At 66.5% G+C, this 221,101-nt stretch carries 222 protein-coding genes, 2 tRNA genes and 1 pseudogene (1 of these 225 cut by a window edge); 125 read left to right on the top strand and 100 right to left on the bottom strand.

The window, feature by feature from the left end; all coding sequences use genetic code 11:
* From tsf to ACJ7Z0_RS04765, 21 genes are all read left to right on the top strand, one after another.
* A protein-coding gene (tsf, locus tag ACJ7Z0_RS04865; protein ID WP_431131761.1) for a translation elongation factor Ts crosses the window boundary here: on the top strand, nt 1–89 show its 3' end. 835 nt of this gene lie to the left of the window's left edge; 89 of the gene's 924 nt are visible here — the last part of the coding sequence; the start codon falls outside the window, past its left edge; its stop codon occupies nt 87–89.
* Between the two features lie 102 nt (nt 90–191).
* Nucleotides 192–914 carry a UMP kinase gene (pyrH, locus tag ACJ7Z0_RS04860; protein ID WP_431131759.1) on the top strand — a complete coding sequence of 241 codons (723 nt, stop codon included), beginning with the start codon at nt 192–194 and terminating at the stop codon, nt 912–914.
* Between the two features lie 13 nt (nt 915–927).
* Nucleotides 928–1,497, top strand: coding sequence for a ribosome recycling factor (gene frr / locus ACJ7Z0_RS04855; RefSeq protein WP_431131757.1), 570 nt, complete (start codon nt 928–930; stop codon nt 1,495–1,497).
* 8 nt (nt 1,498–1,505) lie between these two features.
* Nucleotides 1,506–2,249 (top strand): polyprenyl diphosphate synthase, encoded by a 744-nt coding sequence (gene uppS, locus ACJ7Z0_RS04850; RefSeq protein WP_431131755.1) that lies wholly within the window; start codon nt 1,506–1,508, stop codon nt 2,247–2,249.
* A gap of 29 nt (nt 2,250–2,278) precedes the next feature.
* Entirely contained in the window at nt 2,279–3,124 is an 846-nt protein-coding gene (locus ACJ7Z0_RS04845; RefSeq protein ID WP_434788922.1) for a phosphatidate cytidylyltransferase, read from the top strand.
* The gene (ispC, locus tag ACJ7Z0_RS04840) at nt 3,121–4,308 is read left to right on the top strand and encodes a 1-deoxy-D-xylulose-5-phosphate reductoisomerase (protein WP_434788921.1); all 1,188 of its coding nucleotides are present in this window, start codon (nt 3,121–3,123) and stop codon (nt 4,306–4,308) included. The genes ACJ7Z0_RS04845 and ispC overlap by 4 nt, the downstream gene beginning before the upstream one ends.
* A gap of 26 nt (nt 4,309–4,334) precedes the next feature.
* Entirely contained in the window at nt 4,335–5,705 is a 1,371-nt protein-coding gene (gene rseP, locus ACJ7Z0_RS04835) for an RIP metalloprotease RseP (protein ID WP_434788920.1), read from the top strand.
* A 38-nt stretch (nt 5,706–5,743) separates the two neighbouring features.
* Nucleotides 5,744–8,179, top strand: a complete 2,436-nt coding sequence (gene bamA / locus ACJ7Z0_RS04830; protein ID WP_431131748.1) for an outer membrane protein assembly factor BamA — start codon at nt 5,744–5,746, stop codon at nt 8,177–8,179.
* Nucleotides 8,180–8,725, top strand: a complete 546-nt coding sequence (locus ACJ7Z0_RS04825) for an OmpH/Skp family outer membrane protein (protein ID WP_434788919.1) — start codon at nt 8,180–8,182, stop codon at nt 8,723–8,725. It abuts the gene before it with no gap.
* 15 nt (nt 8,726–8,740) lie between these two features.
* Nucleotides 8,741–9,718, top strand: coding sequence for a UDP-3-O-(3-hydroxymyristoyl)glucosamine N-acyltransferase (gene lpxD / locus ACJ7Z0_RS04820; protein ID WP_431131744.1), 978 nt, complete (start codon nt 8,741–8,743; stop codon nt 9,716–9,718).
* Nucleotides 9,719–9,741: 23 nt separating this feature from the next.
* On the top strand, nt 9,742–10,191 hold the full coding sequence (gene fabZ / locus ACJ7Z0_RS04815; protein WP_055797294.1) for a 3-hydroxyacyl-ACP dehydratase FabZ: 450 nt from the start codon (nt 9,742–9,744) through the stop codon (nt 10,189–10,191).
* Nucleotides 10,192–10,214: 23 nt separating this feature from the next.
* Nucleotides 10,215–11,003 (top strand): acyl-ACP--UDP-N-acetylglucosamine O-acyltransferase, encoded by a 789-nt coding sequence (gene lpxA / locus ACJ7Z0_RS04810; protein ID WP_434788918.1) that lies wholly within the window; start codon nt 10,215–10,217, stop codon nt 11,001–11,003.
* Between the two features lie 13 nt (nt 11,004–11,016).
* Complete coding sequence (gene lpxB / locus ACJ7Z0_RS04805; RefSeq protein ID WP_434788917.1) at nt 11,017–12,165, top strand: lipid-A-disaccharide synthase; 1,149 nt, start codon at nt 11,017–11,019, stop codon at nt 12,163–12,165.
* Nucleotides 12,137–12,856 (top strand): ribonuclease HII, encoded by a 720-nt coding sequence (gene rnhB, locus ACJ7Z0_RS04800; protein ID WP_434788916.1) that lies wholly within the window; start codon nt 12,137–12,139, stop codon nt 12,854–12,856. The genes lpxB and rnhB overlap by 29 nt, the downstream gene beginning before the upstream one ends.
* Nucleotides 12,857–12,864: 8 nt before the next feature.
* Entirely contained in the window at nt 12,865–13,659 is a 795-nt protein-coding gene (locus tag ACJ7Z0_RS04795) for a TrmH family RNA methyltransferase (RefSeq protein ID WP_434788915.1), read from the top strand.
* A gap of 198 nt (nt 13,660–13,857) precedes the next feature.
* Complete coding sequence (gene carA / locus ACJ7Z0_RS04790; protein ID WP_431131734.1) at nt 13,858–15,027, top strand: glutamine-hydrolyzing carbamoyl-phosphate synthase small subunit; 1,170 nt, start codon at nt 13,858–13,860, stop codon at nt 15,025–15,027.
* On the top strand, nt 15,020–15,577 hold the full coding sequence (locus tag ACJ7Z0_RS04785) for an ORF6N domain-containing protein (protein WP_431131733.1): 558 nt from the start codon (nt 15,020–15,022) through the stop codon (nt 15,575–15,577). The genes carA and ACJ7Z0_RS04785 overlap by 8 nt, the downstream gene beginning before the upstream one ends.
* Before the next feature lies 1 nt (nt 15,578).
* Nucleotides 15,579–18,827, top strand: coding sequence for a carbamoyl-phosphate synthase large subunit (gene carB, locus ACJ7Z0_RS04780; RefSeq protein WP_434788914.1), 3,249 nt, complete (start codon nt 15,579–15,581; stop codon nt 18,825–18,827).
* A 5-nt stretch (nt 18,828–18,832) separates the two neighbouring features.
* Nucleotides 18,833–19,702 (top strand): Kdo hydroxylase KdoO, encoded by an 870-nt coding sequence (gene kdoO, locus ACJ7Z0_RS04775; protein WP_434788913.1) that lies wholly within the window; start codon nt 18,833–18,835, stop codon nt 19,700–19,702.
* 64 nt (nt 19,703–19,766) lie between these two features.
* Entirely contained in the window at nt 19,767–20,243 is a 477-nt protein-coding gene (gene greA / locus ACJ7Z0_RS04770; RefSeq protein WP_093023583.1) for a transcription elongation factor GreA, read from the top strand.
* Between the two features lie 10 nt (nt 20,244–20,253).
* On the top strand, nt 20,254–20,679 hold the full coding sequence (locus tag ACJ7Z0_RS04765) for a DUF4149 domain-containing protein (protein ID WP_431131727.1): 426 nt from the start codon (nt 20,254–20,256) through the stop codon (nt 20,677–20,679).
* 48 nt (nt 20,680–20,727) lie between these two features.
* On the opposite strand, the gene ACJ7Z0_RS04760 is transcribed toward ACJ7Z0_RS04765, so the two are convergent.
* Complete coding sequence (locus tag ACJ7Z0_RS04760; protein WP_434788912.1) at nt 20,728–21,447, bottom strand: glycosyltransferase; 720 nt, start codon at nt 21,445–21,447, stop codon at nt 20,728–20,730.
* A 41-nt stretch (nt 21,448–21,488) separates the two neighbouring features.
* On the bottom strand, nt 21,489–21,968 hold the full coding sequence (locus ACJ7Z0_RS04755) for a YhbY family RNA-binding protein (protein WP_369655926.1): 480 nt from the start codon (nt 21,966–21,968) through the stop codon (nt 21,489–21,491).
* Nucleotides 21,969–22,058: 90 nt separating this feature from the next.
* Here ACJ7Z0_RS04755 and ACJ7Z0_RS04750 point away from each other — a divergent pair, with 90 nt between their 5' ends.
* From ACJ7Z0_RS04750 to ACJ7Z0_RS04730, 5 genes are all read left to right on the top strand, one after another.
* A complete protein-coding gene (locus ACJ7Z0_RS04750; protein WP_434788911.1) occupies nt 22,059–22,727 on the top strand; it encodes an RlmE family RNA methyltransferase in 669 nt (222 codons plus the stop codon).
* A 178-nt stretch (nt 22,728–22,905) separates the two neighbouring features.
* On the top strand, nt 22,906–24,822 hold the full coding sequence (gene ftsH, locus ACJ7Z0_RS04745) for an ATP-dependent zinc metalloprotease FtsH (RefSeq protein WP_434788910.1): 1,917 nt from the start codon (nt 22,906–22,908) through the stop codon (nt 24,820–24,822).
* Nucleotides 24,823–24,885: 63 nt separating this feature from the next.
* The gene (gene folP / locus ACJ7Z0_RS04740; RefSeq protein WP_434788909.1) at nt 24,886–25,788 is read left to right on the top strand and encodes a dihydropteroate synthase; all 903 of its coding nucleotides are present in this window, start codon (nt 24,886–24,888) and stop codon (nt 25,786–25,788) included.
* On the top strand, nt 25,785–27,122 hold the full coding sequence (gene glmM, locus ACJ7Z0_RS04735; protein ID WP_434788908.1) for a phosphoglucosamine mutase: 1,338 nt from the start codon (nt 25,785–25,787) through the stop codon (nt 27,120–27,122). Before folP ends, glmM begins: the two co-directional genes overlap by 4 nt.
* Nucleotides 27,119–27,604, top strand: coding sequence for a GNAT family N-acetyltransferase (locus tag ACJ7Z0_RS04730; RefSeq protein WP_431131713.1), 486 nt, complete (start codon nt 27,119–27,121; stop codon nt 27,602–27,604). Before glmM ends, ACJ7Z0_RS04730 begins: the two co-directional genes overlap by 4 nt.
* An 80-nt stretch (nt 27,605–27,684) precedes the next feature.
* Here the strand turns inward: ACJ7Z0_RS04730 and ACJ7Z0_RS04725 are convergent, their stop codons facing one another.
* The 9 genes from ACJ7Z0_RS04725 to lexA all read right to left on the bottom strand — a co-directional run bounded on the left by ACJ7Z0_RS04725 (nt 27,685) and on the right by lexA (nt 36,837).
* The gene (locus tag ACJ7Z0_RS04725) at nt 27,685–28,956 is read right to left on the bottom strand and encodes an acyl-CoA dehydrogenase family protein (RefSeq protein ID WP_434788907.1); all 1,272 of its coding nucleotides are present in this window, start codon (nt 28,954–28,956) and stop codon (nt 27,685–27,687) included.
* 30 nt (nt 28,957–28,986) lie between these two features.
* Nucleotides 28,987–30,093, bottom strand: a complete 1,107-nt coding sequence (locus ACJ7Z0_RS04720; RefSeq protein ID WP_434788906.1) for a phosphotransferase — start codon at nt 30,091–30,093, stop codon at nt 28,987–28,989.
* Nucleotide 30,094: 1 nt separating this feature from the next.
* Complete coding sequence (locus tag ACJ7Z0_RS04715) at nt 30,095–30,814, bottom strand: Crp/Fnr family transcriptional regulator (protein ID WP_369655934.1); 720 nt, start codon at nt 30,812–30,814, stop codon at nt 30,095–30,097.
* Between the two features lie 59 nt (nt 30,815–30,873).
* Nucleotides 30,874–31,653: an oxepin-CoA hydrolase, alternative type gene (locus ACJ7Z0_RS04710; RefSeq protein WP_434788905.1), complete on the bottom strand. Its 780-nt coding sequence runs from the start codon at nt 31,651–31,653 to the stop codon at nt 30,874–30,876.
* A gap of 31 nt (nt 31,654–31,684) precedes the next feature.
* A complete protein-coding gene (locus ACJ7Z0_RS04705; protein WP_434788904.1) occupies nt 31,685–33,205 on the bottom strand; it encodes a 3-hydroxyacyl-CoA dehydrogenase in 1,521 nt (506 codons plus the stop codon).
* A 126-nt stretch (nt 33,206–33,331) separates the two neighbouring features.
* The gene (locus ACJ7Z0_RS04700) at nt 33,332–34,489 is read right to left on the bottom strand and encodes an MFS transporter (RefSeq protein ID WP_434788903.1); all 1,158 of its coding nucleotides are present in this window, start codon (nt 34,487–34,489) and stop codon (nt 33,332–33,334) included.
* 60 nt (nt 34,490–34,549) lie between these two features.
* Nucleotides 34,550–35,557, bottom strand: coding sequence for a D-2-hydroxyacid dehydrogenase family protein (locus ACJ7Z0_RS04695; RefSeq protein WP_055796799.1), 1,008 nt, complete (start codon nt 35,555–35,557; stop codon nt 34,550–34,552).
* Nucleotides 35,558–35,649: 92 nt separating this feature from the next.
* The gene (locus ACJ7Z0_RS04690; RefSeq protein WP_434788902.1) at nt 35,650–36,024 is read right to left on the bottom strand and encodes a hypothetical protein; all 375 of its coding nucleotides are present in this window, start codon (nt 36,022–36,024) and stop codon (nt 35,650–35,652) included.
* A 138-nt stretch (nt 36,025–36,162) separates the two neighbouring features.
* Nucleotides 36,163–36,837, bottom strand: a complete 675-nt coding sequence (gene lexA, locus ACJ7Z0_RS04685; RefSeq protein WP_369655939.1) for a transcriptional repressor LexA — start codon at nt 36,835–36,837, stop codon at nt 36,163–36,165.
* Between the two features lie 72 nt (nt 36,838–36,909).
* On the opposite strand from lexA, the gene ACJ7Z0_RS04680 reads away from it, so the two are divergent.
* Nucleotides 36,910–37,902: an asparaginase gene (locus ACJ7Z0_RS04680; RefSeq protein WP_434788901.1), complete on the top strand. Its 993-nt coding sequence runs from the start codon at nt 36,910–36,912 to the stop codon at nt 37,900–37,902.
* Between the two features lie 13 nt (nt 37,903–37,915).
* On the opposite strand, the gene adk is transcribed toward ACJ7Z0_RS04680, so the two are convergent.
* The 6 genes from adk to ACJ7Z0_RS04650 form a co-directional block, all read right to left on the bottom strand.
* Nucleotides 37,916–38,572 carry an adenylate kinase gene (gene adk / locus ACJ7Z0_RS04675; RefSeq protein WP_434788900.1) on the bottom strand — a complete coding sequence of 219 codons (657 nt, stop codon included), beginning with the start codon at nt 38,570–38,572 and terminating at the stop codon, nt 37,916–37,918.
* A 135-nt stretch (nt 38,573–38,707) separates the two neighbouring features.
* A complete protein-coding gene (gene kdsB / locus ACJ7Z0_RS04670) occupies nt 38,708–39,481 on the bottom strand; it encodes a 3-deoxy-manno-octulosonate cytidylyltransferase (protein ID WP_434788899.1) in 774 nt (257 codons plus the stop codon).
* Nucleotides 39,482–39,503: 22 nt separating this feature from the next.
* The gene (locus ACJ7Z0_RS04665; RefSeq protein ID WP_028260080.1) at nt 39,504–39,686 is read right to left on the bottom strand and encodes a Trm112 family protein; all 183 of its coding nucleotides are present in this window, start codon (nt 39,684–39,686) and stop codon (nt 39,504–39,506) included.
* Complete coding sequence (gene lpxK / locus ACJ7Z0_RS04660; RefSeq protein WP_434792609.1) at nt 39,667–40,605, bottom strand: tetraacyldisaccharide 4'-kinase; 939 nt, start codon at nt 40,603–40,605, stop codon at nt 39,667–39,669. Before lpxK ends, ACJ7Z0_RS04665 begins: the two co-directional genes overlap by 20 nt.
* Nucleotides 40,606–40,707: 102 nt before the next feature.
* Complete coding sequence (locus ACJ7Z0_RS04655) at nt 40,708–41,133, bottom strand: ExbD/TolR family protein (RefSeq protein WP_434792608.1); 426 nt, start codon at nt 41,131–41,133, stop codon at nt 40,708–40,710.
* A 67-nt stretch (nt 41,134–41,200) separates the two neighbouring features.
* Nucleotides 41,201–41,833, bottom strand: coding sequence for a MotA/TolQ/ExbB proton channel family protein (locus ACJ7Z0_RS04650; protein ID WP_093023633.1), 633 nt, complete (start codon nt 41,831–41,833; stop codon nt 41,201–41,203).
* Nucleotides 41,834–42,148: 315 nt separating this feature from the next.
* Between ACJ7Z0_RS04650 and xseA the strand changes: the two genes are divergently transcribed.
* Nucleotides 42,149–43,459 carry an exodeoxyribonuclease VII large subunit gene (xseA, locus tag ACJ7Z0_RS04645; protein WP_434788898.1) on the top strand — a complete coding sequence of 437 codons (1,311 nt, stop codon included), beginning with the start codon at nt 42,149–42,151 and terminating at the stop codon, nt 43,457–43,459.
* Between the two features lie 50 nt (nt 43,460–43,509).
* Complete coding sequence (locus ACJ7Z0_RS04640; RefSeq protein ID WP_431131689.1) at nt 43,510–44,091, top strand: superoxide dismutase; 582 nt, start codon at nt 43,510–43,512, stop codon at nt 44,089–44,091.
* 69 nt (nt 44,092–44,160) lie between these two features.
* On the opposite strand, the gene ACJ7Z0_RS04635 is transcribed toward ACJ7Z0_RS04640, so the two are convergent.
* The 3 genes from ACJ7Z0_RS04635 to ACJ7Z0_RS04625 form a co-directional block, all read right to left on the bottom strand.
* Nucleotides 44,161–44,622, bottom strand: a complete 462-nt coding sequence (locus ACJ7Z0_RS04635; protein ID WP_434788897.1) for a DUF192 domain-containing protein — start codon at nt 44,620–44,622, stop codon at nt 44,161–44,163.
* A gap of 96 nt (nt 44,623–44,718) precedes the next feature.
* A complete protein-coding gene (locus ACJ7Z0_RS04630; protein WP_431131685.1) occupies nt 44,719–44,907 on the bottom strand; it encodes a hypothetical protein in 189 nt (62 codons plus the stop codon).
* 154 nt (nt 44,908–45,061) lie between these two features.
* Nucleotides 45,062–45,385, bottom strand: a complete 324-nt coding sequence (locus tag ACJ7Z0_RS04625) for a cell envelope biogenesis protein TolA (protein WP_431131684.1) — start codon at nt 45,383–45,385, stop codon at nt 45,062–45,064.
* A 219-nt stretch (nt 45,386–45,604) separates the two neighbouring features.
* Between ACJ7Z0_RS04625 and icd the strand changes: the two genes are divergently transcribed.
* The 7 genes from icd to ACJ7Z0_RS04590 all read left to right on the top strand — a co-directional run bounded on the left by icd (nt 45,605) and on the right by ACJ7Z0_RS04590 (nt 54,015).
* A complete protein-coding gene (icd, locus tag ACJ7Z0_RS04620) occupies nt 45,605–46,864 on the top strand; it encodes an NADP-dependent isocitrate dehydrogenase (protein WP_431131682.1) in 1,260 nt (419 codons plus the stop codon).
* Nucleotides 46,865–47,263: 399 nt separating this feature from the next.
* Nucleotides 47,264–47,623 carry an ATP-dependent Clp protease adapter ClpS gene (gene clpS / locus ACJ7Z0_RS04615; protein ID WP_369655952.1) on the top strand — a complete coding sequence of 120 codons (360 nt, stop codon included), beginning with the start codon at nt 47,264–47,266 and terminating at the stop codon, nt 47,621–47,623.
* Between the two features lie 67 nt (nt 47,624–47,690).
* Nucleotides 47,691–50,012 carry an ATP-dependent Clp protease ATP-binding subunit ClpA gene (gene clpA / locus ACJ7Z0_RS04610; RefSeq protein WP_307577023.1) on the top strand — a complete coding sequence of 774 codons (2,322 nt, stop codon included), beginning with the start codon at nt 47,691–47,693 and terminating at the stop codon, nt 50,010–50,012.
* Nucleotides 50,013–50,126: 114 nt separating this feature from the next.
* Nucleotides 50,127–51,572: a cardiolipin synthase gene (cls, locus tag ACJ7Z0_RS04605; protein WP_434788896.1), complete on the top strand. Its 1,446-nt coding sequence runs from the start codon at nt 50,127–50,129 to the stop codon at nt 51,570–51,572.
* Nucleotides 51,573–53,012 carry an exodeoxyribonuclease I gene (gene sbcB / locus ACJ7Z0_RS04600; protein ID WP_434788895.1) on the top strand — a complete coding sequence of 480 codons (1,440 nt, stop codon included), beginning with the start codon at nt 51,573–51,575 and terminating at the stop codon, nt 53,010–53,012.
* A gap of 15 nt (nt 53,013–53,027) precedes the next feature.
* A complete protein-coding gene (locus ACJ7Z0_RS04595) occupies nt 53,028–53,480 on the top strand; it encodes a DUF3574 domain-containing protein (protein WP_434788894.1) in 453 nt (150 codons plus the stop codon).
* The gene (locus ACJ7Z0_RS04590) at nt 53,467–54,015 is read left to right on the top strand and encodes a GNAT family N-acetyltransferase (RefSeq protein WP_434788893.1); all 549 of its coding nucleotides are present in this window, start codon (nt 53,467–53,469) and stop codon (nt 54,013–54,015) included. The genes ACJ7Z0_RS04595 and ACJ7Z0_RS04590 overlap by 14 nt, the downstream gene beginning before the upstream one ends.
* A gap of 33 nt (nt 54,016–54,048) precedes the next feature.
* Here the strand turns inward: ACJ7Z0_RS04590 and ACJ7Z0_RS04585 are convergent, their stop codons facing one another.
* From ACJ7Z0_RS04585 to ACJ7Z0_RS04525, 13 genes are all read right to left on the bottom strand, one after another.
* Nucleotides 54,049–55,329, bottom strand: a complete 1,281-nt coding sequence (locus tag ACJ7Z0_RS04585; RefSeq protein ID WP_434788892.1) for an amidohydrolase family protein — start codon at nt 55,327–55,329, stop codon at nt 54,049–54,051.
* A 35-nt stretch (nt 55,330–55,364) separates the two neighbouring features.
* The gene (locus ACJ7Z0_RS04580) at nt 55,365–55,823 is read right to left on the bottom strand and encodes a hypothetical protein (RefSeq protein WP_434788891.1); all 459 of its coding nucleotides are present in this window, start codon (nt 55,821–55,823) and stop codon (nt 55,365–55,367) included.
* A complete protein-coding gene (locus ACJ7Z0_RS04575; protein ID WP_434788890.1) occupies nt 55,823–56,746 on the bottom strand; it encodes an ABC transporter permease in 924 nt (307 codons plus the stop codon). The genes ACJ7Z0_RS04580 and ACJ7Z0_RS04575 overlap by 1 nt, the downstream gene beginning before the upstream one ends.
* Before the next feature lie 130 nt (nt 56,747–56,876).
* The gene (locus tag ACJ7Z0_RS04570) at nt 56,877–57,938 is read right to left on the bottom strand and encodes an ABC transporter permease (protein ID WP_434792607.1); all 1,062 of its coding nucleotides are present in this window, start codon (nt 57,936–57,938) and stop codon (nt 56,877–56,879) included.
* On the bottom strand, nt 57,938–59,545 hold the full coding sequence (locus ACJ7Z0_RS04565) for an ABC transporter ATP-binding protein (RefSeq protein ID WP_434788889.1): 1,608 nt from the start codon (nt 59,543–59,545) through the stop codon (nt 57,938–57,940). Before ACJ7Z0_RS04565 ends, ACJ7Z0_RS04570 begins: the two co-directional genes overlap by 1 nt.
* Nucleotides 59,542–60,273: an alpha/beta fold hydrolase gene (locus ACJ7Z0_RS04560; RefSeq protein WP_434788888.1), complete on the bottom strand. Its 732-nt coding sequence runs from the start codon at nt 60,271–60,273 to the stop codon at nt 59,542–59,544. The genes ACJ7Z0_RS04565 and ACJ7Z0_RS04560 overlap by 4 nt, the downstream gene beginning before the upstream one ends.
* Nucleotides 60,264–61,223: a 5'-methylthioadenosine/S-adenosylhomocysteine nucleosidase gene (locus ACJ7Z0_RS04555; protein WP_434788887.1), complete on the bottom strand. Its 960-nt coding sequence runs from the start codon at nt 61,221–61,223 to the stop codon at nt 60,264–60,266. The genes ACJ7Z0_RS04560 and ACJ7Z0_RS04555 overlap by 10 nt, the downstream gene beginning before the upstream one ends.
* Nucleotides 61,220–62,224 carry a BMP family protein gene (locus ACJ7Z0_RS04550; protein ID WP_434788886.1) on the bottom strand — a complete coding sequence of 335 codons (1,005 nt, stop codon included), beginning with the start codon at nt 62,222–62,224 and terminating at the stop codon, nt 61,220–61,222. The genes ACJ7Z0_RS04555 and ACJ7Z0_RS04550 overlap by 4 nt, the downstream gene beginning before the upstream one ends.
* Nucleotides 62,225–62,371: 147 nt before the next feature.
* The gene (upp, locus tag ACJ7Z0_RS04545; protein WP_021007470.1) at nt 62,372–63,001 is read right to left on the bottom strand and encodes a uracil phosphoribosyltransferase; all 630 of its coding nucleotides are present in this window, start codon (nt 62,999–63,001) and stop codon (nt 62,372–62,374) included.
* Between the two features lie 33 nt (nt 63,002–63,034).
* Nucleotides 63,035–64,447 (bottom strand): URC4/urg3 family protein, encoded by a 1,413-nt coding sequence (locus ACJ7Z0_RS04540; protein ID WP_434788885.1) that lies wholly within the window; start codon nt 64,445–64,447, stop codon nt 63,035–63,037.
* Nucleotides 64,444–65,772 (bottom strand): GTP cyclohydrolase II, encoded by a 1,329-nt coding sequence (locus ACJ7Z0_RS04535; RefSeq protein WP_434788884.1) that lies wholly within the window; start codon nt 65,770–65,772, stop codon nt 64,444–64,446. Before ACJ7Z0_RS04535 ends, ACJ7Z0_RS04540 begins: the two co-directional genes overlap by 4 nt.
* A 112-nt stretch (nt 65,773–65,884) precedes the next feature.
* On the bottom strand, nt 65,885–66,352 hold the full coding sequence (locus ACJ7Z0_RS04530; RefSeq protein ID WP_434792606.1) for a DUF6152 family protein: 468 nt from the start codon (nt 66,350–66,352) through the stop codon (nt 65,885–65,887).
* 31 nt (nt 66,353–66,383) lie between these two features.
* The gene (locus tag ACJ7Z0_RS04525; RefSeq protein WP_431132234.1) at nt 66,384–66,803 is read right to left on the bottom strand and encodes a hypothetical protein; all 420 of its coding nucleotides are present in this window, start codon (nt 66,801–66,803) and stop codon (nt 66,384–66,386) included.
* Between the two features lie 180 nt (nt 66,804–66,983).
* On the opposite strand from ACJ7Z0_RS04525, the gene ACJ7Z0_RS04520 reads away from it, so the two are divergent.
* Both ACJ7Z0_RS04520 and ACJ7Z0_RS04515 read left to right on the top strand, forming a co-directional pair.
* On the top strand, nt 66,984–67,565 hold the full coding sequence (locus ACJ7Z0_RS04520; protein ID WP_434788883.1) for a sigma-70 family RNA polymerase sigma factor: 582 nt from the start codon (nt 66,984–66,986) through the stop codon (nt 67,563–67,565).
* Nucleotides 67,562–68,203 (top strand): NrsF family protein, encoded by a 642-nt coding sequence (locus ACJ7Z0_RS04515; protein WP_434788882.1) that lies wholly within the window; start codon nt 67,562–67,564, stop codon nt 68,201–68,203. Before ACJ7Z0_RS04520 ends, ACJ7Z0_RS04515 begins: the two co-directional genes overlap by 4 nt.
* A gap of 39 nt (nt 68,204–68,242) precedes the next feature.
* Here ACJ7Z0_RS04515 and ACJ7Z0_RS04510 read toward each other — a convergent pair whose 3' ends face one another.
* Nucleotides 68,243–69,751 (bottom strand): helicase HerA-like domain-containing protein, encoded by a 1,509-nt coding sequence (locus ACJ7Z0_RS04510; RefSeq protein ID WP_434788881.1) that lies wholly within the window; start codon nt 69,749–69,751, stop codon nt 68,243–68,245.
* 101 nt (nt 69,752–69,852) lie between these two features.
* Between ACJ7Z0_RS04510 and ACJ7Z0_RS04505 the strand changes: the two genes are divergently transcribed.
* The 10 genes from ACJ7Z0_RS04505 to fabG are packed head-to-tail and all read left to right on the top strand — an operon-like array spanning nt 69,853 to nt 79,378.
* Nucleotides 69,853–70,164, top strand: coding sequence for a phosphopantetheine-binding protein (locus ACJ7Z0_RS04505; protein WP_055796895.1), 312 nt, complete (start codon nt 69,853–69,855; stop codon nt 70,162–70,164).
* 3 nt (nt 70,165–70,167) lie between these two features.
* Nucleotides 70,168–70,812 carry a COG4648 family protein gene (locus ACJ7Z0_RS04500; RefSeq protein ID WP_434788880.1) on the top strand — a complete coding sequence of 215 codons (645 nt, stop codon included), beginning with the start codon at nt 70,168–70,170 and terminating at the stop codon, nt 70,810–70,812.
* 16 nt (nt 70,813–70,828) lie between these two features.
* Nucleotides 70,829–72,538 (top strand): ApeI family dehydratase, encoded by a 1,710-nt coding sequence (locus ACJ7Z0_RS04495; protein WP_434788879.1) that lies wholly within the window; start codon nt 70,829–70,831, stop codon nt 72,536–72,538.
* On the top strand, nt 72,538–73,536 hold the full coding sequence (locus tag ACJ7Z0_RS04490; RefSeq protein WP_434788878.1) for a lysophospholipid acyltransferase family protein: 999 nt from the start codon (nt 72,538–72,540) through the stop codon (nt 73,534–73,536). Before ACJ7Z0_RS04495 ends, ACJ7Z0_RS04490 begins: the two co-directional genes overlap by 1 nt.
* Nucleotides 73,508–74,122: a LolA-related protein gene (locus ACJ7Z0_RS04485; protein ID WP_431131647.1), complete on the top strand. Its 615-nt coding sequence runs from the start codon at nt 73,508–73,510 to the stop codon at nt 74,120–74,122. Before ACJ7Z0_RS04490 ends, ACJ7Z0_RS04485 begins: the two co-directional genes overlap by 29 nt.
* A complete protein-coding gene (locus ACJ7Z0_RS04480; protein ID WP_434788877.1) occupies nt 74,119–76,518 on the top strand; it encodes an MMPL family transporter in 2,400 nt (799 codons plus the stop codon). The genes ACJ7Z0_RS04485 and ACJ7Z0_RS04480 overlap by 4 nt, the downstream gene beginning before the upstream one ends.
* A complete protein-coding gene (locus tag ACJ7Z0_RS04475; RefSeq protein ID WP_434788876.1) occupies nt 76,518–77,360 on the top strand; it encodes a polysaccharide deacetylase family protein in 843 nt (280 codons plus the stop codon). Before ACJ7Z0_RS04480 ends, ACJ7Z0_RS04475 begins: the two co-directional genes overlap by 1 nt.
* Nucleotides 77,357–78,121: a class I SAM-dependent methyltransferase gene (locus ACJ7Z0_RS04470; protein WP_434788875.1), complete on the top strand. Its 765-nt coding sequence runs from the start codon at nt 77,357–77,359 to the stop codon at nt 78,119–78,121. The genes ACJ7Z0_RS04475 and ACJ7Z0_RS04470 overlap by 4 nt, the downstream gene beginning before the upstream one ends.
* Nucleotides 78,122–78,123: 2 nt before the next feature.
* Nucleotides 78,124–78,588: a hotdog family protein gene (locus ACJ7Z0_RS04465; protein ID WP_434792605.1), complete on the top strand. Its 465-nt coding sequence runs from the start codon at nt 78,124–78,126 to the stop codon at nt 78,586–78,588.
* Between the two features lie 58 nt (nt 78,589–78,646).
* Complete coding sequence (gene fabG, locus ACJ7Z0_RS04460) at nt 78,647–79,378, top strand: 3-oxoacyl-ACP reductase FabG (RefSeq protein WP_434788874.1); 732 nt, start codon at nt 78,647–78,649, stop codon at nt 79,376–79,378.
* A gap of 14 nt (nt 79,379–79,392) precedes the next feature.
* On the opposite strand, the gene ACJ7Z0_RS04455 is transcribed toward fabG, so the two are convergent.
* From ACJ7Z0_RS04455 to ACJ7Z0_RS04440, 4 genes are read right to left on the bottom strand one after another with little or no spacing between them, the layout of a single operon-like run.
* Entirely contained in the window at nt 79,393–80,169 is a 777-nt protein-coding gene (locus ACJ7Z0_RS04455) for a glycosyltransferase family 2 protein (RefSeq protein ID WP_434788873.1), read from the bottom strand.
* Nucleotides 80,136–80,939 carry a lysophospholipid acyltransferase family protein gene (locus tag ACJ7Z0_RS04450; protein ID WP_434788872.1) on the bottom strand — a complete coding sequence of 268 codons (804 nt, stop codon included), beginning with the start codon at nt 80,937–80,939 and terminating at the stop codon, nt 80,136–80,138. Before ACJ7Z0_RS04450 ends, ACJ7Z0_RS04455 begins: the two co-directional genes overlap by 34 nt.
* A gap of 30 nt (nt 80,940–80,969) precedes the next feature.
* The gene (locus tag ACJ7Z0_RS04445) at nt 80,970–82,007 is read right to left on the bottom strand and encodes a chorismate transformation FkbO/Hyg5 family protein (protein WP_434788871.1); all 1,038 of its coding nucleotides are present in this window, start codon (nt 82,005–82,007) and stop codon (nt 80,970–80,972) included.
* Nucleotides 82,008–82,009: 2 nt separating this feature from the next.
* Nucleotides 82,010–82,798 (bottom strand): class I SAM-dependent methyltransferase, encoded by a 789-nt coding sequence (locus tag ACJ7Z0_RS04440; protein ID WP_434788870.1) that lies wholly within the window; start codon nt 82,796–82,798, stop codon nt 82,010–82,012.
* Between the two features lie 117 nt (nt 82,799–82,915).
* Between ACJ7Z0_RS04440 and ACJ7Z0_RS04435 the strand changes: the two genes are divergently transcribed.
* Genes ACJ7Z0_RS04435 through rng form a run of 9 tightly spaced genes read left to right on the top strand, consistent with a single transcriptional unit; the run spans nt 82,916 to nt 90,493 of the window.
* A complete protein-coding gene (locus ACJ7Z0_RS04435; RefSeq protein ID WP_431131629.1) occupies nt 82,916–83,641 on the top strand; it encodes a YebC/PmpR family DNA-binding transcriptional regulator in 726 nt (241 codons plus the stop codon).
* 38 nt (nt 83,642–83,679) lie between these two features.
* On the top strand, nt 83,680–84,978 hold the full coding sequence (gene purD, locus ACJ7Z0_RS04430; protein WP_434788869.1) for a phosphoribosylamine--glycine ligase: 1,299 nt from the start codon (nt 83,680–83,682) through the stop codon (nt 84,976–84,978).
* Nucleotides 84,978–85,895 (top strand): oxygen-dependent coproporphyrinogen oxidase, encoded by a 918-nt coding sequence (gene hemF, locus ACJ7Z0_RS04425; protein ID WP_434788868.1) that lies wholly within the window; start codon nt 84,978–84,980, stop codon nt 85,893–85,895. Before purD ends, hemF begins: the two co-directional genes overlap by 1 nt.
* The gene (gene nadD, locus ACJ7Z0_RS04420; protein ID WP_434788867.1) at nt 85,892–86,527 is read left to right on the top strand and encodes a nicotinate (nicotinamide) nucleotide adenylyltransferase; all 636 of its coding nucleotides are present in this window, start codon (nt 85,892–85,894) and stop codon (nt 86,525–86,527) included. The genes hemF and nadD overlap by 4 nt, the downstream gene beginning before the upstream one ends.
* Entirely contained in the window at nt 86,527–87,207 is a 681-nt protein-coding gene (gene rsfS, locus ACJ7Z0_RS04415; RefSeq protein ID WP_431131621.1) for a ribosome silencing factor, read from the top strand. Before nadD ends, rsfS begins: the two co-directional genes overlap by 1 nt.
* Nucleotides 87,204–87,671, top strand: coding sequence for a 23S rRNA (pseudouridine(1915)-N(3))-methyltransferase RlmH (rlmH, locus tag ACJ7Z0_RS04410; RefSeq protein WP_093022805.1), 468 nt, complete (start codon nt 87,204–87,206; stop codon nt 87,669–87,671). The genes rsfS and rlmH overlap by 4 nt, the downstream gene beginning before the upstream one ends.
* A complete protein-coding gene (locus ACJ7Z0_RS04405) occupies nt 87,668–88,348 on the top strand; it encodes a phytanoyl-CoA dioxygenase family protein (RefSeq protein WP_434788866.1) in 681 nt (226 codons plus the stop codon). Before rlmH ends, ACJ7Z0_RS04405 begins: the two co-directional genes overlap by 4 nt.
* A 2-nt stretch (nt 88,349–88,350) precedes the next feature.
* Nucleotides 88,351–88,953 carry a Maf family protein gene (locus ACJ7Z0_RS04400; protein ID WP_434788865.1) on the top strand — a complete coding sequence of 201 codons (603 nt, stop codon included), beginning with the start codon at nt 88,351–88,353 and terminating at the stop codon, nt 88,951–88,953.
* Between the two features lie 13 nt (nt 88,954–88,966).
* Nucleotides 88,967–90,493: a ribonuclease G gene (rng, locus tag ACJ7Z0_RS04395; RefSeq protein ID WP_434788864.1), complete on the top strand. Its 1,527-nt coding sequence runs from the start codon at nt 88,967–88,969 to the stop codon at nt 90,491–90,493.
* A gap of 4 nt (nt 90,494–90,497) precedes the next feature.
* Here rng and msbA read toward each other — a convergent pair whose 3' ends face one another.
* On the bottom strand, nt 90,498–92,282 hold the full coding sequence (msbA, locus tag ACJ7Z0_RS04390; RefSeq protein WP_434788863.1) for a lipid A export permease/ATP-binding protein MsbA: 1,785 nt from the start codon (nt 92,280–92,282) through the stop codon (nt 90,498–90,500).
* Between the two features lie 161 nt (nt 92,283–92,443).
* On the opposite strand from msbA, the gene tolB reads away from it, so the two are divergent.
* The 5 genes from tolB to ACJ7Z0_RS04365 all read left to right on the top strand — a co-directional run bounded on the left by tolB (nt 92,444) and on the right by ACJ7Z0_RS04365 (nt 96,047).
* Nucleotides 92,444–93,760: a Tol-Pal system beta propeller repeat protein TolB gene (tolB, locus tag ACJ7Z0_RS04385; protein WP_491851337.1), complete on the top strand. Its 1,317-nt coding sequence runs from the start codon at nt 92,444–92,446 to the stop codon at nt 93,758–93,760.
* 25 nt (nt 93,761–93,785) lie between these two features.
* Nucleotides 93,786–94,304 (top strand): peptidoglycan-associated lipoprotein Pal, encoded by a 519-nt coding sequence (gene pal / locus ACJ7Z0_RS04380; protein WP_431131609.1) that lies wholly within the window; start codon nt 93,786–93,788, stop codon nt 94,302–94,304.
* Entirely contained in the window at nt 94,304–95,053 is a 750-nt protein-coding gene (ybgF, locus tag ACJ7Z0_RS04375) for a tol-pal system protein YbgF (protein WP_093022791.1), read from the top strand. Before pal ends, ybgF begins: the two co-directional genes overlap by 1 nt.
* Nucleotides 95,054–95,122: 69 nt before the next feature.
* The gene (locus ACJ7Z0_RS04370) at nt 95,123–95,917 is read left to right on the top strand and encodes a tRNA threonylcarbamoyladenosine dehydratase (RefSeq protein ID WP_434792604.1); all 795 of its coding nucleotides are present in this window, start codon (nt 95,123–95,125) and stop codon (nt 95,915–95,917) included.
* A 54-nt stretch (nt 95,918–95,971) separates the two neighbouring features.
* Nucleotides 95,972–96,047: transfer RNA gene (locus tag ACJ7Z0_RS04365), tRNA-Lys, on the top strand.
* A gap of 227 nt (nt 96,048–96,274) precedes the next feature.
* Here ACJ7Z0_RS04365 and ACJ7Z0_RS04360 read toward each other — a convergent pair.
* From ACJ7Z0_RS04360 to argA, 9 genes are all read right to left on the bottom strand, one after another.
* Nucleotides 96,275–96,778: a hypothetical protein gene (locus ACJ7Z0_RS04360; protein ID WP_434788861.1), complete on the bottom strand. Its 504-nt coding sequence runs from the start codon at nt 96,776–96,778 to the stop codon at nt 96,275–96,277.
* Nucleotides 96,779–96,800: 22 nt separating this feature from the next.
* Entirely contained in the window at nt 96,801–98,828 is a 2,028-nt protein-coding gene (locus tag ACJ7Z0_RS04355; RefSeq protein WP_434788860.1) for an ABC-F family ATP-binding cassette domain-containing protein, read from the bottom strand.
* Nucleotides 98,829–98,977: 149 nt separating this feature from the next.
* Nucleotides 98,978–99,859: a 50S ribosomal protein L3 N(5)-glutamine methyltransferase gene (prmB, locus tag ACJ7Z0_RS04350; RefSeq protein WP_434788859.1), complete on the bottom strand. Its 882-nt coding sequence runs from the start codon at nt 99,857–99,859 to the stop codon at nt 98,978–98,980.
* 61 nt (nt 99,860–99,920) lie between these two features.
* Complete coding sequence (gene dapE / locus ACJ7Z0_RS04345; protein ID WP_434788858.1) at nt 99,921–101,096, bottom strand: succinyl-diaminopimelate desuccinylase; 1,176 nt, start codon at nt 101,094–101,096, stop codon at nt 99,921–99,923.
* Nucleotides 101,097–101,121: 25 nt separating this feature from the next.
* Nucleotides 101,122–102,270 (bottom strand): PilT/PilU family type 4a pilus ATPase, encoded by a 1,149-nt coding sequence (locus ACJ7Z0_RS04340; protein WP_055796985.1) that lies wholly within the window; start codon nt 102,268–102,270, stop codon nt 101,122–101,124.
* 51 nt (nt 102,271–102,321) lie between these two features.
* The gene (gene dapD, locus ACJ7Z0_RS04335) at nt 102,322–103,155 is read right to left on the bottom strand and encodes a 2,3,4,5-tetrahydropyridine-2,6-dicarboxylate N-succinyltransferase (protein WP_434788857.1); all 834 of its coding nucleotides are present in this window, start codon (nt 103,153–103,155) and stop codon (nt 102,322–102,324) included.
* 44 nt (nt 103,156–103,199) lie between these two features.
* The gene (gene dapC, locus ACJ7Z0_RS04330; RefSeq protein ID WP_434788856.1) at nt 103,200–104,420 is read right to left on the bottom strand and encodes a succinyldiaminopimelate transaminase; all 1,221 of its coding nucleotides are present in this window, start codon (nt 104,418–104,420) and stop codon (nt 103,200–103,202) included.
* Between the two features lie 52 nt (nt 104,421–104,472).
* Entirely contained in the window at nt 104,473–105,120 is a 648-nt protein-coding gene (locus ACJ7Z0_RS04325; RefSeq protein WP_434788855.1) for a LysE family translocator, read from the bottom strand.
* A 32-nt stretch (nt 105,121–105,152) separates the two neighbouring features.
* Complete coding sequence (argA, locus tag ACJ7Z0_RS04320) at nt 105,153–106,499, bottom strand: amino-acid N-acetyltransferase (RefSeq protein WP_093022765.1); 1,347 nt, start codon at nt 106,497–106,499, stop codon at nt 105,153–105,155.
* Between the two features lie 231 nt (nt 106,500–106,730).
* Between argA and hrpA the strand changes: the two genes are divergently transcribed.
* Nucleotides 106,731–110,519 carry an ATP-dependent RNA helicase HrpA gene (gene hrpA, locus ACJ7Z0_RS04315; RefSeq protein ID WP_434792603.1) on the top strand — a complete coding sequence of 1,263 codons (3,789 nt, stop codon included), beginning with the start codon at nt 106,731–106,733 and terminating at the stop codon, nt 110,517–110,519.
* A 71-nt stretch (nt 110,520–110,590) separates the two neighbouring features.
* On the opposite strand, the gene ACJ7Z0_RS04310 is transcribed toward hrpA, so the two are convergent.
* The 6 genes from ACJ7Z0_RS04310 to lptF all read right to left on the bottom strand — a co-directional run bounded on the left by ACJ7Z0_RS04310 (nt 110,591) and on the right by lptF (nt 115,715).
* Nucleotides 110,591–110,749 (bottom strand): DUF3309 family protein, encoded by a 159-nt coding sequence (locus ACJ7Z0_RS04310; RefSeq protein ID WP_093022894.1) that lies wholly within the window; start codon nt 110,747–110,749, stop codon nt 110,591–110,593.
* Between the two features lie 115 nt (nt 110,750–110,864).
* On the bottom strand, nt 110,865–112,040 hold the full coding sequence (locus ACJ7Z0_RS04305) for a pyridoxal phosphate-dependent aminotransferase (RefSeq protein WP_434788854.1): 1,176 nt from the start codon (nt 112,038–112,040) through the stop codon (nt 110,865–110,867).
* A 32-nt stretch (nt 112,041–112,072) separates the two neighbouring features.
* Nucleotides 112,073–113,014 carry a CysB family HTH-type transcriptional regulator gene (locus tag ACJ7Z0_RS04300; RefSeq protein WP_434788853.1) on the bottom strand — a complete coding sequence of 314 codons (942 nt, stop codon included), beginning with the start codon at nt 113,012–113,014 and terminating at the stop codon, nt 112,073–112,075.
* Between the two features lie 63 nt (nt 113,015–113,077).
* Nucleotides 113,078–113,452: a sirohydrochlorin chelatase gene (locus ACJ7Z0_RS04295; protein ID WP_434788852.1), complete on the bottom strand. Its 375-nt coding sequence runs from the start codon at nt 113,450–113,452 to the stop codon at nt 113,078–113,080.
* A gap of 20 nt (nt 113,453–113,472) precedes the next feature.
* Nucleotides 113,473–114,582 (bottom strand): LPS export ABC transporter permease LptG, encoded by a 1,110-nt coding sequence (gene lptG / locus ACJ7Z0_RS04290; RefSeq protein ID WP_431131586.1) that lies wholly within the window; start codon nt 114,580–114,582, stop codon nt 113,473–113,475.
* Nucleotides 114,579–115,715 (bottom strand): LPS export ABC transporter permease LptF, encoded by a 1,137-nt coding sequence (lptF, locus tag ACJ7Z0_RS04285; protein WP_431131584.1) that lies wholly within the window; start codon nt 115,713–115,715, stop codon nt 114,579–114,581. The genes lptG and lptF overlap by 4 nt, the downstream gene beginning before the upstream one ends.
* 21 nt (nt 115,716–115,736) lie before the next feature.
* Here lptF and ACJ7Z0_RS04280 point away from each other — a divergent pair, with 21 nt between their 5' ends.
* From ACJ7Z0_RS04280 to ACJ7Z0_RS04260, 5 genes and pseudogenes are all read left to right on the top strand, one after another.
* Entirely contained in the window at nt 115,737–117,272 is a 1,536-nt protein-coding gene (locus tag ACJ7Z0_RS04280; protein ID WP_434788851.1) for a leucyl aminopeptidase, read from the top strand.
* On the top strand, nt 117,269–117,712 hold the full coding sequence (locus ACJ7Z0_RS04275) for a DNA polymerase III subunit chi (protein ID WP_434788850.1): 444 nt from the start codon (nt 117,269–117,271) through the stop codon (nt 117,710–117,712). Before ACJ7Z0_RS04280 ends, ACJ7Z0_RS04275 begins: the two co-directional genes overlap by 4 nt.
* Nucleotides 117,712–118,116 carry a hypothetical protein gene (locus ACJ7Z0_RS04270; protein ID WP_434788849.1) on the top strand — a complete coding sequence of 135 codons (405 nt, stop codon included), beginning with the start codon at nt 117,712–117,714 and terminating at the stop codon, nt 118,114–118,116. The genes ACJ7Z0_RS04275 and ACJ7Z0_RS04270 overlap by 1 nt, the downstream gene beginning before the upstream one ends.
* A 135-nt stretch (nt 118,117–118,251) precedes the next feature.
* Entirely contained in the window at nt 118,252–119,457 is a 1,206-nt protein-coding gene (locus ACJ7Z0_RS04265; protein ID WP_434788848.1) for a branched-chain amino acid ABC transporter substrate-binding protein, read from the top strand.
* A gap of 125 nt (nt 119,458–119,582) precedes the next feature.
* Nucleotides 119,583–120,427: pseudogene (locus ACJ7Z0_RS04260) on the top strand (integrase core domain-containing protein).
* 55 nt (nt 120,428–120,482) lie between these two features.
* Here ACJ7Z0_RS04260 and ACJ7Z0_RS04255 read toward each other — a convergent pair.
* The 5 genes from ACJ7Z0_RS04255 to ACJ7Z0_RS04235 all read right to left on the bottom strand — a co-directional run bounded on the left by ACJ7Z0_RS04255 (nt 120,483) and on the right by ACJ7Z0_RS04235 (nt 123,021).
* On the bottom strand, nt 120,483–120,875 hold the full coding sequence (locus ACJ7Z0_RS04255) for a response regulator (RefSeq protein WP_434788847.1): 393 nt from the start codon (nt 120,873–120,875) through the stop codon (nt 120,483–120,485).
* 108 nt (nt 120,876–120,983) lie between these two features.
* On the bottom strand, nt 120,984–121,340 hold the full coding sequence (locus tag ACJ7Z0_RS04250) for a hypothetical protein (RefSeq protein WP_431131572.1): 357 nt from the start codon (nt 121,338–121,340) through the stop codon (nt 120,984–120,986).
* Between the two features lie 184 nt (nt 121,341–121,524).
* Nucleotides 121,525–121,615, bottom strand: a tRNA-Ser gene (locus ACJ7Z0_RS04245).
* Between the two features lie 24 nt (nt 121,616–121,639).
* A complete protein-coding gene (locus tag ACJ7Z0_RS04240; RefSeq protein WP_093022727.1) occupies nt 121,640–122,569 on the bottom strand; it encodes an SPFH domain-containing protein in 930 nt (309 codons plus the stop codon).
* A 26-nt stretch (nt 122,570–122,595) separates the two neighbouring features.
* A complete protein-coding gene (locus tag ACJ7Z0_RS04235; protein ID WP_431131570.1) occupies nt 122,596–123,021 on the bottom strand; it encodes an NfeD family protein in 426 nt (141 codons plus the stop codon).
* Between the two features lie 108 nt (nt 123,022–123,129).
* Between ACJ7Z0_RS04235 and ACJ7Z0_RS04230 the strand changes: the two genes are divergently transcribed.
* Entirely contained in the window at nt 123,130–125,433 is a 2,304-nt protein-coding gene (locus tag ACJ7Z0_RS04230) for an Orn/Lys/Arg family decarboxylase (protein ID WP_431131568.1), read from the top strand.
* Nucleotides 125,434–125,475: 42 nt separating this feature from the next.
* Here the strand turns inward: ACJ7Z0_RS04230 and ACJ7Z0_RS04225 are convergent, their stop codons facing one another.
* Together ACJ7Z0_RS04225 and fabI are read right to left on the bottom strand one after the other, a co-directional pair.
* Nucleotides 125,476–126,327 carry a DNA ligase gene (locus ACJ7Z0_RS04225; RefSeq protein ID WP_434788846.1) on the bottom strand — a complete coding sequence of 284 codons (852 nt, stop codon included), beginning with the start codon at nt 126,325–126,327 and terminating at the stop codon, nt 125,476–125,478.
* A gap of 58 nt (nt 126,328–126,385) precedes the next feature.
* Complete coding sequence (gene fabI, locus ACJ7Z0_RS04220) at nt 126,386–127,168, bottom strand: enoyl-ACP reductase FabI (protein ID WP_431131565.1); 783 nt, start codon at nt 127,166–127,168, stop codon at nt 126,386–126,388.
* A 37-nt stretch (nt 127,169–127,205) separates the two neighbouring features.
* Here fabI and ACJ7Z0_RS04215 point away from each other — a divergent pair, with 37 nt between their 5' ends.
* From ACJ7Z0_RS04215 to ACJ7Z0_RS04160, 12 genes are all read left to right on the top strand, one after another.
* Nucleotides 127,206–129,002, top strand: a complete 1,797-nt coding sequence (locus tag ACJ7Z0_RS04215) for an extracellular solute-binding protein (protein WP_434788845.1) — start codon at nt 127,206–127,208, stop codon at nt 129,000–129,002.
* Nucleotides 129,003–129,017: 15 nt separating this feature from the next.
* Nucleotides 129,018–130,052, top strand: coding sequence for a microcin C ABC transporter permease YejB (locus ACJ7Z0_RS04210; protein WP_434788844.1), 1,035 nt, complete (start codon nt 129,018–129,020; stop codon nt 130,050–130,052).
* The gene (locus ACJ7Z0_RS04205) at nt 130,045–131,088 is read left to right on the top strand and encodes an ABC transporter permease (protein ID WP_434788843.1); all 1,044 of its coding nucleotides are present in this window, start codon (nt 130,045–130,047) and stop codon (nt 131,086–131,088) included. Before ACJ7Z0_RS04210 ends, ACJ7Z0_RS04205 begins: the two co-directional genes overlap by 8 nt.
* 5 nt (nt 131,089–131,093) lie before the next feature.
* Nucleotides 131,094–132,722 (top strand): ABC transporter ATP-binding protein, encoded by a 1,629-nt coding sequence (locus ACJ7Z0_RS04200; RefSeq protein WP_434788842.1) that lies wholly within the window; start codon nt 131,094–131,096, stop codon nt 132,720–132,722.
* 19 nt (nt 132,723–132,741) lie between these two features.
* Nucleotides 132,742–133,944 (top strand): YbfB/YjiJ family MFS transporter, encoded by a 1,203-nt coding sequence (locus ACJ7Z0_RS04195; protein WP_434788841.1) that lies wholly within the window; start codon nt 132,742–132,744, stop codon nt 133,942–133,944.
* A 215-nt stretch (nt 133,945–134,159) separates the two neighbouring features.
* The gene (gene rimP / locus ACJ7Z0_RS04190; protein WP_434788840.1) at nt 134,160–134,807 is read left to right on the top strand and encodes a ribosome maturation factor RimP; all 648 of its coding nucleotides are present in this window, start codon (nt 134,160–134,162) and stop codon (nt 134,805–134,807) included.
* Between the two features lie 16 nt (nt 134,808–134,823).
* Nucleotides 134,824–136,308, top strand: a complete 1,485-nt coding sequence (gene nusA / locus ACJ7Z0_RS04185; protein ID WP_434788839.1) for a transcription termination factor NusA — start codon at nt 134,824–134,826, stop codon at nt 136,306–136,308.
* A gap of 24 nt (nt 136,309–136,332) precedes the next feature.
* Complete coding sequence (infB, locus tag ACJ7Z0_RS04180; protein ID WP_434788838.1) at nt 136,333–139,287, top strand: translation initiation factor IF-2; 2,955 nt, start codon at nt 136,333–136,335, stop codon at nt 139,285–139,287.
* A gap of 21 nt (nt 139,288–139,308) precedes the next feature.
* Complete coding sequence (gene rbfA, locus ACJ7Z0_RS04175) at nt 139,309–139,680, top strand: 30S ribosome-binding factor RbfA (RefSeq protein WP_434788837.1); 372 nt, start codon at nt 139,309–139,311, stop codon at nt 139,678–139,680.
* Between the two features lie 2 nt (nt 139,681–139,682).
* Nucleotides 139,683–140,651 carry a tRNA pseudouridine(55) synthase TruB gene (gene truB / locus ACJ7Z0_RS04170; RefSeq protein WP_434788836.1) on the top strand — a complete coding sequence of 323 codons (969 nt, stop codon included), beginning with the start codon at nt 139,683–139,685 and terminating at the stop codon, nt 140,649–140,651.
* The gene (gene typA / locus ACJ7Z0_RS04165) at nt 140,648–142,483 is read left to right on the top strand and encodes a translational GTPase TypA (protein ID WP_434788835.1); all 1,836 of its coding nucleotides are present in this window, start codon (nt 140,648–140,650) and stop codon (nt 142,481–142,483) included. Before truB ends, typA begins: the two co-directional genes overlap by 4 nt.
* Nucleotides 142,484–142,499: 16 nt before the next feature.
* Nucleotides 142,500–143,423, top strand: coding sequence for a DMT family transporter (locus ACJ7Z0_RS04160; RefSeq protein ID WP_434788834.1), 924 nt, complete (start codon nt 142,500–142,502; stop codon nt 143,421–143,423).
* Nucleotides 143,424–143,486: 63 nt separating this feature from the next.
* Here ACJ7Z0_RS04160 and ACJ7Z0_RS04155 read toward each other — a convergent pair whose 3' ends face one another.
* The 5 genes from ACJ7Z0_RS04155 to smpB all read right to left on the bottom strand — a co-directional run bounded on the left by ACJ7Z0_RS04155 (nt 143,487) and on the right by smpB (nt 146,283).
* The gene (locus ACJ7Z0_RS04155) at nt 143,487–143,879 is read right to left on the bottom strand and encodes a COG4315 family predicted lipoprotein (RefSeq protein ID WP_431131547.1); all 393 of its coding nucleotides are present in this window, start codon (nt 143,877–143,879) and stop codon (nt 143,487–143,489) included.
* Between the two features lie 73 nt (nt 143,880–143,952).
* On the bottom strand, nt 143,953–144,777 hold the full coding sequence (locus ACJ7Z0_RS04150) for an anti-sigma factor family protein (RefSeq protein ID WP_434788833.1): 825 nt from the start codon (nt 144,775–144,777) through the stop codon (nt 143,953–143,955).
* A gap of 16 nt (nt 144,778–144,793) precedes the next feature.
* Nucleotides 144,794–145,309, bottom strand: a complete 516-nt coding sequence (locus ACJ7Z0_RS04145; RefSeq protein ID WP_434788832.1) for a sigma-70 family RNA polymerase sigma factor — start codon at nt 145,307–145,309, stop codon at nt 144,794–144,796.
* A 24-nt stretch (nt 145,310–145,333) separates the two neighbouring features.
* Entirely contained in the window at nt 145,334–145,714 is a 381-nt protein-coding gene (locus tag ACJ7Z0_RS04140; protein ID WP_434788831.1) for a COG4315 family predicted lipoprotein, read from the bottom strand.
* Between the two features lie 92 nt (nt 145,715–145,806).
* Nucleotides 145,807–146,283: an SsrA-binding protein SmpB gene (gene smpB, locus ACJ7Z0_RS04135; RefSeq protein WP_055797087.1), complete on the bottom strand. Its 477-nt coding sequence runs from the start codon at nt 146,281–146,283 to the stop codon at nt 145,807–145,809.
* A 62-nt stretch (nt 146,284–146,345) separates the two neighbouring features.
* On the opposite strand from smpB, the gene ACJ7Z0_RS04130 reads away from it, so the two are divergent.
* Nucleotides 146,346–146,792, top strand: a complete 447-nt coding sequence (locus ACJ7Z0_RS04130) for a type II toxin-antitoxin system RatA family toxin (RefSeq protein WP_434788830.1) — start codon at nt 146,346–146,348, stop codon at nt 146,790–146,792.
* On the top strand, nt 146,792–147,127 hold the full coding sequence (locus ACJ7Z0_RS04125; protein WP_434788829.1) for an RnfH family protein: 336 nt from the start codon (nt 146,792–146,794) through the stop codon (nt 147,125–147,127). The genes ACJ7Z0_RS04130 and ACJ7Z0_RS04125 overlap by 1 nt, the downstream gene beginning before the upstream one ends.
* A gap of 22 nt (nt 147,128–147,149) precedes the next feature.
* Here the strand turns inward: ACJ7Z0_RS04125 and ACJ7Z0_RS04120 are convergent, their stop codons facing one another.
* The gene (locus tag ACJ7Z0_RS04120; protein ID WP_434788828.1) at nt 147,150–147,671 is read right to left on the bottom strand and encodes a DUF4124 domain-containing protein; all 522 of its coding nucleotides are present in this window, start codon (nt 147,669–147,671) and stop codon (nt 147,150–147,152) included.
* A 179-nt stretch (nt 147,672–147,850) separates the two neighbouring features.
* Here ACJ7Z0_RS04120 and guaB point away from each other — a divergent pair, with 179 nt between their 5' ends.
* The 7 genes from guaB to ACJ7Z0_RS04085 all read left to right on the top strand — a co-directional run bounded on the left by guaB (nt 147,851) and on the right by ACJ7Z0_RS04085 (nt 154,727).
* A complete protein-coding gene (gene guaB, locus ACJ7Z0_RS04115) occupies nt 147,851–149,320 on the top strand; it encodes an IMP dehydrogenase (protein WP_434788827.1) in 1,470 nt (489 codons plus the stop codon).
* Between the two features lie 77 nt (nt 149,321–149,397).
* Complete coding sequence (locus ACJ7Z0_RS04110; RefSeq protein ID WP_093022666.1) at nt 149,398–149,646, top strand: type II toxin-antitoxin system Phd/YefM family antitoxin; 249 nt, start codon at nt 149,398–149,400, stop codon at nt 149,644–149,646.
* 11 nt (nt 149,647–149,657) lie between these two features.
* Nucleotides 149,658–150,077 carry a type II toxin-antitoxin system VapC family toxin gene (locus tag ACJ7Z0_RS04105; RefSeq protein ID WP_307641364.1) on the top strand — a complete coding sequence of 140 codons (420 nt, stop codon included), beginning with the start codon at nt 149,658–149,660 and terminating at the stop codon, nt 150,075–150,077.
* A gap of 13 nt (nt 150,078–150,090) precedes the next feature.
* Entirely contained in the window at nt 150,091–151,707 is a 1,617-nt protein-coding gene (gene guaA / locus ACJ7Z0_RS04100) for a glutamine-hydrolyzing GMP synthase (protein WP_434788826.1), read from the top strand.
* Between the two features lie 156 nt (nt 151,708–151,863).
* Nucleotides 151,864–153,507, top strand: coding sequence for a S8 family serine peptidase (locus tag ACJ7Z0_RS04095; protein WP_434788825.1), 1,644 nt, complete (start codon nt 151,864–151,866; stop codon nt 153,505–153,507).
* 5 nt (nt 153,508–153,512) lie between these two features.
* Nucleotides 153,513–153,758: a hypothetical protein gene (locus ACJ7Z0_RS04090; protein WP_434788824.1), complete on the top strand. Its 246-nt coding sequence runs from the start codon at nt 153,513–153,515 to the stop codon at nt 153,756–153,758.
* A gap of 54 nt (nt 153,759–153,812) precedes the next feature.
* Nucleotides 153,813–154,727, top strand: coding sequence for a DNA/RNA non-specific endonuclease (locus ACJ7Z0_RS04085; RefSeq protein WP_434788823.1), 915 nt, complete (start codon nt 153,813–153,815; stop codon nt 154,725–154,727).
* Between the two features lies 1 nt (nt 154,728).
* Here ACJ7Z0_RS04085 and ACJ7Z0_RS04080 read toward each other — a convergent pair whose 3' ends face one another.
* The 3 genes from ACJ7Z0_RS04080 to ACJ7Z0_RS04070 all read right to left on the bottom strand — a co-directional run bounded on the left by ACJ7Z0_RS04080 (nt 154,729) and on the right by ACJ7Z0_RS04070 (nt 156,729).
* Nucleotides 154,729–155,256 (bottom strand): arsenate reductase ArsC, encoded by a 528-nt coding sequence (locus ACJ7Z0_RS04080; protein WP_434788822.1) that lies wholly within the window; start codon nt 155,254–155,256, stop codon nt 154,729–154,731.
* A 180-nt stretch (nt 155,257–155,436) separates the two neighbouring features.
* A complete protein-coding gene (locus ACJ7Z0_RS04075) occupies nt 155,437–156,069 on the bottom strand; it encodes a dioxygenase family protein (protein ID WP_434788821.1) in 633 nt (210 codons plus the stop codon).
* A gap of 48 nt (nt 156,070–156,117) precedes the next feature.
* Nucleotides 156,118–156,729 carry a DNA-3-methyladenine glycosylase I gene (locus ACJ7Z0_RS04070; protein ID WP_434788820.1) on the bottom strand — a complete coding sequence of 204 codons (612 nt, stop codon included), beginning with the start codon at nt 156,727–156,729 and terminating at the stop codon, nt 156,118–156,120.
* A gap of 78 nt (nt 156,730–156,807) precedes the next feature.
* Between ACJ7Z0_RS04070 and ACJ7Z0_RS04065 the strand changes: the two genes are divergently transcribed.
* Together ACJ7Z0_RS04065 and ACJ7Z0_RS04060 are read left to right on the top strand one after the other, a co-directional pair.
* The gene (locus ACJ7Z0_RS04065; protein WP_434788819.1) at nt 156,808–157,416 is read left to right on the top strand and encodes a 2'-5' RNA ligase family protein; all 609 of its coding nucleotides are present in this window, start codon (nt 156,808–156,810) and stop codon (nt 157,414–157,416) included.
* 96 nt (nt 157,417–157,512) lie between these two features.
* Complete coding sequence (locus ACJ7Z0_RS04060) at nt 157,513–158,004, top strand: RidA family protein (RefSeq protein ID WP_434788818.1); 492 nt, start codon at nt 157,513–157,515, stop codon at nt 158,002–158,004.
* Nucleotides 158,005–158,007: 3 nt separating this feature from the next.
* Here ACJ7Z0_RS04060 and ACJ7Z0_RS04055 read toward each other — a convergent pair whose 3' ends face one another.
* Nucleotides 158,008–158,520, bottom strand: coding sequence for a DinB family protein (locus ACJ7Z0_RS04055; RefSeq protein ID WP_434788817.1), 513 nt, complete (start codon nt 158,518–158,520; stop codon nt 158,008–158,010).
* 56 nt (nt 158,521–158,576) lie between these two features.
* The gene (locus ACJ7Z0_RS04050; protein WP_434788816.1) at nt 158,577–159,668 is read right to left on the bottom strand and encodes a DUF72 domain-containing protein; all 1,092 of its coding nucleotides are present in this window, start codon (nt 159,666–159,668) and stop codon (nt 158,577–158,579) included.
* 62 nt (nt 159,669–159,730) lie between these two features.
* Between ACJ7Z0_RS04050 and ACJ7Z0_RS04045 the strand changes: the two genes are divergently transcribed.
* The 8 genes from ACJ7Z0_RS04045 to ACJ7Z0_RS04010 all read left to right on the top strand — a co-directional run bounded on the left by ACJ7Z0_RS04045 (nt 159,731) and on the right by ACJ7Z0_RS04010 (nt 166,211).
* The gene (locus tag ACJ7Z0_RS04045) at nt 159,731–161,224 is read left to right on the top strand and encodes a sensor histidine kinase (protein ID WP_434788815.1); all 1,494 of its coding nucleotides are present in this window, start codon (nt 159,731–159,733) and stop codon (nt 161,222–161,224) included.
* Complete coding sequence (locus tag ACJ7Z0_RS04040; RefSeq protein ID WP_434788814.1) at nt 161,221–161,859, top strand: response regulator transcription factor; 639 nt, start codon at nt 161,221–161,223, stop codon at nt 161,857–161,859. The genes ACJ7Z0_RS04045 and ACJ7Z0_RS04040 overlap by 4 nt, the downstream gene beginning before the upstream one ends.
* A gap of 136 nt (nt 161,860–161,995) precedes the next feature.
* The gene (locus ACJ7Z0_RS04035; protein ID WP_434788813.1) at nt 161,996–162,499 is read left to right on the top strand and encodes a GlcG/HbpS family heme-binding protein; all 504 of its coding nucleotides are present in this window, start codon (nt 161,996–161,998) and stop codon (nt 162,497–162,499) included.
* A 2-nt stretch (nt 162,500–162,501) separates the two neighbouring features.
* On the top strand, nt 162,502–163,203 hold the full coding sequence (locus ACJ7Z0_RS04030) for an ankyrin repeat domain-containing protein (protein WP_434792602.1): 702 nt from the start codon (nt 162,502–162,504) through the stop codon (nt 163,201–163,203).
* A gap of 46 nt (nt 163,204–163,249) precedes the next feature.
* Complete coding sequence (locus ACJ7Z0_RS04025; protein ID WP_434788812.1) at nt 163,250–163,897, top strand: FMN-binding negative transcriptional regulator; 648 nt, start codon at nt 163,250–163,252, stop codon at nt 163,895–163,897.
* A gap of 7 nt (nt 163,898–163,904) precedes the next feature.
* Nucleotides 163,905–164,135: a hypothetical protein gene (locus tag ACJ7Z0_RS04020; RefSeq protein ID WP_431131510.1), complete on the top strand. Its 231-nt coding sequence runs from the start codon at nt 163,905–163,907 to the stop codon at nt 164,133–164,135.
* Nucleotides 164,125–165,243, top strand: a complete 1,119-nt coding sequence (gene tadA, locus ACJ7Z0_RS04015) for a tRNA adenosine(34) deaminase TadA (RefSeq protein WP_434788811.1) — start codon at nt 164,125–164,127, stop codon at nt 165,241–165,243. The genes ACJ7Z0_RS04020 and tadA overlap by 11 nt, the downstream gene beginning before the upstream one ends.
* Entirely contained in the window at nt 165,240–166,211 is a 972-nt protein-coding gene (locus ACJ7Z0_RS04010; RefSeq protein ID WP_434788810.1) for an LD-carboxypeptidase, read from the top strand. The genes tadA and ACJ7Z0_RS04010 overlap by 4 nt, the downstream gene beginning before the upstream one ends.
* Before the next feature lie 78 nt (nt 166,212–166,289).
* Here the strand turns inward: ACJ7Z0_RS04010 and ACJ7Z0_RS04005 are convergent, their stop codons facing one another.
* Nucleotides 166,290–166,562 (bottom strand): hypothetical protein, encoded by a 273-nt coding sequence (locus ACJ7Z0_RS04005; protein ID WP_254787567.1) that lies wholly within the window; start codon nt 166,560–166,562, stop codon nt 166,290–166,292.
* 347 nt (nt 166,563–166,909) lie between these two features.
* On the opposite strand from ACJ7Z0_RS04005, the gene ACJ7Z0_RS04000 reads away from it, so the two are divergent.
* Nucleotides 166,910–167,857: an adenylate/guanylate cyclase domain-containing protein gene (locus tag ACJ7Z0_RS04000; RefSeq protein WP_434788809.1), complete on the top strand. Its 948-nt coding sequence runs from the start codon at nt 166,910–166,912 to the stop codon at nt 167,855–167,857.
* A 13-nt stretch (nt 167,858–167,870) separates the two neighbouring features.
* Here the strand turns inward: ACJ7Z0_RS04000 and ACJ7Z0_RS03995 are convergent, their stop codons facing one another.
* The 5 genes from ACJ7Z0_RS03995 to ACJ7Z0_RS03975 form a co-directional block, all read right to left on the bottom strand.
* On the bottom strand, nt 167,871–168,233 hold the full coding sequence (locus ACJ7Z0_RS03995) for a response regulator (RefSeq protein ID WP_431131502.1): 363 nt from the start codon (nt 168,231–168,233) through the stop codon (nt 167,871–167,873).
* A 76-nt stretch (nt 168,234–168,309) separates the two neighbouring features.
* A complete protein-coding gene (locus tag ACJ7Z0_RS03990; RefSeq protein WP_434788808.1) occupies nt 168,310–169,530 on the bottom strand; it encodes a hybrid sensor histidine kinase/response regulator in 1,221 nt (406 codons plus the stop codon).
* Nucleotides 169,520–170,125, bottom strand: coding sequence for a chemotaxis protein CheB (locus ACJ7Z0_RS03985; RefSeq protein ID WP_434788807.1), 606 nt, complete (start codon nt 170,123–170,125; stop codon nt 169,520–169,522). Before ACJ7Z0_RS03985 ends, ACJ7Z0_RS03990 begins: the two co-directional genes overlap by 11 nt.
* A complete protein-coding gene (locus tag ACJ7Z0_RS03980; RefSeq protein WP_431131496.1) occupies nt 170,122–170,976 on the bottom strand; it encodes a CheR family methyltransferase in 855 nt (284 codons plus the stop codon). The genes ACJ7Z0_RS03985 and ACJ7Z0_RS03980 overlap by 4 nt, the downstream gene beginning before the upstream one ends.
* Nucleotides 170,973–174,485: a response regulator gene (locus ACJ7Z0_RS03975; RefSeq protein ID WP_434788806.1), complete on the bottom strand. Its 3,513-nt coding sequence runs from the start codon at nt 174,483–174,485 to the stop codon at nt 170,973–170,975. The genes ACJ7Z0_RS03980 and ACJ7Z0_RS03975 overlap by 4 nt, the downstream gene beginning before the upstream one ends.
* 136 nt (nt 174,486–174,621) lie before the next feature.
* On the opposite strand from ACJ7Z0_RS03975, the gene ACJ7Z0_RS03970 reads away from it, so the two are divergent.
* Nucleotides 174,622–176,964 carry a helicase C-terminal domain-containing protein gene (locus ACJ7Z0_RS03970; protein WP_434788805.1) on the top strand — a complete coding sequence of 781 codons (2,343 nt, stop codon included), beginning with the start codon at nt 174,622–174,624 and terminating at the stop codon, nt 176,962–176,964.
* Entirely contained in the window at nt 176,951–177,559 is a 609-nt protein-coding gene (locus ACJ7Z0_RS03965) for an alpha-ketoglutarate-dependent dioxygenase AlkB (RefSeq protein WP_434788804.1), read from the top strand. The genes ACJ7Z0_RS03970 and ACJ7Z0_RS03965 overlap by 14 nt, the downstream gene beginning before the upstream one ends.
* Here the strand turns inward: ACJ7Z0_RS03965 and ACJ7Z0_RS03960 are convergent.
* Together ACJ7Z0_RS03960 and ACJ7Z0_RS03955 are read right to left on the bottom strand one after the other, a co-directional pair.
* Nucleotides 177,523–178,221: a UdgX family uracil-DNA binding protein gene (locus ACJ7Z0_RS03960; protein ID WP_434788803.1), complete on the bottom strand. Its 699-nt coding sequence runs from the start codon at nt 178,219–178,221 to the stop codon at nt 177,523–177,525. The genes ACJ7Z0_RS03965 and ACJ7Z0_RS03960 overlap by 37 nt on opposite strands.
* Before the next feature lie 41 nt (nt 178,222–178,262).
* Nucleotides 178,263–178,463 carry a hypothetical protein gene (locus ACJ7Z0_RS03955; protein ID WP_431131486.1) on the bottom strand — a complete coding sequence of 67 codons (201 nt, stop codon included), beginning with the start codon at nt 178,461–178,463 and terminating at the stop codon, nt 178,263–178,265.
* Between the two features lie 432 nt (nt 178,464–178,895).
* Here ACJ7Z0_RS03955 and bioA point away from each other — a divergent pair, with 432 nt between their 5' ends.
* The 3 genes from bioA to bioD are packed head-to-tail and all read left to right on the top strand — an operon-like array spanning nt 178,896 to nt 182,246.
* The gene (bioA, locus tag ACJ7Z0_RS03950; protein WP_434788802.1) at nt 178,896–180,311 is read left to right on the top strand and encodes an adenosylmethionine--8-amino-7-oxononanoate transaminase; all 1,416 of its coding nucleotides are present in this window, start codon (nt 178,896–178,898) and stop codon (nt 180,309–180,311) included.
* Complete coding sequence (gene bioF / locus ACJ7Z0_RS03945) at nt 180,295–181,524, top strand: 8-amino-7-oxononanoate synthase (protein WP_434788801.1); 1,230 nt, start codon at nt 180,295–180,297, stop codon at nt 181,522–181,524. The genes bioA and bioF overlap by 17 nt, the downstream gene beginning before the upstream one ends.
* Nucleotides 181,521–182,246, top strand: coding sequence for a dethiobiotin synthase (gene bioD / locus ACJ7Z0_RS03940; protein WP_434788800.1), 726 nt, complete (start codon nt 181,521–181,523; stop codon nt 182,244–182,246). Before bioF ends, bioD begins: the two co-directional genes overlap by 4 nt.
* On the opposite strand, the gene ACJ7Z0_RS03935 is transcribed toward bioD, so the two are convergent.
* Complete coding sequence (locus ACJ7Z0_RS03935) at nt 182,229–183,278, bottom strand: aldo/keto reductase (protein ID WP_434788799.1); 1,050 nt, start codon at nt 183,276–183,278, stop codon at nt 182,229–182,231. The two genes, bioD and ACJ7Z0_RS03935, sit on opposite strands and share 18 nt — an antisense overlap.
* A gap of 231 nt (nt 183,279–183,509) precedes the next feature.
* On the opposite strand from ACJ7Z0_RS03935, the gene ACJ7Z0_RS03930 reads away from it, so the two are divergent.
* Entirely contained in the window at nt 183,510–184,502 is a 993-nt protein-coding gene (locus ACJ7Z0_RS03930) for an AraC family transcriptional regulator (RefSeq protein ID WP_434788798.1), read from the top strand.
* Between the two features lie 22 nt (nt 184,503–184,524).
* Here ACJ7Z0_RS03930 and ACJ7Z0_RS03925 read toward each other — a convergent pair whose 3' ends face one another.
* Nucleotides 184,525–184,968, bottom strand: coding sequence for a universal stress protein (locus ACJ7Z0_RS03925; protein ID WP_434788797.1), 444 nt, complete (start codon nt 184,966–184,968; stop codon nt 184,525–184,527).
* A gap of 107 nt (nt 184,969–185,075) precedes the next feature.
* Here ACJ7Z0_RS03925 and ACJ7Z0_RS03920 point away from each other — a divergent pair, with 107 nt between their 5' ends.
* From ACJ7Z0_RS03920 to ACJ7Z0_RS03870, 11 genes are all read left to right on the top strand, one after another.
* Nucleotides 185,076–187,412 (top strand): heavy metal translocating P-type ATPase, encoded by a 2,337-nt coding sequence (locus ACJ7Z0_RS03920; protein WP_434788796.1) that lies wholly within the window; start codon nt 185,076–185,078, stop codon nt 187,410–187,412.
* Nucleotides 187,412–187,549 (top strand): cbb3-type cytochrome oxidase assembly protein CcoS, encoded by a 138-nt coding sequence (gene ccoS / locus ACJ7Z0_RS03915; RefSeq protein WP_093022575.1) that lies wholly within the window; start codon nt 187,412–187,414, stop codon nt 187,547–187,549. The genes ACJ7Z0_RS03920 and ccoS overlap by 1 nt, the downstream gene beginning before the upstream one ends.
* Before the next feature lie 65 nt (nt 187,550–187,614).
* Complete coding sequence (gene ccoN, locus ACJ7Z0_RS03910; protein WP_434788795.1) at nt 187,615–189,054, top strand: cytochrome-c oxidase, cbb3-type subunit I; 1,440 nt, start codon at nt 187,615–187,617, stop codon at nt 189,052–189,054.
* A gap of 9 nt (nt 189,055–189,063) precedes the next feature.
* Entirely contained in the window at nt 189,064–189,696 is a 633-nt protein-coding gene (gene ccoO, locus ACJ7Z0_RS03905) for a cytochrome-c oxidase, cbb3-type subunit II (protein ID WP_434788794.1), read from the top strand.
* Between the two features lie 13 nt (nt 189,697–189,709).
* Complete coding sequence (locus tag ACJ7Z0_RS03900; RefSeq protein WP_431131465.1) at nt 189,710–189,850, top strand: cbb3-type cytochrome oxidase subunit 3; 141 nt, start codon at nt 189,710–189,712, stop codon at nt 189,848–189,850.
* An 18-nt stretch (nt 189,851–189,868) separates the two neighbouring features.
* Nucleotides 189,869–190,780: a cytochrome-c oxidase, cbb3-type subunit III gene (gene ccoP / locus ACJ7Z0_RS03895; protein ID WP_434788793.1), complete on the top strand. Its 912-nt coding sequence runs from the start codon at nt 189,869–189,871 to the stop codon at nt 190,778–190,780.
* Between the two features lie 19 nt (nt 190,781–190,799).
* A complete protein-coding gene (gene ccoG, locus ACJ7Z0_RS03890; protein ID WP_434788792.1) occupies nt 190,800–192,260 on the top strand; it encodes a cytochrome c oxidase accessory protein CcoG in 1,461 nt (486 codons plus the stop codon).
* A 15-nt stretch (nt 192,261–192,275) separates the two neighbouring features.
* Nucleotides 192,276–192,572: a FixH family protein gene (locus tag ACJ7Z0_RS03885; protein WP_434788791.1), complete on the top strand. Its 297-nt coding sequence runs from the start codon at nt 192,276–192,278 to the stop codon at nt 192,570–192,572.
* Entirely contained in the window at nt 192,569–192,820 is a 252-nt protein-coding gene (locus ACJ7Z0_RS03880; protein WP_434788790.1) for a hypothetical protein, read from the top strand. Before ACJ7Z0_RS03885 ends, ACJ7Z0_RS03880 begins: the two co-directional genes overlap by 4 nt.
* Nucleotides 192,817–194,238 carry an oxygen-independent coproporphyrinogen III oxidase gene (gene hemN / locus ACJ7Z0_RS03875; RefSeq protein WP_434788789.1) on the top strand — a complete coding sequence of 474 codons (1,422 nt, stop codon included), beginning with the start codon at nt 192,817–192,819 and terminating at the stop codon, nt 194,236–194,238. The genes ACJ7Z0_RS03880 and hemN overlap by 4 nt, the downstream gene beginning before the upstream one ends.
* 2 nt (nt 194,239–194,240) lie before the next feature.
* Entirely contained in the window at nt 194,241–194,945 is a 705-nt protein-coding gene (locus ACJ7Z0_RS03870) for a sulfite exporter TauE/SafE family protein (RefSeq protein ID WP_434788788.1), read from the top strand.
* Between the two features lie 10 nt (nt 194,946–194,955).
* Here the strand turns inward: ACJ7Z0_RS03870 and ACJ7Z0_RS03865 are convergent, their stop codons facing one another.
* From ACJ7Z0_RS03865 to ACJ7Z0_RS03850, 4 genes are all read right to left on the bottom strand, one after another.
* Nucleotides 194,956–197,055, bottom strand: coding sequence for a PAS domain S-box protein (locus ACJ7Z0_RS03865; RefSeq protein WP_434788787.1), 2,100 nt, complete (start codon nt 197,053–197,055; stop codon nt 194,956–194,958).
* A gap of 4 nt (nt 197,056–197,059) precedes the next feature.
* Complete coding sequence (locus tag ACJ7Z0_RS03860; RefSeq protein WP_434788786.1) at nt 197,060–197,806, bottom strand: response regulator; 747 nt, start codon at nt 197,804–197,806, stop codon at nt 197,060–197,062.
* A 103-nt stretch (nt 197,807–197,909) separates the two neighbouring features.
* Nucleotides 197,910–200,270 (bottom strand): phosphoketolase family protein, encoded by a 2,361-nt coding sequence (locus tag ACJ7Z0_RS03855; RefSeq protein WP_434788785.1) that lies wholly within the window; start codon nt 200,268–200,270, stop codon nt 197,910–197,912.
* A complete protein-coding gene (locus ACJ7Z0_RS03850; protein WP_434788784.1) occupies nt 200,267–200,530 on the bottom strand; it encodes a BON domain-containing protein in 264 nt (87 codons plus the stop codon). Before ACJ7Z0_RS03850 ends, ACJ7Z0_RS03855 begins: the two co-directional genes overlap by 4 nt.
* 277 nt (nt 200,531–200,807) lie before the next feature.
* On the opposite strand from ACJ7Z0_RS03850, the gene ACJ7Z0_RS03845 reads away from it, so the two are divergent.
* Nucleotides 200,808–201,992, top strand: coding sequence for a DesA family fatty acid desaturase (locus ACJ7Z0_RS03845; RefSeq protein WP_434788783.1), 1,185 nt, complete (start codon nt 200,808–200,810; stop codon nt 201,990–201,992).
* A gap of 81 nt (nt 201,993–202,073) precedes the next feature.
* Complete coding sequence (locus ACJ7Z0_RS03840) at nt 202,074–202,289, top strand: hypothetical protein (protein ID WP_431131442.1); 216 nt, start codon at nt 202,074–202,076, stop codon at nt 202,287–202,289.
* A gap of 44 nt (nt 202,290–202,333) precedes the next feature.
* On the opposite strand, the gene ACJ7Z0_RS03835 is transcribed toward ACJ7Z0_RS03840, so the two are convergent.
* On the bottom strand, nt 202,334–202,843 hold the full coding sequence (locus ACJ7Z0_RS03835; RefSeq protein ID WP_434788782.1) for a universal stress protein: 510 nt from the start codon (nt 202,841–202,843) through the stop codon (nt 202,334–202,336).
* 192 nt (nt 202,844–203,035) lie between these two features.
* Between ACJ7Z0_RS03835 and ACJ7Z0_RS03830 the strand changes: the two genes are divergently transcribed.
* Complete coding sequence (locus tag ACJ7Z0_RS03830; RefSeq protein WP_434788781.1) at nt 203,036–203,623, top strand: hemerythrin domain-containing protein; 588 nt, start codon at nt 203,036–203,038, stop codon at nt 203,621–203,623.
* A gap of 72 nt (nt 203,624–203,695) precedes the next feature.
* Nucleotides 203,696–204,118, top strand: a complete 423-nt coding sequence (locus ACJ7Z0_RS03825) for a universal stress protein (protein WP_434788780.1) — start codon at nt 203,696–203,698, stop codon at nt 204,116–204,118.
* Between the two features lie 60 nt (nt 204,119–204,178).
* Here the strand turns inward: ACJ7Z0_RS03825 and ACJ7Z0_RS03820 are convergent, their stop codons facing one another.
* From ACJ7Z0_RS03820 to ACJ7Z0_RS03785, 8 genes are all read right to left on the bottom strand, one after another.
* A complete protein-coding gene (locus ACJ7Z0_RS03820) occupies nt 204,179–205,558 on the bottom strand; it encodes a DUF5666 domain-containing protein (RefSeq protein ID WP_434788779.1) in 1,380 nt (459 codons plus the stop codon).
* Nucleotides 205,555–206,406, bottom strand: a complete 852-nt coding sequence (locus ACJ7Z0_RS03815; protein ID WP_434792601.1) for a DUF6502 family protein — start codon at nt 206,404–206,406, stop codon at nt 205,555–205,557. Before ACJ7Z0_RS03815 ends, ACJ7Z0_RS03820 begins: the two co-directional genes overlap by 4 nt.
* A 131-nt stretch (nt 206,407–206,537) precedes the next feature.
* The gene (locus ACJ7Z0_RS03810) at nt 206,538–207,038 is read right to left on the bottom strand and encodes a GspH/FimT family pseudopilin (protein ID WP_434788778.1); all 501 of its coding nucleotides are present in this window, start codon (nt 207,036–207,038) and stop codon (nt 206,538–206,540) included.
* 17 nt (nt 207,039–207,055) lie between these two features.
* Complete coding sequence (locus ACJ7Z0_RS03805; protein ID WP_434788777.1) at nt 207,056–210,178, bottom strand: pilus assembly protein; 3,123 nt, start codon at nt 210,176–210,178, stop codon at nt 207,056–207,058.
* Between the two features lie 46 nt (nt 210,179–210,224).
* Entirely contained in the window at nt 210,225–210,779 is a 555-nt protein-coding gene (locus ACJ7Z0_RS03800; RefSeq protein ID WP_434792600.1) for a pilus assembly PilX family protein, read from the bottom strand.
* A gap of 5 nt (nt 210,780–210,784) precedes the next feature.
* On the bottom strand, nt 210,785–211,957 hold the full coding sequence (locus ACJ7Z0_RS03795) for a PilW family protein (protein WP_434788776.1): 1,173 nt from the start codon (nt 211,955–211,957) through the stop codon (nt 210,785–210,787).
* Nucleotides 211,954–212,547 carry a prepilin-type N-terminal cleavage/methylation domain-containing protein gene (locus ACJ7Z0_RS03790; RefSeq protein WP_434788775.1) on the bottom strand — a complete coding sequence of 198 codons (594 nt, stop codon included), beginning with the start codon at nt 212,545–212,547 and terminating at the stop codon, nt 211,954–211,956. The genes ACJ7Z0_RS03795 and ACJ7Z0_RS03790 overlap by 4 nt, the downstream gene beginning before the upstream one ends.
* Nucleotides 212,541–212,942 (bottom strand): type IV pilin protein, encoded by a 402-nt coding sequence (locus ACJ7Z0_RS03785; RefSeq protein WP_434788774.1) that lies wholly within the window; start codon nt 212,940–212,942, stop codon nt 212,541–212,543. Before ACJ7Z0_RS03785 ends, ACJ7Z0_RS03790 begins: the two co-directional genes overlap by 7 nt.
* Before the next feature lie 360 nt (nt 212,943–213,302).
* On the opposite strand from ACJ7Z0_RS03785, the gene ACJ7Z0_RS03780 reads away from it, so the two are divergent.
* From ACJ7Z0_RS03780 to ACJ7Z0_RS03770, 3 genes are all read left to right on the top strand, one after another.
* The gene (locus tag ACJ7Z0_RS03780) at nt 213,303–213,542 is read left to right on the top strand and encodes a hypothetical protein (RefSeq protein ID WP_434788773.1); all 240 of its coding nucleotides are present in this window, start codon (nt 213,303–213,305) and stop codon (nt 213,540–213,542) included.
* Between the two features lie 171 nt (nt 213,543–213,713).
* Complete coding sequence (locus ACJ7Z0_RS03775) at nt 213,714–214,010, top strand: proteophosphoglycan ppg4 (protein ID WP_434788772.1); 297 nt, start codon at nt 213,714–213,716, stop codon at nt 214,008–214,010.
* An 83-nt stretch (nt 214,011–214,093) separates the two neighbouring features.
* A complete protein-coding gene (locus tag ACJ7Z0_RS03770; RefSeq protein ID WP_434788771.1) occupies nt 214,094–214,717 on the top strand; it encodes a L,D-transpeptidase in 624 nt (207 codons plus the stop codon).
* Here the strand turns inward: ACJ7Z0_RS03770 and ACJ7Z0_RS03765 are convergent.
* From ACJ7Z0_RS03765 to nirB, 5 genes are all read right to left on the bottom strand, one after another.
* Nucleotides 214,701–216,434 (bottom strand): bifunctional protein-serine/threonine kinase/phosphatase, encoded by a 1,734-nt coding sequence (locus tag ACJ7Z0_RS03765; protein ID WP_434788770.1) that lies wholly within the window; start codon nt 216,432–216,434, stop codon nt 214,701–214,703. The two genes, ACJ7Z0_RS03770 and ACJ7Z0_RS03765, sit on opposite strands and share 17 nt — an antisense overlap.
* Nucleotides 216,435–216,464: 30 nt before the next feature.
* Nucleotides 216,465–217,277, bottom strand: a complete 813-nt coding sequence (locus tag ACJ7Z0_RS03760) for a formate/nitrite transporter family protein (protein ID WP_431131414.1) — start codon at nt 217,275–217,277, stop codon at nt 216,465–216,467.
* Nucleotides 217,278–217,340: 63 nt separating this feature from the next.
* A complete protein-coding gene (gene cobA / locus ACJ7Z0_RS03755; RefSeq protein WP_434792599.1) occupies nt 217,341–218,120 on the bottom strand; it encodes a uroporphyrinogen-III C-methyltransferase in 780 nt (259 codons plus the stop codon).
* Nucleotides 218,121–218,188: 68 nt separating this feature from the next.
* Nucleotides 218,189–218,599: a nitrite reductase small subunit NirD gene (gene nirD / locus ACJ7Z0_RS03750; RefSeq protein ID WP_434788769.1), complete on the bottom strand. Its 411-nt coding sequence runs from the start codon at nt 218,597–218,599 to the stop codon at nt 218,189–218,191.
* A 17-nt stretch (nt 218,600–218,616) separates the two neighbouring features.
* Nucleotides 218,617–221,085 (bottom strand): nitrite reductase large subunit NirB, encoded by a 2,469-nt coding sequence (gene nirB, locus ACJ7Z0_RS03745; protein ID WP_434788768.1) that lies wholly within the window; start codon nt 221,083–221,085, stop codon nt 218,617–218,619.
* Between the last annotated feature and the right edge of the window lie 16 nt (nt 221,086–221,101).

Raw genomic sequence — 221,101 nt, 5'->3', positions numbered from 1 at the left:
ATGTGGTCGGCGAAGGCATCGAAAAGAAGGTCGACGACTTCGCAGCCGAAGTTGCAGCTCAAGTTGCTGCCGCCAAGGCCGCCGCGTAAAAACTGTTACGCCCCAAAGCGACGGCGCACGTGTGTGTGCCGCCGCTTTTTCACCGCCTCGTTCTACACTCGCCCCGCCAACCCCAAGTAAGGAAATTGCCCATGTCTGATCCCCGCCCAGCCCACAAGCGAATCTTGTTGAAGCTGTCGGGCGAGGCATTAATGGGAGACGATGCCTTTGGTATTAATCGCGCCACCATCGTTCGCATGGTCGAAGAGGTGGCCGAGGTGGTGAACATGGGTGTGGAGCTTGCAGTCGTGATCGGCGGCGGCAATATCTTCCGCGGCGTCGCGGGAGGCTCCGTCGGCATGGACCGCGCCACGGCCGACTACATGGGCATGCTGGCCACGGTCATGAATTCGTTGGCACTGGCCGACGCCATGAACAAGCAGGGGCTGGTGGCGCGCGTCATGTCGGCAATCGCCATCGAGCAGGTGGTCGAGCCTTATGTGCGGCCCAAGGCATTGCAGTATCTCGAAGAGGGCAAGGTCGTGGTGTTTGCCGCGGGCACCGGCAATCCGTTCTTCACCACCGACACGGCCGCCGCGCTGCGCGGTGCCGAGATCGGTGCCGAGCTGGTGCTCAAGGCCACCAAGGTCGACGGCGTGTATTCCGCCGATCCGAAGACCAACCCCGATGCAACGCGCTATACGTCGCTCACTTTCGATGAGGCGATCGCGAAGAATCTCGGCATCATGGACGCCACGGCTTTCGCGCTGTGCCGCGACCAGAAGCTGCCGATCAAGGTGTTCTCGATCTTCAAGAACGGCGCGCTCAAGCGTGTCGTCATGGGCGAGGACGAAGGCACGCTGGTGCATGCCTGAGGAGTAAATTGAGATGACGACCCCCACCATTGCAGAAATTCGCAGCACGACCGATGCGAAGATGAACCAGTCGCTCGCTGCGTTCCAGAACAACCTCACCAAGATCCGTACCGGCCGCGCCAACTCCGCGCTGCTCGATTCGATCCATGTCGAGTACTACGGCTCGCAAGTCCCGCTGAGCCAGGTGGCCAACGTGTCGGTGCTCGACTCGCGCACCATCAGCGTCCAGCCCTGGGAAAAAGGCATGGGCGCCAAGATCGAGAAAGCCATTCGCGAAAGCGACCTGGGCCTGAACCCGGCCTCGATGGGCGACCTGATCCGCGTGCCGCTTCCTGCCATGAGCGAAGAGCGCCGCAAGGAAATGACCAAGCTGGTCCGCAACGAAGGCGAAACCGCCAAGATCGCCACGCGCAACCTGCGCCGCGACGCGAACGAAGCCGTCAAGAAGCTGGTCAAGGACAAGCTCGCCTCCGAGGACGACCAGAAGCGCGCCGAAGCCGAGATCCAGAAGGTCACCGACCGCCACATCGCGGAAATCGATCGTCTGGTCGCGGCCAAGGAAGCGGAGATCATGGCCGTTTGAGGCTGCGCATGGCCCCCTCCTTGCCGCAGATTCCGCGCCACATTGCCGTCGTCATGGATGGCAACGGACGCTGGGCCACGCGGCGGTTCCTGCCCCGTGTGGCGGGACACAAGCAGGGCGTCGAGTCGCTGCGGCGCTGCGTCAAGGCCTGCGTCGACCGCGGCGTGGGCATTCTCACGGTCTTCGCGTTCTCGTCGGAAAACTGGAACCGTCCGGCCGAAGAGGTCTCGGGCCTGATGGAAATCATGGTCGGTGCCCTCGCACGCGAGGTGCCAAAGCTGAGCCGCGACGGCGTGCGGCTGCACTTCGTCGGCGAACGCGCCGGGCTCTCCAAGAAAATGGTGCAGGGACTGGTCAATGCCGAGGAAGCCACGGCGCCAAATACCAAACTGATCCTCAACGTCTGCTTCAACTACGGCGGGCGGTGGGACATTGCGCGCGCCGCCGCCAAGCTGGTGGAGCAGGGCGAGGCCCTCACCGAGGCCAATCTCGACCGCGCCATGGCCCTGGCGCACGTGCCCGACCCCGACCTGCTCATCCGCACCGGCGGCGAACAGCGGCTGTCCAACTTCCTGCTCTGGCAGAGCGCATACGCGGAGCTTTTCTTCAGCAGCAAACTCTGGCCCGAGTTCGACGAGGCCGAATTGGACGCGGGAATTGCCGCGTTCCAGGCCCGCGAGCGCCGGTTCGGCAAAACATCCGCGCAGGTCACGGCCGGCAGCGATTCCTCTTCAGATCGCCAGATGGCCTGAGGGCCTTCACGGCCCGACTCCTCAGCCGCATGCTCAAACAACGCATCCTCACGGCCATCGTCCTGCTGGCGATCCTGCTGCCGGCGCTCTTCTATCCGTCCCACGTTCCCTTTGCCTGCGTCATGCTGGTACTGATCGGCGCTGCGGCATGGGAGTGGGGCCGCCTCAACGGATACGGGCAGCGGCTGTCGGTGTTCCTCGGCCTCGAAACAGTCGCGCTGTGCGCGCTTTCGTGGTGGCTCGGTCTGCTTGCGCAGCCGCTGATGCTCATGTGGCTGCTGGCCAGCGCCGCCTGGGTGCTTGGCGGGGCCGCGCTGCTGCGGGTGGCGGTTCCGGGCTGGCCTCGCATTCCGCGCGGCCTGCGCCTGGTGGGTGGCTTGCTGGCGCTGTGGGTGGCATGGCTCGCGGCAGTGCAGGCCCGCGTGGTCGGCATCAACTTCCTGCTCTCGATTCTCGTGCTGGTCTGGGTGGCGGACGTTTTCGCGTATTTCGCGGGCCGCGCATTCGGTCTCAAGTTCACGCGCGGCAAGCTCGCGCCCGCCATCAGTCCCGGCAAGAGCTGGGAAGGCGTGTGGGGCGGCATGGCCGGCGTGGTGGTGCTGGCCTTCGCCTGGGTCTGGGCCGACAAGGCCGCCGGCGCCACGGTGGCAAGCCTCTATACCCGGCTGCATGAGCGCGGCTGGTGGCTGCTGCTCGTGGGCGTGGTGTTTCTCGCGGCGATGAGCGTCGTCGGCGACCTCGTCGAATCGCTGATCAAGCGCAGTGCCGGCGCCAAGGACAGCAGCAGCCTGCTGCCGGGCCACGGCGGCGTGCTCGACCGCGTGGATGCCCTCTTGCCGGTACTTCCCATTGCAATGATGCTGGCTTCCTTGTGAACACACCCAAACAACGCATCACGGTGCTGGGTTCGACCGGTTCGGTCGGGGTCAGCACGCTCGATGTCATTTCGCGGCACCCCGACCGCTTCGAGGTCTTTGCGCTGTCCGCTTCGACCAAGGTCGACGAGCTGCTGGCGCAGTGCGCGCGCTTTTCGCCCCGGTTCGCCGTTATGGCCAGCCCGGCACATGCGGCGCAGCTGGCGGAAAAGCTCCAGCAAAACAATCTTCCCACGCGGGTACTGAGTGGCATCGATGCTATTGAAAAGATAGCATCGCATGAAGAGGTCGATGCGGTCATGGCCGCCATCGTGGGGGCCGCGGGCCTCGGCCCCTGCCTGGCCGCGGCGCGCGCCGGCAAGCGCCTGCTGCTGGCCAACAAGGAAGCGCTGGTGGTCGGCGGCGAGCTGTTCATGCGCACCGTGCGCGAGGGTGGCGCCACGCTGCTGCCCATCGACAGCGAACACTCGGCCATCTTCCAGTCGCTGCCGGAAGATCCGTCGACCTGGTCGCGCCGCATCGACAAGATCATCTTGACCGCGTCGGGTGGCCCGTTCCGCACGCGCGCGCCCGAGACCCTCGGTTCGGTCACGCCCGAGCAGGCCTGCGCCCATCCGAACTGGGTCATGGGCCGCAAGATTTCGGTCGATTCCGCCACCATGATGAACAAGGCGCTCGAGGTGATCGAGGCGCGCCACCTGTTCGGTGTGCTGCCCGAACAGATCGAGGTGGTCATCCACCCCCAGAGCGTGGTGCATTCGATGGTGCAGTTCACCGATGCGTCGGTGATCGCCCAGCTCGGAACCCCCGACATGCGCGTGCCCATCGCCGTCGGCCTGGCTTGGCCCGAGCGTATCGAGAGTGGCGCGGGGCGCCTCGACTTCCGCCAGATGGCGGCGCTGAGCTTCTATGCCCCCGATGCGGCGCTGTTTCCGGGCCTGGGCCTGGCCTGGCATGCGCTGCGCGCGGCACCTGGAACCACGGCGGTGCTCAATGCTGCCAACGAAGTCGCGGTCGAGGCCTTTCTTGACAGGCGCCTGCGCTTCGACCGCATTCATGCGGTCAACATGGAAACTTTGGAGGCCGTTGCCCCCTCCAAGCCCGCATCGCTGGCCGACCTGCTGGCGCTCGACGCCAGTGCGCGGGCGGCCGCCAATGCCGCGGCACTGCGCTTCGCGGCCTGACACCCCCTAGCCGATAGAGGATCCGGATGCTTACCGTCATCGCTTTCGTGGTTGCACTCGGCATCCTCATTGCCGTGCACGAGTATGGGCACTACCGCGTCGCGGTGGCGTGCGGCGTCAAGGTTCTGCGGTTCTCGGTCGGCTTCGGCAAGACCCTCTATCGCTGGCAGCCCAAGCGGCAGCACCCGGGCCAGGAAACCGAATTCGTCATCGCTGCGTTCCCTCTGGGCGGCTACGTCAAGATGCTCGATGAGCGCGAGGGGCCGGTAGCGCCGGAAGAACGCCACCGTGCCTTCAACACGCAGCCGCTGCGTTCGCGCGCCGCCATTGTTGCCGCGGGCCCCATTGCCAACCTGTTGCTCGCGGTGGTGCTCTACACGGCCGTCAACTGGATCGGCGTGGACGAGCCCGTCGCCAAGCTGGCCCGGCCGGTCGCGGCCTCGCTGGCCGAGGCCGCGGGCTTGCGCGGCGGCGAGCACGTCACGCGCGCCGGCTTCGAGGGCGACCTGGAGCCGGTGCAATCGTTCGAAGACCTGCGTTGGCGGATGACGCGCGGCGCCCTCGACGGCCGGGACCTCACGCTCGAGGTGGCGGGCGAGGGCGGGCAGGCTGCGCGGCAGATCGTCCTGCCCCTCAGCCGCATCGAGGCCAAGGACGCCGACCCGCAGATGTTCCGCAAGATCGGCGTGATCGCGCCGCTGACCCGGCCCGAGATCGGCCAGGTGATGGCCGGCAGCGCCGCGGACCGCGCGGGCCTTCGCAATGGCGACGTGGTTCGCGCCGTGGGGAACACGGCCATCGTCGACGGACAGCAATTGCGCGAAGTGATCCGCACGTCGATCGACGGCGACCAGCCGCGTGCGCAAACCTGGCAAGTGCGGCGTGGCGGGCAGTCGATCGAGCTTGAAGTCAAGCCCGAGCTGCGCGAAGAGGGCGCCGTGAAGGTCGGCCGCATCGGTGCGTATGTCGGTGCGCCGCCCGAGATGGTCATGGTTCGGCAGGGGCCCATCGACGGAGTCTGGCGCGGCATCGTGCGCACCTGGGAGGTCTCGGCCCTCACTGTCCGCATGATGGGCAAGATGGTGATCGGCGAGGCTTCGCTCAAGAATTTGAGCGGACCGCTCACGATCGCCGACTATGCGGGCAAGTCCGCGAGCCTTGGCTTCACTCAGTACCTGGTGTTCCTTGCGCTGATCAGCGTGAGCCTTGGCGTGCTGAATCTCATGCCGCTGCCGGTCCTCGATGGGGGGCACCTGATGTATTATCTTTGGGAGGGCCTGACCGGCAAGAGCGTCTCTGACGCCTGGATGGAACGGCTGCAGCGCGGCGGTGTCGCCTTGCTGCTGGTCATGATGTCGGTCGCACTATTCAACGACGTCACGCGGCTCTTTGGTTAACTTTCTGCCGGCCCTTTCCGCGCCGGCCCAATTCACAGATGAACACAAACTTCAGTCGCTTTCGCCTGCGTAGCGTTGCCGCGGTGGTGGCCAGCGCGCTGGCGGCCACGGCAGCTTGGGCCGTCGAGCCTTTCACGGTGCGCGACATTCGCGTCGAGGGCTTGCAGCGGGTCGAGCCCGGCACGATCTTCGCATCGCTGCCTCTGCGTGTCGGCGACACCTACAGCGACGAACGCGGCTCCGCCGCCATTCGCGCGCTGTTCGACCTGGGTTTGTTCAAGGACGTGCGCATCGACGTCAACGGCAACGTGCTGGTGGTGATCGTCGAAGAGCGGCCCACCATTGCCGACGTCGATTTTGTCGGCGCCAAGGAATTCGAAAAGGCTGCCCTACAGAAGGCGCTGCGCGAAGTCGGCCTGGCCGATGGCCGGCCCTACGACAAGGCACTGGCCGACCGCGCCGAGCAGGAGCTCAAGCGCCAGTACGTGAGCCGCAACCTCTACAACGCGCAGATCGTGACCACGGTCACGCCCATCGAGCGCAACCGCGTCAACCTCACGTTCACCGTGACCGAGGGCGATTCCGCCCGCATCCGCGAAGTGCGCGTCATCGGCAACAAGGCATTCAGCGAATCGACCCTGCTGAGCCTGTTCGACCAGGACAGCGGCGGCTTCATGAGCTGGTACACCAAGTCCAACCAGTACTCGCGTTCCAAGCTCAACGCCGACCTGGAAACGCTTCGCTCGTACTACATCACGCGCGGCTACCTCGAATTCCGCATCGATTCGACCCAGGTTGCCATCTCGCCCGACCGCCAGGATCTGTCGGTGACCGTCAACATCACCGAAGGCGAAAAGTTCGTGGTGGCCGGCGTCAAGCTCGACGGCAACTATCTCGGCCGTGACGAGGAATTCAAGTCGCTCGTGACCATCAAGCCCGGCGAGCCCTACAACGGCGAGCAGGTCACCGAAACCACCAAGGCCTTCACCGACTATTTCGGCACCTTCGGCTACGCGTTCGCGCGCGTGCAGGCACGCCCCGAAATCGATCGCGTCAACAACCGCGTCACCTTGACGCTGCAAGCCGAGCCTTCGCGCCGCGTCTACGTGCGCCGTGTCGCCGTGGGCGGCAACGCCAAGACCCGCGACGAAGTGATCCGGCGCGAGTTCCGCCAGTTCGAGGCCTCCTGGTACGACGGCGACAAGATCAAGCTCTCGCGCGACCGCGTGGACCGCCTTGGCTTCTTCACCGAAGTGAACGTCGAGACCCAGGAAATCCCGGGTTCGCCCGACCAGGTCGACCTGGTCGTCAACGTGGCGGAAAAGCCCACCGGCAGCCTGCAGCTCGGTGCCGGCTACTCCAGCGCCGAAAAGGTGGCTCTCACCTTCGGTATCTCGCAAGAGAATGTCTTCGGTTCGGGCAACTTCCTGGGCGTCCAGGTCAACACCAGCAAGTACAACCGCACGCTGTCGGTGACCACCACGGATCCGTACTTCACGAAGGACGGCATCTCGCGCACGATCAGCCTCTACCACACCACCACGCGTCCATACTCGACCAACGTCGACGGCGACTACAAGCTGGTCAACCAGGGCGCTTCGATCCGCTTTGGCGTGCCGTTCAGCGAAGTCGACACGGTCTTCTTCGGCGCCGGCCTCGAGCGCTACGCGTTCGATCCGAACACCTCGACCTCGTTCTCGGGGCTCTTCACGCCAGCGTCCTACCTGCGCTACTTCCAGTGCGCCAAGGATGCGAGCGGCTTGTTCGTGACCGAGTGCGCCCAGAAGAGCGTGTGGGGCGTCCCGCTGACCGTCGGCTGGGGCCGTGACAATCGCGACAGCGCCCTGGTTCCGACCACCGGCCGCATGCAGCGTGCCAACCTCGAGCTGGGCGTTGGCGGCGACATGCAGTACATCAAGACGAACTACCAGTACCAGCAGTTCTTCGCGATCAACAAGCAATACACCTTCGCAATCAACGCGGACGTGGGTTATGCCAAGCCGCTGGGCGGCAAGGTCTACCCGATCTTCAAGAACTTCTACGCCGGTGGCCTGGGTTCGATCCGCGGCTTCGAGCAGAATTCGCTGGGCCCGCGCGACGTGCCACTGATTGGCCAGACCGAAGGCGCCGCTCTGGGCGGCACCAAGAAGGCGGTCTTCAATGCCGAGCTCAGCACGCCGTTCCCCGGCGCCGGCAATGACCGCACCCTTCGCCTTTACGGCTTCTTCGACGTCGGCAACGTGTTCGGCTCGCGCGCCGAAGGCCTGACCGACGAGCAGTACAAGGCCCAGAAGAAGCTGCGCGCCTCGGTCGGCTTGGGGATTAGCTGGATTTCGCCGCTGGGTCCGCTGCGTCTTGCCTACGCTTTCCCCATCAAATCCCAAAAGGAAGTGGTGGATCCGAATACCGGGTTGATCGTGATCCCGAAGGATAGAATCCAGCGCTTGCAATTCCAGATTGGAACGTCTTTCTAAATGAAGCATTTGATTCGCGCTGCAGCCGGCGCGTTGTTGATTCCTGTTTTTGCACTGGTTGCCGCGACCGCGGCCCAGGCGCAGGAAACCTTTCGCATCGGATTCGTGAATCCAGACCGTGTGCTGCGTGAAGCCCAGCCGGCCAAGGCCGCGCAAGCCAAGCTCGAGGCCGAGTTCCTCAAGCGCGAGAAAGACCTCACGACGCAGGGCGAGGCACTGAAGACGGCCTCTGAAAAGTTCGAGCGCGAGGCGCCCACCTTGTCCGAAAGCCAGCGTGCTTCGCGCCAGCGCGCGCTGGTCGACCAGGACCGCGATTTCCAGCGCCGCCGCCGCGAGTTCCAGGAGGACCTCAATGCGCGCAAGAACGAAGAGCTCCAGCAGGTCTATGAGCGTGCCAACCGCGTGGTGAAGCAGGTGGCCGAGGCTGAAAAGTACGACGCCATCCTGCAGGAAGCGATCTACATCAATCCGAAGCACGACATCACGGACAAGGTGATCAAGGCGCTGAACGCCTCGACCGCTTCTTCGCCAACGGGCGGCAAGTAACGCCGCGAAATCGGCGTGTCATTGCAGCTCGGAGCCATTGTCAGCGCCCTGGGGGGCGAGCTCCACGGGGACGCGGCGCTGTCCATCGAGCGGCTTGCGCCGCTCCAGAATGCACAGCCCGATGCGCTCAGCTTCCTGAGCCATCCCAAATACCAGCAGGAACTGGCAGCCTCCAAGGCCGCTTGCGTGATCGTTTCGCCCGCCATGCGCGAAGCCGCGGCGGCACGCGGCGCGTACATCGTCGCTCCTGATCCCTATCTTTATTTCGCGCGCCTCACGCAGCTGTGGAAGGCGCACCATGCGCGTCCCGAAGCCGACCGCATCCATCCCTCCGCGGTGATCCATCCCGAAGCCCATGTGGACGCAACGGCGCGCATCGGCGCGTTGTGCGTGGTGGAGCGGGGTGCACGCATCGGCGCCGGCACGGTCCTGAAGTCGCGCGTGACGATCAGCGAAGACTGCGTGATCGGCGAGCGATGCCTGCTGCATCCCGGCGTGGTGATCGGCGCCGACGGCTTCGGCCTGGCGCCGCACCAGGGCACGTGGGTCAAGATCGAGCAGCTGGGGGCGGTGCGCATCGGCAACGACGTCGAGATCGGCGCCAACACCTGCATCGACCGCGGCGCGCTCGACGACACCGTCATCGAAGATGGCGTCAAGCTCGACAACCTGATCCAGATCGGCCACAACGTGCGGGTCGGCAAGCACACGGCCATGGCGGGCTGCGTGGGCGTGGCGGGCAGCGCCACCATCGGAGCGCACTGCACCTTCGGCGGCGGCGCCATCGTGCTGGGCCATCTCACGGTGGCCGACGGCGTTCATGTTTCGGCCGCAACGGTGGTCACGCGCTCGATCCACAAGGCCGGCCAGTACACCGGCATGTTCCCCATCGACGACAATGCGAGCTGGGAAAAAAATGCTGCAACGCTCAAGCAGTTGCACAGCCTGCGCGAACGACTCAAAGCGCTCGAAAAGGCCCCCCAGAAAAAGTGAAGACGATGCAGGAACAGAAAATCATGACGACGACGCTCGATATCCATCAAATCCTCAAGCTGCTGCCCCACCGCTATCCGTTCCTGCTGGTGGATCGCGTGCTGGGCATGGAAAAGGGCAAGCGCATCACGGCGCTCAAGAACGTGACGATGAACGAGCCGTTCTTCAACGGCCATTTTCCTCACCGCCCGGTCATGCCGGGCGTGCTGATGCTCGAAGCCATGGCGCAGGCGGCGGCACTGCTGTCGTTCCATTCGCTGGACATCGTGCCCGACGACAACACGGTCTACTACTTTGCGGCCATCGACGGCGCGCGCTTCAAGCGCCCGGTGGAGCCCGGCGACCAGCTCACGCTCGAAGTCGAGATCGAGCGCATGAAAGCCGGGATCTCGAAGTTCAAGGGCCGCGCCCTGGTGGGCAGCGAGCTCGCCTGCGAGGCCACGCTGATGTGCGCCATGCGCCAGATCAACTGATCCTGCGGCGGTTACGACAAGGCATGACGCAGGTTCATTCGACAGCGCTCGTCGACCCGAAGGCAGAGCTCGACGCCTCGGTTTCGGTGGGGCCCTACACCATCATCGGTCCGCACGTGCGGGTCGGTGCCGGCACGAGCATCGGCGCGCATTGCGTGATCGAGGGCCGCACCACCATCGGCCGCGACAACCGGATCTTCCAGTTTTCGTCGATCGGCGCCGTGCCGCAGGACAAGAAATACGCCGGCGAGCCGACCGAGCTGGTCATCGGCGACCGCAACGTCATTCGCGAGTTCTGCACCTTCAACCTCGGCGTACCGGGGGCGGGCGGCATTACGCGCGTGGGCAACGACAACTGGATCATGGCGTACACGCACATCGCGCACGATTGCCGCGTCGATGACCACACCACGCTGGCCAACAACACCACGCTGGCCGGCCACGTGCACCTGGCCGACTGGGTCACCATCGGCGGGCTGACCGGCATTCACCAGTTCGTCTCGGTGGGCTCCCACGCGATGGTCGGCTTTGCCAGTGCGGTGTCGCAGGACGTGCCTCCCTTCATGCTGGTCGACGGCAATCCGTTGGCGGTGCGCGGCTTCAATCTCGTCGGCCTGCGCCGCCGCGATTTTTCGGCACCCCGGCTCGCCGCGGTGAAGCAGATGCATCGTCTGTTGTACCGGCAGGGCAAGACGCTCGAAGAAGCGCGCGCCGGCATCACCGCCTTGGCGGCCGACACGCCCGAGGCGGCCGAGGACGTGGCGCTGATGGAGCGCTTCCTGGCCAATTCGACGCGCGGCATCGCGCGTTGAAGTAACTCTCGGCATGGGCAAGGACGAACAGCGGCGGTTCGCGCTGGTCGCGGGCGAAGCTTCCGGCGACCTGCTCGCGGGCCTTCTTCTCGATGGCCTGCAGGCGCGCTGGCCGTCGCTCCAGACGGTGGGCATCGGCGGGCCGCGCATGCTTGCGCATGGCCTGCAGAGCTGGTGGCCGCAAGAAAAACTGGCCGTGCGCGGCTACATCGAAGTGCTGCGCCACTATGCTGAGATTGCCGGCATCCGCCGCCAGCTCAAGGCGCGGCTGCTGCGCGAATGGCCCGAACTCTTCATCGGCGTGGACGCCCCCGACTTCAACCTCGATCTCGAGGCCGGGTTGCGCGGCCGCGGCATGAAGACGGTGCATTTCGTCTGTCCCTCGATCTGGGCCTGGCGCCCTGACCGCATCGAAAAGATCCGCGCCGCAGCCGACCACGTGCTGTGCATCTTCCCGTTCGAGCCCGCGCTGCTGGCCGAACATGGCGTGCAGGGCAGCTACGTCGGCCATCCGCTGGCCAACGTGATTCCCATGGCGCCCGATCGTGGCGCGGCCCGTGCCGCGCTGGGCCTCGCACCCGACGCGGAGGTCGTCGCCTTGCTGCCCGGCAGCCGCCGTTCGGAAGTGCGCTACCTGGCCGCCCGGTTCTTTGCTGCCGCCGCGCAGATGCTGAAGGCAAGGCCCGCGCTCCAGTTCGTTGCGCCCATCCTGCCGAGCCTGCGCGTCGAGGTCGAGGCCCTGCTGCAGGCCAGCGGCATCGCCGGGCGCGTGACCTTGCTCAACGGCCAGTCGCATGCCGCGCTGGCCGCCTGCGACGTCACGCTGATCGCCAGCGGGACCGCCACGCTCGAGGCGGCGTTGTTCAAGCGCCCGATGGTCATTGCCTACAACATGAACTCGCTGTCGTGGCGCCTCATGCAGCGCAAGCAGCTCCAGCCGTGGGTCGGTCTGCCCAACATCCTGTCGCGCGAGTTCGTGGTGCCCGAGCTCCTGCAGGACGCGGCCACGCCGCAGGCGCTGGCCCAGGCCACGCTCGCCTGGCTCGATGCGCCCCAAAAGACGCAGGCGCTGCAACAAAAATTTTCAGAGCTGCACGTGCAACTGCAGCGCGATACGCCGACACTTTGCGCCGATGCGATCCAGAAAGTTCTTGAAGGCTGAGCAGGCTGCCCTCGTGTGGGACGCCCCGGGCCTCGTTGCAGGCGTGGACGAGGCGGGCCGTGGCCCGCTGGCCGGTCCGGTGGTGGCGGCCGCCGTCATCCTGGACGACCAGCGCCCGATCCGCGGCCTGGCCGATTCCAAGACCCTCACGGCGCTGCAACGCGAGCGCCTGCACGACCAGATCCTGGCCAAGGCGCTGTGCTGCTCGGTGGCGCAAGCCAGCGTGGAAGAAATCGACACCCACAACATCCTGCAGGCCACGATGCTCGCGATGCGCCGCGCGGTCGAGGGCCTGCGGCTCAAGCCCGCCAAGGTGCTGGTCGATGGCAACCGCCTGCCGACGCTCGACGTGCTGGCTGAAGCCATCGTCAAGGGCGACGCCCGGATCAAGGCGATTTCCGCTGCGTCGATCCTGGCCAAGGTCCACCGCGACCGCCTGTGCGAGCAGTTGCACGTCGAGTTTCCCCATTACGGGTTTGCCGGCCACAAGGGTTACGGCACGCCGGAGCACCTGGAGGCGCTGCAGCGCCACGGTGCATGCGTGCATCACCGCAGGTCGTTCAGTCCGGTGGCCGCGGCGCTGGCGCGCACGATGGCCGATGCAGCTGCGTTGGCCGAAGCCGCCATGCCGCTGCCGATGGCCATTGCAACGGTCGAGACCGTGCACCTCGACCTGCGCGCCGAGCGCTGAGCCGCCACATGACCACCCCGACCGGCGCGAGCCACATCAGCTCGCGCGACAACCCGCTGCTCAAGGACTTGCGCAAGCTGGCCCAGGACCCGGGCGCCTACCGCAAACTCGGCCGACTCTGGCTCGAAGGCGACCATCTCTGCCGCGCGGCACTCGCGCGGGGGGTCAAGCCCGCCATCGCCGTTTTTTCTGAATCTTTTTGGCCGCTGGCCCCCGCCGAGTGGGCGAATGCTGCTACTAAAACGGTAGTGGTTGACGATGACCTCCTGCGCGCCGTCAGCGGGCTGGAATCGCCGGCGCCGATGGGATTCGTGCTCGAGCTGCCTTCCCGGCCCGCGCTGCTGCCCGACGCGCCGAGCGTCGTGCTCGACCGGCTGCAGGATGCCGGCAATGCCGGCTCCATCCTGCGCAGCGCAGCGGCTTTCGGCTTCAAGCAGGTGATCGCGCTCAAGGGCACGGCGGCGCTGTGGGCGCCGAAGGTGCTGCGCGCGGGCATGGGCGCGCACTTTGGCCTCCGGCTGATCGAAGGCGTGGAAGCCGACGCGCTCGACGAGCTGAAGGTACCGCTGCTGGCCACCAGTTCGCACCGGGGCGAGTGGCTGCACGAGGCGCGCCTGCCAAACCCCTGCGCCTGGCTGATGGGCCACGAGGGGCAGGGCGTTTCGCCCGCGCTCGAAGCGCGGGCCACGCATCACATCCGCATTGCGCAACCGGGCGGCGAGGAGTCGCTGAACGTGGCTGCCGCGGCGGCCATCTGCCTGCACGCGAGCGGTGCGGCCGGGTTTGCGCAGGCCGTTTCCTGATTTGCCAATGCCATAAAGGCATGAGGCGCGTATGTTTTACGGCCCCGCGAGGCGGGAGAGCGATGCCGCCGAGCTACAATCGGGGGCTTACTCGCAATAGCGTCGCCCGGCCGCCTTTAACGCCAAAATCCCCTTAAGCAGCAGTCCGCAGGCAACGCGCCTGGGGCTCCGGGCGACCGTAACCATCCGGAGAACCCAGTGCTTTTGTCTCTCAAGGGAAGTTTCCCGCCCGCCATCCTGGCGCTCGCAGACGGCACGGTCTTTCAAGGCAATTCGATCGGAGCCGCCGGCTCCACGACCGGTGAGGTGGTGTTCAACACCTCCATGACCGGTTACCAGGAAATCCTCACCGACCCGAGTTATTGCCAGCAGATCGTGACGCTCACGTATCCGCACATCGGCAACTACGGCGTCAACGGGGAAGACATCGAAGCCGACAAGATCCATGCCGCTGGCCTGATCATCAAAGACCTGCCGCTCGTCGCATCCAATTTCCGCAAGACGGCCACGCTGAGCGAATACCTCGTGGCCGGCAAGACGGTGGCCATCGCGAACATCGACACCCGCAAGCTGACCCGCCACCTGCGCACCCACGGCGCGCAGAACGGCTGCATCCTGGGCCTGGCCGCGGGTGAGGCGGTCACGCAGGCGCTGATCGACAAGGCCATTGCAGCGGCCAAGGGCGCGCCCAACATGGCCGGGCTCGATCTGGCCAAGGTCGTGTCGGTGAAGCAGACCTACGAGTGGACCGAAACCGAGTGGAAGCTCGGCGCTGGTTATGGCGTGCAGATCACACCCAGGTTCCACGTGGTGGCTTTCGACTACGGCGTCAAGAAGAACATCCTGCGCATGATCGCGCAGCGCGGCGCCCGCATCACCGTGGTGCCGGCGCAAACGCCCGCCGCCGATGTGCTCAAGCTCAAGCCCGATGGCATCTTCCTGGCCAACGGCCCGGGCGACCCGGAGCCTTGCGACTACGCCATCAGCGCGGTCAAGGAACTCATCGAGACCGGCATTCCCACCTTCGGCATCTGCCTGGGGCACCAGATCATGGCGCTGGCCTCGGGTGCGAAGACCTTCAAGATGAAGTTCGGCCACCACGGCGCGAACCATCCGGTGAAAGACCTGGACAACGGCCGCGTGAGCATCACCAGCCAGAACCACGGCTTCGCGGTCGACGAAAAGTCGCTGCCGGCCAACCTGCGCGCCACCCACATCAGCCTGTTCGACAACACGCTGCAGGGCCTCGCCCGCACCGACAAGCCCGCGTTCTGCTTCCAGGGCCACCCTGAAGCCTCGCCCGGCCCGCACGACATCGGCTACCTGTTCGACCGCTTCACCGCGCTCATGGAGCAGGCACGTGGCTGATGCACCCGCGGTGCTCGACGCTTCGGTCATCGCCGCCTTGCGCGATGCCGAGGGCAAGATCTACGCGCTGCGCGGCCTCAAGGTCATGCTGGCGCAGGACCTTGCCGCGCTCTATGGCGTCGAGACCCGGGTGCTGTTGCAGGCCATGCGCCGCAACCTCGATCGTTTTCCGGCGGATTTCGCCTTCACCCTGGAGAACCAGGACCTCGAGAATTTGAAATCACAACTTGTGATCTCAAAACCCGAGAAGCCGGGCTCCGGTGGCGCGCGCTACCGAAGCGTGGCGTTCACCGAACAGGGCGTGGCCATGTTGTCGAGCGTGCTGCGCAGCGAACGCGCCGTGGCCGTCAACATCGAGATCATGCGTTCCTTCGTCAAGCTGCGCAGCATGCTGTCGGAGCACGCCGATCTCAAGCGCAAGCTGAACGCGCTGGAACAGCGGTACGACCAGAACTTTCGCGATGTATTCAACGCGATCCATCAACTGATGGATGAGCCGAAGCCGGGCGCCTACAGCGGCCGCGGCATCGGTTTCACCAAGGACAAATAAGATGCCCAAGCGCTCAGACCTCAAATCCATTCTCATCATCGGCGCCGGCCCGATCATCATCGGCCAGGCCTGCGAGTTCGACTACTCCGGCGTGCAGGCCTGCAAGGCATTGCGCGAGGAGGGCTACAAGGTCATCCTGATCAACAGCAATCCCGCGACGATCATGACCGACCCGGCCACCGCCGACGTCACCTACATCGAGCCGATCACCTGGCAGACGGTCGAGAAGATCATCGCCAAGGAGCGCCCCGACGCGATCCTGCCGACCATGGGCGGACAGACTGCGCTCAACTGCGCGCTCGACCTCTGGCGCAACGGCGTGCTCGACAAGTACACGGGCGCGGCCACCAACAAGCCGGTCGAACTCATCGGCGCCACGCCCGAAGCCATCGACAAGGCCGAAGACCGCCTGAAGTTCAAGGACGCGATGACCAAGATCGGCCTCGGCTCGGCGCGCTCCGGCATCGCCCACTCGATGGACGAAGCATGGGCCGTGCAGAAGTCGGTCGGCTTCCCGACCGTGATCCGCCCCAGCTTCACGCTCGGCGGCACCGGCGGCGGCATCGCCTACAACCCGGAAGAGTTCGAGACCATCTGCAAGCGCGGCATCGAGGCCTCGCCCACCAACGAGCTCTTGATCGAAGAGTCGCTGCTCGGCTGGAAAGAGTACGAGATGGAAGTCGTGCGCGACAAGGCCGACAACTGCATCATCGTCTGCTCGATCGAAAACCTCGACCCGATGGGCGTGCACACCGGCGACTCGATCACCGTGGCCCCCGCGCAGACGCTGTCCGACAAGGAATACCAGATTCTCCGCAACGCCTCGCTGGCCGTGCTGCGCGAGATCGGCGTGGACACCGGTGGCTCGAACGTGCAGTTCTCCATCAACCCGAAGGACGGCCGCATGGTCGTCATCGAGATGAACCCACGCGTCTCGCGTTCGTCGGCGCTGGCCTCCAAGGCGACGGGCTTCCCGATCGCCAAGGTCGCGGCCAAGCTGGCCGTGGGCTACACGCTCGACGAGCTGCGCAACGAGATCACGGGCGGCGCCACGCCCGCGTCGTTCGAGCCGTCGATCGACTACGTGGTCACCAAGATTCCGCGTTTCGCATTCGAAAAATTCCCGCAGGCCGATTCGCGCCTCACCACGCAGATGAAGTCGGTGGGCGAGGTGATGGCCATGGGCCGCACCTTCCAGGAATCGTTCCAGAAGGCGCTGCGCGGCCTTGAAGTGGGCGTCGATGGCCTCAACGAGAAGACGCAGGACCGCGAAGTGCTCGAGAAGGAACTCGGCGAGCCCGGCCCCGAGCGCATCTGGTACGTGGGCGATGCCTTTGCCATGGGCCTGAGCGTGGATGAAGTGTTCGCGCTGACCAAGATCGATCCGTGGTTCCTGGTGCAGATCGAAGAGATCGTGAAGATCGAACTCGAACTCGAAACCAAGTCGCTCGACGATATCGACAAGGACACGCTGCTCGCGCTGAAGAAGAAGGGCTTCTCCGACCGCCGTTTGGCGCGCCAGCTGAAGACCACCGATACCGCGATTCGCGAGAAGCGCCGTGCCCTCGGCGTGCGCCCGGTCTACAAGCGCGTGGACACCTGCGCGGCCGAGTTCGCGACCAACACGGCCTACATGTACTCGACCTACGAGGACGAGTGCGAAGCCGACCCGACCGACAAGAAGAAGATCATGGTGCTCGGCGGCGGCCCCAACCGCATCGGCCAGGGCATCGAGTTCGACTACTGCTGCGTGCATGCCGCGCTCGCCATGCGCGAAGACGGCTACGAGACCATCATGGTCAACTGCAATCCCGAAACCGTGTCGACCGACTACGACACCTCGGACCGCCTGTACTTCGAGCCGCTCACGCTCGAAGACGTGCTCGAGATCGTCGACAAGGAAAAGCCGCTGGGCGTGATCGTGCAGTACGGCGGCCAGACGCCGCTCAAGCTCGCGCTCGACCTCGAAGCCAACGGCGTGCCGATCATCGGCACCTCGCCCGACATGATCGACGCGGCCGAAGACCGCGAGCGTTTCCAGAAGCTGCTGCATGAGCTGGGCCTGCGCCAGCCGCCGAATGCCACCGCCCGCACCGAGCCCGAAGCGCTCGAAAAGGCTGCGGCCCTCGGTTATCCGCTGGTGGTCCGCCCGAGCTACGTGCTTGGCGGACGCGCGATGGAAATCGTGCACGAGCAGCGCGACCTCGAGCGCTATATGCGCGAAGCTGTCAAGGTGAGCAACGACTCGCCGGTGCTGCTCGACCGCTTCCTGAACGACGCTGTCGAGTGCGACGTCGACTGCATCCGCGATGCCGAAGGCGGCACGCTGATCGGCGGCGTGATGGAACACATCGAACAGGCCGGCGTGCACTCGGGCGACTCCGCCTGCTCGCTGCCGCCTTACAGCCTGACCGCCGAGACCATCGCCGAGCTGAAGCGCCAGAGCGCCGCGATGGCGAAGGCGCTCAACGTGGTCGGCCTGATGAATGTGCAGTTCGCCATCCAGCAGAAGGACGGCAAGGACGTCATCTACGTGCTCGAAGTGAACCCGCGAGCTTCCCGCACCGTGCCTTACGTGAGCAAGGCCACGGGCATCCAGCTCGCCAAGGTGGCGGCACGTTGCATGGCCGGCCAGTCGCTCGCGTCGCAGGGTGTGACGAAGGAAGTCACGCCGCCGTACTTCAGCGTGAAGGAGGCCGTGTTCCCGTTCGTCAAGTTCCCGGGCGTGGACACCATCCTCGGCCCCGAGATGAAGTCCACCGGCGAAGTGATGGGCGTGGGCAAGACCTTTGGCGAAGCCTTCGTGAAGTCGCAGCTGGGCGCCGGCACGCACCTGCCGAAATCGGGCAAGGTCTTCATTTCGGTGAAGAACAACGACAAGGCCCGCGCCGTGGAAGTGGCGCGTGGCCTCGTCAAGCTGGGCTTCGAAGTCATCGCCACCAAGGGCACCGCAGCCGCCATCAGCGCCGCGGGCATCGAATGCGCGACGGTGAACAAGGTGACCGAAGGTCGCCCGCACATCGTGGACATGATCAAGAACAACGAGATTGCGCTGGTCATCAACACGGTGGAAGAGCGCCGCAACGCAATCACCGATTCTCGGCAGATCCGCACCTCGGCGCTGCTGGCGCGCGTGACCACGTTCACCACGATCTTCGGCGCTGAAGCCGCGGTCGAAGGCATGGGCTTCATGGACGAGCTCGGCGTGATCTCGGTGCAGGAGATGCACGCGCAGCTGGCCGCCGCCTGAGCGCCATGGAAACCCAGCTGGTCGAACTGGACCTGGCCGACTGGAACGCGGCCACGCCCAACGAGGCGTGGATCGCGGCGCTCGAGGCCGGCAAGGTGCTGTACTTTCCGCGTCTGGGCTTCGAGCTGCTGCCGGAAGAGCGCAGCCTGCTGACGCCCAGCCTGCTGTCGCCCGACGTGCGCAACATCAGCCTCGATGCCAACGGCCACCTCAAGGGGGTGGCGGGCGACGAGCAGGTGCAGCGCGCAACTGCGGCGATGGTCGGGCGCTTTCGCACTCAGGCACAGCAACTCATCCATGGCCTGCTGCCGCACTACACGCCTGCCTTGCGACTGGCGCCGACCAGCTACCGGCCGGCCCAGGTCGAGACGCGCGTGCAGTCGTGGCGCGCCGATGACCGGCGCTTGCACGTCGATGCGTTTCCGTCGCGGCCCAACTATGGCGAGCGCATCCTGCGCGTGTTCACCAACGTCAACCCCGACGGCGCGCCGCGCGTGTGGCGCGTGGGCGAGCCCTTCGAAGACATTGCCAAGCGCTTTCTGCCGCGTGCCAAGACTTATGTGCGATGGCAGGCCAAGCTGCTGCAGGCGTTGCATGTGACCAAGTCGTTCCGCAGCGAATACGACCACCTGATGCTGCAGCTGCACGACGGCATGAAGTCAGACATGGCCTACCAGGAGAATTCACCGCAGGAGAAGGCGGAGTTCCCGCCAGGTTCGGTGTGGGTGTGCTTCTCCGACCAGACCTCGCACGCCGTCATGGCGGGGCAGTACATGCTCGAGCAGACCCTTCATCTGCCCGCGGCGAAGCAATACAATCCGGATTCGAGCCCGCTCGCCATCCTGAGCCGGCTGACCAGGCGCACCCTCGTCTGATCCTTTCCCCCAATCGACCGCCGAACGGCAGCGTTCGGCGGTTTCGCTTTATGGAGAACCAAACATGGCAACCATTCCAATTACCAAGCGCGGTGCCGAGAAACTGCGCGCTGAATTGCATCAGCTCAAGACCGTGGACCGCCCCTGGGTCATCAACGCGATTTCCGAGGCCCGTGCACAGGGCGACCTGAGCGAGAACGCCGAATACGAAGTCGCGAAAGACCGCCAGGGCTTCATCGAAGGCCGCATCCAGGAAGTCGAAGGCAAGCTTTCGGCAGCGCAGATCATCGACCCGACCGAGCTGGACGCGGGCGGCAAGGTGGTGTTCGGCTCCACGGTCGAGCTCGAGGAAGAAGAGTCGGGCGAAGGCGTCAAATACCAGATCGTCGGCGAGGACGAAGCCGACCTGAAGCTGGGCCTCATCAACATCTCCAGCCCGATCGCGCGTGCGCTCATCGGCAAGGAAGAGGGCGATGTGGCAGAAGTGCAGGCCCCGGGCGGCCTCAAGCGCTACGAGATCGTGGCGGTCCGCTACCTCTGATCCGCGCTGGATGAAAGACCGCCTCGCGCTGCTGCTGGCCGCCTTCTGGTGGGGCAGTCTCACGACAATCGGTTTCCTGGTGGTGCCGATGCTCTTCGCGAAGCTCGGCAATCCCGCGGTGGCCGGCAATTTTGCCGGCCAGCTGTTCGAGGCGCAGAGCTGGATCGCCATTGGCTGCGGCCTGCTCCTCCTGGTTCATTTCAGGACCAGGATGGACGACCGCATCGACAGCGCCTCGATGACCGCCATCTTCCTGATACTGGGTGCGTTGCTGCTGGCGCTGCTCCAGCAATATGCCGTGGCGCCGCGCATTCTGGCGCGCGACAACCTCAAGCTGTGGCACGCCGTGGGAAGCGGGATGTACCTGGTTCAATGGCTCTGTGCTGGTGCGCTGCTCTGGCGCATGGGCGCTGCCAGGGCGCCCACGGCAGACTGAAGCGGGGCGGCAGGACCGCCTGCCTGTCCCGTCCGTCAACCGTTCATTTCATTCTTTCCAGAACTTCGCGACCCAGTTCGCAGGCCGGATGAAGCGGAAAGCCCGGTTGCGCCGGCCCGCGAGTGCATCCGGAGGGTTGCATTCGCCATGGAACACCATGATGCGTGCGCCCTCGGGCACGAAGGGCTCTTCCCAGTAGTTGGTCGGCCACATGGGAATGCCGTGGTACTTGAAGCTCGGGCACCAGGCCGCGGGCCAGTAGGAGAGCTTGCCCTGCTTGTGCAGCATGTCGGACAGGTAGGCCTGTTCGTTGCGGTATTCGGCCTGCACCTTGTCCATGTTGTCGCGAAAATACGCCAGCACGTCGGCATGGGCGCCCAGCTCGAAACGGTACACCGATGAATTTCCCGTGATCCGCTCGCGGCGCCAGGGGCGTGCGTAGTCGTGAATGATCAGGAATTCGCCGGACTGCTCGAAGAAGGCGTCGAGGCTGCCCACGACAACCACGTCGACGTCCAGGAACAGGGCGGTGCCGCGCAGGCCGTGCAGGTCCTTTTCGAAGGTCGTGAGCTTCTTCCATGCGCCGTCGCGCTGGCCCGGCGCCAGCTGGAGGTTCAGCGGCGGGATCGGCAGGCACGTCACTTCGGGGCGGATGCCGTTGCCGTCGTCCGTCAGGCACACGAACTTGAAGTCGCCGCTGAGATTGCGGCGCACCATCGCGTAGAGGCGGTTGACGTATTCGGGGCCGTATTTGGTGCCCCACTTCATGCAGAGAATGTGGCGCTGGACGCCTTGCGCTGCCACCAAGTTCAGTCTGCCTGATTGCGTTTCTTGGCCGAGAGCGGGCGCTTCGCCTTGGCGCGCTTGATGGTGCCGCCGGGGGTGAGGCGCTGGTTGCCGAGCACGCGCAGGGTCTTGATTTCGGGGCGCTGGCCTCCGCGCTTGCTGTACTTCAGCACCTTGATGTCGCGCGGGCCGGGCATGCGGTCTTCATCGACCACACGCTCCTTTTCGGGCTTGGGGCGCCACAGCACCAGCAGCTTGCCGATGTGCTGGATGGGCGCTGCGTCGAGCTCCTCGGCCAGTTCGCGCAGCATGGCGTCGCGGGCCAGGCGGTCGTCGGAAAAGACGCGGACCTTGATCAGGCCATGGGCCTTGAGCGCCGCGTCGGCTTCCTTTTTCACGGCAGGGGTGAGCCCGTCTCCACCGACCATGACGATCGGATCCAGGTGGTGAGCTTCGGCGCGGTGCACCTTGCGCTCGGCAGGGGTAAGTTGAATGGCGGGCATCCCCGTATTATCGAGGGTAGAAAGCAACCTCTCGAAACGCCGGGCCGCTTCCAAGGCGAATACCGCAGCGCGAAGCACGAGAGGGTCCCCATGAGCACCAAGGCGAAAAGCAAAAAAGTCAACAAGGCGTGGCTGCACGACCACATCAACGACCCGTACGTCAAACTGGCCACGCGGGAGGGGTACCGCGCACGCGCCGCCTACAAGCTCAAGGAAATCGACGAATCGCTGGGCCTCGTCAGGCCGGGCCAGCTCGTGGTCGACCTGGGCTCCACGCCCGGTGCCTGGAGCCAGTACCTGCGGCGGCGGATGTCCCCTGACGGCGCTGCGGCCGGCGAGCTGAACGGCACCATCATCGCGCTCGACATGCTGCCGATGGAACCGATCGAGGGCGTGACCTTCCTGCAGGGCGACTTCCGCGAGGCGGAGTTGCTCGAACAGGTGCTGGGCGTCCTGGCGGGCCGCAAGGCCGACCTGGTGGTGTCCGACATGGCTCCCAACCTGTCGGGCATCCATTCGGCCGACGCCGCACGCGTGGCCCACCTGATCGAGCTTGCAATCGACTTCGCCCGGCATCATCTGAAGCCCGAAGGGGCGCTGGTCGCCAAGCTTTTCCATGGCAGCGGCTATGACGAGCTGGTGAAGCTGTTCAAGGCGAATTTCCGCACGGTGAAGCCTTTCAAACCCAAGGCTTCGCGCGACAAATCGTCCGAAACCTTTCTCGTCGGCATGGGTCTGAAAGCCCAGGAAACGCCTTGATACCTTGACGCCGGAGGCCCCGGCAGGGCGCCAATGGGGCGCAAACCCTTGTCAAGCTATGGCTGCTTTAGGGAAATGCCCGCTTTTCGTAGCTTGAAAAGCCTAAAATGGGGCGCAATTGCGTATCCATAGCGCGTTCTTTCACAATCTTGTCACGCGCTTTCGACTGGAGCTTCGTTTGAACAATCAGTGGTTTTCCAAAGTTGCCGTATGGCTCGTCATTGCCATGGTGTTGTTCACTGTGTTCAAGCAGTTCGACACCCGTGGCGGGGTCGGCTCAGGGGCGGTGAGCTATTCGGAGTTCCTGGACCAGGTCCGGAACAACCAGATCAAGAGTGCCGTCATCCCTGAAGGTGCCGGCGGCGGTGAAATCGTGGCCGTCACCAATGACGATCGCAAGATCCGCACAACCGCAACCGTGCTCGACCGCGGTCTGGTGGGCGACCTGATCGACCATAACGTCAAGTTCGACGTCAAGCCGCGCGAAGAGGGCTCGCTCCTCATGACGCTCCTGGTGAGCTGGGGCCCGATGCTGCTCTTGATCGGCGTCTGGATCTACTTCATGCGCCAGATGCAGGGCGGCGGCAAAGGCGGGGCGTTCAGCTTCGGCAAGAGCAAGGCCCGCATGATGGACGAAAACAACAACACGGTTACCTTTGCCGACGTCGCGGGCTGCGACGAGGCCAAGGAAGAAGTCCGTGAAGTCGTCGACTTCCTCAAGGACCCGCAGCGCTTCCAGAAACTGGGCGGCCGCATTCCGCGTGGCCTGCTGCTGGTCGGCCCTCCGGGTACCGGCAAGACCTTGCTGGCCAAGTCGATTGCCGGCGAAGCCAAGGTTCCGTTCTTCTCGATCTCGGGTTCCGACTTCGTTGAAATGTTCGTCGGCGTGGGCGCTGCCCGCGTGCGCGACATGTTCGAGAACGCCAAGAAGAACGCTCCCTGCATCATCTTCATCGACGAAATCGATGCGGTGGGTCGCCAGCGCGGTGCCGGCCTGGGTGGCGGCAACGACGAACGCGAACAGACCTTGAACCAGATGCTGGTCGAGATGGACGGTTTCGAAACCAACCTCGGCGTGATCGTGGTGGCTGCCACCAACCGCCCGGACATCCTGGACGCCGCCTTGCTGCGACCGGGCCGTTTCGACCGCCAGGTGTATGTCACGCTGCCCGACATTCGCGGCCGCGAGCAGATCCTCGGCGTGCACATGCGCAAGGTGCCACTGGGCCAAGACGTGAACCCGAGCGTCATCGCGCGCGGCACGCCCGGCATGTCTGGCGCCGACCTGGCCAACCTTTGTAATGAAGCCGCCCTGATGGCTGCACGCCGCAATGCGCGCGTGGTCGAAATGCAGGACTTCGAGAAGGCCAAGGACAAGATCTTCATGGGCCCCGAGCGCAAGAGCATGGTCATGCCCGAGGAAGAGCGCCGCAACACGGCCTACCATGAGTCCGGCCACGCCCTTATCGGCAAGCTGCTGCCCAAGTGCGACCCGGTCCACAAGGTCACCATCATTCCTCGCGGCCGCGCCCTGGGCGTGACCATGAGCCTGCCGGCGCAAGACCGCTACAGCTACGACCGCGAGTACATGCTGAACCAGATCAGCATGCTGTTCGGCGGCCGCATTGCCGAAGAAGTGTTCATGCACCAGATGACCACCGGCGCCAGCAACGACTTCGAGCGCGCGACCTCCATCGCTCGCGACATGGTCACGCGCTACGGCATGACCGACGCGCTGGGCCCGATGGTCTACGCCGAGAACGAAGGCGAAGTGTTCCTCGGCCGCTCGGTCACCAAGACCACGAACATGAGCGAACAGACCATGGAAAAGGTCGACGCCGAGGTGCGCCGCATCATCGACGAGCAGTACGCCCAGGCGCGCCGCCTCATCGAGGAAAACAGCGAGAAGATGCACGCCATGGCCAAGGCCCTGCTCGAATGGGAAACCATCGACACCGAGCAGCTCGACGACATCATGGCCGGCCGCGCCCCGCGTCCGCCCAAGGACTGGACGCCGCGCATCCCGCCGTCGGGCAGTGGCGGCAGCGGCGGCACGCCAGCCGTCAATCCGGATCCGGCGCCCACAGTTGCCTGAAGTGCATCCGGCGTCAAACAGCAACGGGGCCCTGGGCCCCGTTTTCGATGAAGGTGCCGCAGCATGACGACGCCTCACGCACCGGTCTGGCAGACCGCGCGTTTCGCAATCGATCTCGCGCAGCCGCGCGTGATGGGCATCGTCAATGTCACCCCCGATTCCTTCTCCGACGGCGGAGCGCATGCCTCCACCGAGGCCGCGCTGCGCCATTGCGAGCAGCTGCTGAAAGAGGGCGCCGACATCCTCGACGTCGGCGGCGAATCGACCCGCCCGGGCAGCCCGGCCGTGCCGCTCGACGCCGAGCTGGCGCGCGTGCTGCCCGTGGTCCGGGAGGCGGTCAAGTTGAACGTGCCCGTCTCCGTCGATACCTACAAGCCGGAAGTCATGCGCGCGGTACTCGAACTGGGCGCCGACATCGTCAACGACGTCTGGGCGCTGCGGCAGCCCGGTGCGCGCGAAGCCGTGGCTGCGCATCCTTCGTGCGGCGTCTGCCTGATGCACATGCACCGGGATCCGCAAACCATGCAGGCCGCGCCGATGCAGGGTGACGTGGTGCCCGCGGTGCTGTCGTTCTGGGCGGAGCAGCTGGCGCAATTGCAGGCGCTGAAGATCGATCCTTCGCGGATCACGCTCGACCCAGGCATCGGCTTCGGCAAGACCGTGGCGCAGAATTTTGTCCTGCTGGCACGCCAGCGCGAGTTGCTCGGAGCCGGCTATCCGCTGCTGCTGGGCTGGTCCCGCAAGTCGTCGATCGGCGCCGTGAGCGGCATCGAGATTGCCAGCGGACGCATGGTGCCCAGCGTGGTGGCAGCGGTGCTCGCAGTAGAGCGGGGCGCGGCCGTCGTGCGGGTGCACGATGTGCGCGAAACGGTGTCGGCACTCGCCGTATGGCGCGCCATGAAGGCCGAAGAGCCGCATCCCGATTTGCAAGTTTCACAAGATCAACAACAAGAGGAGATCCCGTGACCCGAAAATACTTTGGCACCGACGGCATCCGCGGTACGGTCGGCCAGTCGCCCATCACACCCGACTTCGTTCTGCGCCTCGCGCATGCCGTGGGCCGCGTGCTCAAGAGGAGCCAGTCGCGCCCCACGGTGCTGATCGGCAAGGACACCCGCATCTCGGGCTACATGCTCGAAAGCGCGCTCGAGTCGGGCTTCAATTCCGCGGGCGTCGACGTGGTGCTGCTGGGCCCGCTGCCGACCCCCGGCGTGGCGTACCTGACGCGCGCGCAGCGTGCGAGCCTGGGCGTGGTGATCAGCGCCAGCCACAACGCCTACCCGGACAACGGCATCAAGTTTTTCAGCGCACAGGGAACCAAGCTCGACGACGAGTGGGAGCTTGCGGTAGAGGCCGCGCTCGAGGAGGCTCCTGTGTGGGCAACCTCTGCCGAACTCGGCAAGGCCCGCCGGCTGAACGACGCGCCAGGCCGCTACATCGAGTTCTGCAAGAGCACTTTCGCCAACGACCTGACGCTGCGCGACATGAAGCTGGTGATCGACGCGGCGCATGGCGCGGCCTACCAGGTGGCGCCTAACGTTTTCCACGAACTGGGCGCCGAGGTCACCAGCATCGGCTGTACGCCCGACGGGCTCAACATCAACAACGGCTTTGGCGCCACCCATCCGGCAGCGCTGGTGGCGGCCGTGACCGAGCAGAAGGCCGACTACGGCATCGCCCTCGACGGCGACGCCGACCGCCTGCAGCTCGTCGACGCGAGCGGGCGTCTCTTCAACGGCGACGAACTGCTCTACCTGATGGTGACCGAGCGCATCGCGCGCGGCGAAAAGCCCGTGGGCGTGGTCGGCACGCTGATGACCAACAAGGCCGTCGAGGTGGCGCTGCGCGGCCAGGGCATCGAGTTCGTGCGCGCCAAGGTGGGCGACCGCTACGTGCTCGAAGAGCTCGACAAGCGCGGCTGGCTGCTGGGCGGCGAGGGCTCGGGCCATCTGCTGGTGCTCGACCGCCACACCACCGGCGACGGGATCGTGAGTGCGCTGCAGGTGCTGCAGGCTTGCGTGCGCAGCGGCAAGACCGTGGCGCAATTGCTTTCGGATCTCACACTGTTCCCCCAGGTCCTGATCAATGTCCGACTGGCGCCCGGCCAGGACTGGAAGAACAACGACGCCCTGGCAAGCGAAACCCAGCGTACCGAAGCCGAACTCGGCGATGGCGGCCGCGTGCTGATTCGCGCAAGCGGCACCGAGCCGCTGGTGCGCGTGATGGTCGAAGCGCGCGACGCGAAGCAGGCCGAAGCGTGCGCGAAACGCCTTGCGGCAACCCTCGAGCCCGCGCGTTGACGGCCATCGAAGTCGTCTTGGCGGATTACCGCAATGCCGCGCACGCGGCCGCGCTGGTCGATCTGCTCGACGCCTATGCGCGCGATCCCGCCGGCGGCGGCACGCCACTCGAAGCCAGCGTGCGCGCCGGCCTGCCCGCGGCACTGGCCGCGCGGCCGCAAGCCTTCAGCGTGCTGGCGTACGACGGCGCACAGCCCGTCGGTCTCGTCAACTGCATCGAAGGCTTCTCGACTTTTGCCTGCCGCCCACTGGTCAACGTGCACGACGTGGTCGTCCTGCCCAGCCATCGCGGCCAGCGCGTGGCGCAGCGCATGTTCGCGCGAGTGGAGCAGGAGGCGAGGGCGCGTGGCGCCTGCAAGCTGACGCTCGAAGTGCTCTCAGGCAATGAGCCTGCGCTGCGCAGCTACGAGCGTGAAGGATTCATCGGCTATCAGCTTGATCCGGCGTTTGGACACGCGGTGTTTCTGCAGAAGAAGCTCTGAACGTAAAAAGGGCCGAGGCGCGTTTGGCGCCGTCGGCCCTCACCCTAATCCTCTCCCGGAGGGAGAGGGAACAAGACAAATCAGAAACGCGTGACCGGCATTTCGGCATCGGCCTTGTTCGGCGAATACTTGCCCAGTTCCCACTTGGCAATCGCGTTGCGGTGCACTTCGTCCGGGCCGTCCGCAAAACGGAGCGTGCGCGCACCGGCGTAGGCGTAGGCGAGCGGAAAGTCGTCGCTCATGCCGCCGCCGCCATGCACCTGCATGGCCCAGTCGATCACCTGGCAGGCCATGCTCGGCGCGACCACCTTGATCATTGCGATCTCGTTCTTCGCAACCTTGTTGCCGGCCACGTCCATCAGCCATGCGGCCTTGAGCGTGAGCAGGCGCGCCATGTCGATCTTGCAGCGCGCTTCGGCGATGCGTTCCTGCGTCACGGTCTGGGACGCAACCGTCTTGCCGAAAGCCACGCGCGAGGAGGCGCGCCTGCACATGAGTTCGAGCGCGCGCTCGGCCAGGCCGATGAGGCGCATGCAGTGGTGAATGCGTCCCGGGCCGAGGCGGCCCTGAGCAATTTCGAAGCCGCGGCCTTCGCCGAGCAGCATGTTGTCGGCAGGCACGCGCACGTTCTCGAAGTACATCTCGACGTGGCCGTGCGGCGCATCGTCGTAGCCCATCACGTTGAGCGGGCGCACGATGCGGATGCCTTTGGCGTCAGCCGGCACGATGATCATGCTCTGCTGCGAATGCCTGGGCGCGTCAGGGTCGCTCTTGCCCATGGTGATGAACACGGCGCAACGCGGGTCGGCAGCGCCCGAAATCCACCACTTGTGGCCGTTGATCACGTACTCGTCGCCCTGGCGTTCGATGCGGGTCGAGATGTTGGTGGCGTCGCTCGATGCGACGTCCGGCTCGGTCATCGCGAAGGCCGAGCGGATCTGGCCTTCGAGCAGCGGCTTGAGCCAGCGCGCCTTGATGGCTTCGGAGCCGTAGCGGGCAATGGTCTCCATGTTGCCGGTGTCCGGCGCCGAGCAGTTGAAGGCTTCCGAGGCCCATGGCACACGGCCCATGATTTCGGCCAGCGGTGCGTATTCCTGGTTCGTGAGGCCGGCGCCTTCGTAGCCCGAGGCGGAGGCACTGTCGACCGGCAGGAACAGGTTCCACAGCCCCTGGGCCTTGGCTTTTTCCTTCACCTTCTCAACCGTCTTGAGCGCGGTCCAGCGCTTGCCGGCGGCCGTGTTGGCGGCCAGTTCGGCCGAATACTCGGCTTCGGCCGGATAGATGTGCGCGTCCATGAACGCGCTCACGCGCTTCTGGAGTTCCTTGGTTTTTGCCGAGTATTCGAAGTCCATCGTTTGTCTCCTGGTGGGGGTGTGAGGCAGCTACGCCTTTTGGGCAAACTGCCAGGCCATTTCGGCCATCGGTCGCGCGCCGCGGGCGGAGGCCACGGCTTGCTCGCTTGAAGCGGTACCGGCTTCGACCCGCTTGGCAATGCCTTGCAGGATCGCGGCCATGCGGAACAGGTTGTAGGCCTGGTAGAAATTCCAGTCGGGCGCCAGCGCCTCGGGCGTGGTGATGCGCGTGCGCTCGCAGTAGCGGCGGATGTATTCGCTCTCGGTGGGAATGCCCAGCGCCGCGACATCCACGCCGCCGATGCCGCGGCCGGTGGTGGGGGGCATGTGCCAGGACATGCAGTGGTAGCTGAAGTCCGCCAGGGGATGGCCCAACGTGGAGAGCTCCCAGTCGAGCACCGCGATGATCCGCGGCTCGGTGGCGTGGAACATCACGTTGTCCAGGCGATAGTCGCCATGGACGATCGAGACTTTGCTTTCGTCGCGCGCGCTCGCCGGCATGTGGGCGGGGAGCCAGTCGATCAGGCGCTCCATGGCCTCGATCGGCTGCGACAGTTCGCCGGCGCCATCGGTCGAAGCCTTGTACTGCTTGCTCCAGCGGCCGATCTGGCGCTCGAAGTAGTTGCCGGGCTTGCCGTAGTCGGCCAGGCCGCGCTCGGCGAACTTCACGGTGTGCAGCGCCGCAATGACGCGGTTCATTTCGTCGTAGATGGCCGCGCGCTCGGCATTGTCCATGCCGGGCAGCGACTGGTCCCAGAGCACGCGGCCCTGCATGAACTCCATCACGTAGAAGGCGCGGCCGATGACGGATTCGTCCTCGCACAGGCAGTGCATGCGCGGCACGGGCACGTCGGTGCCGGCAAGGCCGCTCATGACCTTGAATTCGCGCTCCACCGCATGGGCCGAGGGCAGCAGCTTGGCGACCGGCCCAGGCTTGGCGCGCATCACGTAGCTCTGTGTGGGCGTGACGAGCTTGTAGGTCGGATTCGACTGGCCACCCTTGAACATCTCGACCTCAAGCGGACCCTTGAAACCGTCGAGGTTCTTCTCGAGCCAGGCCGCGAGCGCGTCGACGTCGAAGGCGTGCTGCTGCGAAACTGCCCGGGTGCCGATGAAGTTGGAGAAGTCCTGGCTCATGTCAGATATCCGCTTCGGAGACGCGCATCAGTGCCACGCGGTCGAGGACCACGAGGCCACCCGGCTCGATGCGGATGGTGCCCTCGCGTTCCATGGTCTTGAGTTCCTGGTTGACGCGCTGGCGCGATGCGCCAAGCAGCTGCGCCAGTTCTTCCTGCGCAAGCTGCAGCCCGATGCGCATCTGGCTGCCGTCTTCCAGATTGGGCACGCCGTAGCTGCGCACCAGGTGAATGAGCTGCTTGGCCAGCCGCGCGCGCAAGGGCAGGGTGTTGAGGTCTTCCACCAGCCCGAAGAGTGTGCGGATGCGGCGCGCCTGCAGACGCATGAGCGCTTCGTACAGCTCCACGTGCGTGGCCAGGATCTTCTGGAAATCGGCCCGCGCCACACAGAGGATGGTGGTTTCCCCATGCGCATAGGCGTCGTGGGTGCGCCGGTCCCCGTCGAACATCGCCACGTCGCCGAACCAGATGCCCGGCTCCACGTAGGTCAGCGTCACCTGCTTGCCCGATACGGCCGTGGAACTGACGCGCACCGCGCCCTTGGCGCAGGCAATCCAGTGGTCGGGAGGATCGCCGCGGGCGGCGATCAGGTCGCCGTCCTTGTAGCGTTTGACGAAAGCGCATCGGAGAATGTCGTGCCGCAGCGAGGGAGATAGAGAAGAAAACCAGCGACCACTGTTGATCGCTTCACGTTCTTCGATGGTAAGAATGGGGTCGTCCATTGGTCTGTCCTGTCGGCGACTGAAATGCTGGAGGGTGTCACGAGAGCGACGTAATGCCGTTACTCGTACTGCGGAGGCTTCTTCTCGAGAAACGCGGCAATGCCGATGCCGGCGTTCGGATGATGCAGGTTGCGCACGAAGTGGTCGCGCTCCTGCGATAGCTGCGATGCGAACGTGGTGCCGCGCGCCTCGCTCAGCAGCTCCTTGATGCTGGCAAGCGAGTTTGGCGCGCGAGCGTTGAGCCGGGTTGCCAGCGCCAACGCGCTGGCGAGCGCCTGGCCGTTTTCGCTCAGTTCATTGACGAGCCCCAGCGCATGCAGCCGTGGCGCGCCGATGCGTTCGCCGCACATCAGCCATTCGCTCGCCAGCTGGCGCGGCAAGGCCTGGCCCAGGTGCCAGCTCAGGCCGCCGTCGGGCGACAGTGCGACGTTGCTGTAGGACGCCGCAAAAACCGCATCGCGTGCGGCCACGACGAAATCGCAGGCCAATGCGAGCGAGAAACCTGCGCCTGCCGCCGCGCCCTCGACTGCCGCGATGATCGGCTTGGGGAAGGCACGGATGGAATCGATCCAGTTGTGCAGGCCCTCGATGCTTTCGGCCTGCACCGAAGGGTCGCGCTGGCGGTTGTCGGATAGCCGCTGCAGCGAGCCTCCGGCGCAGAACCATGCGCCTTCGCCCACGATGACGACGCTGCGGATCTCCTCGCTGCTCTCGGCGCCGTTGAGCGCCTCGATGCCCGCGGCGTAGATCTCGGGGCCCAGCGCATTGCGCTGGGTCGGGTTGGCGATGGTGAGCACCATGGTGCGTCCCTCGCTGGTGCTCTTCAGTTCGGCGGTCATCGCTGTGATGCTTTCGTTGGGGTTGGCTTGTTTATTCTTCTTCGTGCAGCAGGCTCAGGCCCAGCGCGCCGCGGCGGCGCAGCCACGGGCTCGGGCGATAGCGCGGATCGCCGTAGACGGTCTGCAGGTTGAACAGCACCTCGAGCATGTTGGTGGGGCCATACAGGTTGCCCATGGCCAGCGGGCCGCGCGGGTAACCCAGCCCCAGCTGAACCGCGGTTTCGAGATCAGCCGGTGAGCAGACGCGCTGCTGGCACATGTCGGCGGCAATGTTCACGATGTTGCCGATCACGCGCTGCGTGACGAAGCCGCCGCTGTCGCGGATCACGCTCACGGCCTTGCCGTCGCGTGCGAAGAGGGCGTGCGCCACATCGCGGATGTCGCGCCGCGTGGCCGGGTTGGTGGCGAGCACGCGGCGCTTGGTGGCGGCATCGTCGATCAGCATGTCGATGCCGACGGTGCGCGTGGCATCCAGGCGCTCGACAGCGGCCACCGTGGTCACGTCGAAGCCCAGCGGCGCCACCAGGATGAGCGACGTGGGCGCGGCCGTGGCACCGCTGTCGATCTGGGCGCCCAAGGCGTTGACCAGCCGCAGCAACTCGGCCCGGCGCGCGGCGCGGGGCGAGACCCAGACGGAAGGCAGCTCGGAGAGCGTGGGCGGTGCGGCTTCGGGAACCTGCTGCATCACGCCGTCGTTGTAGCTGTAGAAGCCTTCGTTGGTCTTGCGGCCCAGCACGCCCGCCGCAAGGCGCTGGGCCGTGATCACGCTGGGTCGGAAGCGCGGCTCCTCGTAGTACTGGTGATAGATCGACTCCATCACCGGGTGCGACACGTCGAGCGCCGTCAGGTCCAGCAGCTCGAACGGGCCCAGGCGAAAGCCGGCCTGCTCCTTGAGGATGCGGTCGACGGTGGCGAAGTCGGCCACGCCTTCTCCCACGATGCGCAGTGCCTCGGTGCCGTAGCCGCGCCCGGCGTGGTTGACGATGAAGCCCGGCGTGTCCTGCGCCTGCACGGCGCTATGGCCCATCTGCACCGCATAGCCGGCAAGCTGTTTGCAGACTTCGGTGGAGGTCTTGAAGCCGGCCACCACCTCGACCACCTTCATCAGCGGCACGGGGTTGAAGAAGTGAAAGCCCGCCACGCGCTCCGGCTGCCTGAGCCCGGCCGCAATGGCGGTGACCGACAGCGACGAGGTGTTGGTGGCGAGCGTGGCCGTGGGCGCGACCACCGATTCGAGTTCGCGGAACAGCGAGCGCTTGACCTCGAGGTCTTCGACCACCGCTTCGATCACGAGGTCGCACTGGGCCAGGGCCGCAACCGAATCGACCGCCTTGACGCGGGCGATCTGGGCATCGCGCGCCGCGGCGTCGATCTTGCCCTTCTCGTGCAGCTTGTTCCATTGGGCCGCGAGGGCTTCACGCCCGCGTTCGGCCGCGCCTGCAAAACTGTCGAGCAGCAGCACTTCGCTGCCCGCCTGGGCAGCGATCTGGGCGATGCCTCGACCCATGGCGCCGGCGCCGACGACGCCGATCCGGGTGTAGTTCACTGTCATTGAAAAAGATTTTCGCTGGTTGATGGGTCCGGGCCTGCTTGCAGGCGCCGGGCCCGGAGTTGCGCAGCCTTCGATTTTGCAGCCACGGGCCTCGGGGGCGTGCCGGGTTTTACGCGGGTCCGCGCTTCAGGCCGCGCGGCGGCTGCGCTCGATGGCCACGCTCAGGCCGATGGCCAGCAGCAGCAAGGCGAAACCGACCCAGTTCATCCAAGCCACCGCATCGTTGGCAAGCAGCCATCCGCCCAGTCCGGCACCGACGGCCTGGCCGATGTAGATGCCCGAGCTGTTGAGCGCCACGGAGCCCGGCGCGAGAGCGGGGGCCAGGCCCACCAGCCGCGCCTGCTGCGCCGAATTGGTCGCGAAGCAGCCCAGGCCCCAGGGCACGAGTACCGCCGCCAGCCATGGGAGTGTGCCGGCCCAGGGCCAGAGAAAGAGGCTGAGTGCAATCAATGAACTGGTCACGAGCACCATGCGGCCGGCGCCCGCACGGTCGATGAACCGGCTCACCAGCATGTTGCCAACCAGGCCGAAGGCGCCGAACAGGGCCCACATCAGGCTCAGCGTGGTGGGATCCGCGCCGAAGTTTCGCTTCAGCAGCGGGCCGAAATAGCTGAACAGAACGAACTGGCCGGCACCCTGCAGGGCGGTGACCGAAACGATGCCCATCAGCACCGGGCTGCGGAGCACGCGCGACCAGGCTGCCGCCGTCAGTGCCGCGGGCCGGATGCCTCGCGGCAGGGTCAGCCAGATCGACGCCGCGCTCGCGATGCTGAGCAGCGCAACGGCCAGGAAAGCCGTGCGCCAGCCCAGGTGGCCGCCAATCAGCGCGCCAAGGGGGAGGCCCAGCACCGAGGCCATCGACCAGCCGAGAAAAACGAAAGTCACGGCGCGTCCGCGCTGCTCCGGCGGCACCAGCATGCCGGCGCAGGCCGCGGCCTGGGGCGTGAAGATGGCCGGTGCCACCACCGTGAGCATGCGCACCGGCAGCAGGGCGCCGAAGCTCGGCATCAAGGCCGCGACCACATGCCCGGCGGCGTACCAGACGAGGGTGAGGGCGAGCAACTGGCGGCGATCCCAGCCCGCGACCACGGCCGCCAGCAGCGGCGCACCGAGGCACATCACGATCGCGGCGGCCGTGATCAGCTGGCCGGCAGCTGCAACGGTGACGGCAAGCGACGTGCTGATCTCATTGAGCGTGCCGGGCACCACCATCACGCCCGTGCCGATCACGAAATTGCCGGCCAGCAGCGCCCAGAGCGCGCCCCGGGGCGCCGGCCGGCTCACTGAAGGACCTTCGCCTTCGTCTGCGGTATCCGCCTTGGGGCGGCCCGGCGGCTCATGAGATCACCGGCGAACCTGCAGCGCGCCGGGATTCACGATGTTGGTGGGGTTGCCCTTGATGAAGCTCACGACATTGTCGAAAGCCTGGCCGAAATAGCTTTCGTAGCTGTCCTGCTCCACATAGCCGATGTGCGGCGTGCAGATGCAGTTTTCGAGCCGCAGCAGCGCATGGCCCTGCAGCGGCGGCTCGCTCTCGAACACGTCGACGGCGGCCAGCCCCGGCCGGCCGCGGTTGAGCGCGGCCAGCAGCGCATCGGCCTCGACCAGTTCGGCGCGCGAGGTGTTGACGAAGAGCGCGGTCGGCTTCATGCGCGAAAGATCCTCGAGCTTGACCAGGCCGCTGGTTTCTTCGTTGAGCCGCAGGTGCACCGACAGCACGTCGGCGGCGGCAAAGAACTCGTGGCGGTTCTGCGCTACCTGGAAGCCGTCGGACCGGGCCTTGGCGCAGCTGGCCTCGCGGCCCCAGATGACCACCTGCATGCCGAAGGCCTGCCCGTAGCGCGCCACCAGCTGGCCGATGCGGCCATAGCCCCAGATGCAGAGCGTCTTGCCCTTGAGCACCGAACCCAGCCCGAAATTGGGCGGCATCGAGGCCGATTTGAGCCCCGACTGCTGCCACGCCCCGTGCTTGAGGTTGCTGATGTACTGCGGCAGGCGGCGCATGGCCGCCATGATGAGTGCCCAGGTCAGCTCGGCCGGCGCCTGGGGAGAGCCGGTGCCCTCGGCCACTGCCACGCCCCGCTCGGTGCAGGCCGTGACGTCGATGTGGCCACCCACGCGCCCGGTCTGCGAAATGAGCTTGAGCTTGGGCAGCTTTTCGATCAGCTGGCGCGAGATGTGGGTGCGCTCCCGTATCAGCACGATCACGTCGGCATCCTTCAGGCGAACCGAAAGTTGACCGATGCCCTTGACCGTGTTGGTATAGACCTTGGCCGCGTACGCGTCCAGCTTGGCGGCGCAGCGCAGCTTGCGCACGGCGTCCTGGTAATCGTCGAGGATCACAATGTTCATGGCGTGCCATTGTGCCTCGCAGCATTGACATGACGCGCGTGTGAACGTTTGGATACCCACCCCCGGCCATGGTCACCGGGGCTTGCACGGGTTCAGTGCAGGCGCGTGGAGCGTGGTGCGGTGCTGACCGCCTCCATGGCTTCGAGCGCCGCCAGCCGATCGAGTTCGGCGCAGACGTCGGCCATGCGCCCCGAGATCACCATGCGGTTGGTGCTGCGCTTTTCGCCCTGGGGCCCGTCGACCACGCGAATGACGCGAAGCGGCCGGCTGGGTGCTGGTGCTGCATTGGGTGCCGCGGCGCCGTGGGGGCGCGCCGTGCAGGCCGGCCGAACCGCGACGTAGCGCAGTCCGGCGGAGGCGCTGCCGCTATTGTCGCGGTGGCGGGGCCGGCGTGCCGGCAGCAGGCGGCTTGCCAGCGATTGCAGCGGCATCCACAAATCAACGATGGTGAGGAGGGCGATTCCCATGTGAACTCCAAAAAAGTCTGAGGTTGAACACAGGCAGGATTTCTTTGAAGGGACGCAACAGGGTGATGGCGACTTTGCGCCATACGCCCGCCACCTGTTGCGGCCGAATGAGGTGCTGCTTTCGGCAGGCCGCAGGGCCTACATCAGCATGGTGTTGCGGATGAGGCCGACCGCCAGGCCTTCGATTTCGAAGGGTTCGCCGGGCTGGACCACGATGGTCGGGTAGTCGGGGTTCTCTGCGTGCAGCTCGATGACCTGCTTGTTGCGCTTGAGGCGCTTGACCGTGACCTCGTCGCCGAGGCGGGCCACCACGATCTGGCCGTTGCGCGCTTCCTTGGTGGCTTGCACCGCCAGCAGGTCGCCGTCCATGATGCCGGCGTCGCGCATGGACATGCCGCGCACCTTCAGCAGGTAATCGGGCTGGCGCTGGAACAGCGTGTTCTCGACGTAGTAGGTCTGGTCGACGTGCTCTTGCGCGAGGATGGGCGAGCCCGCCGCGACGCGGCCGATGAGTGGCAGCGCAAGCTGCGCCATGCCGGGCAGCGAGAGGGAAAACTGGTTGTTGCGCGACTCGTTGAGCGAACGCAGCGCATCGCCCTTGAGGCGAATGCCGCGCGAAGTGCCGCTGACGAGTTCGATCACGCCCTTGCGGGCCAGCGCCTGCAGGTGCTCTTCGGCCGCATTGGCCGACTTGAAACCCAGCTCGCTGGCGATTTCGGCCCGCGTGGGCGGAGCGCCGGTACGGGCGATGGCGCTCTGGATCAAGTCCAGGATTTGCTGCTGGCGGGCGGTAAGCTTCACGGCGAACTGCATATGTGGTTCCTTGCGGCACTGGCTGAATATCCAGTACCTGTATTTTTAACCAGTTTTTAAAAGTTGGCAAGCATGGTCAATTCCCTTTCGTCCGGCCTGCGGCGCGTCGTGGTGCTGGGCACCGGCGGCACCATTGCGGGTCGCGCCGCCAGCGGCGGCGACAACATCGGCTACACCGCAGGGCAGGTGGGCGTGGCGGACCTGCTCGGCGGCGTCGATGCGCCCGATGGCGTGGCGCTCGAAGCCGAGCAGGTGGCGCAGCTCGACAGCAAGGACATGGGCTTCGATGTCTGGCTGCAACTTGCGCAGCGCTGCGCGTTCTGGCTGTCCGAGGCCGACGTGGCGGGCGTGGTGATCACGCATGGCACCGACACCATCGAAGAGACGGCCTACTTTCTCCAGGCGGTGCTTGCACCTGGCAAGCCCGTGGTCCTGGCCTGCGCCATGCGTCCCGCGAGTTCTCTTTCGCCCGACGGCCCACAGAATGTGCGCGATGCCATCGCCGTTGCGGCCACGCCGGGAGCGCAGGGCGTGACGGTGGTCTGCGCGGGCACGGTCCACGGTTCGCTGGATGTGCAGAAGGTGCACCCCTATCGACCGGATGCGTTTTCATCGGGCGATGCAGGCCCGATCGGCTACGTGGAAGAGGGGGCGGTGCGGCTTCTTCGCGACTGGCCGCGATTGCCGGTGAGTGCGGCTTCGAAGATTCCCGCAACGAAGGCAGGCGCGGCAACGCACTGGCCGAGGGTCGAGATCGTCACCAGCCATGCCGGCGCAACTGGCGCCATCGTCGATCTGCTGCTGCAGGAGCGTGCAGCCGGCGTGGCCGAGCCGATTCGGGGATTGGTCCTGGCCGCGACCGGCAATGGCACGGTGCACCATGCGCTGGAGGCTGCCGCGCTGCGAGCCCAGGATGCGGGAGTGGCCGTGCTGCGCGCCACACGCTGTGCGAGCGGGCGCATCCTGCCAAGAGCTGATGATCGCTTGCGGGACGCCGGTGCCCTGACGCCCGTCAAGGCTCGCATTGCGCTGATGCTGGAGCTGCTCGAAGCCACTGCCGCCTGACGGCGGCTCGCGTTCAGCTGCTCAGGGCAGCGAGGGCGCGCTGGGTGATTTCGTCGACCGTGCCGACGCCGCTGATGGCGCGGTACTTCGGCGCCGCGGCCGGATCGGCCTTGGCCCAGGCCGAGTAGTACTCGACCAGCGGACGCGTCTGCTGGCTGTAGACATCGAGCCGCTTGCGCACGGTTTCTTCCTCGTCGTCCTTGCGCTGAATCAGGTCTTCGCCGGTGACGTCATCCTTGCCCTCGACCTTCGGCGGGTTGAACTTCAGGTGGTAGGTGCGGCCCGACGCGGGGTGCGAGCGCCGGCCGCTCATGCGTTCGATGATGTCGCTGAACGGCACGTCGATTTCGAGCACGTAGTCGAGCTTGACGCCGGCCGCCTTCATGGCGTCGGCCTGCGGAATGGTGCGCGGAAAGCCGTCGAACAGGAAGCCATCGGCGCAATCGGGTTGCGCGATGCGTTCTTTCACGAGGTTGATGATCAGGTCATCACTCACCAGGCCACCCGATTCCATCACCGCCTTGGCCTGCTGGCCAAGCGGCGTACCGGCCTTGACGGCGGCGCGCAGCATGTCGCCGGTCGAGATCTGAGGAATGCCGTACTTCTGGCAGATGAAAGCCGCTTGCGTGCCTTTGCCCGCCCCGGGCGCGCCCAGCAAAATTAGTCTCATGGTGTCCTCGGAGGGTTCTTGGATCTTGTGTCGCACCCAGCGCCGGCCCTAGAGCCGTGCAAGGCGGAATTGCGTCGAGGATAGCATGCGTAAGCGTGAAGAATTTCCGTCAATCGCCACGGATATTGATGCAACTCAGGGGGCCAACTGGGCTGCAAAGACCGCGCGCACGCGAGCAAGGTCTTCGGGCGTGTCGATGCCCGGACCGGGAGCCACCTGGCTGACATGCACCGCGATGCGATGCCCATGCCAGAGCGCGCGCAATTGTTCGAGTGCTTCGGTGGCCTCGATGGGGGCGGACGCCAGCGAAGGAAACTTGCGCACGAAGCCGGCGCGGTATCCGTAGATGCCGATATGGCGCAGCGGCCGAGGCGAAGGGAGCACGCCCGGTGGCGCACCGCCGGTGGAGCCGTCGCGCCACCATGGAATGGGGGCGCGGCTGAAGTAGAGCGCATTGCCCTTTGCATCGAGCACGGCCTTCACCACGTTCGGGTTCAGAAAGTCGTCGAGCGAATCGATCTCGTGGGCCGCCGTGCTCATGGCGGCTTCCGGGTGAGCTGCCAGCTCAGAGGCCACCGCGTCGATCAGGGCCGGGTCGATCAGTGGTTCGTCGCCCTGCACGTTGACGACGATATCGTCGCCGTCCAGGCCCAGTTGCTCGCAGGCTTCGGCCAGCCGGTCGGTGCCGCTGGGATGGTCCTGCCGCGTCAGGATGGCCTGCACGCCGTGTGCCGTGCAGGCCGCGACGATGGAAGGATCGTCCCCGGCAACCACCACGCGCGCCGCGCCGGATTGGCTCGCGCGCCGGGCGACGCGCACCACCATGGGCAGGCCGGCAATGTCCGCCAGCGGTTTGTTGGGCAGCCGCGTCGAAGCCAGCCGTGCCGGCACCAGGACGGTGAAGCTCATTGGTTCTCCCTTGGCGCCGCGCTCACAGCCCCAGCTCTTCGTCGGACAGCGTGCGCGCCTCGTTCTCCAGCAGCACGGGAATGCCGTCGCGCACCGGATAGGCCAGGCGTGCGCTGCGCGAGCAGAGCTCCTGCTTTTCGGGGTTCCAGGTCAGCGGGCCCTTGGTGACGGGGCAGACGAGCAGTTCAAGCAGCTTGGGATCCATCGAGCGATGATAGCTTCGCATCGAGCGCCGCGAAGAATTGCGGCTCGGGTACGAAGTGCAATGGCACGGCCAGCGCATCCGGGGCTTGCCGCCAGAGCTTGACGGCATCTTTCTCGGTGCAGACCAGAGGGAGATCACGGTCGGAAGGGCGTTGCCAGCCCTCGAAGTCGAAGTGGTCGGGCAGCGCGATCGTCTCCGCCAGGGCGAGGCCGCGCGCGCGCAGCATCTCGAAGAAGGCCTCGGGCCGCGCAATGGCCGCAAGCGCGATCACCGGTTTGCCGGCCAGGGCATCGAGCGGTGTGCGTTTTCCGTCGCTCGCAACCGCGTCTTGTGCCAGGGCGCGAGTGGCGGTGTAGCCGTCCTCGAATGCCGGGTGCTCGCCGCTATGGAGCACCAGGTCGCACGGACGCGGCCAGCGCTCGCGCAAGGGGCCCGCGGGCAGCCGCCAGCCGTTGCCCACGCCGCGGTCGTCGAACACGCAGATTTCGACGTCGCGAGCGAGCGCCAGGTGCTGCAGCCCGTCGTCGCTCACGATGACCTGCGTGGCCGGGTGCCGGGCAAGCAGGGCGCGCGCGGCCTCGACGCGGCGCCGCGCCACGAACACGGGCGCGCCGGTGGCACGGCGGATCAGCGCGGGCTCGTCGCCAACATCTTGCGGATCGCTTTCGTCCTCCACTTCACGGCAGTCGTCGGTGCGGCGGCCGTAGCCGCGCGACACCACGCCGGTGCGCAGGCCGCGAGCCTGCAGATGCCGAACCACGGCCATCACCACCGGCGTCTTGCCGGCGCCGCCCGCAATGACGTTGCCGACCACGATCACCGGGACGGACACGCGGTCCGTTTGCAGCCAACCTTGTCGATAGAGCCAGCGCCGCAGCGCGAACAGCGCCGCATAGAGCAGCGACAGCGGCCACAGCATGCAGGCCAACGCACCGCGGTGCAGCCAGGCACGCTGCAGCCGCGAAGCGGGCGCACTGGCCGCGCGGCTGTTGCCGGGAGTGCTGCGGCCCTGCAACGGCACTCAGTGCCCTGCTTGGGCCGTCGATTGGGCTGCGAACGTGATCTGCACCAGGCCCGCGCGGCGTGCGGCTTCCATCACCGTGATCACGGACTGGTGCGGGCTGCTCGCGTCGGCGCTGATGATCACCACGCTGTCCTTGCCGCCCGTGGCTGCCGCACCCAGCGCGGCGGCCACCGTCGCCACGTTGCGGTCTGGCAGAGGCGTCTTGTTGATCGAATAGCGACCGTCGGCGGACACCGCCACGATCACTTCCTTGGGATAGTCGCGCTGCGAGTCGACGTCCGCCGTCGGCAGGCGCAACTGCATCTCGGTGAACTTGCTGTAGGTGGTCGACAGCATCAGGAAGATGAGGACGACCAGCAGCACGTCGATGAACGGGATCAGATTGATCTCCGGCTCATCGCGGGCGCCATGGCGAAACTGCATGCGGCCGCGGGTCATGGCGAGCCTCCGCTGGACAGCGCTGCGCTCGCAGTGGCAAGCGTTAAGGCCATCATTTCCGCAATGCGTTCAGGTGGCGGGCAAAGCGCTCGCCGGAGAGTTCGAGGTTCAGCAGGTATTCATCGACCCGGCTGCGGAAATAGCGCCAGAAGATCAGGGTCGGAATGGCCACGATCAGGCCAAACGCCGTGTTGTACAGCGCGATGGAAATGCCGTGCGCCAGTTGCGCCGGGTTCCCCGATCCCACCGCGCCGCTTCCGGGCGATTGCGAGCCGAAGATCTCGATCATGCCGATCACCGTCCCCAGCAGGCCGAGCAGCGGCGCAGCCGAGGCGATGGTGGCCAGCGCGGGCAGGTAGCGCTCCAGCTTGTGCGCCACGGTGCGGCCCGAGGCTTCCATGGCTGCACGCAGGTCGTCCTCGGTGCAGCGCGGATTGGCGTTGAGGGCGCGAAGGCCCGCGGCCAGCACCTGCCCGAGCATCGAATTGCGCTCGAGCTTGGTCACCACGTCGGGCCCCGGCACGGAACCGTGCGACACCGTCATCGCTTCATCGAGCAGCTTGGGCGGCAGGACCTTGACGGTTTTAAGACTTGTGAAACGTTCTATAACCAGCGCGAGCGCGATGATCGAACAAGCGAGCAATGGCCAGATTGGCCAGCCCGCGGCAACTATGATGGAAAACAAGGAATCCTCCGGCCCCGAATAGACTGCAAATGCGCGGCGATTATCCACCGAGCCCACCATCGCCACGCGCCTTGTTTGTTTGTAAGCAAGGACGCACAGATTCTGTGGATAACTTTGTGATTAACCTGATGGGCAACGTGCCCCGACCCGCATGGCGTGGGCTTTCCATTAGATCGACTGAATTTTGAGCAGCAGTTTTCTGAATGAAATCAAGAGCTTGCACGACAAACCGTGCACTTGTTCCGCACCCGGATCCGGGCAAGGGGGCTTGCCGCCTCACTGTGGAAGAGTGGTCACCCGCTATCCGGCCGAGTTGTGACATTGCGTGATTCCAACACCACACCGGGTCCGCGCATCTGGCCTGTCGGCGCGCTGTGCCGGGCGGTCGCCGATGCGCTGGATGCGCGCTTCAATCCGGTCGCGGTGCGCGGCGAGATTTCCGGTTTTTCGCGCGCGTCGAGCGGGCATTGTTACTTCGCGCTCAAGGATGATTCCGGCCAACTGCGCTGCGCGATGTTCCGGCGTGCGGCCGGCCTGCTCGATTTTTCTCCGCGCGACGGCGACCAGGTCGAGGTGCGCGGCCGCCTGGCGGTGTACGAACCGCGTGGCGATCTGCAGTTGGTGGTCGAAAGCCTGCAACGTGCCGGACAAGGCGCGCTGTTCGAGCAGTTCCTGCAACGCAAGGCGCGGCTCGAAGCCGAAGGGCTCTTCGATGCCGAGCGCAAGCGGGCGCTGCCGGTCATGCCGCGCGCGGTGGGCCTGGTGACCTCGCTGGGCGCCGCGGCGCTGCACGATGTGGTGACCGCGCTGCGACGCCGCGTGCCGCACATCCCGGTGGTCCTGGCGCCCGCGGCGGTGCAGGGCGCCAGCGCGCCGGGGGAGCTCGTGCGCGCGCTGCAATCCTTGTATGCCCTCAAGCCCGCGGTCGATGTCATCCTGCTGGTGCGCGGCGGCGGCTCCATCGAAGACCTCTGGGCCTTCAACGACGAAACCCTCGCCCGCACCATCGTTCAAAGCCCGGTGCCGCTGATTTGCGGCGTGGGCCATGAGACCGACTTCACCATTGCCGATTTTTGCGCCGACCTGCGGGCGCCCACGCCCACCGCCGCGGCGGAACTCGTCAGCGCGCCGCAGGCAATGTGGCTCGGCGCGATCGATCTTCTGGGCGAACGGTTGCAAGGCGCGCTGGACACCCGGCTCGACGTGCTGGGCCAGCGCCTCGACCAGGCGGCGTCACGCCTGGGGCGGCCCTCCACGCTGGTGGCGCGCCAGCAGCTTCGGCTCGCGCACCAATCGCAGCGCCTGCGCTATGCGGTGCTATCGAGAACCGAGCGCCTGGCCCATGCGCCGCGGTCGATCGCGGCCGATTTCCCTCGCAAGCTCGAGCGCGCGCTGGCAGAGCGGCGCGATCGGCTCGAACGCGTGGCGCTGCGGCTCAAGCTGCTCGACCCCGCGCTGGTGCTGCAGCGCGGCTATGCCTGGCTCACCGGCGCCGACGGTCGTGCGATCGTCAGTGCAAGAAAACTGAATCCGGGCGATGCCGTGGTCGCACGGCTCGCCGACGGCTCGGTCGACCTGACCGTGACGCCCGGCAAAACGGGAACGCGTCCGACGCCGGGCTCCTGATTCCTTTCTAGAATCGTTAATTCCCCGCAACCAACCCACGAGAAGAAACCATGGAACATGTGCTCCCACCCCTGCCTTACGCCCTCGACGCGCTGGCACCCGAGTACTCGAAGGAGACCCTCGAGTACCACTACGGCAAGCACCACAACGCCTACGTGGTGAACCTCAACAACCTGCAAAAGGGCACCGAATTCGAGTCGATGACGCTGGAAGAAATCGTCAAGAAGTCCAGCGGCGGCATCTACAACAACGCCGCCCAGATCTGGAACCACACCTTCTTCTGGAACTGCATGAAGCCCCAGGGCGGCGGCGCTCCCGGCGGCGCGCTGGCCAAGGCCATCGATGCCAAGTGGGGCAGCTACGACGCCTTCAAGGAAGCGTTCGTGAAGTCGGCCGTGGGCAACTTCGGCTCGGGCTGGACCTGGCTGGTGAAGAAGGCCGACGGTTCGCTGGACATCGTGAACATGGGTGCCGCGGGCACGCCGCTGACCACCGGCGACACCCCGGTGCTGACGGTGGACGTCTGGGAGCACGCCTACTACATCGACTACCGCAACCTGCGCCCCAAGTTCGTGGAGACCTTCCTGGCCAAGCTGGCCAACTGGGACTTCGCTGCCAAGAACTTCGGTTGAACCGGATTCCTCATTGAAAAAGCCGACCTGCGGGTCGGCTTTTTCGTGGGCCAAACAGGCGGGCGGAGCTCAGCGTTTGGAAGCAGCGAACAGCTCGCCTCCCAGCTTGGCACCCTTCTTGATGTTCTTCTTGGCAAACCAGCCCTGGTTCATTTCGAGCACGAAGCGAACCGGCTCTTCGGAGCAGTGCGAGTTCTCGGTCATCGGCTGCATGTCGACAAGGTTGACGATGCGGCCGTCGTCCGCCACGAAGGCGGCCGTCAGCGGCAGCAGCGTATTGCGCATCCAGAAGCACTGGGTGGCCGGCTGATCGAAGACGAAGATCATGCCCTCGGCCTGCGGCATTTCCTTGCGGAACATGAGGCCGATTTCCCGTTGCTGGGGGGTCTGCGCGACTTGCGCATCGATCTTGTACAGGCCAACGGACAACTTGGTGCGTTGCAGGTCGGTCTGGGGTTGCTGCTGGGCTTGTGCGGCGCCCATCAGGGAGGCGGCAAGCAGGAGCAGGGCGGCAACAAAACGCTGAAACATCGGAAGGCTTCTTTCAGGGCGGGTTCAAGGGCGCGGGGCCAATAAAAATGCCCGCTGATGCGGGCATTGGCGGGCATTGCCGGTGAGCGTGGCAGCTTACACCTTCTTGGCGACGTGCGCCTTGGCCACGTGGTGGCGAGCCTTGTGCTTCTTGACCGTGTGCTTCGTCGAGGGCGCAGCCTTGTGGACCACGGCAGGTGCGGCCGGCGCCGGAGCGGGCGGGGTCTGCGCAAATGCACCGGCAGCGAAGAGACCGGCGACGAGGGCTGCGAGCAGCTTGTTCATTGAGACATCCTTTGAGATTGTTGATATGGATCACCTCCCGGCGGAAGGTCAACATTCAACGCATCAGCCGCTTGCCCTGGTTGACAGCAGTTGTGCCATCGCAGGCGAAAAAAAAGCGCCCCGGAGAGCGCTTTCTTGTACGGCCAAGGCCGACTTACTGGGGCGTGCCGCCTTGGGTCGACTTGCGCTTGACGCTGCCGTCCTTGTTGCGGCGACGCTGGTCGCGCGTTTCGGCGCGCTTTTCGCCGGATGCTGCAGCCTTGTCGGTGCCGATAGCACCGCCTTCGGGGGTCTTGGCGATGTCGCCAGCGGGAGCAGCCACCTTGCCAGCGGGCTTGGCGTCCTTCTTGGCTTCAGCGCGTGCTTGGGGCTTGCTGTTGGTGGCGTTCCCTTGCTCAGGCGTGGTGCCGGTGGGGTTCTGGGCGTAGGCGCCAGCGGCGAACAGGCCAGCGATCATGACTGCGAGAATTTTGCTCATTGATGATTCCTCTATCGAGAATTGGTTGGAAACGCCTCCCGGCGAGCAGAAGGTCAGCCACTAACGAGGTCGTTGCCTCGCGGGTTGACAAACGCCAGCTGATGGGTTGCGTCTAAAATGTACAGCGATTTGTTCGCGGGCTGTACAGCGATTCCCCGTCGCTGTCTGAATTCGCAGACAGTCGCCCGAATTACGTCATTCCCGGAGTCACTTCCCCTCATGTCCAGCTACCAGCACATCAAAGTCCCCGCCGACGGCCAGAAGATCACGGTCAACGCCGACAACTCGCTCAATGTGCCTGATCAGCCGATCATTCCCTTCATCGAAGGCGACGGCACGGGTCTGGACATTACCCCGGTGATGCTCAAGGTGGTGGACGCAGCGGTTGCAAAGGCCTACGGCGGCAAGAAGAAGATCCACTGGATGGAAGTCTATGCCGGCGAAAAGTCGACCAAGGTCTACGGCCCCGATGTCTGGCTGCCCGAAGAAACGCTGCACGCCGTGCGCGACTACGTGGTTTCCATCAAGGGCCCGCTGACCACGCCCGTGGGCGGCGGCATCCGTTCGCTGAACGTCGCGCTGCGCCAGGAACTCGACCTGTACGTCTGCCTGCGCCCCATCCAGTACTTCGAAGGCGTGCCAAGCCCGGTGCGCGAGCCGCACAAGACCAACATGGTCATCTTCCGCGAGAACTCGGAAGACATCTACGCCGGCATCGAATTCGAAGCCGAAAGCGACAAGGCCAAGAAGCTCATCAAGTTCCTGCAGGACGAACTGGGCGTCAAGAAGATCCGCTTCCCCAACACCTCCGGCATCGGCGTCAAACCCGTCTCGAAGGAAGGCACGGAGCGCCTCGTTCGCAAGGCGCTGCAATACGCCGTGGACAACGACAAGCCCAGCGTCACCATCGTGCACAAGGGCAACATCATGAAGTTCACCGAAGGTGGCTTCCGCGACTGGGCCTACGCCCTGGCAGCCAAGGAGTTCGGCGCCGAGCTGATCGACGGCGGCCCCTGGATGAAGTTCAAGAGCCCAAAGACCGGCAAGGAAATCACCGTCAAGGACAGCATCGCCGACGCGTTCCTGCAACAGATTCTTCTGCGCCCCGCCGAATACAGCGTCATTGCCACGCTCAACCTCAACGGCGACTACGTGTCCGACGCGCTGGCGGCCCAGGTCGGCGGCATCGGCATTGCCCCGGGCGCGAACCTGAGCGACACCGTCGCCATGTTCGAAGCCACCCACGGCACGGCTCCCAAGTACGCCGGCAAGGACTATGTGAACCCGGGTTCCGAAATCCTCTCGGCCGAAATGATGCTGCGCCATATGGGCTGGACCGAAGCAGCCGACCTGATCATCAGCTCGATGGAAAAGTCGATTGCCAGCAAGAAGGTCACCTATGACTTCGCCCGCCTGATGGACGGCGCCACGCAAGTGAGCTGCTCGGGCTTCGGCCAGGTCATGATCGACCACATGTAATTGCGCGAGCAATAGCGTTTGGCGCTCCGGGCGCCGAGAAGCCATGGGCCCTCGAGATCGTTCCGGTCTCGAGGGCTTTTTCTTGGTTTTCCCCTCGCCAGACCAAGCCGGTCCGTGACCGTTCACAGAGTCCGGACAGGCTGGTACAGCTTGCTCCGGAGGTGGCCTGCCGTGGGGTCCGAAACCTCTTGATCGACGAGGACATCAATTCCCCGGATCCGGGCGGACGGGTCTCCCAAGCCGCAGCCGTGCAATATTCCCGAGGCATCCCGCGGACGCTTGAATTTTTTAAGCCCTACGTGCTGGCGCACACGGCGCAAGGCCCTTGATTTGTCGAATATGCGCCACCAAGTCTTCTTGCGCCGGCACGTTGCTTGCACGCTCTATAGAATCTTTTTTATGGCAACGAGAATTCCAAAGACTCCCAGCACTCCGCCGGCCCAGAAACCGGCCGGGGATGACGGAGATTCGGTCGTTATGGAGCGGCGGCCGCAAAAAACCGCGCCTCCCCAGATGTACCAGGTGGTCATGCTGAACGACGACTACACGCCCATGGAGTTCGTGATCGTCGTGCTGCAAGAATATTTCAACAAGGATCGCGAAACCGCGACCCAGATCATGTTAAAGATTCATCTCGACGGGCGCGGTGTTTGCGGGGTTTATTCTCGCGACCTGGCGGCCACCAAAGTCAATCAGGTGATGGAGGCGGCACACCAGGCCGGGCATCCGTTGCAGTGCGTGAGCGAGCCTGTTGCGTGAACCAGTTGAATTGCGCAAGCTCCAACCCATCTGAGAAGTTATTTACAGCAAGGCAAAAGGAAATCACATGATTGCCCAGGAACTGGAAGTCAGCTTGCACATGGCCTTCGTCGAGGCCAGGCAGCAGCGCCACGAGTTCATCACCGTGGAGCATCTGTTGCTCGCTTTGCTGGACAACCCGAGCGCCGCGGAAGTTCTGCGCGCCTGCTCGGCCAACGTCGACGACCTGCGGGCGTCGCTCACCAACTTCATCAAGGACAACACGCCCCAGGTGGCGGGTACCGATGATGTAGACACCCAGCCGACGCTGGGTTTCCAGCGCGTGATCCAGCGCGCCATCATGCACGTGCAGTCCACCGGCAACGGCAAGAAGGAAGTCACCGGCGCCAACGTGCTGGTCGCGATCTTCGGCGAGAAGGACTCGCACGCGGTGTACTACCTCCACCAGCAAGGCGTGACCCGCCTCGACGTGGTGAACTTCATTGCCCACGGCATCAAGAAGAGCGATCCGCCTGAAGCCGTCAAGGGCAGCAGCGAATCGTCTTCGGGCGAGGGCGAAGAGGGCGGCGGCGAGAAGAACGAGAAGGCTTCGCCTCTCGAGCAGTTCACGCAAAACCTCAACCAGCTCGCCAAGGACGGCAAGATCGATCCGCTGATCGGCCGCGAATACGAGGTCGAGCGCGTCATCCAGATCCTGTGCCGCCGGCGCAAGAACAACCCGCTGCTGGTGGGCGAGGCAGGCGTCGGCAAGACCGCCATCGCCGAAGGCCTGGCATGGCGCATCACGCAGAGCGACGTGCCCGAGATCCTGGCCGAGGCGCAGGTCTACTCGCTCGACATGGGCGCGCTCCTGGCCGGCACCAAGTACCGCGGCGATTTCGAGCAGCGCCTGAAGGGCGTGCTCAAGTCGCTCAAGGACAAGCCGAACGCCATCCTGTTCATCGACGAAATCCACACCCTGATCGGTGCGGGCGCCGCGTCGGGCGGCACGCTCGATGCGTCGAACCTGCTCAAGCCGGCGCTTTCCAGCGGCCAGCTCAAGTGCATCGGTGCGACCACCTTCACGGAGTACCGCGGCATCTTCGAGAAGGATGCGGCCCTGTCGCGTCGCTTCCAGAAGGTCGACGTGGTCGAGCCGACGGTGCAGGAAACCGTCGACATCCTGAAGGGCCTGAAGTCGCGCTTCGAAGAGCACCACGGCGTCAAGTACGCGGTGGCCGCCCTGCAGGCCGCGGCCGAGCTGAGCGCCAAGTACATCAACGACCGCCATCTGCCCGACAAGGCCATCGACGTGATCGACGAGGCCGGTGCCGCCCAGCGCATCCTGCCTGCGAACAAGCGCAAGAAGACCATCAGCAAGACCGAGGTCGAGGACATCGTCGCGAAGATCGCACGCATTCCCCCGGCCAACGTCAGCAACGACGACCGCGGCAAGCTGCAGACGATCGAACGCGACCTGAAGAGCGTCGTGTTCGGCCAGGACAAGGCACTCGAGGTGCTGGCGTCCGCGGTCAAGATGGCGCGCTCGGGCCTCGGCCGCGAAGACAAGCCGATCGGCTCGTTCCTGTTCAGCGGCCCCACCGGCGTCGGCAAGACCGAAGCGGCCAAGCAGCTCGCCTACATCATGGGCATCGAGCTGATCCGCTTCGACATGTCCGAATACATGGAGCGCCATGCGGTGAGCCGGTTGATCGGCGCGCCTCCGGGCTACGTCGGGTTCGACCAGGGCGGTCTCCTGACCGAAGCCATCACGAAGAAGCCGCACGCGGTGCTGCTGCTCGACGAAATCGAGAAGGCGCACCCGGACATCTTCAACGTGCTGCTGCAGGTCATGGACCACGGCACCCTGACGGACAACAACGGACGCAAGGCCGACTTCCGCAACGTGATCATCGTGATGACCACCAATGCGGGTGCCGAGACCATGAACAAGGCGACCATCGGCTTCACCAACCCGCGCCAGGCGGGTGATGAAATGGCCGATATCAAGCGCCTGTTCACGCCGGAGTTCCGCAACCGCCTGGACGCGACCGTGAGCTTCAAGGCGCTGGACGAGCAGATCATCCTGCGCGTGGTCGACAAGTTCCTGCTCCAGCTCGAAACGCAGCTGGCCGAGAAGAAGGTCGACGTCACGTTCAGCGACGGCTTGCGCAAGCACCTGGCCAAGAAGGGCTTCGACCCGCTGATGGGCGCCCGCCCGATGCAGCGCCTGATCCAGGACACGATCCGTCGTGCGCTGGCCGACGAGCTGCTGTTCGGTCGCCTGATCGACGGGGGCCGCCTGTCGGTCGACATCGACGACAAGGGCGAAGTGCAGCTGGACATCCAGCCGCTGCCGAAGAAGGAAGGCAAGTCCAAGCCCGAAGCCGAAGAGGCTGCCGCAGGGTAAGCGGCCCGGCGGAGCCGGTGCCGCTGTATTTCTGGCAACACTGAAAAGGCCGGTAGCATTCGCTGCCGGCCTTTTTTCTTGGGGCCGGAATTTACCCGTACCGCAAGCCCTACCTTGATTTTTCCCGAGCTCAGCCAGGAATGGAAAACCGGCCTCTCTTTGGCCTGGAGCGGCTATATCGCCGTGCTGTCGGTCTGGATCGTGATGCAGAAGCGCGCGCCGGTGTCCACCATGAGCTGGATCCTGTCGCTGGCGCTGCTGCCGTTTGCGGGCTTCGTCGTCTATTACTTCCTCGGGCCGCAGCGCTTGCGCAAGCAGCGGGTCAAGCGCCTGCGCAGCCGCGCCAAAGCCCACACCCAGGCCGAACTGGCGCGGCTGCGGGACGCGGCGCAGAACGCGCCGCCGGCGCTGCAGCAGATGGCGCGGCTCGGCACCGCCGCGTGCGGACTGCCGGTTTCCAGCGCGACGGGCGTGGAACTGCTTTCGGGCGGCGCGCGCACCTTCGACGCCATCTTCGATGCGGTGCGCGGGGCGCGCGACCACATCCACCTCGAGTACTACATCTTCGAGCCCGACAAGATCGGCACCGCGCTGCGCGACCTGCTGGTGGAGCGTGCGGGGCAGGGCGTGGCCGTGCGCCTCCTGCTCGATGCGCTCGGTTCCAAGCGCATCGGCCGCAAGTTCATGGCGCCGCTGCATGCCGCCGGCGTGCAGGTCGCGCTCTTCCACGACACGCGCATCGGCCGCCGCCTGCGGCCGGTGACCAACTACCGCACCCACCGAAAGATCGTGGTGTGCGACGGGCGCGTCGGCTTCACCGGCGGCGTCAACATCACCGACGAGGAAGACAAGCGCACGCGGCCCGATGCGTACCACGACGTACACCTGCGGATCGAAGGCAGCGCGGTGCGCTGGCTGCAGACGACCTTTCTCGAAGACTGGGTCTATGCCACCGGCGAAGACCTGCGCAACATGGACCCCCTGATGGACGCCATGCTGCCGCAGGTGGAGGCCGGCAACATTCCAGTGCAGATCGTGACCAGCGGTCCGGACAACGTTCTGGAGCCCATCCATCGCATGCACGTGGAGGCCATTCATTCGGCGAGCGAACGCGCCTGGCTCACCACGCCGTACTTCGTGCCCGGCGAGCCCGCCCTGATGGCGCTCACCAGCGCCGCGCTGCGCGGCGTGGACGTGCGCCTTCTGGTACCACGCCGCAGCGATTCGGCCATCGTGAGCGCGGCCGCGCGCTCCTATTTCGACGAGCTGATCGCGGCCGGCGTCAAGGTGTGGGAGTACAAGGCGCGCATGCTGCACTCCAAGACCTTGGTGGTCGACGACCATTGCGCGATGATCGGTACCGCGAATTTCGACAACCGCAGTTTCAGGCTCAACTTCGAGGTGAGCGCCGTGGTCTACGGCCCCGAGCTGGCGCGTCCGCTGGCCGCGCAGTTCGAAACCGATCTCCACAGCTCCGGCGCGGTGCGCGCCCACCGGCCGCAGAGTTTCTGGCGCCGCCTCGGCGACGCGATTGCACGATTGTTTTCCCCCTTGCTCTGAATGAACCACACCTTTCTCTGGCACGACTACGAAACCTTCGGCGCCGTGCCGCGCCGCGACCGGCCTTCGCAGTTTGCAGCCATCCGCACCGACGCAGGGCTGAACGAAATCGGCGAGCCGCTGATGATCTATTGCAAGCCGGCGCCCGACTACCTGCCGAGCCCCGAGGCTTGCCTGATCACCGGCATCACGCCCCAGGTGTGCCTCGAGCGCGGCATCCCCGAGCACGCCTTCGCCGCGCAGATCGAGAAGGCCTTTTCGCAGCCCGGCACCATCGGCGTGGGCTACAACACCATTCGCTTCGACGACGAGGTGACGCGCTTCCTGTTCTGGCGCAACCTCATCGACCCGTACGCGCGCGAGTGGCAGAACGACTGCGGACGCTGGGACCTGCTCGACGTGGTGCGCCTCACCTATGCGCTGCGGCCCGACGGCATCGAGTGGCCCAAGAAGGAAGATGGCAAGCCCAGCTTCAAACTCGAAGACCTGGCGCGCGCCAACGGCCTGCTGCACGAGTCGGCGCACGATGCGCTGTCCGACGTGCGCGCCACCATCGCGCTGGCGCGGCTGATTCGCGATCGGCAGCCCAAGCTGTTCGAGTTCGCCTTCGGCTTGCACAAGAAAGACCGCGTCGCCAGCGAGCTCGGCTTGCCGGCCATGCGTGAAACGGCCCGGCCTTTCCTGCATGTGTCGGGCATGTTTCCTGTCGAGCGCGGCTGCCTCGGCGTGATGTGGCCGCTCGCGAGCCATCCGACCAACAAGAACGAACTGATCGCCTGGGACCTGGCGCACGACCCCAGCGAGCTGCGCGACATCGACGTAGAGACCTTGCGCCTGCGCCTGTTCACGCGCACCGCCGACCTGCCCGAAGGCGTGGTCCGCCTGCCGGTGAAGGGCATTCACCTGAACAAGTCGCCGATGGTGGTCGGCAACCTGCGCACGCTCGCGCCGGCCATGGCCGAGCGCTGGAACGTCGATCTCGACGCGGCCATGCGTCACGCGGCCATCGCGCGCGACCTGCCCGACATGAGCGCCATCTGGTCGCAGGTGTACGCCCGACCCAAGGAAGCCACGCCCGACGTCGATGAAGACCTCTACGGCGGGTTCGTCGGCAACGCCGACCGGCGGCGCCTGAACCAGCTGCGCGCGCTGTCGCCCGAAGAGCTTGCCAAGGACCGCACCGGGTTCGACGACGGGCGCCTCGAGGAAATTCTCTTCCGCTACCGTGCGCGCAATTGGCCCGAGATGCTCAGCCCGGAAGAGGCCGAACGCTGGGAGGCGTTGCGCGTTGCACGGCTCTTCAAGGGCGAAGGCGGGGTTCGCACCATCGAAATGCTGTTCAGCGAGGTCGATGCGCTGTCCGAAACCGCGGACGAGCGGGGCGAGGAAATCCTGGGTGCGCTCTACGAGTACGCCGAAGCCATCGCGCCCGAGGCCTGAAACCCACGCACCCCAATGAGCCGCGCCGTGCCCCAGGTCGTCACCCGTTCGCGCCTGGCGGTCGCTGTGGCAACGGTTGCCATCCTCGCCGGGTGCGGCGCATTGCCACCTGCGCCCGAGCCCTCGAGGGCCTGTGCCGCGGGCTTCGAAGCCTTCGAGCGCGACACGCTGTATTTCGGCCGTGCCATCCCCGCTGGCGGACAGGTGTCCGATGCGCAGTGGGCTGCGTTCCTCGATGGGGTCGTGACGCCCGCCTTTCCGAAGGGCCTCACGGTGATCGATGCCGCGGGGCAGTGGCGCGGCGCCTCGGGCAGCGTGGTGCGCGAGCCCTCGAAGCTCGTGGTGCTGCTGCATCCGGGCAGCTCCAGGGACGACGCCACCATCGCCGGCATCATCGGCACCTACAGGCAGCGTTTCGGCCAGGAGGCCGTGCTGCAGGAAAGGCAATCCGTCTGTGTCCGCTTCTGAAGAAAACGACCTCAACGCCGTTCGCCGCCTGGCGGCAGCCGATGCCGCGGCCTACCGCGCCTTGATGCTCGACGCGTACGCCACGCACCCGAGCGCTTTCACTACCACCGTGGAGGAGCGCGCGGGCCTGCCGCTTCGCTGGTGGGAGGAACGGCTGGGCGCTGACACGAGCGAAGCCAGCGTGGTCTATGGGGCTTTCGACGACACGGGCGCGCTGGTGGGCGCGGCGGGCTTGAGCCTCGAAACGCGGCAGCGCGCACGCCACAAGGCCACGCTTTTCGGCATGACAGTGGCTGCTTCAGCGCGCCGCGCCGGTTTCGGGCGCCGGCTGGTGTTTGCGGTTCTGGCGCATGCCCGCGAGGTCGAACGGCTGCGGCTGGTGCAACTCACCGTGACCGAAGGCAACCGCACCGCGCAGGCGCTGTACGAGCGCTGCGGTTTTCAGGTCTTCGGCGTCGAGCCGCTCGCCATTGCGGTCGGCAACGAACTGCTGGCCAAGGTCCATATGTGGTGCGACCTGGATCTCGGCCGCTGAATCTGGCGAGCAGGGATCGTGGGGCGCCAAGGCTCAGGCCTTCGGAATCATCCAGTTCGTCTGGCCGCCACGGCCGGGAAGATGAAGCGCGGCTGTGGCCGCAGGCGTTTCCGCCAGCAACCGGCCCTTGCGGAACACCTTGAGCCGCGTGGCGCGCAGGCGGATCGCCTCGACCGCATCGCGCGCCTGCAACAGCACGAAGCTCGCGTTGCAGCCGGCCTCCAGGCCGTAGCCCTCCAGGTGCATCACGCGCGCGGCATTCGTGGTCACGGCCTCGAAGCACTGGCGGATGCCGGCCTGGCTCGTCATCTGCGCCACGTGCAGGCCCATGTGCGCCACTTCGAGCATGTCGCCCGAGCCCATGCCGTACCACGGGTCCATCACGCAGTCGTGGCCGAAGGCGACGTTCACGCCGGCGGCCATCAGCTCGGGCACGCGCGTCATGCCGCGGCGCTTGGGGTAGGTGTCGTGGCGGCCCTGCAGCGTGATGTTGATGAGCGGGTTCGACACCACGCCGACGCCGCTCTCGGCAATGAGCGGCAGCAGCTTGCTCACGTAGTAGTTGTCCATCGAATGCATCGACGTGCAGTGCGAGCCCGTCACGCGGCCCTGCATGCCCAGGCGCTGAGCCTCGAAGGCCAGCGTTTCGATATGGCGCGAGAGCGGATCGTCCGATTCGTCGCAGTGCATGTCGACCAGCTTGCCGCGCTCGGCCGCAAGCTCCATCAGCAGCTTCACGCTGGCGGCACCGTCGGCCATGGTGCGTTCGAAATGCGGAATGCCTCCGACGACGTCCACGCCCTTGTCGAGCGCGCGCTTCAGGTTGTCGACCCCGCCCGGCGAGCGCAGCACGCCGTCCTGCGGAAAGGCGACCAGTTGCAGGTCGATGTAAGGCGCGACCTGGCGCTGGACCTCGAGCAGCGCATCGACCGCGAGCAAGCTGGGGTCGCTCGTGTCCACATGCGATCGAATGGCCAGCAGCCCCTTGGCCACCGCCCAGTCGCAGTACGCCAGCGCGCGCTCGATCAGCGCGTCGGCCGTGAGCAGCGGCTTGAGCTCGCCCCACAGCGCAATGCCCTCGAGCAGCGTGCCGCTCTGGTTGACGCGCGGCAGGCCATAGCTCAGCGTGGCGTCCATGTGAAAGTGCGGATCGACGAAATGCGGTGCGAGCAGTAGGCCCTCCGCATCGAGCCTCTCGTGCGCCGGTGCGTCGAGGCCGGCCGTGACTTCCGCGATGCGGCCGGCCTGCACGGCAATCGACATGCCGGTGCGGCCGTCGGGGAGGGTGGCGTTGGTGATGAGGAGGTCGAGCATCGGCGTCGGATCTTGTGGCTGTGGGTGGCGGTTGTTCAGCGCGTGCGCTGCGCGCGATAGCGGTATTGGCCCGCCGCCGGCCCGACCTCGATGGTCACGCGGCGCAGCTTGTCGTCGTGCCCGGAGGCGGCCCGCGCCGTCAGCACGATGCCGCGCGGCGTGGCGCGGCAGGTCAGGTCGCTGAGCGCGATCTCGGCATGGTCGTTGTCGAGTTCGGCGATGGCGGTCGTGTGCTCGGCATGCAGGCTGCCATTGGCGTCGCGGCGCATCCATTGCACGTAGAGGAAGGACTGCGCGTCCTGGTCCGCATGGATCACGCGGTAGGTGCCCTTGTGATCCTTGCCCCAGATGCCGCACAGCTGCACCCAGTTGACCGCGTCGGGGGTCTTGAAGCGCTCGTAGGGCTGGTCGCTGCCCAGCGCGTGCACGCCCACGCTGCACACCGCCAGCAGCGCCATGAGCAGCGTTCCACGTGCCGCGGCCGGCTTCGGCATCAGCGTTCTCCCTTGCGATACGGCTTCATCAGCGCCTGCGGATAGCTGGCCTTGCGTGCCACCAGCACCAGCGCGAGGATCGACAGCAGATAGGGCAGCATCAGGTAGATCTGGTAGGGCAGCACCGCATCGCCCGATTGTTGCAGCCGCAGCTGCAGCGCGTCGAAAAACGCGAACAGCAGCGCGCCGAGCAGGGCCTTGCCTGGCCGCCACGAGGCGAACACCACCAGCGCCACGCAGATCCAGCCTCGGCCGTTCACCATGTTGAAGAAGAAGGCATTGAAGGCGGAGAGCGTGAGGAACGAGCCCGCCACGCCCATCAGCGCCGAGCCCGCCACGATGGCGCCGGTGCGCGTGGCCGCGACCGATACGCCCTGGCTCTCGGCCGCCTGCGGGTTCTCGCCGACCATGCGCAGCGCCAAGCCGAGCGGCGTGCGGTAGAGCACCCAGGCGATGGCCGGCACCAGCAGCAGCGCGAACAGGGTGAGCGACGTCTGCGCGTTCAAGATCGGCACCGGCAGCCACTCCATCGGCGCGAAGGGCGCGATGGTCGGTGGCGTGTTCACCTTCGGAAAACTCACGCGGTAGCCGAAGTAGCTGAGCGCGGTGGCCAGCAGCGTGATGCCCAGCCCCGACACATGCTGCGACAGCGCAAGGCCCACGGTGAGAAAGGCATGCAGCAGGCCGAACACCATGCCCGTGAGCGCGGCCACGCCGACGCCGACCCACAGCGACGCGCCGGCATACACCGCGAGCCAGCCCGTGAAGGCGCCCGCCACCATGATCCCCTCGATGCCCAGGTTGAGCACGCCCGCGCGCTCGCACAGCAGCACGCCGAGCGTGCCGAGGATGAGCGGCGTGGCGATGCGCAGAACGGCAACCCAGAAGGCCGGGTTGGCGAGGATGTCGAGCAGATCGGTCATCGCGTATTTCTCCCTCCCCTCCCGGGGGAGGGTTGGGGTGGGGGCAGGCGGCACTCGATATGGACGCTGACGCCCCCATCCCAGCGTTCCCCCAGCGGGGGAAGGAGCAAGACCGACGAGGAGAGCGGAGTCATTTCATCCGCACCCGGTATTGCGTCAGCAAGGTCGCCACCAGCACCGCGATCAGCGAGGCCGCCACGATCACGTCGGCGATGTAGGTCGGCACGCCCACGGCGCGGCTCATGGTGTCGGCGCCGACCAGCACGCCCGCCACGAACACGCCCGCGGCGATCACGCCCAGCGGATGCAGGCCTGCGAGCATCGCGATCACGATGCCTGTGTAGCCATAGCCAGGCGACATGTCGAGCGTGACGTAACTCGTGCGGCCTGCCACTTCGATGGCACCCGCGAGCCCGGCCAGCGCGCCCGAGAGCAGCGCCACCAACACCACCGTGCGCGTGACCGGCACGCCCGCAAAGGCCGCGGCGCGCGCATTGGCGCCCATGGCGCGAATGTCGAAACCCAGCACCGTGTACTTGAAGATCGCCCACACCGTCACCGCCAGCGACACAGCCCAGAGGAGCCCGGTGTGCACGCGGGTCTGGGCGATGAGCTTGCCAAGCTCCAGATCGGGCTGCAGCGACACGCTCTGCGGCCAGCCCATGGCGGTCGGGTCTTTCATCGGCCCGTCGAGCAGGGCCGAGACGCCCAGCAGCACGATGAAGTTGATCAACAGCGTGGTCACCACCTCGTCGACGCCGAGCTTGTTCTTCATGAGTGCCGGGCCCAGCAGCAGCAGGGCGCCAGCGAGAGCCGCAGCCAGCATCATCAGCGGGAACAGCAGCCAGGGCGCGAGCTCGAAGCCGGTGCCGCCGTGCATGCCGCCCACGGCCACGGCGGCAAGGGCGCCGGCGAACAGCTGCCCCTCGGCGCCGATGTTGAAAAGCCGCGCCTTGAAGGCGACCGTCGCGGCCAGCCCGGTGAGGATCAACGGTACCGCACGCGTCAGCGTTTCGCTCCATGCAAACACCGAGCCGAAGCCGCCCTGCAAAAGCAGCGCATAGGTGCGGCCGACCGGCGCGCCGGCCCAGAGCACGAGCAGCGCGCTCACCACCATGGTGAACGCGACCGCGCCGATGGGCGCCAGCATCAGCGCGGCGCGCGAGGTTTCGTGGCGCCGTTCGAGCCGCATCATGGCAAGGTTCCCGCGCGCGACTGCTGCTGCGGTGCTGTCGCACCGGCCATCGCCAACCCGATGGCTTCGCGCGTCCAGGCGGCGGCCGGGCGCGCTTCGCCCAATTGGCCGCCATGCATCACGGCCACGCGGTCGCCGAGCGCGAGCACTTCGTCGAGGTCGTCGGAAATCACCAGCACCGCCGCGCCCGCATCGCGCGCGGCGATGAGTTGCTGCTGCACATAGGCCACGGCGCCGATGTCGAGGCCCCACGTGGGCTGGTGCGCGACGATCAGGCGCGGTGCGCGTGTCGGGTATTTCTTGTTGTCGCCATCTTCTGCCTGCTCGGGCGCCAGCAGCGCCCGCCCCAGGATCAGCTTCTGCATGTTCCCGCCGGAGAGCGAACGGGCCGGTGCCATCAGGCCGGCGCCGCGCACGTCGAATGCTTTTTCGATGCGCCGGGCATGAAGCCGCGCGACCGTGCGCCGCACGAACCACGACCAGCGCGAGAACACCGGGCTACGCAGCCGCTCCGACACCGCGTTCTCCCACACCGGCAGGTCACCGACCACGCCGACGGCATGGCGGTCTTCGGGAATGCGCGCGACGCCGCGCTGAACCAGCCGGGCAGGCGAGGGCGGTAGCGCGCGGCCCATCAGCTGGGCGGTGCCCGAAGTGGCGCGGCGCGTGCCGCACAGCAGCTCGGCCAGTGCCACCTGGCCGTTGCCCGAAACGCCCGCGATGGCGGTGATCTCGCCTGCGCGCAGCGTCAGCGACACCTCGCGAAGGGCGCTCGAATGGTCCTGCCCGCCGTCCTTGGCCGATGCAGTGCTCACGTGGTCGAGCACGCAGACGGCATCGCCCACCGACCTGGCCGGCCGGCGCTGCGGGGCGTCGACCGCATGCCCAACCATCCAGAGCGCCAACTGAGCCTGCGTGGTCTCGGCCGTGCGCGCCTCGGCCACGAGCTTGCCGCCGCGCAACACGGCAATGCGGTGCGACACGCGCAGCACCTCGCCGAGCTTGTGGCTGATGAAGATCACCGACAGGCCCTGCGCCACCATCTGCGCGAGCGTGGCAAATAGCGCTTCGCTCTCCTGCGGCGTCAGCACGGCGGTCGGCTCGTCGAGGATCAGGATGCGTGCGCCGCGGTACAGCGCCTTCAGTATTTCGACGCGCTGCCGCTCGCCGACCGAGAGGTTGCCGATCATCGCGTCGGGCTGCACGGGCAGGCCAAAACGCTGCGCCACGTCGAGCAGCCGGGCACGCGCGGCCGCACGGCGCGAGACCAGGCGCCACAGCGGCTCGGTGCCCATCATCACGTTGTCGAGCACGCTCAAGTTGTCGGCCAGCGTGAAGTGCTGGTGCACCATGCCCACGCCCGCGGCCAGTGCCGCCTTGGGGTTGCCCGGCGGCAAGGGCGCGCCGAAGACCTCGATGCTGCCTTCGTCGGCGACGTAGTGGCCGAACAGGATCGACATCAAGGTCGACTTGCCCGCGCCGTTTTCGCCCAGCAGTGCGAGCACTTCGCCTGCCTGCAGGTCGAGGGAGATGGCGTCGTTGGCGACGAGCGAGCCGAAGCGCTTGGTGATGCCACGAAGGCGCAGCACGGTGGCGGGCGTCATGGGGAAACGGGCCGCAGGCCGCGGCAGAAGTCCTGGATGGCCCGTGCGGACGCGGCGCTCGATGCCTGCAGCAGGCCGTGCGGCCCGTCGAGCTTGATGACGCGCAGCGACGGCAAGCGCTTGCGGATGAGTGCCGCCGCGTGCCCTGGCACCATGCGATCTTGGAGGGCTTGCAAGTACATCGCCGGCACCTGCACCAGCGAGAGCTTGTCGAGCACGTCCACGCGCTGCACCTCTTGCATGCGGCGGATCATGACAGCGGCCGACACCTGCGCCAGCGCATCCTGCAGCTGGCTCGCCAGCTCCGCGGGCGCGTTGCCGCCCAGCAGCAGGTGGCGCATCGGCAGCCGCATGGCCTTTGAATGCAGCAGGCCCATCGCCAGCTCGAGCAGTCCTGCACGCAGCATCGCCATTGCGGGCGTAGGCCTGCGCGCAAAGCTGCAGCATAGGATCAGCCCGCGCAAGCCAGCGGGACGAGAGGCCGCGATGGAGATCGCCAGCGGGCCGGAAAAGGATTCGCCGAGCAGCACGAAGGGCTCTTGCAGGGGAAGCTGCGCACGGACCAGCGGCTCCAGCTCGTCATAGCCCAGCACCCGCCGGCCCGGGTAGCGCACGACGTCGATCGCGGCATGCGGCCCCATGGCCTTCTTCAGCGGCTCGAAGAGATCGCCGGTTCCGTCCATGCCCGGCAGCAGCACGAGGCGCACGGGCGCCACCGTCACTTCCATGCGGCCAGGAACGCCAGCATGACCTTGGCCGAGTTGTCGGCCGCAATGCCCATGAAGGTGCCCATCTCGTTCTCGCCGTCTCCGCCGCCCGCAAGGTCGCTGAGAGAGCGGAAGGCGATGTAGGGCACGCCGTTGCTGTAGGCCACCATGCCCACGGCCGCGGTCTCCATGTCGAGCACGTTGGCCTGGAAGGTCTTGAAGGTGTATTCGCGATACGCCTTGTTGTCCATGAAGGCCTGGCCGGAGACGCCGTTGCCGCCCACCACCAGCTGGGGCTTGCGCGCCAGGCACTTGCCGGCGCTGCAATTCGCCAGGTCGACATTGCGGATGCTGCGCGCCACCTCGAGCATCTTCGGATCGGCCTCGAACCAGAACTTGCGCACGATCTGCGGATGCGCCGCCGAGCGCACCTCGACCGGTCGCGGATGCATCATGCCGAAGTTGGGCAGCGTGGCATCCTTGATGAAGGGCGGCGCGGCGTATTTGCCCGGCGCGGTTTCGCGCGCCATCAGCACTTCGAGGTACTGGCCCCACTGGGCCGGCACCGTGACGTCGCCCACGTGCAGCTGCGGATTCACGCCGCCCGCGATGCCGCTGAAGACGATGCTGGTGATGCGAAAGCGGTCGAGCACCACCTGCGTGTTCATCGTCGCGTTGGTCATGCTGATGCCCGAGAGGAACAGCACGACCGGCTTGCCCTCGAGCGTGCCGGTGGTGAACTCGACACCGTTGACGCTGTGCTTCGCCGCTCCCTGCAGGCGGTTCAGCAGCAGCGTGAGCTCGGGCTGGAAAGCCGAGATCACGGCGATGCGCGGCGTGTCGTCCAGGCGGGTGCCGCCGGTGCCGGCACCGCCGGTCTTGTTGTAGACGCCGGCGCAACCCGCGAGGCCGAGGGCCAACACGCCGGCCGCGAGAAAAGAGCGCCAGCGCATCGTCGTCGGCCCCTTCATTTTGCGGTGGACTTGGGTTGGGAGTCGTCGACCTTCACTGTGAACTTGCCGGCCAGGATGTCGGCCTGCTTCGCCTTCACCTTGGCGACGATGTCGGCGGGCACCTTCTTCTCGAAAGTGCCGAGCGGCGCGAGCTCCGAGCCCTTGTGCTTCATGGTCGAGTAGACGCCGTAGTCCTCGGCCGTGAACTTGCCTTCCTTCACGAGCTTGATCGCGCGGTCGGCCGAGGGTTCGAAGTTCCACAGGGCCGAGGCCACCACCGTGTCGGGGTACTGGGCCTGCGTGTCGATCACGTTGCCGATCGCGAGCTTGCCTTTTTCCTTGGCCGCATCGGAGACGCCGAAGCGTTCGGCATACATCACGTCGGCGCCCTTGTCGATCATCGCGAAGGCCGCTTCCTTGGCCTTGGGCGGGTCGAACCAGCTGTTGATGAAGCTCACGCTGAATTCGACCTTGGGATTGGTTTCCTTCGCGCCGGCCATGAAGGCATTCATGAGCCGGTTCACTTCAGGAATGGGGAAGCCGCCGACCATGCCGATGCGGTTGCTCTTGGTCATGCCGCCCGCAATCATGCCGGAGAGATACGCCGGCTCCTGGATGTAGTTGTCGAACACGCTGAAGTTGGGCGCCTGCGGCTTGAGCGACGAGCCCATCAGGAAGGCCACTTTCGGAAAGTCTTTCGCGACCTTGCGCGCCGCTGCTTCCACGCCGAACACTTCGCCGAAGATCAGCTGGTTGCCGCCCGTGGCGTACTCGCGCATCACGCGCTCGTAGTCGGCATTGCTGACGTTCTCGGTGGCCTTGTATTCGATCTCGCCGCGCGCCTCGGCCGCCTTGAGCGCCTTGTGGATGCGGCCCACCCATTGCTGCTCGAAGGGCACGGTGTACACCGCCGCCACCTTGAGCTTGGCCTGTGCCAGCGCAAGGCCGGGCGTGCCCGCCGCAAGCGCTGCGGCTGCGATGGCGACCGAACGAATGATCAACTGACGGCGTGCTGTCACGGTGCTTCTCCTCGGTTTAAAAATTCTCGACGGCGCTCCCCGTGCCTCTTCCAGAAACACCGCGGAACCGGCTTTGCCGGGCCGCTGGTGTTGCCCCCTTGAGGGGGGAGTCGAGCTACACGAAGTGAGCGAGGGACGGGGGTGGGTTCATTTCGTGCCGAAGATGCGGTCGCCGGCGTCGCCCAATCCGGGAAGGATGTACCCGTGGCTGTTCAGCTCGCGGTCGATCGCGGCGGTGTAGATCGGCACGTCGGGGTGCGCCTTCTGCATGGTCGCGATGCCTTCGGGGCAGGTGAGCAGGCAGACGAACTTGATCGACTTGGGGTTGAGCTCCTTCAGGCGCTCGACCGCGGCCACGGCCGAGTTGCCGGTGGCCAGCATCGGGTCGACCACGATCACGTCGCGGTTCTCCATTTCGCCGGGCATCTTGAAGTAGTACTCGACGGCCGTGAGCGTCTTGGGGTCGCGGTACAGGCCGATGTGGCCGACGCGCGCGCCCGGCACCACGGTCAGCATGCCGTCGAGGATGCCGGTGCCCGCGCGCAGGATGGACACCAGCACCAGCTTCTTGCCGTCGATGACCTTGGCCTGCATGGTTTCGAGCGGGGTCTCGACTTCGATGTCCTGCATCGGCATGTCGCGCGTGACCTCGTAGGCCATGAGCATGCTGATTTCGTTCAGGAGCCGGCGAAAGCTGTTGGTGGAGGCGTCCTTGCGGCGCATCAGCGTGAGCTTGTGCTGGACGAGGGGATGGTCGACGAGGTGGACGTTGCTCATTGGATTTTTTCTACCGTTGCTGAAGCCGGGAGTCTAAAAGACGGTGCCGTCGCTTTCGATCAGGAGCGGTGGCGCTCCGTCACGCAAGCGCTGTGCCAAGACGCGGCCGGCGGCCCAGGTGCCGCCCTCGAGCACGCAGGCCAGCGGCAGTTCCTGCTCTGTTCGGTCGAGCATCTTGCGCACGTGCGGCGCCAGCTCGTCGAGCAGCGCCACGGTGAGCGCGCGCCACTCGACGATGAACTCGTCGCCTGCCTTCCAGGTGCGCGAAAGAAAGGCCGGGTCTTTCGGCACGATCACGCCGCTGTCGAGCAGGAGGCCACCGTTGCGGTATTCGGGCAGGGCGGTGAGCGCATCGAGATGGCGCACCTTCACGCCCGCCCATTCGAAAGGTTCGAGCAGCGAATAGGTGAGCCATTGCGACAGCTTGTGGAACGGCATCCAGCCGTTGGTGAGGCCGGGCCCGCGCACCGCGCTGTGGCGCCAGCAGTCGCCGAGCGCGAGGGCCGGGTCGCTCCAGCCGACGCCACCCGTGGCGTCGCTGCCATCGGCCGCGATGCTGTCGATGGCATTGGCGGAGGGCCAGATGCCCGACAGCGTCTCGAGCAGCAGCGACAGGATCTGGTGCGCCGTGATCTCCGCTGTGGGCGGCGCGGCAGCGCCAAGCGGCGCGACCAGCGCATCGAACATGCCGGCGGGCCGGCCGTCGTCGCCGAAAGTCTCGGGTTGTTCGCTCATGGCTTCACCGAGCCGGCGCAGCAGCACCGCGCGGCCGGCCAGGCCGACCAGCGGATTGACGTCGCTGACCTGGAAGGCGTCGCCGAGCCGGTCGGTCACGAGACCGCGCAGCCCGGCCGCATCCACCTGCAGCGGATGGTCGGGGTTGGACGAGAACAGGCCGCTGGTGAAGGCATGGAAGCTCGCGACGGCCAGCCCTTCGGAGCGCGTGAAGCGCCCGCTCGAGGCTGGCTCGGTGTAGTGCCAGTCGGGCCCCGCGCCGGCATCGAGCAGCACGCTCACCAGCACGAGGTCGATGTGCGCGCGGGCGCGCTGCCGGGCGTCGATGCGCTTGCCGAGCAGCTGGTCGAGCTGCTTCAACCGGTCGACGCCGCCGGCCTCGAAGTGGCGCCAGCGGCTGTGGTACGGAATGGTGTCCCAGGGATAGCGCTCGCGCGTGACCTCGGCCACCGTGCGCGCCGCGTCGTCTATCGCACTGTCGTCGCCGATGCGGAACCACTGCGACTCGCCCCGGCGCGCGCGCGCCAGCAGGGCGGCGGCGCGCTCGCGGATGGCGGCCGTGGTGCGCAGCACGGTGGCGGCGCCCGCGGGGTGGGCGGTGTCCGGCGCGAATTCGATCGCCGGATCGATGTCGCCCGCGCTGCCCGGCGGCAGGCTGCCCGAACCGTCGGCGGGCAGGTAGTTGCTGCTTTTTTCCTTCTTGTCGCTCATTCGCTCAATCCCCGGCCCTTGGCCTTCTTGAGTTCGTCGGCGTCCGGCACCGGGCCGGGCGTGAAATAGCCGGCGGCCATCTTGGCGTCCATCTCGACGCGGGCGTCGGCCGGAATCAGTTCGTCGGGAATGTTCACGCGCTCGCCGATCTCGATGCCCGAGCCCGTGATGGCGTCGAACTTCATGTTGCTCATCGACACGAGCCGATGGATCTTCTTGATGCCGAGCCAGTGGAAGACGTCGGGCATCAGCTCCTGGAAGCGCATGTCCTGCACGCCGGCCACGCACTCGGTGCGCGCGAAATACTGGTCGGCCGTGTCGCCGCCGACCTGGCGCTTGCGGGCGTTGTAGACCAGGAACTTGGTCACCTCGCCGAGCGCGCGGCCTTCCTTGCGCGAATAGGCGATGAGGCCGACGCCCCCGCGCTGCGCACCCTGGATGCACTCTTCGATAGCGTGCGTGAGGTAGGGCCGGCAGGTGCAGATGTCGGAGCCGAACACGTCGGAGCCGTTGCATTCGTCGTGGATGCGCGCGGTGAGCTCCACCTCCGGGTTGGCCAGGTCGCGCGGGTTGCCGAAGATGTAGAGCGTCTGCCCGCCGATGGGCGGCAGGAACACTTCCAGGTCGGAGCGCGTGACGAGCTCGGGGTACATGCCGCCGGTCTCTTCGAAGAGCGTGCGGCGCAGGTCGGTTTCGGAGCAGCCGAAGCGCCGCGCCACCTCGGGCAGGTACCACACGGGTTCGATGGCGGCCTTGGTCACCATGGCGGCGCCGCCGGCGGTGAGAAAGTGGCCGTCGGCCTTGAGGCGGCCGCTCTGCAGCGCCTCGATCACCTCGGGCAGGATCACGTGCGCCTTGGTGATCGCGATGGTCGGGCGAATGTCGTAGCCCGCTGCCAGTTCGGCGGAAAACACATCGGCCACCAATGCGCCCCAGGGGTCGAGCGAAACGATGCGGCCCGGCTCGCTCCACTGCGGGTACGGGCCGATCACGTCGGTGGGCGCGGTATTGGTCAGGTCGGCCTTGTGCTCGCGCTTGAGGGCGCCGGCCGCCACGGCCAGTGCGCGGTACACGCTGTAGGAGCCGCTGTGCGTGCCGATGACGTTGCGATGCGCCCGCTTCGTGGTGGTGCCCACCACGGGCCCGCGCTCGGTGGCGGTGGCCGCGCCCCATCGGATGGGCAGGGCGCCAAAGCCTCCGGCATGCGAGGTCAGCCGGATGTGGCCGGTCGACGACGAAGGGTGGAGCGGGGGAAGGGGGGAGACGACAGGAGTTGCCGGAGTCGCCGGGGTCGCCGAAGGGGTCGCTGTGCTATCTGCGGACATTGGAGGCCCTCAAAAAATGCAATGTACCGATCACTCGCGCGGCTGGCAAGCAGGGCGCGAGCGTGGTCAAAGCCGCCGATGGCCGCGGCATTTGCCGCGGCCGGAGTGCCGCTCAGGCCGGCGAGGAGCGCAAGCCGTAGGCCTTGCCGCCGACGAACACGTATTCGGCGCGCAGCACCGGCTCGCCTTTTTCGCCGGTGAAGGTGAAACCCAGCGCGGCCACCTGGGTGCCGGGCTTGATCTCGTCGAGCCCCCAGGCCTGCAGGCGCGTGAGTGGCGCCAGTTCGATGGTCCACTTGCGGTCGCGCCGCGTCGGCAGCTGCGCCTTGGCCAGCAGACCGGGGCCATCGACGGTCGCGCTTTGGCTGGGCAACGCACGCTGCTTCAGGTCGGCCGGCAGGGTCGGGTTCTCGGGCAGCTCGAGTTCCAGCTCGCCATGCGGATTGCGCCACATGACCTTGGTCGCACGCCCCTCCAGGTAAAGCGGCCGGTCCTGATCGAAGCTGCTCCACCCATGGTGCGCCCAGGCCGGCAGGGCCACGCCCAGCGAACCGGCAACCAACAAGCGTCTTCTCTGAATCATCTCGTTCTCCTTGGCTTAGATCCTTCGCTTAGATGTAGGCAATCCAGCGCCCGCAGATGATGACAGCGAGCCAAAACCCCAACGACATGAGGCATTGCGCCTTGGCCACCTTGCCAGTGGCGGCGGGGCCGCCGCGAACGTGAAACCAGATGGCGTTGGCGCCCGCCAGGCCGATCAGGACCAGCTTGACCCGGAACGCGTTGTTGGCCAGCAGTTCGCCCGGCTGCGTGGAGAACATGGTGAGGCCGGTGGCGGCGCACAGCCCGAAGCCCACCAGTGCCGGCAGCAGCGTCAGGCGGGCCAGTTGCGGCGCCGAAAGCTCGCGTCCGAGGCCGAGCACGCGCAATTCGAAGACCAGCAGGCCGCCGAACAGCAGCGCAATGCCGACGATGTGCACCACTTCCAGCGCCGGATAGGCCCAGGGGTGCGAAGTCAGCGCGGCCAGCATCGGCTTCAGTTCCAGCCCGGGCGCTGTGCGCGGACCGGACGGCATGAGGTGGCAGCTTGCATGGGCGCTCCTTCCGTGGGTTCGGGCGAGCTTAGCCGAGCATCGATCCCGGCGCCGCCGCCGGGGCACGGCACAATCCGGCGGAATCTTTTTTCGAAAGGGCTGTAACCAGCCGGTCCGATGGTACGAAACACAGTGGACAGCAGGACGCGAATGAGCGAAGCCGAGGCGGCGCTGCGGAGCCTGTTCCTGCGCGGCCTGGACGGCGACGCAGCGGCTTATCGCGAGTTCCTGCAAAAACTCAGCGCGCACTTGCGCGCCTTTCTGGGCAAGCGCCTGTTCGGCTGGCCCGATGAAGTGGAAGACCTTGTCCAGGAATGCCTGCTCGCCATGCACAACCAGCGCCACACCTACCAAAGCGACCAGCCGTTGACGGCCTGGGTGCATGCGATTGCGCGCTACAAGATGATCGATCTGCTGCGCGCCAAGTCCGCACGCGAAGCGCTGCATGACCCGCTGGACGACGACCTGGCGGTGTTCGCCGAATCGGCCACCGATGCCAGCGACGCGCGCCGCGACCTGGGCGGTCTGCTGCAGACGCTGCCCGAGCGCCAGCGCCTGCCGATCGTGCACGTGAAGCTCGAAGGCCTTTCGGTGGCCGAGACCGCCAGCCTGACCGGCATGTCCGAGTCGGCCGTGAAGGTCGGCATCCATCGCGGGCTCAAGGCGCTCGCGGCAAGGATGGGAGGCAAGGCATCATGAAGACCGACGATCTCGTCGCCATGCTGGCCACCGGCCCCACGGCCGCGCCGCGCCGTGCCGCGGGGCGCCGCCTGGCCTTTGCATTGTTCACGGCGCTGCCCTTGTCCTTCGTCATCCTGTTCACTGAATACGGCCTGCGCCGCGATCTGGTGCAGGCCATGTTCTGGCCGATGTTCTGGGTCAAGGTGCTGTTTCCGCTGTGCATTGCGGCGGCGGCCTTCGTGATGGTGCAGCGCCTCGCGCGGCCTGGGGTGCAGGTGCGGCGCGCCTGGCTCGGCACCGCCGTGCCGGTGCTCGTGGTGTGGGTGCTGGCAGCCATGGCCTGGTTCAATGCGCCGCCGCAGGACCGCATGCCCTTGCTCATGGGCGAGTCGTGGCGCGTTTGCGCACTCAGCATCGGGCTGATGGCGCTGCCCGTCTTTGCGGCCGCGCTGCTGGCGTTGAAAGGCCTGGCGCCCACGCGGCCGGCATTGGCCGGTGCGGCCGCCGGCGGACTGGCGGGCGGGGTGGGCGCCGCCGTCTATGCGCTGCACTGCATGGAACTGACGGCGCCCTTCCTGGCGGTCTGGTACGTCAGCGGCATCGCGCTGCCGGTGCTGGCGGGCGCCGTGCTCGGGCCGCGCCTGCTGCGCTGGTAAGCCGATTTGCCCGGCCCGGAGCGGGCCGGTCCACCTCGGCTAGCGCTTCTTGGCGCCGAAGATGCCGCCCAGCACGCCGCGCAAGATCTCCTTGCCCACCGAGGTGCCCATGGTCCGCACCGCCGACTTGGCCATGGTCTGCACCAAGCCGTCGCGCTTGCCGCCGCGCGGGCCGGTGCTGCCGAAGAGCAGGTCGTTCAGCATGCTGCTGCCTTCGGACGATTCGGCCGCGCCCTTGGCGCCCGGCTTGACCGGTGGTGCATCGGGCGCGGTTTCGGCGCGGCCCTTGAGCTTTTCGTAGGCCGATTCGCGGTCCACCGTCTTCTCGTACACGCCGGCCACGAGCGAACCGGCTATCACCGCCTGGCGCTGCGCCGGTGTGATGGGGCCGATCTGGCTGCCGGGTGGCACCACGTACACGCGCTCGGTCACGCTCGGGCGGCCCTTGGCGTCGAGAAAGCTCACCAGCGCCTCGCCCACTGCAAGCTCGGTGATGGCGGTTTCGATGTCCAGGCCCGGCTTCTGGCGCATGGTGGTGGCCGTGGCTTTCACAGCCTTCTGGTCGCGCGGGGTGAAGGCGCGCAGCGCGTGCTGGACGCGGTTGCCGAGCTGGGCCAGCACCGAATCCGGAATGTCGAGCGGGTTCTGCGTCACGAAATAGACGCCCACACCCTTGGAGCGCACCAGTCGCACCACGAGTTCGATGCGTTCGACCAGCGCCTTGGGCGCTTCGTTGAAGAGCAGGTGGGCCTCATCGAAGAAGAAGGCCAGCTTGGGCTGGTCGGGGTCGCCGATCTCGGGCAGCTGTTCGAACAGTTCCGACAGCATCCAGAGCAGGAAGGTGGCGTAGAGCCGCGGCGAGTTCATGAGCTTGTCGGCCGCCAGGATGTTGATCACGCCCTTGCCGCCCACGGTCTGCATGAAGTCGGCGATGTTGAGCATCGGCTCGCCGAAGAACTTGTCGCCGCCCTGGGTTTCGATCTGCAGCAGGCCGCGCTGGATGGCGCCCACGCTGGCGGCGCTGATGTTGCCGTATTCGGTGGTGAACTGGCTCCCGTTCTCGCCCACGTACTGCAGCATGGCGCGCAGGTCCTTCAGGTCGAGCAGCAGCAGGCCGTTGTCGTCGGCGATCTTGAACACCAGGTTCAGCACGCCGGCCTGGGTTTCGTTCACGTCGAGCATGCGGCCCAGCAGCAGGGGGCCCATGTCGGATACCGTGGCGCGCACCGGGTGGCCCTGCTCGCCGAACACGTCCCACAGGGTGACGGGGCAGGCGGCCGATTCGGGCAGGTCGATGCCGCGTTCCTTCAGCGTGGCCGCCATCTTTTCGCCGATGGCGCCTTTCTGGCTCATGCCGGTCAGGTCGCCCTTCACGTCGGCCATGAACACCGGAACGCCAATGCTCGAGAGCCTCTCGGCCATGGTCTGCAGGGTGACCGTCTTTCCGGTGCCGGTGGCGCCGGTGATCAGGCCGTGGCGGTTGGCCAGGCTGGGCAGCAGGGCGCACTCGATGGTGTCGTGGCGCGCGATCAGAAGGGGGTCGGCCATGAGGGGCTCCGGGTCGTATCGAAGCGGGCAGTCTAATCAAGCCTCCCTCCTATAATCCACGACCCCCGAGGTAGTAACCGAAAAAGTTTCAGGAGGTTTTCTTGTCATCGACTGCTCAGCCCCCCATTCCCGCCGTTGGCGATTCACCTGAACAGTCGCCGATTGAAAAAGAATTGGCCGTCCTGCTGGTGAACGCGCTCAACCTCGAAGTCGCGCCCGAAGACATCGTGCCGACCGATCCGTTGTACGGCGAAGGCCTCGGCCTCGACTCGATCGACATCCTCGAAGTTGCGCTCGAGGTGTCCCGGCGCTACGGCTTTCAGCTGCGCTCGGACGACGAGCGCAACCAACAGATCTTCCAGTCGCTGCGCACGCTCGCGACCCACGTCGCCCAGCATCGCAGCGCTTCCTGATCCATGTCACGATGGCGACTGGCGCTCCTGCTGCTGGTGGGGGTGGCCTATGCCGGCCTCTCTCACTGGATGATGCTGTTCCACCCCACAGAGCCGTGGGCGGTGGTGGTCTTGCTCGGCCCGCTCTGGCTTGCCGCCATCGGTTTTGCAGCCAGCAAGTTCGGCCGCTGGGGCTTTGCCGCCGCAACGCTGCTCGGCATTGCTGGCTTCGCGCTCGTGTTCCTGGGTGAAGCGGGCGACACCAACCGGCTCTATGTGTTCCAGCACGTCGCCATCAACGGCTTGCTGTGCGGCTGGTTCGGTGCTTCGCTGCGCGGCCCGGGGCTTCCGCTGATCACCCAGTTCGCCCAGCGCGTGCATCCGCTCAAGGGCCACATGCTGGCCTACACCACGCAGCTCACCCGCATCTGGACCGTCTATTTCGCTCTGGTGGTGGTGTCGTCCATCGTGGTGTACCTGACCCTGCCTTTTTCAGCCTGGTCGCTGCTCGCGAACGTGCTGACCCCGCTCTCGGTGACGCTTCTTTTCGTGGGCGAGCACCTGGTGCGCTATCGGCTGCATCCCGAATTCGAGCGCACGCGGCTCATCGATGCGGTGCGCGCCTTTCAAGGCACATCGACCATCGACCACGGCACCGGCGGCCGATGAAAGAGGGGCCACCCGCGTGACCGCCGACACCCGCCTGCTGCCGCTGATCGCCAACCGGGGCCTCGATGCGCCCCTGGCCTGGCGGGCCGGCGTGCCGATCAGCACGCGGCAGTTTCTGGCCGACGTGGCCCGCTTCGCGCCGGTGCTGCCGGCGGAGGGGAAAGCCGTCAACCTGTGCGTCGACCGCTACGCCTTTGCCGTCAGCCTGGCGGCTGCGCTGGTGCGCGGCCATGCGAGCCTTCTACCGCCCGACGCGCGGCCCGACACGCTCGCGCGCCTGCTCGAATCCGGCGGATCGAGCCTTTTTGCGCTGACCGACGATGCCGATCTCGCCACGCCCGGCATGCAGCGTGTGCTGATCGAAGACCGCTCCAGCCCCGAAGGCGGCGACGGCCTGGAGGTACCGCTCATCGACGGTGCCATGCACGCGGTGAGCCTGCTGACTTCCGGCTCCACCGGCGTGCCCCAGCCGCACGCCAAGCGGTGGGACACGCTGGTCGGCGACGTTGCGGTGGCGGTGGAGCGGCTCTCCAGCTTGCTCGGGCTGCCGACGCTCGCCGGCCTGACGCTGGTGGCAACCGTGCCGGTGCAGCACAGCTATGGGCTGGAATCGTCGGCACTGCTGGCCATGCTCGGCGGCGCCGCGTTCGAAAGCGGGCGGCCGTTCTTTCCGGCCGATGTCGCAAAAACCCTGGAATCGGTGCCGCGTCCGCGCGCGCTGGTCACCACGCCCTTCCATCTGAAGACGCTGCTGCTGTCGGGCATCGAACTGCCGGCGGTCGACCTGATTCTTTCCGCCACCGCGCCGCTGTCGCCGCAACTCGCCGCCCAGGCCGAGCAGGCGCTCGGCGGCGTGCTGATCGAAATCTACGGCAGCACCGAATCGGGACAGGTCGCCACCCGCCGCACCACCCAGAGCGAAATCTGGGAGAACTTCGGCAGCATCCGCGTGCATGCCGAGCCGGGCGAGGGCGACGGTCCCGAGCGCTTTATCTTCAGCGGTGACTTCCTGCCCGAACCCACGCCCATGGCCGACGTGCTCGAACTGCTCGACGCGCGCCGCTTCCGGCTGTTCGGCCGCGCCAACGACCTGATCCACGTGGCGGGCCGGCGCAGTTCGCTCGCACACCTGAACTATCACCTCAACAGCATTCCTGGCGTGGAGGACGGCGCGTTCTGGCTGCCCGACGAAGTGGCCGACGGCGTGGTGCGCCCCGTGGCCTTCGTGGTGGCGCCCACGCTCTCGGCCGGCGAAATCATTGCCGCCCTGCGACAGCGGCTGGAGCCGGTGTTCGTGCCGCGCCGCGTGGTGCAGGTGAAGGCTTTTCCGCGCGAAGGCACCGGCAAGCTCACGGTGCGGGCACTGCGCGAATTCGCGCTCGCACAACTCGCGGACGACAACACGCCGGTGCAACTGGCCCATGCGGTGCCCGCCGACCATCCGGCGTTCGCCGGGCACTTTCCGGGCCAGCCGCTGCTTCCGGGCGCGCTGATATTGGCCGAGGTCATGGAAGCCGTGCAGCGCGTGCCCGCGCTGGTCGCGCGGCTCGGCAGCCATCCCACCCTTGCGTCCGCCAAGTTCCTCGCGCCCGTGCGGCCGGGGAGCATGCTCTCCATCGATCTGCAACCCGAGCCCGGCGCGGCGCGCGGCGTGCGCTTCGACGTGCGCTGCGACGGCGTGGTGGCTGTCACCGGCCGCTGGGCCGCCGTGCAAGAGTCTGCGTGATGAAGCACACCGATGCCGAGACGCGCGCCGTGAGCGATGCGGCGCAGGCGGACCACCGCGGCGACTGGGCGCACACGCCCGAGCGCAGCAACATGCTGGCGCTGCGGTTCATCTGCCTGATGGCGCTGGTCTGCGGGCGCCATGTCACGCGCCTGCTGCTGCCGCCGATCAGCCTGTACTTTCTCTTGTTCGCGCCCGCGCCGCGCCGCCACATCAAGCGCTACCTGTTCAGGGCCATCGGTCCGCACGCCGGCTGGATCGACGGCTACCGCCTGCTGCACGCCTTTGCCTCGACGGTACTCGACCGGGTGTACTTCCTGCGCGGGCGCATGGACCTGTTCGACGTGCAGGTCAAAGGCAACCCCGCGCTCGAAACCGAGGCGCTGGACGGGCGCGGCGCCTTTTTGCTGGGTGCGCACGTCGGCAGCTTCGAGGCGATGGGCGCCTGCAAGCAAAAAAGCGAGCACAAGCAAGAGCTTCGGCTCGCGATGCTGATGTATCCCGACAATGCGCAGCGCATCACGGCCATCCTCAACGCCATCAGCCTGCCCGAACTGCGGCCCCACGTGATCGCGCTGGGCCGCCCGCATTCGATGCTCGCGCTGCGCGACTGGCTCGATGGCGGCGGCCTCGGCGGCATGCTGGCCGACCGCACCCTGCCGGGCAGCGAAGACCAGCCGGCGCAACAGCGCGGCAACACCATCGTGCTGCCGTTCCTCGGCCACCCGGCAAGCTTCAACGACGGCCCGTTCCGCCTGGCGGCGCTGCTGCGGCGCAAGGTGTTCTTCATGGCCGGCCTCTATGGCGGCGGCGCGCGCTACGATGTTCAATTCGACCTCCTGGCCGACTTCAGCGAGCGGCCAATCGATCCCGCCGAGCGGGAACGCCGCATCCGCGCGGCGGTCGAAGCCTACGTGACGCGCCTGGAAGCGCTGTGCCGCGCCTATCCGTACAACTGGTTCAATTTTCATGATTTCTGGCTCGAAGATTCGGTTTGACTGGCTGTGCAGGAGCCTGCTGCTGGCGCTGGCCTGCTGCGCCGCGCCGGCCTGGGCTTTCGACCTGCCCGAGCTGATGGGGCTGCTTTCCAAGCAGAAGAGCGGCGAAGCCCGCTTCACCGAACAGCGCTTCGTACACGGCCTCGAAGGCCCGCTCGATTCGCGCGGCACGCTGAGCTTCAGCGCCCCCGACAAGCTGGTGCGGCGCACCCTGTCGCCGCGTGACGAGACGATGGCGGTCGAAGGCAACACACTCACGCTGTCGCGCGGCGGCCGCAACCGCACCCTGACGCTCGACAGCATGCCCGAGCTGCTCGGACTGGTCGAAGCCATGCGCGGCACCCTGAGCGGCGACGGCACGACCTTGCAGCGGTACTTCCGGAGCACGGTGAGCGGCTCGGCCGCGAACTGGACGCTCGACCTGCTGCCGGCCGACAGCCGGCTTGCCGCCCAGGTGCGAAGCATCCGCATCAGCGGGCGCGCCAGCGAGGTGATTGGCCTAGAAATGGAATTCGTCGGCGGGGACCGCTCGGTGATGAGCATCACGCCCGAACGCCCGGGCGCTGCCGGACGCACCACGCCGTGAAGGCACGCGAGGCCGGGGAAGGCCCGCCGAGCTGGCGGCGCCGGGCGGTGGTGCTGCTGGTATGGGCCTTGGTCCTGCTCGGCGGCGCACTGCAGATTGCGCGCACGCACTTCAGCGCCGATCTCTCGGCCTTTCTGCCCAAGAGCCCCGACGTGCGGCAACAGGTGCTCATCGAGCAGCTGCAAAGCGGCGTGGCGTCGCGCACGCTGATGCTCGGCATCGAGGGCGGTGCCAACGCGCCGCAGCGTGCCGCGGTGTCTCGCGCTGTCGCCAAGGCCATGCGCGAAAGCCAGCTGTTCGACCTGATCCAGAACGGCGATACCGGCGATTGGAGCGAAGCCGGCACCTGGGTCTTCGAGCACCGCTACCAGCTCTCGCCCGGCGTGCGGCCCGAGCAGTTCACGGTCGCCGGCCTGCGCGACGCGATCTACGAAACGCTGTCGATGCTGGGCACGCCGGCCGGCAATGCCATCAAGCCATTGCTCGACCGCGATCCGACCGGCGAAACGCAGCGCATCGCGGTGGAGCTGACGCCGGCCAGCGCGCCGCGCAGCGAAAACGGCGTGTGGATGTCGCGCACCGCGCCGCGCGCGCTCATGATCGCCACCACGCGCGCGGCGGGCAGCGATCTCGATGCGCAGGCCGTGGCCATTGCGCGGGTGCAGGCGGCCTTCGACGCCGCAACGCAGGGCATGGCCGAGGCCGGCAGGCCGAAGCTGCTGCTGAGCGGCCCGCCCGTTTTCTCCGTGCTGAGCCGCGACAAGATCAAGACCGAGGCCATTCACCTGGCCATCGTCGGCGGCATCGTGATGGGCGGCCTGCTGCTGCTGGCGTTCGCCTCGCCGCGCGCGCTGGTCATCGCGTTCCTGCCGGTGGCCACCGGCGTGGTGGTGGGGACCGCCGCGGTGAGCGTGGTGTTCGGCTCGGTGCACGGCATGACGCTGGGCTTCGGCAGCACGCTGATCGGGGAGACGGTCGACTACGCCATCTATTACCTGATCCAGGCCCGCGGCGCCGCCGTGGCCGGCACCGGCTGGGCCCGCTGGCGCGAGGTGCATTGGCCCACCGTGCGGCTCGGGCTGCTGACCTCGGTGTGCGGTTTCGCGGCGCTGGTGTTCTCGGGATTTCCGGGCCTGGCGCAGCTGGGTGTGTTTTCCATCGCGGGGCTCGTGGCTGCCGCGCTGGCCACGCGCTACGCGCTGCCCGTGCTCGCGCCCGATGGCGCCACCGGCATGGGCATGCGCAGGTACATGGCGCAGGCTGCCGGCATGCTCGTGCGCGGCCTCCCGCGCCTGCGCTGGGTGTTGGCCGGGCTTGGCGCCGCCGCGCTGGTGGTGGTGGTCTGGCAGGGCGGCCATCTCTGGCGCGCCGACCTCGGTGCGATGAGCCCGGTGCCCAAGTCGGCACAGCAACTCGACGAAATGCTGCGTGCCGACATCGGCACTGGCGACGGCGGCACGCTGGTGGTGGTCTACGGCGCCGATGAAGAAACGGCGCTGCGCAACACCGAAGCCGCCACGGCACGGCTCGAGACACTGGTCGACAAGGGCGAGCTCGGCGGTTTCGAGGCCGTCACCCGCGTGCTGCCGAGCGTGGCGACGCAAGCGGCGCGTCTGGCCAGCCTGCCCGAGAGCGAAGCGCTGCGCACCCGGCTGGCCGAGGCCACGCAAGGCTCGCCGCTTCCGGCCACGCGGCTCGGGCCTTTCTTGGCCGACGTCGAAGCAGCGCGCAAGCTGGCACCGGTGCGGCGCACCGACCTGACCGGCGGGCCGCTCGGGTCGGTGGTCAATACGCTCATGTACCAGCGCCCGGGCGGCGGCTGGTCGACGCTGGTGGTTCTGCATCCCGGCCCGAACTTCCGTGCGGAGGGGCTCGAAAAGGCGCTCGCGGGCGTGCCCGAAGTGCAGGTGGTCGACGTCGGCCGCGAGCTCGCGGGGCTCTACCAGCGCTATCTGCACGAGGCCTTCGTGCAGGTGCTGCTCGGTGCGCTGGCAGTGGTGGTGCTGCTCGGCATCTACCTGCGTTCGGGCCGGCGCCTGCTGGCGGTGTGCCAGCCGTTGGTGGTCGCGGTCGTGCTCACGCTCGGCGGCATGGCCGTGCTTCAGGTCCCGCTGGGCATCCTGCACCTGGTGGGGCTGTTGCTGATCGTGGCGGTGGGCTCCAACTACGCGCTGTTCTTCGACCAACTGCGCGTGGCCGGGCGGGCCGACGAGGACACGCTGGCCTCGCTGATGCTGGCCAACCTGACCACGGTGGTGTCTTTCGGGTTGATTGCGATCTCGGACATTCCGGCGCTGTCATCGATCGGCCGCGTGGTTGCGCCGGGTGCACTGCTGGCGCTTTTGCTGTCGGCCGCATTCGCGCGGCGATTGGCGCCGCCTGCCGCGCACGGCTGATGGGACAATCCCGCGCCATGTCTTCCGCATCTGCTGCACCGTCCGAATCCTGGCCTTGGCCGACAGCCATCCGCGCCAGCGCGGCCTGGCACGTGGCCGCCATCGGCGCGGGCGCCCTGGTGCCGGGCGCCATGCCCTGGGCCATCGGTGCCATCGTGCTGAACCATGCGCTGATCACCGGCGCGGGGCTCACGCCGCGCAGCAGCCTGCTGGGCCCCAACGTCACGCGGCTGCCTGAAGCGGCCGGCGCCCGGGGCCAGGTGGCGATCACCATCGACGATGGCCCGGACCCCGAGGTCACGCCCCGGGTGCTCGACCTGCTGGACGCACACGGCCAGCGCGCCACCTTCTTCTGCATTGCCGAGCGCGTGCTTGCCCACCCGGCATTGGCGCGCGAGATCGTGGCGCGGGGCCACAGCATCCAGAACCACACCGCGCGGCATCGGCACAATTTTTCTTTTCTCGGCCCCCGCGGCTTTGCCAGCGAGATTGCGCGGGCGCAAGACATCCTGGCCGAAACCACCGGCCAAAGGCCTACCTGTTTCCGCGCGCCGGCCGGGTTGCGCAATCCGTTCCTGGAGCCGGTGCTGCACCGGCTCGGCCTGTCGCTGGTGAGCTGGACGCGCCGCGGCTTCGACACGCGGGAAGGCGACCCCGCCAAGGTCATGGCGCGCCTCGGCCGCAATCTGCAGGCGCGCGACATCCTGCTTCTGCACGACGGCAATGCCGCGCGCACTCCTGAGGGAACCCCCGTGTTGCTGGAGGTGTTGCCCTTGCTTCTCGAACGTTTGCGCGCCGGCGGACTGCGCGCCGTCACCTTGCCGGAAGGCCTTGAACCATGAGCGCTGTGCCGCCTTTTTCCACCGACACCGCCTGGCGCGAGCTTCACGAAGCCGCCACCGTTCCCTACAAGAAGGGCGGCAGCTTCGCCTGGCATTTCGCGCGCGGCAAGCTGGGCCGCGACCCGGTGTTTCGCGGGCTGCTCGAACGCGGGCTGATCGACTCGGCGCATCGCCGCGTGGTCGATATCGGCTGCGGGCAGGGGCTTTTTGCGAGCTTGCTGGCGTCGATGAGCCGCATGCAGGCGCACGGCCGCTGGCCCTCGTCCTGGAAGCCCACGCCGACGGCGGCCGACTACACCGGCATCGAACTGATGCCCAAGGACGTGGCGCGCGCTGCGGCGTCCATCGGGCATCTGCAGCCGGCGCCACGGCTGCTTTGCGCCGACATGTGCACGGCACCGCTGCCCGAGTGCGACCTGGTCGTGATTCTCGACGTGCTGCACTATGTCGACATCGAGGCGCAAGACGGCGTGCTGCAGCGCGTGCGCGACGCATTGCGGCGCGGCAGCAATGCGAATGCCCGGCTGCTGCTGCGCATCGGCGACGCGTCGAGCAAGCGCGGCTTCGCCATCAGCCAATGGGTCGATCGCACCGTGACGCGCATCCGCGGCCACAAGGTGTCGCCCACCTGGGGCCGCCCGCTGGCCGATTGGGTGGCGGTGCTGCAGCGGCTGGAGTTTCGCGTGCAGAGCATTCCAATGAGCGAAGGCACGCCCTTTGCCAACGTGCTGCTGGTGGCCGACCTGGAGCCCACCGCGTGACCATGGCCCCGGAGACGCTCGACCGTGCCGGCATTGCCGAGCGCATTCCGCACAGCGGCAGCATGTGCCTGCTCGAGCGGCTCGAACGCTGGGACGCCGAGTCCATCCACTGCAGCACCCGCACGCACCTGCAGCCCGACAATCCGCTGCGGACGGCGGGCGGCCTGCTCGCGCCCACCGCCATCGAGTACGCAGCCCAGGCCATGGCGCTGCACGGCGGCCTGCTGGCTGCCGAGGGAAGCACGCCGTCGGCCGGGTTCCTTGCGAGTGCGCGCAATGTGCGCCTGTCGGTCGCGCGGCTCGACGACGTTGCCGGTGCGCTGCAGGTGCAGGCGAAGCGCCTCTCGGGCGATACGAACCAGATCCTCTATGAATTTGCGGTGAACGACAGCGCCGGGCGTGTGCTGGCCGAAGGCCGCGCCGTGGTGGTGCTGAACACGCCGCTCGCAACCGGAGCCACGCCATGAGTCCCGCCCGGCCGCCCGAAGGGACTCGCACCACAGCCCGCAGGGGGGAGGTTTACCCATGACTCTGGAAGGAAAACGCGCACTCATCACCGGCGCCAGCGGCGCCTTGGGCGCAGCGATGGCCGAGCGCCTAGCGCGCGACGGCGCCACGGTGCTGCTGCATGCCAACTCGCGCCCCGAAGCGGTGGAGCAACTGGCGGCTGCCATCGCGGCCGCGGGCGGCAAGGCCGAGCGCCACGTGTTCGACCTGCGCAGCGACGACGCCTGCCGGGTGGCGTGCGAACGCATGCTCGAAAGCGGGCCGGTGCAGATCGTCGTCAACAACGCGGGCGTGCACGACGACGCCGTGCTGCCCGGCATGCGCGCCGAGCAGTGGCACAAGGTCATCGACATTTCGCTCAACGGATTCTTCCGCGTGACGCAGCCGTTGCTGCTGCCGATGATGCGCACGCGCTGGGGGCGCGTCGTCAACATTTCTTCGGTGTCGGCGCTGACCGGCAACCGCGGGCAGGTCAACTATGCCGCGGCCAAGGGCGCGCTCAACAGCGCGACCAAGGCGCTCTCGCTCGAAGTGGCGTCGCGCGGCGTGACCGTCAACGCCATTGCGCCGGGCATCATCGCCTCGCCCATGGCCGATGCGGCGTTCGACCCCGCCATGGTCAACCAGATGGTGCCGATGAAGCGTGCCGGAACGCCGCAGGAAGTGGCGGCGCTGGCTTCTTTTCTGGTGAGTGACGAGGCGGCCTACATCACGGGGCAGGTGATCTCGATCAACGGCGGAATGATCTAGCCGCCGAGTTCAGATCAAGCCTGAAAGGGCGGCATGCGCCGCGCCTTGCGCCACAGCAGGCCCGGCAGGCGCAAGACGAACTCGATCATCAGCCGCGTGTGCATCCACGTCAGCAGCACGTTGTCGCGCCCATAGCGAAAGTGCGACACCCCGCCTTCCTCGGCCGTCAGGTACTTCACCGGTGCATCGATGTTCACTGGCTTGACGCCGCGCCAGGCGAGCCGCACGACGGCTTCGGTGTCGAAGTCGAATCGGCGCATCCATGGCTGCCGCGCCATCACGCCGATGAGGTCGGCCACCGGGTACACGCGAAATCCGTAGAGCGAATCGCCCACGCCGGCAAACAGGGTCTCGAGCTGGGTCCAGCCGTTGGACACGCGCCTACCGCGCACGCGCAGCAGCGGGGCGGAGGCATCGAACACCGGGCGGCCCAGCACCATGGTTTCCGGCCGGGCCTGCGATGCGCGCATGAAGGCGGGAATCAGATCGGCTGGATGCTGGCCGTCGGAATCCATGGTCAATGCATGCGTGAAACCGGCCTTGAGCGCTTCGCCAAGGCCGTGCAGCACGGCCGCGCCCTTGCCCTGGTTCTGCGGCAGCAGCCACACCCGCAGACCCGGGTCGCTGGCGGCCATTTGCTGCAGGCGCTCGCCCGTGCCGTCGGTGCTGCCGTCCACCACCACCCAGACCGGATTCCACTGCGCGCGCGCCGCTTCGACCGTCGAGAACAGGCGTTCGCCCGTGTTGTAGCTGGGGATCAGGACAAGGTGTGTGCGCGAGGCGTCTGGCATGCGGGGGACGCGTCGGTGGCGCGCTGTTCCATGTTTTGGCGAAAGTATTGTTCCAGCTCCGCTTGCAGCACGTGGCTGTCCGGAAGCGGTGCGAACCGCTCGCCCAGCCGCAGCTTGAAGACGATGGGCAGCGGCGGCACGCGCCACAGCGGCCAGCCCTTGCTGAGATAGGGCGAGTCGGTCTCGATGAAAACTGTCTGGATCGGCGCGTGCGCGAGCTTGGCGATCAGCGTCACGCCGTGGCCGAAGGGGTTGACCGGCGGTGTGACCGTGCGCGTGCCTTCGGGAAAGATCACCAGCTGGCCGCCGTTGCGCAGGTCGGCCACGGCCAGCCGCACCATGGTGCGCGCGGATTCGTTGCTGATGTAGCGCGCGAGCCGCGCACCCGCGCCAAGGAAGATGTTGTGCAGCAGGTCGGCCTTCATGATGCAGGCGCTGCGCGGCAGCCGCGCCACCAGCAGCAGGGCGTCGAGCATCGTGGGATGGTTGGCGACGAAGATCACGCCGGGCTCGTTGCGCATCGGGTCCAGGCAGCTGGCGTCGATGCGCATCATCCCGGTCACGGAGGCCAGGCCCCAGAACATGCGGTACGCAAAGGCGATGGTCAGCCGCCCCAGCGTGCGGGCCGGCGCCTCCGGCATCACCGGATAAAGCAGCATGGCGACGAAATTCCAGGCCAGCGAAATGAGTCCGAGGAAAAGCAGCAGCGCGTAGAGCATCAACGCGAGGGGAATGGCCGTGAGAATGCGCAGCACGCGAGTCATCGACATGGGGTCGTCGGTCCGATCGATCGCAGCGGGTCAGGCCCGCAGGCGACCCGGAGCGACCGCATGGGCTTCGATCTCGACCAGCAGGTCGCTGCGGCAGATGTCCGCTTCCAGGTAGACGGCATGGCGGATCATCGGCGCGCCGGCGCCGAGCGCGCTCTCGATCACGCCGCGCACCTTGTCGGTGTCCGCCGGATGCCGCACGTAGACCACGCAGTCGAGCGTGGCGAGCGAAAACGCTCCCGAGACGTGGGTCACCTGCCCGTTGGCGGCCGTGATCACGGCTTCGAGATTGCGCAGCGTTTCGCGGGTTTGCTCCAGCACGTCGCCGTGATGAACGGTTTCGTGGCCCACGATGCTCGCGGTGCCCGAGATGAACAGCGCCACCTCGCCATTGCCGATGTCGGCCAGCGCGGCGCGCGAGAAGGTGGGCGAGCGAGGCCCGTAGGTTTCCGGGTAGCGGTAGGCCGAGACCTGGCGCGGGTTTTCGACCGGCAATGGCGCGGTCCGGCCGGCCAGGAAGCGGATCGACAACGCACCCTGGTGGATGCCCAGCGCGCAAGCCGCCGGGGCGCCCTCGAAGGCGGCGCGGCCGGCCTCGAAAAAGGCTTCCTGGCGCCCGAGGTTGAACTGGCGGTAGCGCTCCAGCCCGCCGCCGTCGGCATTGATCTGCGGCAGGTAGTTCCAGATGCGAAGCAGGTGCGGTGTGGCGGCCTGGTCCAGCGTCTTGAACAGGTCGCGATAGGCGCGGTGGGCGATTTCGGCGAGGTTCTGTTCTTCCGTGGATTCGTCGATATCGATGGCGCCGAGCAGCCAATGGCCATCGGTGCGCCAGCGGGCGATGCCGGTGGTGCCCGACTCGACGTGCGCGCCGGTCACGTGCCATACGTCGGCCATGGCACCCTGCGCCGAAAGAACGCGCGCGTTGACTGTCGGCATCCACGCCAGCTCGTGCGGCGTGCCGTAGCCGAGCGCCGCAAAAGGCGCGGCGCCGTTCGCGGCCAGCGCGAGGCAGGCGGGCAGTGAAAGGCGCTCGACGCGCAGATGTGAGGTTTCGCCCTGGACTTGCACGGTCAGCCGGCCTCGACAGCGGTTTCCGGTTTGCGGGCCATGTACTCGGAGAAGACACCCAGGCTGGCGTGCCGGCGCACGTCGGTGAAACCGGCGGCGCGCAGCGCCTCCAGCACGCGTTCGGGCGGGATGCAGGCCTCGATGGTGTCCCAGTAATAGCGCCACAGCTCCGAGGTATTGGAACGGCGCCCGACCACGCGGGCGATGAGCGGCACCACCGCGCGCATGTAGCCCTTGAGCAGCGCGGTGGCGATGCGGCCGTTCGGCTTGGTGATCTCGAGCACCACCAGGCGTCCGCCGGGGCGCAGCACGCGGTGGAACTCGCCGAAGGCGGCCGCTACGTCGCTGATGTGGCGCATGGCATAGCCCATGCTCACGAAGTCGCAGCTGGCGTCGGGCCGGGGCAGCGCCTCGGCCACGCCGGGAACCAGCTCCACGCCCGGCAGGTCGATCTGTTCCATCATGCCCACGCTGGGATCGACACCTGTCAATTTGCCGGTCGGGCCGATGATCTTGAGCGCCTCGCGGGCGACCAGCCCGGTGCCGATGCCGACGTCGAGCACCTGCGCGCCCTGGGCAAGCCCGGCCTGCGACAGCGCGGCCCGCCGGTAGGACGGACCGGTGCCGAAGGCGAGCACGCTCTCGATGCGGTCGTAGTCGGCGGCGGTGCTGTCGAAGATGCGACGCAGGAACGCCTGGTGCTCTGCCTCGTTCTTGTAGTACAGCGGCAAGGGGGTGTGCGGCGGCAGGGTGGTCGGATTCCCGGGCCCGACGGAAGGCGATGGCGTCATCGGGGGATTATCACCAAAAGGGAGCGCCGCCTCGGCGCCGACTCGCGAGCCGTTGTGTGCGCCGGACAGTAAACTCGGAGCCTGCTTTGAAAACACAAGACTGCGAGATAGAAAGCCATGGCCGGACATAGCAAATGGGCAAACATTCAGCACCGGAAGGGCCGCCAGGACGAGAAGCGCGGCAAGCTCTGGACGCGCGCCATTCGCGAAATCACGGTGGCCGCGCGCGCCGGCGGGGGTGACCTGAGCGCCAATCCCCGGCTGCGGCTGGCGGTCGAAAAAGCCAAGGCGGTCAACCTGCCGATCGACACCGTCAAGCGCAACATCGACAAGGCCACGGGCAACCTCGAAGGCGTCAATTACGAAGAAATTCGTTACGAAGGGTACGGAATCGGCGGCGCGGCGATCATCGTCGACACCATGACCGACAACCGCGTGCGCACCGTGGCCGAAGTACGCCACGCCTTCTCCAAGCACGGCGGCAACATGGGAACGGAAAACTCGGTGGCCTTCCAGTTCAAGCACTGCGGCCAAATCATCTTCGCGCCCGGCACCGATGAAGACAAGGTCATGGAAGCCGCGCTCGAAGCCGGCGCCGAGGACGTCGTCACCGATGACGACGGCGCCATCGAGGTGATCACGGCCGTCGCCGATTTCGAAACCGTCAAGAACGCACTCGAGGCCGCCGGCCTCAAGCCCGAGGTGGCCGAAGTCACCATGCGGGCCGAAAACACGATCGAACTGACCGGCGAAGACGCCGCCAGGATGCAGAAGCTGCTCGATGTGCTCGAAGACCTGGACGATGTCCAAGAGGTCTATCACAACGCCGCGCTTTCCGAATGAATGACTATTGATCCACAGCGAATGAAGAAGGCCCACGAATGAAGGTACTGGTAATTGGGGGAGGGGGCCGGGAACACGCATTGGCGTGGCGGCTGGCGCAGGCCGGCCGGGTCAGCCGCGTGTACGTGGCGCCGGGCAACGGCGGCACCGTGAGCGACGAGCGCTACGACTGCATCGACATCAGCGAGCCCGCCGCGCTGCGCGAATGGGCCGCCAAGGAAAAGATCTCGCTCACCGTCGTCGGGCCCGAGGCGCCCCTGGCGGCCGGCGTGGTGGATGAATTCCGCGCCCACGGCTTGCGCATCTTCGGCCCCACGCGGGCGGCCGCGCAGCTCGAGAGCTCCAAGGCGTTCTCCAAGGCGTTCATGAAGCGCCACAAGATTCCGACGGCCGAGTACGAGGCCTTCACCGATGCGGCCGCGGCCCATGCCTACATCGACGCCAAGGGCGCTCCCATCGTCGTCAAGGCCGACGGCCTGGCCGCCGGCAAGGGCGTGGTGGTGGCCATGACCGCGCAAGAGGCGCACGAGGCGGTCGATTTCATGCTGGTCGACAACAAGTTCGGCGTGTCGCACAACGATGGCGGCGCGCGCGTCGTGATCGAGGAATTCCTGCAGGGCGAGGAAGCCAGCTTCATCGTGCTGTGCGATGGCAGGAACGTGACCGCGCTGGCCACCAGCCAGGACCACAAGCGCCTGCTCGACAACGACGAAGGGCCGAACACGGGCGGCATGGGCGCGTATTCGCCCGCACCGGTCGTCACGGCCGAAGTGCATGCGCGCGCCATGCGCGAAATCATCCTGCCGACCATCCGCGGCATGGAAAAAGACGGCATCCCGTACACGGGCTTCCTGTACGCCGGTCTCATGATCGACGCGGCCGGGCACCCGAAGACGCTCGAATTCAACTGCCGCATGGGCGATCCCGAAACGCAGCCGATCATGATGCGGCTCAAGTCCGACCTGTTCGAAGTGTTCTGGCACGCTACCGACGGCACGCTCGACCAGGTCGAGCTGCAGTGGGACCGGCGCGTGGCGCTTGGCGTGGTCATGGCGGCGCACGGCTATCCGCTTTCGCCGCGCAAGGGTGACCGCATCACCGGCATTCCGCCAGAAGCGCCCGATGCCGTGGTGTTCCACGCCGGTACCACGCAGCAGGACGGCGAGCTCAAGACCAGCGGCGGCCGCGTGCTGTGCGTGACTGCGCTGGCCGACAGCGTGAAGCAGGCGCAGCAGCGGGCCTACGAAGTCGCCGCGCGCATCAATTTCGACGGCGTGCAATACCGCAAGGACATCGGGCACCGCGCGGTCCACGCGCGCGGCACCCCGCACGCCTGATGCAACAGACCCATCCGGCGGCGGTCGGCGACTACCTGCGCAAGTTGCAGCAGGAGATCGTCGCGGCGGTTGAAGCGGCAGATGGTGGCGCCTGCACGCGAGACGCCTGGCAGAAGGAACCCGGCGAGGCGCTGCAGGGCAGCGGCCTCACCTGCATCCTCGAGGGCGGAGAACTGTTCGAGCGCGCGGGCTGTGGCTTCTCGCAGGTACGCGGTGCGAAGCTGCCGCCCTCGGCCACGCAGAACCGGCCCGAACTCGCGGGCGCGCCGTTCGAGGCCATGGGTGTTTCGCTGGTGTTCCATCCGCGCAACCCCTATGTGCCCATCGTTCACATGAACGTGCGCATGCTGGCTGCGCTGCCTGAAGGCAAAGACCCCGTGTGCTGGTTCGGCGGCGGCATGGACCTGACGCCCTGCTACGGTTTTGAAGAAGACGCGGTGCACTTTCACACCACGTGCCGCGATGCGCTCGCCGCCTTCGGCGACGACAAATACCCGCGTTTCAAGACCTGGTGCGACGAGTATTTCTTTCTCAAGCACCGCAATGAGCAGCGCGGCATCGGCGGCATCTTCTTCGACGACTTCGCCGAGGGCGGATTCGAGAATGCCTTTGCAATGCTGCGCTCCGTGGGCAATGCCTTCCTGCCGGCCTACCTGCCCATCATCGAGCGCCGCCGCGCCATGCCCTGGGGCGAGCGCGAGCGGGCGTTCCAGCTCTACCGGCGCGGACGCTACGTGGAGTTCAACCTCGTGTGGGACCGCGGCACGCACTTCGGGCTGCAATCGGGCGGGCGCACCGAATCGATTCTGCTGTCGATGCCGCCGCTCGCAAGCTGGGCCTACCGCCAGCAGCCGGAACCGGGCAGCCCCGAAGCCGCGCTCTACAGCGATTTCATCGTGCGGCGCGACTGGTTGTGAACCCTCCCGCCAGCAAGTCGCCCCCGCGCATCGGCATTTTCGGCGGCGCCTTCGATCCGCCGCACAACGCCCACGTGGCATTGGCCGAGGCGGCGCTTTCGCAGCTTGGCCTGGCCGAGCTGCACGTCATACCCACGGGGCAGGCCTGGCACAAGAGCCGGGCGCTGACGCCGGCGCAAGACCGTCTCGCAATGACGCGGCTGGCTTTCTCGGGGCTGAAGGGAACGGTGGTGGTCGACAGCCGCGAAGTGCTGCGCGACGGTCCCACCTACACGCTCGACACCCTGCATGAATTGCAGCGGGAGCAGCCCGGCGCCCAGCTGGTCCTGATCATGGGGGCCGACCAAGCCAGCGCCTTGCCGAAGTGGCATGGCTGGCAGGCTATACTCGGCATTGCTATTGTTTCTGTAGCGTATCGCGCATTATCGACGGGCGGCACTGCTCGTTTTGATCCGAAGATGCTGCCCGGCCTTCCGGCTGGCGCGCGTTTCGAAGCGCTCGAACTGCCGGCCATGGACACCAGCGCCACCGATATACGGCGGCGCGCGGCGCTTGGCGAGAACATTTCCTCGCTGGTTCCGCCAGCCGTTGCACGCTATATTGACCGACACCACCTTTACCGCTCTGCCTGATGACCACTGAAGCCGCCGCCAAGAAAGACACCCAAAAACTCCAGCGAGCCATCATCGATGGACTCGAAGACGTCAAGGCGCAGGACATCCAGGTTTTCGATACCGAGCATCTTTCACCGCTGTTCGAACGCGTGATCGTTGCCTCGGGCACCTCCAACCGGCAGACCAAGGCGCTGGCCGCCAGCGTTCGCGATGCGGTGCGCGAGGCCGGCTTCGGCAAGCCGCGCATCGAGGGCGAGGACAACGGCGAGTGGATCATCGTGGACTGCGGCGCGGCTGTTGCGCACATCATGCAGCCGGCCATCCGCCAGTACTACCACCTCGAAGAGATCTGGGGCGACAAGCCCGTGCGCGCCAAGCTCGGCGGCACCAAACCGGCCCTTGCAACCGCCGCCAAGGTGATCGACGAGAAGAAGCCGGTTGCGGCCAAGATGCCCAACCTGCGCCGTACCAGCGCGGCCAAGACCGCCATCCGCGCGGCCGAGCAGGAAGCCAAGGCCGAGAAAGCCAGCCGCAGCCCGGCAAAGAAAACCGCCGCCAGGAAGGCGCCGGCAAAGAAGACCACGACCGCGCGCGTGCCGGTCAAGGTGGTCGGCAAGCCGGCCGCGAAGAAACCCGCGGCAAAGAAGCCCGCGGCAAAGAAGGCGCCTGCCAAGAAGGCGCCAGCCCGCCGCGCATGAAGCTCCTGGTGGTCGCCGTCGGGCAGCGCATGCCCGACTGGGCTCAGACTGCCTGGGACGACTACGCCAAGCGCTTCCCGCCCGAGCTCAAGCTCGAGCTGCGGGCCGTGAAGACCGAACCCCGCGGTTCCAAGTCGCTCGAAACCATCTACGCTGCCGAACGCGAGCGCATCGAAGGCGCCATTGCCAGGGGCATGCGCATCGTGGCGCTGGATGAGCGCGGCACCTCGCTCACCACCAAGGCGCTGGCCTCGCGCCTGCAGGCCTGGCAGGGCGAGGGCGACGACGTCGCCCTCGTCATCGGCGGCCCCGACGGGCTCGATCCCGCCTTCAAGGCCGCAGCCCACGAACGCATCCGCCTCTCCGACCTGACCCTGCCGCATGCGATGGCGCGGGTGCTGCTCGTGGAGCAGTTGTACCGGGCCTGGTCGGTCAACGCGGGCCATCCGTACCACCGGGAATGATCGGGCCGGTCGCCTTGCTCGATGAGGCGGGCTACGCGCTTTTGCCTGCGCTGCTGCCGGCCGGGCACATGAACGAAATCGCGGAGTCGCTGGAGCCGTGGCTGCAAAGCGCGGTTGGCAGCCGCAATCTGCTGACGCAACCGGGGTGCCGCGACATGGCGGTACAACTCCAGACGCAGTTGGCTGCAATCGGCCTGCTCGGCGACAACGCCACAGCCGTGCAGTGCACCCTGTTCGACAAGACGGCCGACAGGAACTGGCCGGTCGCGCTGCACCAGGACACATCGATTCCGGCATCGGTGAACCCGCCCGATGCGGCAATGCCCATCGCCATCAAGGAAGGTGCGCACTATGTCCAGCCGCCCGTGGGCGTGCTGGAGTCGCTGCTCGCCGTGCGTGTGCACCTGGACGATTGCGGCGTCGACGCAGGCCCGCTGCGGGTGGTGACGGGTAGCCATCGCGCGGGCCGACTGGACGAGCCGGCGGCGCGGGCGATGCGCGATGCGCACGGCGAGGTGACCTGTCCCGCCGCGCGGGGCGATGCCCTCGCCATGCGGCCGTTGCTGCTGCACGCTTCTTCGCGCGCCCGGGTTCCTGCCCGCCGGCGCGTCCTTCATTTCCTGTTCGGACCCGAGCGCTTGCCGCATGGATTGGTCTGGAACCTCACGGAGCCTTGAACTTGGCCGACTTCATCTACCTTGCGTCGCAAAGCCCGCGCCGCGCCCAGTTGCTCGGCCAATTCGGCATTCGCCACGAGCTTCTCCTTGCCGGCCCTGAAGAAGATGCCGAATCGCTCGAGGCGGTGCTGGCCAACGAATCGCCCACCGCCTACGTACAGCGCGTCACCGCGCTCAAGCTCGATGCCGCAGTTGCGCGGCGCAAGCGCCTCGGACTCGCCGATGCGCCGGTGCTCTGCGCCGACACCACGGTGGCCCTCGGCCGCACCATCCTCGGCAAGCCCGAAGACGCGCGCGATGCCGAACGCATGCTGGCGCTGCTGTCCGGCGCCACGCATCGCGTGCTGACCGCCGTGGCGCTGCAGCATGGCCGCCGCCGCCATGCGGCACTCAGTGTTTCGCGCGTGCGCTTCGCCACCATGACCAGGAAGCAGGTCGCGCGCTACGCGGAAAGCGGCGAGCCGATCGGCAAGGCTGGCGCCTATGCGATTCAGGGCGCGGCGGCCGCGTTCATCGAGCACATCAGCGGGTCCTATTCGGGCATCATGGGACTCCCGATGTTCGAGACCGCGCAGCTTCTTCGCAGCGCCGGTTTCAATACCTGAGAATTCCAATCCCATGCAAGACATCCTGATCAACTGGTCCCCCCAGGAGACCCGTGTGGCGCTGGTCGAGCACGGCGCCGTGCAAGAGCTGCACGTCGAACGCACGTTGGAGCGCGGGCTGGTCGGCAACATCTACCTTGGCAAGGTGTCGCGCGTGCTGCCGGGCATGCAGTCGGCCTTCATCGACGTCGGCCTGGAACGCACGGCCTTTTTGCACGTGGCAGACATCGTGGCGCCGTTCACGCCGGGCTCGCGCCCCAGCGCACCGGCGCCCGAGCGCGACCACCGCAACGGCGGGCCGATCGTGCCCATCGAGAAGCAGGTGTTCGAAGGCCAGTCGCTGCTGGTGCAGGTGATCAAGGACCCCATCGGCACCAAGGGGGCGCGGCTGTCGACGCAGATCAGCATTGCCGGCCGGCTGCTGGTGTTTCTGCCGCAGGACAACCACATCGGCGTTTCGCAGAAGATTCCTTCGGACCAGCGTGAATCGTTGCGCACGCGCATGCTCGCGCTGATCGAGGCGGCCGCGGCGGCCGACAGCGGTGGCGTGGTGCCTGCCAACACGGGCGGCTTCATCCTGCGTACCAATGGCGAAGACTCGTCCGATGCCGAGCTGGCCGAAGACATTGCGTATCTGCGCAAGACCTGGTCGCGCATCCGAGAAGCATCGAGCAAGATGCCGCCGATGTCGTTGCTGCACCAGGACCTGAGCCTGCTGCAGCGCGTGCTGCGCGACATGACCAGTGAAGACACGCAGACCATCCGCATCGATTCGCGCGAACAGTTCGAGGTGCTGCTCAAGTTCGGGCTCGAATACATGCCGCAGGCGGCCGGCAAGCTGCAGCATTACAAGGGCGAGCGGCCGATCTTCGACCTGTATTCGGTCGATGAGGAAATCGCCAAGGCGCTGGGCCGCCGGGTCGAACTCAAGTCGGGCGGCTACCTCGTGGTGGACCAGACCGAGGCCCTCACCACGGTGGACGTGAACACCGGCGGCTTCGTCGGTGCGCGCAATTTCGACGACACCATCTTCAAGACCAACCTGGAAGCGGCGCAAGCCATTGCGCGGCAATTGCGCTTGCGCAACCTGGGCGGCATCATCATCGTCGACTTCATCGACATGGGGCGCGACGACCACCGCGAACAGGTGCTGGCCGAGTTTCGCAAGCAGCTTGCGCGCGACCGCGTCAAGACCACCGCCGGCGGCTTCTCACAGCTCGGGCTGGTCGAGATGACACGAAAGCGCACGCGCGAATCGCTGGCCCACATGCTGTGCGAGCCCTGCGTCGCGTGCGGCGGGCAGGGCATCGTGAAGACCGCGCGCAGCGTGGCCTACGACGCCATGCGCGAGATATTGCGCGAGGCGCGGCAATTCACGCCGCGCGAATTCCGCATCGTGTCGTCGCCGCAGGTGATCGAGCTGTTTCTCGACGAGGAAAGCCAGCACCTGGCGGGGCTGAGCGATTTCATCGGCAAGCCCATCTCCTTGCAGTCCGAGCCGGCCATCGGGCAAGGCCAGTACGACATCGTGCTGCTCTGAGCCCTCAGAGCGTCGGGTCCTGGCCCGGGGTCGCGCTGCGCACGGCCAGCGTCTGCAGGCGGGCATAGAGTCCGTCAAGCGCCATCAATTGCGCGTGGCTGCCTTGCTCGGCGACGCGGCCTTGTTCCATCACGATGATGCGGTCGGCATGCTGGATGGTCGAGAGCCGGTGCGCGACGATCAGCGTGGTGCGGTTCTGCATCAGGCGCTGCAGGGCATCCTGCACCAGCCGTTCCGATTCCGTGTCGAGGGCCGAGGTTGCTTCGTCGAGCAGCAGGATGGGCGCGTTCTTGTAGAGAGCGCGCGCGATGGCCAGGCGCTGGCGCTGGCCGCCCGAAAGCTGCGTGGCATTGTGGCCGAGCACCGTGTCGACGCCCTCCGGCAGGCTCTCGACGTGGCTCGCGAGGTTCGCGGCCTCTATGCATTGCTGCACCCGCGCGCGATCGATTTCGGAGCCCAGCGCCACGTTGGCGGCCAGCGTGTCGTTGAGCATCACCACGTCCTGGCTCACCATGGCGAACTGCGCGCGCAGGCTCTTGAGCTCCCATTCGCTGGTGTCGTGGCCGTCGAGCAGCACCTGCCCGCCGCTGGGCAGCACGAAGCGCGGCAGCAGATTGACCAGCGTGGTCTTGCCCGAACCCGAGGGGCCGACGAAGGCCACCACCTGGCCCGGCTCGATGGCCAGGTTCACGCCGTCGAGCGCTCGGGCTTCGTCCTCGCCGCGGTAGCTGACCTTCACCTCGCGAAGCTCGATGCGACCCTGCGCATGCTCGATGCGGAAACTGCCCTGCGGCTCGGGGGCCACGTCGTCGATGAGCACCAGGCCGCGTTCGAGCGCCGCAAGGCCGCGGGTGATCGGCGCTGCCATGTCCGCCAGGCGGCGGATCGGTGCGATCAGCATCAGCATGGCCGTGATGTAGGCGACGAATCCGCCCACCGTCAGTCCCTGTTCGCCGCTCTGCCACAGCGCGATCATCACCACGATCGACAGCGCGAGCGATGCCATCATCTGCGTGAGCGGCGTGGTGGCCGCCTGCGCGATGGTCGATTTCACGGCCAGCCGGTTCAGGCGCTGGCTCAACTGCTCGAAGCGCTCGCCTTGCGCCGCCTCGGCCCCGTGCAGCCGCACCATGCGGTGCGCGAGCACGTTTTCTTCCACCACGTAGGCCAGCTCGTCGGTGGCCTGCTGGCCCTGCTGCGTCAGGCGATAAAGGCGCTTGGAGAACACCTTCATGATCCACGAGATGCTCGGCACCAGGAAGGCGACGATGAGCGTGAGCTTCCAGTTCAGGTAGACGAGGTAGGCAAGCAGCGCAATCAGCGTGAAGCCGTCGCGCGAGAGCCCGAGCAGGGCCTGCACCAGCAGCATGGAGCCGGTTTGCACCTCGTACACCACCGTGTTGGAGAGTGCGCTGGCCGATTGCCGCGAGAACAGGGCCAGCTCCGCGCCCAGCAAGCGCTCGAACAGCACGCGGCGCAGACGCTGCATGCCTTCGTTGGCAATGCGCGAGAGTGCATATTGCGAAATGAACTGGGCAATGCCGCGCACCGCGAACAGCAGCAGCACGGCGGCCGGCACCATCCACAGCGCCAGCTGCCCGCGGTTGAAGCCGCGGTCCAGCAGCGGCTTCAGCAGGGCGGCCATCAGCGGCTCGGTGATGGCCGCCATCAAGGCGCCGATGAGCGCGACCGCCCACCAGTGGCGCGAGCCGCCGAACCAGGTCATGAGTCGCGCCAGTCGGCGCAACAGGGGAGGGCGCGCGGTCTCGCTGCCGGGGGATGCTTGCATGGCGGCGGATTCTACGGGGGCCCCGGCAGGCGCCTTGAAGGCCGCGCTGTAGGACGGCACCGACCGATACACCTTTTGTGATTGCGCGGCCAAACCAGTGTGTAACATGTGGCCCGTCGCACTTGGGGAGAACTTTTTACCCCGAAACATCTCCGAACCGCATGATCAAGCCGTTGCCCGTTTCCATTCCAACTCCTTCTTCATCGCTTTTTGCACGCCGCGCACTGATTGCGGCTCTTGCTGCAACTCCCATGCTGCCCGCGCTCGCCCAGTTCCGGGTCGAGGTGTCGGGCGTCGGACTGACGCAACGGCCCATCGCGCTGGTTCCGTTCAAGGGGCAAGACGCATCGCCGCAGAAGATCTCCGAGATCGTGCAGGCCGACCTCGAACGCAGCGGCCAGTTCCGCGGCGTCGATGCCTCTGGCCAGGCGCTCGACGAAGCCTCGCGCCCTGATCTTTCGCTCTGGCGCCAGCGCACGGCGGATTCGCTCGTGGTCGGCAGCGTCACGCGCTTGGCCGACGGCCGCTTCGACGTGCGCTTTCGCCTCTGGGACGTGGTGCGCGGACAAGACCTCGGCGGCCAGAGCTACACCGTTCCGCAAGGCGACCTGCGCCTCGCATCGCACCGCATTGCCGACTACGTCTACGAGAAGCTGACCGGCGACAAGGGCATCTTCTCGACGCGCATCGCCTACGTCACCAAGGGCGGCAGCCGGTATTCGCTGTGGGTGGCGGACGCCGACGGCGAGAACTCGCAGGCCGCGCTCGCGAGCCCGGAACCCATCATCTCGCCGGTCTGGTCTTCCAACGGCCAGCAGCTGGCTTACGTGTCCTTCGAATCGCGCAAGCCCGTGGTGTACGTGCACAACGTGGCCAGCGGACAGCGCCGGTTGCTCGCGAACTTCCGCGGCTCCAACAGCGCCCCGGCGTGGGCGCCCGATGGCGGCTCGCTGGCCGTCACGCTGAGCCGCGACGGCGGTTCGCAGCTGTACACCATTCCGGCAGGCGGCGGCGAGCCACGCCGCCTGACCCAGAGCGCCAGCATCGACACCGAACCCGTGTACTCGGCCGACGGCGGCACGATCTACTTCGTGAGCGACCGCGGCGGGGCTCCGCAGATCTACAAGATGGGCGCCAGCGGCGGCGCGCCGACCCGTGTTACCTTCAGTGGCACCTACAACATTTCTCCATCTGTCAGCGGCGATGGCCGGTGGTTGGCCTACATCTCTCGCGTGGGCGGTGCGTTCAAACTCCATGTGATGGAGTTGGCCACCGGCAACGTCTCGGCCATCACCGACACCTCGGCAGACGAGAGTCCCAGTTTCGCCCCCAACAGCAAGCTGATCGTCTACGCAACGCAGCTGCAAGGCCGCGAAGCGCTCATGACGACCACGCTGGACGGAAAAATAAAAGCGCGGCTCGCCGGGCAGGCGGGAGACATAAGAGAACCGGACTGGGGTCCGTTTCAAAAGCAATGATCAAGGTTTATTTGAGGAGTACCCAATGTTGAAACGTACGATTTATTCGCTGGCCATCGTGGCTCTGATTGCCGGTTGCTCGTCGGGCACCAAGCTCAACGACGCCCCGGTGACCGACCGCTCCGGCACCGCCGGCGGCCAGCAGGGCAGCTCGACGGCAGTCGCGCCCGTCACCATCGACCCCAATGCATCCACCGCGCAAGGTCCGGTCGGGATCGAACGGATCGTCTATTTCGACTACGACAGCTACACGGTCAAGCCCGAGTTCCAAGCCCTGATCGACGGCCATGCCCGTTTCCTCAAGGCCAACCAGCAGCGCCGCGTTTCCATCGAAGGCCACACCGACGATCGCGGCGGCCGCGAGTACAACCTGGCCCTGGGCCAGAAGCGCTCCGAAGCCGTCCGCCGTGCGCTGACGCTTCTGGGCGTGAACGACGCCCAGATCGAAGCCGTGAGCTTCGGCAAGGAAAAGCCCGCGGTCCAGGGCTCGGGCGAAGAAGCCTGGGCGCAGAACCGCCGCGCTGAAATCCGATACACCCGGTGATGCAACGCGCCTTGTTGCGAGGCGCGGCCCTGGCTGCCGCCTTGCTTTGCGTTTCGATCGGCTCGCAAGCTGCATTGTTCGAGGATGATGAAGCGCGCCGCGCCATCCTCGACCTGCGGCAGCGGGTCGAGGCGATGCGCCAGCAGACCGACCAGCGGCTGACCGACGAAAACGGCCAGCTGCGCCGCAGCCTGCTCGAACTGCAAAACCAGATCGAGCAGATGCGGGGCGATCTTGCACGCATGACCGGGCAGAACGAGCAGCTGCAGCGCACGCTGAGCGAAATGCAGTCGCGCCAGACCACCATCGACGACCGGCTCAAGCAGAACGAGCCGGCCAAGGTGTCGGTGGACGGCCGCGAGTTCACTGCCGATCCCAAGGAAAAAGCCGACTTCGATGCGGCGCTCGGCATCTTCCGCGCGGGCCAGTTCGCGCAGGCGCAAACCGCGTTCGCCGAGTTCGTCAAGCGCTACCCGCAAAGCGGCTACAACGCCTCTGCGTTGTTCTGGCTCGGCAATGCGCAATACGCTACGCGCAACTACAACGAGGCCATTGCGAACTTCCGCTCCATGCTGTCGCTTGCACCCGACCACGCCAAGGCTCCCGAGGCCGTGCTGTCGATTGCCAACTGCCAGATCGAGCTGAAGGACACGCGCGCCGCGCGCCGCACGCTGGAAGACCTGACCAAGGCCTATCCCCAATCCGAAGCCGCACAGGCGGGCCGCGAGCGTCTCTCGCGACTGCGCTAGCGCCAGCGGAGCCTCCGCTTGAGCGCAGCAACGCTTCCGCAAGCATCGAACGCCGCCGTGGATGTCGTCATCACCGACACCGCGGCGGCGCCTGACTTTGCGCGCCGCTTCGGCGGCCTCGAACGCCTCTACGGAGTGGCCGGTGCCGCGCGCATCCGCGGCGCCCATGTCCTCATTGCCGGCATCGGCGGTGTCGGCTCGTGGGCTGTCGAAGCGTTGGCGCGCAGCGGAGTGGGGCGGCTGACGCTGGTCGATCTCGACCATGTGTCCGAGTCGAACATCAATCGGCAGATCCATGCGCTCGATGCGACGGTGGGACAGGCCAAGGTCGAGGCCATGCGCGATCGCATCGCGCAGATCAACCCGGAGTGCAAGGTGCTTGCGATCGACGAGTTCGTCGAGCCCGGCAACTGGACGATGCTGCTCGAAGCGGCGCAGCGAGCCAACGGCCCTGCAACCGCCGTCATCGATGCCTGCGACCAGGTAAAGGCCAAGCTCACGATGGCCGCATGGGCGCGCGCATCGGGCACGGCCTTCGTTACCGTGGGTGCGGCCGGCGGCAAGCGGCAGGCGCACAAGGTCGACATCGACGATCTCTCGCTCGTCACGCACGACCCGCTGCTGGCCCAGCTGCGGCAGCGCCTTCGCAAGGAGCATGGTGCTCCGCGCGAGGGCCGCAAGATCGGCGTGACCTGCGTCTTCAGCCGCGAGAGCGTCGCGCCGCCCGATGCCTCCTGCGCCATCGAAAGCGACGGCTCGCTCAACTGCCACGGCTACGGCTCGGTGGTTAGCGTCACGGCTACTTTCGGTCAATGTGCGGCAGGTTGGGTTCTCGACAAAATTGCGAGCAACGCCACGTTATAATCTTTGGCTTTGCCGGATCAACCCCGGCAAAGCGTGAAAAAGAAAAATGGTTCCGGGACGTTAGCTCAGTTGGTAGAGCAGCGGACTTTTAATCCGTTGGTCACTGGTTCGAATCCAGTACGTCCTACCACCCCTCAAGAAGCCGCTCCATCGAGCGGCTTTTTTTATGCCTGCATCGGTTGAATCTTTTCTCGCTGCGCGCCAAAAAAACAGCCCGCACAAGGGCGGGCTGGAAGGTGACCTGCTGGAGGAGGGAGGATCAGGAGGGAGTGCAGGCCACGGGAGAGCCTCCACTATGTTCGCTGAACCTGCACGCAACCTGACCAGAGAGGATTGTCTTGTTCGACGATTGCGCGTTCAGGCGGGCGCGTGCGGTTCGGGCGGCGAAAGGGCGAGCGTCGTACTCACGCGGACGCAATCCTTGATGTGCTGCTCGCCGAGGGCGCGCAAGGCCGCATAGCCGAGGGCGGCGGAAACGATCTGCCCGGCCAACGGCACGTACTTGGTGGCCTGCTTGACGGTGAGCTTCACGCCCGCATACCGGGCGAGCTTGATCAGCAGTTCGCGGGTGACGAGTCGGCCGACCAGCAAGGCGCCGACCGTGGTGGCGGCCTTCTGGATGCGTTCGCGCTGATGTGGCGCGAGCTTTTCGACCTGGGTGACGGAAAGGCCGAACTCGGCGCTGATCTGCGGCACGAGGCGTGCGAGCAGGGCCGCGTCGGCGGCCCAGTCGATGCCCGGCAACGGAACGGCGCTGGCGGCCGCGGCCATCAAGGCCTTGCGGCCGATCAGGCGGCGGCTGCGGTGAATGGCCGCGATCAGTTTTTCGTCGCCCCGGGCCAGTTCGATGGCAGACGGCATGCGATGTGCCTCCTTTGCAGGGTCAGGCCGCCAGCGTCTCGAGCTGGTCCGACAGGGCCAGCCAGCGCTCTTCGAGTCGGCCGATTTCGTCGTTGAGAGCCTTCAGGCGCTTGCCCGCTTCGGCAATCTCGGCGGACGGTAGCGGCTGTGCCAGGCGCGCCTCGAGCGTGGCGCGCTCGGTGCCCGCCGCGGCCAGTCGCTCGTCGATCTGCGCGATCTCGCGCTTGATCGGCTTGGCCTGGTCGCTGCGTTGCTGGCGCCCCTGGGCGTCCTGCTTGCGCTGCTGCGGGTTCTTGTTCGCCGCGGCCGCGGGTTCGCTGGCGGCGGGTGCAGGAGCAGCGGCAACGGCCACGGGCTCGGCAGCGGTTGCGGCGGCCGCGTCGCGCACGGCGATCTTGGCCTCCTCGCGCAGCCGCTTGGCTTCGTCGAGCAGGTAGCGCTGGTAGTCGTCGAGGTCGCCGTCGAAATCGGCCACCACGCCGCGCCCCACGAGCCAGAACTCGTCGCACACCGAGCGCAGCAGCGCGCGGTCGTGGCTTACCAGCATCAGCGTGCCTTCGAACTCGTTCAGCGCCACGGCCAGGGCCTCGCGCGTGGCCAGGTCCAGGTGGTTGGTGGGCTCGTCCAGCAGCAGCAGGTTGGGACGCTGCCACACCATCATTGCGAGCACCAGGCGCGCCTTTTCGCCGCCGCTCATGGTGCCGACGGGCTGCTTCACCATGTCGCCGCTGAAGTTGAAGCTGCCGAGGAAGCCGCGCAGGGCCTGCTCGCCGGTGCTTTCCTTGACGGCGCTGCCCAGTTCCCGGGCCATGCGCACCATGTGCTCGAGCGGGTTGTCCTGCGGACGCAGCACGTCGAGTTCCTGCTGCGCGAAGTAGCCGATGTTCAGGCCCTTGCCTTCGGTGACCTGGCCGGCCAACGCGCCCATCTCGCGCGCGATGGTCTTCACCAGCGTCGACTTGCCCTGGCCGTTGGCGCCCAGGATGCCGATGCGCTGGCCCGCCAGCACCGAGCGGCTCACGCCGCGCAGGATGGTCTTGGGCTCGGCATCTTCGATTTCGTAGCCGAAGCTCGCATTGCTGATCGACAGCATCGGGTTGGGGATGTTGCCCGGCTCCTTGAACTCGAAGGTGAAGTCGGCCTCGGCCAGGAGCGGCGCAACCCTTTCCATGCGTTCCAGCGCCTTGACCCGGCTTTGCGCTTGCTTGGCCTTGCTGGCCTTGGCCTTGAAGCGGTCGATGAACTTCTGCAGGTGCGCGATCTTGTCCTGCTGCTTGGAGAAGGCCACCTGCTGCTGCTCCATCTGCAGCGCGCGCATGTCCTCGAACTTGCTGTAGTTGCCGCCGTAGCGCGTGAGCTGGGCGTTGGCGATGTGCAAGGTCACGTCGGTCACGGCGTCGAGAAACTCGCGGTCATGGCTGATGACGATCATGGTGCCGGCGTACTTTTGCAACCAGGCTTCGAGCCACACCAGGGCGTCCAGGTCCAGGTGGTTGGTGGGTTCGTCGAGCAGCAGCAGGTCGCTCGGGCACATCAGCGCGCGGGCCAGTTGCAGGCGCATGCGCCAGCCGCCTGAAAAGCTGTTGACGGGGCCATCCAGCTCGTGCGACTTGAAGCCCAGCCCGAGGATCAGGGCCTGGGCGCGCGGCACGGCGTCGTGCTCGCCGGCGTCGGCCAGGTCGGTGTAGGCGTGCGCCAGTTCCATGCCGATGTCGGCGTCGTCGGGGTTGGCTTCGTAGGCGGCCTCGATGGCCGCCAGCGTGGCGCGCAGCTCGGCCAGGCGGGTGTCGCCGCCCACCACGAAGTCGGTGGCCGACTCCTCGGTTTCGGGCATGTCCTGGGCCACCTGTGCCATGCGCCACTGCTTGGGCACGTAGAAGTCGCCGCCGTCCTCGTGCAGCGAACCGTTGAAGAGCGCGAACAGGGTCGACTTGCCGGCGCCGTTGCGCCCGACGAGGCCGACCTTTTCACCGGGGTTGATGGTGACGGTGGCGCCGTCGAGCAGGACCTTGGCGCTGCGGCGAAGAATGACGTTTTTGAGAGTAATCATGAAATAGGAACCGTAGGGGCGATTATCCCGCCCGGCCGTGGCGGCTCGGCGCAAAGGGGCAAATGAGGACGCCGCCCGGTAAAAGAAGGGCTTGCAGCCGTCGCTGCGGAAACTCGGCAGAGGGGAAGAAAAGGCGAGGGCTGGGGCAGCTAACGCGCGCCGGCGCCGGCCAGCAGCGCGGCCCGGGTCACGAGCAGGACCTGGTCTTCACCCGCGGAGGTTTCGAGCCAGACGACCTCGAGTTGCGGAAACGCCGCTTCGAAGTAGTCCCGCTCGTTGCCGATTTCCAGCACCAGCACGGCCTCTTCGCTCATGCGCGAGGGAGCATCGGCAAACAGCCGGCGTACGAAGTCCATGCCGTCGGTTCCGCCGGCCAGTGCCAGTTCGGGCTCGGCTTGATATTCGGCGGGCAGGGCGGCCATGCTCGCGCTGTTCACGTAGGGCGGATTGCACAGCACAAGGTCGTACGGGCCGGGCAGGTTGGCCAGGCCGTCGGATTCGATCAGCCTGATGCGGCTGTCGAGCTGGTGCCGCGTGACGTTGATGGCGGCCACCTCGAGCGCTTCGACCGACAGGTCGGCCGCGTCCACGGTGGTCTCCGGATAAGTCATGGCCGCCAGGACGGCCAGGCTGCCGTTGCCCGTGCACAGGTCGAGCACGCGCTGCGTGTGTTCGCCGAGCCAGTAGTCGATGCTGCCGTCGGCAATCAACTCGGCAATGAAGCTGCGAGGCACGATGGCGCGCTCGTCCACGTAGAAGGGCACACCCTGCAGCCAGGCCTCTTTCGTCAGATAGGCGGCGGGCTTGCGCGTGGCGATGCGTTCGTCGAGCAACGCGGCAACCTTGCTCGCATCGGCCGGCGAAACGGGCGTGTCGGCCACGGCATCGATTTCATCGAGCGGCAGCTTCAGGCGCCACAGAACCAGCCAGGCGGCCTCGTCAAAGGCGTTGGCGGTGCCATGGCCGAAGGCCACGCCGGCGGCTTCGAGCCGCTTGGCGCCGGCCTCGATCAGCTCGATGACCGTGCTCACTGAATTACCTCCGCGCTTCGCGCTGCGGTGCGAGCTTGCTTGGGGCGGCCCGGCGCGGCGCTCATCCGACCAGCGACGCTTCGAGCCGCTCCATCGTGCGCCTGTAGATGTTCTTCAGCGTCTCGATCTCGGCCACGTCGATGTGCTCGTCGATCTTGTGGATGCTGGCATTGACCGGGCCGAGCTCGACCACCTGCTTGCAGATCTTGGCGATGAAGCGCGCGTCGCTGGTGCCGCCGCTGGTCGAGAGCTCGGTCGCGATGCCGGTTTCATCGGCAATGGCTGCCTGCACCGACGAGACGAGTTCGCCGGGCGTGGTCAGGAAGGGCAGGCCGCCGACGGTCCAGGCCAGCGTGTAGTCGACGCCATGGGCATCGAGCACCGCATGCACGCGCTTCTGCAACGACTCGGGCGTCGACTCGGTCGAAAAGCGGAAATTGAAATCGACCACCGCGTTGCCCGGAATCACGTTGCTCGCGCCGGTGCCCGCATGAAAGTTGCTGATCTGCCAACTGGTCGGCTGGAAGTAGTCGTTGCCCGCATCCCAGCCGCCGGCCGCGTTGATGGCCACGAGTTCGGCCAGCGCAGGCGCCACCGAGTGCACGGGGTTGCTTGCGAGGTGCGGGTAGGCGATGTGCCCCTGCACGCCCTTGACCGTGAGCTTGCCGCTCATGGTGCCGCGGCGGCCGTTCTTGATCATGTCGCCGCAGCGCTCGACGGCGGTGGGCTCGCCGACGATGCAGTAGTCGAGCACCTCGCCGCGCGCCGCCAGCGTGTTGCAGACGACGACGGTGCCGTCGACCGCCGGGCCTTCCTCATCGCTGGTGAGCAGCAGCGCCAGCGTGAGCTTCGGATCGGGCGTGGCCCGCAGGAACTCCTCGATGGAGACAACGAAAGCCGCGACCGAGGTCTTCATGTCGCAGGCGCCGCGACCATAAAGCTTGCCGTCCCGGTGCGTGGGCGTGAAGGGGTGGCTGGTCCATTGCTCGACCGGGCCGGTGGGCACCACGTCGGTGTGACCGGCGAACACCAGCGTCTTTGTTGCCGCGGCAGCCGCCGGGCGGCGCACCGCCCAGAGGTTGGTCACGCGGAAATCCGCAGGACCGCTCTCGATGGTCTCCAGCGTGAAGCCCAGTGGCGCCAGCCGTTCGCTGAGGATCTGTTGGCAGCCCGCATCGTCAGGAGTGACCGAGGGGCGCGAGATGAGTTGTTCGGCGAGCTGGAGCGTACGGGACATCGGAAAAAAAGCCGGAGAGGCTGGGTCAGAACTTCACGTCGAGCGTGATGTCGGTAAAGGTGGGTTCGTCGACCTGGTCCATCAGGTTGCGCTCTTCGGCCTTCTGCTTGGGCGCGGCGCGGTTCTGCAGCCGCCACATCAGGTTGGTGGGCGAGTCGGACTGGGCCAGGCCTTCCTCGCGCGTCACGCGCTCTTCGGTGATGAGGCGGGCAATGTCTTCCTCGAAGGTCTGGGAGCCTTCGGCCATCGATTGCTCCATGGCTTCCTTGACGGCGGAAAAATCGCCTTTTTCGATCAGCTCGGCCACCAGGGCCGTGTTGAGCATGACCTCGAGCGCCGGCACGCGGCCGCCCGTGGGCGTGCGCAGCAGCCGCTGCGAGACGATGGCGCGCAGCGCCGAGCCCAGGTCGCCCAGCAGCGTGGGACGCACCTCGACCGGGAAGAAGCTCAGGATGCGGTTCAGCGCGCGGTAGCTGTTGTTGGCGTGCAGCGTGGCCACGCACAGGTGGCCCGACTGCGCATACGCAATGGCCGCGGTCATGGTTTCGCGGTCGCGGATTTCGCCGATCTGGATCACGTCGGGCGCCTGCCGCAGCGCGTTCTTGAGCGCGACATGCAGCGACTCGGTGTCGCTGCCCACGTCGCGCTGGTTCACCAGCGACTTCTTGTTGGTGTAGGTGAACTCGATGGGCTCTTCCACCGTGAGGATGTGGCCCGTGGCGTGCTCGTTGCGGTAGTCGAGCATCGAGGCCAGCGTGGTGGTCTTGCCCGCGCCCGTGGCGCCGACCATCAGGATCAGGCCCCGCTTCTCCATGATCAGCGTCTTGAGAATGTCGGGCAGGTTCAGGTCGGCAAAGCTGGGAATGGTCGAGGCAATGTGCCGCACCACCACCGCATAGCTGCCGCGCTGGCGCATGGCGCTGATGCGGTAGTTGCCGGCGCCCTCGAGCATCACGGCCATGTTGAGCTCGCCCTTGCTCTCCAGCTCCTGGATGCGGGCTTCGGGCACCACTTCGGCCAGCAGCGCGAGCGGCGCGGTGGCCGGCAGCACCTGGGCGTTGATCGGCACGCAAGTGCCGTTGATGCGGATCAGCACCGGGGAGTGCGCCGAGAGGTAGATGTCGGACGCCTTGCGCTCGGCCATCAGACGAAGGATTCGCTCCATCATGTTCATCGCTCTCACTCTCCTCGGGTGCTGTTGTTTTCTAAAGGGACAAAGGCGGGATCAATCGCGCAGCAGGTCGTTCAGGCTGGTCTTGGAGCGCGTTTGCGCATCGACCGTCTTGACGATGATCGCCGCGTAGGTGCTGTAGTCCTGGCCCGATTTGGTCTTCTTGGGCAGGTTGCCGCTGATGACGACGCTGCCGGACGGCACACGGCCGAAGAGAGTTTCTCCGGTGTCGCGGTTGAAGATCGGGGTGCTCTGGCCGATGTACACACCCATGCCGAGCACCGAGTTTTCTTCGATCACCACGCCTTCGACCACTTCGGAACGGGCGCCGATGAAGCAGTTGTCCTCGATGATGGTGGGGCCGGCCTGCAGCGGCTCGAGCACGCCGCCGATGCCGACGCCGCCCGACAGGTGCACATTGGCGCCGATCTGCGCGCACGAACCCACGGTGGCCCAGGTGTCGACCATGGTGCCTTCACCCACGTAGGCGCCGATGTTCACGTATGAGGGCATCAGAATCGCGCCCTTGGCGATGTAGCTGCCGCGGCGGGCCACGGCGGGCGGCACGATGCGCACGCCCGATTCCTTCAGCTCGCCGGCCGACAGGTGCGAGAACTTGGTCGGCACCTTGTCATAGAAGCCGAGCGAACCGGCCTGCATCTGCTCGTTGTCCTTCAGGCGGAACGACAGCAGCACGGCCTTCTTGATCCACTGGTGCACGGTCCACTTGCCCACGCTCTCGCGCGTGGCAACGCGCAGCTTGCCGTTGTTGAGCTCGGAAATCACGTGCTCGACGGCGTCGCGCACTTCGGCCGAGGCGGCGCTGGGCGAGATATTGGCGCGGTCTTCCCACGCGGCGTCGATGATTTGTTGCAGTTGCTGGGTCATGGAGAAAGTCTCGTGTGAAAAATGGGAGCCGGGAAAGCAGCGGTTCAGCCCCGGCCTGGTTGGCCGGATTGCACGAAGCGGACGATGCGCTCGGCGGCTTCCACGCATTCGGCCGTTTCGGCCACCAGGGCCATGCGGATGCGGCCACGGCCGGGGTTGGCGCTGTGTGCCGTGTCGCGCGCCAGATAGCTCCCCGGCAGAACCGTAACATTGTATTGAGCGTAGAGCGCGCGGGCGAAGGATTCGTCGTCGCCAGCCCACACTTCGGGCACCCCCGCCCAGAGGTAGAAGCTGGCGTCCGGCAGCCGCACGTCGAGCACCGGTTCGAGCAGCGGCGTCACGGCAGCGAACTTGGCCCGGTACTTGGCCCGGTTCTCGGCCACGTGGGTTTCGTCGCCCCAGGCTGCAATGCTGGCCGCGGCCACGGTGCCGCTCATGGCGCTGCCGTGGTAGGTGCGGTAGAGCAGAAAGCTCTTGATGATGGCCGCGTCGCCCGCCACGAAGCCGCTGCGCAGGCCGGGCACATTGCTGCGCTTGGACAGCGAGGTGAGTGCGATCAGGTTCTTGAAGTCGGCGCGGCCAAGCTTGGAGGCGGCTTCCAGCCCGCTGAGCGGTGGCTCGTCGCGGAAGTAGATCTCGCTGTAACACTCGTCGGCTGCAATCACGAAGCCGTAGCGGTCGGAGAGCGCAAAGAGCTTGCGCCATTCGTCCAGCGGCATCACGGCGCCGGTCGGGTTGCCGGGCGAGCAGACGAACACCAGTTGCGTGCGCTCCCAGACGGCCTCGGGCACGCTGTCCCAGTCCACCGCGAAGTTGCGCGCCGGTACGCTCGGCACGTAGTAGGGCTCTGTGCCCGAGAGCAGGGCTGCGCCTTCGTAGATTTGATAGAACGGGTTGGGCGAAACCACCACCGGCGCGGGGGTCTTGCTGCCGTCGACCACCGTTTGCGCAAGCGAGAACAGCGCCTCGCGCGAGCCGTTGACCGGCAGCACCTGCGTGGCCGGGTCCAGCTGCAGGGCGTAGCGGCGCTGCAGCCAGTCGGTAAAGGCGGTGCGCAGCGCCAGGGTGCCGGCCGTGGCCGGGTAGGCCGCGAGCGTGGCCATGCTGGCGGCCAGCGCTTCCTTGATGAAGGCCGGCGTGGCGTGCTTGGGTTCGCCGATGCCCAGGCTGATGGGCGCGAAATCGGCATTGGGCGTGACGCCCTCGAACAGGCGCCGCAGCCGCTCGAAAGGATAGGGCTGGAGCTTGGAAAGCAGGGGATTCATGGAGAGCGATTATCGGCGACGGGTCGCCGGCCGCTCAGCCCTCCCGCGCCGCTCAGGTACCGCTGCGCCGGTAGAACGCCAGCGAGCCGGCCAGCGCCAGCAGCATCGCGCCGCAGGTGCGGTCGATCCAGCGGCCTGCGGCGGCCGTCAGCAGCCGCATTGCCCGTGCGCCCACGAAGGCGTAGACCCCCATCACCAATGCGTCCAGCGAGGCAAACAGCACGGCGATGATGGCGTACTGCATGCCCTGCGCGGCTGCGGGGTCGATGAACTGCGGCATCAGCGCCGAGCAGAACAGATAGCCCTTCGGGTTGGTGACCGCCACCAGGAATGACTTGAAAAAGACCTTGCGGCCGTCTCCGTTCATGCCCGTGGCCGGCTCGCCTGCGTCGGCACGCGGCGTGTCGAAGCTGCCGCCTTTGGAGCGCAGCATGCGAACGCCCAGCCAGGCAAGGTACACGGCGCCCACCCACTTGAGCATGGAGAACCAGAACTCCGAGGCTGCCAGCAGCGCGCCCAGGCCCAGCGCCACCGCGCCGACCAGAACGAAGTCGGACAGCACGGCGCCCAGGATGCCCGGCAGCGCGCCGCGCACGCCGCGCCGCGATCCGTTGCTCAGCGCCAGCAGCACGGTCGGCCCGGGCGTTGCGATGGCGGCCAGCGCGACGATGGAGAACAGCAAGGCGGTGGCGAACGTCATGGCGGCGGGCTTCCCTTCAAAGGTTCAAAGGTTCAGATTTTCTTGACCAGCACCTGGCTTTTGCGGTCCCAGTTGTACTTGCGCTTGCGGGCTTCGGGGAGCCAGTCGGGGTTGACCTGCTGGAAGCCGCGCTTCAGGAACCAGTGCATGGTGCGGGTGGTGAGCACGAAGATGCTTTCCAGGCCCATGGCCTTGGCGCGGTGCTCGATGCGCTTGAGGATGCGTTCGCCGTCGCCCTGCGACTGCGACTGGGGCGAGACGGTCAGCGCGGCCATCTCGGCGGTCTTTGCCTCGGGGTAGGGGTAGAGCGCTGCGCAGCCGAAGATCACGCCGTCGTGCTCGATGACCGTGTAGTGGCCCACGTCGCGCTCGATCTCGGTGCGGTCGCGCTTGACCAGCGTGCCGTCGCGCTCGAAGGGCTCGATCAGCTGCAGGATGCCGCCGATGTCGTCGACCGTGGCTTCGCGCAGGCTTTCGAGCTTCTCGTCGATCACCATGGTGCCGACGCCGTCGTGCACATACACCTCGAGCAGCAGCGCGCCGTCCAGGGCAAAAGGCAGGATGTGGTTGCGCTCCACGCCGCCCTTGCAGGCCTTGACGCAGTGCTGCAGGTAGAAGGCGGTGTCGGTCGGCTTCTGCGGTGGCGGCAGCGACGCCAGCAGCTTTTCGGCCGCGGCGAGCGGCAGCTCGGTGTCGATGGGGTTGTCTTCGCTCTCGGGCAATTCGCTGTCGATGCGGATGCCCGGAATCTCGGTCAGGAAGATCAGCTTGTCGGCCTGGATCGAAATGGCCACGCTGGTGGCCACTTCTTCCATCGTCAGGTTGAAGGCCTCGCCGGTGGGCGAGAAGCCGAAGGGCGACATCAGCACCATGGCACCGAAATCGAGCGTGCGGCGGATGCCCGCGGCGTCGACCTTGCGCACCAGGCCCGAATGCTTGAAGTCCACGCCATCGACCACGCCCACGGGGCGGGCTGTGATGAAGTTGCCCGAAATCATGCGGACCGTGGAGCCGGCCATCGGCGTGTTCGGCAGGCCCTGGCTGAATGCGGCCTCGATCTCGTAGCGCAGCTGGCCGGCGGCTTCCTGAGCGGAATCGAGCGCCACCTCGTCGGTGATGCGGATGCCGTGCGAGTAGCGCGCCTCGTGCCCCTTGGCCGCGAGCTGCTCGTTGACCTGCGGGCGGAAGCCGTGCACCAGCACGATCTTGACGCCCATGCTCTGGATCAGCGCCAGGTCTTGCGCAATGTTCTGCAGCTTGCCCGCCGCGATCGCCTCACCCGCCAGGGCGACCACGAAAGTCTTGCCGCGGTGCGTGTGGATGTAGGGCGCGACCGAGCGGAACCAGGGCACGAAGGTGAAGTTGAAAACGGTGGACATGGAGCGTGATTGTGCATTCTTGGAGGGCGGTTCGCGCGGGGTGGGCCATCGCCCGCAGCAGCCGGGTGGCATCGCAAGGCGTGCAACAGGGGCGGCGCGCACCGATAATCGACGGTTTGCCCGCCGCGCCTTCGCGAATCAGCTTTTCCCTTGACGACCACGACACCTTCCGCTCCCTTGCGCATCGACTTTCCCGAATCGCTTCCGGTCTCCGGCCGGCGCGACGAAATCATGGCCGCCATCGAGGCGCACCAGGTGGTGATCGTCTGCGGCGAAACCGGCTCGGGCAAGACCACGCAGTTGCCGAAGATCGCCCTGGCGCTCGGCCGCGGCAAGCTCCATGCGCCGCCAGGCAAGGGCCGGCTCATCGGCCACACGCAGCCGCGGCGCATTGCCGCAAGCTCGGTGGCCAAGCGCATTGCCGAAGAGTTGAAGACGCCGCTGGGCGACGTGGTCGGCTTCAAGGTGCGCTTCCAGGACCGGCTGAGCCGCGACGCCTCGGTCAAGCTCATGACCGATGGCATCCTGCTGGCCGAGACGCAGACCGATCCGCTGCTCAAGGCCTACGACACGCTGATCATCGACGAGGCGCACGAGCGCTCGCTGAACATCGACTTTTTGCTGGGCTACCTGCGCGAGATTCTTCCGCGCCGGCCCGACCTGAAGGTGATCGTGACCTCGGCGACCATCGACGCCGACCGGTTCGCCCAGCATTTCGCCTCGGCCAAAGGGCCCGCACCGATCATCTATGTGTCGGGCCGCACGTTTCCGGTGGAGCAGCGCTACCGGCCCTTCGAAGAATCGCGCGAACACGACCTGAACGATGCGATCGCCGACGGCGTCGACGAACTCTGGCGCGATCCGCACAACGCGGGCGACATCCTGGTGTTCTTGCCCGGCGAGCGCGAAATCCGCGAGGCGGCCGATCATCTGCGCCGCCACCTGAGCCACCAGCCGCTGCTGCGCAATGCCGAGGTGCTGCCGCTGTTCGCGCGGCTGTCGGGGCCCGAGCAGGACCGCATCTTCGACAGCCACACGGGCCGGCGCATCGTGCTGGCCACCAACGTGGCGGAAACCTCGCTCACCGTGCCGGGCATCCGCTACGTGATCGACACCGGCACCGCGCGCGTCAAGCGCTACAGCTTCCGCAGCAAGGTCGAGCAGCTGCTGGTCGAACCGATCAGCCAGGCCGCGGCCAACCAGCGCGCGGGCCGCTGCGGCCGGGTGGCCAACGGCATCTGCATCCGCCTTTACGACGAGAAGGACTTCGAAGGCCGACCGCGTTTCACCGATCCGGAAATCCTGCGTTCCTCGCTGGCCGGCGTGATCCTGCGGATGAAGTCGCTGCGCCTGGGCGACGTGGCGCGGTTCCCGTTTCTAGAGGCACCTTCGCCGCGCGCCATTGCAGACGGCTACCAGCTGCTCAACGAACTCGGCGCGGTCGACGATGCCAACGAGCTCACCGCCACGGGCGGCGAGCTCGCCAAGCTGCCGCTCGACCCGCGCGTGGGCCGCATGATCCTGGAGGCGCGCACACGCGGCGCGCTCGAAGAAGTGCTCGTCATCGCGTCGGCGCTGAGCGTGCAGGACGTGCGCGACCGGCCGATGGAGGCGCAGCAGCAGGCCGACCAGGCGCATTCGAAATTCGACGACGAGAAGAGCGAGTTCAGCGGCTACCTGCGCCTGTGGAAATGGATCGCCGATGCGCGCGGCGGCCATGGCGACACTCACAAGCTCAGCAACCGGCAGTACGAGCAGCTGCTGCGCCAGAACTTCATCAACATCCGGCGCGTGCGTGAGTGGCGAGACATCCATTCGCAGCTGCTCACCGTGGTGACCGAGCACAAATGGCGCATCAACGCCGAGCCTGCCGGCTACGAGCCGCTGCACCTCTCTATGCTCGCGGGCCTGCTCGGGAACGTCGGCTGGAAGCTCGAGGACGACGAGGCGTACCTCGGTGCGCGCGGCATCAAGTTCTACAAGCACCCCGGTGCGCACCTGAAGAAGAAGCCCGGCCGCTGGATCGTGGCGGCCGAGCTGGTCGAGACCACGCGGCTCTTCGGCCGCGGCATTGCCAACGTCGAGCCGCAGTGGCTCGAACAGGTGGCCGGCCATCTGCTGAAGAAGCAGCTGCTCGATCCGCATTGGGAGAAGAAGGGCGCGCAGGTTTCGGCGCTGGAGCGTGCAACGCTCTACGGCCTCGTGGTCTACAGCGGACGCCGGGTCGACTTCACCAAGGTCGATCCGGTGGCGGCGCGCGAGATCTTCATTCGCGAAGCGCTGGTCGGTGGGCAATGGGAGAGCAAGTTTCCGTTTCTCGTGGCCAACCGAAAGCTGGTGCGCGAGGTCGAAGGGCTGGAGCACAAGTCGCGCCGCCAAGACGTGCTGGTCGACGACGAGCTGATCTTCGCCTTCTACGACGCGCAGCTGCCCGCCGACGTGGCGAGCGGCATCACCTTCGAGAACTGGTACCGCCACGCCTCGAGGGAGCAGCCGCGCCTGCTCTTCCTGACACGCGAAGAGCTGATGCGCCACCAGGCGGCCGGTATCACCACGCAGTCGTTCCCGTCGACGCTGCGGCTCGGCGGTGTCGACTGCGCGGCAAGCTACCTGCATGAACCCGGCGATGCGAAGGACGGCCTCACGGTCAGCGCGCCGCTCTTCGTGCTCAACCAGGTGAGCGAAGAGCGCTGCGAATGGCTGGTGACGGGCATGCTCAAGGACAAGATCCAGGCACTGCTCAAGAGCCTGCCGCAGCGCCCGCGCTCGCGGCTGGTGCCGCTGCCCGATTCGGCGGCAAAGCTCGCGGAAGAACTCTCGGCGCCCGAGGTGTTCGGCCATGGTTCGTTGACCGACGTGCTTCTCAAGCGCGTGCGCGATGCGACGAGCATCGACGTGAAGCGCGCGGACTTCAAGCTCGACATGCTGCCGCCGCACCTGTTCATGAACCTGCGCATCGTGGACGAGCATGGACGCCAGCTCGGCATGGGACGCAACCTGGGCGCGCTCAAGGCGGAACTGGGCGCGCAGGCGCGAGGCGCCTTCCAGGCGCTGGCCGGGCTCAACGTCAAGGCTTCCGCCGACCGCAAGCCGGCCGAAGCCGCCGAAGGACAGGCACAGGCCAAGGGCCATGCCACTGCGCCAGCCCCCGCTGCGCCGAGCCTGCCCGCGGGCCAGCGCTACACGAGCTGGAGCTTCGGCGAGCTGCCCGAGCTGATGGAAGTGCGCCGTGGCGCGCAGTCGCTCATCGGATTCCCGGCCCTGCGGGACGAAGGCGATGCCGTCACCATCGAGGTGTTCGACGAGCCCGCCGTGGCCGCCGCGAAGCACCGCGCCGGTCTGCGCCGCTTGTTTGCGCTGCAGCTGAAAGATGCGCTGAAGTACCTCGAAAAGAACATCCCCGATCTGCAGAAGATGGCGGTGGCCTACATGCCGCTCGGCACGTCGGAAGAGCTGCGCGCGCAGATCATCGACGTCGCGATCGACAGGGCCTTTCTGCAGGAGCCGCTGCCCACAGATGAATTCGCCTTCAAGCGCCGCCTCGAAGAGGGCCGCGGCCGGCTCACCCTGATTGCCAACGAGGTGGCGCGGCTGGCCTCGGCCATCCTGGCCGAGTACGCCGCTGCGGCGCGCAAGATCAAGGACACCAAGATCCAGCCCGAAGCCGTGCAGGATGCCGCGCAGCAATTGCAGCGACTGGTCGGCAAGCGCTTCATCTCGGATGCGCCCTGGACGCAGCTGCAGCATTTCGCGCGCTATCTCAAGGCCATCGTGCTGCGCCTGGACAAGCTGCGCGCCGATCCCGCGCGCGATGCCGCCAAGCTGGCGGAGCTTCGGCCGCAAGAGCAGCGCTATTGGCGGCTGGTGGCGGAGCGCAAGGGTGCCGTGGACGAGCGCATGCTCGAATTCCGCTGGCTGCTGGAGGAGCTTCGCGTGAGCTTCTTCGCGCAGGAACTGCGCACGCCGCAGCCGGTCAGCATCAAGCGGCTGGACAAGGCCTGGGCCCAGCTGCAGGCCTGACCCCGGCAGGCAGGCGAAAAAAAGCCCGCTTGCCGCGGGCTCCTTTCAGGTGCGCGAAATGTCCGGAAGCTTCATATCCGTCCCATGAGCACCAGGATGATGACGATCAGCAAGACCAGGCCGAGGCCGCCGCTGGGCCAGTAGCCCCAGCCTCGGCTGTAGCCCCAGCTCGGCAAGGCGCCTATCAGCAGCAGGATCAGAACGATCAGCAGAATGAACGAGAGGGACATGCTTATCTCCTGGACGTTGTTGTTACGAGCATTCATGCTCGCCGTCCAGGGGCGAAAAACACGCCGGAAAGCCGCTCCTTCGGCGGTCAGGACTATCCTACCGGCAGCGTCGGCTTTATAGCCGTGCCAGCCGGTCCAGAGCCGCCAGCAGCGTCTCGTCCTTCTTGGCGAAGCAGAAACGCACCACCCGCTGGTCGAAGCCGTTGCCATAGAAAGCCGACAGCGGAATGGCCGCCACGCCGATCTCGCGGGTCAGCCACAGGCAGAAGTCGGCCTCCGAAAGCTCGCTGACCTCGGAGATGTCGACACACTGAAAGTAGCTGCCCTCGCTGCGCAACAGCTTGAAGCGGGTCTTTTCGGCCAGACCGGCGGCAAACAGGTCGCGCTTGCGCTGGTAGAAGGCCGGCAGTTCCAGGTAGGGCCCCGGTTCGGCCATGTACTGCGCGAGGGCATGCTGCATGGGCGTGTTGACGGTGAACACGTTGAACTGGTGCACCTTTCGGAATTCGGCCATGAGCGGTGCCGGTGCCGCCACGTAGCCGACCTTCCAGCCGGTGACGTGGTAGGTCTTGCCGAAGCTGCTCACGATGAAGCTGCGCGCGGCCAGGCCCGGGAAGCGCGCCACGCTTTCGTGCTGTGCGCTGTCGTAGACCATGTGCTCGTAGACCTCGTCGGCAATCACCAGCACCTCGGTCGGGGCGAGCAATTCTTCGAGCTTGCGCATCTCGGCCGCGGTCCACACCGTGGCGCTCGGGTTGTGCGGCGTGTTGACGATGATCGCGCGCGTGCGCGGCGAGAGCGCCGCCGCAATCTTGTCGAAGTCGGGCCGGAAGGTGCCGGGCACGAGCGGCACCCGCACCACGCTGCCGCCGGCAAGCTCGATGTTGGGCACGTAGCTGTCGTAGCAGGGCTCGAGAACGATCACCTCGTCGCCCGCGCGCACCACGGCAAGGATGGCCGTGATGATCGCCTGCGTGGCGCCCGCGGTCACCGTGATCTCGTCGGCGGCGCTGTAGCTGTGGCCGTAGAGCGCGGTGATCTTGCCGGCAATCGCCTGGCGCAGCGCCGGAATGCCGGGCATCGGCGGGTACTGGTTGTGGCCCGCGGCCATGGCGGCTGTCACGTCTTCGAGCAGCTTCGGGTCGCAGTTGAAATCGGGGAAGCCCTGGCCGAGGTTCACCGCGTTCTTCTCCGCCGCCAAGGCGGACATCACGGTGAAGATGGTGGTGCCGACGGCGGGCAGCTTGGTGCCGATGGCCGGTGTGCGGGGAGAAGAAGTAGCGGTGCTCATGGTCGTGGTCGGAGGAAGCTGGGGACTGGATCTCAGAGTTCGTAGTCTTGCTGATGGCCGCTCAGGGCCTTGGCGATCAGGTTGCGGTCGAGCCGGTCGGACAGCAGCTCGGCGAACTTGAACACGAAATTGCGCAGGTACGCGCTGCGCTTGAACGCCACGCGTGCGATGTTCTGGCCGAACACATGGCCCATGGGCCGCACCACGAGGTCGGCGTTCGACTCGTCGCGCACCGCCATTTCGGCCACGATGCCAACGCCCAGGCCAAGGCGCACATAGGTCTTGATCACGTCGGAATCGATGGCTTCGAGCGCGATGCGCGGCGTGAGCTTCTTCTGCGCAAAGGCGTGGTCGATGCGCGTGCGGCCGGTGAAAGACGGGTGGTAGGTGATGATGGGTTCGTGCGCCAGGTCTTCGAGCGAGATGCGGTCCTTGGCGGCCAGCGGGTGGTCCTTGGGGAGCACCAGCACGTGCTGCCATTCGTAGCAGGGCAGCGTCACCAGCTCGGCGTAGTCGGCCAGCGATTCGGTGGCAATGCCCACCTCGGCGATCTCGTCGATCACCATGCGTGCCACCTGGTCGGGCGAGCCCTGGTGCAGGCTCACGTTGACCTTCGGGTAGGCCTCGCGCAACTTGGCCACGGGCACCGGCAGCACATAGCGCGCCTGGGTGTGCGTGGTGGCGATGGAGAGGGTGCCGCTGTCCTGCGCGCTGAACTGCTCGCCGATGCGCTTGAGGTTGCCCACCTCGCGCATGATCAGTTCGATGCTGGCGATGACATGCTGGCCCGGCTCCGTGACCCGCTTGAGCCGCTTGCCGTGGCGGGCGAAGATCTCGACGCCGAGTTCTTCCTCCAGCTCGATGATGGCTTTCGACACCCCCGGCTGCGAAGTGTGGAGCGCCTTGGCCGCTTCCGTGAGGTTCAGGTTGCGCCGCACGGCTTCCTGAACAAACTTGAACTGGTGCAGATTCATATCAAATTCCGTCTTATTGCGGAATTCATTATGCCTTCGGAGTCTATGGAAATAGCTGCGAATTCAAGATTTGCTTGCAATTCTGGCCAGCAGTTCGACCAGCTCGGGCTCCTCGCCGACGATGCTGGCCAGCTGGAAATCGACCTGCGGCCAGGTGCCGCGCAATGCGTCGAGCTGCAGCGGCAGGTCTTCGCGGGCATGCTTTCCCATGCCAAGGAAGAGCGGAACCACCCTGAGCGAGCGGGCGCCGCTGGCAATCAAGGCCGCCGCCGCGGTGCGCAGATCGGGCGCGGCCAGTTCCATGTAGGCGCAAACCACGCGGGCCTGCGGGTCGAGCGCCGTGACGCGCGCGGCCACGGCCTCGATCGGCGCGCGCCAGCGCTCGTCGCGCGATCCATGGGCCAAGAGGATGATGCCCCTTGCTTTTTCAGCCGCCATCGGTGGTTTTTCTTCTCTTTTTATCTTCGGAGAACCAGCCAGCTGAACGCGGCAAGCGACATGACCGAATAGATGAGCCCCGGCGCCGCGGCCGTCAGCCAGGGCGACCAGTTGCTCAGGTTGCCAAGGTAGCCGAACACGTTGTTCAGCAGGAAGAAGCTGATGCCGATCATCACGCCGCCAAACACGTAGGTGGTGATGCCGGCCTGGCGGAAGTGCAGGTACGCGAAGGGCAGGGCGAGCACCACCATCACGAGGCACGAGAGCGGATAGAAGACCTTGCGCCAGAACTGGATCTCGTAGCGCTGCGCCGTTTGTCCGTTGGCTTCGAGATGGCTGATGTAGTCGAACAGGTCGATGGTGCCCATGCGGTCGGGCCGCAGCAGTGCCACCGACACCATTTCGGCCGTGAGCGTGGTCGGCCAGTCGAGCTGCGGCACCTTGGTGGTGACGATGTGGGCCTTGTCCGCGGTGGTGCGCGTGTCGTAGTCCTGCAGTTCGACATCCGACAGCACCCAGCGGTCGTCGTGGATGCGCGCCGAAGATGCGACGAGCTGTTTGCGCACGTAGCCGTTGGCGTCGAACTCGAAGATGCGCGCGTTCTTCAGCGAGCCATCGCGCGCGATGGACAGCACGTTGACCGCATAGGACACGTTCTCGCGCTTTTCCTTGAGCCAGGCCCCCGTATTGCCCACCAGCGAATACGCGCCCTGGTAGCGCGACTTGAGAAGTTGCCCGGTGCGTTCGGAGACCGGCGCGATGTAGTCGCCGATGGCAAAGGTCAACACGACAAAGCCGACGCCGAGCAGCAGCAGGGTGCGCAGGGCGCGCCAGGGGCCGAGGCCGCTGGTGCGAAGAATGGTGTATTCGGAGCTTTGCGCAAGGCGTGCCATCACGAAGATGCATCCGATCAGCACCGTGATCGGGAGCAGTTCGTACAAATGGCTCGGAATCAGCAGGGTCACGTAGATCAGTGCCTGCGCGGGGCCGTAAGCCAGGCTTTCGGGCTTGCCGATGGACTGCAGTTCGTCGACGAAGTCGAAGAAGAAAAACAGGCTCAGGAAGCCGAGCGTCACGAAAGCCACGGCTTTCAGTGCCTCGACATAGATCAGGCGTCGGATTGTTTTCACGAGGTCGGGTCGATTTTCGCGGTCTGGGAGGGCAGGCCGCCGGCGATGACGCGCTCGGTCTTGCGCCGCCGGCCCCAGTTGTTGTTGCGCAGGACCAGCCACGCGACGCCGATGAGCAGGACGCCGCCGTGCAGCAGCAGCATGAAGGAACCCATGCCGAAGCGGCCGGAGCTGATCCAGCTCTGGCCCAGGTTGAGCATGTTGTAGTAGACGACGAAGGCGAACAGTGCAAAGAGCAGGTTGCCGCTGCGCCCCACGCGCGGGTTGACGCTCGACACGGTCAACGCGAGCAGCACGAAGTTGATGCCGGCCAGCAGCATGCCGATGCGCCAGGCTAGTTCTCCGCGGCTTGTGTTGCCGGGCTCCCGCAGGAGCTGCAGCGTCGGCTTGGCGCGCGCCGGGGTGCTGTCGCCCGCCAGGTCCGCATTGCCGCCGGCCCGGGTGCCGTAGGTTTCGAATTCGCTGATCTTGAGGCCCTCGGTGGGCAGCATCGGGCGTTCGAGCCGCTGGCCGTTGCTCAGCATCAGGTAGCGGTTCTCGCCGATGTTCTCGATGCGGCCGCTGCGCGCCGAGGTCGTGATCTGCAGCCCGCGCTCGACGGCCCAGATGAACACGTTGGTCGCCGTGGCGCCGTCAGGCGTGTCCTTGTCGATGAAGAAGACGCGCATGCGCCCGGAGGATTCCCGGAACTCGCCCGGCGTGACGCGTTCGATGTCGCTGCGCCTTTCGTACTGCGCACGCATGCCGATGGTCTGCGAGTTGGCCCAGGGCCAGCCCACCAGCGCCATGACCGCGATCAACGCGAGCACGGGCCAGGCAAAGCGGAACAGCGGCTCGACGAAATCGGCCAGGCCGCGTCCGCTGGAGAACCAGATCACCATTTCGCTGTCGCGGTACATGCGCGACAAGGTGCCGACAATGGCGATGAAGAGGCTCAGGCTCAGGATGGTCGGCATGTAGCCGAGCACCGTGTATGTCATCACCAGGAACACTTCGGACGGGTTCACGCTGCCCTTGGAGGCGAGCCCGAGCGTGCGGATGAGCATCATGGTCATCACGATGGTGACCAGGACGACGAGGGTCGCTCCGAAGCTGCGCGACAGCTCCTTGCGTAAGGAAGAATGGAATAACATCGTTCGAGGAAAAAAAGGATTATGGACTTTCAGCTCAAGACCCTCACCGTTGCCCGCGCGGCAGCCGAAAAATCCGACGTGCTGATCGTGCTCGTCGGCAGCGCACCCCTCACCGCCAAGGACCCGCTTTCCGCACTGATTGCCAGCGCCCGCAAGGCCGGCGACCTGCCCGACAAGGCCGGCAAGCTGCTCGCGCTCTACCACCCCGACGAGGTGGTGGCCTCGCGCGTCGTGCTGGCGGCCATTGGCGACGGCAAGCCCGCGTCGGTGCGCGGCGGCGTCATCGCGGCGGTCAACGCGGCCAAGGCCTACGGGCCCAGGCGCGTGGTCATGGCCTTCGCGCAAGAGGCCGATGGTGCCGCCGTGGCCTGCGCCGTGGCCGCCGCCGCCGACGCCAGCTACGTCTACACCACGACCAAGGCAAAGACCTCGAACGGCGAGAACGGCCGCACCATCCGCAACCTGACGCTCGGCGTGGCCGACGCCGCGGCGGTGGGCAAGGCCTTCGACGAAGCCCGCGCCACCGTGTCCGGCATCGAGCTTGCAAAAGAGTGGGGCAACCGCCCCGGCAACTATTGCACGCCCACTCTGCTGGCGGAGGCGGCCAAGGGCCTGTCCAGGCTGCCCCGCATCAAATGCGAGGTGCTGGGCCCCAAGGAGGTGCAGAAGCTCGGCATGGGCTCGTTCGCCGCCGTCGCACAAGGTTCGGCCGAACCGCTGCGGTTCATCGTACTGCGCTACCAGGGCGGCCCCAAGGACCAGGCGCCGGTGGTGCTGGTCGGCAAGGGCATCACCTTCGACACCGGCGGCGTCTCGCTCAAGCCGGCCGCCGAAATGGACGAGATGAAGTTCGACATGTGCGGCGCGGCCAGCGTGCTGGGTACCTTCCGCGCGCTCGGAGAAATCCAGCCGGCCATCAACGTGGTGGGCCTCGTGCCAACGTGCGAGAACATGAACGACGGCCGCGCAATCAAGCCCGGCGACGTGGTCACCAGCATGAGCGGCCAGACCATCGAAGTGCTCAACACCGACGCCGAGGGACGGCTCATCCTGTGCGACGCCCTCACGTACGCCAAGCGGTTCGATCCGGCCGCCGTGATCGACATCGCCACGCTCACCGGCGCCTGCGTGGTGGCACTGGGCGGCGTACGCAGCGGCTTGTTCACGACTGACGAGACGCTGGCCGCGGCGCTCCAGGCGGCCGGCGAAGAATCGCAAGACCGCTGCTGGCGCCTGCCGCTCGACGACGAATATGCCGATGGCCTGAAGAGCAACTTTGCCGACGTGGCCAACGTGGCGGGCCGTGCCGGCGGCGCCATCACCGCGGCCAAGTTCCTGCAGCGCTTTGCCGGCGACTTCGCCTGGGCGCACCTGGACATCGCAGGCACGGCCTGGAAGAGCGGGGCGGCCAAGGGCTCGACCGGGCGGCCCGTGGGGCTGCTGGTGTCCTACCTGATGGAGCGCGCGCGCAGCGGCACCGCCAAGCCGGCCGCCCCGTCGAAGGCCGCTCGCAAGAGCGCCGGTTCGGCGGCCCGAAAGGCCCGGTCCGCGCAGTGACGGAAATCGGCTTTCATTTCAATACGCCGGACAAGGTGAACTACGCCTGCCGGCTGGTTCGAAAGGCCGTGAACGCGCGCGGGCTGCGCGTGGTCGTGGTGGGCGAGGCGCAGACGCTCGAGGCGGTGGATGCCGCGCTCTGGCAGCTCATGCCTTCCGACTTCATTGCCCATTGCCGCGCCGACGCGCAGCCTCATGTGGTGGCCCGCTCGCCGGTCATTCTTTCGGCCGAGGGCGCGGAGGCCGCATCGCTGCCGCACCGCGAAATGCTCGTGAATTTGGGGGCCGAGGTCCCGGCGGGGTTCGAGCGCTTCGAGCGCCTGATCGACATCGTGAGCGACGAGGCCACAGACCGGCAGATCGGCCGATCGCGGTGGCGCCACTATGCCGACCGGGGCTACACCATCCAGCCGCACGACTTTGCAAGGAGCGCTTCCTGATGGCCAGCACGCTGCGTACACCGCCCCGGTTCGTTCCCACCCTGACCACGGTGCTCGACCTGCCGGCCGAGCCTGTGGGCACCGAGCCGGCGAGCCCTGCGGCCGCGCCGGCCCCGTCCATCGACCCCGCGGAAGCCGTTGCGCTGCCTCCGGCCGAGCAGCGCTCCGAGGCCGAAATCGTCCGCCTCGAAGAGCAGCTCCTGCATCGCGTGCTGCAGCGCGTCGACCTGTCTTTGGAAGAGCGTTTGAGCGACACGGTCTCGGCGGCCGTGCAGCAGCAACTCGATGCCATGGTGCCTCGGCTGCGCGAAGAAATCGAGGCCGTATTGCGGGCTTTGGTGATCGAAGCAATGGCCGCCGAGCTCTCCGAAAACACAGGGTCTGTGCCAACTTCCGGAGCGTAAAGCTTCAGCTAAACTGCGCGCCAGGTCGGTGGGGCGGGAGGGTGCCGCTGGTCTGCGGCGCGAAACTTGCGAGGTCTGCGCGCCCGGATCACACGACCGGTTCTTAGTTTATTTATCAATGTTCTGGAGGTTCTCATGCAATTGAAATGGACTGCGGTCGCACTGGCTGCTCTCACGCTTGTGGCTTGCGGCAAAAAAGAAGAAGCTGCTGCACCCGCCGCTCCGGCGCCCACGGCAGCGGCCCCCGCACCTGCAGCGCCTCCGGCAAGCACGCTGGTCGTCAAGATCGGCCACGTCGGTCCCACCAGCGGCGCCATTGCCCACCTTGGCAAGGACAACGAGTTCGGCGCCAAGATGGCCATCGAAGACCTGAACGCCAAGGGCCTCAAGATCGGTGACAAGGTTGCCAAGTTCGAACTGCTCGCAGAAGACGACGCCGGCGATCCGAAGCAAGGCACGGCAGTGGCCCAGAAGCTGGTCGACAGCAAGGTCAACGGCATCGTCGGCCACCTGAACTCGGGCACCACGATTCCCGCCTCCAAGCTCTACAGCGACGCCGGCATTCCGCAGGTTTCGCCTTCGGCAACCAATCCCAAGTACACGCGCCAAGGCTTCAAGACCGCGTTCCGCGTGGTGGCCGACGACACGCAACTCGGCGGCACGCTGGGCAAGTACGCCGTCGAAACGCTCAAGGGCAAGAACATTGCCGTGATCGACGACCGCACGGCCTACGGCCAGGGCGTTGCCGAAGAGTTCGAAAAGGCGGCCAAGGCTGCTGGCGGCACCATCGTCGGCCACGAGTTCACGACCGACAAGTCGACCGACTTCAACGCCATCCTGACCAAGCTCAAGGCTGCCAAGCCCGACGTGCTGTTCTTCGGCGGCATGGACGCCGTTGGCGGCCCGATGCTCAAGCAGGTCAAGCAACTCGGCCTGAACGTCAAGTTCATGGGCGGCGACGGCCTGTGCACCGGCGAGCTGCCCAAGCTGGCTGGCGATGCCATCGGCGAAGAGATGGTGGTTTGCGCCGAAGCCGGCGGTGTCGATGGCGACTTCAAGCAGCCGCTGGAAGACTTCAAGGCCAAGTTCAAGGCCAAGAACGGCGTGGAAGTCCAGATCTATGCACCGTACGTCTACGACGCGGTCAACGTTCTGGCTGAAGCCATGGTCAAGGCCGGTTCCTCCGACCCCGAAAAGTACCTGCCGGAAGTCGGCAAGGTGCAATACAAGGGCGTGACCGGCCCGATCGCCTTCGACGAAAAGGGCGACATCAAGAACGGCGCGCTGACGCTCTTCACCTACAAGGGTGGCGTGCGTACACAGATCGCCGTGGTGCGCTGATCGGTTTCATTGCAAACCGCTGCGCCATGGCGCAAAAAGGAAAAGGGCCTTCGGGCCCTTTTTTCTTGGCTTTGACCCGTCCTGCCCAGCGTTGACACCTTTCATCAGCGAAAGGAAAAAGCGCAATGGACACAGGCGTCAAGAGAACGCAGGGTGACTACACGATGGCCTTCAAATTGGCTGTTGTCGAGCAAGTGGAAAAAGGGGAGTTGACCTGCGGCCAGGCGCAGAGCCGCTATGGGATCCAGGGCAACTCGACAGTGTTGAACTGGCTGCGCAAGCACGGTCGCCAGGGGTGGGGTCGTGCGGCATCATCGGCGGCTATGCCGATCGACAAGACAGCCATTGCACCGACGCCGGAACAGCGGATCAAGGAATTGGAAACGCAACTGGCCAGAGCGCAGGAAAAGGCCCGGTTGTTCGAAGCGGTGCTGGAGGTCCTGAAGAAGGATCACGGCGTGCGTGTCGTAAAAAAGCCTTCGGACAAGTCCTCGCGCAAGGCCTCGTCGAAGGGCTGAGCGTGACCCGGGCTTGCCACCACATGGGCATAACTCGTCAGGCGTACTACCAAGGTCAGCACAGGGCGGCCCGGCGCCACGAACGCGCCGAAACGGTGGTGCAGTTGGTCAAGGAACAGCGCATGCGCCAGCCGAGACTGGGCACGCGCAAGCTGCACTACCTGTTGCGCGAGCCGTTGCAGCGCCAGGGCATCGAGTTGGGGCGCGATGCGAATCGCCGCCATGGCCTGAAGTGCTCGATGACCGACGGCTACGACTGCTACCAGAACGCGCTGGCCGAGCGCATCAACGGCATCCTCAAGACCGAATTCCTGCTGAGCCAGCCAACTGACCTGGCTCAAGCCAGGCGACTGGTGGCTGAGTCCGTGCAGATCTACAACCACGAGCGGCCCCATTTGTCGCTCAAAATGCAAACGCCCGATGTCGTGCATCGGGCGTCCGTGGTCGGCTGAGGCCGGCTATTTGGGTGTCAACGCATTTCAGGACGGTCACTGGCGGCAACCGGCGTCAGTTCAATCTGGCAAAGCCCGAAGGCCGGTCGGTGTTGCAGTAGTCGATGAAGGCGTCGAGGTCGCGCGACTTGTCGAAGACCGCGTCCGCGCCCAGTGCTTCGCAACGTGCACGGATGTCGGCCGTCACGTAGTTGCTCAGCACCACCACGCGCTGGCCCGGGCCGCGTGTCTTGCAGCCCGAGAGCACGCCCAGCCCGGAGCCTTCTTTCAGGAACAGGTCGACGATGAGCAATTGCCAATCGTGGGGATGGGAGGCGAGCCAGGCGAGCGCGGCCGACTCGGTTTCAGCGAAGCCGACGATCTGGCCGTTGACCAGATCTTCGAGAGCCGGGACCAGGTTGTCCCTGATGGTCTTGTTGTCCTCGACGAGGAACGTGATGAGGGCCATGCCGTGGTTTCGCTTTGAGAACCAATAGCGTAGCGTGCCGGATGCGTCCGCAGCGTAGGAGAAGGGATAAGGAGCGATCCGTACCGGCTGGAAAGACCGTGGAGACGATCAGTCCGCTGCGCCGGATTGGATCCTTGCCTTGAGTTCTTCGGCCTCTGCCTGGCTTTCATCGCGCTGGGCAGTGATCTCCAGGCGCTTCTCGATTTCCTCGCTCAAGGCGGCGTTGACCTCGGCCAATGTCTCGGCCGACTTGGCCAGCTTTTCTTCGAGCTGGCTGGTGTGCTCGATGGCCTGGGCCACTTCACCCACCTGGATTTCCTCGGGCAGCTCCTGTTCGAGGACCGTGTTCACGACCGCAAGGTTGTCCGACGCCCGCTGCACATCGGCGGCAACCGCTTCGGTCTTCTCCAATGTCTGTTCGAGCGACGTATCGCCAGTCGGGGTGGGTTGTGGTTGTCCGGCCATCCGGGCTCCTTTGCAGGCGTGAAAGTAAGACTTTGGATCGTACCGCCAGTTGAGGGCGGCGGGGCAGTCGGATGCGCGTTGCCAGGGCGCAACGCGCCGACAAAAAAGCCCAGGGTGCTGGAAGGCAACCTGGGCTTTTTATTCTGGCTCTCATGTCCGTGAACGGTTACGAACAATCAATCTCTGGCGGAGCAGGCGGGATTCGAACCCGCGGAGGGCTATTAACCCTCACACGCTTTCCAGGCGTGCGACTTAAACCGCTCATCCACCGCTCCTGAGCCTTCGATTGTAGCAGTCGCTCAGGCCGGATTCGATGGCTTGCCGGCCTGGACCATGCGCATGGCCGACGCGATGAGCGCGGCGGTTTCGGTCATGTTGCTCGGCACGATCAGCGTGGTCTTGGAATCGGCCGCAACCTTGCCGTAGGCATCGACCGCGCGCTCGGCCACCTTGAGCTGCACGGCCTGTTCGCCGCCGGGCTGGCGGATGGCTGCCGCCACGCGCTCGATGGCGTCGGCCGTGGCGGTGGCCACGGCGGTGATGGCGGCCGCCTCGCCCTGGGCGTTGTTGATCTGGGCCTGCTTCTCGCCCTCGGAGCGGGCAATGAAGGCTTCGCGTTCGCCGGTGGCGATGTTGATCTGTTCCTGGCGACGGCCTTCAGAGGCCGCGATGAGCGCGCGCTTGCCGCGCTCGGCGGTGATCTGCGCCTGCATGGCCAGCAGGATTTCCTTGGGCGGCGTCAGGTCCTTGATTTCGTAGCGCAGCACCTTCACGCCCCAGTTGAGCGCTGCCTCGTCGATGGCCGCAACCACCTGGGCGTTGATGACGTCGCGCTCCTCGAAAGTCTTGTCGAGTTCGAGCTTGCCGATCACGCTGCGCAGCGACGTTTGCGCCAGCTGCGTCACGGCCACGATGTAGTTCGACGAGCCGTAGCTCGCGCGCATCGGGTCGGTCACCTGAAAGTACAGGATGCCGTCGACCTGCAGCTGGGTGTTGTCCCGCGTGATGCAGATCTGGCTCGGCACGTCGAGCGGAATTTCCTTCAGGCTGTGCTTGTAGGCGACCTTGTCGATGAACGGGATCAGGAAGTTGGGCCCGGGCGTCATGGTGCTGTGGTACTTGCCCAGGCGCTCGCGCACCCAGGCGTTCTGCTGCGGCACGAACTTGACCGACTGGCTGATGACGATCACCGCGATGACCAGGATGATGATGGGAACTGAAAATTCCATGATGTTTCTCCTCTTGAATGTTCTGACTAGGTTTTCTCGACCACGAGGCGGCTGCCGATGACCTCGACCACGCGGTGCTCGCCGGCGGCCGGGGCGTGACCGCTGCGCGGAACCACGGTCCACTGGGCTCCCCGATAGCGCACGGTGGCCGTGCCGTCGGGGTTCCATGCCTCGATATGGATGATCTCGCCGATGTCCAGGTTGACGTCGCGATTCGAGCCGGTAGGCGGCGGGCCCGGGCGTCGGCGCTGCACCGCATACCAGGCCAGGACCGCACCCACGCCGACCACGGCCGCCACGACGAGTTGCGCGACCGTTCCCGCGCCCACATGCGCCGCGATGGCCGCCGCTGCGAAGCCCGTGGCCAGCAGCAACAGGTAGACCGTACCCGAGAGCAACTCGAGCACGATCGCGGCTCCCGCTATCAGCCACCAGATGGTGGAATTCGCCATGTCTTCTCCTCTTTGATGGACGCCCGACATTCTGAGTCAAAAGGTGACGGAAACCTTCATCCGAATTCCGTACACTTCGCGCCTCATTGCCTGTCCGGAGCCCTGCTCATGAAATTTCGCTTCCCCATCGTCATCATCGACGAGGACTTCCGCTCCGAAAACACCTCGGGCCTTGGCATTCGCGCGCTTGCGCAGGCCTTCGAAAGCGAGGGCTTCGAGGTGCTGGGCGTCACGAGCTACGGGGATCTGAGCCAGTTCGCGCAGCAGCAAAGCCGTGCCAGCGCGTTCATCCTGTCGATCGACGACGAGGAGTTCACGGTCGGCCCCGACCTCGATCCCGCCGTGCTGAGCCTGCGCAGCTTCATCGGCGAGGTGCGCCGCAAGAACGCCGACGTGCCGATCTACATCTACGGCGAAACCAAGACCTCGCGCCACATCCCGAACGACATCCTGCGCGAGCTGCATGGCTTCATTCACATGTTCGAGGACACGCCCGAGTTCGTGGCGCGCCACATCATCCGCGAGGCCAAGAGCTACCTGGAGGGTGTGCAGCCGCCGTTCTTCAAGGCGCTGATCGACTACGCCGAAGACGGCTCGTATTCATGGCACTGCCCGGGCCATTCGGGCGGCGTGGCGTTCCTGAAGAGCCCGGTGGGCCAGATGTTCCACCAGTTCTTCGGCGAGAACATGCTGCGCGCCGACGTCTGCAACGCGGTGGAAGAACTCGGCCAGCTGCTCGACCACACCGGCCCGGTGGCGGCCAGCGAGCGCAACGCGGCGCGCATCTTCAACGCCGACCATTGCTTCTTCGTGACAAACGGCACCAGCACCAGCAACAAGATGGTGTGGCACCACACGGTGGCGCCCGATGACGTGGTGGTGGTCGACCGCAACTGCCACAAGTCGATCCTGCACGCGATCATCATGACCGGCGCGATCCCGGTCTTCATGAAGCCCACGCGCAACCACTTCGGCATCATCGGCCCGATTCCCAAGAGCGAGTTCGAGCAGAGCGCCATCAAGGCCAAGATCAAGGCCAACCCGCTGCTGGCCGACGTGGACCCCGACAAGGTCAAGCCGCGCGTGATGACGCTCACGCAGTCGACCTACGACGGCGTGATCTACAACACCGAGACCATCAAGGGCATGCTCGACGGCTACGTCGACACGCTGCATTTCGACGAAGCATGGCTGCCGCATGCGGCCTTCCATCCGTTCTACGGCGCCTACCACGCCATGGGCAAGCGCCGCGTGCGGCCGAAGGAGTCGCTGGTGTTTGCCACGCAGTCGACCCACAAGCTGCTGGCCGGCATCAGCCAGGCCAGCCACGTGCTGGTGCAGGACTCGCAGAACCGCGCGCTCGACCGCGACCTGTTCAACGAGGCCTACCTGATGCACTCGTCCACCAGCCCGCAGTACGCGATCATCGCGAGCTGCGACGTGGCCGCCGCCATGATGGAGCCGCCCGGCGGCACCGCACTGGTGGAGGAGAGCATTCTCGAAGCGCTCGACTTCCGCCGCGCCATGCGCAAGGTCGAGGCCGAGTTCGGCAAGGACGAGTGGTGGTTCAAGGTCTGGGGTCCCGAGAAGCTCGTCGACGAAGGCATCGGCCGCGCCGAAGACTGGATCATGACGGGCGAGAAGAACGGCAAGCCGAAAAACAAGAAGTCGCCGCGCAACTGGCACGGCTTTGGCGATCTGGCCGACGGCTTCAACATGCTCGACCCGATCAAGTCGACCATCGTGACGCCCGGCCTGGATCTGGAAGGCAATTTCGCCGAGACCGGCATTCCCGCCAGCGTGGTGACCAAGTTCCTCGCGGAGCACGGCGTGATCGTGGAGAAGACCGGGCTCTACAGCTTCTTCATCATGTTCACCATCGGCATCACCAAGGGCCGCTGGAACACGCTGCTCACGGCGCTGCAGCAGTTCAAGGACGACTACGCGCGCAACCAGCCGATGTGGCGCATCCTGCCCGAGTTCTGCCAGCAGCACCCCGGCTACGAACGCCTGGGCCTGCGCGATCTGTGCCAGCACATCCACCAGCTCTACGCACGCTACGACGTGGCGCGCCTCACCACCGAGATGTACCTGAGCGATCTCACGCCGGCCATGAAGCCGAGCGACGCCTTCGCCCACATCGCGCACCGCAAGACCGAGCGCGTGGAAATCGACGAGCTCGAAGGCCGCATCACCACCAGCCTGATCACGCCGTACCCGCCGGGCATTCCGCTGCTGATTCCGGGCGAGGTGTTCAACAAGAAGATCGTCGACTACCTCAAGTTCTCGCGCGAGTTCAACCTGCAGTGCCCGGGCTTCGAGACCGACATCCACGGCCTGGTGGCGCGCGTCGACGAAACCGGCAAGAAGCGCTACTACGCGGACTGCGTGGCCGCGCCGAAGAAAAAATAATCAGGGAAGCGAGAGTGGTGCGCGCCGTGGGCGCGCCGCGCTTCAGGAGGGCAGGTCGATGCGTTCCCGCATGAAGCGGGCAAACCTCGGCAGGCCGCCGGGGTTGGTACCGTTGAAGCGGTAGGTCACCCAGCTGCCGATGGCGGGCGGGTTCTCGCGCTCGGCGTCGGTGAGGCCGGTGCCGAGCTTGAAGCGCTTGCCCTCGGGCGTTTCGACCAGCAGCGCACCCAGCCGGCCACCGTGCCGGCCCTTGCCCGGAACGTGCCCGACCACCCGGGCCTCGGCGTCGTCGTGGAGCTTGACCTTGAGCAGGTCGCTGTTGCGCTCGGCGCGATAGAGCGAGCCGCCCCGATGCAGCATCAGGCCTTCGCCGCCCATCTTCACGGTCTTGTCGAGCAGCGCCTGCAACTCGGGATGCGTGGTGGCGCGTTCCTGGGGCACGGGCACGATCCACGGCGCGTCGGTGACCGGCAGCAGTTTGCGCAGGGCAGCGAGCCGCGCCGTGAAATCGCCGCCCTGGGACGGCAGGTCGAACACCATGAACCGCATGCTGTGCCAGGCGGTGTCGTTGGGTGTCTGGCTGCGCACGGTGGAAACGGCGTGCGCAAACTGGCCCCGGCCGGCCCACAGCTCGCCATCGAGCGGCTGCCTCGGCAACTTTGCCGTGAACCAGGCGGGCGCCACCACCGGCTCGCCGCCACGCGTCCAGAGCTGCTGGCCGTCCCAGTAGCCGCGCACCCCGTCGTATTTTTCGCTGACCCAGTAGTCCGCCAGCGACATGCCTGGGCGGTAGACCTCGGCCAGCATCAGTGCCGGTGCGGGCTCGCGTGCGACGGCCGTGCGGGCCGCCAGCGCACTGAGCCCGGCAAGCAGGAGGGAACGTCGGGTCAGCACGACGCCGCTGCCAATCGATGAAGACGCAATGTTCTGCGGAAGGTGCCGGGGCGAGCCTTTATTCGCCCATTCCCGCGACGACGTTGCTGAAGCCGCCATCCACGTAGGTGATCTCGGCGCTCACGCCGCTTGCCAGGTCGCTCAGCAGAAAGGCGGCCACGTTGCCGACTTCCTCGATGGTCACGTTGCGGCGGATCGGCGAGGCCTCGGCCACGGCGGACAGCATCTTGCCGAAGCCTTTGATGCCGCTGGCCGCCAGCGTCTTGATGGGGCCGGCGCTGATGCCGTTGACGCGCATGCCCTTGGGGCCGAGCGATGCCGCGGTGTAGCGCACCGAAGCTTCCAGCGAGGCCTTGGCCAGGCCCATGGTGTTGTAGTTGGGCAGTGCGCGTTCGGCGCCGAGGTAGGTCAGCGTCAGCAGCGCGGCCTTGTCGTTGAGGTAGGGCAGGGCGGCCTTGGCCATGGCCGGGAAGCTGTAGGCACTGATGTCGTGCGCAATCTTGAAACCCTCGCGCGACAGCCCTTCGAGAAAGTCGCCCGCAATGGCCTCGCGCGGCGCGAACCCGATGCTGTGCACGAAGCCGTCGAACTTGGGCCAGGTCTGCGCCAGATCGGCAAAGAGCTTGTCGATCTGCGCATCGTCGCCCACGTCGCAGTCGAAAATGAGCTTGGAGCCGAAGTCTGCGGCGAATTCGGTGATACGGTCCTTGAATCGCTCGCCGACGTAGCTGAAAGCAAGCTCGGCGCCTTGTTCGTGACACGCCTTGGCAATGCCATAGGCAATGGAGCGATTGCTCAACACGCCGGTGATCAACAGTTTTTTGCCGGAAAGAAAGCCCATGAAGTTGCCTCGTGAAAATCTTGGGCAGAATTCTCGCATGCGGGCTTGGCTGCTTTTTCTCCTGATGCTCTGGGCGGCTCCTTCATGGGCCGCCCATGCCTATGCGCAATTCGGCGATGTCAAGTATCCGCCCGGCTTCACCCATTTCAGCTACGTGAACCCGAATGCGCCCAAGGGCGGAGAGATCCGGATGGTGCCGCCGACCCGGCCCACCAACTTCGACAAGTTCAACCCGTTCACCCTGAAGGGCACGGCGCCCTATGGGCAGGGCGTGCTGGTGTTCGAAAGCCTGCTCGCAGGCAATTCGGAGGAGCCGACCACAGCCTATGGCCTGCTGGCGGAAGACGTCGAGGTGCCAGCCGACAAGCTTTCCGCCACATTCCGGCTCAACCCCAAGGCGCGTTTCAACGACGGCTCGCCGGTGCTGGCGGCCGACGTGGTGTATTCCTTCGAAACGCTCAACAGCAAGCTGGCAGCGCCCCAGTTCCGAACGCTCTATGCCGAGGTGAAGGGCGTGCGCGCACTCGACGAACGCACAGTGCGCTTCGAGTTCGCAAGGCCCAATCCGGAGCTGCCTTTGGTGGTCGGCGGCATGGCGGTGTTCAGTCGCGCCTGGGGCGGCGGCAAGCCTTTCGACCAGATCATCAGCGAGGTGCCGATTGCCTCCGGCCCCTACAAGCCCTCGAGCGCGCGGCTGGGCCGCGACATCACCTATGTGCGAGACCCGCGCTATTGGGGCGCCGAGCTGCCGGTGCGCCGGGGGCAGTTCAATTTCGACCGGGTCGCCTTCAAGAACTACCTGGACGACACCTCCCGCTTCGAGGGGCTCAAGGCCGGGGAATTCGACTTCATGCGCGAATTCACTTCGCGCAACTGGGCGCGCCAATACAAGGGCAAGCAATTCGAGAGCGGGGAGCTCGTCAAGCGCGCTTTCGAAACCCGGAACCCCGGCGATTTCCAGGGCTACGTATTCAACCTTCGCAAGGACAAGTTCAAGGACGTGCGGGTGCGCCAGGCGATCGGGCTGGCAATGGATTTCGAATGGCTCAACCGCCAGCTGTTCTACGGGCTCTACACGCGCGTGCAGGGTTATTTCCCCAACAGCGAGTTCCACGCCGAAGGCTTGCCAAAACCCGACGAGCTGGCGCTGCTCGAACCGCTGCGCGACAAGCTGCGCCCCGAGGTTTTCGGGCCGGCCGTGATCTCCCCCAGCACCGCGCCGCCAGGAAGCCTGCGCGAGAATCTGCGCCGCGCAAGGGCGTTGCTGGCCGAGGCGGGCTGGACCTACCGCGATGGCGCGCTGCGCAACGCCAGGAACGAGCCGTTCACCATCGAGTTCCTGAACGACCAGCCCTCGCTCATCCGGGTTGCCACGCCGTTCCAGAGTGCGCTGCAGAAGCTTGGCATCGAGATGCGCTTTCGCACCGTCGATTTCTCGCTGTCGCAGCAGCGCATGGACAATTTCGACTTCGAGATGACCAGCCTGCGCTTGTCGGGCAGTACCGCGCCCGGAGGCGAGTTGCTCGACTTCTTCGGGTCCAAGGCGGCCGAGACCCATGGCTCCTCCAACATCTGGGGCATTGCCGATCCGGCCGTCGACGCGCTGGTGCAGAAGGTGCTCAGTGCCACAACCAGGTCCGAACTGCGCACGGCGGTGCGCGCGCTCGATCGCGTGCTGTCGCACGGCTACTACTCGATCCCGCAGTACTACGGGAGCGCCTTCCTGGTCGGCTACCGGCCGCGGCCTGTCGTGCTGCCCGATGTCGTTCCCCCGTATTACCAGGCCGACGCTTGGGCGATGACCACCTGGTGGGCGTCGCCCACGAACAAATAGAGAGTCGCGCACGCCATGGCCAGCTACATCCTCAAACGCCTGCTCCTGATGGTGCCCACGCTGCTCGGCGTGCTGCTGCTGACCTTCGTGGTCATCCAGTTCGTGCCGGGCGGGCCCGTCGAGCAGATGGTGTCCCAGTTGCAGGGCCGCGATTCTGGTGGGGAGCGCGCTGCGAGCACCGGCGCCGGCTACCGTGGCCGCCAGGGTCTGGATCCACAACGCATCGAGGAAATCAAGGCGCTCTACGGCTTCGACAAGCCGGCCCACGAGCGCTTCTGGCAGATGCTCAAGTCCTTCGCAAAACTCGACCTGGGCCAGAGCTTCTACCAGCGCAAGGCGGTGTGGGACCTGGTCAAGGAAAAACTGCCGGTGTCGATCAGCCTGGGGCTCTGGACCTTCTTCATCAGCTACCTGATCGCGGTGCCGCTCGGCGTAGCGAAGGCGGTGCGCGCGGGTTCGCGTTTCGACTTCGTGACCACGCTCATCGTGCTGGTCGGCTATGCGATACCTGGCTTTGTGCTGGGGGTGGCGCTGCTCGTGATCTTCGGCGGCCAGTTGCAGTGGTTTCCGCTGCGCGGGCTGACCTCGCCCAACTGGGAAACGCTCGGCTGGGGCGCGAAGATCGTCGACTATCTCTGGCACATCGCGCTGCCCGTGACCGCAATGGTGCTCGGCAGCTTCGCCGTGACGGCCATGCTCACGAAGAATTCATTCCTTGAGGAAATCCGCAAGCAATACGTGCTGACCGCGCGCGCCAAGGGGCTGGCCGAGCGGCAAGTGCTCTGGAAGCACGTCTTCCGCAACGCCCTGATCCCGATCATCACGGGATTTCCGGCGGCCTTCATCGGCGCCTTCTTCACGGGCTCGCTGCTGATCGAGACACTGTTCTCCCTCGACGGGCTGGGCCTGTTGAGTTACGAAAGCGTGATCCGGCGCGACTATCCCGTGGTGCTGGGCACGCTGTACCTGTTCACGCTGATCGGCCTCTTGACCAAGCTCATTTCCGACCTTTGCTACGTCTGGGTCGACCCGAGGGTGAAATTTGACTGACGCGCTGCCCGTTTCGCTGAGCCCGGCGCGCCGCGCCTGGCGCCGTTTTCGCCGGAATCCGCTCGGGTTCTGGAGCCTCGTCGTCTTCACGGTGCTTGTGGTCCTGAGCCTCTTTGCGGAAGTGCTGTCCACGGACAAGCCGCTCGTCGTGCACTACGAAGGACAAACCTACTTTCCCGTGCTGCGCGACTATCCCGAAAAGACATTCGGCGGCGACTTCGAGACGCCGGCCGACTACCTCGACCCGTTCATCCGCGAGCGGATCACCGCGGGGAAGAACTGGGCCATCTATGCGCCGAACACCTATGGCCCACAGACGCTCAATTATTTTGCCAAGTTGCCGAATCCGTCGGCCCCGTCGCGTGACAACTTTTTTGGCACCGACGACCGCGGCCGCGATCTGCTGGCGCAACTGATCTACGGCTTTCGCGTGAGCGTGCTGTTCGCACTGGCGCTCACGGTCATCGGCGTGGTGCTGGGCATCGTGACGGGGGCTGTGCAGGGCTTCTTCGGCGGCAAGACCGACCTGGCATTTCAGCGCTTCATCGAGATATGGGGTTCCATGCCCGAGCTCTACCTGCTGATCATCTTCAGTGCGATCTTCTCGCCCAGCGTGGCGCTGCTGCTCATATTGCTGAGCCTCTTCGGATGGATGGGCCTGTCGGACTACGTGCGCGCCGAATTCCTGCGCAACCGACAGATGGACTACGTGCGCGCCGCACGAGCCCTCGGCGTCGGCAACCTGCAGATCATGTGGCGCCACATCCTGCCCAACAGCATGGTGCCGGTCGTCACCTTCCTGCCTTTCCGAATGAGCGCGGCCATCCTGGCGCTCACTTCGCTCGACTTCCTGGGCCTTGGCGTGCCGCCGGGCACGCCGTCGCTCGGCGAACTGCTGAGCCAGGGCAAGGCCAACATCGATGCCTGGTGGATCTCGTTGTCGACCTTTGGTGTGCTGGTCGTGACGCTGATGCTCCTGACCTTCATGGGCGATGCGCTGCGCGATGCGCTCGATCCACGGAAGGCCGACACGTGAGCGAAATGACGACCCCCCATCTGCCGCTGCTCGACGTCAAGGGCCTGCGCGTCGCGTTCGGCGGCAAGGAAGTGGTGCATGGCATCGACTTTCGCATTGCCGCCGGCGAGAAGCTCGCCCTGGTGGGCGAGTCGGGTTCGGGCAAGACCGTCACGGCGCTGGCGCTGCTGCGCCTGGCGCAGAACGCCGACCTCGCGGGTGTTGCGAAGCTGTTCGACCCCCAGGCCTCTTCCAATGCGCGCGACCTGCTGTCGATTCCGGAGCGCGAACTGCGCGGCATTCGCGGCAAGGAGATCGCGATGATCTTCCAGGAGCCGATGACCGCGCTCAATGCGCTCTACACCGTCGGCGACCAGATTGCCGAGGTGCTCGAACTGCACGAAGGGCTCTCGGCACGCGACGCGCAGGCCGCCGCCGTCCGGCTGCTCGCCGACACCGGCATTCCCGAGCCGGAGCGGCGGGCGAGGGCGTTCCCGCACCAGCTCTCGGGTGGGCAGCGCCAGCGCGCCATGATCGCGATGGCGCTCGCCTGCAAGCCGCGCCTGCTGCTGGCCGACGAGCCCACCACCGCGCTGGACGTGACCGTGCGCGCGCAGATCCTCGATCTGCTCGCCGACCTGCAGCGCAAGAATGGCATGGCCGTGCTGCTGATCACCCACGACCTGAACCTGGTGCGCCGGTTCGCTGACCGGGTGGCGGTGATGGAAGATGGCCACATCGTCGAGCAGGGCGAGGTGGCCACGGTTTTCGAAGCGCCGAAGCATGCCTACACCCGCAAGTTGATCGACAGCCATCCAGAGCGCAACGTCAGTGCCGTAGCCGCGGGCAGCGATGCACGGCCGGTGCTCGAGGCCACGGGCCTGCGCGTGAGCTACCCGGTGTCCCGGCCCGGCGTTGCCGGCTGGTTCCGCAAAGGCGAATTCATCGCCGTGCAGAACGCTGACTTCCGCATCGCACCTGGTGAAACGCTGGGCGTGGTCGGGGAATCCGGGTCGGGCAAGTCGACGCTGGCGCTGGCCGCTCTCGGGCTGCTGAAATATCGCGGTGCGCTCAAGGTGGACGGCAAGGGCTGGGCGGTCGACCGGGGTTCCGACCTGGCCTTGCGCCGGGTCATGCAGGTGGTTTTCCAGGACCCGTTTTCTTCGCTCTCGCCGCGCATGACGGTCGAGCAGATCGTCGGCGAGGGCCTGCGCGTGCATGCACCCGAGCTCGGCACCGAGCAGCGCCGGGCACGGGCCCTGGCCGCGCTGGCCGACGTGGGATTGAGCGAGGCGCAGTTTCCGTCGCTGCTCGACCGCTACCCACACGAGTTTTCGGGCGGCCAGCGCCAGCGCCTTGCGATTGCGCGCGCGCTTATCGTCGATCCGCAACTGCTGGTGCTCGACGAGCCCACCAGCGCACTCGACGTGACGATCCAGAAGCAGGTGCTGGGGCTGCTGCAGCGCCTGCAGCGCGAGCGCGGCCTGAGCTACCTGCTCATCACCCACGACGTCGAAGTGATTCGCGCCATGGCGCACCAGGTCATCGTGATGAAGGATGGCGCCATTCTCGAAGCCGGCCTCGTCGAGCGCGTGCTCGATGCACCCGAGCACCCCTACACAAGAAAACTGGTGGCCGCAGCGCTGCTGGAATAGAACAACGGAATTCAAAGCAATGTCGGGAATCGGACAAGGCCGGCGCGGGGCCTGGCGCGCGGCACTGGCCTGCATGGTCACTTTGGCCGTGGCCATGGGGCTGGGGCGTTTCGCCTTCACACCCATGCTGCCGATCATGCTGCATGAAGGAAAACTCCAGCTCGAGGCCGGAGGCGTGCTGGCGTCGCTCAACTACCTGGGCTACTTTCTGGGCGCCGTCAGTTGCGCGGCCATCGGCATCAAGGCCAAGACCATGGTGCGCGGCGGGCTGGCGGCAACAGCCGTGCTGCTGGTCGGCATGGGCGTGCTCCACAGCTTCACAAGCTGGGGCATCCTGCGCGCGGCAGCCGGCGTGATGAGTGCCTGGGTCTTCGTATTCGCGTCGGGATGGGGCCTGCGCCGGTTGGCCGAAACCAATTCTCCGGCGCTGGCCGGCGTCATCTACACGGGGCCCGGCATCGGCATTGCCATGACCGGCCTGCTCGGCGGCGCCCTGGGGCGGTGGGGCTCGGAAACCGGGTGGATCGGCCTCGGCCTGCTGGCGGTGGTGCTGGTGGCGGCGATCTGGCGGGTGTTCGATGACGGCGAGCTGCCGGCGGCGGCCGGCTCTGCCGCCACACCCGCAGCCGCGGCCGGTACACCGGCTTCGGCGGCCTCGGCGCGCAGCGACGCGGTCTGGCTGGTCGCGCTCTACGGCCTGGCCGGCTTCGGTTACATCATCACGGCGACCTTTCTGCCCGTGATCGCCCGCCAGGCGCTGCCGGGCTCGCCCTGGCCCGATTTCTTCTGGCCGCTTTTCGGCCTGGCGATCATTCCGGGCGCGCTGATCGGCGCCCGTGCGCCCCTGCATTGGGACAACCGGCTGCTGCTGGCGGCGGCGTATGCGCTGCAGGCGCTGGGCGTACTGCTGTCGGTGGCGTGGCCCACGATTGCCGGCTTTGCGCTTGGCAGCCTGCTGCTCGGCATGCCGTTCACGGCCATCACTCTTTTTGCGATGCGGGATGCGCGCCGGCTGCGGGGCAATGCCGCCGCCGGGCTGATCGGCTACGCAACCGCTTCCTACGGCGTCGGGCAGATCATCGGACCGCTTTTTGCCGCGCCGCTGGCCCAGCGAACCGGTTCGTTCCAGGTGCCGCTGCTGGTAGCGGCTGCGGCCCTGGCGCTCGGGGCCGCGCTGTTTGCGGTGGTGTGGTCGAAATCTCGCCGTATTAGGCCCGCCTGAGCGCCGAAGCCCCTTCATTTCTCACACGAATAGCATATAATTCGAGGCTCACGACCAAACGGGCGGGTACCAACCGCCCGTTTTTTTTGGTCTATGCATTCTCGATGCGTGGCACCCGTGGCGGGCGGGTGGCGCGCATAAGCGGGCGGCGCGCATAAGCGGGCGGCGCGCATAAGCATTTCGCACAGGCATTTTTACAAGGCATTTTCAAACACGTGGCATTGCAGCAGACAGTGGAACAAACCGTGGCCGGACTCGGCTACGACCTGGTCGAGATCGATAGATCGGCCGGGGGATTGCTGCGCGTCACGATTGATTTGCCCTGGACGGCCCCCACCTCGGAAGCTGTGGCTGCGGGAATTCCCGAGCCCTTCGTGACCGTCGAGGATTGCGAAAAGGTCACGCGGCAGCTGCAGTTTGCGCTCGAGGTCGATGGTGTCGATTACAAGCGGCTCGAGGTTTCCTCGCCGGGTATTGACCGTCCGCTTCGCAATGAGCAGGATTTCGAGCGTTTTGTCGGCGAGGTGATCGACATCACGCTCAAGGTGCCGATGGGTGCCGCGGCGGCGGGGCAGGTGTCTGCCAACCGCAAGAAATTTCGCGGCACGCTGGAGCGTGCTGAAACAGCGGAAGGGGCTGACGCAGCCCCGGGCTGGCAAATCGTCTGGAGCGATGCGCCCGAGCCCAAACCGGGACAAAAAGTGAGCAAGAAGCGCGCGCCTGCAAAGTTGCATGCGCTCGGCTTCGTGCTGGACGAGCTGCGCGATGCGCGGCTCGCGCCAATTGTGGATTTCAAGGGCCGCAGGGCCAAAACCCAACCGGGTTTTTCGGATATTGACGACGGAACGAATGTTCCGGACTGACTAGAGGAGTGGTGGCATGAATCGCGAAATGTTGATGTTGGTGGATGCGATCTCGCGAGAGAAGAACGTCGAGCGCGACGTGGTCTTCGGCGCGGTCGAATCCGCACTGGCGCAAGCCACCAAGAAGCTCTATGCGGGCGAAGTGGACATCCGCGTGGCCGTGGACCGCGACAGCGGCGACTACGAAACCTTCCGCCGCTGGCACGTCGTTCCCGACGAGGCCGGCCTGCAGCTGCCCGACCAGGAAATCCTCCTGTTCGAAGCCAAGGAAGAAATGCCCGACATCGAGGTCGACGAATACATCGAGGAATCGGTGGACTCGGTGCCGATCGGCCGCATCGGCGCCATGGCCGCCAAGCAGGTGATCCTGCAGAAGATCCGCGACGCTGAGCGCGAGATGCTGCTGAACGACTTCATGTCGCGCGGCGACAAGATCTTCGTGGGCACCGTCAAGCGCCTGGACAAGGGCGACATCATCGTGGAGGCCGGCCGCGTCGAAGGGCGCCTGCGCCGCAGCGAGATGATCGCCAAGGAAAACCTGCGCAACGGCGACCGCGTGCGGGCCATGATCATGGAGGTCGACCTGACGCTGCGCGGCGCGCCGATCATCCTGTCGCGCTCGGCCCCCGAGTTCATGATCGAGCTGTTCCGCCAGGAAGTGCCCGAGATCGAACAAGGCCTGCTCGAAATCAAGAGCTGCGCCCGCGACCCCGGTTCGCGCGCCAAGATCGCCGTGCTCTCGCACGACAAGCGTGTCGACCCGATCGGCACCTGCGTCGGCGTGCGCGGCACCCGTGTCAACGCCGTGACCAACGAGCTCGCCGGCGAGCGCGTGGACATCGTGCTGTGGAGCGAAGACCCGGCCCAGTTCGTGATCGGCGCCCTGGCCCCGGCCAATGTGTCTTCCATCGTTGTCGATGAAGAAAAGCACGCCATGGACGTGGTGGTCGACGAGGAAAACCTCGCCATCGCCATCGGCCGCGGCGGCCAGAACGTGAGGCTCGCCTCCGACCTGACCGGCTGGAAGATCAACATCATGGACGCCAATGAATCGGCCCAGAAGCAGGCGAGCGAAACCGACGCCAGCCGCAAGCTGTTCATGGAAAAGCTCGACGTCGACGAGGAAATCGCCGACATCCTGATCTCCGAGGGCTTCAACAGCCTCGAAGAAGTGGCCTATGTGCCGATCTCCGAAATGCTGGAGATCGAAGCTTTCGATGAAGACACCATCAATGAGCTGCGCACGCGCGCCAAGGATGCGCTGCTGACCATGGAAATCGCCAAGGAAGAGGGCGTCGAGACCGTCTCGCAGAATCTGCGCGACCTCGAAGGCCTCGACCCCGAGCTGATTCCCAAGCTGGCCGAGGCGGGTGTGCACACCCGCGACGACCTCGCCGACCTCGCGGTCGATGAACTCACCGAGATCACCGGCCACAGCGCCGATGACGCCAAAGCCCTCATCTTGAAAGCCCGCGAACATTGGTTCGCCGGCCAAGAGTGATGGTCATGGAGGCACGAAACCAATATGTCCAGTACCACTGTCGCCGAGTTCGCGAACGAGCTCAAGAAGACTCCCGAAACCTTGCTTGACCAGCTCAAGAGCGCAGGCGTGCCCAAAGCGGCACCCACCGATGCACTCACCGAGGCTGACAAGCAGCGCCTGCTCGGCTTTCTCAAAGCCAGCCACGGCACCGCCGAGCCCGAGCGCAAGAAGATCACGCTGACGAAGAAGTCGACCAGCGAGATCAAGCAGGCCGACGCCACCGGCCGCGCCCGCACCATCCAGGTCGAGGTGCGCAAGAAGCGCACCTTCATCCAGCGCGACGACGGCCACCCGGCCGTGCCCGAAGCACAACCGGTGGCCGAAGCGCCCGCCGCGGCACCCGCCGCACCCCGCGTCGACGAAGCCGAACTGGCCCGCCGCGAGGAAGAAGCGCGCCGCCAGGCCGAGCTGATCCGCCGCCAGGAAGAAGAACTGGTCGAAAAGCGCCGCCTGCGCGAGGAAGCCGAAGCGCGCGAACGCGAGCAGGCCGAAAAGGCCGAGCGCGCCGAACAGGCAGAGCAGGAAGCCGCACGCATCGCCGCCGAGAAGAAGGCCGCTGCCGAAGCCGCTGCCGCGCCCCCGAAGGAAGCCGCCAAGCCGGTTGCCGCGCCTGCCGCAGCCGCTGCAGCCGCCGCCGAACAGCAAGCCGCTGACACCAAGCTGGCTGCGCAAACCGCCGCCACGCAAGCCAAGGAAGACGCGAAGGCCAAGGCCGCCGCCGAATCGAAGGCTCGTGCCGACGAAGAAGCCGCCCGCGCCAAGGACCTCGACGAGCGCCGCCGCAAGGCCCTCGCCGAAGCCGAAGCCATTCGCGCCATGATGAACGCACCGGCCCGCGTGCTGGTGCCGCACAAGGCGCCCGAGAAGCCGCAGCCCGAAAAGGCCGCGGTCAAGGGAACGCTGCACAAGCCAGCCGCTCCGGCCGCACGCCCCGGCGCGCCAGCCGCACCGGGTGCTGCCGCAGCCCCTGGCGCCGCCGGTGCCGGCAAGGAAGTCAAGTCGGCCAAGCTCTCGTCGAGCTGGGCTGGCGATCCGGCCAAGAAGAAAGAAATCAAGACCCGCGGCGATGCCAGCGGTGGTGTTGGCCGCGGCAACTGGCGCGGAGGCCCGCGCGGCCGCCGTGGCAGCAACGACCGTGGAGGCCATGAAGAGCATGTGCAGGCCGCACCGGTCGAGGCGCGCATTCTCGAAGTGCACGTGCCCGAAACCATCACCGTGGCCGAACTCGCCCACAAGATGGCCGTCAAGGCGCAGGAAGTCATCAAGCAGCTCATGAAGCTGGGCCAGATGGCGACCATCAACCAGTCGCTGGACCAGGACACCGCCATGATCCTGGTGGAGGAAATGGGCCACAACGCGGTCGTTGCCGCGCTGGACGACCCCGAAGCCTTCACCGACGAGGACGTGTCGGCGCAAACCGCCGAAGCCCTGCCGCGCGCACCGGTCGTGACCGTCATGGGCCACGTCGACCACGGCAAGACCTCGCTGCTGGACTACATCCGCCGTGCCAAGGTGGCCGCGGGCGAAGCCGGCGGCATCACGCAGCACATCGGTGCCTACCATGTGCAGACCGAACGCGGCATGGTGTCGTTCCTCGACACCCCGGGTCACGAGGCCTTCACGGCCATGCGTGCCCGCGGTGCGCAGGCCACCGACATCGTCATCCTCGTGGTGGCGGCCGACGACGGCGTCATGCCCCAGACCAAGGAAGCCATCAAGCACGCGAAGGCTGCCGGTGTGCCGATCGTGGTCGCGATCAACAAGATCGACAAGCCCGATGCCAGCCCGGACCGCGTGAAGCAGGAACTGGTGACCGAAGAGGTCGTGCCCGAAGAGTACGGCGGCGACGTGCCGTTCGTGCCGGTGTCCGCCAAGACGGGCCAGGGCATCGACGAGCTGCTCGAGCAGGTGCTGCTGCAGGCCGAAGTGCTGGAACTCAAGGCGCCGGTGGATGCTGCCGCCAAGGGCCTGGTCATCGAAGCGCAGCTCGACAAGGGCCGCGGCCCGGTCGCCACCGTGCTGGTGCAGTCCGGCACGCTCAAGACCGGCGACGTGGTGCTGGCGGGTTCGACCTATGGCCGCGTGCGCGCCATGCTCGACGAAGACGGCAAGTCCATCAAGTCGGCCGGTCCCTCGATTCCGGTCGAGATCCAGGGCCTGACCGAAGTGCCGCAAGCGGGCGACGAGTTCATGGTGATGGCCGACGAGCGCCGTGCGCGCGAAATCGCCACCTACCGTGCCGGCAAGTTCCGCAATACCAAGCTGGCGAAGCTGCAAGCCGCGAATCTGCAGAACATGTTCACCGACCTCTCGGCCGGCGAAGTGCAGACGCTGCGCATCATCATCAAGGCCGACGTGCAGGGCTCGCAGGAAGCGCTGGCCCAGTCGCTGCTCAAGCTGGCGACCGAAGAGGTCAAGGTTCAAATGGTGTACGCCGGCGTGGGCGGCATCAGCGAAAGCGACATCAACCTGGCCATCGCCTCGAAGGCGATCGTGATCGGCTTCAACGTGCGCGCCGATTCCGGTGCGCGCAAGCTGGCCGAAGGCAATGGCGTGCAGCTGAACTACTACAGCATCATCTACGACGCCGTGGACGAGATCAAGGTCGCGATGTCGGGCATGCTGGCACCGGAGCGCCGCGAGGAAATCATCGGCTCGGCCGAAATCCGCACGGTGTTCGTGGCTTCCAAGATCGGTACGGTCGCGGGTTCGTACATCACCTCGGGCTCGGTCAACCGCACGGCGCATTTCCGCCTGCTGCGCGACAACGTGGTGATCTACACCGGCGAAGTCGACTCGATCAAGCGCATGAAGGACGACGTTCGCGAAGTGCGCGAAGGCTTCGAGTGCGGTATCAAGCTCAAGAACTACAACGACATCAAAGAAGGTGATCAGTTGGAATTCTTCGAGATCAAGGAAATCGCCCGGACGCTGTAAGCGTTCGATGCGAGAGAGACCATGCCGAAAAGAAAAGCCGCCGCCCCCAACCGTGCGTTCAAGGTTGCCGACCAGATCCAGCGGGATCTGACGGAGCTGATCGCGCGCGAGTTGAAGGACCCGCGCGTGGGCATGGTCACGATCCAGGCGGTCGAGGTCACGCCCGACTATGCGCATGCGAAGGTGTACTTCAGCATGCTCACAGGCGACGTGGACGAGACCACCGAAGCGCTGAACCAGGCCGCAGGCTTCCTGCGCAACGGCCTGTTCAAGCGCCTGCACATCCACACCGTGCCGACGCTGCACTTCCTGTTCGACCGCACCACCGAGCGTGCGGCCGACATGAATGCGCTCATCGCGCAGGCCGTCGCTTCGCGTTCGAAAGACGACTAGCCATGAACGCGCCACGCACCAGGGTGCAGCGGCGCCCTGTGCATGGGGTGTTGTTGCTCGACAAGCCGCTGGGACTTTCCAGCAACCAGGCCTTGCAGAAGGCCAAGTGGTTGCTGCGCGCCGAAAAAGCGGGCCACACCGGCACGCTCGATCCGTTGGCCACCGGCGTGCTGCCGCTGTGTTTTGGCGCGGCCACCAAGTTCAGCCAGCTGCATCTCGACGCCGACAAGACCTACGAGGCCACGGCCCGCCTGGGCATCAAGACCACCACCGGCGACGCCGAGGGCGAGGTGATCGCCGAGCGTCCGGTGCACGTCACGCCTGAAGACCTGGCCCGCGTCGAGGCGCAATTCACCGGCCCGATCCGACAGGTGCCGCCGATGCACAGCGCGCTCAAGAAAGACGGCAAGGCGCTGTACGAGTACGCCCGCGAAGGCATCGAGATCGAGCGCGCGCCGCGCGACGTGGTCATTCATGCATTGAAGATCACGCAGGCAGCGGCCGAATCGGCGGGCAATGCGATAAAAATAGTGGCTTCCGTGAGCAAGGGAACCTACATCCGCACGCTGGGCGAAGACATCGGCGAGGCACTGGGCTGCGGGGCCCACCTCACGTCGCTGCGCCGTACGGCCACCGGCGGTTTCGGTGTGGCGCAGTGCATCACGCTCGAAGCGCTCGAAGCCATGGGCGAGGACGAGCGGCTGGCCCGGTTGTTGCCTGCCGAATCCCTGGTCGAGGGCCATACGATCGTCACGCTGGGCAGCGAAGATGCAGGGCGCTTTCTGTCCGGCCTGCGCCGCCGCGGCAACTGGCCCGATGCCGACCACGTGGCGGTGTTCGGTGAAGCGCCTACCGCCTTCCTCGGCACGGCGCATGTCGCCGCCAACGAACTGATCCCGGGGCGCTTGCTGAACCCCATCGAAATCCAGCAAATTCTTTTGAACGCACAACAGACCGAAGCGACACCATGAGTACCAAGCAAATCCGCAATATCGCCATCATTGCCCACGTGGACCATGGCAAGACCACGATGGTCGACCAATTGCTGCGCCAGTCGGGCACCTTCGCCGAGCACGAGAAAGTCGTCGACACGGTGATGGACAACAACGCCATCGAAAAGGAACGTGGCATCACGATCCTGGCCAAGAACTGCGCCGTGACCTGGGAAGGCACGCACATCAACATCGTCGACACCCCGGGCCACGCGGACTTCGGCGGTGAAGTGGAACGCGCGCTGTCGATGGTCGACGGCGTGGTGCTCTTGATCGACGCTCAGGAAGGCCCGATGCCGCAGACGCGCTTCGTGACCAAGAAGGCGCTGGCCCTGGGCCTCAAGCCGATCCTGGTCGTGAACAAGGTCGACAAGCCCGGTGCGAACCCCGACAAGGTGGTGAACGCCGCCTTCGACCTGTTCGACAAGCTCGGCGCCACGGACGAACAGCTCGACTTCCCGGTCGTGTATGCCTCGGGCATCAACGGCTGGTCGTCGCTCGAAGAAGGCGCTGCCGGCGAACAGTGGGGTCCCGACATGTCGGCCCTGTTCAACACCATCCTGAAGCACGTGCCGGCGCAAACGGGTGACCCCGAAGCACCGCTGCAGCTGCAGATTTCGGCACTCGATTTCTCGACCTTCGTCGGCCGCATCGGCGTGGGTCGCATCAGCCAGGGCACGCTCAAGCCCATGATGGACGTGGTGGTGATGGAAGGTCCGGACGGCAAGGCCGTCAAGGGCCGCGTCAACCAGGTCCTGACTTTCCAGGGCCTCGAGCGCGTGCAGGCAACTGAAGCCGGCCCGGGCGAGATCGTGCTGATCAACGGCATTGCCGACATCGGCATTGGCGTGACCGTGACCGACCCCACCAACCCGGCGCCGCTGCCCATGCTCAAGGTCGACGAACCGACCCTGACCATGAACTTCTGCGTCAACACCAGCCCGCTGGCCGGCCGCGAAGGCAAGTTTGTCACCAGCCGCCAGATCTGGGACCGCTTGCAGAAGGAACTGCAGCACAACGTGGCGCTGCGCGTCAACGAAACCGACGAAGAAGGCATCTTCGAGGTGATGGGCCGCGGCGAACTGCACCTGACCATCCTCTTGGAAAACATGCGCCGCGAAGGCTATGAAATGGCCGTGTCGAAGCCGCGCGTGGTGTTCCGCACCGTGAACGGCGAGAAGCACGAACCCATCGAGCTGGTTACGGCCGACATCGAAGAGCAGCACCAGGGCGGCGTGATGCAGGCACTGGGCGAGCGCAAGGGCGAGCTGGTCAACATGGAACCGGACGGCCGCGGCCGCGTGCGCCTGGAGTACCGCATTCCGGCGCGTGGCCTGATCGGCTTCACCAACGAATTCCTGAACCTGACGCGCGGCTCGGGCCTCATCAGCAACATCTTCGACAGCTACGAACCGCACAAGGGCGACATCGGCAGCCGCAAGAACGGCGTGCTGATTTCCATGGACGACGGTGAAATCTTCACCTACGCCCTGGGCAAGCTGGACGACCGCGGCCGCATGTTCGTGAAGGCCAACGATCCGGTGTATGAAGGCATGATCGTCGGCATCCACAGCCGCGACAACGACCTGGTGGTGAACGCCACGCGCACCAAGCAGCTGACCAACTTCCGTGTCTCGGGCAAGGAAGACGCGATCAAGATCACGCCGCCGATCGAACTCACGCTCGAATACGGCGTGGAATTCATCGAGGACGACGAGCTGGTCGAAATCACGCCCAAGAGCGTTCGTCTGCGCAAGCGCTACCTGAAAGAGCACGAGCGCAAGCGGGCCGGCCGCGAAATGGCGAGCTGATCGCCATCATCGACCGATGCTGCGCCTGACGCACGGCGGGGCTGTGTGGCTGATGGTCGCCGTGACCCTGATGTGGGCCACGGCGGGCGTCGTCACGCGGCACCTCGCACAGGCGCACAGCTTCGAGATCACCTTCTGGCGCAGCCTCTTCACGATGCTGGCGTTGCTGGTGATCTTGCCGCTTTGGCGGGGCCGGGCCGTGTTCTCGCAGATACGGCATGGCGGCCGGGCGCTGTGGATCTCGGGCGTCTGCTGGACCGTGATGTTCACGGCCTTCATGGTGGCGCTCACGCTGGCTTCCACCGCCAGCGTGCTGGTCACGATGGCGCTCGGGCCGCTGCTCACCGCGTTGGCCGCGCGGATCTTCATCGGCCACCGGCTTCCCGCGCGGACCTGGCTCGCCATCGTGGTGGCCGGGCTCGGCATTGCCTGGATGTATGGCACGCAGCTGATGCAGGGCGGGGCAGGTGGCTCGCTGCTTGGAACGCTGGTGGCGCTGTGCGTGCCGCTGGCCGGCGCCACCAACTGGACTGTCGTTCAGCATGCGCATGCCAAGGGGCATGACATCGATCTGGTGCCGGCGGTGCTGATCGGCGCGGTGCTCAGCGCACTGTTCACGCTGCCCTTTGCATTGCCGTTTCAGGCAAACGCACGCGACCTCGGCCTGCTGGCTTTCCTGGGGGTGTTCCAACTGGCCATTCCCTGCGTGCTGTCGGTGCTGTGCGCGCGGGTGCTGAAGGCGCCCGAGGTCGCTCTGCTGGCTTTGCTCGAAGTGATCTTCGGCATTGCGCTGGCATGGATCGGTGCAGGTGAAGAACCCGCCGTGAGCGTGCTGACCGGCGGTGCACTGGTCATCGGCGCACTGGTGTTCAATGAACTGCTGGCACTGCGCGGGCGCCGCGCCACGGTGGCCGACGGCGCGCTTCCCAGCGCACATTAAGCGAGCGGAAAAGAAAAAGGCCCCGACGTCTGCCGGGGCCTTTGCATTCAGGAAACCACGCGATCAGGGGCGGGCGATCTTCCAGGCGCCGGCCACGCCGTCACCGGTCTTGTCGCCCGGCTTGGCGTCCTTGGCCCAGAAGTAGAGCGGCCAGCCCTTGTAGGCCCATTGGCGCTTGCCGTCTTCGCGAATGATGATGGTGTAGCCGCCGATCGGCTTGGCGGTTTCGGCCACGGGGAGCGGCGGCCAGTTGGCGGCGCACTGGGCGTTGCAGGCAGAGGTGCCGGTGCCGGCCGTGTCCTTGGTGAAGGTGTACAGCGTCATGCCGTTCGGTCCCACGAGCACACCATCGGCGGTGCGGGTGGGCGTGTCGGGCGCGCTGGCGCTCTTGTTGGACATGCCGCCGCAGCCGGCGAGCAATGCCGCCGCGAGGATCGAGGCGCTGAGCAATTTCATGCAGTTTCTCCTTCAGTTGATAAAACGCGATAACAAGCCATGTGTTTGCGCGACCCGGCAGTTTATGCCGGGCTCAAGACAAATCGCGGTAGGCAAGCGTCGCGAGTTTCAGCAAAACATCGCGCGGTAGCTTGCCTGCAACGGCATAGCCGAAGCCCTGGTCCACCCAATAGAAGCTGGGCACCGGGCCTTCGGATGCAAAGCGGAACGCTGTTTCGCGCGATGCGGCCGTACCGGCGGCGGCTCGGCTGTCGAGCGTGCCGATGTAGAGCGTCACGCGCTCGCCGGCAGCGTCCTCGAACATGAACTGGGCCCGTGCACCGCTTTCCCCGGGCAAAAGGCGGCCGCCGACGAGCGTGTAGCCCATCGATGCCAGGTCGGGCACCTTGAGCGGCTTGTCGAGCCGCTTCGACAGCCACTGCACGAGGTGCTGCTGCTCCGTGGCAGCCACTTCGACCGGGTGTCTTTTCTCGGGCGCGTAGACGGCGTGCGCCACCGACGCGTCGTGCACGAACTCGCGCATCGCGGGCGCCTTGGCCAATTGGGCCGGCGCGGCGCGCTGCGCCGACCATTGGCCATTGCCGAGCCAGCCGGCGGCAAAGGCGACCAGCACGCCGGCCGCCATGCCGCCCCACCGCATCCATCGGTCTTGCCGAGCGTGCCGGGGCTGGTTGCGATCGAGTGCGCCCATCAAGTGGGCGGGAGCGGGTTCGCCGAGCAGGTCGCCATGCAGCCGGCGCAAGGCGTCCCGCTGGCTCCGCCACGCTGCGACCCGTTCGGCGACGGCTGGGTCGTGTGCCACGGCGTCTTCGACTTCGGACCGTCGGTCCGGTGCCAGCTGGCCATCGACGAGGGCATGCAGCTCGTCGTCGGTGGGGGGCGGGGCGGGGCGGTTCATGGTTCGGCGAAAGGTTTCACTTGAGGCGGCGCAGGCCGGTGCGGTTCGGCGCGGCGGCGCCATCCATCAATTCGTGCAGCCGGGCGCGGGCGCGCGAGAGGCGCGACATCACGGTGCCCGCGGGAACGCCGAGCACCTTGGCCACCTCGGCATAGGAAAGGTCTTCGAGCGTCACCAGCAGCAGCACGGCCCGCTGCTCTTCGGGCAACTGCATCAGGCAGCGCTGCAGGTCGAGGCCGCTGCCGAGGTCCCGGCCCGGGTCGACGGCGCCGTGCAGCTCGTGCTCGGCGTGGTCCAGCGGCACGACGCTGTGCGGCGGTGGCGTGCGCCGCCGCTGGCTCGCGAAGATGTTGTGCATGACCGTGAACAGCCACGCGCGCAGGTCGCTGCCCACCCGCCAGAGACGCCACTTGCCGCAGGCCCGCTCGAGCGTGTCCTGCACCAGGTCGTCCGCCGCCCATGCATCGCCCGTGAGCGCGCGCGCGTAGCGGCGCAGGCTCGGAATCTGTTCGGCGAGCAGGCGGGCGTCCACGGAAAGGCGATTGGTGCGTCGCGGTCAGGGCTTGGCGGTTTTCCAGGCACCGCCCACGCCGTCGCCGGTCTTGTCGCCCGGCTTCGAGTCCTTGGCCCAGTAGTAGAGCGGCCAGCCCTTGGCGGCCCATTGCTTCTTGCCGTCGTCGCGCGTGACGATGGTGAAGTCGCCGGCCGGCTTGTCGCTGTCGGCGGCCATGAAGGGCGGCCAGTTGGCCGCGCAGCCGCCATTGCAGGCCGATTTGCCGCTGCCGGCCGTGTCCTTGTCGAAGGTGTACAGCGTCATGCCGTTCGGGCCGACCAACGCGCCGTCGGCGGCCTTGGGCTGGGCGAATGCGGGAAGCGCGAGCAGGCTGCTCAGCAGCGCGGCGGCAATGCCGGCGTAGGAAGCGCGAAAAGGCGACATGGAATGACTCCTGGGTTGGTGGCACCGACGATCCGATGACACCGCACAAACGCCTGCACCGCGCGTTTTATTCCATGCCGGGCAAAAAAGAACTACCGGTTGCGGCTCTTCATCGCGCGCTCGACCTCGCGCTTGCCTTCGCGGTCCTTGATGGTGTCGCGCTTGTCGTGCTCGGCCTTGCCCTTGGCCAGCGCAATTTCGAGTTTGATCTTGCCGGCTTTCCAGTGCAGGTTGAGCGGCACCAGCGTGTAGCCTTTTTGTTCGACCTTGCCGACCAGGCGGCGGATCTCTTCCTTGTGCAGCAGCAACTTCTTGGTGCGGATGGAGTCGGGGTTGACGTGGGTCGAAGCACTCTTGAGCGGATTGATCTGCAGGCCGACGACGAACAGCTCGCCGTCGCGGATCACCACGTAGCCGTCGGTCAGCTGGACCTTGCCTTCGCGCAGGGATTTGACTTCCCAGCCTTCGAGGACGATGCCGGCTTCGAAGCGTTCTTCGAAGAAGTAGTTGTACGCGGCCTTCTTGTTGTCGGCAATGCGGGAGGAGGTATCTTGTTTCTTGGTGGCCATGGCTCGGGAAGATGGGGGCGCATGGCTTCAATACAATCCGTCGCGCACGCTGTCCCGATTCTATGAAAACAGTCAACAAGTCCGTCCTCATCTGGTACAGCGCCGAAGAGATGTACGCGCTCGTCACCGATGTGGAGAAGTATCCGCAGTTCCTGCCGTGGTGCGACAAGTCCCGGATCATCGAGGAAGACGAAGCCGGAATGACTGCCGAAGTCGGCCTGGCTTTCGCCGGTCTTCACCAGAGCTTCACCACCCGCAACACCCACGTGCCCGGGCGTGAAGTGCACCTCAAGCTCGTCGACGGGCCGTTCTCCAATCTCGACGGCCTCTGGAAATTCGCGCCCGTGGGCGAACCCGGCGAGCGCGCCTGCCGCGTCGAGCTGCACATGAGCTACGGCTTCAGCAACTTCGCGCTGCAGGCCCTGGTGGGGCCGGTGTTCGACACCATCGCCTCCAGCCTGGTCGAAGCCTTCGTCAAGCGCGCCGAGCAGGTCTACGGCGCTTCCTGATGATCGAAGTCACGCTGAGCTGCTCGCCCGCGCCGCGCGAGGTGTTCGAGCAAGTCCTTCGGCTGGCGCCCGATGCCACCGTGGACGATGCCGTGAAGGCCAGCGACCTTGCGCAGCGCTTTCCGCAGCTGGACTGGCGCGAGGCCATGACACCGGGGATCTGGGGCAGGGAGGTGGGCTGGGACCAGGCGCTGAAGGACGGCGATCGCGTCGAGCTGTGCCGGCCGTTGACCGTCGATCCCAAGGTGGCGCGCCGCGAGCGCTTCCAGCGCCAGGGCGCGCGCGGTACCGGCCTTTTTGCCAACCGCCGCAAGGGCGGCAAGGCCGGCTACTGAAAAACCGGCCCGCTTGCTGGGGTTACTTGCATTCGCTCTCGATGATCGACTGAAGGCGCTTCTGCTCGGCGGCACGCGCGGTGTCGTCCATGATTTCGCGCTCGCCCTTGGCGTTGACCTTGGCCACGCGGATGCCGCTGTCGAACGTGGCCTTGCCCTGGCGCGCGCGGTCGCAGTTGTCGGCCTTGACCTTGGCGTTCTTCTCCGCCTCGGCCGCCTGCTTGGCTTTTTCTTCAGCCTGCGCCTTCTTGGTCTTTTCCTCGAGTTCCTTGTCGACACCCGCCGGTTTGGGCGCGGCCGCTGCTTCGCGCGATTTGGCGGCTGCCGCCTCCGGCGCCTCGGCTTCGGCAGGGGCCTGCGTGAAGCCGCCGCGCGGCGGCGGCGTGCCGGAGCGGCGAAGAATGTTCTTCTCGGGCACGTCCGGCGGCGGCGCCTGGTCGCTGAAGACCTTCTTGCCGTTCTTGTCGATCCATTGCCATTGCGCGCTGGCCGCGAGCGGCAGCAGGCAAACACATCCCAGTACGAGCCAATGCGCGAATTTCATGCAGCGAGTTTAGCGTTGCCTTACGTTTGGCAACATCCGGACTGCGGCTTTTCGCTCGCGGTGAGTTGGAAATTGGCTACGTTCAGCCGCCTTGCCGGCCAGAACGAGGCCGGCTGAAGCCCCCTGGAGGGCGGGTAAGTACCGAGCATCGCTACAATCCGTCTTTTGGAGCTTCACCCATGCGCCTTCTCGGCAAAGCGCTCACCTTCGACGACGTGTTGTTGGTGCCAGCGTTCTCCCAGGTCCTGCCCAAGGACACCTCTCTCGCCACCCGTTTTTCCCGCAACATCGCGCTGAATCTGCCGCTGGTCTCCGCCGCGATGGACACGGTGACCGAGGCGCGCCTCGCCATCGCGATCGCGCAGGAAGGCGGCATCGGCATCGTGCACAAGAACTTCACCGCAGCCGAGCAGGCCGCGCAGGTGGCCAAGGTGAAGCGCTATGAGTCGGGCGTGCTGCGCGACCCGGTGGTGATCACGCCCACGCACACCGTGCTGCAGGTCATGCAGCTGTCCGACGAACTCGGCATCTCGGGCTTCCCGGTGCTCGACGGCGGCAAGGTGGTCGGCATCGTCACGGGGCGCGACCTGCGCTTCGAGAACCGCTACGACGTGCCGGTGAGCGAGATCATGACGCCGCGCGACAAGCTCATCACCGTGCCCGACGGCACCACCTTGGCCGAGGCCAAGGCGCTGCTCAACAAGCACAAGCTCGAACGCCTGCTGGTCATCAACAGCGCGTGGGAGCTCAAGGGCCTGATCACCGTCAAGGACATCACCAAGCAGACCAGCTTTCCCAACGCCGCGCGCGACCCGAGCGGCCGCCTGCGCGTGGGCGCGGCGGTGGGCGTGGGCGCGGGCACCGAAGAGCGCGTAGAGGCGCTGGTCAAGGCCGGCGTCGATGCCATCGTGGTCGACACCGCGCACGGCCACAGCGCCGGCGTGATCGAGCGCGTGCGCTGGGTCAAGAAAAACTATCCGCAGGTCGACGTGATCGGCGGCAACATTGCCACCGGCGATGCCGCGCGTGCGCTGGCCGATGCCGGCGCGGATGCGGTCAAGGTCGGCATCGGCCCCGGATCGATCTGCACCACGCGCATCGTCGCTGGCGTGGGCGTGCCGCAGATCATGGCCATCGACAACGTGGCCACCGCGCTGCAGGGCACCGGCATTCCGCTGATCGCCGACGGCGGCATCCGCTATTCGGGCGACATCGCCAAGGCCATCGCCGCTGGCGCCAGCACCGTGATGATGGGCGGCATGTTCGCGGGCACCGAAGAGGCGCCCGGCGAGATCGTGCTGTTCCAGGGCCGCAGCTACAAGAGCTACCGCGGCATGGGCTCCATCGGCGCGATGCAGCAGGGCAGTGCCGACCGCTACTTTCAGGAATCCACCACCGGCAATCCCAACGCCGACAAGCTGGTGCCCGAAGGTATCGAAGGCCGCGTGCCCTACAAGGGTTCGATGGTGTCCATCGTCTACCAGATGTCGGGCGGCTTGCGTGCCAGCATGGGCTACTGCGGCTGCGCGACCATCGAGGACATGAAGAACAAGGCCGAGTTCGTCGAGATCACCACGGCCGGCATCCGCGAGAGCCACGTGCACGACGTGCAGATCACCAAGGAAGCGCCGAACTATCGCGCTGAGTAAGCCCAATCTGGCCAGACCTTGAAAGTCAGGCCAGATTAGCATTAGAATTTGGGCCAGATTCAAACTTTCTGGCCCAAATGCAATCCATCGGCATCGCCGAAGCCAAGAACAACTTCTCCGCCCTGATCGACCTGGTCGAAAAGGGCGAGGAGGTTCGCATCACCCGCCACGGCAAGGAAGTCGTGCGCATGCTGCCGGTGCGGCGCAAGCCGGTCATCACCGACGAGCAGATCGAGCGCGAGCTCGGCCAGATCGACGCGCTGCACGCCACCATCCAGCCTGGCCTTTCGGTGCGCGCATTGCTCGACGAAGGGCGCCAATCGTGACAGCCTTCGTCATGGATGCCTCCGTCACCGCCGCCTGGCTGCTGCCCGACCAGGCCAGCGAACACACCCGCAAGCTCTACGCCGCCATTCGCCGCGACGAGGTCGAGCCGCAGGCGCCCAATGCCTGGCAGTGGGAGTGCGCCAACATCCTTGCCAACGGCGTGCGCAGCGGCCGCATTCCCGCGTCGGCGGTCGAAGGGCTGTGGAGCGTGCTCGACGCCATCCGCCATCGCGTCGAGCTGCATGAACTCGCCCCCGCGCAGCACAAGGCCGTGCTGGCCGTGGCCATCGACGCCGGTGTGTCGCTCTACGACGCGGGCTATCTGTGGCTCGCGCGCTCGCTCAATCTCCCGCTCGCCACTTTCGACGAGCAACTCATCCAGGCCGCGCCGCAAGCGGGCGTGAAGCTGTTCGACATTTCAACGCTCTGACCGAGTCTTCTCCATGCAACACGACAAGATCCTCATCCTCGATTTCGGCTCGCAAGTCACGCAGCTCATTGCCCGCCGCGTGCGCGAGGCGCACGTGCTCAGCGAAGTGCATCCCTGCGACGTCACCGACGAATGGGTGCGCGAATATGCGGCCGACGGCCACCTCAAGGGCGTGATCCTTTCGGGCAGCCACGCCAGCGTCTACGAAGAGACCACTGACAAGGCGCCGCAAGCCGTGTTCGACCTGGGCGTGCCGGTCCTGGGCATCTGCTACGGCATGCAGACCATGGCGCACCAGCTCGGCGGCAAGGTCGAGGGCGGCCACAAGCGCGAATTCGGCTTTGCGTCCGTGCGCGCCCACGGCCACACCGCGCTCTTGAAAGACATTGCCGACTTCACCACGCCCGAAGGCCACGGCATGCTCAACGTGTGGATGAGCCACGGCGACAAGGTCACCGAACTGCCGCCGGGCTTCAAGCTCATGGCCAGCACCGACAGCTGCCCCATCGCCGGCATGGCCGACGAGGCGCGCCGCTACTACGCGCTGCAGTTCCACCCCGAAGTGACGCACACGGTGCAGGGCAAGGCGATCATCGAGCGCTTCGTGCTCGGCATCTGCGAAGCCAAGCCCGACTGGGTCATGCGCGACCACATCGCCGAAGCCGTGGAGAAGATCCGCGAGCAGGTGGGCGATGAAGAAGTCATCCTCGGCCTCTCGGGCGGGGTCGATTCGAGCGTGGCTGCCGCGCTCATCCACCGCGCCATCGGCGACCAGCTGACCTGCGTGTTCGTCGACCACGGCCTCTTGCGTTTGAACGAAGGCGACATGGTCATGGAGATGTTCGAAGGCAAGCTGCACGCGAAGGTGATCCGCGTCGATGCCAGCGACCTGTTCCTCGGCAAGCTCGCCGGCGTGAGCGACCCTGAAGCCAAGCGCAAGATCATCGGCGGCGAATTCGTCACGGTGTTCAAGCAGGAGGCCGCCAAGCTCAAAGCGGGCGATGGTGGCCATAAGGGCGCCACGTTCCTGGCCCAAGGCACCATCTACCCCGACGTCATCGAGTCGGGCGGCGCCAAGAGCAAGAAGGCCGTCACCATCAAGAGCCACCACAACGTGGGTGGGCTGCCCGAACAGCTCGGCCTCAAGCTGCTGGAGCCGCTGCGCGACCTGTTCAAGGACGAAGTGCGCGAACTGGGCGTGGCGCTCGGCCTGCCGCCCGAGATGGTGTACCGCCATCCGTTCCCCGGCCCGGGCCTGGGCGTGCGCATCCTCGGCGAAGTGAAGAAGGAATACGCCGACCTGCTGCGCCGCGCCGACGCGATCTTCATCGAGGAACTACGCAACTTCAAGGACGAGAGCGGCAAGAGCTGGTACGACCTCACGAGCCAGGCCTTTACCGTGTTCCTCCCCGTGAAGAGCGTGGGCGTGATGGGCGACGGCCGCACCTACGACTACGTCGTCGCACTGCGCGCCGTGCAGACCAGCGACTTCATGACCGCCGACTGGGCCGAGCTGCCGTACGCGCTGCTCAAGAAGGTGTCGGGCCGCATCATCAATGAAGTGCGCGGCATCAACCGCGTGACCTACGACGTGTCGAGCAAGCCGCCGGCGACGATCGAGTGGGAGTGATCCAAGGTCCGGCCCGGCCAAGCCGTGCGCCCGGTCCACCAACGTAATGTGTGCACTGGGCCTTCGCGCCCAAGGCCGTCTACTCTTCCCTGCGTGCGAAATTCATCGACTTGAAACGCCCTGGTGCGATAAGTCGGGGCAACAAGGAGAGAACGCATGGCTGCAGCGAGCAAGCGACAAGATGTCCTGAGACTGGCCGGCTCGCCGCGTCGAACCGAGCGTGCCTACCAGCACGCAAAAGGCGCCATGTCGAAGTCGGACGGCGAGAAAATGGAGCGACTGCTGCAGGAATTGCGTCTGCGCCGCATCGCGGCGGAGCCTAAATTTTCCGACGACGTCATCGTATGGCCTTCGAAGAGCGCGGCGCCCGGTGGTACCGAGCTGGCGACGCTGGGCGCCATCAACCTGGGCCATGCCGAAGAGGTGCTCGGGCAGGGGGTGCAAGGCCGGGGTGCTCCCCGGATGAATCTCGTCAAGCAGCTGGACGGCGTGTCGGTCATGAAGGCCAATTCGTCCGCCTTGCTGGCGATGCGCCGGAATACGCCCGGACTGCGGGTTGCACCGGCGGCATGGGCATACCTCCAATACATCCGGCCGCTGGGCGAGGAACTGGAATCCATCGCGATCCAGGTTGCGGCGGGGGCCAAGGTCAAGAGGTTCGAATTGCGCCTTGCCGACTCGCTGGGCAAACCTGTGCCGGGTATTCGGGTCAAGGCGCTCGTGGATTGGGATGGCGCACATGTGCCCGCGGTGACCGACAGCCAGGGGGTCGCGAGGCTTGGAATTCCTGTGCTCTACCCGCGAGTGGAAATGATCCTGGTTGAGCCGGAACACACGCACTGGTCGGTCTTCTTGAAGGGATTCGACCGCGTCGCGGCACCGAAGCGGCTGGATGTCCAGACCACGGCGCTGGCACCCGATACCTTCCAACTGCTGGCGAACTACGCGCCTTACGATCCCCAGGCCGGAGCGGGCGTCACGGTCGGCGTGATCGACAGCGGCGTCGGGCCGCATGCCGACATCGCCGTGGCGGGCGGCGGATGCTTCGTCACCGGCGACGATGCAGCGGATTTCCTCGACAACGGCATCGGCCACGGGACCCACGTCGCCGGCATCATCGCGGGCAAGATGGCCGCTGGCACCGGGATCTACGGCCTGGCGCCCGCCTGCCGTCTGCTGGCCTACCGTGTGTGCCCCAAAACCGGAGAACGCGGGCGTGCGAAATCCAGCGACATTGCCAGCGCGCTCGAACGCGCGATCAGCGACGGCTGCCACATCGTCAACATCAGCATGGGCAGCCTCGAGCCGATGCCGGAGATGCCGGACATTCTCGAAAAGGCGCGCAACGCCGGCATTGCCGTGTTCGCAGCCACCGGCAACGACGGGCAGTCGCTGCTGCGTTATCCCGCCCGGTACAGCCACACCCTGGCGGTCGGCGCGCTCGGCCGCGACGGAACGTTTCCGGCGGATTGCCCCGAGAGCTTTCAGGAGAGCGAGATCCGCCGCAAGAAGGAGTTCGTTGCCGAGTTCTCGAACTACGGGCTTTCGACCGATTTCATCGGCCCCGGCGTCGCCGTTCTGTCGACTTTTCCCGGCGGGCGATACGCGATGATGTCCGGCACTTCGATGGCGACACCGTTCACATCGGGCATGGCGGCCCGTCTGTTGTCAGGGGATCAGAACCTGCTTAACATGCCCAGAGGTCCTGAAAAGGCCGACGCCATCGTCAAGATGCTGTCGCAGGCAGCCCGAAAGGTGGGTTGGTCGGCCGAGTACGAAGGGTTTGGAGTTCTGAAGTGACAAGCGTGGTGTTGACCTACACAGGCAGTCCCGACCAGAAGTCGTCGGCCGAGGCGCGGCTGCGGCGTTGCGTGCCGGGTGTCGTGCTGACGCCGAAGACGGGCACCCTGGTGGAGGCCCAGATCGACGACGACGCGCAACTGGCGGCGCTTGAACAGAATCCCGAATGGGTCGTGACTCAACCGACTTTTGCGGAAATCCGCAAGCCTGTCTTCAATCTGAAAAACGCACGCGCCAAGCTCGGCAAATAGTCGCGAGGCGTCCATGGCCGCTGGTGGTCATGGGTTTTTTGGAGAGGAAGTTCCATGTCCGATACAGACGTCCAGGTCGTGAGCAACTCATGGACCGGAATCCAGCGCGTTGCCGCAACGCCCAAACCGCCGGAATTCTTCAGGGGCCGGCAAGGCTACGCACCTGACTTCTTCGGAGCCGACAACCGCGTGGAGCTGCCGTCGATGAGCGACGCCATATCGATGGACGATATCGCAAGGCTGGAAGACGGCTCCTTCGAGCTCAAGTACCAGCACTTCAGTACGGTGCAGTGCATTTCACGCCGCGTGCCGCTTTATTCCGCATGCAACGTCGATGGGTCGAAGTCGAAGAACGTTCCGCGCCACGATACCTGGAACTACGACGGCCGCATCAAGAAGGAATACCAGATGCTGCGGGAGGCCTATGGTCCCGAGCAGGACAGGAAGTTCTCCCGCGGCCACATGACGCGCAGGCAGGATCCGAACTGGGGTTCGCTGGCGACCGCACAGCGGGCCAACATCGATACCTTCTTTGCAACCAATGCATGCCCCCAGTGGCAGCCTTTCAACGACGGACTGTGGGGCGACCTCGAGGACTACATCCTCGGCAACGCCCAGGGCGACGACAAGCGCATCAGCGTCTTCACAGGGCCCATTCTCCGGTCGGACGATGCCGAGAGATTCGGCATCCAGATTCCGCGGGAGTTCTGGAAAGTCGTTGGGTTCATCAGCGAGGCGACGGGCGAGCTGACCGCCATCGCCTACTTGATGAGCCAGGGCACCTATCTCGATTCGGGGGTGGCGCGCGACCTGGAGGACTTCGCTACGTCCCAGCGCCCGCTTTCGTTCATCGAAGCCGAGACGGGGCTCAAATTTGAAAGCCTCGAAGGGCGCGATGTGCTCGACGGTGCGGACATCAGCTTCGTTCAGCCCATCCGGCGCTTCACCGACACCAAGCTTCCTGCCTGATCTACGGGGTAGGGGAGGCGTGCTCCCCGGCAGACATGCCGATGCGCCGCGCCTCGGACTGGATCACCAGCCGCTCGATGCGCTCGTCCGGCAGGTTGACCAGCAGTTCCACGTGCCGGCGGATCGCATGCATCGTCTTCACGAAGGCATCGACCTCGTCACCGGCGCTTTCGCCGCGGGGGTCTGGATGCGACCAATGCGCCGCGGCGGGTTGGTGGCCGGGCCAGACGGGGCAGGTTTCGCCCGCAGCCTGGTCGCAAAGCGTGACGACCAGGTCCATGTGCGGCGCCGAGGCCAGGCCGTATTCGTCCCAGCTCTTGCTGCGCAGCCCATCGGTCGGCAGGCCCGCACCCTTCAGCGCTTCGATGGTGCGGGGATCGGGCTTCCCGTCCGGCGTGGGCGCATGGCCCGCGGAATACGCGACGAACCGGCCCTTGCCGAGGTGATTGAGCAGCGCCTGCGCGATCAGGCTGCGCGCCGCATTGCTGTTGCAGAGGAAGAGGACGTGAACAGGGTGGCTGGGGTTCATGGCGTGGCAAAGGCGGCCGCGCGCAGACGGCCTGCATGTGATTGGTTCCGCGCATTGATCCCGACCTGGATGACGCCTGTATGACTCCCGCAAGACGGGTAGGGACTAGGCCCGATCGGCGAGTTGAATCGACCACCTGTTCGGATGTGGAAGGCAGACTCAGCCGGAGACTGAACTCCCTCAGGCCGCCACGATGATCGGGAAGCGCGCCTGCAAGCCGTCCGGCCCGCGCTCGAATGGCACGGTGATGGCGTCCTTCGCGGCCTGGGGGAGATTGCGCCAGAGAAAGTCGCGCGCGTTGCCCGGGTCGCCGGCCACATAGAGCTGCGTGGTCAGCAGTTCGCGCGTGCCGAGCTTCACCTTGACGTGGATGTGCGGTGTGCGCCCGCTGTAGGCGACGGGCCGGATGGTGCGAAAGCGCCAGCTGCCGTCCTCGCCCACGGCGACGCGGCCGAAGCCCTGAAAAGCGGCGTCGGCCCGGTCGCCGTCGCCCGGGTGGTGGTAGTGGCCGTTTTCGTCGCATTGCCAGATCTCGACCTGGGCGCCGCGCAGCGGCTTGCCGTCCAGATCGGTCACGGTGCCGTCGACCCAGGCCGGCTGGCCGCGGTGATAGCTCAGCGTGCCGTTGCGCAGCAGGTCGTTGTCGGAATCCTGCGGCAGCCGGACCGGATAGAACGGTCCCTCGGTCTGCGAAGGCGTTGCGAGCCGGGCCGCCGCCGGCTGCGCGCGGGCGCCCAGCCAGAGTGCGGGCGCGGCAACCAGCGCTGCAGCGACGGTGCGCCGGGGAAGGCCGTGTTCGGGTGTGGCGTTCATGGTCCGTCAGAGCCGCGCCGCAGGCGCGAGTTCCGCTCCTCCAGAATGTCAGCGCGCCGGACTTTTGAACCTGCTGCGCGCATGTGCCGCCTTGGCCCGGACCACGCAGCCGGTTGCATGGTCGTTGATGAGGCCCATCGCCTGCATGAAAGCGTATACCGTGGTCGGCCCGACGAACTTCCAGCCGAGCTTCTTCAATGCCTTGGACAGTGCAATGGACGCCTCCGAGGTCGAAGCGGTCTGCGGCGCCGCGAGCTGCCCCGCATCCGGTTCATGGCTCCAGAAGAATGTAGCCAGCGAGCCGTGAAGGGCGACGAGTTCCTGCGCCCGGGCGGCGTTGTGGATCACGGCCTCGATCTTGCCGCGGTGGCGCACGATGCCCGGGTCCTGCAGCAGGCGTTCGACATCCCGCGCGGTGAAGCGGGCGATTTTGTCGAAGTCGAAACCGTGGAATGCCGCGCGGAAGTTCTCCCTCTTGGCCAGGATGGTGCGCCAGCTCAGCCCGGACTGAAAGCCTTCCAGGCAGATTTTCTCGAACAGGCGCTGGTCGTCTGCCACCGGGTAGCCCCATTCGGTGTCGTGATAGGCCAGGAATTCGGGTGCGGTTGCGCACCAGCGGCAGCGGGGGTGGCCGTCGGGGCCATTGATCAATGCATTCATGTGATGTTGTGATGGCCGGACCATTCGCCGCGCCGCTTCAGGGCAGCCATCCTATTTGCAGGAGATGCAGAATTGCAAATGTTCGAAGACCCGCCGCCGCGTCGACCCCAGAGCGCCGCACCGCGCAGGGAGCAGCCGGCTCACTCGCTCTTCTTTGCGATCTTTCCGCATCACGCCGATGCCGAGCGCATCGCCGCGCAGGGTGCGCGCCTCGGTGCACAGCATGCGCTGAAAGCAAAGATGACCGGGGTGCATCGCCTGCACGTCACGCTGCATCATCTCGGCAGGTTTGCCGAAGTGCCTCGCGAACTGGTGCAGGCCGCCCTCGAGGCTGCCGCCACCGTGGCGCCGCCATCCTTCGACGTGGTGTTCGACGAAGCGATGCGTTTCGAAAAGAGCAAGGCCTTCGTGCTGTGCGGGCATGACGGCACTTCAGCCCTGGCCGCGTTCAGGCAGCGCCTGGGCAAAGCGTTGGCCGAAGCGGGGTTCAAGCCCGAGCGCGGCTTCACGCCTCACATGACTCTTGCCTACACGCCCAGCGAGATCGATCCGCATGCCATAGAGCCCATCCGGTGGGCCGCCGATTCGTTTGCGCTGGTCGACAGCCGCGTGGGCAAGAGCGTCCATGAAGTTTTGGGGCGGTGGCCGCCTGCAAGGCCCATTCCGGACCCTTCCGCAAAATCGTGAAGGCCGGGCCAACTGTTGCGTGCCGAGTCCGCGCAATCTGTATCTGTTCATCGCAACACGGCTCGCGACAATGAGGCTTCATTCGAGAAAGCCTCCATGACAGCGCAGACCAGAGACCAGATGGCCGACCGAATCGCCGCCGAGCTGGGTCACAGCTTCGAGGGCGAACTTGTCGCCGGCGGCCACTACGCACCCGTCGTACGCGACGGGAACACGCTCTACACCAGCGGCCAGGTGCCGCGCGTGGGCACCACGGTGGTCGTCACCGGCCGCGTGGGCGAGCAGGTGTCGCTCGAGAAGGCCCGCGAAGGCGCGCAGATTTGCGCCTTGCGCTGCCTGACGCTGCTGCGGCGCGAGCTTGGTTCGCTCGACAGCATCGACAAGCTCCTGCGCGTCGGCGTCTTCGTGCACTGCAGCGCCGATTTCACGCAGCAGAGCGAAGTGGCCGACGCGGCATCCGACCTGCTGCACCGCGTCTTCGGAGATGCCGGCGTGCATGTGCGCACCGCGGTCGGCGTCTATCAGCTGCCGAAGAACGCGAGCGTCGAGCTGGAGATGACGGTCGCCGCCAAGGGCGACACGGCCTGAGGCCTACGCGGCCTGAAGCCGGCGCGACGGGTCGGTGCTGTGCAGGTACACCGCGAAGGTGTCCCATGGCAGCCCGACCGATTGCTGCGACATGAGCCGCCCGACCTCGCCGCGGTGGTAGCCGCCGTGGGTGACGACATGGGCCAGCATTTCCTCGCGCGTCATGAAACCCTTGTCGCCATCGGTGAAGGTGAAGCGCACGCGTTCCCAGAGCAGTTCCGGCGTCGCCGATTCCAGGTAGTCGAGGTACCAGCGGTCGAGCGCGGCTACAGAGGCGCGAAGGTCCTGCAGCGTGGGCGTGTCCTGCGTGTTGTCCGCGGCAAAGCCGTGCGGCCTGCCGGTGAGGTGCGCCGCGAAGATCTGGTCCACCACATGGCAGTGATTCATCAGGCGGAGGGCGGCGTGCCGCGCGTCCCCGTGTCGCTCCGGATCGAAGCCCTCCATCTTTTCGAGCAGTTCGTCGTTGGCCCAGGCGCGGTAGTTGAAAAGGGTGCGGAGCAATGACAGGGAGCTCATGACCAAGTGTTCCTGTGTGGGAGTCACGGTCATGCTACGTGAATAGGATTTCCTGTCTACCCGGAACGCGGCAGCAGATCGACGATGTCCCGCGCGAGCGACGCGATCGTCAGCGGCGCGCATCCCTCGGCGTTGTTGCTCACGGTGACGAAGGCGTTCTGGCCGGCACGCGTGGTGCCGGCAATCACCTTGGCCAGCGCCGCGCGCGTCTCGGGGTCGGGATCGACGATCCTGTCGAAAGGCCCGTAGAGCTTTTCGGCATCTTCATAGCCGAAGCGGCCATGGCGGCGGTGCAGGTTCCAGCGGCACACCAGCGGCCCGGGCCAGAGAGCGCGCAGCATCGGCAGCTGGTCTTCGATCGGCGGCATCTTCGCGTGCAGGCCCATGCAGAAGGTCGCGCCCACGCTGCGCAGCATGTCGGCGAAGGCGGGGCACAGCAATTGCGGGTCGCGCACTTCGACGGCAATCACGGCGTCGGGTGCGGCTGGCTTCAGACCGGGCAGCGCTTCGAGCATGTCGCCGATGCGCGCCAGGAGGGCGGGCTGGTCGGCCAGCAGTTGCGACGGAATCGGGCTCAGCTGGAACACCAGCGCGCCGATGCGGTGGCCCAGGCCTTCGAGCGCGGGCTGCACGAACTCCTGGATGGCGATCTCGCTGTTCAGGAACACCGGGTTCACCTGCGTTCCGCGGCCGCTTTCGTCGCGCACGGTGGCGTCGGTCACCAGGCTCGGCGCCTTCACCACGAAGCGGAAGTCGTCCGGCACCATGGCCGCATAGCGTGCGTACTGGCTCGCGGTGAGGGCGCGGTAGAAGTTGCGGTCCAGGCTCACGGTGCGAAAGAGCGGGTGCCTCGCCAATGCGGCGAGCCCGCTCTTCGAGAGCACGGTTTCGGCGTAGTCGCCGTCCCAGACGAGATTGGCCCAGCCGGGATAACTCCATGAAGAGGTGCCGAGCCGAAGCCCGGGCGGGAGCGCGGCGGCCAATTCGACGAGTGCCGGATCGACCGGCGCCGGCGCCACGGCGGCACCGCGTGTCTTCTTGCGGGCCGGCGGCTCGGCGGCTGGCTCGGCCTCCAGAGGCGGCGGGGGCGCGGGCGCCTCGGGCGGGCGCGGAAGATCGGGAAAAAGGGAGTCCTGCAGTTCAGCCATGTCTGGGCCCGCATTCTCGGCCAACATCGGCCGGGCCCGCAGCGAGAGGCACAATCCGCGCCATGAAACAGTGGTTGCGCGCGCAGGGTGGATGGTGGCTGGCATGGCTTGCCCTGACGGGGGTGGGCGCGGTGTGGCTTGCGCGTGCCGAACTCGCGCAGATGCAGCAGGATTTCGGCTCCGACGTGCGCATTGCCCACCGCATCATGAGCCAGCAGGTGGTGCAGTACGACGCGGTGCTGGCCACGGTCGCGCTGCTGGAGCCCGGCACCGGCGCGGACCATCCGGAGCAGCGCCTGCCGTCGGTCTATCCGTCGATCCTGCGCGTGCAGCGGCGTGGAGGCGACGAGCCCTGGCCCGACGACAAGCAGGCCGGCGCATTGGCCGCCGCAGAAGCGCGTTCGCGCAGCCAGCGCCGCGCCGAACTGGCGGCGCTCGATCTTGCGCGCGGCCGCTACCAGCTCGTGATCGGCGCCACGCCGTTCAGCTACGCCCTCGAGATCGACTTGGCCGGCTCCGTGCCGTGGCGCGACTGGCCCATGGATCCGCAGCGCAGCCCGGTGCGCCTCGGCCTGCAGCGCGACGGACAGCAACTGGTGCTGCAGCCCGGCCGGCCGGCGGAAGGCGGCGGCTGGCGCTTCGATCTCACGAAGGCACTGGCATCACCGAGCCAGCCTTTCGAGCTGGTGGCTGCGCGCCATGTGGGCTGGGGCGAACTGCCCTGGCGCAGCATGGCTGGCTGGGCCGCGGCCGTGGGCTTGTTGCTGGCGGGTCTTTGGGCCGCGCAGCGGCAGCGCATTGCGCGCCGCCGCGCCGAAGAGCTGCTGCGGCTCGGCCAGGTGGCGCGCCTCAACGCGCTGGGCGAACTCTCGGCGGGCCTCGCGCATGAACTCAACCAGCCCCTCACGGCGGTGCTCGCCAACGCCCAGGCCGCGCGCCGCCTGCTCGACGACGATCCGCCCGACCTGGCCACGGCACGCGATGCCATGGGGCAGGCGGTCGAGCAGGCCCGCCGCGCAGCCGGCGTGGTCGGCCGGCTGCGCCGTGTCATCGAACGGCCCGAGGCCGAGGGTGAAGTTCGCCCGCTCGTGCTGCAGGAGCTGGTTCGCAGCGCGATGCATCTGCTGGCGCCGGAGTTCGCCAAGCGCTCGGTGTCGGCGCAGTTCGACGCCACCGCGCAAGCGCCGGTGCGCGTGCAGGCCGACGCCGTGGCGCTCGAGCAGATCGTGCACAACCTGCTGATGAATGCGTTGCAGGCGCTGGAACTCGTGCCCGCGTCCGAGCGGCGGCTGGCGGTTTCGGTCGGCCGCAACGGCCAGGAGGGCGTGCTGACCGTGACGGACAACGGCCGCGGCATTGCGCCGGAAGCCCTGCCGCGCCTTTTCGAGCCCTTCTTCAGCACGCGCGAGGGCGGCCTGGGCCTTGGCCTCAGCCTGAGCGAGACGCTGGCGAGCGGCATGGGCGGCAGCCTGAGCGCCGCCAACGTGGCGCCGCGCGGTGCGCGCTTCACGCTGGCGCTGCCTCTGGTGGCGCGGTCGGCGGGGCATCCGGCATGAATGCCTCGGCCACCCATGAGCCGCAGTCGCCGCTCATTCACCTGATCGACGACGACCAGGCGGTGCGCGAAAGCCTCTCGCTGCTGATCGGCACGGTCGGCCTGCGGGTGCAGGGCTGGGCCGATCCGCAAGCCTTCATCGACGGCTTCGACCGTGCGGGCGTGGGCGCCATCGTGCTCGACGTGCGCATGCCCGGCATCAGCGGGCTCACCGTGCTGGACCGGCTGGTGGCGCAGGGTGTCGACCAGCCGGTGATCATGCTGACCGGCCATGGCACGGTCGAGATGTGCCGCCGCGCCTTCAAGGCCGGCGCGGCCGAGTTTCTCGAGAAGCCGGTGGACGACGAGCAACTGCTCGAGGCGCTGCAGCAGGCGGTGCGCCAGCATGTGCGCTCGCGCGAACGCTCGCAGGCCGACCAGGCGGCGCGCGAGCGGGTCGCACAGCTGTCGGAGCGCGAGCGCGAGGTGCTGGCCTTCATCGCGCAGGGCCGCACCAACAAGGAAATTGCGCGCACGCTCGCGCTGTCGCCGCGCACGGTCGAGACCCATCGCGCCAATGTCTTTGCCAAGCTCGACTGCGATTCGCTCGCGCAGCTGATCCGGCGCTACGCCGTGCTGGTGGCCGGGGAAGACTGAAACCCGGTGCTCCGTAGTTCTACGGAGCACCGGGCGTAGCCGTACGAATGGCCTCGGCCGCCGGTGTTTTCTACAGTGGCGCAGCCGCCGGCAACTTGCCGGCGCAATCACCCTGCATCCACTGGAGAAATCAAAAATGCGTTCCATTCTTCGCCTCGGCGGCCTCGCTGTCCTGCTCGCCGCATCGGCTGCCCAAGCCCAGACGCCGGCGCCCGCCGTGCGCACCGAAAAGAACATCTCGCTCGCACTGGCCAACCAGATCGCGGCCGAGGCCGTGGCGGCCTGCGCCGCCAACGGCTACAACGTGGCCGCCACCGTGGTCGACCGCGCCGGCACCGTGCGCGCCGTGCAGCGTGCCGACAACGCCGGCCCGCACACGCTGGCGTCGAGCGAGCGCAAGGCCTGGACCTCGGCGTCGGCCAAGAGCGCGACCCAGCCCATGATGGAAGGCGCGCAGAAGAACCCCGGCGCCGCGAACCTCGTCTACCTGCCGGGCTTCCTGTTGCTGGGCGGCGGCGTGCCGGTGAAGTCGGGCAACGACGTGATCGGCGCCGTGGGCGTGGGCGGTGCGCCCGGCGGCCACCTGGACGACCAGTGTGCCAACGCGGCGCTCGAAAAGGTCAAGGGCCTGCTGGGCTGATGATGATGAAACGCGGTATCTGGTCCGGCGTGTTGGCGGTCGCGCTCGGCGCGGGCGCATCGGCCGGCGCGTGGGCCCAGGTGCCGCCGCTGTCGGCCGAGGTGCTGGCCTATGAAGGGCTGCACCGGGCCGCCTGGCATGGCGACCTGCCGAAGCTCAAGAGCCTGGTCGCGTCCGGCGCCAACCTCGATGCGCGCGATGCGCGGGGCCGCACGCCCTTGCACGTCGCCACCCATGCACGGCAGCGCGAGGCGGTGACGCTCCTGGCCAAGGCGGGCGCGAGCCTCGATGCGCTCGAAGACGACCGCTACGACGCGGTGACCATCGCGTCGGTGGCCGACGACCCCGCGACGCTCGCGCTGCTGCTGTCGCTCGGGGCCAATGCGGGGCAGGTGACGAGCCGCTACGACGGCACCGCGCTGATCGCTGCCGCGCACCTGGGCCACGACGAGGTCGTGCGCCGGCTGATCGCGGCCGGCGCGCCGCTCGACCACGTCAACAACCTGCACTGGACGGCGGTGATCGAAGCCATCGTGCTCGGCGACGGCGGCCCGCGCCACCAGCGCACGCTGGCTGCGCTGATCGATGCCGGCGCCAGCCTGAAGCTGACCGATCGCCAGGGCAACACGCCGCTGCAGCTGGCCAAGGCCCGCGGCTACACGGCCATGGTCAAGCTGCTGGAAGCGCCGCGCCCGACAAGATAGCGGCGGCTCGGGGACAATCGGTGGCTCGCCAAGAGGAAACCGACCCATGTACATGCCCCCGCAGTTCAACGCCAAGGACCCGGCCATCGCGCTCGAGCTGATGCGCGCACATCCGTTCGCCAGCCTGATCTCGAACGACGACGAAGGCCTGCCGTTCGTCTCGCACCTGCCGCTGGTCGCGGAGCAGCAGGAGGGCGACCAGCTGGTGCTGCTGGGCCACTGCGCCAAGCCCAACCCGCATTGGCGCTACCTGCAGGACCGGCCGCAGGCGGTCGCCACTTTTCTCGGCCCGCATTCGTACCTGTCGCCATCGGTCTACCCCGATCTCGCGCGCGTGCCCACGTGGAATTACCTGGTGGTGCATTGCACCGTGGAAGCCCGGCTGATCGAGGAGCCCATGGCCAAGGATGCGCTGCTCAAGAAGCTCATCGGCGAGCACGAGCCCGGCTACGCGCAGCAGTGGCGCGACCTGGGCGAGGAATTCCAGCTCAAGATGCTGGCCGGCATCGTGGGCTTCGAGCTGCGCGTGCGTTCATTGCAGTGCAAGGTCAAGCTCAACCAGCATCGGCGCGAATCGCATGCCGCCATGCATGCCGTCTACAGCGCCGGCACACCCGACGAGAAGGCACTGGCGGTGTGGATGGAGCGCCTCGGCATGACGACGGCGGACGCGAGCGTGGCGGAAGGAAGCTGAGATGCGCATGTTCGGATTGCTCGGCCTGGTGCTGGCGCTCGTGATCGTGGGGATGGTCGCGAAGAAGCAGCTGACCTCCGCCGCGGCCCCCGTATTGCCGCCGGTCCCCGGTGCCGCCGCGCCCGCGCCAGGCGAGGCGCCTGCCGACGCGCGCACGCAGGCCCAGCAGGTGCAAAAGCAGGTCAAGGACGCGCTCGACGCCGCGGCGCAGGCGCGCAAGATGCCGGATGACAACTGAGCCGAAGACGCCTTCCGAGACCACCGGCGACGCGCGCTGGATGGCGCTGGCGCTCGCCGAGGCAGGGCGGGCGGCCGAGGCCGGCGAGGTGCCGGTGGGTGCGGTGCTGGTCAAGGATGGCCAGGTCATCGCAACAGGCCGCAACTCGCCCGTCGCGCAGCATGACCCGAGTGCCCACGCCGAAATCAACGCGCTGCGCGCCGGTGCCGCGGCGCTCGGCAACTACCGCCTCGACGGCTGCGAGCTGTTCGTCACGCTCGAGCCCTGCGCCATGTGCGCGGGCGCCATGCTGCATTCGCGCCTGGCGCGCGTGGTGTTCGGCGCGGCCGACCCCAAGACCGGCGCGGCCGGTTCGGTGCTCGATCTTTTTGCCGAACCCCGGCTGAACCACCGCACGCAAGTGCAGGGCGGCGTGCTGGCGGCGGAGTGCAGCGCGGTGCTGCAGCAATTTTTCCAGCAGCGCCGCGAGACGGCGCGCGAGCAGGCCGAGCCCTTGCGCGACGACGCGCTGCGCACGCCGGCCGAACGCTTCGGCGCGCTTGGCGACTACGCCTTCGAACCGCACTACGTCCAGGACCTGCCCGCCCTGAACGGCTGGCGACTGCACTATGTCGACGAAGGTGCCCCCCGCGACGGGCAGACGGCCTGCTGCGTCTGCCTGCACGGCCCCGGCGAATGGGGCTACTTTTTCCGCCATCTCGCCGGTATGCCCGGACTCCGCACGCTGGTGCCCGACCTGATCGGCTTCGGCAAGAGCGACAAGCCCAAGCGCGAAGCGGCGCATCGGCTCGAATGGCACTGCCAGGTCTTGATCGAATGGCTCGACCGCATCGCACCGGCGCCCGTGGTGCTGGTGCACAGCACCGCGGCCACCGGGCTCGCCGCGCTGCTGCAGGGCGCAAGGCCGGGCCATTTCGCGGCCATGCTCCTGGCTCCCGAAGGCGGCGAACAGGTTGGCGACGCCTGGCGGGCGCCGTTCCCGGACCGCGGCTACCAGGCCGCGCTGCGCGCGCTCGGCCCCTTGGCGTCGTCCTCGGGGCCGAGCGCCGCGCAGGCGGCGTTGCTTGCCGGGCAGGTGCGCAGCGCAATGGGATACTCGGCGCCGTGACCAAGAAACACATCTACATCTATTCCCCCGCCAGCGCGATTCGCGACAAAGCCGCCTTCCGCCGCGGCGTCGCAAGACTCAAGACCCTGGGCTATGAAGTCGAAATCGACGAAGCGGCGCTTGCCGTATACCAGCGCTTTGCGGGCGACGACGCGACGCGGCTCGCCGCCATTGGCCGCGCCGCGGCCAGCGGTGCCGACATTGCCCTGATCGCGCGCGGCGGCTACGGGCTCACGCGCATCCTGGACGCCATTCCCTACAAGGCCGTGGCCAAGGCCATCCAGCACGGAACCGAATTCGTCGGGGTCAGCGACTTCACCGCCTTGCAGAGCGCGCTGCTCGCCAAGACCGGGGCCGTGACCTGGGCCGGCCCAGCGGTCGGCGAAGACTTCGGCGCCGAAGGCGGCGCGGACGACATCATGGAAGCCTGTTTCGACGACCTCGTGAGCGGGCAGGGCGAAGGCACCGGCTGGCGCATGCCGGTGCGCGATGCCGGGCTCAAGGTCAAGCCCGTGCACGACGCCACCCTGTGGGGAGGCAACCTTTGCGTGCTCACCAGCCTGCTGGGAACGCCTTACTTCCCGGCAGTCGACAAGGGCGTGCTCTTCATCGAGGACACCAACGAGCATCCATACCGCATCGAACGCATGCTCGAGCAACTGCGCATGGCCGGCGTGCTGGGACGGCAGCGCGCCATCGTGTTCGGCCAGTTCACCGGCATGCGCAAGGTGCCGGGCTACGACCGCGGCTTCGGATTCGATTCGGTGGTCGACCGGCTGCGCGCCGCGCTCAAGGTGCCGGTCCTCACCGGCCTGCCGTTCGGCCACGTCCAGACCAAGGTGCTGCTCCCCGTGGGCGCCAAGGTCGAACTGGCTGCCGAAGGCCGCGATGTCTTCATGGTGTGGGGCCATCGGCATGCCCATGAGCACGATCATGCTCACGACCATGGCCACGCGCACGCCCATTGAGCAGGCGGACTGCGGGCACCAGGAAAAGAACGGGTAATGCAAAAGTGGCAGCCGAAAGCTGCCGCGGCCCCGGTGGGCTCAGTGCGTGATGCGCTGGTGGGCTCGCGGCCCCATCGAACGGGGCAGGCCGCCCTTGAACATGCTGTTGATGGCTTTCATCTGGCGACGGGCCGCGGCCTCGCCGTCGATGGCGCTCAGCGCCACCATCACGTCCTGGCGCAAATACCAGAGTGCCTCGACGTCGGTTGCAAACCGCACGCGCTGGGCGATGCGCTGGACCGAATGGCCCCCATGCGCCTGCAGCACCGACAGCATGGCTGTGCGGATGCGGCCAAGTTGATGTTCTCCCACGCGGCCAGACCCCAGGCCGGGAATTCCCAAAAGGCGGAGAAAGCGACGAAGGGACGACATGAGCACCAAAAGCGTATTGCCGGAAACCAGAACGGTTGCTACCTTAAGCCTCAGTTCGGCAATTCACAAGATCTGGAACACTGTTTCTTGTTTGTAAACAACACACTTTACGCTTCACTTCGGGCGGATGTGGTTAACCGAATACAAAAGTGATAGGAAATAACCATTTGCTGGCGTGTGGCCGCCATGGCGCAAGGGGTTCGCGGGAGAACCCGTTGCGCCTTTCATTCCGTGGCTTCTAATACCTAACCACGAGCCGCTACGCCACCATCGAGTTCCTTCAAAGCATGGGTGTCAATTCCACAATTGTTTTCGCAGACCTGACCGGGAGTTCCAGGGTTTTTGAAGCCATGGGAAATGCCCGGGCCACGGAAACGGTGACGCGCCTTACCCAGTGGATCGGAAGCATCTGCCAGGCCCACGGCGGCAGGGTCGTGAAGTCGCTGGGTGACGGGATATTCGCAATCTTTTCGAATGCCGCCGCGGCCACGCATGCGGTGATCGAACTGCAGCGCTACCACCAGAAGCGCCTCATGGCATGGCCGGTGCCGCTGCGCATGGCGCTGCAGATCGGCGTTGCAAGCGGCGAAGTTCTCGAGGTCGAGGGCGACTGCTTCGGCGATGCGGTCAACCTTGCGTCGCGCCTGAGCGACCTGGCCGGGCCTGGCCAGATCTGGGCGACCGACGCCGTCATCGCGCAGTTGAGCGAGGCGGTGGTGCGGCATCGCGACCTGGGCCTCATCACCATCCGCGGGCGCAGCGAAATGTCGGCCGTCCACCGTATCGACTGGCAGGAGGAGCTGACGTCGTTCCTGACGGTGCCGGCCGCGCTGACGCCGCCTCGGCTGCCCGATTCGTCCTTCGGGCAGATCGAGCTGGCATGGCTCGACGTGCGTTCCATGTTCCGTACGGAAGAGCTCCCGATCCATCTGGGTCGGGTGAACGACGCGCAGTTCGTGGTCAACGATCCGCGTGTTTCGCGGCTGCATGCGCGCATCGAACTGCGGCAGGGCAGCTGCGTCCTGACCGATCTCAGCACCTACGGCACCTGGGTCCGGTTTCATGGCAACGGCGGCCCCAGCAATGAAATCGCGCTGCGGCGCGAGGAATGCGTCCTTCATGGCAGCGGCGAGATCGGCCTGGGCGCGCCGCTGAGCGATTTCACCGCGCCGACCATCGCCTTCAATACCGCCGGTGCCGAGGTACTGCTCTCGCGCCGCGAGATCGCGCGCTAGGCGCCGCCGGTGCTCACTGCGGCGCTGAAGAAAGGATCGCGGTCAGTTCGGCGATGTCGATCGGCTTCTGCAGATGGTGGTCGAACAGCTCGCGCGCGCCCGCGCCGGCAGCGTCTTCCACCGAGAATCCCGAGATGGCGACAAGCAGCTTCGGGCTGCCTTCCCCCGTGGCCGAGCGCAACCGCCGCGCCACCTCGGTGCCCGGAAAGTCGGGCAGCGTGAGATCGATGAGCGCCGCATCGAAGTGCTCCGCCGCAGCAGCATCCAGGGCCTGTTGCGCCGTGTAGGCGCAGCGGGCGGTGTGGTCCTGCAGTGTCAAAAGCTCCTGCAGCAGGTCTGCCGCGGCTACGTTGTCGTCGACGATCAGCACATTCACTGGGGCACGCCTTGATCAGGAGAGAAGGAACCTTCGAGTATCCCGGTCCGTCGCCCCATATGCAGTAGGAGGGCGCCTACGCCCGCGCCTGTGTTGCAGTCTTTGCCTCCGCCTGAAGCGGCAGCTCGACCCGGAACAGCGCACCCTGGCCCGGCGTGCTTTGCACCTCGATGCGCCCGTGGTGCAAGCCCACGATCTTGCGCGTGATAAAGAGCCCGAGGCCCAGGCCGGAGGCGTGCTTGCGGCTGTCGTCGGTGCGTTCGAACTGCTCGAAGATGCGTTCCTGGTCTTCGGGCGCAATGCCGATGCCCTGGTCGCGCACGGTGATGTGCGCGATGCCGCCGGCCTCGCTCACCATCATCTCCACCGGCTTGCCGCGGCCGTAGCGCAGCGCATTGGTCAGCAGGTTGGTCAACACCTGTTCGATGCGGAACTCGTCCCACACGCCCCGCAGTTCGCCCGGCGCCTCGAGCGCAATCATGGAGCCCGCGGCCTCGGCCTGCTGCCGCAGCCCTTCGACCACAGTCCGCGCCAGAGCGGCAAGGTCGACCGGCTGTGGCTGGATCGAGAGCGCATCCCGCCGCATGCGCGTGACGTCGAGCATGTCGTCGATCAGCCGCACCATGTTGCGGATCTGCCGCTGGTCGCGCTCGATCATCGCGGGCAGGCGCTCCGGCGCGAAGGGCTCCAGCTTGCCCTTCGACAGGTGCATTTGCCGCAGCTGCGTTTCGAGATAGAGGGTATTGAGCGGCGTGCGCAGCTCGTGCGAAACCATGGACATGAAATCGTCGCGCATGCGCACAGCGTGTTCGAGCTTGCGCTGCGTTTGCCGCAGCTGCTCCACCAGTTCTTCCTGCTTGTAGTGGGCGGCCGCGAGTTTTTCCATCTCCTGGCCAAGCGCCTTGCGGTGGCGGTGCAGGTCGACGAACACGGTGACCTTGCTCGTGACCGCATGCGGGTCGAGCGGCTTGTGCAGGAAGTCGACCGCACCGCTCTCATAGCCCCGGAAGGCATAGTTGAGCTCGCGGCCCGCCGCGCTCACGAAGATGATCGGGATGTGCCGCGTGCGCTCGGTGCCGCGCATCAACTCGGCCAGCTCGAAGCCGTTCATGCCGGGCATCTGCACGTCGAGAATGGCGAGCGCGAATTCGTGGTCGAGCAGCAGCGCCAGGGCCTCTTCGGCCGAGGTCGCACGGTACACCGTGCGACCCGGCCCGCGAATCAGCGCCTCGAGCGCAAGAAGGTTCTCGGGCAGGTCATCGACGATCAGCAGCTTGCTTTCGACGTCAATGGACATGGGCGGACTCCAGTTGCAAGAGCAGGGCGCGAAGCTCGCGCAAGGGAAGCACGTGATCGGGGGAATGGAGGGCAATGGCCGCTTCGGGCATGGTGGAAATCTGGGCTTCGTTGGGGTCCTGGACGGCGGTGGTGCCACCGGCCAGATGAATGCGCTGCAGGCCTTCAGCGCCGTCGTCGTTCGCGCCGGTCAGCAGAAAGCCGGCCAATGCCGGCCCGTAGGCGTCGGCTGCGGAGGCCATCAATACGTCGATCGAAGGCCGCGAAAAGCGTACCGGCGGCTCGCAGCTGAGCGAAAAGCGCCGGTTGCGCTCGATCGACAGATGGTAGCCGGGTGGCGCGAAATACATGTGGCCGGGCGCGAGCGGCATCTTGTCCGTGGCCTCGTGCACCGGAACCCGCATGCGCTCGGCGAAGATCTCGGCCAGGTGGCTCTCATGCCCTTCAGGCAGGTGCAGGACCACCACCAGCGGAAGACTCCATGGCAGGGGAAGGTCGTGCAGCAACCGCAAGAGCGCCTCGATGCCGCCGGCGGAGGCGCCGAGCACCACGGCCTCGATGCGCCTGGGCGGAGATTGCATGGCGTTCGGTTTCATGTGGCCTTGCGGTAGATGCGCTCCGGCTTCGCATGCGCATCGAAACGTTCCGAATAGCTGGAGAAATCGATGCTCTCCTTGGCGCCCAGGCCCAGAAAGCCGCGATGGCACAGCGACTCGTGAAACAGGCCCAGCGCGCGGTCCTGCAGCTCGCGGTTGAAATAGATGAGCACGTTGCGGCACGAAACGAATTGCGTCTCGGCAAACACGCTGTCGGTGGCCAGGCTGTGGTCGGCAAAGATGACGCCAGCGCACAGCGAGGGGTCGAAACGCGCGGCCTCGTAGGCGGCCGTGTAGTAGTCGGAGAATGAACTACGCCCGCCGGCGCGCTGGTAGTTGGCCGTGTAGCCCCGGATCGACTCGATGGGAAAGATGCCCTGGCGCGCCTTCTCGAGCGAAGCGGGATTGATGTCGGTCGCGTAGATCTGCGTGCGCGAAAGCAGTCCTTCTTCGCGCAGCAGAATCGCGAGCGAAAACACCTCTTCGCCGGTGCTGCAGCCCGCCACCCACACCTTCACCGAGGGGTAGGTGTGCAGGATGGGCACCACGTGCTGGCGCAGCGCCAGAAAGTAGGCGGGATCGCGAAACATCTCGCTCACCGGAATCGTCAGGTATTGCAGCAGCCGGCCGAAGAGCCCCGGGTCGCGCAGCACTTTTTCCTGCAGCGCCGAAATGCTGGGGAGCCCGAGCTGCGCCAGCGCGTGCAGCACGCGGCGCTTCTGCGAGGCAACGGTGTAGTCGCGGAAGTCGTAGCTGTACTTGAGGTAGATCGCCTCCATCAGCAGCCGCAGCTCGATCTCCGTGTTGCTCAGCGGAGAGGGCAGGGGCGAGGGCGCGGCGGTGCGGTTCACAGCCTCTCCATTTTGGGCATCCACACGCGCAGAAGCGAGAACAGGCGCTCCAAATCCACGGGCTTGGCCAGGTAGTCGCTGGCACCCGCGGCCAGGCATTGCTCGCGGTCGTCCTTCATGGCCTTGGCGGTTACGGCGATCACGGGCAGCTTCTCGAAGCGCCGGTCGGCGCGCAGCCGGCGCGTGGCCTCCAGGCCGTCCATCTCCGGCATCATGACGTCCATCAAAACCAGATCGATCTCGGGCACCTGCGCGAGCTTTTCGAGCGCCTCGCGGCCGTTGCGGCCGATCTCGACCACCGCGCCGCGCTGCTCCAGCGCGCTCGTCAGCGCAAAGATGTTGCGCACGTCGTCGTCCACCAGAAGGATGGTGCGGCCCTCGAAGATGCGGTCGCGTCCGCGCGCGGCCTTGAGCATGCCCTGGCGCTCGCTGGAGAGCTCGGCCTCCACCTTGTGCAGGAACAGCGTCACCTCGTCGAGCAGGCGCTCCGGCGAGCGCGCGCCCTTGATGATGATCGAGCGCGAGTAGCGCTGCAGCTCGGCTTCCTCCTCCCGCGTGAGGTTGCGCCCGGTGTAGACGATGACGGGCGGGAACGAAACGATTTCTTCGGCCGCCATGCGCTTGAGCAGTTCGCCGCCCTGCATGTCGGGCAGGTGCAGGTCGGTGATCATGCAGTCGAACACGCGCTTGCGCAGCACGGCGAGCGCTTCTTCGCCCGAGCCCACGGCGATGATCTCGATGTCCTCGTCGCCGATGAGCCGGATCACGCTTTCGCGCTGCACGGCGTCGTCCTCGACCAGCAGCACGGTCTTGACCTTCTGCGTGAGCTTTTCCTCGAGCCGGGCAAACACCTGCGTCAGCTCGGCGCGGGTGGCCGGCTTCTGCGCATAGCCGATGGCGCCCATGTGCAGCGCGGCGGCTTGCGCGTCGTCGGCCGCCGACACCACGTGGATCGGGATATGGCGCGTCTCGGGCGAATCCTTCAGGCGCTGCAGCAGGTCCAGGCCGGTGCTGTCGGGCAGGCGCATGTCCAGCAGGATGGCGTCGGGCAGGAGCTGCTGCGCCAGATCGAAGCCGTCGGCCGCGCCGTGCGCCACCAGGCAGCGGTAGCCGAGTTCGTGCGCCAGGTCGTAGAGGATGTGCGCGAACTGCGGCTCGTCCTCGATCACCAGCACCCGGCGCACCTGGTCGCGCGGCAGTGCACGGTCGTCGGAAAACTGGGGTGGCGGTATCACCACCGGCGGCGCCGGCGCCGCTGGAACGGCACGCGAAGCGGGAGATGGGGAGGAGGGCCCGCGCGCCGAAGCAGCCTTGGCGGCAGCCGCGGCAGCTGCGGCAGTCGCGGCGGGCGTTTGCCGGGACGCCTGCGGTGCCACCGCCGGCAGCTGCAAGGTGAAGGTGCTGCCCTGGCCGGGCTGGCTCTGCAGCGCCAGCGTCCCGCCCAGCAGGCGGGTCAGATCGCGCGAGATCGACAGGCCCAGGCCGGTGCCGCCATACCGGCGGCTGGTGGTGCCATCCGCCTGGCGGAAGGCTTCGAAGATCAGCTCTTGCTGCTCGGGCGCAATGCCGATGCCCGAGTCGGAGACCGCAAACACAGCGCCACCGTCGGGTGCGGCGGAAACCACCAGCGCCACCTCGCCGCTGTCGGTGAACTTGAGTGCATTGGACAGCAGGTTCTTCAGGATCTGCTCGACCCGGTGGCGGTCGGTCACCAGCGACGCCGGCACATCCGGATGCATCGTCAGCTTGAAGTCCAGGCGCTTCTCGGCGGCCAGCGGGCTGAAGGTGCGCTCCAGGCTCTGGGCGAGCTTGCCGGGCGCCACGTCTTCGATCACCACTTCGAGCTTGCCCGCCTCGACCTTCGAGATGTCGAGGATGTCGTTGATCAGCGTCAGCAGGTCGTTGCCCGACGAGTAGATCGACTCCGCGAACTTCACCTGCTCGGCGCTCAGGTTGCCCTGCGGGTTGTCGCCGAGCAGCTTGGCCAGGATGAGCGCGCTGTTGAGCGGGGTGCGCAGCTCGTGCGACATGTTGGCGAGAAATTCCGACTTGTAGCGGCTGGCGCGCTGCAGTTCGTCGGCGCGGTCTTCGAGGTCGCGCTGCACGCGGCGCAGGGCGGCGTTGCGCTGGTCCAGCGCTTCGGTGCGCTCGGAGAGCTGGCTGTTGGTCTGCTCCAGCTCGGCTTGCTGGTTCTCCAGCATGGCTTGCGAGGCGCGCAGCGCGCGCGACTGTTCCTCGAGTTCCTCGTTGGCGGTGCGCAGCTCTTCCTGCTGCACCTGCAACTCTTCGTTGAGCTGCTGCGTTTCCGCTAGCGCGTCCTGCAGCTGTTCGCGGTAGCGTGCCGCCGCAAGGGAAGCCCCGATGTCGTCGGCCACCAGGTCGAGCAGTTCAACGGTCCGCCCGTCGGGCGCGCCGGGAAGGCCGAGTTCGACCACGCCGTTCACGATGCCGTCGCTGGCCACCGGCACCAGCAGCACGGCCGAGGGCGCCATCTCGCCCAGGCCTGAATTGACCTTCAGGTAGTCGGCTTGAATGGGTTCGATCAGCATGCGGCGCTTCTCGGCCGCGGCCTGGCCGACCAGGCTCTGGGTGGGCGAGAAGACCTGCGGCGTTGCCTCGGCCTCCATCGAGAAGCCGTAGCTCGCGGCGCGGCGCAGCGTGCCATGCCGCTCGCGCACGTACAGCGCGCCCACCGCGCTGCCCAGGCGCCGCGAAAAGAACGCGAGCACCTTGCGGCCCAGGTCGTTCGCGCTGAGCTCGCCCACCAGCTCGCCCACCATCTCGGTTTGCGCGCTGCGCAGCCAGGCTTGCTGCGCCAGCCGCGCGGCGTGCGCGGCCTGCTCCCGCAGCACCGCGTCGTAGCTGTCCGAAAGCCGCATGAGCTGCCGCCGGCCGAAGTAGGCCACCATGCCGGTGAACGCCAGCGTGAAAAGCAGGAACACGCCCACCACCAGCCAGCTGGTGCGGTTGGCCTCCTCGTTGCGCTGGAAGCGCAGGCCTTGCTGGGTGTCCATGAAGGCCGTGAACTCGGCGCGCATGTCGTCGCTCAGCCGCTTGCCCCGGCCCTGCCGCACCAGCGCCTGGTAGTCGCCGCCGTCGCGGCGCGCGGTGATCATCTCGCGCGCGAATTCATTCCATTCCGTTTGCAGCGCCGCGATGCGTCCGATCCGCTCGCCTTGCTGCCTGTTGTCCGAAACCTGTCCCTGGAGTGCCTCGATGTCGCCCTTGATCCTTGGCAATGCGCTCTGGTAGGGCTCCAGAAAACTTTCCTCGCCGGTGATGAGGAAGCCGCGCAGGCCGGTTTCCATGTCGATGGTGCGGCGCTGCAGTTCGCTCGCGTTGCGCACCACGCGGTCGGTTTGCTCGACGCGGCTGATGGCCGACAGCAGGAACACGATCAACCCCACGAACACCAGCGCGCCGATCAGCCCGCCCAGCAGAGGCCACTTCAGGTTGCGGCTCAGCAGACGTTCGAAATCATCGGGGTCGATCGCAGTGGGGGTTTTCATTCACAGAGGATTTGTAAGCAAAACTTTTGAAGTTTTGCCGAAAGCCGAGGACCTTCGTGTCGGAGAAGGCCCCGACAACGATTCTGCGGCACAGGCCGGAGCGGGTCGCTATACTGTTGTTTCATACAGCATTGCAGTGACCACGGATCTTTCCACAACGCCGCAGGCAGAGTCGCCCGATGCCCGCACAGTGTCCGTCAAGGCGCTGTGCGCCTTCGGCGCGAAGGCGGGCGACCTCGACCTGCGCTTCGTGCCCGCGCCCAGCGCGCTCGAGGGCATGGCCGGCCACGCGCTGGTGCAGGGACGGCGCGGCGAGGCCTACCAGAGCGAAGTGGCCCTCGTCTCCCATTGCGGCCCGCTCAAAGTACGCGGCCGGGCCGACGGGCACGACCCGCGCGAGCCGCGCGTCGAAGAAATCAAGACCTTTCGCGGCGACTTCGATGCCATCCGCGGCAACCACCGTGCGCTGCACTGGGCCCAGGCCCGCACCTACGGCTGGATGCTGTGCGAGATGCACGGCTACGCGCACATCACTGTCGCGCTGGTGTACCTCGACCTAGGCTCCGGCGAGGAAACCGTGCTGGAAGAGCAGCACACCCGGGCTGCGCTGCAGGCGCACTTTGAACTCTTGTGCGCACGCTACAGCGTCTGGGCGCAGAGCGAAGCCGCACACCATGCCGTGCTCGACGATGCGCTGGGCCGTCTGGATTTTCCGCATGGCAAATTCCGCGCCGGCCAGCGCGAACTGGCCGAGGCCGTGTACCGCGCCGCGGTCAACGGACGCTGCCTGATGACGCAGGCGCCCACCGGCATCGGCAAGACGCTGGCCACCATCTTTCCGCTGCTGAAGGCGCGCGCCGCGCGGAAGATCGACAAGATTTTCTTTCTCACCGCCAAGACCTCGGGCCGGGCGGTGGCGCTCGACGCCTTGCGCGTGCTGGGGGAAGGGTGCGCGCAGGTGCGCGTGCTCGAGCTCACCGCGCGCGAGAAGGTTTGCGAATACCCCGACCGGGCCTGCAACGGCGACTCGTGTCCGCTGGCCAAGGGCTTCTACGACCGCCTGCCCGCCGCACGCGAAGAGGCCGCACGAGCCGCCCGGCTCGACCGGCAGGCGCTGCGGCAAATTGCGCTCGCGCACACGGTGTGCCCGTATTTCCTCGCGCAGGAAATGGCGCACTGGTCCGACGTGATCGTGGGCGACTACAACTACTACTTCGACGGCAGCGCCTTTCTCTACGCCACCATGAAGGACGATGGCTGGCGCGCGGCGGTGCTGGTCGACGAGGCGCACAACCTGCTGGAACGCGCCCGCGGCATGTACACCGCCCAGCTCGACGGCCTGGCACTCGAAGAAGCCCACCGCGTGGCGCCCGCATCGGTGCGCGGCGCACTGGGCCGGCTGTACCGCGAATGGGACACGGTGCAGCAATCGCAAACCGAGGCCTACGACACCGCCGACGAGATACCCGAACGCTTCGCGCGCACCCTGCAGGCGGCCAACACGGCCATGGGCGAGTACTTTGCGGCCACGCCGGACGCGGCGCAGGGGCCGCTGCAGCGCTTCTTCTTCGACGCGCTGCAGTTTGCCCGGCTGGCCGATTCCTTCGACGACCATTCGGTATTCGAGCGCACGCTGGGCCCTGCCGACGGCCCGCAGCAGCGCAGCCTCGCCATCCGCAACCTCGTGCCCGCGCCGTTTCTGGAACCACGCTTTGCCGAGGCTGCATCGGTCACCTGCTTTTCGGGCACCTTGTCGCCCTTCGGGTTCTATCGCGATGCGCTCGGCCTCCCGCCGGAAACGATGCTGCTCGACGTGGCCTCGCCATTCCAGGGCCGGCAATTGCGCGTCGAGGTGGCCATGAACGTATCGACCCGGTTCCGCGACCGTGCGGGATCGCTTCGCAGCGTGGCCGAGATCATCGGCGCCCAGTTCGAGCGCCTGCCGGGCAACTACCTCGCGTTCTTCAGCAGCTTCGATTACCTGGAGAAAGCCTGCGCGGCCTTCCTGGCCAGGCACCCCGGCGTGCCGGTGTGGACGCAGACGCGCGGCATGGCCGAAGCCGAGCGCCACGAATTTCTGGCGCGCTTCGAAGAGGGCGGCCGCGGCATCGGCTTTGCCGTGCTCGGCGGCGCATTCGGCGAGGGCATCGACCTGCCCGGCAGCCGCCTGATCGGCGCCTTCGTCGCGAGCCTGGGCCTGCCGCAGCACAACGCGCTGAACGAGATCACGCGCGAGCGCATGCAGGCGCGATTCGGCAAGGGCTACGAATACACCTATCTTTATCCGGGCCTGCAAAAGGTGGTGCAGGCGGCCGGCCGCGTGATCCGCACCGAGCAGGACCAGGGCGTGCTGCACCTGCTGGACGACCGCTTTGCGCGCGCCGAGATCCGCGAGTTGCTGCCGCCGTGGTGGGAGCTGCGCCTGGGCGGCCCCATGCGCGCGCCCAAGCAAGGAGAAGACGTCGATGCGGTCCGCTAGCTACGTCCGGTTTGCCGACGAGCCCGACCTGTTCGGCGAGGCGCCCACGGCCGCCATCGAAGGGCTGCGGTACGAGCGCGAATTTCTCTCGCGCACCGAGGAACACGAACTGCTGCGCATCGTCCAGGGCTTTCAGCTCCGCGAAATGCGCTACAAGGAATACACCGCGCGCCGCCGCGGCATCAGCTTTGGCGGCAGCTACGACTTCGACAACCACCGGCTGCGGCCCGGCGCGCCACTGCCCGAGGCGCTTCATCCGCTGCGCGAACGGGTGGCCGCGTGGATGGACATGGCGCCCGAAGATTTCACGCACGTGCTGTTGTCCGAATACAGGCCCGGCACGCCGCTCGGCTGGCACCGCGACGTGCCCGACTTCGAAGACATCGTCGGTGTTTCGCTGCGCAGCAGCGCCGTGATGCAGCTGCGGCCGTACCCGCCGGCCAGCGCCAGCGCACCTGCCAGTCTTCAATTGCTGATCGAGCCGCGTTCCATCTACATGCTGCGCGGCGAAGCGCGGTGGGCATGGCAGCACAGCATCGCGCCCACAGAGGCGTTGCGCTACTCCATCACCATGCGCACCCGCCGGCGCGCGTGACCTGCGGCGGAACGCGGTGCACGCTGCTTTGCCGCGGGCTGTTTACCCCCAGCCTTCTTCATCAGGCTCGACGCCACGGACAGGTCCTTGAGCCAGGCCTCCCAGGCGGCCTCCCGTTGCGCCGGGTCGCCGCGCAGCAGGGCGGAGGGATGCAGCGTGACCAGCACGCGGCGGCCGGTCGCCGCATCTTCGATCCACTGGCCGCGCTCCTTCATCACCGCGACAGGCCGGCCGAGCAGGGAGCGGGCGGCCGTGGCGCCCAGCGCGATGCAGGCGCGCGGCTGCACGAGTTCCATCTCGCTTTCAAGCCAGTGGTGGCAGGCTTCGGCCTCGCGCTGGCCCGGTGTCTTGTGGATGCGGCGCTTGCCGCGCAGTTCGTATTTGAAGTGCTTCACCGCATTGGTCACGTAGAGCTTCTCGCGTGACCAGCCGAGCTCGGCCACGGCGCGGTCGAACAGCTTGCCCGCGGGGCCGACGAAAGGGCGGCCCACCAGGTCTTCCTTGTCGCCCGGCTGCTCGCCCACCACCATCAGCACCGCGTCGACCGGTCCCTCGCCAAACACCGACTGCGTGGCACGCGCGCCCAGCGGGCACTCCCGGCAGGCGTCGGTGGCCACGCTCAAGGCGTTCAGCGCGGCTGTGGCTTCGTTGCGATGTGACACGGTGTCGCAACGGTGTGCCGGGCGTTCAGGCGCCTCCGGGCTCAGTGATTGGAGGCACCTTTGGCACCACCGCGCCGGGCTTGGTTCTGGTTGCTGCTGCCGAGATGGTCATCGCGGTCGTGACGGCTCTCGGTGGTCCGGCGTGGCTCGTTGCGGGGGGTCGGGCTTTGGTTGCCGGCCTTGTTGTGCTGGGGAGGCAACGAACCGCGCTCGTCGGGCGTGTTGGGGTTCGTCTTGGACATAAGTGCTCCTTCGAAGGAATGGATGGACATTCATTTGTCGGCGCAGTGCGGCGCCGCGGGTGTGGGAATAGACCCACGGCACGCGTCGTCCTGGCCTCGCGCCGTGCAAGGCTCGGACGTCGCGTGAGGCCAAAGATTCGCCAATATTCGAGATCTGCCATCCGCGTGTCCGATAACAAGAATTGCCACCCCTTGGCGTGTGAGAACTCGATATTCCGCCGCTATCTTTATCGTCTGCAAGACAACTTGCATGCCCCTCATCAACCCGCCCTCGCGCGCGAAACCGTCCAGTTGCGCGGGGTTGATCTGAACGTTCTGCCTACGCCGGCCAACGTCGTTCAAGTACGGTGCTTTTCACGCGTGAGCCAGCGGTTTGCCGTGCCGGATTTGCGCCGATACGATCCCGCGCCTTGCCCCCAAAAGAATGCGCGAATGCCGCCAACGATTGCTTCTCCCTCGACATCCGCACCGTCGAAAAACGCCAGCTGGCAGCAGCGCAGCCGGCGCCATGTCTGGCATCCGTGCACGCAGAGCATCCGGCTCGAAGCGGTGCCTCCGCTGCCCATCGCGCGGGGCGAGGGCGTCTGGCTGTTCGACCACGACGGTCGCCGCTATCTGGACGCGACCAGTTCGTGGTGGGTCAATCTCTTCGGCCACGCGCATCCGGCCATCAATGCGGCGCTGAAGGACCAGATCGACACGCTCTCGCATGTGATGCTCGCCGGCTGCACGCATGCGCCGGCCGTCGAGCTGGCCGAGCGGCTCGCCGCGTTGACCGGCCATGCGCTGGGTCATTGCTTCTATGCCTCCGATGGCGCCTCGGCGGTGGAGATTGCATTGAAGATGAGCTTTCATGCGTGGCGCAATGCGGGCCGCAGCGGCAAGCAAAGCTTTGTCGCCGTGCGGCGCGGCTACCACGGCGAAACGCTGGGCGCGCTGCATGTGACCGACGTGCCGGTGTTCCGCGACGCCTATGCGCCACTGCTCGCGAATGCCCACCTCGTTGCCTCGCCCGACGCACGGGCCGCACGGCCGGGCGAGCACGCAGCCGCCGTGGCGCAGCGCGCCGCCGCCGAACTCGAAGCGCTGCTGGCCGAGCGGCACGCCTCCATCGCTGCCGTGATCATCGAGCCGCTGGTGCAATGCGCCACCGGCATGGCGATGCACGACCCGGAATACCTGCGCCTCGTGCGCGCGCTGTGCGATCGCTACGAGGTGCACCTCATCGCCGATGAGATCGCGGTGGGCTGCGGGCGCACCGGCACTTTCTTCGCGTGCGAGCAGGCCGGCATCTGGTCCGACTTTCTTTGCCTCTCCAAGGGCATCAGCGGCGGCTACCTGCCGCTTGCGCTGGTGATGACGCGCGATGCGATCTACGACGGATTCGTCGACGACGACGTGGCGCGCAGCTTCCTGCATTCCCATTCCTACACCGGCAACGCGCTGGCCTGCCGCGCGGCGCTCGCGACGCTCGACCTGTTCGAGCGCGAAGACGCGCTGCGGCGGAACCTCGCGCGTGCCGAGCGGTTGATCGGCCGGCTGCGCGAAGGGCTCCACCAGGGCATGCCCGTCGATCACCTGCGCCAGTGCGGAATGATCACGGCCTTCGACGTGCGCGAGCCCGGTGTGCGATTTGCTGAGCGCTTTCACATGGCCGCACGCGCCAACGGGCTGCTGATGCGCCCGATCGGTGCGACGGTCTACCTCATGCCGCCCTATGCGATCGGCGACGACGAGATCGACCTGCTGGTCGATGGCACGCTCGCCACGCTGCAAGCGGTGGCCGCCCCCATCCACGCAGACCACGAAGACCACGCAGAAGGAGGCCGCGATGCCGCGCTTGCTTGAACGCCTGCAGGACGAGATCACGGCGCTCGACGCGAAGTCGCTGCGCCGCCGCCGGCAGATCGCCGAAACGGCCTGTGCACCCGAGCAGTCCCTGACGCTGGCCGGCGCGCCCGCGCCGCGCACCATGCTCGGCTTCAGCAGCAACGACTATCTCGGCCTGGCCGCGCATCCGGCGCTGGCCGCCGCAATGGCCGAAGGCGCGGCGCGCTATGGCACGGGCAGCGGCGGGTCGCACCTGATCCTCGGCCACTCGCGCGCGCACGCCGAGCTCGAGGAGCGCCTGGCCGACTGGATGGCGCCGCACATCCCGGAGGCGCGGAGCCTGTTCTTCTGCACCGGCTACATGGCCAACCTCGCGGTGCTGTCGGCGCTGGGCGGCGCCGAGGCGGTGATCTTTTCCGAGTCGCTCAACCATGCGTCGCTGATCGACGGTGCGCGGCTGGCCAAGGCGCGGGTCGAGCGCTATCCGCACTGCGACGTGGCCGCGCTCGATGCGCAGCTCGGCGCCTGCGACGCGCCGGTCAAGCTGATCGTGAGCGATGCGGTCTTCAGCATGGACGGCAACATCGCGCCGGTGGCCGAACTGCTTGCGCTGGCGGAGCGGCATGACGCCTGGCTCGTGCTGGACGACGCGCACGGCTTCGGCGTGCTGGGCGCCACGGGCCGGGGCGTGCTGCAGGCCATGGGCCTCTGCTCAGAGCGGCTGGTGCTCATCGGCACGCTCGGCAAGGCGGCCGGGGTGTCGGGCGCCTTCGTGGCGGCGCACCGCACCGTCATCGACTACCTGGTGCAGCGGGCGCGGCCCTACATCTTCACCACCGCCGCGCCGCCGGCCATCGCGCACGCGCTGCTTGCGAGCCTCACGCTGATCGAAGGCGAGGAGGGCAAGCTGCGGCGCGCCCGTCTGAAGGCGCGCATCGGGCAACTGCGCCGGGGCCTCGAGGCGATCCTGCCGCGGGACGGCAGCGCGTGGCTGCCGGATTCGCCCACCGCGATCCAGCCGCTGATCGTCGGTGACAACGCGCGCGCGATGCAGGCGATGGCTGAGCTCGATGCCCGCGGCCTGCGCGTCGGTGCGATCCGCCCGCCGACCGTGCCCGCCGGCACCGCGCGGCTGCGGATCACGCTGTCGGCCAGCCACAGCGAGGCCGACGTGGCGCGGCTGCTGGACGCCTTGGGCGAGGCGTTCGAAGCGCCCAGGAAGTACGCATGACGCACCGCCGCTGGTTCGTCACGGGCACCGACACGGGTGTGGGCAAGACGCTGGCCAGCAGCGCGATGCTGAGCCTGTTGGCCGCCTCGGGCCTGCGGTCGGTCGGCATGAAGCCCGTGGCCGCGGGCCTGGAGCAAGTCAACGGTGTGTGGTGCAACGAAGACGTCGAGCAGTTGCGCGCGGCCGGCAATGTCGATGCGCCACTTTCCCTGCGCTGCCCGTACCTGCTGCGCGCGCCGATGTCGCCGCACCTGGCGGCGCGGGAGGAGGGCGTGCGCATCGAGTTGCCGCCGCTGCTGTCGGCCTTCGCGGCGTTGTCGGAGCAGGCCGATGCGGTGGTCGTCGAAGGCGTGGGCGGGTTCTGCGTGCCGTTCGGCGACGACATCGACAGCGCCGACCTGGCCGTGGCGCTGGGCCTGCCGGTGATCCTGGTGGTCGGACTGCGGCTCGGCTGCCTGAACCACGCGCTGCTCACGGCGGAAGCCATCCGGGCGCGCGGCCTCGTGCTGGCGGGGTGGATCGCGAGCGTCATCGAGCCGCGGATGCGGGCACCCGAGGCCAACCTCCAGACGCTGCGCGGCCGGCTCGGTGCGCCCTTGCTCGGCGTGGTGCCGCACCTTGCCGAGCCCTCTGCGGCAACTGCGGCGCGGCACCTCGATCTGCGCGCATTGCGCGCCACCGCGGCCCACGCCGCGCGCCGCCGGTCAGCCGCGCTGGCCTGATTCGGCGAGGCGCTTGGCCCGCGCGCCGCCCTGGCGTTCGAGCATCCAGCCCGGGTACTCGGACGGTAGCGCGCTCACCTTGTCGAGTGCGGCCAGCGCGTCGGCATCGAGCCGGATGGCCGTGGCGGCGATGTTGTCGTCCAGCTGCTCGACGCGCTTGGCGCCGACGATCACGCTGGTCACCACCTGCTGGTGCAGCAGCCATGCGAGCGCGATCTGCGCCACCGAGACCTTGCGCGCCTCGGCCAGCTGGCGCATCACGTCGATGCAGTCGTAGGCGCGCTCGACGTTCACGGGCGGAAAGTCGAAGGTGGTGCGGCGGCTGCCTTTCTCGGCTTCAGAGTTCCGTCCATATTTGCCGCTCAGGAGGCCGCCCGCCAACGGGCTCCAGACCATCAGCCCGACGTTCTCGCTCTGCAGCATGGGCGCCAGTTCGCGTTCCAGGTCACGGCCCGCGATGGTGTAGTAGGCCTGCAGCGATTCGAAGCGCGCGAGCCCTTGCCGCTCGGCGATGCCCAACGCCTTCATGATCTGCCAGGCGGCCCAGTTCGAAACGCCCACATAGCGCACATGGCCCTGCCGCACCAGGTTGTCCAGCGCGCGCACGGTTTCCTCGATGGGCGTCACCGGGTCGAAGCCGTGGATCTGATACAGGTCGATGTGGTCCAGCTGCAGGCGCTTCAGGCTGGCCTTCACGCCGTCCATGATGTGATAGCGCGAGGCGCCGGCCGAATTGGGGCTCTTGCCGGTTTCGCCCAGCACCTTGGTGGCGATCACCACGTTCTCGCGCGGCACCTTGAGGTTCTTCAGCGCCTGGCCGGTGATGGTTTCCGAAAGGCCTTCGGAGTACACGTCGGCGGTGTCGATGAAGTTGATGCCGGCGTCCAGCGCGCGGCCCACCAGGCTTTCCGCCTCGGACTGCTGGAGGTTGCCGATGTGTCCCCAGATGCCGCTCGCGCCGCCGAAGGTCATGGTGCCGAGGCAGAGCTCGGAAACGAACAGGCCGGTGCGGCCGAATTTGCGGTATTGCATCGCGCATTCCTTTGCTGGGTGATGGAGATTCGGAGATTCCCCGGAGGGCCTGGCAAAAGTATCCGGCCGGCGGTGGCAGGGCGGCCAGCGCGTTCCTGCAAAGTCTTTGCCTATTTCTCCAGACCTCCACTGGTGCCCGTGCAGATTGGCAGATGCGGCGCTAAGCTTTGAACCACCCGATCCTCCACGCTGCCCCGGCGCCGTGAATCACCCTGTGACAAGGTCCTGAACATGTCCGACGAAACACCCGAAATCGCTGCCGCCCTTGCCCAGCCGATGCCGCTGGACCCGCAACTCGACGAAGCCAGGAAGGAACTGGTGGCGCTGATCAACCGCATCACGCGCGGCCAGGACGGCACCGTGGAAACGCCGGTAGCCGGCCTGCAGGTGTTCTGCATCAGCAAGCCCGACGGCCCCAAGCATGCCTTCGCAACCCCGGCGCTCGGGCTGATCGCGCAGGGCTCCAAGCGGATCATCGTGGGCGACGACATCTATGTGTACGACCCGATGCACTACCTGGTGACCTCGGTCGACTTGCCGGTGTGCGGCCAGGTGCGCCTGACGAGCGACAACGAACCCTACCTCGGCGTGCGGCTGGAGCTTGCGATCGAGGACATCGGCGAACTCATCGGCGACGAGAAGCTGCCCGCGAAGGCCAACGCGCCCGCATCGCGCGGCATGTACGTCAACCGCATCGCCATGCCGGTGCTGGAGCCGGTGCTGCGGCTCTTGCGGCTGGCCGAGACGCCGGAAGACGTGCCGATCATGGCGCCGCTCATCAAGCGCGAGATCATGTACCGCCTGCTGGTGAACGGGGAGGGCGCGCGGCTGCGCCAGATCGCGCTGCAGGACAGCCACACCCAGCGCGTGGCCAAGGCCATCAGCGCGCTGCGCGTCAACTATGCGCAGTCGCTGCGCATCGAGGACATGGCGCGCGCGGTGCACATGAGCGTGTCGTCCTTCCACCATCACTTCAAGGCCGTGACCGCCATGAGCCCGCTGCAATACCAGAAGCAACTCCGGCTGCAGGAGGCGCGCCGGCAGATGCTGATGGCGGGCGTGGACGTGGCGAGCGCGGCGCACAGCGTGGGCTACGAAAGCCCGTCGCAGTTCGCCCGCGAATACAGCCGCATGTTCGGCGCGCCGCCGCTGCGCGACAAGCGGCGCTGGCTCAGCGAAGCCCAGAACGACGCGCTCGGCGCCGCGTCGGTGCAGGCCGCCTGACGCGAGAAGAGCCCGCTGCGGACTAACGCAGCACGAGCACAGGCAGCGTGGAGTGCGTCAGCACGTGCTGCGTCTCGCTGCCCAGCAGCAGCCGCTTGATGCCCTTGCGGCCGTGAGAGGCCATCACGATCAGGTCGCACTTGTGCTTCTTTGCCGTGGCGACGATCGACTCGGCCACCAGATCCGAGTTGGCGATGGCCGTCTTCAGCTGCACGCCGCTCGCGGCCGCGCGCGTCTCCACCGCATCCAGCATGCCCTGCGCCTTGTCGGCCCACTGCTTTTCCACCCGCGCAATGTCCTCGGGCGAGAAGGACATGGCGCCGTCGAAGTAGCTCTTCGGGTAGCGCGGTACCACGGTGAGCGCCACCAGGTCGGCCTCGTTCCGGGCCGCGATGGCGATGGCGCTGGTGACGGCTTTCTTCGAGAGCGTGGAGCCGTCGGTGGCCACGAGAATGCGCTTGAACATGGTCTTCTCTCATTGGAGGAAATGTGCCCCCAGCTTAGGCAGCCGGCCACGCGCATCGCTTGATGCAGATCAAACGGCGGCGCGGCCGCGGCCCTTAGCCTTGCCCGATGCAAGCCGCGCTCGCCTCTTTCTCCCCGGCCGCCGCGCTCCCACGGGCACCCCGTGAAGAGTGGCAGGTGCTCGACGATCCCTCCGAATGGCCGGCGTTCGGCCGCGCGCTCGACGATGGCACGGCCGCGGCGGGACGATGGGAGTCGCAGGTCGCCGTGGAGGGCATGCACTGCGCGACCTGCGGCCTTGCGGTGGAGACGGCGCTGCTGCACGTGCCCGGCGTGCTCGAAGTGCAGGTCAATGCCGCGAGCCAGCGTGCGCGCGTGGTGTGGTCCGCCGCACAGACGCGGCCCTCCCGCTGGTTCGAGGCATCCGCGGTGGCGGGCTACCGGCTGGTGCCGGCCGCCGACAGCTCCGCGCGCGAGCGCCGTTCGCGCGAGCTGCGGCTTGCGCTGTGGCGCTGGCTGGTGTCGGGCTTCTGCATGATGCAGGTGATGATGTATGCCTACCCGGCCTACATCGCGCAGCCCGGCGAGATGACTGCGGACGCGGCGCAATTGCTTCGCTGGGCCTCGTGGGTGCTCACGCTGCCCGTGCTCTTCTTTTCCTGCGGCCCGTTCTTCCGCAGCGCGTGGCGCGATCTTCGCAACGGGCGCATCGGCATGGATCTGCCGGTGGCCTTCGGCATCGCCATTGCCTTCGCGGTCAGCACCGCGGCCACCTTCGACAACGCGGGCGCGCTGGGCCATGAGGTGTATTTCGACTCGCTGACCATGTTCGTGTTCTTCCTGCTCACGGGCCGCTGGCTCGAGGCCCGGCTGCGGGACCGCACGGCCGGTTCGCTCGAAGCCGTGATGAACCGCCTGCCCGACAGCATCGAACGGCTCGAGGCCGATGGCGGCTGGCAGCGCGTGGCCGTGCGCCGCCTTGCCGCCGGCGACGTGGTGCGGGTGCGCCCCGGCGAGGCCTTTCCGGCCGACGGCGTGCTGATCGACGGCGGCACCAGCACCGACGAGGCGCTGCTCACCGGCGAATCCCGTCCCGTGCCGCGAGCGCGCGGGGAGCGCGTGCTGGCGGGCAGCCACAACCTCTCGGCCACGGTGCAGGTGCGCATCGAATCGGTGGGCGAGGGCACGCGCTTCGCGCAGATCGTGCGACTGATGGAAAGCGCGGCGCTGAGCAAGCCGCGCCTGGCGCAATTGGCCGACCGGATCGCACGGCCGTTTCTCATCCTGGTGCTGGCGTCGGCCGCCGGGGCCGCAGCTTTCTGGTGGCATGCCGATTCGGGCCAGGCCTTGATGGTGGCGGTGGCGGTACTGATCGTGACCTGCCCCTGCGCGCTGTCCCTGGCCACGCCGGCCGCCATGCTCGCGAGCGCGGGGGCGCTGGCGCGCGGCGGCGTGCTGACGTCGAACCTGCAGGCGCTGGAGGCGCTGGCCTCGGTCGATACGGTGGTCTTCGACAAGACGGGAACGCTGACCGGCGACACCCCGCGCCTGGAGCGCGTGTACTGCCGGCAGGGTTTGCGCCCCGGCGACGCGCTGGAGATTGGCGCCGCGCTCGGCGCGCATTCGCTGCATCCCGGTGCCCGCGCGCTGGTGAATGCATGGAATGCGCAGTTCCGCTCGCCGCCCGCCTGGGAAGTGACGCAGCCGGCCGAACTGGCGGGCCTCGGCCTCGAAGGCCTGCTGCGCCGAGACACGAGCGTCGACGGGCCCGCCCGCCGCATGCGGCTGGGCTCCGCGGGCTATTGCAACGTGCCGCCGCTGCAGGTCGAAGCGCCGCAGGTTCACCTCAGCGACGAGCAGGGCTGGCTCGCGAGCTTCGTGCTTGCCGAGGAGCTGCGCCCGGATGCCGTCGCCGCGGTGGCGGCGCTGCAGGCCGAAGGCATCACGGTGCGCCTGCTCTCCGGCGACCGCGACAGCGCCGCGCGCGAGATCGCAGCGCGCGCCGGCATTGCCTTTGCCCAGGGCGGCTGCACGCCTGAGGACAAGCTAGAGGTGCTGTGGCGCCTGCAGGCGGAGGGCCGGCAGGTCGCGATGGTCGGCGACGGGCTCAACGACGGCCCTTCGCTGGCGCGCGCGAACGCGTCCTTTGCCTTCGGCCGCGCGGTGCCGCTCTCGCGTGCGCGGGCCGACTTCGTCGTGCTCGGCGATGCGCTCGCTTCCATTCCGCGCACCATCGCGCAGGCGCGGCGCACGCTGCACGTGGTGCGGCAGAACCTCGCATGGGCGGCGGGCTACAACGCGCTGTGCGTGCCGCTGGCCATCGCAGGCTGGCTTCCCGCATGGCTCGCCGGGCTGGGCATGGCGGCGAGTTCGCTGGTGGTGGTGCTCAATGCGGCGCGGCTCGCGGCGGCTCATGGCAACGCTGACGCCAGGACGGGCGGCTGATGGACATCCTCTTTCTCCTGATCCCGCTGTCGGTCGTGCTGGTGCTCGCCATCCTCGGCGGCCTGTGGTGGGCCATCGAACGTGGGCAATTCGACGACATCGAGATCGAAGGCGACCGCATCCTGCGTCACGATTGATCTGCATCAAACCGACCCGGCGGGTGCGCAGGGACACTGCCTCCAGTCCATCAAGAGGCAGCACGATGCAAGAACCCAATCCTCCCGCAGCGGCGTACGACGACACCGTCGTGCGGCAACTTTCCCTCATGTCCGTGGTCTGGGGCGTGGTCGGCATGCTCGTCGGCGTGATCATCGCCACCGAGCTCGCCTGGCCCGAATTCAGCCTCGGCATTCCATGGCTCAGCTATGGCCGCCTGCGGCCGCTGCACACCAACGCAGTGATCTTCGCGTTCGGCGGCTGCGCGCTCATGGCCACCAGCTTTCACGTGGTGCAGCGCACCTGCCAGGTCCGGTTGTTCGCGCCGGCGCTCGCGTCATTCGTGTTCTGGGGCTGGCAGGCGGTGATCGTGGCCGCCGCCATCAGCCTGCCGCTGGGCTACACCACGGGCAAGGAATACGCGGAGCTCGAATGGCCGATCGACATCCTCATCGCGGCGGTGTGGGTGTCCTATGCGGTCGTGTTCTTCGGCACCATCGGCGTTCGCAAGGTGCGCCACATCTACGTTGCGAACTGGTTCTTCGGCGCGTTCATCATCGCCGTGGCCTTGCTGCACATCGTGAACAGCGCCGAGATTCCTGCCGGCTGGACGAAGAGCTATTCGGCCTATGCGGGCGTGCAGGACGCCATGGTGCAGTGGTGGTACGGCCATAACGCGGTGGGCTTCTTCCTCACCGCGGGCTTCCTTGGAATGATGTACTACTACATCCCCAAGCAGGCTGGCCGGCCGGTGTACTCGTACCGGCTCTCCATCGTCCACTTCTGGGCGCTGATCTTCACCTACATGTGGGCCGGCCCGCACCACCTGCACTACACGGCGCTGCCGGACTGGACGCAGTCGCTGGGCATGGTGTTCTCGCTGATCCTGCTGGCACCGAGCTGGGGCGGAATGATCAACGGCGTGATGACGCTCTCGGGCGCCTGGCACAAGCTGCGCACCGACCCGATCCTGCGCTTTCTGATCGTGGCACTGTCGTTCTACGGCATGGCGACCTTCGAGGGACCGATGATGTCCATCAAGACCGTCAACGCCCTGAGCCACTACACCGACTGGACCGTGGGCCACGTGCATGCCGGCGCGCTCGGCTGGGTGGGCTTCATCACCATGGGCTCGCTGTACTACCTGATTCCGCGCATGTACGGCCGCACGGAGATGTACAGCGTGAAGGCCATCGATGCGCACTTCTGGATCGCCACCATCGGCATCGTGCTGTACATCGCCGCCATGTGGATCGCCGGCGTGATGCAGGGCCTGATGTGGCGCGCCATCAACCCCGACGGCTCGCTCACCTACACCTTCGTGGAGAGCGTGAAAGCCACGTTCCCCTTCTACGTGGTGCGGCTGGCCGGCGGCCTGCTGTATCTGGGCGGCATGCTGGTGATGGCCTGGAACGTGTGGATGACCGTGATCTCCGGGCGTTCGGTTGCGGCATCGATTCCGCCCGTTGCCATTGCCCACGCCTGAGGAACAAGCATGAACCCGAACCCCGAACACAAGAGCACCGGCTTCACCCACGAGAAGGTGGAGACCAACAACCTGCTGATGATCGTGCTGATCCTCGTGGTGATCGCGATCGGCGGCATGGTCGAGATCGTGCCGCTGTTCTTCCAGAAGTCGACCACCGAGCCGATCGAGGGCCTGAAGCCGCACACGGCGCTGCAGCTCGCCGGCCGCGACGTCTACCTGCGCGAGGGTTGCTACAACTGCCACTCGCAGATGATCCGGCCGTTCCGCTCGGAGACGCTGCGCTACGGCCACTACTCGGTGGCGGGCGAGTTCGTCTACGACCACCCCTTTCAGTGGGGCAGCAAGCGCACCGGCCCCGACCTGCACCGCGTGGGCGGCAAGTACAGCGACGAGTGGCAGCGCATCCATCTGAACAACCCGCGCGACCTGGTGCCCGAGTCGAACATGCCGGCCTATTCGTGGCTCGACAAGAACCTGGTCGACGCCGAAGCCATTCCGCGCCGCATGCGCGCGCTGCGCCAGGTCGGCGTGCCGTATTCGGACGACGAAATCGCCCGTGCGGCCGAAGACGTCCGCGGCAAGACCGAGATGGACGCGACGGTGGCGTACCTGCAATCGCTGGGCCTCGCGCTCAAGTAAGGAGCACCCGACCATGACCGATATCACCACCTTGCGCGTTGCCGCCACCGTGCTGTGCTTTGCGCTTTTTCTCGGCATCGTGGCCTGGGCCTATGCCCGCCGCAACGCCGCGCGCTTCGACGAAGCCGCCCACCTGCCATTCGAGCAAGACTGAAGAGTAGAGGGGCCCACGATGAGCGATTTCGTCAACAACTTCTGGTCGAACTACGTTGCGGCCGGCACGGTCCTGAGCATCCTCGGATGCATGCTGCTGCTGTGGCTCACGGCGCGCAAGCGCGTTGCGTCCGATGCGGACAACACCACCGGCCACGTGTGGGACGAGGATCTGCGCGAGTCCAACAACCCGCTGCCCCTGTGGTGGGTCGGCCTGTTCGTGATGACCATCTTCTTCGCGGTCGGCTACCTGGTGGTCTTTCCCGGCCTGGGCAGCTTCAGCGGCCAGGCCAACTGGAGCACCAGCGCCGAGTACGAGGCCGAAGTGGCCAAGGCCAACCAGGCGCTGGCGCCCGTCTACGCAAGCTACGCCGGCATGCCGATGGAAGACATTGCGCGCGAACCCAAGGCCATGGCCATCGGCGAACGCCTGTTCATGAACAACTGCTCCCAGTGCCACGGCTCCGACGCGCGCGGCAGCAAGGGCTTCCCGAATCTGACCGACAAGGACTGGCTGCACGGCGGCGCGCCCGAGAAGATCGCCGAGACCATCACCAAGGGCCGCACCGGCGTGATGCCGCCCTTGGCGGCGGCGGTCGGCACGCAGGAGGAAGTGAAGAACCTGGCGAACTACGTGCTGAGCCTTTCGGGCGCGCCGCACGACTCGGTGCGCGCGGGCCTCGGCAAGTCCAAGTTCACGGTGTGCGCCGCCTGCCACGGCATCGGCGGTGTCGGCAACCAGGCCGTGGGCGCGCCCAACCTCAGCGACAAGATCTGGCTGCACGGCTATGGCGAAAGCGCCATCGTGCAGATCGTCAACGCCGGCAAGCACAGCGAAATGCCGGCGCAGGAAGGCCGCCTGACCGAGGCGCAGATCAAGCTGCTCGCTTCCTACGTCTGGGGTCTTTCGAACCCCGTCACCGGGCCCTGACATCCGCCGCTGTCTGATCATGGATCCATCCACCCCCGTCCCTGCATCGGTACCGGCTGCCAGCCCCGATGCGCGCAAGATCATCCCCATCGTTCCGGTGGAGAGCGACTCGGTCGGCCTGTACGAAGCCACGAAGAAGATCTACCCGCGCACCGTGCGCGGCATGTTCGCGCGCTGGCGCTGGGCCATGGTCTTCCTGACCCAGCTGGTGTTTTATGGCCTGCCGTGGGCGGAGTGGGGCGAGCGGCAGCTGGTGCTGTTCGACCTGGCCTCGCGGCGCTTCTACATCTTCGGCCTGGTGCTGTACCCGCAGGACCTGATCTATCTCTCGGGCCTGCTGGTGGTCAGCGCGCTGGCGCTTTTTCTGTTCACCGCCGTGGCCGGGCGGCTGTGGTGCGGCTACGCCTGCCCGCAGACCGTCTACACCGAGATCTTCATGTGGGTGGAGCACAAGATCGAGGGCAACCGCACGGCGCGCATGCGGCTCGATGCCGAACCGATGTCGCTGGAGAAGCTGGTCAAGAAGTGGTTCAAGCACCTGGTGTGGATCGGCATCGCGCTGTGGACCGGCTTCACCTTCGTGGGCTACTTCACGCCCATCCGCGATCTGGGCATGGCCTTTTTGCAGACCCGCATGGGCTCGTGGGAGGTGTTCTGGGTTTTCTTCTACGGCTTTGCGACCTACGGCAACGCGGGCTTCATGCGCGAGCAGGTCTGCAAGTACATGTGCCCGTATGCGCGCTTCCAGAGCGCCATGTTCGACCGCGACACGCTCATCGTCACCTACGACCCGAAGCGCGGCGAGCCGCGCGCACCGAGGCGCAAGGGCCTCGACCCGCGCAGCGTGGCGCTGGGCGACTGCATCGACTGCGGGCTCTGCGTGCAGGTGTGCCCCACGGGCATCGACATCCGCCAGGGGCTGCAGTACGAATGCATCGGCTGCGGGCTTTGCGTGGACGCCTGCGACACGGTGATGCAGAAGATGGCCTATGCGCCGCGGCTGATCCGCTACGACACGCAAAACGGCATGGAGGCCGGATGGACGCGCCGCCAACTGCTGCGCCGCGTGCTGCGCCCGCGCGTGCTGGTCTACACCGCCATCCTCACGCTGCTGGTGGCGGGGCTCCTGGCCAGCCTTGTCGCGCGCACGCCGTTGAAGGTCGACGTGGTGCGCGACCGCGCATCGCTGGCCCGCATCGTCGAGGGCGGGCGACTCGAGAACGTCTACCGCCTGCAGATCATGAACGCCACCGAGGACGCACGCCACTACCGCATTGCCGCGCACGGCATCGAAGGCCTGCGCGTCTCGCCCGACGAGCGCGTCACCATCGATGCGGCCCAGTCGCGCTGGGTTGCCGTGCGCCTGCAAGTGCCCTACGGCGTGGTGCCCTCCGGCTCGCACACGGTGCACTTCGACATCCGGGACGAGGAGGGCGGAGCCGAAGTGTCCGAGAAAGCGGTCTTCCTGGTGCCGCGCTGAAGCAAGGAAAACGAAATGAACGCAACGAAGAACGGATGGACGCAGACGCCGGGCGAAAAACCATGGTGGCGCTACCCGCTGCTCTGGATGGTGATTGCCGGGCCCGCGCTGGTGGTGGTCGCGAGCTTCGTGACCTTCTGGTTTGCCTGGGGAAGCTCCGACCCGCTGGTGTCGCAAGACTATTACCGCCGCGGCGTCGAGATCAACAAGACCCTGGCGGACAAGAAGCTGATGCCCGCCGTCGCCGGCAGGAACCATGCGGCCACGCCCGAAGAAGCTGTGCCGGTGCCGCGCGGCGAGGCCAGGCCATGACCTGGTCGCGCCAGCTCATCGGCGTCTTGTGGCCGGCCTTCCTGCTGGCCTGCGCCATCGAGATCCTGGTCTTCGCGATGGTCGATCCGGCCGATCTGCACTGGGGCGGCGACGCGCTGCGCATGTCGCGCCAGGGCGTCTACACCCTGGCGTTCTTTGTTTTCTGGGCCATGGCGGCGGCTTCCAGCGCATTCACCGCGCTCCTGGCCATGCCGCCGTCCCGCGACACTCCCGAGCATCCGCAATGACTTCGACTTCCACCGCCTTTCTCGACCGCCCCGTCGTTCCAGCCGCGGCGCCCTTGTCGACCGCTTTGCTGCGGCAGTTCGACGTCGCGGGGCCGCGCTACACCTCGTACCCGACGGCCGATCGCTTCGTCGAGGCCTTCGATGCTGACGATTACGCGCTGGCGCTGCAGGGCCGGCGCGATGCGGGCGCTTCGGCGGCGCCGCTCTCGCTGTACGTGCACATTCCGTTCTGCGAATCGCTGTGCTACTACTGCGCGTGCAACAAGATCGTGACGCGGCACCACGAGAAGGCCACCCAGTACCTGGCCTACCTGGCGCGCGAAGTCCGGCTCCAGGTTGCGCAGCTCGGGCGCGGCACCACCGTGAGCCAGCTGCACCTGGGCGGCGGCACGCCCACGTTCCTGAACGACGCCGAGCTGAGCCAGCTCCTTGCCATGCTGCGCGAGGCCTTCGTCTTTCTTCCCGGCGGCGAGCAGTCCATCGAGATCGACCCCCGCACCGTCGATGCGGTGCGGCTCGCGCACCTGGCGTCGCTGGGCTTCAACCGGCTGAGCTTCGGCGTGCAGGACTTCGATCCCGACGTGCAGAAGGCCGTGCACCGCATCCAGCCGGCGCACCAGGTGTTCGACCTGATGGCCGAGGCCCGCGCGCTGGGCTTCCAGTCGATCAACGTCGACCTGATCTACGGCTTGCCGCGCCAGAACGAGACGTCGTTCGACCGCACGATGGCGCAGGTCTGCGAACTCCGGCCCGACCGCATTGCGCTGTATGCCTACGCGCACCTGCCCGAGCGCTTCAAGCCGCAGCGGCGCATTGCCGCGGACGAGCTGCCCGATGCGGCGGCGCGGGTGCAGATGCTCGCGCGCGCCGTGGCCACGCTCACCGAGGCTGGCTATGTCTACATCGGCATGGACCATTTCGCGTTGCCGGACGACCCGCTCGCGGTGGCCAAGCGGGAAGGGCGGTTGCACCGCGACTTCCAGGGCTACAGCACCCAGCCCGACGGCGACCTGGTGGCGCTCGGCGTTTCCGCCATCGGCCGCATCGGTGCCACCTACAGCCAGAACGTGAAGACCATCGACGCGTACTACGACCTGCTCGACCAGGGCCGGCTGCCCGTGGTTCGCGGGCTTGCGCTCTCGCGCGACGACCTGTTGCGGCGTGCCGTGATCATGGCCCTGATGTGCAGGGGGCACGTCAATTTCGACGCCATGGGCGAAGCGCACCGGGTCGACTTCCGGCACTACTTCGCCACCGAGTTCGCGGCGCTCGGGCCGCTGGCGGCACAGGGCCTGGTGCGCATGACCGACCACGACATCGACGTGACGCCCCAGGGATGGTTCGTGGTGCGCGCCATCGCGATGGTGTTCGACCGGTACTGCCGCGAGAACCGCAACCGCTTTTCGCGCGTGGTCTGACCATGCAGACCGCACTGGCCGGTGCCGCGTTGCTGATGGGCCTGGCGGGCGGCCCGCACTGCGTGGCCATGTGCGGCGCGGCATCGGCCGCTGTGATCCGCATCGTGCCCGTGCCGGCCTCGGGGGGCGCGGGCGGCGGCGCGGTGTTCCCGGCGCAGGCGGCTTTTCACCTGGGCCGTATCGCGAGCTACGCCACGGCGGGCGCCATCGCCGCCGCGAGCGTGGACAGCCTGGCCCAGGCCAGCACCCAAGTGGCCGCGCTCAGGCCGCTCTGGATGCTGCTGCATGTGTTCGTGTTCGCCTGGGGCGCGATGCTGGCCGTCTCCGGCCGGCAGCCGGTGTGGGCACAGCGCATCGGCCGCACGCTCGAGGCGCGGCTGCGTCCGCTGGCCGGAAGCTCGCCGCTCGGCGTGCTCGCGACGGGCGCGCTCTGGGTTGCCATGCCGTGCGGGCTGCTCTATTCGGCGCTGCTGCTGGCCAGCCTGGGCAACGGGCCGCTGCAGGGCGGCGTCGCGATGATGCTGTTCGCCACGGGCAGCGGCCTCTCGCTGGTGCTGGCGCCATGGCTCTGGCAGAAGCTCAGGTGGAGCGGCGGTGGCGGACCGCAGGCGTGGGGCGCGCGCCTGGCCGGCGCATTGCTCGCGGCCGTGGCGCTGCAGGCGCTCTGGCTGGATATCGGCCACCAGATCGAGGCCTGGTGCCGCTGAACGCGCGGCACTAAGGGTGCGCAAGCACCCTGGCCATGGCACGCGCAAGCTCGGCCCGCGTGTAGGGCTTGCGCAGCAGCTCCCAGCTTTGCGGCACTTCCCGGTCGGCTTCCAGCAACTCCGACGAGAAGCCGGACATGAGGAGAATCGCGAGCTCCGGAAAGCGCTGCTGCGCTTCGGCCGCGAGCCGCGTTCCGCGCATGCCGGGGCCCAGCGCGATGTCGCTCAGCAGCAGGTCGAAGGAACCCGCATCGGTTTCCAGGCTCATCAGGGCCTGCTCGGCATTGCTGGCCGCGACCACGCTGCAACCCAGGGTTGTCAGAAAGGTCTGCACGACCTTGCGCACTTCGGAGTCGTCCTCGACCAGCATCACGCGCAGGCCGAGCGGAATCGCCTGCTCGATGTCTTCCTCTTCCATGGCCGGGGCGGCGGCCTCGTCCAGCTGGGGCAGAAAGAGCGTCACCGTGGTGCCCGCGCCCGGCCGCGTGGCGATGGCAATGGCGCCCTTGGACTGCTTCACGAAGCCGTACACCGTGCTCAGGCCCAGGCCCGTGCCGCGGCCGGCTTCCTTGGTGGTGAAGAAGGGCTCGAACGCGCGCTCCTTCACTTCCTCGGTCATTCCGGTGCCGCTGTCGGTGATGGAAATGGCCACGAAGCTGCCGTGCGCATCGCGGTCGCTCAGCTCGTTGTGCACTTCGGGCGGCAGCGCGCCGCAGGCCTCGGTTCGAAAGTGCAGCGTGCCGCCGTCGGGCATGGCATCGCGCGCATTGATGGCAATGTTCAGCAGTGCCGATTCGAGCTGCCCCGGGTCGGCAAGCACCGGCGGGCAGCTCGGCGCGCTGTCGATCGAAATGCCGATGCGCTGGTCGAGCGTGCGCCGCAGCATGTCGGCCAGCGAGTGCAGCATGGCATGCGTGTCCACTGCATTGGGCTGCAGCATCTGCCGGCGCGAGAACGCAAGCAGCTTGCCGGTGAGTTCGGCGCCGCGCTGCGAGGCTCGCGCCGCCGCGCCCACCAGCTGCTGGGCGTAGCCGTCGTTCGCGATGGCGGGCAGCTCTTCGAGCACCTGCAGGTTGCCCTGGATGACGGTGAGCAGGTTGTTGAAGTCGTGCGCAATGCCACCGGTGAGCTGGCCGACGCTTTCGAGCCGCTGCGCGTGGCTGAGCGCCTCTTCAGTCTGCACCCGCTGCAGGCTGGTGGCCAGCAGGTTCGACAGCGACTCCAGGAATCGGAGCTCCTCGTCACCGAAGCGCTTGGCCTCGCGCGAGCGCACGGTCAGCACGCCGATGAAGCGGCCGCGATCGTAGAAGGGCACGGCCAGCGCACTGACCAGACCGGCGTCGAGATAGGCCTGCGGCACCGCAAAGCGGCGCTCCTTGGCGAAGTCGGCCACCATCACAGGCGCGGCCTCTGCAAACACGAAGCCGGGCGGCGTGTTCGCGTGGCTCGGAATGCGCGCGCCGATCTCTTCGCCGGGCACCAGGCCCACGCCGCTGGCGACGCGAAATTCGAGGCGACTGTCGTCCAGCAACAGCACCATGGCCACTTCGACCTCCAGCGCTTCGGCGGCCATGGTGGGTGCGTGGTCGAGCACCACCTGCAGGTCGCGCGTGTCGACGGCCAGGCGGCCCAGCTGCGCGAGATAGTCGCTGTAGCGCGCGCGTTGCAGCGCCTGCTTCACGCGCGGGTAGGCGCCAATGTCGCGGATGGCGGCCACCACGAAGGGCAGGCCCTGGCTTTGCAGCGGGCTGAGTGCGATCTCGACCATCACCTCGCTGCCGTCCTTGCGCTTGGCGACCAGTTCCATCTGCGTGCCCATGGGCCTTGGGCGCGGCGCCTGGCCGTAGGCTTCGCGGTAGGCGGCATGGCGCGGCCGGATGCTGTCGGGCACCAGGACGTCCACGTTCAGGCCCACCAGTTCATCGACGGCATAGCCCAGCAGCTTGGCCGCCGAAGGGTTGGCCAGCACGATGCCGCCCGCCTGGTCGACCAGCAGCAGCGAGTCCGGGTAGGACACGAAAAGCGAACGGAAGACGCTGCTTTCTTCGACGCCCGAGGGCAGCCCCGGCAACGCGGCGACGGAGGGAGAAGAGGGCGGGGGCGGGTTCATCGGGTCACCCGCGAGCGACGGGCGGAACCAGGATGTAGCCGGCGCCCCGCACCGATTTGATGATCTGCGGATCGTCCGCGTCGGCTTCGATCTTCTTGCGCAGCCGGCCGACCTGCACGTCGATCGTGCGGTCGAAGGGGGCGGCTCCGCGCCCGCGCGTCTGCTCGAGCAGGAAGTCGCGCGACAGCACGCGCCCCGCATGGCGCGCAAAGGCGCACAGCAGGTCGAACTCACCGCCGGTGAGCGCCACGTTCTGCCCTTGCGGATTGGCCAGGCTGCGCGCGGCGACGTCGAGCTGCCATCCGGCGAAGCGGAGCTTGTCTGAAAGCGCCGGGGTGACCGGTGCGACTGCGGACATGGATGCGGCTTCGGCATTGCTGGGCGCCAAGCGCCGGAGCACGGCCTTGACGCGTGCCACCAGTTCACGCAGGTCGAAGGGCTTGGTGACGTAGTCGTCCGCGCCCACCTCCAGGCCCACGATCTTGTCGACCGCGTCGCCCCGGCCGGTGACGATGACGAGCCCGCAGCGCCAGTTTTCGCGCATGCGGCGCGCAATGGAGAAACCGTCTTCGCCGGGCAGGCCCAGGTCGAGCAGTACGAGGTCGGCCGGATCGGTGCCCATCAATGCCATCAGCGAGGCGCCGTTGTGCAGCTGGGTCACCCGGAAACCGTGGCTTTGAAGGTAACCGGCCAGCAGTTGCGTGATGTCGACCTCGTCGTCGAGGACCGCGATGTGAAAGGCGGATGTCATTCGGAAAGCATGGAGTGGGGCGCGAGCGCCGCGGCATCGTGGGAGCCGTGCAAGCGTAGCATGCACGCCGCGGCGGTGCATGCCTTTGGTGCATGCGGCGGGCTCAAGATTTCCAGCGCCAGTCCGAGATCTCCGGCATGTCCTTGCCGTGGACGGTGATGTAGGCGCGGTGCTCCAGCAGCTTGTCGCGCAGGTGCTGTTGAACGTGGCCCGCGCTGTTGCGAAAGCGCTCGACGCGGCTGATGGCATCGGCGGCCAGATGAAAGCGGTCGAGCCGGTTGAGCACGGTCATGTCGAACGGCGTGGTGGTGGTGCCTTCTTCGCAATAGCCGTGCACGTGGAAATTGTCGTGATTGGTTCGCTTGTAGGTCAGCCGGTGGATCAGCGAGGGATAGCCGTGGAACGCGAAGATGACCGGGCAATCGGTGGTGAAGATGGCGTCGAAGTCCGCATCCGATAGCCCGTGCGGATGGGCATTTGGCGCCTGCAGCGCCATCAGGTCGACCACGTTCACCACGCGCACCTTCAGGTCCGGAAGCATCTCGCGCAGCAGGTCGACCCCCGCCATGGTTTCCAGCGTGGGCACGTCGCCCGCACAGGCCATCACCACGTCGGGCGCACTGCCTTCGTCGTTGCTGGCCCAGGTCCAGATGCCCAGGCCGACCGTGCAATGGCGCACCGCCGATTCGATGTCCAGCCACTGCGGGGCGGGCTGCTTGCCGGCGACGATCACGTTCACGTAGTCGCGGCTGCGCAGGCAGTGGTCGACCACCGAGAGCAGGGTGTTGGCATCGGGCGGCAGGTAGACGCGAACCACCTCCGACTTTTTGTTGGCCACGTGGTCGAGAAAGCCCGGGTCCTGGTGGCTGAAGCCGTTGTGGTCCTGCCGCCAGACATGGCTCGTGAGCAGGTAGTTGAGCGATGCAATCGGCCGCCGCCAGCCGATGCCGCGGCACACCTTGAGCCACTTGGCATGCTGGTTGAACATCGAATCGATGATGTGGATGAAGGCCTCGTAGCACGAGAAGAAGCCATGGCGCCCGGTGAGCAGGTAGCCTTCGAGCCAGCCTTGGCAGAGATGCTCGCTGAGCACTTCCATCACTCGGCCGTCGGGCGACATGTGATCGTCGCCTTCGAGTATCCGGGCGGTCGAGGTGCGCCCGGTCACCTCGAACAGGGCACCGAGCCGGTTCGACGCGGTTTCGTCGGGACCCATCACGCGGAAGTTGCGGGCGGCCTCGTTGCGCTGCATCAGGTCCCGCAGAAACTCGCCGGCGACGCGCGTGGCTTCGGCATCGGTTGCTCCTGGCTTGGCCACCGCCACCGCGTGGTCGTGAAAGGGCGGCATGGCTAGGTCTTTGAGCAGCAGGCCGCCGTTGGCGTGCGGATTGGCGCTCATGCGCTTCGGGCCTAAGGGCGCCAGCGCAGCGATCTCGGGCCGCAGCACGCCGTCGGCATCGAACAGTTCCTCGGGCCGGTAGCTGCGCATCCACTCTTCGAGCAGCCCGACGTGCTCCGACTTGCCCTCAAAACCGGTCAGCGGCACCTGGTGCGAACGGAACGTGCCCTCGACCGGAATCCCGTCCACCTGCCGCGGCCCGGTCCAGCCCTTGGGCGAGCGCAGCACGATCATCGGCCAGCGCGGGCGCTCGCGGAACCCGTCCTTCCGGGCACGCGTCTGGATGGCGTGGATGTCGTCCAGCGCCTTGTCCAGCGCGGCCGCCATCAGGCTGTGCATCTGCGCGGGTTCATGGCCGGAGACGAAAGAGGGTTCGTAGCCATAGCCCCGCATCAGCTGCGCCAGCTCTTCGTCGCCGATGCGCGCGAGCACCGTGGGGCCGGCGATCTTGTAGCCGTTGAGATGCAGCACCGGCAGCACGGCGCCATCGGTCGCGGGGTTCAGGAACTTGTTGGAATGCCAGCTTGCCGCGAGCGCGCCGGTCTCCGCCTCGCCGTCGCCGACCACGCAGCAGGCGAGCAGGCCGGGGTTGTCGAACACGGCCCCAAAGGCATGCAGCAGCGAGTAGCCCAGCTCTCCGCCTTCATGGATGGAGCCCGGCGTTTCGGGTGCCACGTGGCTCGGAATGCCGCCCGGAAACGAAAACTGCGTGAAGAGCCGTTTCAGGCCATCGGCGTTTTGGCTGATGTCGGGGTAGACCTCGCTGTAGGTGCCTTCGAGGTAGGTGTTGGCGACCACGCCCGGTCCGCCGTGGCCCGGCCCGGCAATGAACAGCGCGTCAAGTTCGCGGGCCTTGATGGCCCGGTTCATGTGCGCGTAGACGAAGTTGAGGCCGGGCGTGGTGCCCCAGTGGCCCAGGAGGCGCGGCTTGATGTGCGAAAGGCTCAGCTTCTCGCGCAGCAAGGGGTTGTCCATCAAGTAGATCTGGCCCACCGACAGGTAGTTAGCGGCCCGCCACCAGGCGTCGAGCAGTGCGAAGTCGGATTGTTCCGCCGCCGCTGTCATCTTTCGACGCCCGGCAGCTCGGCACCGTTCGCGCAGTCGGCTGCGTCCGCTGCCGCGATGAGCCTGTTCACGATGGTGGTGACGCCTTCCGCGCGGCGCACGGCGCGCTCGACCGCGAGCTTCAGGCTTTCGCTGGCGACCTTGCCTTGCAGCGTGACCACGCCGTCTTTCACGCGCACGTCGACGTCGCACCCGAACACCGCCGGGTCCCAGTTCAGCTGAGCGAAGACCTCGTGCCTGAGTTGAATATCGGGGTTCATTTCAAACCTTTCAAAAAAAGGAGCACGTGTGGGGCGCGCTGCAACGGGCTTCTCGCGAGTTTGAGCCGGCCATCGTGGTTGTCAACGCACCCCGCATGAAACCCCATGGTCTGTGCGTACTGACGGCAAGCGCGATGCCTGCAAACCGCCCGATGGCGCCTTGATCGATCTTGCGGCGGGCCTGCGGCCGCGGCCTTGACCTGCATCAAAGTCCCCGCACCGGCCGCTTTGCAGAATGCCGCGACTGTTCAAAAGGCCAAATGACCAAAAGGCACTCATGCAAACATTGTTCTTCTCGGGTTTTTTCGATCTCCCATGGTGGGGCGCGGTGCTCGTGGCGCTGGCGCTGACGCACGTCACCATTGCCTCGGTCACCATCTTCCTGCACCGCCACCAGGCCCATCGCGCGCTGGATCTGCATCCGGTCGCCAGCCATTTCTTCCGCTTCTGGCTCTGGTTGACGACGGGCATGGTGACGAAGGAGTGGGCTGCGGTACATCGCAAGCACCACGCAAAGTGCGACACCCCGGAAGACCCGCACAGCCCGCAGGTGCTGGGCATCAACCGGGTGCTGTGGCGCGGCGTGTTCCTCTACATACGCGAGTCGAACAAGGCCGAGACCATCGCGCGCTACGGCCACGGCACGCCCGACGACTGGATCGAACGAAAGCTGTACTCGCAGCACAAGATCCTCGGCATCGTGCTGATGGGCCTGCTCGACATGGCGCTCTTCGGCGTGGTGCCGGGCGGGCTCGTTCTTCTTGCGCAGATCGCGTGGATTCCGTTCTGGGCTGCCGGCGTGGTCAACGGCATCGGCCACTACTGGGGCTATCGCAACTGGCCCGCGCCGGACGCCAGCACGAACATCTCGCCCATCGGCATCCTGATTGGCGGGGAAGAGCTGCACAACAACCACCATGCCTTTCCCACCTCGGCCAAGCTGTCGAGCAAGTGGTACGAGTTCGACATCGGCTGGCTCTACATCCGCGTGCTGCAGGCCCTTGGCCTTGCCACAGTGAAGCACGTGGCGCCGACACCGCGGCTTGCCGCGCCCAAGCCCGCCGTCGACCTGGAAACCGTGCAGGCGGTCATCCGGTGCCACTACGACGTGCTTTCGAGCTACGCGCACTCCTTGAAGCAGGCTTACGCGGAAGAGTTCGGCCGGCTGCGGCGCCTGTCGCCGGCCGACGCCCGTTCGCTGCAGTCCGTGAAGCGCTGGCTGGCCAAGGATGAGCGCATGCTCGACGAGTCGCGGCGCATGCGGCTCGCCATGGCTTTGCGCGGATCGCAGGCGCTCGATACGATGTATTCGATGCGCCGTGAATTGACCGCGCTGTGGAGCCGTTCCGCCGCCACGGGCGAACAGCTCGTCAGGCAATTGCAGGACTGGTGCCAGCGTGCCGAAGCCAGCGGCATCGCGCCATTGGCCGAGTTCTCCAGGCGCCTGCGTTCGTACGCTTGACCGGGCGGCGGCCCGATGGGCTAGGGGCAACCTGCAAGCGTGTTGCTTGCACGATTTACCTTCAGGAACAAGGAGAGTCACATGGACAGCAACGTTCCCCTGGCATCGGCATGGACCGATGCTTACCTTCGCTCGGTGCTCGACTGGCAGGCGGCCTGCGGCACCAGCGCGCTGCAGGCGCAGCAGATCCAGCTGGGAATGCTTGCCGCCTGGCAAGAGTCGGCCAAGGCCGTCCAGCAGGAGCTGTGGGACCAGTGGACCAGCCGCTTCGGCGGCGGTGTTCCGCTGGACGGGTAATAGAGAGAGCGAGAGAGCGAGAGAGCGCGGCGGCGCCGGCCGGCTTACTCGCTGGCCACGGTGCCGTTCGGCATGGCGAAGCGCTCCGCGTCGGCCTTGGCGCGCGCTTCGGGTGCGCGCACCAGCAGCACGGGCACGTTCGCGGTTCGCAAGATGTGCTCCGCGCTGCTGCCCATCACCATGCGGCCGAGGCCGCGGCGTCCATGCGTTCCAAGGACGATCAGGTCCGCGGGCCATGAAGCTGCTTCGGCCGTGACCCGGTCGGGAACGGCGCCCCGGAAGTTGTCGCACAGCACCGAATCGGCCTCGACGCCTGCCGCGGCGGCCTTCGCCTTGCCTTCTTCGAGCAACTGGGTGCCAGCGTTGCGCAACTCCTGGAGCCAGTCGCCCGAGTGGCCCGCATAGGCGTCCATCGCCAGGGCGAAGGAAAGCTCGTCGATGACGTGCATCAAGCGCAGACGCCCTCCGGTGACCTCGGCAAGGCGAATCGCCTCGTCAAGGCCGTGCGCGGATGTCGAGCTTCCATCGACAGGAACAAGAATTCGCTGGTACATGGCGTCCTCGCTTTGCTTCTGATGGTGATTCGGCCAGTATCGGGACCGGCGTGCGACGCCGCTTGATGCCGATCAAGAGAATGCGTCGCCGAAAGGGCGAAAAAAGATCGAACGGGATGCGCGGCGTTTGATCTGCAGCAAGCCTGCGCGGGCCTGGAGCTGAGACTCTTGGGGGACGCACAGGAGCCCTTCATGACGACCCACGCCACCATTCGCATCATTCGCCAGGAGCACGCGGCACTGGCCGCCATGCTGCGCTCCATCGTCATGCTGCTCGAGCAGCACCGCCGCAAAGGCACCCGGCCCGACTTCACGTCACTTCGGGCCATGCTGTTCTACGTCGACGAATTTCCCGAGAAGCGCCACCACCGCAAGGAAAGCGAGCTGCTGTTTCCGAAGCTGCGCGCCAGGACACCGATATCGCGCGAGTTGATGGACCGGCTCGACAACGACCATGCGTGGGGCGAGCGAAAGATCCGGAACGTCGAGCATGCGCTGCTGGCTTTCGAAATGCTGGGCGACTCGCGGCGCGCAGCCTTCGAGAACGCCGTGGAGCAATACGTGGATTTCTACCTGAACCACATGGCGCTCGAGGAGCGCGAAATCCTGCCGCTCGCCGAACGCGTGCTGACTGCCGACGACTGGCGCGAGCTCGACGAGGCATTCGGCCGCAACCGCGATCCGCTCACCGGATATCCCCCGGAGCGCGAGTACGAGGCGCTCTTCAGCCGCATCGTGAACATCGTGCCCGCGCCAATCGGGCTGGGCGCCGAGGCTTGATCTGGCGCAAGGCGGACTCCTCTGCTGGCGGCGAACATCCGGCCATCGAACACGATCAACCAGAGGGACACCATGAAAATTCTTCTTGCCGTGGATGGCAGCGAATACACCGCGCGCATGCTCGACTACCTGGCCGCGCACAAGGAATGGTCGCATGCGGGCCATGCCTTCACGGTCTTCAATGCGGTGCTTGCGGTACCGCACCGGGCAGCCGCATTCGCGGGGCCCGACCTCGTGCACGGCTACTACCAAGACGAGGCACGCGTCGTCCTGGAGCCGGTGCGCGCCGCGCTGGCCGCGCGCGGCATCGAGGCGGCCTTTGCGCACAAGGTCGGCCATGCGGCGGACGAGATCTCCGCGTTTGCGGAAAACGGAAAGTTCGACCTCGTGATCATGGGATCGCGCGGGCAGGGCGCACTGAGCAACTTCGTGCTGGGCTCGGTGGCCATGAAGGTGCTGGCGCGCTGCACGGTGCCCGTGCTGCTGGTGCGCTGAAACCAGTTCGGATGCGGTCTCCGGCGACTGAGTTCGGGCTCGTCGGGCCGGCGAGCTTCGTCAAGGCGGGAGGAAGCTGACTGTCTGCGCGATCAGCACGCCGTCCACCACGGCGTTGCCAACCACAGCGATTTGGCGGCCGGGGGGCAGATTGGCGAGATCGGCGACCGTACCGTTTTCGAATACTGTTCCAGAGCCGCCGGCATTCACACGCTGTCCTTTCACCATGAAGTCGGAAGCAGATTGATAGTGAGCAATCGGGCCAATTACAGTGAAAACCACCGGCCCGCCGACGCCCGGAATGTTGCGGACGCGCAGCTTTTTCGCGACCAGAATGCCGTTGCTCATGAAGCCGTCGACTTCCACCTTCACGCCGTTGCCGATCGAAGTCAGTTGGCCGGGGGGAATCTGCGCATTTGAAGCGTTGATCACTGTACCGAGCACCTTGAAGTCACCGATCCCGTTGTAATCGGTGACGACTCCCGCGAGCTGCACCGCTGTGGCGTTTTGCGTCGGTATGGCATACCAGCCCTGCACCTTGGTTGCGCTGAACAAGCCCGCAATCGGCGCCACGCTGCCGCGCACGCGGACGATGGCGCCTTCAGCCAGCGTGGCTTGATCGATGCCGCCGGAGAACACGGCGCCGGTGTACCGGACCGTGAGCTGGCCGAGCGTGAAGCGCTGGCCGATCAGGTCCAGGTTCTGCACGGTGCCGGTCACCAGCGGCTCGGTCGATGCCGGCTTCAGTTCGACGCGCGTGGCGCGCAAGCTGCCCGGCGCAGAGGGCAGGCCCCAGACCTGCACCACGTCGCCTGCGGCGACCTGCGCCAGTCCGCTGACATTGCTCCACACGGTGGCGTTGTCGACGGTGACCGTGGTGCCCATGACCACGAAGCTGCCGCCCGTCACGTCGATGGCCGACACGGCACCGCGCAATTCGGCGGCCGAAGCAACCTGCTGCGCCGTGGCGGCGGTGAACTCGCTGTCGATCTTGCCGGCGATGCGCACGCTCATGCCGATCTGCAGTTCGGTGGTGTCTTCGAGGCTGGTGGTTGCGGTGTCGGTGTCGTAGCGAACGCCGTTCAAGATGATGCTGCCCAGCCCGCCGACCGAGCCGACGCCGGTTGCGTCGGCGGTGCTCACGCCGGTGCCGCCCGATCCCACGCCCGACCCGTCGTCGCTGCCATTGCCCGCGGTGCTCGTGCCGTCGGTGCCGCCCGAACCGTCCGTACCGCCCGCGGTGCCCGTCCCATCGGTGCCAGTGCTGCCCGTGCCCGTTCCGTCCGAGCTGCCGCTTCCGGTGCCCGACGAGCTACTGCTGCTGTTGAGGTTACCCAGGCTCCCCGTGGAACCCCCGCCGCCGCCTCCGCCGCAAGAGAGCAGCAAGGCTATCGCTCCGGCAAAGAGGATGCTGCGCATCCATCGGTGGTGGGTTTTCATCGTGTACTTTCTCTTTCTTCTTCCCGCTTGGGAGCGACCGCCGGCGCATTCGGCGCCGCCTCGTCTTCATAGTAGGTGTAGATCCCGACGCGGATACGCCCCTTGGCGCCGCTCGGAGCCCGGTCGACCGCGCGCGTCATTTCGCCCACCAGTTCAAGGTGCATGGCAGACCAGCGTTCGCGCATCATCTGATGGATATTTTCGCAATCCTGCACGCTGAGGCCGCGCGCAAACACCGCGCGCTCGAGCATCCGCGGCTCCTCGCCCAGGGTGTTGGACACCGCGGCCAGCAGGTGGTCGCGGCCATTGTCTCCGAGAAAGGCCAGCATCGACTGCAGGTCGCCCTCGGGCACGAAGCCATCGACCTTGAGTTCGGCGCAGCCGTCCTCTTCGGCCACCATGTTCAGGCGCACCAGTTCGTCAAGGATGGTGCGATGGTGCACGTTGCCGCGGCTGCCGAGCTTGGCCACGGTTTCGAAGGAGGGCGCACCGGCCCCGTCGGCGGTGATCGGCAGGCGTTGCAAAGCCTGGTTTTCCGACACCAGCTGCAGCCACAGCGTGAAAGTCTTGGCCGCGGCCGACAGCTCGGTGTGGGGCAGGGCGTCCGCGGTGTCGCGCACCTTGGCGGTCACGGCCTTGCGATTCAGCCCTGTCGTGACGGACAACTGGCTGATGTTGGGTTTGGCCACCCCCTGCTTGCGCCAGGAGCGCGTGGCCTCCTCCAGCAACAGGTCACGCAGCAGGACTTCCAGGTGCGGATGTTTCACCCCCATGGCAAGGGCGAGCCTGACCACCGGCCGCAGGATGCGGGCGCAGGCGGCAAGTGCCCAGTCCAACTGATGTTCCATGAAGTGAAAGCTGTGTTTTTGTGCAGTGCATGGTGCGGCGGCTCCGGCCGGCAAGGCCTTGAAGCCATGCACCTTGGTGCACTATTGTCCTCGTGTGGCCGAGGATGTCACAAAAAACCGCACTTACGTATTCAGGTGCCGCAGACGCCGGTGCTGGTCCGGGTGATCGAACTGCGGCCGGTTGCGCTGACCTTGACCACCCGCTCCTGGGATCCCACGGGGCTGGAGCGGCAGATCGTGAAGTTGGCCGCCGTGGCGCCGACGCCGGTCGGCTCGAAGGCGAGGGCACTGAGGCCGGCCCCGTCGCGCATCTGGTAGCCGCTGGCGGTGGCCGGCTGCTTCTGGATCACCTGCGTGCCGCTGATGACGATCCACCCGGTCTCCCATTGGCCGGTAGTGGCGCAGCTGGTGCCGTTGGACGAGACGCACAGCGTCACTTGCGCATTGCGCTTGATGGCCTCGCTGCGCGCCACCTGGCTGCCTGCGACAAGGTCGGTCGAGTAGGAGTTCAACCGGCTCGAAAGCTTGATGTAGTCAAAGGAGGGGAGGGCCATCGACACGAGCACCACCAGCACCACGATGGTGACCATCAGCTCGACGAGCGTGAAACCTCGGGTGCGCGTTCCTGCCATGCTCTGCACCTTGTCCCTTATTTCTGGATGAACCAGTAGACACGGCCCTTGGGCTGCTTGAAGGCAGCCTTGACCGCGGCGCCCTTCGGGCTCAGGAACGAGTCGGGGTTGGCGCCGATCACCACGTCGCGCAAAGTGCCGTCGACCATGACGCGGCCGACCACGGGTGAAGGCGCGAGGCCGCCGCCGATCACGTTCTGGAAGCGGGCGCCGTCGTTCTGCCCCCCCGCATCGAGATACGAGACGTTGTACACGTTGGCAGTTCCCAGGTCGGCCCGGCACGACTGGCTCACGGTCGGACTGGTGGGAGTGTGGGTATTGAAGGTCGTGTTGCCATAGGCCGTGACCGACGAAGTCACCACCTGCTCGCCGGCCGCGAGCACCAGGTACCACCCCTTCTTTGCCTCGAGGTCGGCCGCCGAAGGTGTCGCCGTGCCCGTGATGCCGAACAGGGAGTTGTGGCACAGCAGCGAATAGCCGTCGCACTTGCTGGCCTCGGTCGTGAGCCAGGTGTTGTCGCTGGGCTTGTCCACCATCATGTAGAAACGGTTGGAGACGCTGAGCGCACCGGCGTAGGAACGCAGCGGCTTTTCGCGATCGCCCGAGCCCAGCAGCAGCACGTACATCCCGTTGTCTTCGACCACGTCGGGGCCGAACATGAACTTGCGGTTGGGCGTGCACGTGGTCACGGGGGCATCGCAGCCGAGCGAGGCGATCTTGGTCATTTCCCAGCTGCCCGGTATGGCAGTGCCAATGGTGATGCGATAGACATTGCCGCCGAGGTCTGCCGCATAGGCGAACTTGGCCAAGCCTGCGCTGTCGTTCACGATGGTGACCTCGCCGCTGACCGCGCGGTCGGTGTCGAAGGTCTTCAGGACATCGCCCGTACTGGCGTCGAGCACGTAGATCTTCTTGCCCTTCGTCGCGGCACCGCAGGGAGCAGGGGATTCTATGGCGTCGACGTCTTCGCACTTGTCATAGCCACCGCCGAACATCACGATGGGCGTGAGGCCGGCACCGTAGCCGCTGGCTTTCACGATCTTGGGGGCCGACCAGGTCTGGCCGATGCCGCTCATGTCGTTCGTGCCGGTGCCGCATTCGTCGTCGTTGTCCTGGTTCGGGCAGCCGCGGCGCCATTTGAGGACAGGCGACGCCACGCTTGATACGTCGAATGCATAGATCATGCGGCCACCGCGGCGCATGCTGGCGTATAGCCATGCCGACGTGCCCTGGCGGTAGGCTGCCATCGGGCCGTCCATGCCATAGGGCTTGGGTGCGGTGGGACTCGAGGTGGCAGGGACGCCAGGAAAATTGATGCGCTGGCTGTTGTCGTACAGCCGCTTGATGCTGCCGTAGAACTCCGGCGGCACGAAAGACCACAGTTCGCCGCCGGGCGCCGCCGATCCAATGGCTGTGTCCTGGTTGCCATTGATGGCGCGCAGCATGCCGTCATTGGCCCCATAGAACACCACCACCTGTTGGGCGGCATCGGTGCCGTAGTTGATGGCCACCGGCCGCGAATGCACCACGTCGCCGTGCACAGAGGGGCGCATCGCGGTGGTGGAGGTCGTGAAATTTCCGGCAGCGTCTTTCGTCTCTTCGGCCTTGTTGTTCAGGCCTCGAAGCCAGTTGATCATCGCGGTGCGTGCGGCATCGGTCTGCGCGCCCAGCGCATCTGTAGTGATGTCCAGGTTTTCATTGGCGAAGCTCGTGAGAGCCGAACAGGCGCCCGGCGTGCAGGTCTTGACGTTGCGGTTGGCGGCAAGCACCTGCCGCAGCATGTAGCCCTGCGCGCCTTTTTCGACCACGTTGCCATCGGGGGTGTCCGAGGCTTTCATGGCTGCACTTGTCACCCCGGTGCGAATGCAGTCGCCCGAAGGACTGAAGCTCCAGTAGTCGTTGAGCGCGGTCGGTGTCCAGAAACTTCGTGCGCACGGGTCAATAAAGCCGGTCTGGTTATTGATGGCATTGGCGCTGGCCGCATCCTGCAAGACCAGTTGGTTGTTCTGCAGGCCCAGCTTGTATTGCTTGAGGTTGCCGTTCCAGCGCGGAAGGGCCGAATCGTTGGGCCGGAACATGCCCACGAACACCTGGTTCAGGTAGGTGCCCTGCGTGTTCACGCTCACGGGCAAGCTTACGGACGAGAACACGCTGTTGACCGACTGGATCTTGCTGAAGATGTCGTCGAGCGCATCGCTCAAGGCCTTGCCCAGGTTAGTCGCGCCAGCGGCTTTGTAGTACCCGCCATTGCTTACCTTTCCCATGTTCTCGAGCAGTGCGGTCCAGCCCGGCCCCTGCCCCCCGGTGGCAATGGCCGCTTCGATGGTATAGACGCTGACGCCCATGCTGCTCTTCAGGAACCTGGCCCACTCGTCGGCCATGTTGTCCTGCGAGCCGCTCACCTCGAGCGGGATGGTCGTCGCGTCCCCGCCGGCCAAGCGCAGTGCATTGGCCGATATCGTGGTGTCGCTGCTGTTGTCCTGTGCGGCGCCGTTGCTGATGTAGATGACGAACGTGCCGACGCAGTTGGCGGTGTTCGGGGCGGTGTAGGTGGTGCCGCCGAATGCACTCAGTGGATTGCCAGGAAGCGCCCAGACCGCCCTGGACGCGACGGACCCAGCGGATTCGTTGTTGCCCTGACCATAAGTGGAGACATTGCCCCTGTAGTCGGCCTTGAGCTTGTTGTTCCCGGCCAGTGGCGCCTGTCCAGCCAGATAGCGGTAGACCTCCGCCATCATCTTGCCGGCCTTGCCGCCGTTGGACTTGTCGGCATTCACGTCGAGAGTGCGGATCATCGCGCTGTACTTGGCCTTGGTGGCGGCGTCCATCAGGCGCACGCCGGCGCGCACGTAGGCGCCATCCAGGTTCGAGTTGCCGTTGCCCGTTTCGGTAAAGAGCATCAACCCAACATTGAAACCGCCGTCCTCGAGACCGTCGAAGGCGGCTGCCAGCGCTTCCATCTCGGTGGCGAAGAGCGGCGTCCAGTTGGCCGTGTTGTCCACCACGAACAGCACGTTCGGCTTGCCTGTGACGGTCTGGTTGTAGCCGACGAAAAGATCGATGTCTTCCGCCTGCGCCGAGCCCAGGCCGAGCATCAGCATCGCGGTGGCGCAAAGCGACCGGAAGAGGTTCTTTTTCATGATTGCGATCCGTTCATCGTCGTGATCATTCGGAGGATGGGCATGGCTAGGACGAGCACAGCGCGTCGAATTGCGCCTTGCTCAACAGCGCCCGCACGCCCTGGCGCACTGCGGTGGAAGTGCCGGTACGGGTGTCGGTCACGGTGGTGCTGATGTCCCATACCGAGTTGTATTGGTCGGGCAAGGAGGCGAGGCCGGAACCCGCAGTGGACGAGTTGCCTCCGATGCCGCCAATGCCGGAGGTGCTACCGCCGGTGTCCGTTGTCTTGGTGGCACGCACGCAGGTGGGGACTGCGATGTCCACGGTGTAGTCTGTGGTGCCATCGTTGTTGATGTCGACCAGGCTTTGGGTGCGTTGCGGCGCGGCAAGAGAAGGAGAGCCGTCGACGCCGGGCAGCAGCAAGGAGGTCGCGACCTCCTCGATGGCGCGGTTGGCTGCGGCCACGGCCTCGTTGCGGTTCTGCATGTTGCCGACCGATTTGAGGTTGGTGCTGCTGAGCGTGAACCCCGCCGTGACGGCCAGGGTGATCAGCACCAGCATGATCAGCCCGACGATCAGCGCCGCGCCGCCTTGGCGGTGCTTGTGGAATGTCGACGGCATCTTCTTCACGGCGTTTCCCTGCGGCCTGTCACGTTGGTCAGGCGAACCGCGGTGGTGAACGCGTGCCGCTTGTAGTGGTCGTTGAAGGGGCCGATGGTCGCGCTCCCCAGGTTGTAGGTGCGTGCATCGGTATGGCCGGGAGAGGTTTCCAGGCTGCGCGCCACCACGTAGAGCTTGAGCGAGGCCACGTTGATCAGTTGGTCCGACGTGCAGGGCGACGCCGTGCTGCAGTGGACGAAATTGCCGTCGGGGCTTCCGTCGCCGCGGTTGGTGGGCGTGGACCGGTTGGCCGGATCGGCCCAGGCGATGGCCTGGGTGTAGTTCACGGCCGCGCCGGTCTTGCTCAGCGTGTCCAGGCCCAGCTCCACGCGGAAGCCTTCGATGCCTTCGATGAGCGGAACCGGCGGCTGCTGTGCGAGGCCGGTGGCCGACAGGTCGAAGCGCGAGCGCATGAGGGTCGGAATGCCGTCGGTGGCCGTCTCGGCGTAGGTGCGCACGTAGTAGATGTCGGAAATGAACTTGCGCTTGGGTGCCGCCGCCGTGCAGTTCTTGGCCAGCATGGTGGTGAACCCCGCCGTGCTGAGATCGAAGTCCGACGGCTTCTGCGTGCCGCAGAACGTCGACTGGAAGTACAGCTTGCCGAGCGAGTCGGCTTCGCAGTTGGGCATGCCTGCCACGCAGGTCTCGGCATGGCGCACCACCAGCACGTCGGTGCCGGCCTTCTTGTTGGTCAGCAGGGCGGCGCAGCTGGCGGGCACGGCGTCGTAAGCTTGCACCGGGATGTCGAGCAGGCTGCGCTTGTAGTCGTCGGTCCACGTAGCTGCCGAATAGGCCAGGCACGGATCGGGCGCCACGCCCGTAGGCACCTTCGTGGGTGCGCTGCTGACCGTGAGATCGTCGAACTCGGGCATGTAGTTTTCCCAGAAGCCCGCGTGCGCAACCTCGTTCTCCAGGACGAAGACGCTGAGCCGGCCGCCCTCGATCTGGCGGTTGACCTTGACCATCTCGCGCTGGGTGCTGTTCACGTTGAGGAACAGCGCGATCAGCGCCGCCAACACGATCAGCATGATGATGACCGACACCATCAGCTCGATCAGGGTCAGGCCGCGCTGGAGCCGGGATGCCTGGGGAGGGCGGGCAGGATGCCTCCCGGCGCTCGCTTGGCGGGCCGGCCTCATGAAAGCGCCCCGATGCGGACCAGCGTGGTCACGGTCCTGCGGCACTTGTCGCTCGAGCAGGCCGGCGCGGGGGCCGACGGGCTCGCGGCGGTGGCGTCGTACTGGTCCTTGCCGCAGGACACGCCCTCAGGCGGCGCGGCGATGGGCACCAGGCCTTGCCAGGCGACGGTGATCAGGTATTCGTTGTTGCCCATGTCCTGCACGCAGCCGCGCCCGCCGATCATTGCGCCGAGGTTGTTGCCGCCCGAAGTTTCGGCCGCGCCCTTCAGGGCGTTGCACCATTCCATGGCATCCACCGTCTGGCGCGAGCCGGTGCTGGCCGGGCAGTCGACCCCGGTGCCGAGCGGCTCAGTGGTGACGTAGTTGGAGGCCATGCGGCGGTTGATTGCAATGCGGCTGGCCATGTCGTTGAGGAGGATCAGCGCTTGCGAACGCTGGTAGGACTCCATTTCCGACGACTGGAGGCGGGCTTGCAAGCCGACGAGTCCGAACAGCCCGAAAGCGACGATCAGCAGCGTGACCAGCACTTCGATCAGCGTGGCGCCGCGCTGGGCGCGGGCATGGGCAACGGGCGTGCTGGGCTTCACCATTTGTTTGCGGGCGTTTTGGCGCCGGTGTGGTCGAGCGTCAGGTTGCCGTCGCTGGCCTGGGTTCCCGTAGGCGTGAAAGTCACAACGAAGCCCGGAACCGGGGTCGAGAGGGTGATCGTGTAGCCATAGTTGGCGGCGACATCCGAAGGCAGCGTGTAGCCGCTCGCGATGAGGGTGTCCTTGTCGGCGTAGCCGCGATTCGCGATCAGGAACTGCTGCTCCCGATTGGCGATCTCCATCATCTGTGCCTGGGCCGCAGAACGCTTGGATCGAATGATGTATTGCGTGTAGCTGGGGTACGCGATGGACGCCAGGATCGCAATGATCGCGACCGTGATCATCAATTCGATCAGCGTGAAGCCATTTTGCTTTTGCAAAAACAAGTGCTTTTTCATTCAGCTGGGCCCATCAATGAATGTTTCATATTGTTATAAATGTGAATTTATCACATTCAATGTCAATAGGTGCATGTGGCACCGAACAAATCGGGGGCACTGCCGGCCAGGTGTTGCACGTCGGCAAAAGTCAGGCTCCCAACAGGATTCAACAACGCCGAAAGGGCGTTGGGGCGAGGATGGCTCCGACTGACGGACGCTGGCGTCGTCCTACGCTGGTCTTTGGGAGCCCTTCCAGAATGGCTGCATTCTTTACCTTTTCCCGTCAACTGAACAGGAGCAGCGAAGAGTGAGCGAGTCGCCCGAAATCACAAACCAGCAGCCGTCCACGCCTGGAGCTGGCACGGCCGAGGAGTCCCCATGACCACGGAAACATCGGACAAGGCATTTCCCTTTCCCACATCCAAGAACCACGGCAAGCCCGCCAGCGAGCCGGCCAAGCCGGTCGAGCAGGCCCCCAGCGAAGAGGCGCTGGACAGCGGGGTGGAAGAGTCCTTCCCCGCGAGCGACCCGGTGTCCGTCACCGTGACGAAGGTCAAGCTGCCGAAGGCGCCGCAGGACAAGGCCGAGGAGGCGCGTAACCCGGATACCAAGAGGTAGGGGAGGGTAGAGGTAGCCCCGTTTACTTCGCGCTTCTCTTCTCCTACACCGTGCCGCGCCGCAAGCTGACCCGCCGCGGCCGGCAACGACCTAGCTTTCCTGAAGTCGGGCATTCGGTCCGGCACGGCCTCTTTCTTCCGGCACCGCCGGCTTTCTTCAGGAGACACGACCATGAACAGCACTTCCAGACTCATTGCCGCACTTGCACTCGGTGCCGCAGGCGCCGCGTTCGCCCAGGGCAACCCGCCGACCACGGCGCCGCCCAATCCGGCCACCGCTGCAGGCCAGCAAAGCCCCTCGGGCGGCGCGATGGGCACCACGGGCGTGACCCCGGAAAGCGGCGGCGCCACCCGGACCACCCCGCCCACGGCCCAAGGCTCGACCGATACGAGCAGCAGCTCCAGCACCACCATGGCGGCCTCGGGCGACACGCCTGCCATGCGTCGCGCGCGCGCCGACCGCAACTGAGCGCGGCTGCCTCCCGCTACGAACGCGGCGCACCCATGAATGCCGTGAAGCCCGGAACGGGCGCAGCGAGCAGGCAACTTGCCATGCTCGCTGTCGCTGTTCTCGCGTTCGCCCAAGTCCCCTTGGCGGCCGCGGCGCAAGATGCGCAGTGGCTCGCCCGGGCGGCCGTTGCGGCTGCGGACAACCGTAGCGCGCCTTTCGCGGTCATCGACAAGCGCAATGCGCGCGTCTTCGTCTTCGACGCCGCGGGTCGGCTGCAGGCTTCATCGCCCGTGCTGCTGGGCCTGGCTCGCGGTGACGATTCGGTGCCGGGCATCGGCGAACGCCCGGTGTCGGAGATACGGCCTGAAGAGCGCACGACGCCCGCGGGCCGTTTCGAGACGGAGCCGGGCCTCAACATCAAGGGCGAGGACATCGTCTGGATCGATTACGAGGCGGCGGTTTCGATGCACCGCGTGCGCGCCACCCAAAAATCGGAGCGCCGCCTGCAGCGGCTGGCCTCGCCGACCGTGGCCGACAACCGCATTTCGTACGGCTGCATCAACGTGCCGGCCGCCTTTTACGATGCCTACATCAAGCCCGTGCTGGGCAGCCGCCGAGGCGTGGTCTACGTGTTGCCCGAAACCATGGCGGCACAGAAGCGCTTTGATTTCCTCGGCCGGCCTGAACAGAGGCTGACGAGACGCGGGCTCAGCCCCGCAGGCTGATCACGCCAAGCAGCACCATCAGCGCAATGCCCAACACCAGGGTGGCGCATTTCCAGAAGACCACCGGATTCTTCTCGACGAGCGGCGTGCCGCGCCGGTTCAGAAAATCCGGGTGGGGCTGCCGCAGGTCCTGCACGAATTCCGACAGCACCTCGTGGCGCTTCAGCGGGTTGGGATGCAGGGCCTTGCGCAGCACTTCGTCGATCCATGCGGGAATGGCGCGCTGCGCGTCCAGCGCGGACCGGTACTGCAGGTTGCGCTGATCCGCGCGCGTCCGGATGCGAGCGACCTCGGCGCCGTAGGGCAACCGCCCGGTCAGCATCTGGTAGACGATGACGGCCAGCGAAAACAGGTCGGACCGCGCGGAGCCGCCTTCGCCCAGAAAGTATTCGGGCGCCGTGTACTGCACCGTGCCCAGTATCTGGCCGGGCTCGGCCCGCGTGCCGTCGCCGAGGCCCGCCACCCAGGCCGATCCGAAGTCGATGATGCGCACGGTGCCGGTGCGGTCGATCATCACGTTCTCGGGCCGCAGGTCCTGGTGCAGCATCTCCATGCGATGGAAGGCCTGCAATCCCTTCGCAAGCTGCTCCACGATGCCGCGCACCGACTCCAGGCTGGGGCGCGGGTTGTCGATCATCCATTGCGCCAGCGTCTGCCCGTCGACGAACTCCATGGCCACGTAGAGGTAGTTGCGCTTGCGATCCGGAACATGCGGCTTGAGCACGTGCGCGCTGTCGATGCGCCGCGCCACCCACTCTTCGAGCAGGAAGCGGTCCAGGTGCGCCTCGTCGTTCTGCAGGTCGACCGATGGCGTCTTGAGCACCACGCTCTGGCCCGTGTCGTCGTCCACCGCTAGGTAGATGTGGCTGCGGTGGCTGCGGTGCAGGTCGCGCACGATGGTGTAGCCGTCGAAGCGCATGCGTGCATCGAGGACGGGAGGCAGTTGGAGTGCCGCGCGCTGTGCGTGCAGCTCATTGAAGTCGCCGTCGGGCAGTGCGTCGATCCGGACGATCTGCACCGTCAGGTTGTCGGGGCTGCCGCGCCGATAGGCTTCCTCGGTGATGGTTCTTGCCGCCGCATCGAGGTCTTCCGGATGGGCCGCCAGCGCGGCCCCGATGGCGGCGGCGTCCACGTGTTCATGGACGCCATCTGACGTCAGCAGGAAGACGTCGCCTTTCTCGACGGGCACGGCCTGGTAGTCGATTTCGATGTGCGGGCCGACGCCCAGCGCCCGGCTCAGATAGCTGTGCCCGTCGGCCACCAACACCCGATGGTCTTCGGTCAGCTGCTCGAGCGCCTCCGCGTGCCAGCGGTAGACGCGCGTGTCGCCGACGTGAAAGACGTGCGCCGTGGCCGACCTGATGACGAGGGCGCTGAAGGTGCAGACGTAGCCGCGGTCCTTGTCGAAACGGCCACCGCCGCTCTGGGTTTGTGCGTGCAGCCAGGCGTTGGTAGCGGTGAGAACGCGCTGCGCCGAGCGGCTCACGCTCCATGCGTCCGAGGTGCAGTAGTAGTCGGTCAGGAAGCTGCGGACCGCCGCCTCGCTGGCCACGTGGCTGACGTCGCTGCTGCTGATGCCGTCGGCAATGGCGATGGCCACGCCCTTCGCGTGGCGGGTGGACGCCTCCGGCAGGGCGGCGCCGTGGAAGTCCTGGTTGGCGTTCTTGCGTCCCTTGTCGGAGTGCTGTCCGATCGATATCGCGAGTCCGGGACGCATCGTGGCGCGACGATGGCTGTCGATTGGGAATCAGCGGGCGACGCGCTTGGGCGCCGTGCGCACGTGAGTGGCGTACAGCGTCAGGCCGGTGAACGACAGGCCGCCGATGAGGTTGCCCAGCACGGTCGGGATCTCGTTCCAGATGATGTAGTCCATGATCGAAAAATTGCCGCCCATGAGCAGTGCCGACGGGAACAGGAACATGTTGACCACAGAGTGTTCGAACACCATGAAGAAGAACACCATGATCGGCATCCACATGGCCAGCACCTTGCCGGTAACGGAGGTGGAGATCATGGCACCCACCACGCCGGTGGACACCATCCAGTTGCACAGCATGCCGCGCACGAAGAGCGTCAGCATGCCTGCGGCGCCGTGGTCGGAGTAGCCGACCGTGCGCGCCTCGCCGATGGTGGCGATCACCTGGCCCACCTTGTCCGGCGGGCTCGTGAAGCCGAAGGTGAAGACGATCGCCATCAGCACGGCGACGAGGAAGGCACCAAGGAAGTTGCCGACGAAGACCAGGCCCCAGTTGCGCAGCACGCCGCCCATGGTGACGCCGGGCCGCTTGTCGATGAGCGCGAGCGGTGTCAGTACGAATACGCCGGTCAACAGGTCGAAGCCCAGCAGGTACAGCATGCAGAAGCCGACCGGAAACAGGATGGCCCCGATGATCGAGTAGCCGGTCTGCACGTTGATGGTGACGGCAAACACGGCCGCCAGCGCAAGGATGGCGCCCGCCATGAAAGCGCGGATCAGCGTGTCGCGGGTGGACATGAAGATCTTGGACTCACCGGCGTCCACCATCTTGGTGACGAATTCGGAAGGCAGGAGATAGGCCATGGCGTTGCTTTGGTTTTGATTGGAGAAGCTGAAAGAAAGACAGGCGAGGGGAGGGCCGCCCCCTCAGGCGGCCTTCTCCAGCGCAACATGCGCGGGAGAACTTGCGGCGGCCAGCCCCTGCAGCACATCGCCGACCACGATGATGGAGGGGCTGGAAAGGCCGTTGTCGGCAATGGTGTGCCGGAGCGTCGCCAGCGTGCCCACGGCGTGCCGCTGCGAGGGCAGGCTCGCGTTCTGCACCACCGCGACGGGGGTCTCTGGCGGCAGTCCGCTCAGCAGCTCGTCCTGGATCGAGCCTGCGCTCGACACGCCCATGTAGATGACCAGCGTCAGCCGCGCCGAATGGGCCGTGGCAGCCAGCGTGCGCCAGTCGGGCCTTGGCGATCCGGGCTTGGCATGCCCGGTGATGAACACCACGCCCTGCGCATGCGTGCGGTGCGTGAGCGGCACGCCGAGCGAAGTCAGCCCGGCCAGCCCGGCCGTGATGCCGTTCACCACCTCGACGTGGATGCCGGCCTGTGCCAGGTGCTCGACCTCTTCGCCGCCGCGGCCGAAGATGAACGGGTCGCCGCCTTTCAGCCGGACCACGTGCTCGCCCTCGCGAACGGCCATGATCATCAGCCGTTCGATGAAGCTCTGCGGCGTGCTCTTGCAGCCGCCGCGCTTGCCGACGTGAATCACGCGCGCGCCGGGCGCCGCCATGGCGACGATGTCGTCGCTGACCAGGTCGTCGACAAGCAAGACGGTGGCTGACTGGATGGCCCTCAGTGCCTTGATCGTGAGCAGTTCCGGGTCGCCGGGGCCGGCGCCGACGAGCGTGCAGCGGCCGTGCGCGGGCGGCATGCCCGTGCTGCGATCGCCGCTGCGCGACGAGGAAGTGAGAGTAAGGCTCATGGTTCGTCTGCTGTAGTTCAGGCGGCGGTGTCTTCGGCCTGGAGGCAGGCGCGGTTGGCCGGTCCGGCGACCGGGCGCTCGAGCTCCACCGCATGCGTGGCGAGCTCGTTCGAATCGAGATGCACCACGCCCTCAGTCACCTTCACTGCAAATTTCGGCGTGCATCCCTCATCGGGCGACTTGGCGCAGCCGTCGTCCAGGCCGATGGCCCAGTTGTGCAGCGGGCAGGCCACGCTGGTGCCGAACACGATGCCCTGGCTCAAGGGCCCGCCCTTGTGCGGGCAGCGGTCGAGCAGCGCGAACACCTGGTTCTCGGCATTGCGGAACACCGCCACGTCCACGCCCACCGGGCGCGCCACGCGGCGGGCGCCGAGCACGGGGATGTCCTCGACGCGGCAGATGACTTTCCATTCGTTGTTGTCGTTCATTGCTGTTGCTCCTTCGCTCACGCTGCCTGGGTCGCTTCGTCCACGACAGCCACGGGCGTGAACTGCCGCACATCCACCTGCGCCTGGCTCGACGCGAACCAAGGATCCGGCTCCCCATCCAGCGCGAACTGCAGCCGCTCCCACAGCGCCTTGCGGCCTTCCGCGTCTTCCAGGACCTTCTTCTTCACATAGTCCAGCCCGACCCGCCCGATGTAGTGCACCGTGCGCTCCAGGTACCAGCCTTCCTCGCGGTACAGCTGCAAGAACGCGCCCGAGTACTCCATCACCTCGGCCGCCGTCTTCACCTTCACCAGGAACTGCGCCACCTCCGTCTTGATGCCGCCGTTGCCCCCCACGTACAGCTCCCAGCCCGAGTCCACCCCGATCACCCCCACGTCCTTGATCCCGGCCTCGGCGCAGTTGCGCGGGCAGCCGGATACTGCGAGCTTGACCTTGTGCGGCGAATACATCGCCCACAGCGCCCGCTCCAGGTCCTTGCCCATCTGCGTGCAGTCCTGCGTGCCGAAGCGGCACCACTCGCTGCCCACGCAGGTCTTCACCGTGCGCAGGCTCTTGGCATAGGCAAAGCCCGACGGCATGCCGATGTCCTTCCAGACCCCCTCCAGGTCCTCCTTCTTCACCCCCAGGAGGTCGATGCGCTGGCCGCCCGTGACCTTCACCGTCGGGATCTTGTACTTGTCGGCCGCGTCCGCGATGCGGCGCAGCTCGTCCGGCGTGGTGTGGCCGCCCCACATGCGCGGGATCACCGAGTAGGTGCCGTCCTTCTGGATGTTGGCGTGGCTGCGCTCGTTGATGAAGCGGCTCTGCGGATCGTCCTTGGCCTCCTTGGGCCAGGTCGAGATCAGGTAGTAGTTCACCGCCGGGCGGCAGGTCGCGCAGCCGTTGGGCGTGCGCCAGCCCAGGTTGCGGTAGACCGCATCGTGGGTCAGGTAGTGTTCCTTCCGGATGGCTTCCCGCACCTCCTGGTGGTTCGCGTCGGTGCAGCCGCACACCGCCTTCTTCTTGGGCGTGGCCGAGTAGTCGCCGCCGGCGGTGAACATCAGGATCTGCTCGACCAGGCCGGTGCAGGAACCACAGCTGGCGCTGGCCTTGGTGTGCTTCTTGACCTCGTCCAGCGTGAACAGGCCCTTGTCCTTGATCGCCTTGCAGATGGTGCCCTTGGTCACGCCGTTGCAGCCGCACACCTCGGCCTCGTCGGGCATGCTGGCGGCCTTGCTGTGGCCCTCGTGGCCGGTGTCGCCGATGTTGGATTCGCCGAACATCAGCTTGTCGCGGATGTCGTGCACGCTGCGCCCGTCGCGCAAGAGCTTGAAGTACCAGCTGCCGTCCACCGTGTCGCCGTACAGGCACGCGCCCACCAGCTTGTCGTCCTTGATCACCAGCTTCTTGTAGACCCCGCCGAAGGGGTCGCTCATGACGATCTCCTCGGTGCCTTCGCCGCCCATGAACTCGCCGGCGGAGAACAGGTCGATGCCGGTGACCTTCAGCTTGGTGGAGGTCAGCGACCCCAGGTAGCGCCCGATGCCGAACTGGGCCAGGTGGTTGGCCGCGACCTTGGCCTGCTCGAACAGGGGCGCGACCAGGCCGTAGGCGATGCCGCGGTGGGCCGCGCATTCGCCCACCGAGTAGATGCGCGCGTCGGTCACGGTCTGCAGGGTGTCGGTGACCACGATGCCGCGGTTGCAGTGCAGGCGCATCTTCTCGGCCAGCTCGGTGTTGGGGCGGATGCCGACCGCCATGACGACCAGGTCGGCGGCCACTTCGGTGCCGTCCTTGAAGCGGATGGCCTTGACGCGGCCATCGTCGCCACCGACGAGTTCCTGGGTCTGGGCGCCGATGCGGAAGGTGAGGCCGCGGTCTTCCAGGGACTTTTGCAGCAGCTTGCCGGCCACGTCGTCCAGCTGGCGCTCCATGAGCCAGGGCATGACGTGCACCACGGTGACGCTCATGCCGCGCAGCATCAGGCCGTTGGCCGCCTCCAGGCCCAGGAGGCCGCCGCCGATGACGACCGCGTGCTTGTGGGTCTTGGCGGTCTCGATCATGTAGTCGGTGTCGGCGATGTCGCGGTAGGCGATGACGCCTTGGAGGTCCTTGCCGGGGACCGGGAGCATGAAGGGGTTGGAGCCGGTGCACATGAGGAGGCGGTCGTAGGCGGCCTCGGTGATGGCGCCCTGCGCATCCACGGCGCGCACGATGCGCTTGACGCGGTCGACCTCGACCACCTTCTTGCCCGCGTGCAGGGTGATGTGGTTCTCGGCGTACCACTCCCAGCTGTTGAGCACGATCTCCTCCACGGTCTGCTCGCCCGCGAGCACGGGCGACAGGAGGATGCGGTTGTAGTTGGGGTGCGGCTCGGCACCGAAGACGGTGATGTCGTACAGGTCGGGGGCGAGCTTCAGGAGCTCCTCCAGAGTGCGCACGCCGGCCATGCCGTTGCCGACCATCACGAGTTTGAGTTTCTGCATGGGGTGGGGCCTTTCG

This window comes from Variovorax palleresanus (assembly GCF_051144945.1).
GTDB lineage: Bacteria > Pseudomonadota > Gammaproteobacteria > Burkholderiales > Burkholderiaceae_C > Variovorax > Variovorax paradoxus_S.
The sequence above is the reverse complement of the archived record's forward strand: the minus strand, read 5'-3'. Positions and strand labels throughout refer to the sequence as shown.

Bases quoted from the DNA above. Each gene is read 5' to 3' on its own strand.
- pyrH (WP_431131759.1), top strand. From the start codon at position 192: ATGTCTGATCCCCGCCCAGCCCACAAGCGAATCTTGTTGAAGCTGTCG.
- frr (WP_431131757.1), top strand. From the start codon at position 928: ATGACGACCCCCACCATTGCAGAAATTCGCAGCACGACCGATGCGAAG.
- uppS (WP_431131755.1), top strand. From the start codon at position 1,506: ATGGCCCCCTCCTTGCCGCAGATTCCGCGCCACATTGCCGTCGTCATG.
- ACJ7Z0_RS04845 (WP_434788922.1), top strand. From the start codon at position 2,279: ATGCTCAAACAACGCATCCTCACGGCCATCGTCCTGCTGGCGATCCTG.
- rseP (WP_434788920.1), top strand. From the start codon at position 4,335: ATGCTTACCGTCATCGCTTTCGTGGTTGCACTCGGCATCCTCATTGCC.
- bamA (WP_431131748.1), top strand. From the start codon at position 5,744: ATGAACACAAACTTCAGTCGCTTTCGCCTGCGTAGCGTTGCCGCGGTG.
- ACJ7Z0_RS04825 (WP_434788919.1), top strand. From the start codon at position 8,180: ATGAAGCATTTGATTCGCGCTGCAGCCGGCGCGTTGTTGATTCCTGTT.
- fabZ (WP_055797294.1), top strand. From the start codon at position 9,742: ATGACGACGACGCTCGATATCCATCAAATCCTCAAGCTGCTGCCCCAC.
- lpxA (WP_434788918.1), top strand. From the start codon at position 10,215: ATGACGCAGGTTCATTCGACAGCGCTCGTCGACCCGAAGGCAGAGCTC.
- lpxB (WP_434788917.1), top strand. From the start codon at position 11,017: ATGGGCAAGGACGAACAGCGGCGGTTCGCGCTGGTCGCGGGCGAAGCT.
- rnhB (WP_434788916.1), top strand. From the start codon at position 12,137: ATGCGATCCAGAAAGTTCTTGAAGGCTGAGCAGGCTGCCCTCGTGTGG.
- ACJ7Z0_RS04795 (WP_434788915.1), top strand. From the start codon at position 12,865: ATGACCACCCCGACCGGCGCGAGCCACATCAGCTCGCGCGACAACCCG.
- carB (WP_434788914.1), top strand. From the start codon at position 15,579: ATGCCCAAGCGCTCAGACCTCAAATCCATTCTCATCATCGGCGCCGGC.
- kdoO (WP_434788913.1), top strand. From the start codon at position 18,833: ATGGAAACCCAGCTGGTCGAACTGGACCTGGCCGACTGGAACGCGGCC.
- greA (WP_093023583.1), top strand. From the start codon at position 19,767: ATGGCAACCATTCCAATTACCAAGCGCGGTGCCGAGAAACTGCGCGCT.
- ACJ7Z0_RS04765 (WP_431131727.1), top strand. From the start codon at position 20,254: ATGAAAGACCGCCTCGCGCTGCTGCTGGCCGCCTTCTGGTGGGGCAGT.
- ACJ7Z0_RS04760 (WP_434788912.1), bottom strand. From the start codon at position 21,447: ATGAAGTGGGGCACCAAATACGGCCCCGAATACGTCAACCGCCTCTAC.
- ACJ7Z0_RS04755 (WP_369655926.1), bottom strand. From the start codon at position 21,968: ATGCCCGCCATTCAACTTACCCCTGCCGAGCGCAAGGTGCACCGCGCC.
- ACJ7Z0_RS04750 (WP_434788911.1), top strand. From the start codon at position 22,059: ATGAGCACCAAGGCGAAAAGCAAAAAAGTCAACAAGGCGTGGCTGCAC.
- folP (WP_434788909.1), top strand. From the start codon at position 24,886: ATGACGACGCCTCACGCACCGGTCTGGCAGACCGCGCGTTTCGCAATC.
- ACJ7Z0_RS04725 (WP_434788907.1), bottom strand. From the start codon at position 28,956: ATGGACTTCGAATACTCGGCAAAAACCAAGGAACTCCAGAAGCGCGTG.
- ACJ7Z0_RS04720 (WP_434788906.1), bottom strand. From the start codon at position 30,093: ATGAGCCAGGACTTCTCCAACTTCATCGGCACCCGGGCAGTTTCGCAG.
- ACJ7Z0_RS04715 (WP_369655934.1), bottom strand. From the start codon at position 30,814: ATGGACGACCCCATTCTTACCATCGAAGAACGTGAAGCGATCAACAGT.
- ACJ7Z0_RS04710 (WP_434788905.1), bottom strand. From the start codon at position 31,653: ATGACCGCCGAACTGAAGAGCACCAGCGAGGGACGCACCATGGTGCTC.
- ACJ7Z0_RS04705 (WP_434788904.1), bottom strand. From the start codon at position 33,205: ATGACAGTGAACTACACCCGGATCGGCGTCGTCGGCGCCGGCGCCATG.
- ACJ7Z0_RS04695 (WP_055796799.1), bottom strand. From the start codon at position 35,557: ATGAACATTGTGATCCTCGACGATTACCAGGACGCCGTGCGCAAGCTG.
- ACJ7Z0_RS04690 (WP_434788902.1), bottom strand. From the start codon at position 36,024: ATGGGAATCGCCCTCCTCACCATCGTTGATTTGTGGATGCCGCTGCAA.
- lexA (WP_369655939.1), bottom strand. From the start codon at position 36,837: ATGCAGTTCGCCGTGAAGCTTACCGCCCGCCAGCAGCAAATCCTGGAC.
- ACJ7Z0_RS04680 (WP_434788901.1), top strand. From the start codon at position 36,910: ATGGTCAATTCCCTTTCGTCCGGCCTGCGGCGCGTCGTGGTGCTGGGC.
- adk (WP_434788900.1), bottom strand. From the start codon at position 38,572: ATGAGACTAATTTTGCTGGGCGCGCCCGGGGCGGGCAAAGGCACGCAA.
- kdsB (WP_434788899.1), bottom strand. From the start codon at position 39,481: ATGAGCTTCACCGTCCTGGTGCCGGCACGGCTGGCTTCGACGCGGCTG.
- ACJ7Z0_RS04665 (WP_028260080.1), bottom strand. From the start codon at position 39,686: ATGGATCCCAAGCTGCTTGAACTGCTCGTCTGCCCCGTCACCAAGGGC.
- lpxK (WP_434792609.1), bottom strand. From the start codon at position 40,605: ATGCTGTGGCCGCTGTCGCTGCTCTATGCGGCGCTGTTCGCGCTGCGG.
- ACJ7Z0_RS04655 (WP_434792608.1), bottom strand. From the start codon at position 41,133: ATGCAGTTTCGCCATGGCGCCCGCGATGAGCCGGAGATCAATCTGATC.
- ACJ7Z0_RS04640 (WP_431131689.1), top strand. From the start codon at position 43,510: ATGGAACATGTGCTCCCACCCCTGCCTTACGCCCTCGACGCGCTGGCA.
- ACJ7Z0_RS04635 (WP_434788897.1), bottom strand. From the start codon at position 44,622: ATGTTTCAGCGTTTTGTTGCCGCCCTGCTCCTGCTTGCCGCCTCCCTG.
- ACJ7Z0_RS04630 (WP_431131685.1), bottom strand. From the start codon at position 44,907: ATGAACAAGCTGCTCGCAGCCCTCGTCGCCGGTCTCTTCGCTGCCGGT.
- ACJ7Z0_RS04625 (WP_431131684.1), bottom strand. From the start codon at position 45,385: ATGAGCAAAATTCTCGCAGTCATGATCGCTGGCCTGTTCGCCGCTGGC.
- icd (WP_431131682.1), top strand. From the start codon at position 45,605: ATGTCCAGCTACCAGCACATCAAAGTCCCCGCCGACGGCCAGAAGATC.
- clpS (WP_369655952.1), top strand. From the start codon at position 47,264: ATGGCAACGAGAATTCCAAAGACTCCCAGCACTCCGCCGGCCCAGAAA.
- clpA (WP_307577023.1), top strand. From the start codon at position 47,691: ATGATTGCCCAGGAACTGGAAGTCAGCTTGCACATGGCCTTCGTCGAG.
- sbcB (WP_434788895.1), top strand. From the start codon at position 51,573: ATGAACCACACCTTTCTCTGGCACGACTACGAAACCTTCGGCGCCGTG.
- ACJ7Z0_RS04595 (WP_434788894.1), top strand. From the start codon at position 53,028: ATGAGCCGCGCCGTGCCCCAGGTCGTCACCCGTTCGCGCCTGGCGGTC.
- ACJ7Z0_RS04585 (WP_434788892.1), bottom strand. From the start codon at position 55,329: ATGCTCGACCTCCTCATCACCAACGCCACCCTCCCCGACGGCCGCACC.
- ACJ7Z0_RS04580 (WP_434788891.1), bottom strand. From the start codon at position 55,823: ATGCCGAAGCCGGCCGCGGCACGTGGAACGCTGCTCATGGCGCTGCTG.
- ACJ7Z0_RS04575 (WP_434788890.1), bottom strand. From the start codon at position 56,746: ATGACCGATCTGCTCGACATCCTCGCCAACCCGGCCTTCTGGGTTGCC.
- ACJ7Z0_RS04570 (WP_434792607.1), bottom strand. From the start codon at position 57,938: ATGCGGCTCGAACGGCGCCACGAAACCTCGCGCGCCGCGCTGATGCTG.
- ACJ7Z0_RS04565 (WP_434788889.1), bottom strand. From the start codon at position 59,545: ATGACGCCCGCCACCGTGCTGCGCCTTCGTGGCATCACCAAGCGCTTC.
- ACJ7Z0_RS04560 (WP_434788888.1), bottom strand. From the start codon at position 60,273: ATGGAAGTGACGGTGGCGCCCGTGCGCCTCGTGCTGCTGCCGGGCATG.
- ACJ7Z0_RS04555 (WP_434788887.1), bottom strand. From the start codon at position 61,223: ATGAAGGGGCCGACGACGATGCGCTGGCGCTCTTTTCTCGCGGCCGGC.
- upp (WP_021007470.1), bottom strand. From the start codon at position 63,001: ATGAGCAACGTCCACCTCGTCGACCATCCCCTCGTCCAGCACAAGCTC.
- ACJ7Z0_RS04540 (WP_434788885.1), bottom strand. From the start codon at position 64,447: ATGAGCGACAAGAAGGAAAAAAGCAGCAACTACCTGCCCGCCGACGGT.
- ACJ7Z0_RS04535 (WP_434788884.1), bottom strand. From the start codon at position 65,772: ATGTCCGCAGATAGCACAGCGACCCCTTCGGCGACCCCGGCGACTCCG.
- ACJ7Z0_RS04525 (WP_431132234.1), bottom strand. From the start codon at position 66,803: ATGCTGGCCGCGCTGACTTCGCACCCCTGGGCCTATCCGGCGCTGGAA.
- ACJ7Z0_RS04520 (WP_434788883.1), top strand. From the start codon at position 66,984: ATGGTACGAAACACAGTGGACAGCAGGACGCGAATGAGCGAAGCCGAG.
- ACJ7Z0_RS04515 (WP_434788882.1), top strand. From the start codon at position 67,562: ATGAAGACCGACGATCTCGTCGCCATGCTGGCCACCGGCCCCACGGCC.
- ACJ7Z0_RS04510 (WP_434788881.1), bottom strand. From the start codon at position 69,751: ATGGCCGACCCCCTTCTGATCGCGCGCCACGACACCATCGAGTGCGCC.
- ACJ7Z0_RS04500 (WP_434788880.1), top strand. From the start codon at position 70,168: ATGTCACGATGGCGACTGGCGCTCCTGCTGCTGGTGGGGGTGGCCTAT.
- ACJ7Z0_RS04490 (WP_434788878.1), top strand. From the start codon at position 72,538: ATGAAGCACACCGATGCCGAGACGCGCGCCGTGAGCGATGCGGCGCAG.
- ACJ7Z0_RS04485 (WP_431131647.1), top strand. From the start codon at position 73,508: ATGATTTCTGGCTCGAAGATTCGGTTTGACTGGCTGTGCAGGAGCCTG.
- ACJ7Z0_RS04475 (WP_434788876.1), top strand. From the start codon at position 76,518: ATGGGACAATCCCGCGCCATGTCTTCCGCATCTGCTGCACCGTCCGAA.
- ACJ7Z0_RS04470 (WP_434788875.1), top strand. From the start codon at position 77,357: ATGAGCGCTGTGCCGCCTTTTTCCACCGACACCGCCTGGCGCGAGCTT.
- ACJ7Z0_RS04465 (WP_434792605.1), top strand. From the start codon at position 78,124: ATGGCCCCGGAGACGCTCGACCGTGCCGGCATTGCCGAGCGCATTCCG.
- fabG (WP_434788874.1), top strand. From the start codon at position 78,647: ATGACTCTGGAAGGAAAACGCGCACTCATCACCGGCGCCAGCGGCGCC.
- ACJ7Z0_RS04455 (WP_434788873.1), bottom strand. From the start codon at position 80,169: ATGCCAGACGCCTCGCGCACACACCTTGTCCTGATCCCCAGCTACAAC.
- ACJ7Z0_RS04450 (WP_434788872.1), bottom strand. From the start codon at position 80,939: ATGTCGATGACTCGCGTGCTGCGCATTCTCACGGCCATTCCCCTCGCG.
- ACJ7Z0_RS04440 (WP_434788870.1), bottom strand. From the start codon at position 82,798: ATGACGCCATCGCCTTCCGTCGGGCCCGGGAATCCGACCACCCTGCCG.
- ACJ7Z0_RS04435 (WP_431131629.1), top strand. From the start codon at position 82,916: ATGGCCGGACATAGCAAATGGGCAAACATTCAGCACCGGAAGGGCCGC.
- purD (WP_434788869.1), top strand. From the start codon at position 83,680: ATGAAGGTACTGGTAATTGGGGGAGGGGGCCGGGAACACGCATTGGCG.
- hemF (WP_434788868.1), top strand. From the start codon at position 84,978: ATGCAACAGACCCATCCGGCGGCGGTCGGCGACTACCTGCGCAAGTTG.
- rsfS (WP_431131621.1), top strand. From the start codon at position 86,527: ATGACCACTGAAGCCGCCGCCAAGAAAGACACCCAAAAACTCCAGCGA.
- rlmH (WP_093022805.1), top strand. From the start codon at position 87,204: ATGAAGCTCCTGGTGGTCGCCGTCGGGCAGCGCATGCCCGACTGGGCT.
- ACJ7Z0_RS04405 (WP_434788866.1), top strand. From the start codon at position 87,668: ATGATCGGGCCGGTCGCCTTGCTCGATGAGGCGGGCTACGCGCTTTTG.
- rng (WP_434788864.1), top strand. From the start codon at position 88,967: ATGCAAGACATCCTGATCAACTGGTCCCCCCAGGAGACCCGTGTGGCG.
- msbA (WP_434788863.1), bottom strand. From the start codon at position 92,282: ATGCAAGCATCCCCCGGCAGCGAGACCGCGCGCCCTCCCCTGTTGCGC.
- tolB (WP_491851337.1), top strand. From the start codon at position 92,444: ATGATCAAGCCGTTGCCCGTTTCCATTCCAACTCCTTCTTCATCGCTT.
- pal (WP_431131609.1), top strand. From the start codon at position 93,786: ATGTTGAAACGTACGATTTATTCGCTGGCCATCGTGGCTCTGATTGCC.
- ybgF (WP_093022791.1), top strand. From the start codon at position 94,304: ATGCAACGCGCCTTGTTGCGAGGCGCGGCCCTGGCTGCCGCCTTGCTT.
- ACJ7Z0_RS04360 (WP_434788861.1), bottom strand. From the start codon at position 96,778: ATGCCGTCTGCCATCGAACTGGCCCGGGGCGACGAAAAACTGATCGCG.
- ACJ7Z0_RS04355 (WP_434788860.1), bottom strand. From the start codon at position 98,828: ATGATTACTCTCAAAAACGTCATTCTTCGCCGCAGCGCCAAGGTCCTG.
- dapE (WP_434788858.1), bottom strand. From the start codon at position 101,096: ATGTCCCGTACGCTCCAGCTCGCCGAACAACTCATCTCGCGCCCCTCG.
- ACJ7Z0_RS04340 (WP_055796985.1), bottom strand. From the start codon at position 102,270: ATGAACATGATGGAGCGAATCCTTCGTCTGATGGCCGAGCGCAAGGCG.
- dapD (WP_434788857.1), bottom strand. From the start codon at position 103,155: ATGACCCAGCAACTGCAACAAATCATCGACGCCGCGTGGGAAGACCGC.
- dapC (WP_434788856.1), bottom strand. From the start codon at position 104,420: ATGAATCCCCTGCTTTCCAAGCTCCAGCCCTATCCTTTCGAGCGGCTG.
- ACJ7Z0_RS04325 (WP_434788855.1), bottom strand. From the start codon at position 105,120: ATGACGTTCGCCACCGCCTTGCTGTTCTCCATCGTCGCGCTGGCCGCC.
- argA (WP_093022765.1), bottom strand. From the start codon at position 106,499: ATGTCCACCGTTTTCAACTTCACCTTCGTGCCCTGGTTCCGCTCGGTC.
- hrpA (WP_434792603.1), top strand. From the start codon at position 106,731: ATGGCCGCCATCGAGGCGCACCAGGTGGTGATCGTCTGCGGCGAAACC.
- ACJ7Z0_RS04310 (WP_093022894.1), bottom strand. From the start codon at position 110,749: ATGTCCCTCTCGTTCATTCTGCTGATCGTTCTGATCCTGCTGCTGATA.
- ACJ7Z0_RS04305 (WP_434788854.1), bottom strand. From the start codon at position 112,040: ATGAGCACCGCTACTTCTTCTCCCCGCACACCGGCCATCGGCACCAAG.
- ACJ7Z0_RS04300 (WP_434788853.1), bottom strand. From the start codon at position 113,014: ATGAATCTGCACCAGTTCAAGTTTGTTCAGGAAGCCGTGCGGCGCAAC.
- ACJ7Z0_RS04295 (WP_434788852.1), bottom strand. From the start codon at position 113,452: ATGGCGGCTGAAAAAGCAAGGGGCATCATCCTCTTGGCCCATGGATCG.
- lptF (WP_431131584.1), bottom strand. From the start codon at position 115,715: ATGTTATTCCATTCTTCCTTACGCAAGGAGCTGTCGCGCAGCTTCGGA.
- ACJ7Z0_RS04280 (WP_434788851.1), top strand. From the start codon at position 115,737: ATGGACTTTCAGCTCAAGACCCTCACCGTTGCCCGCGCGGCAGCCGAA.
- ACJ7Z0_RS04270 (WP_434788849.1), top strand. From the start codon at position 117,712: ATGGCCAGCACGCTGCGTACACCGCCCCGGTTCGTTCCCACCCTGACC.
- ACJ7Z0_RS04265 (WP_434788848.1), top strand. From the start codon at position 118,252: ATGCAATTGAAATGGACTGCGGTCGCACTGGCTGCTCTCACGCTTGTG.
- ACJ7Z0_RS04255 (WP_434788847.1), bottom strand. From the start codon at position 120,875: ATGGCCCTCATCACGTTCCTCGTCGAGGACAACAAGACCATCAGGGAC.
- ACJ7Z0_RS04250 (WP_431131572.1), bottom strand. From the start codon at position 121,340: ATGGCCGGACAACCACAACCCACCCCGACTGGCGATACGTCGCTCGAA.
- ACJ7Z0_RS04240 (WP_093022727.1), bottom strand. From the start codon at position 122,569: ATGGAATTTTCAGTTCCCATCATCATCCTGGTCATCGCGGTGATCGTC.
- ACJ7Z0_RS04235 (WP_431131570.1), bottom strand. From the start codon at position 123,021: ATGGCGAATTCCACCATCTGGTGGCTGATAGCGGGAGCCGCGATCGTG.
- ACJ7Z0_RS04230 (WP_431131568.1), top strand. From the start codon at position 123,130: ATGAAATTTCGCTTCCCCATCGTCATCATCGACGAGGACTTCCGCTCC.
- fabI (WP_431131565.1), bottom strand. From the start codon at position 127,168: ATGGGCTTTCTTTCCGGCAAAAAACTGTTGATCACCGGCGTGTTGAGC.
- ACJ7Z0_RS04215 (WP_434788845.1), top strand. From the start codon at position 127,206: ATGCGGGCTTGGCTGCTTTTTCTCCTGATGCTCTGGGCGGCTCCTTCA.
- ACJ7Z0_RS04210 (WP_434788844.1), top strand. From the start codon at position 129,018: ATGGCCAGCTACATCCTCAAACGCCTGCTCCTGATGGTGCCCACGCTG.
- ACJ7Z0_RS04200 (WP_434788842.1), top strand. From the start codon at position 131,094: ATGACGACCCCCCATCTGCCGCTGCTCGACGTCAAGGGCCTGCGCGTC.
- ACJ7Z0_RS04195 (WP_434788841.1), top strand. From the start codon at position 132,742: ATGTCGGGAATCGGACAAGGCCGGCGCGGGGCCTGGCGCGCGGCACTG.
- nusA (WP_434788839.1), top strand. From the start codon at position 134,824: ATGAATCGCGAAATGTTGATGTTGGTGGATGCGATCTCGCGAGAGAAG.
- infB (WP_434788838.1), top strand. From the start codon at position 136,333: ATGTCCAGTACCACTGTCGCCGAGTTCGCGAACGAGCTCAAGAAGACT.
- rbfA (WP_434788837.1), top strand. From the start codon at position 139,309: ATGCCGAAAAGAAAAGCCGCCGCCCCCAACCGTGCGTTCAAGGTTGCC.
- truB (WP_434788836.1), top strand. From the start codon at position 139,683: ATGAACGCGCCACGCACCAGGGTGCAGCGGCGCCCTGTGCATGGGGTG.
- typA (WP_434788835.1), top strand. From the start codon at position 140,648: ATGAGTACCAAGCAAATCCGCAATATCGCCATCATTGCCCACGTGGAC.
- ACJ7Z0_RS04160 (WP_434788834.1), top strand. From the start codon at position 142,500: ATGCTGCGCCTGACGCACGGCGGGGCTGTGTGGCTGATGGTCGCCGTG.
- ACJ7Z0_RS04155 (WP_431131547.1), bottom strand. From the start codon at position 143,879: ATGAAATTGCTCAGCGCCTCGATCCTCGCGGCGGCATTGCTCGCCGGC.
- ACJ7Z0_RS04150 (WP_434788833.1), bottom strand. From the start codon at position 144,777: ATGAACCGCCCCGCCCCGCCCCCCACCGACGACGAGCTGCATGCCCTC.
- ACJ7Z0_RS04140 (WP_434788831.1), bottom strand. From the start codon at position 145,714: ATGTCGCCTTTTCGCGCTTCCTACGCCGGCATTGCCGCCGCGCTGCTG.
- smpB (WP_055797087.1), bottom strand. From the start codon at position 146,283: ATGGCCACCAAGAAACAAGATACCTCCTCCCGCATTGCCGACAACAAG.
- ACJ7Z0_RS04130 (WP_434788830.1), top strand. From the start codon at position 146,346: ATGAAAACAGTCAACAAGTCCGTCCTCATCTGGTACAGCGCCGAAGAG.
- ACJ7Z0_RS04125 (WP_434788829.1), top strand. From the start codon at position 146,792: ATGATCGAAGTCACGCTGAGCTGCTCGCCCGCGCCGCGCGAGGTGTTC.
- ACJ7Z0_RS04120 (WP_434788828.1), bottom strand. From the start codon at position 147,671: ATGAAATTCGCGCATTGGCTCGTACTGGGATGTGTTTGCCTGCTGCCG.
- guaB (WP_434788827.1), top strand. From the start codon at position 147,851: ATGCGCCTTCTCGGCAAAGCGCTCACCTTCGACGACGTGTTGTTGGTG.
- ACJ7Z0_RS04110 (WP_093022666.1), top strand. From the start codon at position 149,398: ATGCAATCCATCGGCATCGCCGAAGCCAAGAACAACTTCTCCGCCCTG.
- ACJ7Z0_RS04105 (WP_307641364.1), top strand. From the start codon at position 149,658: ATGGATGCCTCCGTCACCGCCGCCTGGCTGCTGCCCGACCAGGCCAGC.
- guaA (WP_434788826.1), top strand. From the start codon at position 150,091: ATGCAACACGACAAGATCCTCATCCTCGATTTCGGCTCGCAAGTCACG.
- ACJ7Z0_RS04095 (WP_434788825.1), top strand. From the start codon at position 151,864: ATGGCTGCAGCGAGCAAGCGACAAGATGTCCTGAGACTGGCCGGCTCG.
- ACJ7Z0_RS04085 (WP_434788823.1), top strand. From the start codon at position 153,813: ATGTCCGATACAGACGTCCAGGTCGTGAGCAACTCATGGACCGGAATC.
- ACJ7Z0_RS04080 (WP_434788822.1), bottom strand. From the start codon at position 155,256: ATGAACCCCAGCCACCCTGTTCACGTCCTCTTCCTCTGCAACAGCAAT.
- ACJ7Z0_RS04075 (WP_434788821.1), bottom strand. From the start codon at position 156,069: ATGAACGCCACACCCGAACACGGCCTTCCCCGGCGCACCGTCGCTGCA.
- ACJ7Z0_RS04070 (WP_434788820.1), bottom strand. From the start codon at position 156,729: ATGAATGCATTGATCAATGGCCCCGACGGCCACCCCCGCTGCCGCTGG.
- ACJ7Z0_RS04065 (WP_434788819.1), top strand. From the start codon at position 156,808: ATGTTCGAAGACCCGCCGCCGCGTCGACCCCAGAGCGCCGCACCGCGC.
- ACJ7Z0_RS04060 (WP_434788818.1), top strand. From the start codon at position 157,513: ATGACAGCGCAGACCAGAGACCAGATGGCCGACCGAATCGCCGCCGAG.
- ACJ7Z0_RS04055 (WP_434788817.1), bottom strand. From the start codon at position 158,520: ATGAGCTCCCTGTCATTGCTCCGCACCCTTTTCAACTACCGCGCCTGG.
- ACJ7Z0_RS04050 (WP_434788816.1), bottom strand. From the start codon at position 159,668: ATGGCTGAACTGCAGGACTCCCTTTTTCCCGATCTTCCGCGCCCGCCC.
- ACJ7Z0_RS04045 (WP_434788815.1), top strand. From the start codon at position 159,731: ATGAAACAGTGGTTGCGCGCGCAGGGTGGATGGTGGCTGGCATGGCTT.
- ACJ7Z0_RS04040 (WP_434788814.1), top strand. From the start codon at position 161,221: ATGAATGCCTCGGCCACCCATGAGCCGCAGTCGCCGCTCATTCACCTG.
- ACJ7Z0_RS04035 (WP_434788813.1), top strand. From the start codon at position 161,996: ATGCGTTCCATTCTTCGCCTCGGCGGCCTCGCTGTCCTGCTCGCCGCA.
- ACJ7Z0_RS04030 (WP_434792602.1), top strand. From the start codon at position 162,502: ATGATGAAACGCGGTATCTGGTCCGGCGTGTTGGCGGTCGCGCTCGGC.
- ACJ7Z0_RS04025 (WP_434788812.1), top strand. From the start codon at position 163,250: ATGTACATGCCCCCGCAGTTCAACGCCAAGGACCCGGCCATCGCGCTC.
- ACJ7Z0_RS04020 (WP_431131510.1), top strand. From the start codon at position 163,905: ATGTTCGGATTGCTCGGCCTGGTGCTGGCGCTCGTGATCGTGGGGATG.
- tadA (WP_434788811.1), top strand. From the start codon at position 164,125: ATGACAACTGAGCCGAAGACGCCTTCCGAGACCACCGGCGACGCGCGC.
- ACJ7Z0_RS04000 (WP_434788809.1), top strand. From the start codon at position 166,910: ATGGGTGTCAATTCCACAATTGTTTTCGCAGACCTGACCGGGAGTTCC.
- ACJ7Z0_RS03990 (WP_434788808.1), bottom strand. From the start codon at position 169,530: ATGTCCATTGACGTCGAAAGCAAGCTGCTGATCGTCGATGACCTGCCC.
- ACJ7Z0_RS03985 (WP_434788807.1), bottom strand. From the start codon at position 170,125: ATGAAACCGAACGCCATGCAATCTCCGCCCAGGCGCATCGAGGCCGTG.
- ACJ7Z0_RS03975 (WP_434788806.1), bottom strand. From the start codon at position 174,485: ATGAAAACCCCCACTGCGATCGACCCCGATGATTTCGAACGTCTGCTG.
- ACJ7Z0_RS03965 (WP_434788804.1), top strand. From the start codon at position 176,951: ATGCGGTCCGCTAGCTACGTCCGGTTTGCCGACGAGCCCGACCTGTTC.
- ACJ7Z0_RS03955 (WP_431131486.1), bottom strand. From the start codon at position 178,463: ATGTCCAAGACGAACCCCAACACGCCCGACGAGCGCGGTTCGTTGCCT.
- bioA (WP_434788802.1), top strand. From the start codon at position 178,896: ATGCCGCCAACGATTGCTTCTCCCTCGACATCCGCACCGTCGAAAAAC.
- bioF (WP_434788801.1), top strand. From the start codon at position 180,295: ATGCCGCGCTTGCTTGAACGCCTGCAGGACGAGATCACGGCGCTCGAC.
- bioD (WP_434788800.1), top strand. From the start codon at position 181,521: ATGACGCACCGCCGCTGGTTCGTCACGGGCACCGACACGGGTGTGGGC.
- ACJ7Z0_RS03935 (WP_434788799.1), bottom strand. From the start codon at position 183,278: ATGCAATACCGCAAATTCGGCCGCACCGGCCTGTTCGTTTCCGAGCTC.
- ACJ7Z0_RS03930 (WP_434788798.1), top strand. From the start codon at position 183,510: ATGTCCGACGAAACACCCGAAATCGCTGCCGCCCTTGCCCAGCCGATG.
- ACJ7Z0_RS03925 (WP_434788797.1), bottom strand. From the start codon at position 184,968: ATGTTCAAGCGCATTCTCGTGGCCACCGACGGCTCCACGCTCTCGAAG.
- ACJ7Z0_RS03920 (WP_434788796.1), top strand. From the start codon at position 185,076: ATGCAAGCCGCGCTCGCCTCTTTCTCCCCGGCCGCCGCGCTCCCACGG.
- ccoS (WP_093022575.1), top strand. From the start codon at position 187,412: ATGGACATCCTCTTTCTCCTGATCCCGCTGTCGGTCGTGCTGGTGCTC.
- ccoN (WP_434788795.1), top strand. From the start codon at position 187,615: ATGCAAGAACCCAATCCTCCCGCAGCGGCGTACGACGACACCGTCGTG.
- ccoO (WP_434788794.1), top strand. From the start codon at position 189,064: ATGAACCCGAACCCCGAACACAAGAGCACCGGCTTCACCCACGAGAAG.
- ACJ7Z0_RS03900 (WP_431131465.1), top strand. From the start codon at position 189,710: ATGACCGATATCACCACCTTGCGCGTTGCCGCCACCGTGCTGTGCTTT.
- ccoP (WP_434788793.1), top strand. From the start codon at position 189,869: ATGAGCGATTTCGTCAACAACTTCTGGTCGAACTACGTTGCGGCCGGC.
- ccoG (WP_434788792.1), top strand. From the start codon at position 190,800: ATGGATCCATCCACCCCCGTCCCTGCATCGGTACCGGCTGCCAGCCCC.
- ACJ7Z0_RS03885 (WP_434788791.1), top strand. From the start codon at position 192,276: ATGAACGCAACGAAGAACGGATGGACGCAGACGCCGGGCGAAAAACCA.
- ACJ7Z0_RS03880 (WP_434788790.1), top strand. From the start codon at position 192,569: ATGACCTGGTCGCGCCAGCTCATCGGCGTCTTGTGGCCGGCCTTCCTG.
- hemN (WP_434788789.1), top strand. From the start codon at position 192,817: ATGACTTCGACTTCCACCGCCTTTCTCGACCGCCCCGTCGTTCCAGCC.
- ACJ7Z0_RS03870 (WP_434788788.1), top strand. From the start codon at position 194,241: ATGCAGACCGCACTGGCCGGTGCCGCGTTGCTGATGGGCCTGGCGGGC.
- ACJ7Z0_RS03865 (WP_434788787.1), bottom strand. From the start codon at position 197,055: ATGAACCCGCCCCCGCCCTCTTCTCCCTCCGTCGCCGCGTTGCCGGGG.
- ACJ7Z0_RS03860 (WP_434788786.1), bottom strand. From the start codon at position 197,806: ATGACATCCGCCTTTCACATCGCGGTCCTCGACGACGAGGTCGACATC.
- ACJ7Z0_RS03855 (WP_434788785.1), bottom strand. From the start codon at position 200,270: ATGACAGCGGCGGCGGAACAATCCGACTTCGCACTGCTCGACGCCTGG.
- ACJ7Z0_RS03850 (WP_434788784.1), bottom strand. From the start codon at position 200,530: ATGAACCCCGATATTCAACTCAGGCACGAGGTCTTCGCTCAGCTGAAC.
- ACJ7Z0_RS03845 (WP_434788783.1), top strand. From the start codon at position 200,808: ATGCAAACATTGTTCTTCTCGGGTTTTTTCGATCTCCCATGGTGGGGC.
- ACJ7Z0_RS03840 (WP_431131442.1), top strand. From the start codon at position 202,074: ATGGACAGCAACGTTCCCCTGGCATCGGCATGGACCGATGCTTACCTT.
- ACJ7Z0_RS03835 (WP_434788782.1), bottom strand. From the start codon at position 202,843: ATGTACCAGCGAATTCTTGTTCCTGTCGATGGAAGCTCGACATCCGCG.
- ACJ7Z0_RS03830 (WP_434788781.1), top strand. From the start codon at position 203,036: ATGACGACCCACGCCACCATTCGCATCATTCGCCAGGAGCACGCGGCA.
- ACJ7Z0_RS03825 (WP_434788780.1), top strand. From the start codon at position 203,696: ATGAAAATTCTTCTTGCCGTGGATGGCAGCGAATACACCGCGCGCATG.
- ACJ7Z0_RS03820 (WP_434788779.1), bottom strand. From the start codon at position 205,558: ATGAAAACCCACCACCGATGGATGCGCAGCATCCTCTTTGCCGGAGCG.
- ACJ7Z0_RS03815 (WP_434792601.1), bottom strand. From the start codon at position 206,406: ATGGAACATCAGTTGGACTGGGCACTTGCCGCCTGCGCCCGCATCCTG.
- ACJ7Z0_RS03810 (WP_434788778.1), bottom strand. From the start codon at position 207,038: ATGGCAGGAACGCGCACCCGAGGTTTCACGCTCGTCGAGCTGATGGTC.
- ACJ7Z0_RS03805 (WP_434788777.1), bottom strand. From the start codon at position 210,178: ATGAAAAAGAACCTCTTCCGGTCGCTTTGCGCCACCGCGATGCTGATG.
- ACJ7Z0_RS03800 (WP_434792600.1), bottom strand. From the start codon at position 210,779: ATGCCGTCGACATTCCACAAGCACCGCCAAGGCGGCGCGGCGCTGATC.
- ACJ7Z0_RS03795 (WP_434788776.1), bottom strand. From the start codon at position 211,957: ATGAGGCCGGCCCGCCAAGCGAGCGCCGGGAGGCATCCTGCCCGCCCT.
- ACJ7Z0_RS03790 (WP_434788775.1), bottom strand. From the start codon at position 212,547: ATGGTGAAGCCCAGCACGCCCGTTGCCCATGCCCGCGCCCAGCGCGGC.
- ACJ7Z0_RS03785 (WP_434788774.1), bottom strand. From the start codon at position 212,942: ATGAAAAAGCACTTGTTTTTGCAAAAGCAAAATGGCTTCACGCTGATC.
- ACJ7Z0_RS03780 (WP_434788773.1), top strand. From the start codon at position 213,303: ATGACCACGGAAACATCGGACAAGGCATTTCCCTTTCCCACATCCAAG.
- ACJ7Z0_RS03775 (WP_434788772.1), top strand. From the start codon at position 213,714: ATGAACAGCACTTCCAGACTCATTGCCGCACTTGCACTCGGTGCCGCA.
- ACJ7Z0_RS03770 (WP_434788771.1), top strand. From the start codon at position 214,094: ATGCTCGCTGTCGCTGTTCTCGCGTTCGCCCAAGTCCCCTTGGCGGCC.
- ACJ7Z0_RS03765 (WP_434788770.1), bottom strand. From the start codon at position 216,434: ATGCGTCCCGGACTCGCGATATCGATCGGACAGCACTCCGACAAGGGA.
- ACJ7Z0_RS03760 (WP_431131414.1), bottom strand. From the start codon at position 217,277: ATGGCCTATCTCCTGCCTTCCGAATTCGTCACCAAGATGGTGGACGCC.
- cobA (WP_434792599.1), bottom strand. From the start codon at position 218,120: ATGCCGCCCGCGCACGGCCGCTGCACGCTCGTCGGCGCCGGCCCCGGC.
- nirD (WP_434788769.1), bottom strand. From the start codon at position 218,599: ATGAACGACAACAACGAATGGAAAGTCATCTGCCGCGTCGAGGACATC.
- nirB (WP_434788768.1), bottom strand. From the start codon at position 221,085: ATGCAGAAACTCAAACTCGTGATGGTCGGCAACGGCATGGCCGGCGTG.